The sequence below is a fragment of the Clostridium nitrophenolicum genome (assembly GCF_055391695.1).
Window position 1 is genome coordinate 5,132,599 of record NZ_AP042469.1, and the last position, 230,686, is coordinate 5,363,284.

Here is a 230,686-nt window from a genome sequence, read left to right on the forward strand (position 1 = left end):
TCATATAATAAGTATTGGAGCGGGTGAAGGGAATCGAACCCTCGTAACTAGCTTGGAAGGCTAGCACTCTACCATTGAGTTACACCCGCATATTGGAGCGGAAGACGGGATTCGAACCCGCGACGTTCACCTTGGCAAGGTGACGCTCTACCACTGAGCCACTCCCGCGAATAATTGGTGCAGGTGAAGGGAGTCGAACCCCCACGCCGTTGGCGCTAGATCCTAAGTCTAGTGCGTCTGCCAATTCCGCCACACCTGCAAATTATTTAAATGTAGTTAAGTAAGCAACTGTTACAAAACCCTTGATTTTGCATGCCTACTTATTGGTGGCTTACCGGGGAATCGAACCCCGGACACCATGATTAAAAGTCATGTGCTCTACCGACTGAGCTAGTAAACCAAATTTATATGGGGTGAACGATGGGATTCGAACCCACGACAACCAGAACCACAATCTGGCGCTCTACCAACTGAACTACGTCCACCATATATGGTGCGCCATCAGGGATTCGAACCCTGGGCACCCTGATTAAGAGTCAGGTGCTCTACCAACTGAGCTAATGGCACTTTACTTGGTGCGTCTTAAGGGATTCGAACCCCTGGCACACGGCTTAGAAGGCCGTTGCTCTATCCAACTGAGCTAAAGACGCATATTTTGGAGCGGGTGAAGGGAATCGAACCCTCGTAACTAGCTTGGAAGGCTAGCACTCTACCATTGAGTTACACCCGCAAAATAATTTAGTTTAGTGGTCGGGGTGACAGGGATTGAACCTGCGACCTCATGGTCCCAAACCACGCGCGCTCCCATCTGCGCCACACCCCGATATACATGGTGCGCCATCAGGGATTCGAACCCTGGGCACCCTGATTAAGAGTCAGGTGCTCTACCAACTGAGCTAATGGCACTTTACTTGGTGCGTCTTAAGGGATTCGAACCCCTGGCACACGGCTTAGAAGGCCGTTGCTCTATCCAACTGAGCTAAAGACGCATATTTGGAGCGGGTGAAGGGAATCGAACCCTCGTAACTAGCTTGGAAGGCTAGCACTCTACCATTGAGTTACACCCGCATATTGGAGCGGAAGACGGGATTCGAACCCGCGACGTTCACCTTGGCAAGGTGACGCTCTACCACTGAGCCACTCCCGCGAATAATTGGTGCAGGTGAAGGGAGTCGAACCCCCACGCCGTTGGCGCTAGATCCTAAGTCTAGTGCGTCTGCCAATTCCGCCACACCTGCAAATTATTTATTTTTGGTGGCTTACCGGGGAATCGAACCCCGGACACCATGATTAAAAGTCATGTGCTCTACCGACTGAGCTAGTAAACCAAAATGGCTGGGATAGCAGGATTCGAACCTACGAATACCAGAGTCAAAGTCTGGTGCCTTACCGCTTGGCGATATCCCAATATATGGGGTGAACGATGGGATTCGAACCCACGACAACCAGAACCACAATCTGGCGCTCTACCAACTGAACTACGTCCACCATAATGGTGCGTCTTAAGGGATTCGAACCCCTGGCACACGGCTTAGAAGGCCGTTGCTCTATCCAACTGAGCTAAAGACGCATATTTTGGAGCGGGTGAAGGGAATCGAACCCTCGTAACTAGCTTGGAAGGCTAGCACTCTACCATTGAGTTACACCCGCAAAATAATTTAGTTTAGTGGTCGGGGTGACAGGGATTGAACCTGCGACCTCATGGTCCCAAACCACGCGCGCTCCCATCTGCGCCACACCCCGAGATATAAAATATCAAAATCTCTGATTTTGTTATGTTTTAATCCTCATCAGCTTTGCTGAGGAGTTTCATTTTATAATTTAATTAATGGTCGGGGTGACAGGGATTGAACCTGCGACCTCATGGTCCCAAACCACGCGCGCTCCCATCTGCGCCACACCCCGTTGTTCAGGGATTCCCTGAACTGTTTCTTCAGGAGAATCATCAACTCCCGACGACATAGATTATTCTACACGATATATTTAATTCCGTCAATACTTATTTGAAACTTTTTTTATATTTTTTGAATATGCCTTATACACCTTTAATGCTTGGATTGATTTTCCCATCTTCTATTTTTATAGTGGCTATGCTATTAAATCCATCTCTTGATACAGCCGGGCTTCCTGGGTTTACAAACCATATTCCATTTTCGTAAGCAATCTTTGAAACATGAGTATGTCCAAATAAAGCTATATCAACGCCTAACTCTAATGCCCTATATTTTAGCCTAGATAGATCATACTTAACATCATATTTATGTCCATGAGTCATGAATACCTTCTTCCCTGTAATCATTTCAATCCTTTCACTTGGAGTATCTACAGCAAAATCACAATTTCCCTTTACGTTAATAATTGGACCTTTATAATATTTAGATATTTCTTTAATGTCTTGAACATTATCACCTAAATGAATAAGTATATCGGGATTTTCTAGTTTATTTATAGCATTCTCTATGACCCATGAGTACCTGTGTGTATCACTTATTACTCCTATTATCAATATTACTCCTCCTCCATAAGTTTTTTTATTTCTCCTTCTATTTTTTTCAGAGCTTTTGCTCTGTGACTTATGGAATTCTTAAGTTCGGAGTCCATCTCTGCAAATGTCATTTTATATTTAGGTATATAAAACAATGGGTCATATCCAAATCCATTGCTTCCTCTTTCTTCATCTATTATTCTTCCTTCTATTTCTCCTTGAACTTTTACTACTTTATCATTACTTATTATTAATGCTATTGCACATATAAACTTAGCTTTTCTTTCTTCATCTTTTTTATCTTTCAATAGATCTAAAAGCTTTTCATTATTCTTTTTATCATTTCCATGTTCTCCTGCAAACCTAGCAGAATAAATACCAGGTGCACCGTTTAAACAATCAACTGCGAGACCAGAGTCATCTGCCAGTACCATAGATCCCTCTACAATTTTATATATTTCACTAGCTTTTTTATAAGAATTTTCAATAAATGTATTTCCATCTTCTTCAACATCTATATCTATTCCCGCTTCTTTTAGTGATACTACTTCTATTTGGTATTTCTCTAATATTTGTTTAATCTCTTTTATTTTTTTTGCATTATTGCTCGCTACTATTAACCTTCTCATTTTCTATCACCTGTTCCAACCCATAATGAGTCCATTTTCAAACTATCTTTTTGCACTTGAATCATATGTTTTGCGCCTTTTTCTGCTAATGCTATAAGCTCATTTAGATCTGCTCTACTAAAAGGACTTTGCTCTCCAGTTCCCTGTATCTCTACAAATTCACCAGAATCAGTCATAACCACATTCATATCAACCTTTGCTTTTGAATCCTCTTCATAACATAAATCCAGCATCTTTACATTATCTACAATTCCAACACTTACAGCACTAACAAAATCTCTTATAGGATATATTGAAAATGGAGACTGTTTATGAAGCTTATTAACAGCATCTACTAATGCTACAAAAGCTCCAGATATAGATGCAGTTCTTGTTCCTCCATCCGCTTGAATAACATCACAATCTACCCATATTGTCTTTTCACCTATAGCTTTTAAGTCAACTATAGATCTTAGTGCTCTTCCTATTAATCTTTGTATCTCCATAGTTCTTCCATCAATCTTACCTCTAGTTATATCCCTGACTTTTCTAACTTGAGTAGCCCTTGGTATCATATTATATTCACAAGTAATCCATCCCTCACCTTTTCCTTTTAAAAATGGAGGAACCTTATCCTCTATTGATGCTGTACAAATTACCTTTGTGTCACCTGTTTCTATTAAAACTGCACCTTCTGCATATTTTGTATAATTTCTTGTTATTTTTATATGTCTAGTTTGATCATTTTTTCTACCATCAACTCTCATTTTTTACCTCCAAAAGAACTAACTTTCTATTACTTAATTATTATACATTATTAATAGCCTATTGTGCATTCAATTCTACCAGTTTATTTCAGTTTTTCTTCTAGCACAAATAGCTCATCTCTTTCAGGTGGATCTACTTCCTTTTCTATGTTTTTATCCACCAGTATACCTTTTCCTTTAATAATTTTACCTATTATTGTAGCTTTGATACCTTCTTTTTCAAGTATTTCTATTAATTCATTCCCATTTTTAGTTGTTATAAGCATGCTTCCTGATGATATAAATCTAAGAGGATCTATAGAACATTCTCTGCATATCCTTTGGGTTATACTACTTATAGGCATCTTTTCTTTGTATACCTTAAATCCCATGTTGCTGGCTTCTGCAATTTCCCATAATGCACCCAACACTCCCCCTTCTGTTATATCATGCATAGAATTAACTCCAAAGTTTCCAGATATAATTCCTTCATTTACTACACTTAAATAATTTGTATAACTTTGGGCTTCTTCTATTTCCGCTTCTGTTAGAATATCTTTTATTTTATTTTTATAGTCATTAACTATTATGCTAGTGCCTTCAAGACATAACTGTTTAGTAACGACTATATCGTCCCCTTCCTTAGCTCCTGAAGTAGCTACTGCTTTTCCTTTTGGAGCTTTACCAATTACCGTACAAGATATTACCATTTTATTTACAGCTCTTGTTATTTCTGTATGACCTCCTAAGATTTCAATATTAAGCTTTTGAGTTTCTTCTCCTATTTCTTTCATTACTTCTTTTATTTCATCTAGTGATGTATTTTCTGGAGCTAAAATTGTTACTAAAATACCTATAGGTTCAACTCCACAGGAAGCTATATCATTACAGTTTATATGTACTGCTAACTTACCACTATTAGTATCCGCTCCAGTTATAGGATCTGTAGAAAGTATACATTCATAGCTGCCAAATTCTACTACGCTGCAATCTTCGCCTACACCACTTCTGATTCTTACATCGTCTCTCCTAACTTTTCTGCTGCCATCTATTATTTCTTTTAGATCATCCCAGTTTAATTTTCCTACTTTCATTAAAATTTCTTCCTTTCTATTAAATAAACAAGCACTATTTTGCTACCTACTACATATTATTTATATAAGGATTAATTTATGGTAGGTGTATGTGTTTGAAATATATAGGACCCTTTCTAAGAATAAATAAATTAAAAAAAGAAAATGTTGAACATCAGCTCTTTTATTTAGCAAAAGAATCTTTAAAACAAATTACACTATACTCTAAGTGCGGGGTATACACCTCGCTTAAAGAACTTAAAGTAAAAAATATATCTAATTTTGATATTAACACATTTAGAGATGTTTCTCCACTTCTATGTATATATAAAAAGGCAAGTCCTAAACTTATTAACATTGAAAATAACTTATGCTGGGATGAAGATAAATTTAAAAAAGAAATAAACATAGACAGTAACGCTTTAATGACATTATGTCTTTTAGAATTACACGATTATTACAGTATCTTTAAAAACATAAATACCAAAAATTACAATTTAGCTAACCTATACTTGTTGTTGTCTAAAAAACAACTAGAATTTTATGCTTCTTATTTTAGAAATGAGGAAGGAGTATTTATAGATAAAAAAGACGCAAGTGATCTTTTTACTGGCGAATTAAAATTCGAAGAAAAAAATAAAAAATTTAAATTTTCCACTCAAGCATTATTAATGGCAGCATACTATAAGTGCGCTTACTTGTGCAAAGATGAGGATAAATATAATTACAAAAACTTTTCACTAGATATATTAAATATGTTTATTACTTTCAAAGAAGAGCTATATTTGCTTTCTTCTAGTGAACTTGTTGAGCTATGCTTAGGTTTAAATATATTTTACAAGTATTCTAAAAATGAAGATTGTAAAGTTTTATTACTAGATTTATCGGAATTACTGTATGAAAAAAATAATGATTGTTCTATAGAATTTGATTTAGAGAAAGAGTGTATGAATTATATTAATTTTATCCTATTCTATAGGAATACAGGAATTGCGAAATTTAAAGATAAAGCAGAAAATATGTATGCTAGGTTTCTTGAATTATATGACCCTGAAAAAGGCATCTTCCTTAAAGACACTGAAAGTAAAGACATCACTTTTTCTTGCTTAGAAATTGCTCTATATGTTTTAGTTTGCATTATTCATTCACATACAAGTAAAGATGCGGATAAGAGTGAGTTAATAATATTAGATGTATTTAAGCGTCAACTTGTAGATTCTGGAGTTATAGCAAGTTGGCCTGACACTCCTGACTTGCAGGATATAGAAAGATATAAAAACTATACACTAAAATCTGAAGATCTACTAGAAGAGCAAGATTTTAGGATGGCCTCAATTCCTACTCCTGAAAACTGCGAATTAGCTGCAGTATTTAATAAAAATGTTTGCTATAATAAGAAAAAAGAAGTCTTTAAAGTTCCTAAAAACTCCTTTGATACTTATAAAAACATGTTGATATTCTTCTTGATCATTCACGTTCTAAGGCCAAAAAAGTTGGTTCGTAAGATAATGGAAGAAGATATAGAATTTGAACAAGAATATTAAAAAATAATATTTTAATTTTTGGGTTATAATAATATAACCACAGTACAAGCATGTACTTATGCTAAAACTTCAGCCTGCTTTAAAAGGAGGTATGTAATTTATGATGAACATAAATTGTTCTGAAAAGTGCATACATGAAAGAAACGGAAAATGTACTTTAAATCATGTAACACCAATTTCAAGTTTTTCGGCTAATGGAGAAGCAGACTGCGCCTACTTTATTTCAAAGCAACCTAATAAAAAAACTACCCCTTCAAATTAAGGGGTAGTTTTTTTATTAAGGCTGCAAGTTTATGTATACTTTATCTAATTTAATATTTCCCTTTTTTGTAATGCTTATATCTTCTATATTACTTTTTTTGCAAATTACTATATTACTACAATACATTGGAATCATCGGCATATCTTCAAATAATATATTTTCTCCAGACCTTAATAGTTCTATTTTTTTACCTTTATCTTTTTCCATTTTACTTTTTTCTAATATATTGTCTAGTTCAATATTCTTGTATCCGTAAATATTATCCTTCGAATTAATAGTCCATACTTCAAGAAATGATAGAGGATAATCATAACTTCCTTCATATTCGACTTTAGCCATATCATAATCTCCCTTACTCAATTCATCATTAAACTCTTCAGCACTGTAACCGATACACTCAATCTTTATCTGTAAATTATCACGTAGGTTTTTAGATATAGCTTCACAAACCTTTTTATTTTCTATTGTGTCCAAATAAATTAACTTTAAAGGTTCATTATTTTTATCAAATTTAGTTTTTTTTATAAAATCTAATGCTTTATCTTTTTCTAAAGTGCTTGTAAAATATGACTTGTTTACGAATTGTCCATTTAAGCCATTATTAATGTTTGTCGGAATATATGTTAAAGCTGGTTTTGCTGTGTCGCTTAATATTTCTTTTGACATATAGCTTCTATCCATACTTGCTGCTATGGCTTTTCTGAAGTTAACATCTTTTGTTATACCCTCTTTTTTTAAGTTAAAAACCAGAGCATCAGTTGTATATGTTGATACCTGATTAGCTTTTCCTAAACTAATAAGATTCTTAGTTTCACTTATTGGCGGATCTACAAATATATCTATCTTATCGCTTTGGTATGCAGCTAATGCTGCTTCACTACCATCAATACAGGATAACATAATCTTGTTACTTTTCACTGTATCTTCGTTCCAATAGTTGTTGTTCTTTACAAGGCTTATATAACTATTATTAGATATATCATCTATAATAAAGCACCCTGTATATAAGATTTCTTTATAATTTTTTTTCCACTCAAATAGATCATTATTAAATTTTCTTAGCGAATATATTGGCTCTGCAAGTATATTCAAAAAGTAATTACAAGGATAATTTAATCTTATTTCAAGTTTTTTCTTATCAATAGCTCTGATTGCCACATCATTAAATTCTTTTTTACCATGTCTATATTCTGAAGCACCAAATATATAATATAATTGTTCTGCAAACTTATTATTTAAATCTTTATTTAATATTTGAGAAAAGAAGGTAACAAAATCTTCTGCTGTAATATCGCTTCCATCACTCCATTTTGCATCTTCTCTTATATTAAATGTATAGCAGGTTTCATCTTTACTTAAAGTCCAACTATCACTTAAACCAGGAATAATGTTTCCTTTTTCATCTGTTTTCACTAATCCTTCAAATAAATTTACAAGAAAATCTTGCTGTCTAACATTATAGTCTGTAAGCATTGATAAGTCTTTTGGCAGCTTTCCAACATTATATACTATATAATCTTTTATATTTACATTTTTATTCCCTTGTACACTCTTCTCAACGCATCCATTCAAAAATACAGAACTTAAAATTAATATGCTAACTATAAACTTTTTCATGAACTATCTCCCTACTTTTTTCTTTAACAATTCTTTAAACATATAAAAAATAATCAATATGTTAGTATATTTTATTTCAAATGCCTTATAGATATCCAGCTTGGATAAGTCAAGCACTCAGGTTGGATATCTATATTTAAATTATTGGCATTTAAAAGAAAAATAAACAAAACCTGTATAAAGTTTTGTTTATTTTCTATTCATTGAGGAAGATATTCTAAAAAGCTTAATTGTTCAATACTAAATTGCTTTTTCATAAATTTAATACCATCTATCTTTTGAACCTTTTTATAGAAACCAGTATCAATATATTTGTTTATTTTTTCATCGAATACACCTGTAGTAATATATATACCTCTTTCTATATCATGCTGATTTAAGTACTCTAAGAATGTTTCATACTCTTGCAGCAAAACCTTTTCTTTTTTATGATATTTAAATAATATGGTTCTTTCAGCTCCTGTGAGCTTTATAATAACAAAATCTGAATTTTTTAAAATTATATTATAATGTATATTATAATTCCAACAATTTTTAGTTATGTTTTCAGTTATCATGTCTATGTTTATTCTTTTTAGCTTATTTTTTGTCTTATAAGCCTCATATTTTTTTAGTTTCAAATAAGCTTTACCAACTATATTGCTCACGTTCCTCCTCCACAAATTATTAATATTAGTTAATTATATGAAGTTAAATATAATTTTGATACAATTAATTTTCTCCCTATTTTTAATCAAAAGTGATATTTTTTCCCTATTTTTATGATATAATATTTACGTATTTTTAGCAGTTTCTGCTAAAAGCAAATAAGATAAAATCGTATCTTGATAAAAAGTCTAATAGATAATTACGGAGGAAGCTAAAATGATTCTTGCTGTAGAAATACTAGGCATATTAACTATGTTAATTTTAATATTTGCCTTGGTGTGGGGATTTATAACCCTTACCCAAATATTAAATCAATTAAAATATAAAAATTACTTAATGGAAAAATTAACTCAGCATATGTATATGCTCACGAAAAAAGATGAAAACTCAAAAGATATGTAAAAATAAATATCTGCAAATAAAATGGGTACAATTTTATTAAAAATTGTACCCATTTTTAAATATACTGCTTAATTCAAACTGCAAAAATTCTAATAAACTTTCATATAAATAAAAAAAATCGTTCCAACTGCTATTAGTATACATGCTACCGGATATGCTGCGTTTTTAAAACTAGCCTTAAAATCAAACATATTGATAGCCCAAATAACCATTGTAAAGAATATACACCATTGAAGAGTATAATAGCTATCAAAATATTTTACATATGTAAATTGATATGTAGTAAGGAGCGTTAATACTAGTGTGAGTATTGTTAACGACACTCCCATCCATCCTAAAAAGTGAATAGCCCTTCTCATTTCTCTCCTCCGCATGTCTGTGTTTTTATTTTAGTACAAACAAAACCATTCTCATAATAAACCTTTTTTATAATTTTGTAAATACCTACAACATTTTTTCAAAATCATCTTCGCTTAATATTCTTACACCTAATTCTACTGCCTTATCATATTTAGATCCTGCTTCCTCTCCAGCTAAAACATAGTCTGTCTTTTTACTAACACTTCCTGCAATCTTTGCTCCAAGTGATTCTAATTTTTCCTTTATACTGCTCCTAGTATAGTTTTTCAATGTACCTGTTACTACTACGGTTTTATCAGAGAAAACACTTTCTAATATTTCTTCTTCTTCATAACGAGGATTAACTCCTAATTGCAGTAGTTCATTTATACTTTGTATTATTTTATCCTCTTTGAAGAATTCTATTATACTTTTAGCAACAATATCTCCTATATCTTGAACAGATGTAAGTTCGTCTATGGAAGCTATTTTCAGATTATCTAAATTTTTAAATTTCTTAACCAAATCTTTAGCAGTTTTTTTCCCCACATTAGGTATGCCCAACGCAAATATAAAGGACGATAAATCGCAACTTTTACTCTTTTCTATAGCATCAATTAGATTTTGAGCCTTTTTATCCCCAAACTTTTCTAGTGTAAGTAAATCTTCTTTTTTTATTCTATATAAATCAGCAATTGATTTAATCTGAAGTTTTTCAAAAAGCTGTTCTGCAGTCTTTTCACTAAAACCTTCTATATTCATTGCTTCTCTACTTCCAAAATGCACAATACTCTTTACCATCTGAGGTTTACAGGATAAAGTATTTTCACAAAAATAATGCACCCCTTCCTGTACCAGCTCACTACCACAGTAAGGACATATTATTGGTGGTTCTATTTCATTACTTTCTTTCAAACTTTCTTCAACTACGCCCATAATTTCTGGTATTACATCATTAGAACGGCGCACAAACACGTGACAGCCAATTTTTACTCCTTTTCTTTGTATGTCATCCATATTATTAAGTGTAGCCCTTTTAACAGTTACTCCAGCTAGCTCCACTGGCTCTAGTATTGCAGTAGGAGTTACTCTTCCACTTCTGCCAACGTTCCACTCTACATCCAAAAGTTTTGTAGTAGCTTCTTCTGCTTCAAACTTATATGCAATTGCCCATTTAGGGAATTTTATAGTATATCCAAGTATATCTCTTGTTTTCATGTCATCTACAACAATAACAACACCATCTATATCATAATCTAATGTATTTCTTATACCTTCAACAGCTACTAATTCTTCTTCTATCTCTTCTATGTTTCTGCACACTTTAACATAATCATCTTGTGGAAAGCCCATTTCTTTTATAAAGTTCATCATTTCAATGTAGCTTCTAAATGCTGTTCCTTCGTTATATCCTACATCGTAAAAAAATGCAGATAAATTTCTTCTGGCTGTTTCTTTTACATTTAAGTTTCTTAGAGCTCCAGCAGCCCCATTTCTTAAGTTCTTTAGTGGAGTTTCAGCTTTTTTATTATATTCCTCAAAAGCTGTCTTCGTCATAACAGCCTCTCCATGAACTTCTATGACACTACTGTTATTTATTTTTAGCGGAAGAGTTTTTATTGTTTTTACCTGTGCTGTTATATCTTCTCCGACTTCACCTGTTCCTCTAGTGGCAGCTTTAATAAGTATTCCATTCTCATCATAGGTGCAGTTAATAGTAAGTCCATCGAACTTTTTAGTAAGCACATATTTAAGTTCAGGCAACTTATCTTCATGGTTAGAATTATATTCATCTACTACTTTTTTGTTTCTCGTATGCCATTCCTTAATTTCCTGAATATCTTGTGCTTTATCCAAGCTCCATAATCTTCCTTTATGAGTATATTTTTGAAACTCAGTCAGCACTCTGTCTCCTACTCTTTGTGTGGGAGAGTAAGGAAGTACTATTCCAGCTTCTTTTTCAATTTTAGTTAACTCATCGTATTTTTTATCATACTCTTTATCTGAAATACTTGGGTTATCTAATACATAATATTCATGTGCATACTTATTTAATTCCTCTACTAGTTCCTTAATTCTTGTTACTTTATCACTATTTAAACTCATATTTCCCCCCTAAACAGCCTCCAATGGAGCGACTCCATACATTAAGTTTTTGATTCCCATCTTATCAAAAGCTATGGTAAGTTTTACGTCATTTCCAACCTTAGAAACACTTACAATAGTTCCTACTCCAAACTTTAGATGTTTAACTTTTATTCCGACTTTGATATTTTCAAGCTTTAGAGAGCTTTTATCTTCTTTATTATTACTAGCAGCATCCACTGCAACTTGTGTAATTCCTGTATTTCTTAGCGGAGATGGTGAATTACTAAAGCTATTTCTATTTAAATTACTATTTAAGTTACTATTCATAGTAGTTCCAAACTTTCCAAAGCTCCTTTTAGCAGGATTATCATATTCTACTAATTCCTTAGATATTTCCTGTATAAAGTCTGATTCTGAAAAGGCAGCGGTTTTTCCAAACACTCTTCTAGTTTCAGCAGAAGTTATATATAATTGCTCCTCAGCTCTAGTTATTGCAACATAACAAAGCCTTCTCGCTTCTTCCATTTCAGCAAAATCATTTAAAGCTTGATTTCCCGGGAATATTCCATTTTCCATACCAACCATAAATACTACAGGGAACTCTAGCCCTTTTGCACTATGGACTGTCATCATAACTACACTATCCGCCTCTTCATCAAAATTATCTATATCAGATACTAAAGTAACTTTTTCTAAAAATGCAGATAGAGACTTATCTTCCGATGAACTTTCAAATTCTACAGCCGCAGATACAAGCTCTTTTAAGTTTTCTATTCTGCTTAGCGCTTCTAAATCCTTTGAATTTTTAAGTTCTTCTAAATATCCTGTAGTCTCTAATATTTCTTTTATCAAGGTAGATACTTTAATTTGGTCTCTGCTTCTAATAAAGCTATTTATTAAGCTTACAAATTTCTTTATAGATGATATAGTTCTAGTTGAAAGCTTTAATACTTCTTCAACATCTAATAAAACACTATACATACACTCATCCATTGATCCTGCAAACTCTTGAACCTTCTGTACTGTAGTATCTCCTATGCTTCTTTTAGGAACATTTATAATTCTTTTTAAGCTTACATCATCAAGTGGATTATTTATAAACTTTAAATATGCCATTATATCTTTTATTTCTTTTCTGTCATAAAACTTAAGACCACCAACTATTCTATATGGTATATTGGATTTCATAAAAACATCTTCAAATATACGAGATTGAGCATTAGTTCTATAAAGTATTGCAAAATTCTTATATTTTTTATTTTGCTCTTCTCTAATTCTTTTTATTTGAGATGCTACATAAATTCCTTCATCTATATCAGAAAATGATCTATGTAATTTTATTTTTTCTCCACTTTCACTTTCTGTTCTAAGGATTTTATTCTTTCTTTGAGCATTGTTTTTTATAACATCATTAGCAGCTCTTAATATATTTCCTTTAGATCTATAGTTTTGCTCAAGCTTAATTACCTTTGCTTCTGGATAATCTTTTTCAAAGTCTAATATGTTTCTTATGTCTGCGCCTCTCCATGCATAGATACACTGGTCATCGTCACCAACAACACAAATGTTTCTATGAGCTGATGCTAAAAGTCTTACAAACTCATATTGGGACTTGTTGGTATCTTGGTACTCATCTACCATTATGTATTTAAATTTCTTTTGATAGAATTCCAATACATCAGGATTTTTCTTAAATAACTCTACTGTTTTGTAAATTAAATCATCAAAATCTAATGCATTATTATTTTTAAGCTTTTTTTGATATAAACTGTACATATCTGCAATTTTATTCAATCTAAAATTATGTTCATTTTCTCTCTTAAATTGTTCTGGAGATACTAAATTGTCCTTCTGTTCTCCTATTTTATTTATTATCTCTTTATCGGTTATATCTTTATCATTTATTTTTAATTCTTCCATACACTGCTTGATTAATATTTTTTGGTCATAGCTATCATATATAGCAAAATTTTTATTATATCCTAATTTATCAATTTCTCTTCTTAAAATTCTTACACAGCTTGAGTGAAATGTGGAGACCCACATGTTATCCACTTCATCACCAACTAAGCTTCTTACTCTATCCTTCATTTCTCCTGCAGCTTTATTTGTAAAAGTGATAGCTAAAATTTTTGAAGGATATATATTTAAATCTTTTATCATATGAGCTATTCTATGCGTTAGCACTCTTGTCTTACCTGAACCAGCACCAGCTAAAATTAATAGCGGTCCTTCTACAGTTACAGCTGCATCATACTGTTCCTTATTTAAAAGCTTTTTTAAATCCATACAATTCACTCCCTGGTTATTATACAAAATTCTCATGTTTAATATTATAACATTTAAGTACTGATTTAATCATTATTAAACGTAAAAAATGTGTTGATTTATATCAACACATTTTTTGGAAATCTAAAGTTTCTATATAATACATATATTATTCTTCGCTATCGCCTTTTAATCTCTCTAAAACGATATTATATCCGTCGCTACCATAATTCAAACATCTGTTTACTCTACTAATAGTAGCAGTACTTGCTCCAGTAGCTGCAGCAATATCTAAATATGTTCTCTTATTCTTTAACATTTTTGCCACTTGAAGTCTTTGCTCAAGTGCTTTTATTTCATTTATAGTACATATATCATCAAAAAATCTATAGCATTCTTCTTTTGTCTTTAGAGATAACATAGCTTCACATAAAAAATCCATAGCCTCACTTTGTAATTTGGATTTGTATTCTTCCATGAGCTCAACTCCTTATTTACTATACGTTATTATAATTATTTCCTATTCATTTTAATTCTATCACGTATTAAAGTATTAATCTACAAAATTATTATAAATTAATACAAAATAAGAACAGCCCATTGGGGCATGGGCTGTTCGCTCATAAATAAAAAGGGGGCTATTTATTCCTTTTATTTATCCTTGCAAGATTATTATATTAAAGTAAAAATGAAATTTCAAGCTATTTTGCATAATTAATTGTAAAAATATATTAAAATGCCTGAATTAATTTCATATGTTGAAAAATCTTAAATTTTTTTAAGTATTTCCACTTCCTTTTCTGATAATTCTCTATACCCACCTTCAATTAAATTTATGTCTAAATCAAGTGGTCCAAATTTTATTCTTTTTAAATACACTACACTCTTATCTCTACTTTGAAACATTCTTTTAACTTGATGAAATTTTCCTTCCTGTATAGTTACTTTCACCTTTGAACCATCGCTATCTGCCTGCAATATTTCTAGTTTAGCAGGCATACACTTATAACCATCATCTAAGGTGATTCCTTTTTCAAAGGCCTCAATATCTTTTTCATCAACAACTTTATCTATTTCAGCGTAATAAACTTTATCTACATGCCATTTTGGTGATATTAACCTATGGTTTAGTTCCCCATCATTTGTCAGTAATAGCAGTCCTACTGTATCTTTGTCCAATCTTCCTACAGGAAACGGATTAAAAACTTGGTGTTCTGGATCAAGTAAATCTATGACAGTTTCATCATAGTTGTCAAATGTAGCAGAAACCACACCGTCAGGCTTATTCATCATAAGATATATATATTTTCTATAGTTAACTAATTCACCTGAAACTCTTATTTTACAAATATTAGGATCTATCTTCATTCCGCTATCTTTAATTATTGATCCATCAACTTCTATAGCACCATCTTTAGCTAGTGCTTTTACTTCTTTTCTTGTTCCATACCCTAAATTGGATAGAACTTTATCTAATCTTTCCATCAGCTACCTCCTAATAATTTTGCATGCGCCTAAATTCTATTAATTATTATAACCTTTTAGCTATAAAATAAAAACAGCCTAACTAAAGACTGTTTAAAAAATTCTTTATTTGTCGTAGTATTTCATAACCTTTTGTACATAATCTCTAGTTTCATATGGCAGTTTAGAAATATCTGAGGAATCTCTTACTCCTCTATATTTCAAAGTTCCTGGTCCTGCATTATAAGCAGCCAAAGCCAATTCCTTTGAGTTACCATACATATCTAGTAATCCTTTTAGATATTTTGTACCACCCTCAATATTCTGCTCTATATTATATGCATCAGAGACCCCTAATTCCCTCGCAGTACCAGGCATAAGCTGCATAAGTCCCATTGCTCCTGCATTTGATGTGGATTTAGGATTAAAATCTGATTCTTGTTTTATAACTGCCATTATGAGGGATTTATCAAGACCATACTTTCTCGAAGCCTTTTCTACCGCTTCTTCTATACTTAAATTTCCACTCTTTATATCGCTTTTCAAGCCCTTATATGCAGAGTTCAGTCTTTCTCCTGCACCATATCCGAGCTTACTTAAGTCTCCATCTCCCAACCCAAGTTTGCTTAAATCTAAATTTCCATCACTATCCGTCATAGCCTTAGTTAAGCTTTCCATAATCAGCCCAAAAGAGTCTGAGTCTCCAACTGCTTCTTTAAACATTTGAGTCATAAGTTGAAATTGTAGAAAATCTTCAACTTTTTTATTGTTATCTACATTCATATTTTCACCAACCTATGTTTTCTTTGCACTAAATTATATATCGTATTTTATAATAATAACTTTAGGCATAATCATTCTACATTGAATATAAATGTGTCATAGTCTTCATAAGAAACTTCACTATATTGGCTCTTAGCTAGTACTAATACCTTATACTCTTCTTTGCAAAATGGTATAAGTGTATAATAATTTTTTTTGCTATAATTTTGAACTAAACTCCAATCCTCTTTTTCCATGACATAAAACTCATACATTACATCTTTCCCGCCCTCACTATGCACAGTAAAATTTATAGATTCATTACATATAAACTTTACCTTATCACAGGTTATTTTAGTATCTGTTATAGGAAATGCATCATGTACTTCTACTTTTATATCTTTTTTACAATCAAAAGGTTTATCGCTATCTTTGTTTTTAGCGAAAATTTCTACACTATATAAACCACTGTATTTAGGGGTAAACACATATGCTTTCTCTAAGACATAATCTGTTTCTTCAACTTTACGTTCATTGATTTTTAAAACATACTTAAGAAGTGTATTAGTAGTATTTCTAGTTATAGAATTTATACTAATTTTATCCCCAACTATATAGTATTCCTTCGCCGGGAATAGTATATAATCAATATTAGCGGGAACATATTTAAGTGCCTCTAAGCTCTTTATCCAATGACAGTCAAATTCTCTGCTTGAGTATTTGTCTTTAACTCTTATTTCAAGTTCATAACATCCCTGCTTGTTTGGAATAAAGTTTATCCAATTACATGTACCATAGTCCATCTTCTCTAATTCTAATCCATCTCTTTTTATTATAAAACTATATCTTAAGTCAGTACCGCCTGATGCATTAACTTTAACATTAACCTTCTCATCGACTAAAACATTACTGCCTTTATCTATCAAAACTCTATCAATTCTCACCGGTTCTTTACTATGTTCATCTATTATAAAGCTCATCGTTTCTGATGCTTCATATTTTCCTTCAAAAGACTTATCTTTAACCCATAGTATTAATTTATATTCTCCAGGAATCTTACTTTTCCATATATAAGTTTTATTTCTTGTATATCCTGAATCTTCAGGGCATTTTCCTTCAATTATGTATCTGTATAATACCTCTCTTCCACCAACAGTTTCTGCTTTAAGTACTATAGATGTTTCACATAGCTGTGGAGAGTTTAAATCAGCTGCAAAACTTTTTATAAAAATTTCATTATACTTTTTTACTTTGAAATGGATTATAGCTCTATCGTCATATTCACTGGTAGAATACATATCCTTTGCCAGACACAAAATCTTATAATCTCCACTTTGCTCTTCTATATAACTTACAGTTCTTTTTGTTGAATAATCTTGTACACAATCAGCTTCCCCATTCGAAGTTATCTTTATAAACTTGTATAGTATTGTTCTATTTTCATCATAAGTTGCGTCAACCTGGAATATAATCTCGTGATCTTCAATTAGATCTGATGTTAAACACTTAAAATCAGTTATTTCTACTTTTTTCAATGGGATAACTTCAAATTCAACGGTTTGAAAATCATCATATTTATTTTTAGAGTCTATATTCTTACACTCTACTAATATTTGTCCTCTTCCAATAGATTTGGTTGTCCACGTAAGGTCATTGTCTGCAGAATAGTCTTTTATAATCTTCCATTCATCATTAATTCTGAGCCAATACCTAAACATGAGTGGAAATTTATTAGCATCAACAAATAAATTAACTTTTTCTCCTAAATCGAATTCATATTTGTTCAGGGTTATACTATTTATTAACTTTTCTTCAACTTTTCCTATTATATAATCTAATCTGGATACATAGTCAAAACTTTTTTCTCCTTTTACCTTTTTGGCTTGTACCATTATTATGTACTTTCCATCTTCCTCAGGAACCCATGAAGCCCTATCCTCCTCAGTAAAATCTTTTAATGTACTCCATGTTCCATTACATCCAATCATATATTTGTATAAAAAATTTTCTCCTAAATTATTTTCAATAGTTATTATTATATTTGTTTCTTTTTCTTGCGGACTCTCCAAATTACAAATAATACCTAACTCATTCATCTCTATTTACCCATCCCCTGTTTAATATGTATCTAAATTCCATTATACTATAATCCCATATTCTGTAATAGTTTTTTATTAACATTTATATAATAATTTAATATTATAGTTATAAAATAGTTTCAACATCAACTTATTAAATGGAGGCTATTTAAATGAAGATTTTTAATATTTTATTACTAACATTCAATAAGATAAAAATTTCCTTGGATAATTCTGCTGAGTTCAGATCTTATAAAGTTCAAATAGAAAATGGCAGCAAAGAACTATCTATATCTAAGTATTGTGTAATCGATAATGATATCATATTTACATTAAGTAATGATGTGAATATCAAATATGAGACCTTTATACGTTACGAAAAATTATATGAGAAGGTGCATTATTTTCCTTTATTCTCAACAAGAGAATTTGATGATAAATACTATCACCATATCTCTTTAGGTGCTATATACTCCAAAAATTTTACTGTGTTCAGAGTATGGTCTCCTGCTGCATCTCATATTGATTTACTCCTTTATAATAAATCGGAATTCTGCTCTCATGAAAACAGAAGAACAATACCAATGAAAGAAAGTAATGGCCTTTGGTCTCTTCTAGTAAAAGGTGATTTACATGGTTATTACTATAACTATGAGGTTAATGTTTATAATAAAATTCACGAGGTCGTGGACCCTTACTCCAAGGCTGTCGGAGTTAATGGAACAAGAGGTGCCATTTTAGATATGTCTCAAACTAATCCACAAGATTGGGAAAATGACAGGTGCCCTGAGTTTAAAAGCTATACTGATACTATAATATATGAAGTAAACATAAGAGATATATCCACTCACCCAGACAGCGGCGCTATTCATAAGGGAAAGTTTTTAGCACTTACTGAGGATAATACAAAATCTAGTAAACGTATATCTACTTGTTTAAATCATATAAAAGAATTAGGCATTACACATATTCAATTTATGCCTATTTTTGATTTCAGTTATCTCAGTGTAGATGAAACAAATCCTGTTAAGTATAATTGGGGATATGACCCCCAAAACTATAACGTACCAGAAGGAGTTTATGCTACAAATTCCTACGATCCAGCATGTAGGATATTAGAGCTTAAAAAAATGATTCAACATCTGCATAAAAATAATTTATCTATTAATATGGATGTAGTATATAATCATGTACATGATGCTCCAAATAGCAGCTTTGAAAAAATTTTCCCTGGTTATTACTTCAGATTCTATGATAACTTAAAATCTTCTAATGGCAGCGGCTGCGGTAATGATATTGCTTCTGAGCATTCTATGTCAAGGAAATTTATTATAGACTCAGTAATTTACTGGGCTAAAGAATATCATATTGATGGTTTTAGGTTTGACCTTATGGGACTTATTGATGTAGATACAATGAACTCTTTAAGTAAGAAACTTAATACGCTTGAAAGATCAGTAATGTGTTATGGCGAGGGTTGGGATCTAAATACAAGCTTAGATAAGAATCTTAAAGCTGCTGATTACAATGTAAAGATGCTTCCTGGCATAGGTTTTTTTAACGATAAAATAAGAAATTTTATAAAAGGTGATGTTTTTAATATTGAGGATAAAGGATTCGCTACTGGAAAGCCTTTACTTGAAGAAAAATTAAAACAAAGTATATCTGGATATTTTTTACCGCCAAATCAATCTATAAACTATATATCCTGTCATGATAACAATACTTTGTGGGATAAAATAAACTTAAGTTGTGCCACTGAAAGTTTTGACAATAAAAAGAGAATGATAAAATTATGTGCAGCTATAAATCTAACCTCTCAAGGAATACCATTTATATACTCTGGTGAAGAGTTCTGCGGAACTAAAAACGGTGATAGCAACAGCTATAATAAATCCGAACATGTAAATTGGGTAGACTGGAATAGAAAATATGAGTTTATTGATATATTTTATTACTACAAAAAACTTATTAATATAAGAAAAAATCATCCTGCTTTTAGAATCAATACGCTGAAGGGTATAAAAAATCACTTATCTTTTATTGATAATATACCGGCCAATACAATAGCTTATATATTAAAAGATTATGCTAATGGTGACTCTTGGAAAGAGATACTTGTTATTTTTAATGCTAATAAGTATAGTGTAGATATATCCATTCCCAATGGAATATGGAATGTAGCTTTAGATTGTGATTCGAAAGCAGAAAATAAAACCGTCACAGGTGGGAATATAAATATTGAAAGAATATCTACCTATATACTATTTAAGTTATAAAGCAAACCTTATATAGGATAAAAAATGTTTTCTTGGATAACCTACTCCAGAGGAGGTCGATATTTATGAAAGAATCTTTAGATAGGCATAATCCAAATTTTACTTATAAAAAAGAAAATATAGATATAAAACAATCACCAGAAGGATACGCTATTATGGAAAGAATAAATAATGGATTACTTTTTCCTGAAGGTCCAAAAGATCACGTAGACTTTATAGATTATGAAGAAATATAAGGGTTCCTCTTTGGAATCCCTATATTTCTTTATTTAAATTCATTTTTATTAGATTCAATAAATTGTAATATAACCTTTCGTCATCTTCTTTTATTCTCTTTTTAGGATTTGAAGTTCTTCCTCCACTTCTCCTCACTTTAGCTGATATATGTCTTTCAAAGAGCAGCCTATCCATATTATCATTGTCGTAAATATATCCCTTAGGGCTTATAGCATAGGCTTTTCTTCCAAGTGCCATAGCTGCTACTCCATAATCCTGAGTAACTATAATGTCTCCATTTTCAGTTACATTAATTAAAGCCATATCTACACTTTGAAAACCTTTATCAACATATCTTACTTCACTATAACTGCTTGTTATAGTATGACTTATATCACAATACATAATAACCTTTAGATTATTCTCTTTAGCTGCTTTCTCAATTATTTGTTTACCAGGACATGCATCTGCATCTACTATAATTTTCATAATTCTCTTCATCCTTTTTACATACAAAGCCCTGTACATAGTCATATACAGGGCTTATAATTCTATAATCTTTCTTCTAATTGTGCTTTCATCTCTTCAAATCCAGGTTTTCCAAGGAGAGCGAACATGTTCTTTTTATATGCTTCAACTCCTGGTTGATTAAATGGATTCACTCCTAGCAAATATCCACTTAATCCGCAAGCTTTTTCAAAGAAGTATACCATATATCCAAAATAATATGGTGTCAATTCTGGTACATTTATAATCATAGCTGGAACATTTCCATCGCTATGAGCTAAAACAGTACCTCTGAAAGCTTGTTGGTTAACAAAGTCCATAGTTTCTCCAGCTAAGAAGTTTAGTCCATCTAAGTTATCTTCTACTGCTTCTATAGTTATATTTTTTCTTGGCTTCTCAATGTTTATAAATGTTTCTGTTAAAACTCTTAACCCTTCTTGAATATATTGTCCCATTGAGTGTAAGTCTGTTGAAAAATCTGCTGCTGCTGGGAATATTCCCTTGTTATCTTTTCCTTCACTTTCTCCAAATAACTGTTTCCACCATTCTCCAAAGTAATGTAGGCAAGGTTCAAAGTTAACCATCATTTCAGTAGTTTTACCCTTTGCATATAATGCATTTCTTGCTGCTGCATATCTATAAGCAGTATTACTGTTTAAATCTGTGCTGCTATATTCTTCTCTTGCATCAGCTGCTCCCTTTATCATTTCATCTATACTTATTCCTGCTGCTGCAATTGGTAAAAGTCCTACTGCTGTTAAAACTGAAAACCTTCCACCTACATTGTCAGGAATGACGAAAGTTTCATATCCTTCTGCATCAGCTAAAGTTTTTAATGCTCCTTTTGCTGCATCTGTTGTAGCAAATATTCTTTCTTTTGCTCCATCTTTTCCATATTTCTTTTCCATTAAATCCTTAAATATTCTAAAAGCAATAGCAGGTTCAGTTGTAGTACCGGATTTTGATATAACATTAACTGAAATATCCATACCTTCTATGGCTTCTAGAAGATCTGACATGTAAGTTGAACTTATATTATTTCCTACGTAGAATATAGCAGGACCTTTTCTCTTGTCTTTTGATAAGCTTGCTGAAAAAGTATGTGAAAGCATTTCTATGGCAGCTCTAGCTCCTAAATATGAACCACCTATTCCTATAACTATAAGTACATCTGAGTTACTTCTAATTTTTTCTGCTGCCTTCTTTATTCTTTCAAATTCTGCTTTATCATAATTCACAGGTAGGTCTACCCATCCTAAAAAGTCATTTCCTGCCCCTGTTCCTTCATGAAGCATTTTATGAGCCTCATTGACAAACGGTTGAAGACTAGTTATTTCATGCTCTTGTAAGTACGGCATAGCTTTACTTAAATCTAACTTTAAACTTTTTTTAGTCATTTCTTATCCTCCACCTTTATGTAAAATTAGTTACAATTGAAATTTTATTCTATTTATATTTATAAATCAACTATTAGAAATTATTTTTATATTTAAAAATTAATGTAATCATTTACATTTTAAGTATTTAAAATAAAATGACAAGTGGATTAAGTAACCACTTGTCATTTATTATACCCTATTCCCACTCAATAGTTGAAGGTGGTTTTGAAGTAACGTCGTAAACAATTCTGTTTACTCCCTTAACTTCATTAACAATTCTTCTTGAAACTTTATCTAATACTTCATATGGTATTTTAGCCCAATCTGAAGTCATTCCATCAGATGAAGTTACTGCTCTTAAAGCTATTGTGTGGCAGTAAGTTCTTTCGTCTCCCATTACTCCTACTGATTGAATGTTTGGAAGACAAGCAAAGTATTGCCATACATCTCCTTCTAGCCCTGCATTAGCTATTTCTTCTCTGAATATAGCATCTGCTTCTCTAACTATAGCAAGCTTTTCTTCTGTAACTTCTCCAAGAACTCTTATTGCAAGTCCTGGTCCTGGGAACGGCTGTCTCCATACTAAGTGGTGAGGAATTCCAAGTTCTTCACCTACAGCTCTTACTTCATCCTTGAATAATTCTCTTAACGGTTCTATTAGTGAGAATTTAATGTCTTCTGGAAGTCCACCTACGTTGTGGTGACTTTTTATAGTAGCAGATGTATTTGTTCCACTTTCAACTACGTCTGGATATATAGTTCCTTGAACAAGGAAACTTATTTCTCCAAGCTTATTTGACTCTTCTTCAAATACTCTTATAAATTCTCCACCTATAATTTTTCTCTTTTTCTCTGGGTCACTTACACCCTTAAGTTTCCCTAAGAATCTATCCTGAGCATTTGCTCTTATTAGATTCATATCAAAGCCTTCTCTAAATATCTTTTCAACCTGGTCTCCTTCATCCTTTCTAAGTAGACCATGATCAACAAATATACAAGTTAGCTGTTTTCCAATTGCTTTGTGAACTAATACTGCTGCTACTGATGAGTCAACTCCACCAGATAGTGCACATATTACTTTTTTATCCCCAACTTTTTCACGGATCTCTCTTATTTTTTCTTCAGCAAAGGATGCCATTGACCAATCACCCTTTAATCCGCAAACTTTAAAAAGGAAGTTTGAAAGCATTTTCTTACCAAATGGTGTATGTTCAACTTCTGGATGGAATTGAACACCGTATATTTTTCTTTCAACATGCTCCATAGCTGCAACAGGAGTTTGAGTTGTAGTTCCAACTATTCTAAAACCTTCTGGAGCCACTTCTACATAATCTGTATGGCTCATCCAGCAGCTTTCATTCTCTTCTACTTCATCAAATAGTAGACATGTTTTGTCTAATCTTACATCTGTTTTACCATACTCTCTTTTATCAGGACTTTTAACATTTCCTCCAAGAGTATGAGCAATAAGCTGCTCTCCATAGCATATACCAAGAACAGGTACGCCTAATTCAAATATTTCTTTATCTATTCTAGGAGCACCTTCTCCATATACACTATTAGGTCCACCTGTAAATATTATACCTTTAGGATTTTTTTCTTTTATCTTATCTATAGAATGAGTATACGGAATTATTTCACAATATACATTATTTTCTCTAACTCTTCTTGCAATTAATTGATTGTATTGACCACCGAAGTCTACAATAAGAACTAATTCTCTATCCATAAGTTACCTCCAAATTCATAAATTAAAAATTGACAGTTGGCAGCTAGAGAGGTTTTAAATTTTTTAGAAGGGTAAATATAAAACTTTCCTGCCAACTGTCCTGTAAAACAAGTTATAAAATTATAGATTAACACTATAATTCGGTGCTTCCTTAGTCATTGATATATCATGTGGGTGACTTTCTCTAAGTCCTGATGCTGTTTGAACTACAAATGTTGCACTTTCATATAATCTATTTAGATTTTCAGATCCTAAATATCCCATACCAGAGCGAAGTCCTCCAGCAAGTTGGAATAATGTATCTGCTACAATTCCTTTGTATGGCACTCTTCCTTCTACGCCTTCTGGAACTAACTTTTTATTTCCCTCTTGGAAATATCTGTCTTTACTTCCACAAGCCATAGCTGCCAATGATCCCATTCCTCTGTATACTTTATAGCTTCTTCCTTGATATATTTCTTTTTCTCCAGGTGCTTCTTCACATCCTGCTAGCATTGATCCCATCATAACTACTTTTGCACCTGCTGCCAAAGCCTTTACTATATCTCCTGAGTATTTTATACCACCATCAGCTATAACTGGAACTCCATATTTATTAGCTTCCTCTACACAATCCATTACAGCTGTAAGTTGTGGAACTCCAACACCTGCTACAACTCTAGTTGTACAAATTGATCCTGGACCTATACCAACTTTTATACAATCTGCACCTGCAAGAATCAAATCTTTTGTAGCATCTGCAGTTGCAACATTTCCTGCAATAACTTGAAGTTCAGGATAGCTTTCCTTAATACTTTTAACTGCATCTATAACTCCTTTTGAGTGTCCATGAGCTGTATCAACAGTTATTACATCTACTCCAACTTCAACTAGGGCTGCCACACGCTCTAACATATCACCAGTTACCCCTACTGCAGCTCCGCATAAAAGTCTTCCTCTTTCATCTTTAGCACTATTAGGAAATATTTTTACTTTCTCAATATCTTTTATAGTTATAAGTCCTCTTAAGTTATTATCATTATCTACCAATGGAAGTTTTTCTATCTTATGATGCTTAAGTATATCCTTCGCTTCTTCTATTGTAGTATTTTCTGGAGCAGTTATTAAGTTTTCACTTGTCATAACTTCAGATATTTTTTTATCATAGTTTGTTTCAAAAACTATGTCTCTATTAGTTATTATTCCAACTAACTTTCCATCTACAGTTATTGGTACACCAGAAATTCTATACTTACTCATAACCGCTAATGCATCATTTATAGTATTGTCTGGTGAAAGAAAGAATGGGTTAGTTATTACTCCGTTTTCTTGTCTTTTAACTCTGTCCACTTCTGCCGCTTGCTGTTCTATTGTCATATTTTTGTGTATTATTCCTATACCGCCTTCTCTTGCCATAGCTATAGCCATCTTAGCCTCAGTAACAGTATCCATTCCAGCACTCATTAAAGGCAAATTTAGCTTTATCTTTTTAGTCAAATTAGTAGCTAATGAAACATCTCTAGGTAGTATCTCTGATTTATTTGGAACTAAAAGTACGTCATCAAATGTATATGCCTGTTTTAAAATTCTTGCCATTTAAACCCACTCCTTTAAATTTATATTCTTATAAAAACTTATTTCTTTCGTATTTTTTACATCTAGCTCACAAACAATACTTATAAGCATATTTAATTTGTCGAAAACAAAAAACCATATTAATTTCCTATGTGTGAAATTAATATGGTTATATACTATAGCCATAAATTCCACCCATAGTCGGAAATTCTCGGTTTCCGGTAGAGACTCCCTGCCATATTCAGGGGATATATGAGTCAAAATGTATTATTTTTGATTCCAAAAAGATCACACAAGATTAAATTTGCAACTTATATGTCTTTTTTATTCGAACTATTTACATTATTTTATTCAATTTTTTGTCCTTTGTCAATTATTTTGTTTATATATTTAGAGCTTTTTTAGATACATACGTTTTCATACATATTTATAAAGAAAAAACTTAAAAACCAAAAGAACCTAAGCAGGTTCTCTTGGTGAGAAAATTAAAATATTAACGACATGTAAAAAGAAAAAATTTTTTCTCCTGATAATACACAAAGTATTGCTGATAAGGCTATATATGGTCCAAATGGTATGTAATCTTTTTTTGATTTTTTCCCTAGTAGAATAAGTACTATTCCTGCTATTGACCCAATAATAAATGATAAAAACAACATTAATATAGTAAGTTTAAATCCAAGAAACAGCCCACTCATTAGGCATATCTCAGCATCCCCCCAGCCCATGCCACCTTTAGTTATTAGAATTATTAATGCTAAAAATCCTCCACCTAAAATTCCACCGTAAATATAGCTTTTTACTGGAAGCATATTATAAGCCAGTACTCCTATGAATATTACTCCAGAAACTATGCCTGATAATGTGGTAGAAAAATATACGTCTGTGGTATCATAATCAATCATTCCAATGACAATTAGAAAACTTACAAAGGTAGTATATTTTACAAAATCAAATGTTAAGCCGTATATACTATAGTTTGCCAAAAATAATAATGCTGTTATAAACTCTACTATCGGATATCTTATTGATATTTTTTCCCTACAATATCTACATTTTCCTCTTAAAAATATATAGCTTATTATAGGAATCAAATCATGCCATTTAATTTCCTTTTTACAGTTTGTACAATGCGATGGAGGAAAAGCAATAGATTCTCCTCTCGGTATTCTATATATACATACATTCAAAAAACTGCCAATTACTGCTCCAAAAATGAAAATTATATAATATATAATCATCTCAATTCCTCATTGCTATTTTTATAATATTTTGTAATCATTAAAAATAAAAATAAGAGCGTTATGGCCAAAACCATAACGCTTTTATTTTTTATTTTAGTACATTCCGTCCATTCCCATTCCTGGGCCACCTGGCATTGGAGCAGGATTTTTTTCTGGAATATCAGCTACTGCTGATTCTGTTGTTAGGAATGTTGAAGCTACTGATGCAGCATTTTGTAGAGCTGATCTTGTAACCTTAGTTGGGTCAACGATACCAGCTTTAATCATATTTACATATTGATCTTTTAAAGCATCGTATCCTACTCCAACTTCATTAGTTTTAACTTTTTCAATTATTACAGAACCTTCAACTCCAGCATTAAATGCTATTTGTCTTACTGGCTCTTCTAATGATTTTCTTATTATATCTATACCAATCTTAACATCAGCAACATCTGAAGTTAATTTCTCTACTTCTGGTATTGCATTAACATAAGCTGTTCCGCCTCCTGGAACTATACCTTCTTCAACAGCTGCTTTAGTAGCTGCTAAAGCATCTTCTATTCTAAGCTTTCTTTCTTTTAATTCTGTTTCTGTAGCAGCACCAACTTTAATTACAGCTACTCCACCAGCAAGCTTAGCAAGTCTTTCTTGTAATTTCTCTCTATCAAAATCTGATGTAGTTTCTTCTATTTGTCTCTTTATTTGAGCTACTCTATCATGGATAGCATTCTTATCGCCTTTTCCATTTACTATTGTAGTATTTTCTTTGCTGATTTTAACTGAGTCAGCTCTTCCAAGCATCTCTATTGTAGCTTCTTTTAAGTCTCTTCCTAATTCTTCTGATATCACTTGACCGCCAGTAAGTGTAGCTATATCAGCAAGCATCTCTTTTCTTCTGTCACCAAATCCAGGAGCTTTTACTGCTACGCAAGTAAATGTTCCTCTTAATTTGTTAACAACTAAAGTAGCTAGTGCTTCACCTTCTACATCTTCAGCTATTATTAATAGTTTCTTTCCTTGTTGTACTATTTGCTCAAGTACTGGTAGTATATCTTGTATATTTGATATTTTCTTATCTGTTATTAAAATATATGCATCATCTACTGAAGCTTCCATTTTTTCTGTATCAGTTACCATGTATGGACTAACATATCCTCTGTCAAATTGCATACCTTCAACAACATCTAGTTCAGTTCCCATGGATTTAGATTCTTCTACAGTTATAACTCCTTCGTTACCTACCTTTTCCATAGCATCTGCAATTAGCTTACCTATTTCTTCATCAGCAGCTGATATTGCAGCAACTCTTGCTATGTCTTCTTTTCCTTCAACTGGTCTTGAAACTTTCTTTATTTCTTCAACAGCTTTATCAACAGCCATTCTTATACCTTGTCTTATAAGCATTGGGTTAGCACCAGCTGTAACATTTTTTAATCCTTCTCTTATTATAGCTTGTGCAAGTAAAGTAGCTGTAGTTGTTCCATCACCTGCTACATCATTTGTTTTTGTAGCAACTTCTTTAACAAGCTGAGCTCCCATGTTTTCATATGGATCTTCTAACTCTATTTCTCTTGCTATAGTAACACCATCATTAGTTATAAGTGGTGAACCAAATTTCTTATCAAGTACAACATTTCTTCCTTTCGGTCCTAATGTTATTTTAACAGTATTAGCAAGCTTATCAACACCTGCTTGCATTGATCTTCTAGCTTCTTCGCCAAATAAAATGCTTTTTGCCATAAATAAACCCTCCCTACGATTTCGTTATATTTAATGTACGTTATGAACCATTCTTAGTGTATTATTCTATTACAGCTAATATGTCGTCTTGCTTTAAAATGATATACTCGATGTTATCCATCTTAACTTCATTTCCAGCATATTTGGAGAATAAAACTTTATCTCCAACTTTTACTTCCATCTTAACTTCTTTTCCATTAACTAATCCGCCAGGTCCTACTGCTACAACCTCAGCTTCTTGTGGCTTTTCCTTTGCAGTTCCCGGTAATACTATACCGCTTTTTGTAGTTTCCTCTGCTTCAATTCTTTTAATAACGACTCTGTCACCAAGTGGTCTAATGCTCATTTAAACCCCTCCTTAAAATTATATGTTATATTTAAAATCTTTTTGTTAACTTTGTTGTTAGCACTCATCACTCTTGAGTGCTAATACAATTATTATAATAAATAATTGTATTTACATTTTCAAATTCTAATTTTCAACTTAATCTATTGTTAATGGCGAAATAAGCAAACAGCATTAAATTAAATAGGTATTTCTCCCCATTTCTATTAATTTCATTATTATACTATTTGAGCAAAGTTTTTTACCTCAAAAACATACATCTATATTATTTTCCCTATTTTACGGTTATAATACCATTATAACAAAATTTTCTATATTTTTAGCTTATGAAAGGAATGATTATCATAGATAAATTACTAAAAGGTTTGCTTAGATTAATATTTTCTATCTCACTATTTTTGTTTGTTATAATTTCATCAGTTAAAATCACTCTTAATTTTAGGCTTTTATATTATTTTGATATAAAATATTTAAATTTAGAAAAGTATACAAGCTTAAATAATCTTCAAATAAAATCAACCTATGATTACCTTATAAACTACTTAAACTCAAGTAAATCTATAGATTTTAATATCCCTCTTCTTCCATCATCGCAAGAAGGAATAATTCATTTTATTGAGGTAAAAAAACTTTTTTTAAAATTTAATTTTATTTTAGGTATTTGTACTTTGATAACTATATTTGCAATATACTTTGCTATTAAGTATAAAGATTATCTGTTTTTAAAGTGGTGCTCTAACATTATTTTTTGTACTTGTTTTCTTCTTTTAAGCGGTTTCCTTTGGAATTTTGATAAATGCTTTACTTTTTTTCACAAACTATTTTTCAATAATGACTATTGGCTTCTTGATCCTAAAACTGATCCTATTATTAATATCTTGCCAGAAACTTATTTTCTGCACTGTGCTCTGCTTATACTTTTACTGGTAATAGGCTGCAGTATCTTACTTAGACTGCTATACAGAAAAATAAGAGATGATAAGTAAACATAATTTACTCATCATCTCTTGCATAACTTTTCTTCATTAGTCCTTTTACTATCTTTTCTCCTTTAAAAACTCCAACTATGAATAAGCATATAGATATAGCAGCTATTATAATCAACAATAACTTATTTCCACTGTTAATTTTAGCTCCAAAATAAGCAGATACTAAGATTCCTGGAATCCTTGCTATCGTTGAGTATTTTATGAAATCTTTAAAGTTTATACTTGAGATACCACAAATATATGCCAATGCATCCTTAGGTATACCTGGAATTAAATATAATAGAAAAACGATAGTATTTATACTTCCTATATTAAGTATTCTATTAAAAAACTTAAGGTCTTTTTTTGATATTATTTTATTTACTAAAGGTTTACCGTAGTAAGATGAAAATCCATAAGCCAGAGCACTACCTATTGTTATTCCTACAATAGATAAAACACTTCCTCCTAAAGTACCATATATGTAACCACCAGCAATTTGTATTATTTCCCCTGGAATAAAAAATGCCACTACCTGAAGGATTTGTAATAGAATATATGCTAGAATACTATAGTTTCCATATGACATAATTATATTCTTAACTTTATTTGGATCCCTTAGAATATGAGAGTATTTAATATAATATTCATGTGCCGTAAAGATAAAAAAAATCATAACTAACACAAGCATTATATGAGATTTGTATTTAGACAGTTTATTATAAAAACCTTGCAAAAATTCCTTCATTTTGATTTCTCCTGATATAGACAAAATTTAATTTATTTATATATTATCTTACAATTTTATCAAAGTAAACTTAATTTTTTACAAAATAAAAAAAACTTTGAATAAAGCCCAGCTTTACTCAAAGTTAAATAATTATCTATCTAAATTTATTTCATCAAATTTATTTAGGTTTTCATTTGAAAGTACGGATTTTTTAGTAGATTGTCCACTAAACTTAGTTAGCTGAGGTCTGGACTTCATAATAGAAACCATAGCTGCAGGGCCTCCTATACATCCGCCTTCACACATCATACCTTCTATAAAGTTTCCTTGCAATCTTCCTGTCTTGGCCATAGTCATAGTTCTCTTAATTTCATCCATTCCACTTGCTTTAACAGGGGTAAATTCTGATTCAAGTCCCTTTTCTTTTACATAATTCTCTATTGCAGCAGTGAGACCTCCGCCTTGTGCAAAGCCTCTTCCAAATATAGAAGCATCATCAATAACTGTATCTTCACAATTCTCAGGATCTACATTAAAAGCTCCCATTAAGGCTGCTATTTCTTCAAATGTTAAAACATAATCTACAGCATCTTTTACTGATTCTCTACTTGCTTCAGCTTTTTTAGCAGTACATGGACCTATAAATACTACAGCAGCATCCTTGTACATCTCTTTTATCATTCTTCCTGTCGCAACCATAGGTGACACTGTACCAGATATCTTGTCTGCTTGATCTGGGAATTTCTTTTCTACATAACTCATGAATCCTGGGCAGCATGAGTTAGTCATATATTTGTCGCCTCTTTCCATTCTATGAGCAAATTCATTTGACTCATGAACAGTTACAGCATCTGCTCCACAAGCTGCTTCAACCATATCAAAAAAGCCTACTTGCTTAAAAGCTTCTTTTATTTGTCCAACTGTTATCTTAGGCCCAAATTGCCCTGTTATAGCTGGTGCTACTACTGCATATACCTTCTTTTTTTCTGATAGCAATTTAACTACGTTGGTAATGTAACTTCTATCAGATATAGCTCCAAAAGGACATGCTCCCATACATGCACCACAATTTATACATTCCTCTTTTTCTATAACAGCTATTTTATTTGAAGGGTTAATATCCAATGCACCAGTAGGACAAGATCTCTTACATGGTCTCATTACTTCCGCAACAGCATTATATGGACATACTTTTTTACACATTCCACATTCTTTACAAAGTTCTTGATTTATATATGCTCTTCCAGCAACTCTAGTTACAGCATCAGCTGGACATACTTCCATGCATTTATGCTCAATACATCCTCTGCAGGCTTCTGTTATAGTATACTTATCAATAGGACACTTATCACAAGCTGCTGATAATACATATAACATTTGTCCATCATCTTTAATTTCAGTTATTTCTGATTCAACACCTTTATTTGGTATAAATCCCGAAGCTAAGGTTGCTCTTTCATAAACAATTGCTCTTTCTTTATAAACACAACATCTGTATTGAGCCTTTTCTCCTGGTACAATGGCAAAAGGAACCTTTTCTAATTCTTCTTTATTTATTCTATTTTCTTTAGCCATACAAGCTACTTCTTTTAATACTAAGTATTTAAGCTTTTTTAATTGAGTTTCAAACGCTATCATTTCTATATCCCTCCTGTAAAAATATATCAATATATTACAATGACGAATTTAAATTATAAAATTAATTTTATAATACAGTTAGCTTTATCAGCTTTATTCAAGCCCTTATACATTATAACAGATTATTTTAAAATATGTAACAGTTTTTTAATGGCAAAACATTAAAAATTTTTATAAAATATTTATACACTTAGAATACTTAAATATAAACTGTTTAAAATTATAAATAAAATAACTTACAAGTTAATTTACACTATAATCTAAGTTAGTAATTTTTATAGAAGAAGAGAGCAAATAAATAGTTGAGAGTTGGCAATTTTCAACTCTCAACTAAAAATCATGTATTTTAAATTTAAGTATTAGCAGTATGTTCTAGTGTATAAGCTAATTTTCGGTTCATAAAATCCTACAATCAACTAATCAATATTTATGTGGTTTTCCCTAGCATAATAAAATAAATATTGTTGCGCAAATCCTGATAACTCTCCAAACTTATTAATACCAAATTCTCTTATCTTTTTTAGAGACACATCTGGGGCTAAATAGAAATAATGCATTGCCCTTTTTACCCATACGTCAACAGGAAATGCTGAGTATTTCTGCATCGAAAACAGCATTATACAATCAGCAACTTTAGGTCCAATTCCCATAAATTTTTGCAGTTCCTTGTGGCATATATCATCTTCCTGGGATTTTATCCAATCAATATCATACTTTTCATCGTATTGATCTTTCTTTATTGTGTTAGCATAAATATTATCTACTGTATTCTTTATATACTTCGCTCTAAAACCTGTGCCACATTTCTCTAACTCTTCTTCTGTTGCTTTATTAAGCTGCTCTATCGTAGGAAATGCTAAGTATTTTTTCCCTTTGTATTCTAATTCATTACCCCACTTTTGACTTATCTTTTCTATTGCTCTCTTAATCATAGGTATTCTATTATTTGCCGATATAATAAATGAAACTATCAGTTCAAAGGGGTCCTGCCTAAGTATTCTAATTCCATGTCCAAACTCTACTGACTTTTCTAGGATAGAATCCTTACTTAGTACATTCTTTATCTCTGAATAATCTCTGTATAAATCAAAATAATTACTCCATATACTATTAAATTCATCTTCAGTTGTATTAAATATTATAACATCTTCGCCTTTTTTTTCTACTTCTATTACTCTACCGAAAGCCACTCCTATATAGTTGCCATTCTCTTGCCTATTCCATCTAAAGCACTGCCCACATTCAAATATATGATCCAGCTCAAAATTCCTAACACCTTTTATTACTATACTATTTTCAAAAGTTTCTATGTAGTTAAAATCCATACTATTGCCTCCCACACACGGAGAGTTATTCTGCTCTCTCTCTTATAATTATTTCGTCTAATATTTCTGCTGCTGAATACAACATGACACTGCATCTACTTTCCTCAGTTCTGTATCCTTCTTTCAGTTTATTGCAGCTGTTTGTTCCGAACTTCTCTTCGAATTTATTAAAAAATTCTTTTGTGAGCTCTTTAATTCTATCACTTTCATGAGCTCTTTCTTTAGTAAAGAGTATCCCTAATACAGCCAAAGAACCAGTAATTACACCACATACGCTTTCAATTGCCATACCGCCACCAAAAGCAGCCATTGTCTTTAAAGTCTTTTTGTCCAATTCCAAATTATATTCCTCATTAGCTGCATATATTATGGTTTCCGCACAATTCAAATCATATTCCTCTCCGTAGTATTTTTTTACCTTTTCTACTAACATATCTCTACCTCCAATTTTTTTACTTTATATTATACATTTTACAACAATTTTTCCTATCATGAAATAAATATTATTTAATAATCATTGCTCAAATCATATAAAAAAATGCCGTATTAGTCTTAAAGCTAATACAGCATTGTAAATTTCATATTAACACAATTTACTTTTTATTTAAGAATTCATCAATAGCATTAGCAGCTTTTTTACCTGCTCCCATAGCAAGTATAACTGTAGCAGCTCCTGTTACGGCATCTCCTCCAGCATATACTCCTGCTCTTGATGTAAGACCAGTTTCTTCTTCTGCTACTATACACTTATATTTATTTATTTCTAAGCCCTTTGTAGTTGAAGATATTAATGGATTTGGTGATGTTCCAAGGGACATAATTACTGTATCTACGTCCATTATGAATTCTGAACCTTCTACAACAACAGGTTTTCTTCTTCCTGATGCATCTGGTTCACCTAGTTCCATTCTTACACACTTCATGCCTTTAACCCATCCATTTTCATCACCTATGATTTCTGTAGGATTTGTAAGAATGTCTAGTATTACACCTTCTTCTTTTGCATGATGTACTTCTTCAACTCTTGCTGGAAGTTCTGATTCTGATCTTCTATAAACTATATGAACCTCTGCTCCAAGTCTTAATGCGGTTCTAGCAGCATCCATAGCAACGTTTCCGCCGCCAACTACAGCTACCTTTTGACCTACTCTTATAGGTGTATCATAATCTTCTTTGAATGCTTTCATTAGATTATTTCTTGTTAGGAATTCGTTTGCTGAGAATACTCCATTTAAGTTTTCTCCTGGTATTCCCATAAACTTAGGAAGTCCTGCACCTGATCCAATGAATACTGCATCAAAGCCTTCTTCCTCTACAAGTTGATCTATTGTAACAGTTCTACCAACTATAACGTTAGTCTCTATCTTAACGCCTAACTTTTTAACATTCTCAACTTCGTGTTTAACAACTGTTTCTTTAGGAAGTCTGAATTCTGGAATTCCATAAACTAAAACTCCACCTGCTTCATGTAGTGCTTCGAATATAGTTACTTCATATCCTAGCTTTGCAAGGTCTCCTGCACAAGTAAGTCCTGCAGGACCACTTCCTATTACAGCAATCTTTTTACCGTTCTTAGGCTTTGTTTCGGATAAGTCTATATTGTTTTCTCTTGACCAATCAGCAACAAATCTTTCAAGCTTACCTATAGCTACAGCATCTCCCTTTATACCAAGTACACATTTTCCTTCACATTGAGATTCCTGTGGACATACTCTTCCGCATACTGCTGGAAGTGCACTTGATTTAGCTATAATTTTAGCCGCTTCTTCAAAGTTTCCTTCCTTAACCTTTGATATAAACTCTGGGATGCTTATTGTTACAGGACAGTCTCCTACACATTTAGGATTTTTACAATTTAAGCATCTTGATGCTTCTTCCATTGCCTCTTCGTTAGTGTATCCTAAACAAACTTCAGCAAAATTAGTGCTTCTTTCTTTTGCATCTTGTTCTTTTATTGGTATCCTTTTCATTCTGTCCATTATTTGTCACCTCCGCATCCGCAGCCTTTTCCATGATGAGTGTCGCCTTCTACTTCTCTTAAAATTTTTCTTCCTTCTTCACTCTTATACATAGCTTGTCTTCTCATTGCTTCATCAAAATTTACTAGATGTCCGTCAAATTCTGGTCCATCAACACAAGCAAATTTTACTTCGTCGCCAATTGTTACTCTACAAGCACCACACATTCCTGTTCCATCAACCATTATTGGATTTAAGCTTACTACAGTCTTAATTCCATACTCTTTTGTAAGCTTAGCAACAAATTTCATCATGATCATCGGTCCTATAGCTACCACGTGATCATATTTCTTACCTTCATTATCTATAAGTTCTTTTAATAGGTTTGTAACAAGTCCCTTATATCCATAGCTTCCATCATCTGTAGCAACATATAAATGTTTACATACAGCCATCATTTCTTTTTCAAGTAATAAATATTCCTTTGATTTAGATCCAACGATAACGTCTACATCGATTCCATTTTCATGGAGCCATTTAACTTGTGGATACACTGGTGCTGTACCTACACCGCCAGCTATAAAGATTATATTCTTTTTCTTTAATTCTTCTATATCTTCATGAACAAGATCTGATGCTTGTCCTAATGGCCCTACAAAATCTGTAAAATTTTGACCTTTTTCATATTCAGCCATTCTCTTAGTAGAATCACCAAGTGTTTGGAATACTATAGTTACAGTTCCCTTTTTTGCATCATAATCGCAGATTGTTAGAGGTACTCTCTCTCCTCTTTCATCCATTTTTACTATAACAAATTGTCCAGGATAACATGATTTCGCAACTCTTGGAGCTTCTACATCCATTAGATAAATGTTTGGCGCCAATAATCTTTTGTCTACAATTTTGTACATTTCTATTCCCCTCCGTAAAATATGTTTAATATATTAATCGCACTCTCATCCCCACTTAATTATAACATATTAAATTTATTTTTGTATAACTAATCGATAATTTGTATAAATTTATATAAAAATCTGAAATTGAGGGAATTTAATGTATTAAATTTATAATTTTTTCAAGAAAAAATCTAAGCCAACTCTGCATCTTTAAAGTCTATTGTTTCTCTAAAAATAATTCTTGGAGTCCCTAAATACCTGGTTATTTCCGTGGCAATTTCTTCATCACTATCTTCTATAACCTGTTTTGAAATAAATAATATATCATAATTTAATTTTTTTATTTTTGCAGCTAATATACTTGATATAGATACTTCTCCTGCTCCAGCTAAGCTTTTATCTGATATGAGTATGCCTTCATCTGCGCCCATAGCTATTGCTTCCTCTAACACCGTTTCCGAATGGAGAGTTTCCATACATATTACTGTAACTTTAGCTCCTCTATCTCTTTTCAATTCTAATGCTTTCTCTAGTATGCTTTCACTCTGTGAATTGATTATAGGTAACCCACATCTCTTTATAGCAATCCCAGTTTTTGAATCTATTTTTACTTCCATTGTGTCTGACAGCTGCTTCAAACAAACTACTATATTCACTTATATAATCCCCCCCATGATTTAACGGTCTTCAAATCTACTTTAATTATAAATAAACTTTTTGTTAATATTATAACAAACGTTTACAAAAAATAATTAAAGTATATACCTCAATTACCATTATACACTTCCAGTATTATGCATTTCAATATCAAATTTACAAATATGCAGAAAATTAGCGTATAATTATGCTAATTTCTGATATTTATAAATTTAAATTTTATATTTTTTTTATTTATTCTATGTCATTTAGCAAACAACTAAGTGTAAGTAAACTATCGCTAAGGTGTACGTTTTCAACCTTCACGGTTTCTGGAACAACTAAGTCAATCGGGGCAAAGTTCCATATTCCCTTAACGCCATTTTTAACAAAAGTTTCACAAATTTTTTGAGCATTATTATTTGGAACACATATTATTCCTATATCTGTTGGATTTTCTTTTAAATAATCACCTAGATAATCTATATCCTGTATTTCTATATCTCTTATTTTTAGTCCCATAAGCTTAGGATTAATATCAAAAATCCCATTTAACGTAAACCCTAATTTTTCAAATTGCGAATAGTTTGCTATTGCTTGACCTATATTTCCAGCTCCTACTATTACTGTTTTATATTCCTTAGTAAGTCCCAATATTCCACTTATTTGGTTATATAATTCACTAACATTATAGCCGTAACCTTGTTGTCCGAAATCTCCAAAACAATTTAAATCCTGTCTTATTTGTGAGGCTGTAAAGCCTATTTTTTCACTTAACTCTTTTGAAGATATTCTATCAACATCATTTCTCATTAATTCTGCTAGGTATCTATGATACTTAGGTAATCTTTTTATTACAGCCATTGATATATTTTTTTTCTTATCCATTCTGCACCTCCACTTGTATACCACAAATTAATATAATTCCTAAACACATTGTTTATATTTTATCATTTAACTATTACTTCATCCCACTTTTTATAGTATTATTTAATTATATAATATGTCAATAGTATATTTTTTATTTATTACTATCTATTATTGTCTTTTTCTCATTCTTTTTGCTATCAAATTTTTTAATATAAATTTTTAATTAGTAAATAATTCTTATGCAAAGCTATTATATTTAATTATTGTGTTAAATTATCAAAATTAATCTACAAAAAAATCTTCAACCATAGTAAAATATTAATGGTTAAGGAAGGTGAACTTATGGTAGTTTTAAGTTGTAAAGATATTAATAAAGGATTTGGAATAGATGTCATACTTGAAAATGTTACTTTCAACATAAATGAGGGCGAAAGAGTTGGATTAATAGGACCAAACGGTGCAGGAAAGTCTACACTTTTCAAAATTATCACTAATCAAATTGATTATGATAATGGAGAATTATTTATAGATAAAAATAAAACTTTAGGATATTTATCTCAACATCTTTCATTAGATTTTTCAAGCACTATATATGGTGAGCTTCTTACTGTTTTCGAGGATCTAATAAATTTAGAAAATAAATTAGAGAAGCTTGAGTTATTAATGAATGAACCTTATGACTCTAGTAAAGAAGAATATCATAATAAGATAATTAAAGATTACACCACCTCCTCAGAGCTTTATCAAAATAGAGGTGGATATACTTACAAAGCTGAAATAAGTAAGGTATTAAAAGGTCTCGGCTTTACAGAACAGGATTATAATAAGCCTATAGAAGTCTTAAGCGGAGGACAAAAAACTAGAGTTGCTCTTTGTAAACTTCTTTTAATAAAACCTGATATCTTATTATTAGATGAGCCTACAAATCACCTTGATTTAGATGCTATTGAATGGTTAGAGGAATACTTAAATGCATACAAAGGAACCATAATCATAATATCTCATGATAGATACTTTTTAGATGCCATAACAAATAAAACTTTCGAATTAATACACGGACATGTAAACTGTTATAATGGTAATTATACTTCTTATATTGATTTAAAACAGAAAAATTATGAAGTACAATTAAAAGCATATACTCTTCAGCAAGCAGATATTAAAAGACAAGAAGAGATAATTGAAAGATATAGGTCTTTCAATCGTGAAAAAAGTGTAAAAGCTGCAGAAAGCAGACAAAAAGCTCTAGATAAAATTGAAAGAATAAAAGCTCCCGATAAAGAAGAAAGATTAGGTAATGTAACCTTTGAAACTCAAATTAAAAGCGGTAACGATGTGTTGCATGTGGAAAATTTGAGTAAAAGCTTCGGAGATAAAACTTTATTCTATGATCTCAACTTTGATATTAAAAAAGGTGAGAAAGTAGCTCTTATAGGAGAAAACGGCAGAGGTAAAACCACTCTATTTAAAATAATCATGGATGAAATTTCTCCAGATAATGGTGTGTCATGCCTTGGTAAAAATGTCTTTATAGGTTATTATGAGCAAGAGCAAGCTAATATAAATCCAGAGAATACTGTTATAGATGAGGTATGGGATGATTTCCCTGAACTAACTACAACTGAAATCAGAAATGCTTTAGCAGCTTTTCTTTTTAGAGGCGATGACGTTTTTAAAATGGTATCTTCCTTAAGTGGAGGAGAGAAATGTAGAATCAATATATTAAAGCTTATGCTTTCTAAATCCAACTTTCTATTATTAGATGAACCAACAAACCATCTTGATATAGTGTCTCGCGAGGCCTTAGAGGATGCCATTATGGGATATGATGGTACTGTTCTCGTAATATCCCATGATAGATATTTTTTAAATAAGGTTATAGGTAAAATATATGAATTAAATGAAGATGGAGTTAGAGAATATTTAGGTAACTATAGTTACTATATAGAGAAAAAGAAGAATCCACTAAGGTTTCAATTGGAAGAAGAGAGTTTTGGAAAAACAAAAACACAAATACAAAATGAGAAAAAGAAAAAAAGAGAAGTGGAAAAAGCAGAAAAAGAAAAAAAATTAAGAGTTAAAAATATAGAAACTGAGATTTCAAACCTAGAAAAATATATAGTAGAGTTACAAAATCAACTTTGTCTTGAAGATGTCTATTCCAATCCGGAAAAAAGCGAAAATATAAATAAACAACTACTAGATTCCCAAAATGATCTAGATGATTTATACGAAGAGTGGGAAAGCTTATTGTAAATCAAAAAACAGCTGATATTGTCAGCTGTTTTTTATTTTAAAGTTATTTAATCTAGTCAACGTAATGCACTTATTTACTAGTTTGCAATGTCTTACCACAATAAGGACAAAATGAGAATCCCTGAGAAATTTCATCAAATCTTTGTCCACAAAATGGGCAAAATAAAAATCTACTTACTGATAGACTCGATTTTTTATCTAGTGAAACATCTTCTTGTTTCCTATTGCTTTTATTAACTAATCTTTTGATTATTGTATCTACACTATTTTTTCTAATTTTAATATTATCACAATCTTTAGTTACCTTATCTAAAGTTTCAGATAGCCTGTCTTTATTCACTGGAGTATTAATAACTTCATCTACTTTATTTTCGATAAAATCCTCCAATTTTATTGGATCACACGATGAAAGTAAACATATTATTTGGGAGTTCTCAGATTTAATTTTACTTATGAGTTTATCTCCTGTTGTGTTTTTCATAATTAAATTAGCTATAAGTATATCTGGCTGAAACTTTCTTGTTTCAATTATAGCATCATACTCACTGGCAATTTTAACACTATATCCAATATCACTTAAGCAATCTTTCATAACTATACTCTCAAATTTACAATCATTAATAACGAGTATTTTTTTCATGGTTTCACCACCATTTAACAATCTACTTCAATATGATTTTACCCTATAAATTCCTGTTTTTCAACCAATTTTGAGTATATTTAGTTAATATGAGCACATTATCAGAGATATTATTAATTAATTTTTGATAACCTGATTACAAGTACAAAGCAAATCCTAAAGTTAAATATTTTTAAATCTATTTTCTATATTTATTTATTTTTTCTTCCATTGTTATTCCCTGTGCTTTGTAATCTATTTTTACAACAGAGGCAACTCTTTCGGCTCCGTTATTTATACATATTTCTTGAGCCTTTTTTACTATTTCCAAAAGTTCATCTAATTCTCCTTCCATTGTAGTTTCCATTGGTCCAACTTCATATTTTACTCCACAGGAATCTATATATTCTATAACCCTATCTACTACGTCGTATAGTTTTTCTTCAGGGACCACCGGTAGAACTTGTAAACTTACATTTGCAATTGCCATATTCTAAATCCTCCATGATTCTTACACAATTTTCTAACTATCAACTATATATTTATATTATATATTATTATCCATTAAGTCAATGAACATTCTAGCTTTAACTATAACTGATTAATATGAAAATAGTTACTTAAAAGTGTAACTTTTAAGTAACTATTTTTATAAGGAGAAAGTATAGATATTTACTTTTAAAATTATTATAATAAGTCGTACGCTACTTCACCATGAATAGCAGTATCGAGTCCTTCTATTTCTACATCTTCCGGTACTCTTATTGGATCAAATACATTTACAACTTTTAATATTCCCCAGGTAACTGCATAAGAATAAACTGCCGTAAGTGCTACTGCAAATAATTGTACACCAAACTGATGAACATTTCCATAAATTAATCCACTTACACCATTCACAGATTTACTAGCAAAAACTCCTACTAAAATTGACCCAAGTATACCTCCAACACCATGTACTCCCCATACATCTAGTGCATCGTCCCAATCAAGCTTCTTTCTAAGCTCAACAGCTAAGTAACATACTACAGCTGCCATTAAGCCTACTATCGCAGCTGCCCAAGGTTCTATATATCCTGCACAAGGGGTTATAGTCGCAAGGCCTGCTACAGCGCCAGTCAAAGATCCGACAAGGCTTGGTCTCTTTTCGTGAGTCCAAGATATAATAAGCCATATTATCATTGCTACAGAGCCTGCAATATCTGTGTTGGCAAAGGCTATAGCTGCTACACCATTGGCAGCAAGTCCACTTCCTCCATTAAATCCAAACCATCCAAACCATAATAATCCTGTACCTAAAGCAACAAAGGCTATATTATGTGGTGACGTATTTTCTTCTGGAAGTATCTTCCTCTTACCAACAAATATTACTGTACCAAGTGCTGCGACCCCTGCTGTTACATGAACAACTATTCCACCTGCAAAATCAACAACTCCCATTTTTGCAAGGAATCCACCTCCCCATATCCAGTGAGTTACTGGCACATAAATGAGTATACTCCAAAACATAAGAAACTTTAGATAACTCTTAAAATTAACTCTATCTGCAAAGGCACCTGTCATAAGTGCTGGAGTAATTACTGCAAACATCTCCTGGTATACGAAAAAAGCAAGAAACGGTATGGTTGATCCATAACTTGGATTGGGCAAAATCCCAATTCCATTTAGTAAAAAATATTGAAAATTACCTATTAATCCGCCTATATCTTTTCCAAAGGCTAAACTAAAGCCTCCAAAAACCCATATGACTGTAACAACACCCATAGAAATAAAATTCTGCATCATAATTGTCAATACGTTTTTCTTTCTTACAAGTCCACCATAAAAAAACGCCAACCCTGGTGTCATAAGACAAACTAACGCTGCACTAATTAATACTAACGCTGTGTCTCCTGTATTAATGTTTCCCATTTCAAAATTCCTCCTAAAAATAAAATAATAAATTACGTTTTTTATAAAGCAATTCTCATGCCAAATATTATAGGCTTTTTAATTTTACTTTTAACTCTATAAGTAAATGTTTTCAAAGATTTGTGTTTGACTTAATTTTTTTATCTAAGTTAACAAATTAAAAATAGGGACAAAAACGTCACTGTGTGACATTTTTGTCCCTATTTTTATCCTTCAATATTGTATTTTATAATTTTTCTGTGTAAAGATCTTCTACTTATTCCTAAAACCTCAGAAGCCTTTGTTTTATTACCATTACATTCTCTAAGAGTTTTTAAAATAGTTTCTCTTTCCGCAGTATCAACTGCAGAATTAAGCTTATAGGATACCATCTCTTCATTATCTTCTTTATAACTTATTATATATTCAGGCAAATCCTCTAACCCTATTAACTCTCCATGTTTTATTACGACACACCTTTCAATCACGTTTTCAAGTTCCCTTATATTCCCTGGCCAATTATAATACATCAATTTTTCTACAGCCTCTTGAGACATATTCTTTTTACTTTTTCCCGAAATTGAAGAGGATTTTAATAAAAAATATTCTACTAATAAAGGTATGTCTTCCTTTCTTTCTCTAAGCGGAGGTAACTTTATTGGAACAACATTTAGTCTATAATATAAATCCTGCCTAAACTTTTCTTTCTTCACCATTTCACTTAAATCTTTATTAGTAGCTGCTATAATCCTAACATCCACTTTTATGGTTTTCGTACCTCCTAAACGCTCAAACTCTCTTTCCTGCAACACTCTTAATAGTTTTACCTGCATAAGTGGAGTAATATCACCTATTTCATCTAAAAATATGGTTCCACCATCTGCGAGCTCAAATCTTCCTGGCTTACTTATAGTAGCCCCAGTGAATGCACCTTTTTCATAACCAAATAATTCACTCTCAAGAAGAGTTTCAGGTATAGCTGCACAGTTAACTTTAATAAAAGGCTTATCTTTTCTATCACTCAAGCTGTAAATAGCTTTCGCAGCAAGTTCTTTTCCAGTACCAGTCTCACCGTAAATCATTATTGTAGTCTTACTGTCTGCTACCTGTTTAATGAGATCTGTAACTTTATCCATCTTAATACTTTTACTTGTAAAATAATCTTGGGTAGAGTTATCATCATCACTTTTTTCGTTATTTCCAACAACATTATTTACAGATAAAAGCACATCTTCAAGTTTAAAAGGCTTAACAATGTAATCTTTTGCTCCCATTTTTAATGCTTCTATTGCTGTTCCAACAGTAGCAAAAGCAGTTATCAAAATTACGTTAATTGATGAATCTATTTTCTTTATTTCACTTAAAAGCTCAATACCATTCATACCCGGCATTTTGATATCTGTAACAACTACATCTACATAATGTTCGTTTAATATATCTAAAGCTTCCTTTCCAGAAGAGGCTGTGTGTGTTACATATCCTTCCTTCTTAAATACCTTATCTAAAAGCTTTGTCACATTTTTTTCATCATCTACAATTAGTATACAGTTTTTTCTCATATTATCCTCCGTATCATGCTTCTAGCACCGGAATTTTTATTGTAAATCTTGAACCTTTATTTAAACTACTTTCTACCTCCATAAATCCTTTATGGTTTTCAATTATTCTTGAGCAAATAGAGAGCCCAAGTCCAACTCCAGTATCTTTTGTTGTAAAAAATGGTTCAAATATTTTATCATAATCTTCTGGCTTTATGCCTACTCCCGTATCACTTATCTCAACATAGACCATATTAAATTCCCTGCTAAGACCAGTTGATATACTTAAAATCCCTCCACCTGGCATAGCCTGAATAGAATTAGTGAATATGTTGAGTAATACCTGTTGAATTTGGTCATGATCTATGGCTGTTAATTGAACTTTATTAAATTGTACATGCAGCGTTATATTATTGTTAATTAGTTCTTTTTCAATTATTTTTAATGTTGACTGTATTGTTTCATTTATATTTTCAGGCTTCAAATCAAGTTCCTTAGGTCTAGCAAAGTTTAAAAACTTATCTACTATTCTATTAAGCCTATCTACTTCATCTATCACTATAGATATATCTTCTTGCAGCCTATCATCTTCCTTAAGCTCTAATTGAATATATTGTGCATATCCTCTTATGGAGGTTAATGGATTTCTTATTTCATGTGCCATTCCTGCAGACATAGTTGCTAAAGCCTCTAAATTCTTTGCTCTGATTACACTCTTCTCTAACTCATCTGATATCTTAATTACTCTCTGCTCCATAGATTTTAAGTTAGATGTCATTACATTAAATGGCCTTGTTATACGATCAGAAGTTATTAGTGCCAAAATAAATATAGCAAGTATAGAGATCAGCATAACAATAATAGTGTAATTTCTCAAGCTGTAGCTAACCTTAAATGCATCTTTTTCTGGTTGCTCTACAACTAAGTACCAATTATCTTTTTGAGTATTATATTTATTTAACAAGTAAAAGGTAGAAACATATTGACTTTTACCGTATTTAGCATAGTGTATGTTTTCCGCATCTATTTTGAAATTTATATTTGGTTTAAAATCTTTTTGGGGATAGAATATTGTAGAATCTACGTCCGATGCCAAGTAAGCATAGCCTGAGTTATCAAGTCTTACATTCTTTACTATATTGCCTATAGCTTCAAAATTTACTCTTTCAACTACAACTCCGCTAATAACACCTTTACTATTTATCAAGGGTGCTAACATATAAATAACATAGTTGTTTTCTTCAGGCAAGTAGATGAAATCAGATATAAATATATTGCCTTTTAAAGCATAATTGATCCACTTTGTATAATTTATATCTCCCTTTGTATCCCCTGATACTACTTTAACTTTTCCCTGGCTATCTGCAGTCAGAATATAATCATATGTTTTATAGGCATTTCTTATACTCTGTATATATTCAAGCTTAACGTTATCACTAAAATCTTCGCGCGTCAAAACAGGCGATGCAGACATCACCTGTATATCACCATATCTTTCAAATAGAAATCTCTCGACTTTATTTCCTGTTTCCTCCGCTAAGGTTTTAAGTTCTTTTTGCTTTGAAACTCCTATTGCGGCATTATTACTTTTAAAAAACAACAATCCTATAGCTAAAAGTAAAATCATAGAAACTACTGTAAAATACAGAAGTAGTTTTAGTTTAATAGATTTGCTTTTCAAATTCATAATTCACCTATAATTAAAAATTTATATTTATAATTCCTTAAATTAACTCTATATACTATAACTTATCTCTTAAGAACTCTCCAAGCTTGCTGTCTATTTCCGAAAGATGCGTAACAAATCCTTCTGATAAAAATTCATTAATTTCCACTAATTTAGTAATTGAAATGTGATCGGGTTTAATTGTGCTATCTAATAAATGAAGCTTACGCATAAATACATTATGCCTTTCTTTATGTGTTTCATACTCTGGATAAGCATATTGGAGCATATATTCTTCTTCTTGTTTAAAATGCTCCTCAAGATATACCCTCAACAAATTAAACAATTCATTAATCTTCTCAACAGATTTCCCTTCGTTGCAGGCATCTTGAAATTTTCCAACTGTCTCAAAAATTATTCTATGTTGTTCATCAATTCTATCAATGCTTACTAACAATCTATCCGTAAACAAGTGCATCATATTTGTATTTTTCCTCCTACTTGAAAAGCTCCTTATATAAAATATTTTACAGAAAAATGACTAAATTCCAAGTAATTCTTTCAATTTTTTCACATTATTTCGACTTATCGGCACTTCCGATTTTTCCATATCATTCATTACAAGTTTATAGGTACCATTAAACCATGAATATAATTCTTTAATATTATCTATATTAACAATATAACTTCTATGGGCTCTAAAGAAGTTTGTCTTTTCTTCTATTTGATGTAAGGTACACCCTACTAAAAAACTTTCATCTTTAGTTTTCACGTAGGTTTTTTCACCTTCTATATAACAAAAATAAACATCCTTTAAATCAACTAATATAATTTTCCCCCTTCTTTCACAGGGTATCTTTTTTACTAGCTTTTCACCTTTATCAATCTTATTTATTATTTCATTTATAATATCAGGAAGTCTCTCTTCTGTGCTTATGATTTTTCGTTTGCTAACTAGTCTCTCAATAGTCTTATTAATTCTTTTTTCATCAAAAGGTTTTAATATATAATCCAGTGCATTTACTTCAAATGCCTCTATAGCATGCTCCTCATAGGCAGTGACAAATATTATATCTATAGAATTGTCAAAGTTCTTTACCTGCTTAGCTAACTCAATGCCATTTTGAAGAGGCATATTTATGTCCATAAATACTACATCAGGATGTACATCTTTTATCGCTTCCAAGCCATCTTTACCATCATAAGCTACTTTTTTAACATGTATATATTTATATTGAGAAAGTAAATATTTTAATTCTTCTGCTGCTGGTATTTCATCCTCTACAATGACACATATTAATTTATCCATTAAAAGTCTATACCTCCTTTGGTATCAAAAAACTAACTTTCGTACCATAATTCAAGTTAGTATCTATGTTTAACTCATGATCTTCCCCATACAATAACTTTAATCTTTCATTTACATTTTTTAGTCCTATACCAGGCCATATAGTAGTAACCTCTGCAAGCTTTTCCTTTTCCATTCCCAGTCCCGTATCCTCTATTGAGAATACTACTTCATCTTTAATATAAGATGCTTTAACGAGCACACTCCCACCTTCTGGTTTAGGCAATATTCCATGTTTTATTGAGTTTTCTATAATAGGCTGAAGTATAAATACTGGCATCTTTATATTCATCATATCTTCTGGTATATCAATTATAAGTTTCAATCTTTCTCCAAATCTTGCCTTTTCAATAGATAAATATGATTGCAAAAACTCAATTTCGTCTTTTAAAAGAACAAAATCTTCTGCCCTCTTAAGAGTTTGTCTAAAATAATTTGAAAGATCAATAATAAGCTCTCTAGCTCTTACAGGATTTGTTCTACAAAATGATGCAATAGTATTTAAAGCATTAAATAGGAAGTGTGGCTCAATTTGTGCTCTCAGAGCCTTAAATTCTGCTACAGATGCTTCCTCAGCTAACTTATTTAACTTATGCAATTCTATCTGCGTAGACAGCAAGTCACTTAGCTCTTTTGCGAATTCCCAAAAATATGAATCAATACTTTTTTCCGACTTTACCTTTAAACCAAGTACTCCTTCAAATCCTACGTTAGATACTAAAAAAGGTGCACACACAAAAAATACTTGTTTATTATTACTTGTAAATTTAATAACTGAATAGTCTGGGCATTCATAATAGGCTTCTAAGTTGTGTTTTAATTCATCTTCACTTATTTTTTCACCACAATAAGTTAAAAGGCCTTTTTTATCACCTATAAAAACACCTTTTATATTAGATATTTCATATATAATTTCAGCTACACTTTTAGCAGTTTCTTCACTTAGTCCTTTTCTCATGTGTCCCATTGTTCTCTTAGCTATATTTAATACCTCTTGAGCTTTTATTGCACCAATCCTGTTATATTCATTTCTAGCATTCTGTATTATATTTATGAATATAATTACTCCAAAAGAATTAATAAGTATCATAGGTAGTGCTATAAATTTTACCAATTCTACCGCATCTTCTAAAGGTCTTGAAAAAATCAATAGTATTAGCATTTGAAGGCTTTCTGCTGCTATAGCTCCTAAAAAAGCACTTTTAGCACTGAATGCTCCGTCTTTAGAATATTTTCTTGCTAATGCTCCCATAATTCCTTCTACTACTGTAGCAATGCCACAAGCTAGTCCAGTAAAACCACCCAGTAAAAATCGATGAGTTCCTGCAATTAATCCTACAGAAACACCAACTACAGGTCCACCTACATATCCTGCTACTATGGCTCCAATAGGTCTCGTATTAGCTATAGCATAAGGCTCCAAGTTTACACCTGTATAAGTTCCTATGATAGATAGAACGCTAAAAAATATAATCATTCCAATTTTGTCTCTGGCTTTTAAATCATCCTTAATTAAATTTTTAAAAATATGGGATTGGTTGTATATATACGCTGCTAGTGCAATCAAAGCCATACGTTCTAATAGTTGTATATATATCATTTTATCCCTCCTCCTAATATATATATTATATATCAAAATAAAAATATTTGTATGTTTTTATCATAATAATGTGAATTTGGTGTCAATATTTTGTCAGTTAGGGTTTAATTTTTACTGTTCATTGTCGTTTTTTATCCTTTCAGCGCATTTATATATTTTAATTTCATGTTAAATATTATTATTATACATGTAATCGATTTAATAAAATTTAAAACTATCAATTAACTTATATTTATTAACAGTTTATTTATGTTAAAAACTTAGCATAATTTAGAAGGAGGATTTATAAACATGAACTCTATCGTTTTAGTTATTATTGCTGCCCTTGTATTAACTTTAGGCTACAGAATTTACGGTGCATTCATAGCAGCAAAAGTTTTAGCTCTTGATGAAAATAAGGAGGTTCCCTCAAAAGTTCACGAAGATGGACGAGACTACGTTCCTACTAACAAGTGGGTACTATTAGGCCACCACTTTGCAGCAATTGCAGGTGCAGGACCGCTTATAGGGCCTGTTCTTGCAGCACAATTTGGTTATCTGCCAGGCACTCTTTGGATTTTAATTGGTGGTGTAGTTGCCGGTGCTGTACATGATATGATACTACTATTTGCTTCGGTTAGACACGATGGACAATCTATAGCTGAAATTGCAAAGGCAAACTTAGGCAGTAGAATGGGGCTTGTTACTTCTATAGCCGTTATATTTATACTAATTATAACTATGGCTGGTCTTGGAATACCAGTTGTTAACTCACTTTATAACAGTCCTTGGGGTACTTTCACTGTTGGATTTACTATCCCCGTTGCTATGCTTATAGGTGTATATCTTAAATTTATAAGACCAGGAAAAATTGGTGAAGCGACTATCATAGGGATGTCTCTTATTTTAGTAGGTGTAATAGCTGGACCATATATTCAACATACAGCTTTAGCTCCTTATTTAACTTTTAGCGCTAAACAGATGTCACTTATACTTGCTATTTATGGTTTTTGCGCAGCGGCTTTACCGGTTTGGCTATTATTATTACCAAGAGATTATCTAAGTACCTATATGAAATTAGGCGTAATTGGTGGTCTCGCAGTAGGAATAATAATTGTTAGGCCAGTTGTTCAAATGCCTGCTATAACCCAATTTATCCATGGTGGCGGACCAATAATCCCAGGTAAAGTGTTTCCGTTCTTATTCATAACAATTGCGTGCGGTGCTTTATCAGGTTTTCATGCATTAATAAGTTCAGGTACAACACCTAAACTTATAGCTAATGAAAAAGATATTCTACCAATAGGTTATGGCTCAATGGTATTAGAATCATTTATAGCTTTAATGGCATTAATAGCTGCTACTTGTTTACCAACAGCTGACTACTTTGCTATAAATTCAGCTCCTGCAGTATTCGCTAAGCTTCATATGATTCCAAAAGAACTTCCAATGCTTTCACAAATGGTTGGAGAAGAACTTGCTGGAAGACCGGGTGGATCCGTATCATTAGCTGTAGGTATGTCCTATGTATTTTATAAAATTCCAGGATTTAAAGGCTTAATGGCTTATTGGTATCATTTCTGTATAATGTTCGAAGCACTCTTTATTTTAACTACAATAGATGCTGGTACAAGAATAGGAAGGTACCTACTTCAAGATTTGTTTGGACAAGCTTATAAACCATTTGCAAAAAAAGATTCTTGGTTTAATATAATATTTTTTAGTGCACTTATGTCTTGTACTTGGGGGTATCTACTATATACAGGAAATATATCAACAATATGGCCACTATTTGGTACTGCAAACCAAACTCTTGCAACTATAGCCTTTGCAATTGGTACAACAGTTATAATTAGAATGGGCAAACAAAAATATGCTCTTATAACTATAATCCCAATGGTTTTTGTGGCTATAACGACTTTAACCGCTATACTAATTAATATATTCTCAAACTACTTACCACACAGTCAGATATTATTAGCAGCGCTTTCATTCCTTCTCATCATTATGCTTGTTGTTATAGTATTTGAAAGCGTTAAAGTTTGGAAAAAATATTGGAATGATTCAAGCAACAAAGACTATGCAACAAAAAAAGCCATTTAAAAGAATAATAATCTAGTTTATATTGAACAAGTGTAATTATAAAGCTACACTTGTTCTTTTATTTTTGTTATTCACCCTCTATAGATTACCAATCACCCTTATATTTTTGCCATTCAGTTGATAAATATAGAATTGTCGCAATTTGCGTAATATTATTAAAATATATCAAGTAAAGCTTTACTTGATAGGAAAAGCAATAATATAAATTTATAAGGGGGTTTTTTAATGAACTCAATAGTACTTGTTATCATTTCCGCACTTGTATTAGTTTTAGCCTACAGGTTCTATGGCGCATTCATAGCAGCAAAAGTTTTAGTTATTGATGAAACCAGAGAAGTTCCGTCAAAAGTACATGAAGATGGACATGATTATGTGCCTACTAATAAGTGGGTATTAATGGGGCACCACTTTGCAGCTATTGCAGGCGCTGGACCACTTATAGGACCTGTTCTTGCAGCTCAATACGGCTATCTACCTGGAACTCTTTGGATTCTAATCGGAGGCGTATTTGCAGGCGCTGTACATGACATGGTATTGCTCTTTGCTTCCGTTAGACATGATGGACAATCTATTGCTGAAATTGCTAGAACAAATCTTGGAACTAGAATGGGATTTGTTACTTCTATAGCTGTGTTATTCATATTAATAATAGCTATGGCTGGACTTGGATTACCAGTTGTTAGTTCACTTTATAACAGTCCATGGGGAACTTTTACAGTTGGATTCACTATACCAGTTGCTATATTAATTGGTTTATATTTAAAATTCTTAAGGCCTGGTAAAATAGGTGAAGCTACTATAATAGGTATGGCTCTTATTTTAGTAGGTGTTATACTCGGACCAACTATCCAGCATACAGCATTAGCTCCTTATTTAACATTTAATGCAAAACAAATGTCACTTATACTTGCTATTTACGGATTCTGTGCAGCTGCGCTTCCAGTATGGCTTTTACTACTTCCAAGAGACTACTTGAGTACGTACATGAAGCTTGGTGTCATAGGCGCCCTTGCAATTGGTATAATAATAGTTAGACCAACTGTACAAATGCCAGCTATCACTCAATTTATACACGGTGGTGGCCCTATAATTCCAGGAAAAGTATTCCCATTCCTATTTATCACCATAGCTTGTGGTGCTCTATCCGGGTTCCACGCACTTGTAAGCTCAGGTACGACTCCTAAACTTATAGCTAGTGAAAAAGACATACTTCCTATAGGCTTTGGTGCTATGCTTTTAGAGTGCTTTGTTGCTTTAATGGCATTAATAGCTGCTACTTGCCTTCCAACTGCAGATTACTTTGCTATAAACTCAGCTCCTGAAGTATTTGCTAAACTTCATATGATTCCAGAAGAACTTCCAATGCTTTCACAAATGGTGGGAGAAAACTTGGCAGGAAGACCTGGTGGTTCTGTATCACTTGCGGTAGGTATGTCTTACGTATTTTATAAAATACCTGGGCTTGATCATTTAATGTCTTACTGGTATCACTTCTGTATAATGTTCGAAGCATTATTCATCTTAACTACAATAGATGCTGGTACAAGAATAGGCAGATATCTACTTCAAGACTTATGTGGAAAATTCCACAAACCTTTTGAAAATAAGGATTCTTGGTTCAATATGATATTCTTTAGTGCTGTAATATCATTTAGCTGGGGCTATCTATTATACACAGGTAATGTATCTACAATATGGCCTTTATTTGGTACTGCAAATCAAATGCTAGCAGCTATAGCCTTTGCAATAGGTACTACAATAATAATTAAAAAGGGTAAAGCAAAATACGCTCTAATTACAGCTATACCAATGGTAATTATAGCAATTATAACTTTAGATGCTGCTCTTCAAAATATCTTTGGCAACTACTTACCTAAAGGTAAAATTTTATTAGCAGCTATGTCCTTACTTCTTGTTGTACTTGTAGTAATCATATTAGTTGAAAGCGTAAAAGTATGGGTAAAAGACTTAAAAAATATAAAACAATCTACTAACGAAACAGTATAGTAAAACAAATGTTAAATCCACACTGTGAATTCTTTAAATATTCACAGTGTGGATTATTTTATTCAAATACGTTCATAGTATCCTTAAATATATTTTTATTTTCCTTTATTTTTTCTTCATTTCCTAATACACATATGAAGTTCTCTTTCATCGCATCGGAGATTAGATCCCCAAATCTTCTTATATCTTCTACTGTTGTTTTTAAAATTTCGTCTCTTTCCTTTTGAATATCTTCATATGTGAGCTTTTTAATATAATTTTCAGCAGCTCTATCTCCCTTCATATAAGGTGTAAGTGGAAAATCTAAATCTGAGACAGTTCCAATGATATATTTAGTCATCTGCCTGTTATCAGTATTAAAATTCTTAAAGAATTCTCCTGCACCATCGTAAACTTTTAATGTTTCAGCTAAATTCGGATCACGGTAGGATGTAAAAAACATGTTTCCGTTTCTTTGGAAGGAAGAGAAACTTCCATAAGCTCCACCTTGAACTCTTACTCTATTCCATAGATAATCATAATTTGCTATAGTCTTTAATACCTGCATACTTCCACTATATGAATATCCAAGCTTAATGAAATTATATGCTTTAGCAACATATTGTACCTTACCAGATGTCATTAGACCCTCATTCTTTTGTTCAACTTTAAAGCTATATTCTTCAGCACTAATTCTATTACTATTCAATTTTGTATAAACTAAATTAAAGTTCTTTTTAAATTCATCATAGTCTTTCTCTTCCAATGTAACGCTTACCAATAAATTGTTAGTATTGAAAATAGCTTCAGATACATGCTTTAAGTTATCACTAATTTCCTGTGCCTTGCTATCAAAATTTTTCTCTAAATCAACTATAAACTTGTAGAATGATAGTCCACCTAACATATCCTCATATTTTCCTGCTTGGGAGAAATATGAAAGAAGATGGTTTGCAGCAAACACATGACCTCTATCGAAAATAATCATTTCTAAACGTGATTTAGTCTCTTGTATTATTTCTTTTAAACGTTTATGATCATCAAATTTGGTATGGCCTATTATTTCCCCTAATAGTTCCATAAGCTTTGTCATATTGCTTATAATAACTTTAGATTTTATTACAAACTTAGGGTAAATCTTTTCAGCATTCCATTTCTCTGAATATGCTTGTGCTCCATTTCTTATGCCACCTGTATTTATATTTATTTCTTTTGCCAAATCTTCATGACTGAAGTTCTTAGTACTCACTTTACCCATTATAGTTGTCAAAAGTGATATATAAGGCACAAGTTCTTCCTTTACTCCTCCTGTAGCAAAATACATATTTACATATGAAATGCCATTGGTAAACTCAGGATGATATAATACCTTAATCCCTTGTTCTTCTTTTTCTTCTAAAGCAATATCTTTAGCTTTAGGGTCAATATCACTTATTGATATTAAAGGAATCTTCATTAGATCCTCTGGTGAATCGGCAGTCACTTGCCTTTCTTTTAATTTGGCGGTATCTTTTACAAGCTTTTCTATCTCACTTTCTGAAAGTTTTGCTTTAAATTCCTGAAGTTTCTTCTTAACTTCCAGTTCCTTTTCCTCTGCTAATCCTTTAGCTGGCTTTACTATAAGAATGGAACTATGGCTATTTTTAAGAATATAAGTATCTATTATCTTTTCGAAATAGTTAGTTTCTAAAGCTGTTTTTATCTTTTTTAAAGTATCTTCATAAGTTAGGTGAACCCAAGGGTTTTCATCATAAAGCCAACTATCCATAGCTTTCATACCGTATATTAATCCCTTAGGATATCCATGATAGTCTGCCTCTCTCAATTGAAATTCCTTTATATTAATTGAAGCTTCAATAAGCTTTTTATCGATTCCGTTTTTAGCTAAGTCGCTTAATGTTTTTATAACTATATCCTTAAATCTTTCTTTCTCACTTTCATTAGAGTTTTTAACAACTACACTAAACATAGGTTGAAGCATGCTAGCTTCAAATACACCAAAAACATCTTTTCCTATATTAGCATCTATAAGTGCCTTTTTAAGCGGTGACGATGGTGTCTCCAACAATAAATGCTCAAGGATATCAAAAGCTAGATATATTTCATCTTCTGTGGCCTTTCCTACAGCAAAGTTCATACTTAGAAATGTCTTATCTTCCTCTTTTTCATTGACTGATATAGGATAACTAATGGACATTTCCCTTTGTTTATCAAAAGGCTTTTGCATAGCTAATCGAGAATCTACATCTATTCTATCAAAATCTTTTAAGTATTCTTCATCTATAAACTTTAATTTTTCATTTATATCTATATCACCATATAAATAAACGTAGCTGTTTGCTGGATGGTAATACTTCTTATGGAAGGCTAAAAACTGTTCCTGAGTTAAGTTTGGTATAACATCTGGATCTCCACCAGATTCAACACCATATTGTGTATCCGGAAAAAGAGATTCTGAAATTTTACGTAAAAGTATAGATTCAGGGGAAGAAAAAGCTCCCTTCATTTCATTATAAACGACACCCTTGTATGTGATTTCTGAATCCTTATTTTCCATATCATAGTGCCATCCTTCTTGCATCATGATTTCTGGATACTTGTAAATGTTAGGATAAAATACTGCATCTAAATACACATCCATAAGATTTGAAAAATCCTTATCATTAGTGCTTGCTACTGGATACATAGTTTTATCTGGGAAAGTAAAGGCATTTAAAAACGTATTTAAAGAACCTTTTACTAACTCTACAAAGGGCTCCTTCAAAGGAAACTTTCTTGAACCACATAACACTGAATGTTCCAATATGTGAGGTAATCCTGTACTGTCTTCAGGTGGTGTTCTAAAGCTTACTGCAAATACCTTGTTGTTGTCATCATTTTTTAAATAGAATAACTTTGCACCACTTTTTTCATGCTCAAATATTATACCTGTTGAATTAATTTCATTAATATCTTTTTTCTCAAGCAGCTTAAAACCATGATAGCTTTTATTTAATTCTAATTCCATAGTCTTTATTTCTCCTTTCAATTATAGACAATTCATCTAAAGAACATCTATTGTCCTTTAGCCATTTGTATTACCTTTTCAGTGCACTTTTCCATAGCCTCAATAATAATACCCTCAAAATTATTTCTTTCTAAGCTATATACTCCTTGTATTGTACTTCCTCCTGGTGAACAAACTCTATCTCTTAGTAGAGCTGGATGCTCTCCTGTCTCTAAAACCATTTTAGCTGAACCTAGAACAGCTTGAGTAGCGAATTTATAAGCCTTATTCCAAGGTAATCCTCTTAAAACTGCACCTTGAGTTAATGCTTCAATAAACATATATACATAAGCTGGTGAAGAACCACTTACTGCAGAAACTACATCTATTAGTTTTTCTTCTATAACTTCCGCCTTTCCAAAGCTCTCAAATATTTTTACTACAACATCCAGTTCCTCTTTTGTAACCATGCTGTTATAACATATAGCACTCATTCCCTCGCCTACTAAGGCAGGGGTATTAGGCATTGTTCTAACTACTTTTATTTTTTTATCAAAGGCCACTTCTACTGATTTTAAGTTTATTCCTGCTGCTATTGTAACTACAATAACATCTTCCTTTATACAATCTTTTATTTCCTTTATAACCTCTTCATATACATCTGGTTTTACAGATAGAAAAAGAATATCTGCAAACTGCGCAACTTCTTTGTTATTAGTTGTAACTAAAATTCCATACTTATTCTTAACTGTTTGAAGAGGTCCCTCTGAAGTATTACTGGCGATAATATTATTCTCACAAACTAATTTTGAATTTAATATCCCTCCGATTATAGCTTGTGCCATATTTCCAGAACCAATGAATCCTATTTTTTTATCCAAGCTTACCACTCCTTAAAAATTTGTGCATTCAATTCCCTTATTAATTAATTCTACAATATGTACAATATTTATCCAATTATTAATTTTAAAATATAGAATTTATTAACTTAGATATCATAAATTTATTCAACGAATATATAGTTATTATTATTTATATAACAAATTTTATCCTTTATATCTCTTAAATTATAAAATCCAACTTTTAATAATATATTAAAATGATAATTAATATATTAAGATTTCTTCTCTTTACTTCAATAATATAAATAAGCAGCAAAATATTAATATATTTTACTGCTTATCCATTACTAATTATAAAATTTAAGTAAGCTCATTTTCCATTGATATTATGAAGTTTACTGTAGTGTAAATTCCATAATATAAAGCCTCATCTGAAGCATCGAAATCAGTAGCATGTAAAGGACTCTTCCCTCTACATCCATCATATATTCCTAATCTAAAGTGCACAGAAGGTATTTCTTCTGCAAAGAAAGCAAAGTCTTCCGCAGCAAAAGTTTTTTCCAAGCCAAGAACATTTTCTTCTCCAAGTATTGACTTAGAGGCACTAATAAATTTATCTGTAAGTACTTTATCACTTACTAAAGATGGGTATCCATCTTTAATTCTCACATCAACCTCACAATTATATTTCTCTGCGCAAAGAGAAGATAGACTTTTTATGTCCTCTTTTATTTTATTTCTTAGTTCATTATCGAAGGTTCTAAAGGTTCCTGATAAGTTAGCGCAATCTGCAATTACATTAGGGGCATTTCCAACATTCATTGATGAAAATGTGAGTACACACGAATTTAAAGGATTATTTTCCGTATGAATTTTTGTATTTATGCTTTGAATAAAATCTATTGATGGATATATAGGATTTTTACACAGATGTGGCATAGCTGCATGCCCACCTTTTCCATTAAAGGTTATATAAAAATCATCCACCGATCCCATTGATGCCCCTGAAGTAACCTCTATTTTCCCAACTTCCACATTAGGCCATACATGAAATCCTATGATATACGCTACATCAGGACTTTTGAGTATCCCTTCTTTGATCATAGGTGCTGCTCCACCAGTATCCTCCTCCGCTGGTTGAAATATAAATTTTACGCACTTTTTGAAACCTATTTCTTTTAGTACCAAAGCACAGCCTAATGCTACAGCCATATGATAATCATGCCCACAGGCGTGACTAACTCCGTTGACTGGAAGTGCATCCATATCTGCCCTTATAGCTATACAACTATCTCCACTATTTAATACTCCAACTACTCCAGTATTAAATACAGTTTGTGTCTGTATATCTAATTTTTCTAAATAATTCCTTACTATTTTGCTAGTCTTGAACTCTTGAAATGATAACTCTGCGTTCTCAGAAAGTTCTTTTCTTAATTTTATTATATTGTCCATATTATCTCTAATAACTTTTTTTAGATCCATGACATATCCTCCTTAATATATGTAGAATTATTTCATCCTATAGGGAAACTAACTAGAAAGTTCACTTATACAGAGGGATATGTTTCCAAAGCTGAAGTAGATTTAAAAACTTTGTGCCAGTCTTAGTGAAAGATTTTAAGAGAACCTTAGCACCTTCGAGTTGTTTGAGCATAGCGAGTTTCTCGAAGGTTCTTAGGTTGTCTTGAAATACAAGCTTTAGACTGGCTAAAAGTTTTTAACGTGCTGAAGCTTGGAAGCATATCCCGGCGTATAAGTGAACTTTCGTCCTAGTACCTCATATGTTTAAAAAACTCTACCTCATTACAAGGTAGAGTTTCCAATAAAATTTTTTTTATTTTAGCTTAATTAAAAGTTCTCCAGACTTAGCTTGTTTTCCTTCTTTCGCTAGTACAGTTTCAACTGTTCCTGAAACTGGAGCAACTATATTAGTCTCCATCTTCATTGCTTCAATTACTATTAAGCTTTCTCCTTCTTTTACAGTATCGCCTTCTTTTACAAGCACCTTTATTATATTTCCCGGGATACTTGCTCCTATTTCCATATTATTATCCGGATCTGCCATAGTTACTGATTCTTCGTAAACAGCACCTCTAGAAGCACTAACCTTATCTTTTATCTTTACTTCTCTTCTATTTCCGTTAACTTCAAATACAACTGTTCTATACCCTTGTGAATCAAGCTTACCTATTTCAAGCATTTGAACAATAAATGTTTTTCCATCTGCTATTTCTATTTCACAAGTTTCGCCTTCATGTAATCCATGGAAGAATATATCACTTCCCATACGGCTTAAGTCACCATACTCTTTAGTGTATTTTAAATATCCTTCAAATACATCTGGATATAATGCATAGCTTATTATATCTTTTTTAGTAGGAGTAATTTTAAGTTTTTCAACTAGATGCTTTTCTATTTTATCAAAGTCTTCAGGTGGAAGTAATTCTCCTGGTCTACATACAATAGGTTCTTCTCCCTTTAAAACTAATTTTTGAAGTTCTTCTGGGAATCCACCCATAGGCTGACCCATCATTCCTTTGAAATATGCCACGATGGAATCTGGGAATGTCATGTTTTTTGCCTTTTCATATATATTTTCAGGAGTTAAATCATTTTGTACCATGAATATAGCTAAGTCTCCAACCATTTTTGACGAAGGAGTAACTTTAACTATATCTCCAACCATATAGTTAACCTTTCTATACATTTCTTTTATGTCATCATATCTATGTCCTAATCCAAAGCTTTCAACCTGCTGTTTAAGATTTGAATATTGTCCACCTGGTATTTCATATTTATATATTTCTGCACTTCCTGTTTTTAATCCTGATTCAAATCCACTATAAACAGGTCTTACTGCACTCCAGTAGTCTGATAACTTTTGTATGTCATCTACATTAATTCCTGTATCCCTTTCTGTATTTTCAAGAGCTGCTACTACAGAATTTAATGCAGGTTGGCTTGTTAAACCTGACATACTATTGAATGCAGTATCAACAATATCTACTCCAGCATGTGCAGCCATGAGAACTGTTGCTACACCGTTTCCTGTTGTATCATGCGTATGAAGGTGTATTGGAATAGATATTTCATTCTTTAATGCTCTTATAAGCTTAAGTGCTGCATATGGCTTTAATAAAGCTGACATATCTTTTATTCCAAGTATATGCGCACCAGTCTTCTCAATTTCTTTAGCCATATTTATATAATATTCTAAAGTATATTTATCTCTGTCAGTATCTAAAATATCTCCTGTATAGCACATACAAGCTTCTGCAACTTTTCCTTGTTTTATTACTTCGTCTATAGCTACTTCCATTCCCTTTAACCAGTTTAACGAGTCAAATATTCTAAATACATCTATTCCAGACTGTGCTGATTCTTTTATAAATTCTCTTATTACATTGTCCGGATAATTTTTATATCCTACTGCATTAGCTCCTCTTATAAGCATTTGGAATAATACATTAGGTACTCTGTTTCTTAATTCCTGAAGTCTTTCCCATGGTGACTCTTTTAAGAATCTATATGCAACGTCAAAAGTTGCTCCTCCCCACATTTCCATAGAGAACAAATCTTTCCCAAGGGCGGATTGAGCCTTCGCAATCTTAACCATATCCCTAGTTCTTATTCTAGTAGCCATTAGTGATTGATGAGCGTCTCTCATTGTTGTATCAGTTAACAATAATTTGTTTTGAGATTTAATCCATTTTACAAGACCTTCTGGACCTTGCTCATCCAATATTTGTTTTGTACCTCTTAATGGCTCATTAACAATTATCTTTGGAACTACTGGTACATCAAATTCTGTCTTCTGTCCATGTGTTTCATTGACAACTTTTTCTCCAATGAACTTGAGAATTCTTAACTCCTCATCTGCTTTTGGTGATATATCAACTAGCTCTGGGTTATCAGCAATAAAATTAGTATCACATTCACCCTTTGCAAATTTTTCATGATTTAAAACATTTATTAAGAAGTCAACATTTGTTTTAACTCCTGATATAGTGGTTTCCTTTACAGAACGTATAGACTTTCTTATCGCATCTTGGAAAGTTCTTGACCAAGATGTAGTTTTAACTAAAAGACTATCATAATAAGGACTTATAACTGCTCCAGTAAATCCATTACCTCCATCTAATCTTATACCAAAACCTGAGCCAGTTCTATATACATCAATTCTTCCTGTATCAGGCGCAAAGCTATTTGAAGGATCTTCTGTAGTTATTCTACACTGAATAGCATATCCTCTAGGTTTTATATCTTCTTGTGTACCAATTCCTAGCTCTTTAGAATTTAAATCATAGCCTTGAGCTACTAATATCTGACTTTGTACAATATCTATACCTGTAGTCATTTCTGTTACAGTATGCTCAACCTGTATTCTTGGGTTCATTTCTATAAAATAATGATCTCCGTTTTTATCTACAAGGAATTCTAGTGTTCCTGCACTTCTATATCCAACAGATTTAGCTATTTTTAATGCATCCTGGCATATTTCATTTCTTTTTTCATCTGAAAGAGAAATAGCAGGCGTAATTTCTATAACCTTTTGATGCCTTCTTTGAATAGAGCAATCTCTTTCATAAAGATGAACAATGTTTCCATGTTTATCTCCAAGAACTTGAACCTCTATATGCTTTGGTTTTTCAAGATATTTTTCAATAAATATGTCATCTATACCAAAAGCCTTTTGTGCTTCATTTTTAGCACTTCTATATGACTGAATAAGCTCTTCTTCCTTTGCAACAATTCTCATACCTCTTCCGCCACCACCAGCAGCGGCTTTTACCATAACCGGATATCCACATACCTTTGCAAACTCCAAGGCTTCCTCTTCAGATTGAATTGGCTTTTCTACGCCTGGGATAGTTGCAACACCTGCATTTTTAGCTACAATTTTTGATTTAATTTTATCCCCAAGCTTTTCCATCATTTCTGCAGTTGGTCCTATAAACTCAATACCAGCCTGTTCACATTTTCTTGCAAACTCAGGATTTTCTGATAAGAATCCATATCCAGGATGTATCGCATCAACACCCTTTTTTAGTGCAAGGTTTATTATTTCATCAATATTTAAGTAGGCTTCAACAGGCCCCCTGTTCTTTCCTATTAAATAAGCTTCGTCAGCCTTTGTTCTGAAAAGAGAACGTTTGTCCTCATCAGAATAAATAGCAACTGTTCTTATACCAAGTTCTTGACAAGCTCTAAAAATTCTTATTGCAATTTCTCCTCTGTTAGCCACAAGAACTCTCTTAAATTTTTTAACCAAATACCTCAGCCCCTTTTTATAAAAATAATAATTATTGCATATTTATTAATATATTTATTATAAATATTTATCACGATAATAATATTATATATAAGCATCAAGATTATTTCAATTGCAATAGCAAAATATTTTTACTTGCATTTTATCTTGATATGCTTTTTCTTTAAAATTCACCCTATCATCTTAACATGTTGATAAATCAAACTCAATAGATAATGATAAATTTAAGGTAAAATTAGGAATGAAATTTTTTCGTTTTTCTGGAAGCAAATTAATATATTCATTATTATATAGCATACTCTTTGTTTTGTAAATAGAGTATATTATATGCTATTTAGCATACTCTATATAATATGTATTTTTTAGCTATTTAATGTATAATATTATGCTAATTCAATTAAGTTACATGAAAATAAATAATAAGCCAGTACGACGCAAAATAGACTATCATACTGGCTTGTTATTTATTTTAATATGACTAAGAAGCTTACAAAAATATTAAACAGAATATAAACAAACTGTCTCTTATAGTGACACTTTATTAATTGTCTTAGTAATGGGTATTATATGCGGCTTACCAGTTACAGGATTGTTTATTATACATATGTTTATGTTGTAAACTTTCTTTATATTTTCTTCTGTAAGTACTTCTTCTGGGGTACCTAGTGCTACAATTGAACCTTTGTTTATAAGTACCAAATAATCACTATATTGTGCTGCTAAATTTAAATCATGAAGTACAGCAATAACAGTTACTTTTTTATTTATGGATTTGATGGTATCTAATATTTCAACTTGGTGATATATATCTAAATGAGATATTGGCTCATCCAATAATATAATATCTGTATCCTGTGCTAGCGCTCTTGCTATAATAACTCTCTGCTGCTCTCCACCGCTTAATTGGTTTATACATTTATCTTTAAGCTCCCAAGTACTTGTCATTTTCATAGCCTCTTTAGCTATGTTATAATCTTCTTTTGATTCATCTTGAAACCTGGATATGTAAGGATTTCTTCCCATTAAAACAATATCTAAAACAGAGAAGTCAAAATCCAAACTAGTATTTTGAGGTACTACAGAAAGCTTTTTAGCTAGAGCTTTATTTTTAAAATTTAATACATCCATACCTTCTATAAAAACTGTATTCTTATTAGGAGCTAATGATGAAGCTATGTTCTTTAATAATGTAGTCTTGCCAGAACCATTAGATCCTATAATACTGTAAAAACCACCTTTGGAGAAATCTATATTGATATTATGCAATATTTCTTTTTCTCCAAAGCTGCAGCATAAATTCTTTACTTTAACTACTGGAAAATTAGCAGCATCCATTATAACACCTTCTTTTTATTTTTAATTAAAAGATATATAAAGTAAGGAGCACCAAACGTAGCCGTTATAGCTCCTACTGGAATTTCAGCAGGAGATGCCAATGTTCTTGCGAATGTATCTGATATAACCATAAACGCAGCACCGGCGACAACAGAGAACGGTAGTAATGATCTGTGGTCTGGGCCTAGAAGCATTCTTACTATATGAGGAATAATTAATCCTACAAATCCTATGATTCCGCTTACAGATACACATGCAGCAACAATCATAGAAGAACTAATTAGTAGTATTTTCTTTATTGTTTCAACCTCTATTCCTAAACTCTTTGCAGTTTCATCGCCTGTAAGAATTATATTTAAGTCCTTTGAAAAGGACAGTATTATAAGTATACCAATAAATAAAAATGGTAATAACACTAGAATCTGAGTGTAGCTTGCAGAACTAACACTCCCCATAGTCCAAAATACAATTCTTTCAACTTCCTGTCTATTAAATACCATAATTATAGAAAGTAATGAGGATAACAAAAAATTCATAGATATACCAGCCAAAAGCAATGTATTTGTAGGAATTTTATTTTTAACTCTTGCTATATTATATACTAAGACAGTTGTTAAAATTGAACCTAAGAATGCTGTTATAGTAATAGCAGATGACCCTAAAAAGGATGATTCAAAACCTAATACAAATCCAATAGCAGCTCCAACAGCAGCTCCAGAGGATATACCAAGTACATATGGGTCTGCCATTGGATTTTTAAATATAGCTTGAAAAGATAGTCCAACTGTAGATAATCCCATACCTACAAGAGCTGCTAACATTATTCTAGGTAATCTTATCTTTAATATAATCAATCTATGGTTCTCTGGTATTCCAGCTAATGATATAAACTTATTAATTATAGGTACTTTATTTAAAATAATGCATAGGCTCTCTTTAATCGGTATATCAGCAGAACCTAAAGTAGTTGCTGTAATAATAATTAAAAATAAAATAATTATAAAAACGCAAAACATTAACTTAAAGTGTTTTTTGTTTTGAGTAAAATTCATAAATAAGTTCCTTCCATTTATTATTTAAAGGCTTCAGGGTGGATTATTTTTGCCAATGCTTCTAAACCATCTGCCAATCTTGGACCTTGTCTGTTAATAATATCTTCATCTATTTCAAAAAGTTTATTCTTTTTTACTACATCTAACTCCTTATAGCCCTCAGTATTTTTAATTCCTTCTTTTGAGTCAAATTTATTTGAGCATATAAGTATTTCAGGATTTTTTTCTATAAGTTTTTCAACGCTATATTTCCAACCATTTGTATCAGCTGCTGCATTTTTCCCTCCTGCCATTTCAATCATTTTTCCTATGAAAGTATCTTTACCAGCGGTAAAGTCTCCGCCTTTTCCAAAACCTACTACATAATATACTGAAGGGGTATTTTTACCTTTAACTTTTTCTTGTACATCTTTTATCTTTTGTTTCATTCCTAAAACAATATCAGCTGCCTTTTGATTTGCATTAAGTACTTTACCAGTGTTTTTTATAATATCATAGGTACCTTCAAAACTTTCGCTTCCCGATAATACAAGAACTTTTATATTAATCTCTTCTAGTTTTTTTAAGTCTTCTTTTGTAATGGGATTAGAAGCTATAACTAAATCAGGTTTTAATTCCGCAATTTTTTCTATATTGGGATCCATTAAGCTTCCTATAGATTGAATCTTACTTACCTCTTTTGGATATGTACAAAAGTCAGTTCTTCCGATAAGTAGCTTTTGCTTATCAAGTGCATAAATGGTTTCTGTAATATTAGGTGCTATTGATATAATTTTTGTAGGCTCTTTTTCTATAGTTACCTCTCTATTAAATGAGTCCTTTATTTTAAGTGGATAAGTTGTATTACTTACAATTTCATTCTGTTCCTTATTTTCTTTTGAAGTTAATGAATTATCTTTGTTATTACAACCAACTAAAGAGAAAATTAGTATAAAGAGAGCTAATAGTAAACAGTTTTTCTTTAAATTTGACATTTTATGTCCCTCCTATTTTTTATTGAATTCAAGTGTCTAGGTAAAACTAAATTTTTCACCAAAATAAAAAACCATTATCAAGCAGATAACGGTTTTGTAAGTAAAAAAATACCCACTACTACCAGCCTATCCGCGTAAGCCTATTAGTGCTTAAAAGTTTTAGGCAGGTCTCCTGACTCTGATTCATCATGTATTGACGCCTTCCCTGTTACCAAGTGACATAAATGTCGATACACTCCTCATTACAGTGGCGGGACCGTATGAGATTTTCACTCATTTCCCTTTTAAACTTATTTAATGCTTTTAGCATATAACAAGTACCTAAAATTCATTATTAACTTTAATATAAGTATACCACTTATTAGCCTATCTTTCACCTAACTTTAAGTTTGGTATTGCATTTAAAGTCAATGGTGCTACATTTCCCTTCATATATTCAAAATAAGCCGCACTTCCTATCATAGCTGCATTATCTGTACAAAGTACAAATTCTGGGAATAATACATCTATATTATCCTTTCTTCCTGCACTAATTAAGGTTTCTCTAAGACAACTATTTGCAGCAACACCACCAGCTACTGCTATTTTATTCACCTTTTTTAATTTACAAGCTTTCATAGCATTATCAACTAAAAAATCTACTACTGCTTTTTGAAAAGATGCAGCTACATCTGCCTTATTTATCTCTTCTTTTTTCATCTCCATCTGGTTTAAGTAATTTAATACAGCAGATTTAACACCACTAAATGAAAAATCTAAAGATTTATCATCATGAAAATTAGCTCTTGGAAACTTTATAGCCTGTGGATTTCCTTCTTTGGATAGCTTATCAATTTTAGGACCTCCAGGATATCCAAGTCCAATAGCTCTAGCAACTTTATCATAAGCTTCCCCTGCAGCATCATCCCTTGTTTGCCCTAGTACTTCAAACTCACCATAATCCTTCATATATACTATAAAAGTATGACCTCCAGATACTACTAGACAAACAAAAGGTGGCTTCAATTCTTTATATTGAATAAAGTTTGCACTTATGTGCCCCTCTATATGATTAACACCTATTAAAGGTTTCTTTAATGCATAAGCTAATCCCTTAGCATATTGTAATCCTACTAAAAGCGCCCCTACAAGTCCTGGACCATAAGTTACGCCAATAGCGTCTATCTCATCTAAAGTAACTCCTGCCTTGTCAAGTGCCTCTTGAACAACAAATCCTATAGCCTCTACGTGCTTTCGTGAAGCTACTTCTGGCACAACTCCTCCAAATTTAGTATGTATATCTATCTGAGATGATATTATATTTGATAAAACTTCTCTACCGTTAACCACTACTGCTGCCGAAGTTTCATCACAGCTGGTCTCTATAGCAAGTATCTTTATATCTTCACTCATTGAATTTACCTCACTTTTTAGTTATTACAAATTCCAACAATTATTATACTTTATACAAAAATTATAATCAACGTTATATGTATATGATATAATTATTAGTAAAGCGAAACTACATAGAGAAACTAACTAGAAAGTTAACTTTCGGTCTAGTACCCCTATAGAAGGAGTAAGTTATGAAGCAAAATTATGCAAAGGTTATAGTAAAAGGTTCTCCAATATCTAAGTCAAACTTTAAGCTTTTTAATGTAAACGGAAGAGCTATACTTCCATTTAACTCTGGAAAATATCATGATAGATATGCTCTTTATGAGGAGGAAATAGCCTATGCTACTAGAGCTCAGAATCCTAATGTTGTACTCTCTGAATCTTTAATAGCAATATTAAAAGTATATTATAAAAGTGAAAAGAGACATCCTGATACTAATAATATTACAAAAAGTATTTTTGACGGTATTGAAAAAAGTGGGCTAATTATAAATGATGCTCAAATAAGGAGAATTATAATAGAAGAATTTTATGATAGAGAAAATCCTAGATTTGAGTTAGAACTTTTTGGAGAAAGCAGTTATTCTATTGATTATAAAATAAATCCTAAAGAAAATAAGGACAATCCAATAGAGTACTCTCCTCCATCAAACAAAAAACTAAAATTGCCTTCATCTTCAAAGGCTTGTAAATCTAATTCAGACGATAATATATTTCACTGTGAAATATGTAATAAAATTATAAAAAAATCTGACTGCATTACCGCTAACAAAGGTAAAACATTAATATGTAAAAGCTGTTTTAAGAACTTGTTCTAGCTCCTATTATTATAATCTTATATGTAAAATCTAATAGGATTTCTAAGTTAAATTTCTACTTAGAAACTCCTATTCTTTAAAAAATTCATCTATTATCTTTTCTGCCATTCTTTTTTGTATAGTTGATTTAATAACCAAAGATAATACAGTTACAATCAGCTTGTTTATATCCTTATCATTGCAATCTACTAGTTTTTCTTCCTCAGTAAACATATTATCAAAAGTACTTTTAAAATCTTCAACTTCCTTTTTCTCTATATCTAAAAACTCGTTATATATGCTCAGTAAATTACCATCACAATCTTCTTCCGACTTTATCATATCTACCAAAGGTGAAAAAAGGGTTTGTATATCATTTATTGATAGTATCTGTTTTAGATGATATGTAAGAATTATTAATACCATATGCTGTCTAGAATATTTCTTTTTTTTAGGAGGCATTAAAATACCAGCCTTAGTATAGTTATTTATCATAGTCTTAGTTAAAGTTACTTCTTTTTCATTTCTCTTTAAATAAGAAAGTTTTTCATCTATAAATGTAGTCACTTGATCCATATATAAATCTATATCCGGTATATTAGAATACTTCAACTGTTCAAATGAACATATTTCATCTAATAGCCTCGATATTTTTTCTTCATCCATCTTAACATCCTCTTTCCATATTTATGTATAAGCTTTTCTTTATATATTATAATCTTATATTATATAGCTATACAATACAATTATAAAAGAGCTGATACAAACTATACGTGTATCAGCTCTTTTAAACACTAAGCTATTTTGTTAATTTTTTTTAAAGCCTCATCTACTTTTCTAGTAGCAACTATATTAACACCTGTACCCAATATATTCTCAACTATTACATCTCCAATATTTATAGGTGCTTTAACCACTATTCCTTTCAAAGCTTTTATGCAATCAAATATTTTTTCCTTTGGTATATCTGTTTCAGTCTTCACAGGAACTACCCCTATTTCTCCGCCTTCGACATAAACTGAAGAGGTTACAATTCTTGTAGGATTAGTACATTCCTTCTTAGCATAATCTTCGCCTCTTTTGCATGTATTTCCTGTAACTTCAACAACTTCTTTTCCATCTAATTTAACTTGAAGCTGGCAACCTATAGGACAACCGATACATATTAAATCTCTCATAGATATATTCACTACTCCTTTTCTACTTTAATAATAATTTTTCTGCATTCAGGGTATTTATTTATTACATCCTTAGAAAGCTTCACTGTTTCCATTTCTCCTGGAGTAAGTATTCTTTTCTTTATATGCATCTCTCTAGTGTCATCAAAATATACTGATATATAATTATCTTTAAATACATCTCCAACTCTAAATCTTATTTCTAAGTTTTTCTCTATATTTTCAGGATTTACGTATTTTGGCACAGTATATCTTACTCCACCTGTAGCAACTATCTCTATTTTTTTGCCATCAAATCTCTTGCCTTTTACATATTTAGCAGCGTTTCTTCCTGCACTATAGCTTTCCACCGTAACATTGTCAACTAAATCATGAACATGTAGGACATTACCACAAGCAAAAATCCCTTCGATGTTTGTCTCAAGGCTTTCATCCACTTCTGGACCGCCAGTTATAGCTGATAACTTAACATCAGCAGTTCTGGATAACTCATTTTCTGGAAGAAGTCCTACAGATAGAAGCAGCGTATCACAAGGTATAAATTCCTCTGTACCTTTTATAGGATTTCTATTTCCATCAACAGCTGCAATAGTTACCCCTTCAACTCTTTCCTTGCCTTTTATATCTATAACCGTATAACTTAACTTTAACGGTATATCAAAATCATCAAGACACTGAACAATATTTCTCTTAAGTCCACCTGAATAAGACATAAGCTCAACTACAGCTTTAACCTTTGCACCTTCAAGTGTCATTCTTCTTGCCATTATTAGCCCTATATCTCCCGAACCTAATATAACAACTTCTTTACCTGGCATATATCCTTCTATATTTACAAACTTTTGAGCAGCTCCTGCTGTATATATACCTGCACATCTGCTTCCTGGTATATTTATCGCTCCTCTTGGTCTTTCTCTACATCCCATAGCAAGTATAACAGCCTTAGCTTTTAATTCCAATATTCCGTCCTCTTCGTTAACAGCTGTAATAACTTTATTTTCATTTAGATCTAATACCATAGTATTCAATTTATATGGAATCTGCATCTCTATTGTTTTATCAATAAATCTTTGCGCATATTCAGGGCCAGTTAGCTCCTCCTTGAAAGTATGAAGTCCAAATCCATTATGGATACACTGATTTAATATTCCACCTAACTGACTTTCTCTCTCAAGTATTAATATATTGTCAATTCCCTCTTCTTTAGCTGAAATTGCTGCTGCGAGCCCTGCAGGACCACCACCAATTATTACTATGTCATATTCTTGCATATCAATAAACCTCCAAGCATCATTAATTTCATAGGAATTATAATTAAATTGTTTCTTTATCTTTACCTACTAGTAACTTAGATTCTCCTCCAAACTTAGTTACTTCTGTAGGCATTAAGTTAAGTTCTTTAGCTAAAATTTCAACTATTTTAGGTGCACAAAATCCTGCTTGACATCTTCCCATACCAGATCTTGTTCTTCTTTTAACACCATCAAGAGTCTTTGCTCCTAAAGGTCTTCTTATCGCATTTATAATTTCTCCTTCAGTAACAGTCTCACATCTACATATTATCTTACCATATCTTGAATCCTGCTGTATAAGTTTCTTTCTTTCTTCATTGTTTAGCTCTCTAAATTTAGGTATTCCCTTTCTAATAGGATTAAACTTTTCATTTTTGCTTGGATTCAATTTGTTTACTATGATATCAGCAACCATTTCAGCTATTGCAGGTGCGCTTGATAATCCAGGTGATTCAATACCTGCTGCATTAATAAAGTTCTCAGCATCTTGCTGTTCTCCAATTATAAAATCGTTTTCCACACTATGTGCTCTTAATCCTGAGAATGAAGTTATAACTTGTCTCATAGGAACTTGTTTAATGCTTAAACCTGCTTTACTTATTATCTCATTTATTCCTTCTAATGATGTATTTAAATCGTTCTTATCTTCTGTATCTATTGCATTAGGGCCTATTAATAAATTTCCATCTACTGTCGGTGTTACTAGTATACCTTTTCCCATCTTAGTTGGAAGTTGGAATACAGTTTTTGATATCATATTTCCTACTGATTTATCAAATAAACAGTATTCTCCTTTTCTGGCAACTATATTCATTTTATTATTACTTATCATGTTATTTATTTCATCTGCAAATACACCAGCAGCATTTACCACTATCTTTGTTTCAATATCGCCCTTATTAGTTCTTAATACATATATATCTTCTAACTTATCTATAGCTTTTACCTCAGTTTCGAATTTGAAATCTACTCCATTTGTAAAGGCATTTTCAGCTAAAGCTATTGTCATTTCATAGGGACAAACAATTGCACCAGTTGGCGCATGCAGCGCAGCAACTACTTCATCTGATATGTTTGGTTCCATTTCTCTTAGTTTATCCACCTCTATTATTTCAAGCCCTGGAACCCCATTCTTTTCTCCCTGTTTTTTTAAATCATTAAGTTTATCTACATCATTTTTATCAAAACACAAAACTAAAGATCCAATTCTTTTAAAAGGAAAATCTAATTCCTCAGCTAACTTATCAAACATGGAATTTCCTTTAGCATTAAGCTTTCCTTTTAAACTTTCAGGCTTGGCATCAAACCCTGCGTGGACTATGGCACTATTAGCTTTAGTTGTTCCATTTGCTACATCCGAGTCCTTATCAATAACACATACCTTTAATTTATATCTAGCAAGCTCCCTGGCTATTGAACATCCTACGACTCCAGCTCCTACAATTGTTATATCAAACATAGATATACCTCCTTTAAATATAAAACAAAAAGAGAGCACAAATTTAAGGTAAATTATACCTTAAAATTTGGCTCTCTTTAACTCCGCCATAATATATACTTCTTAATTTCAACTTTAGCTTAACATAAATATTATAAATATTCAACTATTAAATACTCTTAAATTTCGAGAAATAATCCTATAGTTTAATATATTTCCACGGTTTTTTTAGCGTTATTTACTTTAGATAGCTCTGACTTGCTATTTTACTTCAGATACCTTATTATGCTCGATATAAAATTCTATGATTGCGCTTTTACTTCTAAAGAAGCTTTACTACTGTTCTTTTTTGCTGGAATATATTTATATACTGCATAGTATGCCAATCCAACCATAACTGCTCCTCCAACTATATTTCCAAGAGTTACCGGAATTAAGTTATTTACGATTCCTGCCCCGTCTATCATTTTATTTGGAGCCAGTCCTGATGCTTGTGCGTATATTGGATTAGATTTAGCAAGAATTCCTGCTGTTAAGAAATACATGTTAGCAACGCAGTGTTCAAAACCACAAGCTACAAAAGCCATTATAGGAAACCATATTATTGCTACTTTACTGGCAACATCCTTCGCTGCTGCTGCCCCCCAAACGGCAAGACAAACTAAGAAATTACACATTATTCCACTAGCAAATGCTGTCCCAAAGGTCAAACTACCTTTAGTTGACGCCACCTTTATTACAACTCCACCAAGTTTTCCAGAGCTCATATTAAAGACCCCTGATTGAAAAACCAAAAAAGCTATAAGCATTGAGCCAATAAAATTAGCTATATATACTATTACCCAGTTTTTTAGTACATCTTTAATACTTACTTTTCCATCTACAAAAGGTACAATCATTAAACAATTCCCTGTAAATAACTCTGCACCACACATTACTACTAACATAAGCCCTACTGGAAACACTGCACCGCTTAATAACTTTGCAACGCCTGCATCAGCTACTCCATGAGAAACAACTGCTGAAGCAGCTCCCCCTACTGCAATAAATGCACCTGCTAACAGTCCTAAAATAATTTGCTGCGATGTTGTCAAACCTGCCTTACCACATCCTGCCCCTATAGATGCATCGCACAATTCATTTGGTTTTAACATGCTACTTTCCATATAGATCCCCTTCCTTTTAATTATCTTAAAATTATTTAAATAATTATGTCCATAATCAAAAAGTCACTTATACAAAAAAGCATTCTAAAATTTCATCTAATGTAATATTACCAAAGTATTGTGTTAAATTTACGCTATTAAGTATGCACTTAACAGCAGATTTTTCATACCTAATTCCCTTAAGTTTTTCTTCAAGTTCATCAACGCTGCATAATGCCAAAAAGTCCCCATAAATTTTGCACTCATTAATAAGTCCACCATTAACATTAAGTAAGACTTCTAATTTACCATTAGCAAATCTTTTTGAATTTTTAAAATTAAATTTAGGAGATTTTCCATAGTTCCATTCCCAAGTGTCATATTGACTTTCTTTAAGCTTAGTTATAGATACCAAATCTTTTTCAGATAGATGATATTCCTCAAGAGTGTTATTCTCAAATAAATTTTTTAGTAACAATTCTTTAAATCCGTTTACATCGGTATCTTCTTTTAGGTAATCTTTAATGTTAGTCACCCTACTTCTTACCGATTTAATACCTTTAGACTGTATTTTGTCCAGTTGTACATTTAGTACCTTCCCTATAATATCTAGATTTGAGTCAAATAACAGAGTACCATGATGAAGAATTCTCCCTTTATGCATACTTTGAGCATTTCCTGAAAACTTTTTGCCATCTATAGTAAGATCATTTCTACCGCTTAATTCAGCATCTACACCTAGTTTTTTCAATGCATTTATAACTGGTATTGTGTACTTTTTATAGTCAATCATATCATTTTTATCATATCCTGTTATGAATGAAAAATTTAAATTGCCTAGATCATGATAGACGGCTCCACCACCTGTTATTCTTCGTACTACATTTATATTGTTTTCCTGTACGAAGTTAGCATTAATTTCTTCTATAGTGTTTTGATGTCTTCCTATAACTATCGTATTTTCATTCTGCCACAAAATGATAAAGTCTTCCTGCATTCCAACAGTCTTAAATATATATTCTTCTAGTGCTAAATTAAAATATGGATTAAATGAATTACTTAAAATATATTTCATAAAACTGCCTCCAGTTAGTATGGATTTGATTGTGAAATTTTAAACTATTTAGCATAAGCTAAAGTAGTTATTGTTCCAATTGAAACATCTCCAACTACAGCTAAGTCTTCCGCAGAAAAATAAAATGGAACATTGCCATTAAATAATATTTGTGATGAAGGCGGGAACTCCTCATCTCCTCCCCATAGAGCAAAAGTTACATATATATTATTTAAAAATTCAAATTTATAAGCTATATCCCCCATATCTACTTTTTCTGCTCCAATTTTTTCAAATACATTTTTAAACTTTTCTAGGTTATGTCCAAAGGTTTTTGCTAATCTTAAAAGACATCTGCCATAGAAATTGTTATAGTACATATTTCCACCATCAACGTCTCTGTAGGTTATACTTTTATCTAATGGAGCAACTCCCTTTGCATTCATCAAATATCTTAATACTAATGTTTTAGGTGCATATTTTTCTATTGACCTTCCATCTTCTTTTAATACTTCTCCTGATGAATATTTTACTATTATATTTTCTCCCATCAGTCTAACTACAAATTGTTGTTTTTCTTTATTATATATACATCCAGTATTTTGTTCCATTTCCTCAGGATTAAAGTTTTTAAATATACTTTTGTTATATTCATATGGTATTTTATCTTTTCTCTTTTCTTCTATTGCAACTCTATCCATAACCACTTTTCATCCTTTCTATGATTAATATGCACACCCTGAGTTAGCTCATGTTGTATCTAATTTTCATCAGGAATGAGGGTAATTAATTTTATGCAACATGAGCTTAAACAGGTTTCTATTTTATGCTAAATATGCTTTTGAGCTTCTAATAACATTTCATCTGCCTTTTCCATATATTCAATTGCTTTTACAATATAAGTAGATGTTTCTGTTCTATCCATAGTTCTTGCTTTTTCAACCCATTCTTTAAAACTTTCTTCGTGAGATTTATTATGATCAACCCAATGATGTAACAAAACTTTTAATGTTTTTTCTTCCTTAGTTAGATTATCAGCTACTGCTGCTCCACACTCATGATTATGTCCTTGTCCACAACAATTGCTGTGCTTATGATCATGTTCTCCACTATGATCGTGGTCATGTGAATGAACATGACTATGTCCATGTGTATGTTCTTCTGTTCCATGACTATGTTTGTGCTCATGTTGATGCTCATGCTCATGTGAATGAATATGGCTATGTTCGTGATTATGTTCATGTGAATGTTCTTTACTCATAAAAAGTACCTCCTCATAAGTTATATATTTATTTAACTTTTTCAATAATTATTTTGTGCTCTAAAAGTCTTACTTCTTTTAACATTCCTTCAATTAACTTTTCCTCTCCTAAAAGGTCTGTTAACAACAATCTTCCATTTTCTTTTGGTACTACATCTACTACATAGTCCATTACTTTTCTTTCACCTTCTGGTGTAATTAAATATGCTGTTGATTCACACATTTTTGTTACCTCCTTAATAATTGTTCCACACTTGGGAACTTTTCAATATCAGTATGCGGCAAAAAGCACGCAGATACAAATTCATCCATATACCCTGGCTCTACACTAAGTTCAACATAAGTCATATGATTTGCTACTTCCTCTAATTTACGTCTTGCATCTTCACTCATTAAGGTTAAGTAACATCCCATTAAAGAACTATTACCTATATAAGAGATTTTATTTTGTTCTATATCGGGAAGCATTCCTATCTTTATAGAGTTTCCTATATCTAAACTGTTGCCTATACCACCTGCTATATAAATTTTGTCTATCATAGTGAAGTCCATTCCAAGTCCACTTAGAAGAGTGTTGACTCCCGAATAAATAGCTGCCTTTGCTCTAATAAAATTATCTATGTCAACTTCCGTTATGGCAATATCTTTTTCCAATTTATATTCTTCTTTAAATACTATTACGTATTCGCCAATTCCATGTTCGTCAAATCTTACTCTTGATGTTCCTAGACCTTTAACAAGTTTTCCCCTTCTGTCAATTAGTCCAGATAGCATCATTTCACATATCAAATCAATAATTCCTGAACCACAAATTCCTGCTGGCTTTTCATTTCCAATCACACTAATTTTAGGTTCATAAGTGTCTCTTTCAATTTTAACTTCTTCTATTGCTCCACCTGCTGCTCTCATCCCACAGCTTATTTCTCCACCTTCAAAGGCAGGACCCGCAGAACAAGCACAGGTCATTAAAAATTCTTTGTTTCCAAATACAATTTCACCGTTAGTTCCTAAATCAATAAAAAGTATATTTTCGTCAGATGCCCATATACCTGATGCTAGTACTCCAGCAGTAATGTCGCCTCCAACATAACTTGCAACAGAAGGTACTAAGTATATAAAGGTTTCTGAATTAACTGTTATTCCCAATTCAGATGCTTTTATAAAAGGTGATTTTACAAAAGCTGGAATATAAGGTTCCATTCTTAAGTAATCAGGATAAACTCCTAAAAATAAATGGGACATTGTAGTATTTCCTGCAGCTATAAAGGATACTACCTCATCCTTTGATATACCGGAATCTTTATACATTTTTCTTAAGAGTGGATTTATAGTTTCATTGATTATTGCATTATTTAGCTCTTCAAGTCCATTTCCTCTTGTTGAATATATTATCCTATTTATAACATCTGCACCATATTTTATTTGTGCGTTCCCTGAAGATGCCTTTGCTACAAGTGTACCGCCATATAAATCTACTAAACAGGCTGCTACAGATGTGGTTCCAATATCTAGTGCTACACCATAGAGTCTATCGGTAGTATCGCCTTTTTCCATATTAATTATAGTAGTTTTACCTTCACCTCTTGGTATATGCGTTATAGTAACTTCAAAATCAGCTTCCCTTAGAAGTTGAGATATCTTTCTAAGCATAGGAAGTCTACAAAATACTTGACTATATCCTAAGTGATTTCTTAAATGTCTTTTAATTCTCTCAAAATCAGATATATTGTCATCTAATGTTGGAGAATCTAGTTTTATAAAATCCTTTTTTACATATGTTTTGAATTCCATTCCATTCTCTGATAACTTCTGCTTTGATTTTTCAAATATTTCATGTTCTCTTTTACCGGATAGATCTTCAATTTTCATACCATGCATAGCTGACGATGCATTAGAAGGAACCTCAATAACTACATCTTCTATCACCTTTGAATTACAAGCTAAAATATATCCTTCATTCCACTCTTCATCCTTTATATGCCTGTTTTTTTCAGTATCTATTTTTCCTTCAAGAATTTTTACCTTACACTTTCCACAAACACCATTTCCATTACAAGGAGCATCAATAAATATTTCAGCTTTTCTAGCAACTTCTAATAGGTTTTCTCCATTTTCTACTACTATCTCCCTGTTTTGTGGAACAAATTTAACTCTTAGCATATTTTGTAAATACCTCCTTAAAAAAAACTTTCTCGGTTAAATTACCGAGAAGTTTTTTTCTACTTTAAGCCTGATTCATATCCAGAAGCATTTAATAAACTTTCAAGCTCCCCTTTATCGCTTACTTTTACTTTTACTATCCAAGCATCATAAGCATTTTCGTTTATATATTCAGGTTCGTCATCTAACTTTTCGTTAACTTCCAAAACTTCTCCTGATATAGGAGCTATCAAATCTGAAGCTTTCTTTGAGGACTCAACTACTCCAAAAGCTTTTCCTTGAGCTATTTCTTCTTCTACTTCTGGCATCTCTACAAATAATATTTCGCCAAGTTGATCTTGTGCAAAATCACTTATTCCTATATATGCTACATCACCATCTATTTTAGCCCATGTATGCTCACTGCTATAATATAATTCACTTGGAAAATTCAATATTAACACCCCTTCTTTTAACTTTAACTCGTAATATAAAAATTTTGTGACGCAAAATTTTTATTAGAGGACAATTGACAGAGGACTGAGGACAGTGATTGTCCTCTGTCAATTATTTATTACATTATTGGATCCATTTCTAATGCTGGATGTCCTTTTTCTTGTAAGAATGCTAGAACTGCATCTGAATCTGTAGCTATAGTTTCATCGCAAATTCTATCTACGAAATTGTCTATATCATATAATTCTTTAGCAGTAGCATTTAGTTTATCAGCTACAAAGTCTTTTAATTCTTTTGGCATCCAAACTATTCTTTCTATTCCACCTTCTGCTCTCATGAATTTCTTTGATGGAATAAATGATCTTCCATGTCCCATAAATCCTGGAGTTTGTACTCCACCGCCTGTCATTGACGCAAGTTCTCCAAATGTCATTCCAAGCGGAGTTACAGCACCAAATTCTCTGTTAACTATTACAACACCATTAGCTTCTGGCATTATACCTGTAATACATTCGAAACATCCACAGGAAGTCATTGGGCTATTTAATATACTATATAATGTAACTTCATTTACTGCACCTTGAGAACCTTTTGAAACAGCTTCATTTACTCTTTCCCAAATACCGTAGTTTTCATCAACTACACCTTCTTTTGGTACTGCTTGACAAGGTCCTGTTGGGTTTAATTCAAGTGTTGCTTTAGCATCTAACCATGAAACTGCACCGCATAGACCAAGTCTTTCAGGAGTAACTATACATATATGAGCCGGAGCAAATGATTGACAAAGGTTACAAGTATAGAATGTATCAACTTTTTCATCTATTAAGTTGCTAAGTCTTTCATCTCTTTCAGCAAATCTTGGCATAGCAAGTTTGTCTTTTAATTCTACAGTCTTATCTGGATCAGTTATTATAGTAATTTCACACTTATCTACAACTGAACCAAATTCATCTAACATCTTAGCATATACTACTTCACCAAAGTGTTTTAATCTGAAACCTTTTTCGAAAGCTTCCTTACCAATTCTTAACCAAGTAAGATTTCTTTGTCCAACGTGCATTACACCTTCGATATAGTTTAAGAAGTAGTGAAGTCTTCTTTCTAGAACTGGTTCGAAGTCTTTTTGCATATTAGCTCCTGCTACCTTAATAAGCATTCCTAAAGGCATTCTTCCTGGAGCAGTTGTTATGCTATCTATGTCTGGTCCTATTACTTCTATTTTATGATCTTCAACTTCACCTGCTTCAGCGCTCATTACTAATTCCCAACCTTCAGTCTTACCGCCACCGAACTCAGCAAACATGTCGTTCTTTCTTATTCTTTCACCTTCGAATGCTGCTGCAAATGCAACTGGTATTGGAATTTCAGTAACTTTTATCTTTATCTTTCTAGCTTCAAGAGAAGTTTTAACTACTTTATCATAATCTTTTTGAGTTAATAACAATGTAGGAACTTCTGTTACAGTTTGATCAGTTATTACAGGGAATCCAAGTGCTATAGCACCTGCACCACATGAAACTACAAGTTCGCTTAATGGTCCAACTGCATTTACAAAAGCTGGCACTCTATCAGAGCAATACTGAAGAACTTCACCTAAACTACCTGGCTTAATTCCTCCGAATATTAAAGCAGCTCTTATAGCAAAACTTACAATATGAATTACTGAAGTAACATCGTATCCAAGAGGTACAACTCTTAGATCAAGACCCATTTTAACGTTACCTTCTATAGCTTGATCTATTACTTTACCAACTAAGCAAGTAAGTAATCCTTTTGATTGATAATCTTTTATAACTTTTGCTGCAGTCTCAGCATCTGGAAATTCTCCAAGTACAACTGCTACACCTGGAACGTCTCCAGTAACTAGTGGTACCCCAAATGAACGGATTATTGGGTCTGATATAAATCCTGCACATGGTTCTGAATATGGAGCATCTGAAAGCACGTACTTAGCTGCTTCAATTATTTCTGCTGCAACAGCTGTAGCTAATCCTGAATTTAATGCTTTATCTAGCATTTCTTCCTCTACTATTAAGCTTCTAACTATGTCTAAAGCGCCCTCTAATTCTGCTACTGTTGTAATCTTCTTTCCTGTAGCAGCATAGATTACTGGTAACGAATATGCTGTATCAGGGAATGTAACCTTACAATCTCTGCCTTTTTCTTCAACCGCCTTTTTAACAATACCTTCAGCAGCTGCTAAAGCTTGTTTTGAACCAGTGAATATAGTTTGAAATAAATTCATTTTTTAGCCCCTCCCTAAATTAAAAGTTTATGTTAATTTTATAAGTCCAAATATGAGTCAGCGTATAAAACAGCTCCGTTTACAACGTCACAAGTTTTAATAGTTTCCATTAGTCTCTTGTCACAAGGATTCATGATTGCGGAAGTAAGTCCACATTGCATAGCCATAGCTGCATAAGTAGCATCCATTATTCCTCTTATTTCTTTTGGAGCTCCGTTTGATACGTTGCTTAACCCACAACAAGTTCTAAGTCCCATTTCGCTTATCATTTTAATAGCCTCTAAAACTTCTTTTTGTTTATCTTGCATTCCTTTTATAACTAAGAATAGAGGATCAAATAATAAGTCTGTTGGATCCATTCCAAGTCCCATAGCTCTTTCAAGCATTTCTGTGCAATATGCTATTCTTTCATCGTTGTCTCTTGTTATACCTTCTTTCGCACATAAGGCTATACACATAGCATCATATTCTGCTGCTAAATCTATATTTCCAATTCTATCGCCAGCATCAGCTGAATTTATGATTGGCTTTCCTTTTGTTCTATTGTAAACTTTAAGTCCAGCTTCTATAGCTTTCTTATTTGTTGTATCTAATGCAAGTGGAACATTATCAAATTCTTTTTGAAGTAATTGAACTCCCCACTGCATTAATTCTTCTCCACCTTTTTCAGCTGGTCCTATATTAAAATCTAAGTAGTGAGCACCTGCATCTAATTGCTCTTTTGCTCTTTTAAATATTTGCTCTGGATTTCTTTCCTCTATAGCCTTTCTAATAGCTGGTGATATACAGTGAATTCTCTCACCTATAATCATAAACTTTTCCATTGATAAATGCCCTCCCATTTAATGTTTTATTTTTTATTACATTATTTTATTCAGCATTATATTTATATTGAGAATCAGAGATACCAACCCTAATTCTCAATTTTTGTTTATTATTTACCAGCTAACTCTTTTAAGAACTTAGGAATAAACATAGCTTCTGTAGTTCCAACTACGATTTCCCATCCTGGTAAGTTCTCTTCTAAGTCACCTTTTAATACAGCAACTTTTCCTGGAAGTATAAGTTTTCTGCTCTTAACTTTTTCTTCTACTCCACTTTCTTTTATAAACTTAGCTATGCTGCTAGCTGTAAATTTACCCGCAGCCCATGATGTAAGAACTGAGTATCCTCCAGCATCTGGAATAGCCATCCATACAGGTACTTTTGATCTTTCAACTTCACCTGATACTATGAAGTAAGTTAGAGCAAAGTCAACTGTACATATTAATGGAGAATTTTCATCTGGATTATTTACTCCATATAAACCTGGTTCTACTCTCATTGGTTTTTGTGGATCAGTAAATATGTTTTGTCTTATTCCGTATAGAGGTAAAGCTCTTGCATAGTCTATATCGCTTAGAACTATTATTGAACCATACTTCATTGTGAATAATGTAGATAACGCTATTTCCATAAATTTATCGCCTTTAGCAAGTGTATCTACAAATAAAATTGAAGGGTATCCGAATGTTCTATCTTGTCCTTGAATATTCATTCTTCTTATTTGTACTGTGTTTTCAAATGCTTCTTTAATTGAAGTTGAAGCTGGATCAAGAATTAAATTCTTATATCCTAATTTTTGGATTTCTTCAACTAGTCCATATAAAGCTTCTAAGTTGTCAGCTTTTACTCCTAAAGCTAAGTTATCAGCCTTAACAAGTTCAACCATTTCCTTATAGTTGTCCTTATTAGCACCATAAACTATAGGATTTTCAGCTTTTACTAATTCTAAAGCTTCTTTAACAACTGCAGCGTCTTCACAAATTAGTATGTAAGCTACCTTTAACCCGCTGTCTTTTACTTTTTTAACTAAAGCAATGAATTTGTCTTTATTGCCAGCATATTTTAATGCAGCAAATTCAACCCTCATATCTTCACCGATTCTCACATAATCAACATCTTTCATATGTTGAATCTTTGTATCTATTTCAGCATCATCCATAGAGTCTGATAATAATACTGCAAATCTATTTCTATTAACGAAAGTTTTTTCATGACGGAACATTACAGTTTCTCCACCGAGTTTGTACTCAGTTTCACCTTTACCAACTGTTAAAGTCTTCATTAATGGTGCTGTAGCTTCTGATAATTTTTCTATAGCCTCTGAGCTCATATGAGGACATTTTCCTATTTCTACAGCTCCAGTAGCAACTTTCATTGAAAAAGCTAAACAAGTTGGAAATCCACAATCTTTACAATTCTTTTTAGGTGTTAATTTAAATATATCTAATCCTGTTAAAGCCATTTTTAATCCTCCCTTATCTAATCCCAGTAAATTTTTAAATTTATTATGCTAATAATTCATTTATAAATTTCTTAATTGTTTCTACTGATTTTGGGTGACGTAAGATTACTGCATTTGATCCTGATACTAATACACCTGATGCAGTAGCTACTTCCATTCCTATACCTCTTTCTTCTTGACAGCCCCATTGTGGTGAATCTTTTTCTAATTCAATTGATTCTTTTACCTTCCATGCATCAAATGAAACAGGTGTAATTATAGGAATTTGTAAAGTTTTATCATCTTGTCCTAATGCTGCAAGTCTTATTCTATCTAATGTTGAGATAACATACTCATAACCATATCCAGCTGCTGCACATCCAATGTTGTCAACTATCTTATCATTAACAACTCCTAATTGGTTAACTAGTATATTCATTTGTTTTGCAAGGTTTATATCAACTGAAGATTCAGCTCCAATTTTATGATTGTAAGCCATAGCACCTGCTGCTGCTACAGTTTTGTAGTTATCTTCAACAGCTGCAAGTAAAAGTACATTATGTCCGTCTACTGCTTGCGCAACTTTTTCAAATAACTTAGCATCTTTCTCATGGTTACCTGTTCCTGCAATTACAAGTGGAGTCTTAACAGCTTCAGCTACAGCCTTTGCAGTTGCTGCACATTCTTCTGCAGATCTATTTAATCCATTTGGATCTGCGCTATCTAACTTTAAGCAAATAAAGTCTGGTGAATATTTTTCTTCCACAAATTTTGCCCATGCAACAGGATCATTACATACATCTTTATAAAGCTCTTTTAAAGCATCTATCCACTCTTCTGGGAAAATATCTGAAATTTCCATACCAACTTTTTGAGTGTTTCCTACATTTCCATCAAAAGAATAGAAAGATAGTACATTTTCACCGCCTAATTTTATAGCCTTTTCTCCAGTTCCTATTTCTACTTCACAAATCTTACCTGAAAATTTCTGTGCTGATTTTTTGAACATAGCTTAATGCCTCCTTAAATTATTTTTTTAATGCTATTTTAGATAAAATATCATATAGTGCTTTTTTAGATAGAGAGTCCTCAGGCATTTCTACTAGTGGCTTACCACTAGTATCATACTCGTATACCATAGGATCCATAGGCACAACTCCTATTAAATCTAATTGTTGATTCCTAATTTCCTCCATTGTACCTTCGTTTAATTTGCCATCTGGCGCTCTATTAACTATCAAGTAAACCTGCCCAACATTTAATTTTAATTCGTCAATTAGCTGCCTTATTCTTCCTACAGCTTGAATTCCTCTTCTGGAACAGTCACTTATTAAGAATAAAGTATCTATTTCTTCAACTACCTTTCTACTTAAGTGTTCCATTCCAGCTTCATTATCTACAACAAGATAATTATAGTTTCCTGATAATGAATCTATTTGAGTTTTTAATACCCCATTTACATAACAATAACAGCCTGGCCCTTGGGATCTTCCCATTACAATCAAGTCATAACCGTCTCCTTCAGTTACAGCAGTACTTAATTTATATTTTAAGTAATCTGCCTTTAACATTCCTCCTGGGAAGTTATCTTCAAGTGATCTTTTGCTGGCATCTTCTCTTATCTCACCAATAGTTTCCTCAATTTCTACACCTAATACTTCATTTAAATTTGCATTTGCGTCGGCATCAACTGCAAGTATAGGTCCCTGACCCTTTTTCACAAGGTAATCTATTAAAAGACCTGTTAAAGTAGTTTTTCCAGTGCCGCCTTTACCTGCTACAGCTATTTTATATCCCATAGTTCAACCTCCTCCTATTGCTATGCATAGGGGTAACCCCTATGCTGTTACTCTACTGAATGAACACATTGTTTATGAACATCATGAAGTGCTTCCATAATTCCTTCACATAAAGTTGGATGTGGATGAATTACTTCACCTACCTGTTCTGCTGTTAATCCAAGCTCACAAGCTAGTGTTAACTCGCCAAGCATATCTGATGCACGTTCTCCGATTATAGATGCTCCAATAATTACATCCTTTTCATCTGTAATTACTTTTACAAATCCCTGGAATTTGCCCATAGCTTGAGCTTTTCCAAGACCTCTAAAATCGAATTTTCCTACTTTATAATTGATGCCAGCTTCTTCAGCTTGCTTTTCCTTCATACCAACAGAAGCAACTTCTGGTTCTGTAAATATACAGCCTGGTACAGCTTTATAGCTAACTTTTTTCTTCTTATCTAATACAGAATTTTCTACAGCTACAATACCTTGTCTTGAAGCCACATGAGCTAAATCTGGACTTATAGTTAAGTCACCTATAGCATAAATGCCTTCTACACTGCTTTCTAAATACTCATTAACTATTACTCTACCTCTTTCTGTTTGTATACCTAACTCTTCTAGTCCAAGGCCATCAGTATATGGTCTTCTACCAATAGCTACAAGCATCTTTTCTGCTTCTACTTTTTTACCACTACTCAAAGTTGCAATTACTTTGCCATCTTCAACTTCTACAGTTGAGATACCATCACCTACAAAGAATTTTAATTTTTCTTGTTTAAAGCTTCTTTGCAATATCTTTGCTACATCTTCATCTTCAAGTGGTAATAGTTGTGGCAGCATTTCTACTATTTTAACTTCAGTTCCAAGTCTATTTAGGAACTGACCTATTTCACAACCAATTACACCTCCACCAACAACAATTATTGATTTTGGTTGTTCTTTAAGATTTAAAACCTCATCAGAAGTCATTACATTTTTGCCATCATAAGGAAGGAATTTTGGAACTACTGGTACAGAACCTGTAGCAAGAATTATCTTGTCAGCTTGTATACTCTCCTTTGTTCCATCTTCCTTTGTAACTTCAACTTCTTTATTACTTACTAATTTTCCTAGACCTCTTACAAGTTTTACTCCCTTGCTTTCAAATAAGAATTCAATTCCTTTTACAAGCTGAGTAACTACCTTTTCTTTTCTTTCTATTATAGTTGTAAAATCAGCTTTTATATCTCCTTCGATTTGAATGCCATATTTTTTAGCTTCTTTAACTGTATTTAATATGTCTGAACAAGCAAGTAGGGCTTTTGTAGGTATACATCCTACATTTAGGCAAGTTCCTCCTACTTTGCCTTTTTCAACTATTGTAACTTCTGCACCTAACATAGCTGCTTTAAGCGCAGCTACATATCCCCCTGGACCTCCCCCAATAACAACTAACTTCATTTCAATCGCTCCTTATTTTATTTTTACAATCCCGCTTCATCTAGTATCAATGGAACATTTTCCTCAGCACCAATTGCCATTATATGAACTCCATCACAAAGACCTTGTTCCTTAGCTTGTCTTATAAACTCTCCGGATATTTTTATTCCTTCTTGAATTTTATTTTCTGCACTTTTCATTCTTTCGATTAATTCATCTGGAACATAAATTCCTGGAACATTATTATTCATATATTTTGCCATTCCTGCTGATTTTAGCGGAATTATACCAACCATAAGCTTAGCATCTAAATGTTTAGTCTTCTCTCTAAAATCTCTTAATGTATCTATATCATATACGGCTTGTGTTTGAAAGAATTTAGCACCAGCCTGTATTTTCTTTTCCATTTTCAATATTTGCAATTCTACAGGATTATATCTTGGTGTTACACAAGCACCTAGATAAAAACTAGGAGTTCCATTCAATTCATGGCCTGTCATATCTTTTCCACTTGATATGGTAGATGCTACCTGAAGTATACCTACGCTATCTAAATCATAAACTGGTTTAGCTCCTGGATGATCTCCTGTCATAGTGTAATCACCAGTTAAAGCCAAAACATTCTCTATTCCAAAAACTCCTGCAGATAAGAGCTCTCCCTGAATTGCTATTCTATTTCTATCTCTTCCTGTAATTTGAAGAACAGGCTCTAATCCTGAATCTTTTAACACTTTACATGTTGCCAAGGATGTTGCCTTTAGTGTTGCAGATTGGAAATCAGTTACGTTCACTCCATGGGCTCTTCCCTTTATAGCTTTAGCACATTCTATTAAGTGGGAAAAATTTATACCCTTTGGAGGCGCCATTTCCGCTGTAACTGCAAACTCTCCTCTTTCAAAAGCATCTTTTAATAGGCTCATTTCTAATCCCCCTTAGATTATTCCTTGTCTCTCAAGTCTACTTTTCTTGGATGTGCACAAATTGCGAAATCTCTTGGTTCTCTTATTTCCATCAAGTTATCAAGTCTGTTTTGATCTTTTAACTTGTTATATATAAGAATCCATGCACAATCGTTGTTATGATCAACTTCGCACTTTCCATCTCTCGCTCCACCACAAGGTCCATTTAAAAGTCCTTTTGCACACATTGTTACTGGACATATTCCACCTGACCATGCAAGCTGACAGTTTCCACATGCCTTACAAGCTTCTGCATATTGTCCTACTCTTTCTACTTCACCTATAAACATTGTATTATTAGCAGGATAAACAGGTATACTTGTAAGCTTTGCAACAGTTTGTGTTCCATCTCCACAAGCTAATGATAGAATTGCATCAGCTTCTTTTAACTCTTCTTTAAAGGACTTTAAATCTTTTTTTGTTTTTAACAAATTACAAGAAGGATCTAATATTTTATATCCTAATACTGTTTTCCCTTTCTCTTCTAACTTCGCCTTCATTTCTAAGGCTTCCTCTTCTCCACCTACCTTACAAGTAGATGCACATAAAGAACATCCTGTAATTATAACTTTTTCACTACCATCTAAATATTCAAGTACTTCTTCAAACGGCTTTTTTTCTGAAATAATCATTCTTATTCCCCCATCATACCCAATGCTTATAGGTTATTTTGTAATTTGCATGCTTTTACAACATGTTGTGCAAGTATTGAAGTAGTAACTGATCCTACACCTGCTGGAACTGGTGTTATCATTGAAGCTTTTTCTGTACAGTCTCCTGTATTAACGTCACCACACAAGTTTCCTTGCTCATCAACATTTATACCAACATCTATAACTACAGCACCCTCTTTAACATAGCTTGAGTCAATCATTTTAGCCTTACCAATTCCAACTACTAAAACGTCTGCTTCTGAGCATACTTTAGGCATATCTTGAGTTCTTGAATGACATATAGTAACTGTAGCATTTTCATTTAAAAGAAGCATAGATACTGGCTTTCCTACAACCATTGATCTTCCAATAACTACAGCTTTTTTACCTTTCATAGGTACATTATAATGTTTTAATATTTCGATAACTGCTGACGGAGTACATGGCGCATATCCTGTAGAATCGTTTTCCATAACCTTAGCCACGTTTACTGGACTAAAGCAGTCAACATCTTTTTCAGGTGCAATAACATATTTGATAACACTTTCATCAAGTTGTTTTGGGAAAGGTCTAAAAATTAGAATTCCATGAGTTGATTTATCTTCGTTTACTTTTTTAAGTTCTTTTATAAAATCTTCTTGTATTATATCTTCAGGGAGCTCTACTACTTGTGTCGCAATTCCAATTCCATCACATCTTTTTAAAGCCCCTCTTTCATAAGCCAGGTCACTTCCGTTTGCTCCAACTCTTACTATTGTAAGCTTCGGAGTAATACCCTTTGCCTTTAATTCTACTACTTCCTTAGTTAACTCTTCGCTTATAGCATCTGCAACTGGTTTTCCTTTAATTATTTGACCCATACTTACTATCTCCTTCATATAAAAATTCGGGATTAAAATTTAAGACAATTTCTCTTCGGAAGAGGATAATCCCTCTTCCGAAGATTATCTTTATTTAGAAAGTGCTTTTACCACTTTCGCATAAACTTCATCAGCTATTCTAACACCCTCTTCAACTAGAGGTTCTGTCGCTTTTTTAACCTTATCAACATATTCGCTATCTTTTATTGAATTTATGTTGATTATTACATTTAATTGAGCTCCATATATTGCAGCTCTTAAGCATTGCACACCTACTCCAACATCGCTTATTGCAAGCATTGAGCAGTTATCTACTAAATCTTCATGTAATTTTATAGATTCATAAGCTAGCTTAACTATCGCTACTGGAACTTCACATGCATCTTTTAAACACTTTTCTAAGGTTTCCTCTTTTAATTTCTTCTCTTCCTCAGTGTCTTTAGGCATTCCATAAGCTTTTGAAAGAGGTAGGAAGCATTCTGCATCTGCGTCTATCATTTTTAATAGCTCTTTTTGGAGCTCTTCTGCTCTGTTTAATATACCTTTAACCTTCTCTTCAAACTCAGCAAATTTTTTCTTGCCTATAGTTAGATTACACACCATACTTCCAAGTGCCATTCCTATTGCACCAGTTAAAGCTGCTGCACCACCACCACCTGGAACTGCGGCTTTAGAAGCAAGAACTTCTATAAACTCTGTACTAGTCTTATCTGCTAGTTTCATAGCCTTGTCCTCCTAAATCTTAGAATAATCCGCTTATTACTCCGCTTTCGTCAACATTTATTCTTTCAGCTGCTGGAACTTTAGGAAGTCCTGGCATTTTCATTATTGAACCAGTTAATGCAACAACAAAGCCTGCACCTGCTGAAACTGTTACCTGTCTTACAGTTACATTAAATCCTGTAGGTCTTCCAAGTTTAGTTTGATCATCAGTTAATGAGTACTGAGTTTTTGCCATACATATTGGAGTTTTTCCAAAACCATTCTTTTCTAAGTCATCAATTTCTTTGTTAGCTTGATCTGTAAATATTACATCATCAGCTCCATATATCTTTTGAGCTATAGCTCTTATTTTATCTCTTATTGGAAGTTCAGAATCATAAGCGTATTGGAATTGATTTTCGCCTGCTTCTATTAATCTTACAACTTCTTTAGCAACTTCAACTCCACCTTCTCCGCCTTTTGCCCAAACTTCAGAAAGTTTAACGTTAACGCCTAATTCCTTACACTTTGTTTCAACTAATTTCAATTCTGCTTCTGTATCAGTTGGGAATGCATTTATTGCTACTACTGCTGGCAATTTATATACCTTAGTTATATTTTCAACGTGTTTCAATAAGTTTGGAAGTCCTTTTTCAAGAGCTTCTAAGTTTTCATTATTTAATTCAGCCTTTGGTACTCCTCCGTTGTATTTTAGTGCTCTTACTGTAGCAACTATTACAACAGCATCTGGTTTTAATCCAGCCATTCTACACTTAATGTCTAAGAACTTTTCAGCTCCAAGGTCAGCACCGAATCCTGCTTCTGTAACTACATAGTCAGCAAAATGAGTAGCCATTCTTGTAGCCATTATTGAGTTACATCCATGAGCTATGTTTGCAAATGGTCCACCATGTACAAATGCTGGTGTTCCTTCAAGTGTTTGAACTAAATTTGGTTTTAAAGCATCTTTAAGTAGTGCAGCCATAGCACCGTGAGCATTTATTTGTCCAGCTGTTACTGGAGCTCCACTTCTTGTATAGCCTACAACTATTCTAGCTAATCTTTCTTTTAAATCATTTATATCAGTTGCTAAACAGAATATAGCCATTATTTCTGAAGCAACAGTAATGTCAAATCCATCTTCTCTTGGCATTCCATTTGCTTTTCCACCCATACCATCAACAACAAATCTTAATTGTCTGTCGTTCATGTCAACGCATCTTCTCCAAACAATTCTTCTTGGGTCGATATCTAAAGCGTTTCCTTGATATATATGGTTGTCTATCATTGCAGCTAAAAGGTTGTTTGCTGCTCCTATTGCATGGAAATCACCTGTAAAGTGAAGGTTTATATCTTCCATTGGAACAACTTGAGCATATCCGCCACCTGCTGCTCCTCCTTTTACTCCAAATACAGGTCCTAGTGAAGGTTCTCTTAATGCAACTATTGTATTTTTACCTATTTTTGATAAAGCATCTGCTACACCTATTGATGTAGTAGTTTTTCCTTCACCTGCTGGTGTTGGATTGATTGCTGTACATAATATTAACTTACCATTTTTTCCTGGCGTTTTCTTCAAAAGATTGTAATCTACTTTTGCTTTATATTTTCCATAAAGCTCAATATCATCTTCTGTAAAACCTAATTTAGAAGCTACCTCCCTAATGTCTTGCATTTTACATTCTTGTGCAATTTCAATATCTGACTTAAAACCCATTTTAGAATACCCCCATCTCTAATTTTTCTTTTATTTTTTTAATCTCCTGTACAGTTTCATTACTGCAATCATATGGAGATTTATTAACCCTATCAGAACTTCCCACAGTTTCACGATAATGTATAAATCCGAGACAGACATCTGTATCTATATTTTCAAGTACATATTTTTTATCTTCTTCATTTTTAATCTTATTTGCTACTACAAAAACTTTCTCTATCCCTAAGTCCTTTGCAAGCTTTTTTACATGTTTATATGTTTGTATACTTCTTATTCCGGGTTCTACAACAACAATGAATACGTCTACCCCCTGAGCAGTACCTCTTCCTAGATGCTCTATACCGGCTTCCATATCCATAATCACAATATCTTTATTTTGAAGAATCAAATGTGATGTAAGTTTTTTTAGAAGAACATTCTCTGGACAAATACATCCAGTTCCACCTGTATCTACTGTTCCCATTGTTAAAAGCCTTACACCATGATGTTCCTTACAATATCTTTCTGGAATGTCATCAACCTTTGGATTTATCTTAAACATTTTACCAAAAGATCCTGGTGTAGAGTTTGTTCTCTCTGCTACTAGTTTCTTCATTTCTGATATAGGAACAATTTCGTCAATTAACTCTTGAGGAAAACCTAGTGCTAAGGCTAAGTTAGGATCTGGATCCCCATCCACAGCTAAAACATTATACCCTTCTTCTGCGTATATTCTGCTCATTATAGCCGAAAATGTAGTTTTTCCTACTCCGCCTTTTCCTGTGATAGCCATTTTCATTTTCATATGTAGTACCTCCTTTTGTGCCGCCAGAACTGTTATGTGTAGCTTGCTATAAAAAACTAATATTTAATCATAATTTATCTCAAAATGATAACAAATTAGAGTTTGTTATCATTTTGAGTTATTTTTGGTATCATTTTGATATTTTAGTTCTAGAAATGTTAACTTTACACTGTTTTATATTTGGCATAACTTTTGCTTATAAATTTAGTGTAATATTTATATTCCTAACTTTTTACGTTTTTCGTTAACTCTAGCAACTATTTGCTCAACAGTTTTATGTGGATCTGGTTCTACAAAGAATTTAGCTCCTACCCACTCTTCTATTCTATTAGTTAAGATATCCACAACTTCTGGACCACCTGTAACTGGAGGAACTACTCCAAGCCATGTGTCTATACCTGAAGTTACAACATAAGTACCTATTGCTATAGCTTTTTCTGACATATACTCTGGAGCTACACCAACTACTGGTAAGTCACTCATGTCTACACCCAAGTGATTTGCAGTTGTTCCAACTAACTCTAAAATACGGCTTATATCTACGCATGATCCCATGTGAAGTACTGGTGGTATATCTACTAGCTCGCATACCTTTTTAAGTCCTGGACCAGCAAGTTCTCTTGCTTCTTTTCTAAGTAATCCGTGTTTAGCTGCTGCTTGAGCTGAACAACCAGTTACTACTACTATTATATCATTTTTAATCAAACCTTTTATTACTTCAATATGTCCTTCATCATGAACGTTCTTTGGATTGTTACATCCAACTACACCTGCAGCTCCTCTTATAACTCCTGCAACTATTACATCTGCTAGAGGTTTTGCTGATTGCATTGGTCCTATATGAGAGTTAACAACTCCATCTAATTTATTTAATATTTGTTCAACACTATATCCAACTTCTGCTTCAGATTTAAGCTCTGGTATCATAACCTTGCTTCTATCTCTATTTTTAAAGTTCATTATAGCTTCTGTTATTATCTTCTTAGCTGATCCCATTCTATCTTCTTCATCTAACTCTATAAAAGTTGATCCTTTAATACGAGCTTTTGGTGAAGTTGTTATGAATTTAGTATGATAGCTTTCTGATAATTTAGCTAATGCAGGGAATATACATTGTACGTCAACTACTAAAGCTTCAACAGCTCCAGTTACTACTGCTAATTCTTGTTGCATAAAGTTACCAGCTAATTTAACTCCATGTCTCATTGTAGCTTCATTAGCTGTACAACACATACCACAAAGGTTTATTCCATCTGCTCCTACTGATTTTGCTAATTCAATCATTTCAGGCAATTCAGCCGCTGCAACTATCATTTCTGAAAGAGTTGGTTCATGTCCATGTAATACTATGTTTACTTGATTATCTTCTAAAACGCCTAGGTTAGCTTCAGTATGTCTAGCTTTTGGTGTTCCAAACATAATATCACTGAATTCTGTAGCCATGTATGATCCCATCCAACCATCAGTTAATGAACATCTCATTGCTATTTTAATCATACTTTCAGCATCTGCAGTACAACCTATATGGCTTGCATGCATTACAGAAGCTATTTCTCTATCAACAGCTCTTGGATATATGCCTAAATTTCTCCATATTTCTCTTCTCTTCTCTGGAAGTGTCGGTGGTAGGCAAGGCTCTCCAAATTGTCTTCCATAATCTTGTAAACCTGTTGCTGCAAGCTCATGAGCTATTTCATATATATCTCTACCTTCAGTTTTTACTCCAAATCTCGCTGCAACCTTCATTAATTTCTTTTCATCTTTAACCTTTATGTCTCCATCTGGACTTGTATGGTATAAATCTAAGCAAATGCTTCTACCATGGTCTGAGTGAGCTGCTGTACCACCTGCTACCATTCTAGCATAGTTTCTGGAAACGATAACATCTGCTGTGGCACCACAAATACCTCTTTCTGCACCTTTACCTGGAACTGGGCTTACCCTACAAGGTCCCATGGTACAGTTTCTACAACATACACCAGCAGCACCAAATCCACAAGGTGCTTTTAGAGCTTCTTTTCTGTCCCAAGCTGTTTCCACCCCGTCTTTTTTAGCCTTATCAAGCATGTCCAACGTAGTTTTGTCAATTGAAAGTACTTTTTCACTCATTTTTAATATTCCCTCCTTACCAAAACTAACTCTATTATAATTGAAGAATTAGTTCCTTATTCTTACCTAAAACCCTAATTTTTAATATATTTGAAATATTTTGAATGACCACAATTATAATTATAATGCTTTTATATAAAAAAGAAAAGATGTCTTAAGAAAAAATGTTAAATTTTAAACATTCATTTTTAAAAAAAATTTAAATATTTTGTTGAAGGATTGGATATAAGAACAATAATAAAAAATAATTTTTACATGTTTTTACATATAGAATCTCTTATATTTTTTATAAATAAATTTCAAATACTTACCATTCGTTATATGTATATTTCCATTTTTTTAAAAAATTACTAAAAAAATTTAATATTTCATGTCTTCTTAGATTTATTTTATCACATTTTCTTCTTTAATTGCAAAATGTTTTTTATTTTATATACAGTTTATACTATTCAAAATTCTTATAGAATAAATTACATTACTTTAGTTGACAAATTAAAAAACTTATCTATAATCAATTAATATATGATTTTAACTATAATTTTATGCAATTATTGTAAAAATACTTTTAGAGTTTGTTAAATTTTTAGTAAAGTTTTATTTTAATTTAACAGATTTCAGAAAATTCTCAGTTACATAGCTAAATCCATTGATTTTTAGTTAACCCTATACCTTTATATTTCGACATATAATATTTCAAATGCATTTATTTGATAAATAAACTACTTATAGTAGTTAAAAGTTACTATGAATAAAAAAATAAAGCCTGACTAAAAGTTTAATAACTATTATTCAGGCTTTGTATTCTATACCAATCCCTCATTTAAACTACCAGTTCTATAACCATCCATATCTAAAGTTACATATTTAAATCCGAATTCCTTTAGTGATTTTGATATTTTTTCACCTAAATCACCTTCAGTTATTTTAGATATCTGTTCTTTAGGAACTTCTATCCTAGCTAAATCTCCATGACATCTTACTCGTATAGCCCTAAAACCTAAATCCATAAGATATTTTTCTGATTTTTCTATTTTATCAAGATCTTTAACTTTTATTTCTTCATCATATGGGATTCTAGATAACAAACAAGCATAAGAAGGTTTATCCCAAGTAGGAAGATTAAGTTCCTTTGAAAATTCTCGTATTTCTGATTTTGTTATTCCCTTTTCTAAAAGTGGACTCTTAATACCAAGTTCACTTAACGCCCTAAGACCTGGCCTATAATCTTTTGTATCATCAGCATTTGTACCATCAACTACATATTGAAATCCACATTTTTTTGTTAATTCTTTTATTTTAGTAAAAACAGCCTTTTTGCATAAATAGCATCTATCTAAGGGATTAAATTTTATTTCATCTATAATTACAGGTACCTCTAAAAGTTCATGCCTTATTCCAATGCTTTTCGTAATTAGTTTCGCTTCCTCAATCTCCCATTTAGGTATATATGGTGATACCACTGTTACCGCAATAACATTATCTCCTAGAGCTTCTTTTGCTGCTTTTACTAAAAAAGTACTATCTACTCCTCCTGAAAATGCAATGACTACTTTATTCAATTGTTTCAAGTAACTAATTAAATCTCTATATTTTTTATTTTCTATCATTTTTATTACCTCCAAATTATTATTAAAAAAAGCCACAGTAAAATAAACAATTACGTTTATTTTACCATGACTTCTATAGTTTAAGTATATATTATTCCATCATAGCTGTAAGTTTTTTGTTTAATGATAACAATATAAAACCACAAATTATTACTGCTACTGCAATTCCACCGAAAATTTCCATATGTCCTAATTGATCCATGAATCCAGCTAGCACTCCTGCCAACTTGTTAGCAACTGATGAGCTTATAAACCAAACTCCCATAAGTAATGATGCAAACTTCTTAGGGGCTAACTTACTTACCATTGAAAGTCCTACTGGAGACAAGCAAAGTTCTCCGATTGTATGAAACCAATAAGCTCCAACAAGCCATAACATATTAGCTTTTACAGCTACATCATCTCCTGCGCCACCTCTTTGTAAAACTGCTCCTACCATTAGTAAGAAACCTATACCTAAAAGTATAAGACCTGAAGCCATCTTTGTAGGTATATTTAAATCTCCTTGAGGTCTTCTTGCTAAATTAATCCATAATTTACCCATTATTGGAGCAAAAATTACTATGAATACTGGATTTAAGGATTGGAACCATGATACCGGTAATTCTGTTCCAAAAGCATTTCTATTTATAAAGTCTTTTGTATAAATTGTCATTGAACTTCCAGCTTGCTCGAAACCTGTCCAGAAGAATATAACGAATGCAACTAGTATAAATATAACTGCAGTTCTTCTTTTTTCTTGTGCAGTTAATGGTCTATTTACATCTTCTTGTGAACCATCATCAGCTTTCTTAACTTTTCCAACTGGTTTCTTTCCAAGGTCACCTAGGTATTTGTTACCTAATAAATTAAATACAAGTTGTCCTACAACCATACCTATACCAGCAGCTAAGAAACCATATTTAAATCCATAGTGAATAACTTCTCCGCCTTGTCTAACTGCAAATATATTTTCTGCTAAAGTACCACAAACTAGCGGAGCTATAAATGCACCTAAGTTTATTCCCATGTAGAAGATAGTGAATGCTGCGTCTTTTCTTTTATCTCCTTCTGGATATAATTGACCAACTATAGTAGATATATTTGGTTTAAAAAAACCGTTTCCTATTATAAGTAAAAATAATCCTAAATATAGCGCGCCTTTAGTTTGGCTTGAAAATAATGCGAATTGTCCTGCAGCCATTGTTATACCACCGATAGTAACGGCCAATCTCTGTCCTAAAAATCTGTCTGAAAGATATCCACCAATTATAGGAGTTAAATAAACTAATGAAGTAAATGTACCATATAGGCTCATCGCTTCAGCCTTATCAAAACCTAAACCACCAGATATTAAGCTAGATGTTAAATATAACACCAATAATGCTCTCATACCATAGTAACTGAATCTTTCCCATGCCTCTGTAAAGAATAGCATATACAATCCTGGTGGATGTTTCATTTTACCTGTTTCATTTTGAACTTGTCCATTCTTTTTTGAAAGTTCCATGTTATCCCTTCTTCCTATGTATTTTAATTTTCTATTTTCGAAATTATTTTATCATTATATTTTCTTCTTGGCAAGATATCATTTATTTCCTCTGGCTATTTGAATTACTATTTATCACAACGTTTTCATTTAATATGCATATATATGCACATTAAAAACAAACTTCAAAATGAATAATCCTGCTTTCTAAGAAGTTTATTTTTCTTGATTTTCTTGCAATCAAAGCATTCTTAATAAGCGCCTTATTTTTTTCATATTATATAATCATTGCATAATTATAAATGTTATATTATTTTTTTGAATTTTTTCATTATTTTTAATTTAGTTTTACAAGTTTTCCGTCTTATTCAAAATGTATCACTTTCTCTTATTCTTGCATTTTTTCATTGTTTCGATTCATTTTTATAGATATTTGTTAAAAAAATCTCTTTTTCATTACCAGTTTATAATTTTTTAATTAAAATACATATTAATTTTTTACTGTTTGATTTCATTTTTTACAGTACAGATTCATTTTTTACAGTATTATATAATCTTTTTTAATGAAAAATTATTCATAAAATAACCGATTAACCTAAAATATATTTATCTAAAAATAAATAAATAAATAAATAAATAAATAAATAAATAAATAAATAATATAAGCTGAAATTAAGCAGCAAATGGTTGCCCTTACTTGACATATAAAAAAGCTATCCCTTATTACTTATGAGATAGCCTCTTCTAATGTAACTTGATTCTTTGCTTTTTATATACTCTATTTTTTATCTACATCCAAAACTGTCTGCAATAATACATTAGCACCTTTCCAGCAGTTTTCAACAGGTGTAAATTCAGGTTCACAGTGGCTGTGTCCATCTTTGCTTGGAACAAATATCATAGTTGTAGGTAACATTTCAGCCACAAACTGAGCATCGTGACCTGCACCACTGTAAATATCCATATTTGAATATCCGTATGCTTCTGCATTCTTTTTAACGAAACTAACTAATTCTTTATTAAATTGAATTGTATTACGTGCCCATTGTAACTCATACTCAACTCTGCACTTGTCAAGTTCCTTAGGAATATTTTCAATAACTTTAACAACCTGCTTAATTACTTCAGGATTCTGATGTCTTGCATCTAATGAAAAGTCAACAAAGTCAGGAATAACAGTATGTACGCATGGGTGACAAACTATTTCACCTGTTGTATAAACAAGATTGCTATCAAGTTTGTCTAATTCTTCATGTAGGTACTTTATAGCACTAGCTGCTGCTAAAAGAGCATCCTGTCTGTATTTCATTGGAGTAGTTCCTGCGTGATCAGATTGTCCATAAGTTCTAATTCTGTAGTTAACCATTCCAAGAACACCTTCTACAACACCAATATCCTTCTTTTCAGCTTCAAGTACAGGACCTTGTTCAATGTGTAATTCAAGCATAGCTACGTAATCCTTTGGATTCAATCTGTTTGCTTGATCTCCTTCATACCCACTTTCTTTTAAAGCTTCACCAAAAGTTTTTCCTTTAGGGCTTTTTGATGCTAACATCTTTTCCTTATCGAATTTACCACAAACAACTCCTGATGACATCATAGCTGGTGGATAAAGAGACCCTTCTTCATTAGTCCATATCATAGCTGTAATTGGATGACGATGTGGAATCTTTTGTGTAGCTATAGTTTCAACTACTTCCATTGCTGTAAGTACACCTAAAACTCCATCATAGTTTCCACCATTTCTAACTGAATCTACATGTGATGCCATTGCTATTGCAGGAAGGTCTTCTGAACCTTTAATTGTCGCATACATATTTGCCATATCATCTGTTTTAATTTCAGCTCCTACAGCTTCCATTCTTTTACGGAATTCTGCTCTTGCTTGAAGAGCTTCTGGTGATAAAGAAAATCTTGTTATTCCGCCATGTCCAGCATCACCAAATTTACTAAATGTAACGATCTTATCCTCCAATCTTTCTTTGTCACAAGTAAACATAGTATTTTCCATTTTAATATACACTCCCTCTTATTATTATCTTAACCTCATATATAAACAATAATCTAGCAAGACTTATGCCAATTAAACTTATTTCAATTTTTTAATTTGATACAATTATATAAATTTTCTAGTAATATCTTCATTTTTCTTGTTTCAACTTGGTTAATTTTTAATTTTCCTTATATGTATCAGTCTAAAAAACATATTAAAAAAATAGGTTTTGATGAATTTTATCATCAAAACCTATGATTAATGTAATCACTTAAACTTTCTTCCTTAATCTTTTTTAACTTCTTAACCACTGTTGACTGGTCAATTTTAAGTACATCTGCCACTTTTCGTGTTGTTTTATATTTTTCTATTGCCTTCAGTAAAATTTGTTTTTCAAATTCTTTAGTAGCTATTTTTAAAGGTATAAACTCATTAATTTCGCCAACATATTTGGGAATATGCGTGAATATATCAAAAATGTCATTCTCTTCGATTGTATCTTTATTAGATGTAACAACTAGTCTCTCAACTATATTTTCTAACTCTCTTATGTTACCCGGCCAGTTATATGAAGATAAAGCCTTATATGCATTTGATGATATTTGCTTTGATAAACTATATTTTTGATTACACTTTGATAAAAAACAATTTATAAACAGAGGAATATCCTCGATACGCTCTCTTAAGGGTGGAATATGTATTGGTACAATATTTAGTCTATAATAAAGATCTTCTCTAAATTTACCTTCTCTTACTAGTTTTTTTAAATCTTTGTTTGTTGCTGATATAATTCTAGCTTTTATGTCAAAGGGTTCTGTGCTTCCTATTTTGTATGCTTGTTTTTCTTGTAAAACATGAAGTAATTTTACTTGTAACTGCATTGGAAGTTCTCCAATTTCATCCAAAAAAATAGTACCCTCACCGGCAACCTCTAATAAACCTTTTTTCCCTTTTTTAACTGCTCCTGTAAAAGCTCCTTCTTCATAACCAAAAAGCTCCGATTCAATAAGATTTTCAGGTATCGCTCCACAATTAATCTGTACAAAAGGTTGCTCTCTTCTTTTACTCATTTTATGAATTGTTTTTGCTATAAAACTTTTTCCAACCCCAGTTTCACCAAGAAGTATTATTGTGGTTTCAATATTTCCAATATGTTCAACTAATTCGATGATTTTTTTCATCACAGTAGAATTTCCTACTATATAATCTTTGTTTTTTATTTGATTTCTTCTTATTTCATCTCTATACCAGTCTAAAAGATGTTCAGTCTCCTCTAATTGCTTTTTTAACATCTCAGATTCAGTAATATCCTTTGATATATTCACAACCCTTACAAGTTTGCCTTTTTCATTAATCATTGGTATGCCAGTTACCAATAGTCTCTTTCCTGATGCAGTTTCTTGAATTAATGATACTTCTTTCTTTTTTTTCAAAACTTCAATTGTGATGGATGGAGTGAATATTCCTAATTTAGAAAGTTCATAAACATCTTTCCCAATCATTTCACTCTCAGGTATACCAAATGTTTCTTGACAGGATTTGCTAACCTTTAGCAACACTCCTTTCCCATCAGCAACAGTTATCTGATCAAAAGTTGTATCCATTATTAATTTAAGTTCTTCATATGTCTGCTTATAATAACTTAACTCCTGTAACAATTTATTGTACGGCATCCCTTCAGATTTTTCTTTCAATAGTTCTGCCTCCTTTATTGATTAATATAACACTTTTGTTTTTCTTTTCTTTCTATTCTGTTAATTCTTATTATTATACAAGTTCCTATTACTATTTTATTATTATATTATTAAGTTTTCAACAAATTAGCTTTTATTATTTTAAACTAAAGTATCCTTTTTCCGATAAGGAAGTTTTCACTAAATCCATTAAGAACTAAACTATTAATAGAATTATTTCTTTACCTAACAATGCTATAAATATAAAATATGAAAAAATAAAAAAATCCAGTAGAACACTTAATTCTACTGGATTTATCTTGGCAGGGGCAGGAGGACTCGAACCCGCAACCAACGGTTTTGGAGACCGCTACTCTACCAATTGAGCTATACCCCTAAGACGAATTTTATTATACCTCATATTTTTATAATGTGCAAGTGCTTTTTCATAATTTCAATAAATATTTTAATCCTTAGAGAAATTATAAAAATTATTATAAAATCAATATAGTATTCTAAGCATTTATTTTAGGGTATTTTTATTATTTTTTATTTACTTCCTTCTCATAAAATCCTTCTAAATTCTCAAGATTATATTTAAGTACGTCTTCATAGTTATCCTCACCATTATATACCTTTATTCCAACCGGTTTAATATTATACTTTTTAATTAGATCTTCATAAGTCTTAAGCAAAGAGCTATCATTATATAAAAGTATCAGGTTTTTATTATCCTTCAATTTTGCTTCCATATTTAATTTTGTATTATTATCTATAGTTGCTTGCTCCTTACTTAGGTCAATTACCTTAAAGTCATTATATTTTATAAAATAACTCAGTTCATCCTCCATAGTAACAAAAGTATAATCTGATAACTTATCTTTAACAGCTTTTAAATCTTTTTGGTAGTTATCTATATTTCTTAAAGTCTCTGAAAAGTTTTTTTCATATACATCTCGATTTTTAGGATCTTTGTCCTGTACCGCATTTTTTATATTCATCAATGCTATCCTATAGTTGTCTATATTGAGCAAATAATATGGGTTATCTTTTAGAACAATATCCTTGTATTTTACTACCTTATTATATGAAACTAATTTTACCCCTCTTGATACATTTATAACTCCTACGTTGCTCTTATTTAGATTATCTATAAAGTTATTCATCCAAGGGTCAAACCCTGCCCCCATATAGATAAACAAATCTTCTTTTGCTATATTATTTAAGCTATCACTTGAAAACTGAAAATTTAATTCACTTTGTCTATCGCTGAACATGTATTCAACCGAATGTCTATCTTTAACTATACTTTTTATCATGCTGTATAAAAGCTTATTGGTTGCCATAATATTTAAATTTACATCCTTAACAACTTCCATCTTTGTGTTATCCACCGGGTTAGTTTGGATATTTTCAGTCTTGTTACTACAACTTACAAGAAATACTATACAAAAAATTAGGCACGCACTAAATTTTTTTTTCAAATTATTCACCCCTGAAATTTATAAACATCTCAATTAAGAATATATATAAACATATCTTAACTTGTTATATAAACATATTATCATATATATTTTACATAATGTAATTTAACAATGCAAACTCTTATGAAATATTTTACAATAATAAATCTAATATAAACAGAATTCTAATAAAATATTACATACTATCTAATCTTTCTTTTCTTTTTGTGCTATTTTGGATAAAATAACTATGAGGTGAATTATAATGGAGTTTATTGTAGATACTGCTGACAGCACAATGAAGTTAGGAAGAAAATTAGGTGAACTTGTACATTCTGGTGATATAATTTGCATTACCGGAGACCTTGGCGCTGGTAAAACTCATTTTACTAAAGGTGTTGCTCAAGGGCTCGAAATAAATGAGCCTATAACAAGTCCTACATTTACAATAGTAAATGAATATGAAGGACGTTTAAAACTACATCATTTTGATGTTTATAGAGTATGTGATCCCGATGAAATAGATGCTATAGGCTTTGATGAATATATTTTTAGCGATGCTGTAAGTATCATAGAGTGGTCAAATTTTATTGAAGAATTAATCCCTAGAGAACATATATGGGTAGATATAAAAAAGGTTTCTGAACTAGGTATGGACTTTAGGAAAATATCCATAAAGTATTATGGCGATAGATATAACTATATAAAGGAGTTAAAATAAATTATGAAAGTTTTAAGTTTAGATACATCTACTGAATCTGCAACTTGTGCCGTCCTCGACGATGATAAATTACTTGGAGAAATAACCTTTAACTATAAAAAACAACATTCTGTTGTGCTTATGTCAATGGTGGATACTCTGCTGAATAATTTAAAATTAAGCATTGACTCATTAGACGGATTTGTAGTTTCAAAAGGTCCTGGTTCCTTTACTGGACTTAGAATCGGAGCTTCAGCTGTAAAAGGATTAAGCCACGGTACAGGAAAACCTTTTGTCGGAGTCTCCTCACTGGATGCTCTAGCTTATAATTTAGCTTATACTAACGGCATAGTATGCCCTATTCTAGATGCCCTTAGAGATAATGTGTATACAGCCTTGTATAGGTTTGAGGAAGATAAATTAAATATTATAGGCGAGCATATGATAATTTCAGTTGATGAATTAATTGCTGTACTTAATGGATACGAAGAGCATGTATGCTTTATTGGAGATGCAATTCCTAAATTTAAAGAAAGACTAAAATCTAGCATAAAAAACATAAGTTTCGCACCTGCACACCTTAACTTAACCCGAGCATCTTCATTAGGCGAACTAGGCTTAAGTCTTCTAAAGAATGGGATTTATGATGACTTATACACCTTTGCCCCTATTTATCTAAGAAAGTCACAGGCCGAAAGGGAGTATGAAAAAAAATCAAGGGGTATAGAAAATGAATGATATTGATATACTTTCCTTAAAATTAGAACATATTGATAGTGTTTTAGTAATTGATACTCTGTGTTTTCCAACACCATGGAGCCGAGAATCATTTCAAAAGGAGATAGAAAATAATAAATTTGCGAGATACATAATTGCTAAAAAAGGAGATGTAGTAATTGGTTATGCAGGTATGTGGCTCATACTCGATGAAGGTCATATAACTAACATAGCTGTACATCCCGAATATAGAGGTATAGGTGCAGGAAAACTCTTGTTAGAGGCCCTTATTGAAATTTGCAGAATTGAATCGATAAATAGTATAACATTAGAAGTTAGAAAATCTAACATAGTTGCACAAAGTCTATATAAAAAATATGGCTTCGTTGAGGAAGGCATAAGAAAAGAATATTATGGCGACAATCGAGAAGATGCCATTATAATGTGGAAACATAATATATAAATTTTGCGACGCAAAATTTATATCAATTGACAATTGACAGAGGACAATTGTCAGAGAGTGAGGATTTTTCTTCATTACACTACGAAAAATCTTTAATTATATTATAGAACCCGTTTCACCTTAGTGAAACGGGTTCTATAATATAAATTAGTTTTCCAACGTCAGGAAGAAAACTTACCTTCATTGTCCTCTGTCCTCTGTCAATTGTCCTCTAAAAAAATGTTTCGCATTTTTTTATTCTATTACTACTCTGTTGTAGTTTTTCTTTCCTCTTCTTATAAGCATACTGCCATCATTGAAGTTTTCTTCGGTTATTATCATATTCATATCTGTTACTTTTTCATCATTTATTGTAAGGCCACCTTGTTGAATTAATCTTTTTGCCTCACCTTTTGATGGAAGTATTTTTGTATTTACAAGCAATTCTGTTATACTGCATCGTAACTCTTCTTTCTTTACAGCTGCAGTAGGCACAGCACTCATATCCTGGCCACCTGCAAATAGAGCTTCTGCTGCTGCTTTAGCTTTTTCTGCTTCTTCTTCACCATGTATAATCTTAGTAACTTCATAAGCAAGAACTTTTTTGGCCTCATTTATTTCAGAACCTTGAAGTGCTCCAAGTCTTTTTACTTCATCCATAGGTAAGAAAGTTAACAGTGCTAAACATTTTTCTACATCAGCATCACCAACATTTCTCCAATATTGATAGAATTCATATGGTGAAGTTTTATCCTTATCGAGCCATACAGCTCCGTTCTCTGTTTTGCCCATCTTTTTACCTTCACTATTTGTTAATAGTGTAAATGTCATACCAAAAGCAGGTTTACTTTCTTTTCTTCTTATTAAATCTACTCCTGATAATATATTTGACCATTGGTCATCTCCACCCATTTCAAGTACACAACCATATTTTCTATTTAGCTCAAGAAAATCGTATCCCTGCATCAGCATATAATTGAATTCAAGGAAAGTTAATCCCTTTTCAAGTCTTTGCTTATAGCATTCAGCAGTAAGCATTCTATTTACAGAAAAATGTACTCCAATTTCTCTTAAAAACTCTACGTAGTTAAGATTTAATAGCCAATCAGCATTATTCGCCATTATCGCTTTTTCATCATTAAAATCTATAAGCCTAGCAAATTGATTTTTGAAGCTATCTGCATTATGCTGTATTTGCTCTTTCGTAAGCATTTTTCTCATATCAGTTTTACCACTCGGATCACCAATCATTGCAGTGCCTCCACCTAATAATGCAATAGGTGTGTGTCCTTCTCTTTGCATATGTGCCATAACCATCATTTGTAGGAAATGTCCTACATGAAGACTATCTGCAGTTGGATCAAATCCTATGTAAAATGTTATCTTTTCTTTTTCTAACAGTTCTTTTATTTCTTCTTCATGAGTAACCTGCTTTATATATCCACGTTCTAGCAGTGTATCATAAACGCTAGCCATTTAAAGCACTTCCTTTCTAATCATTTCACTTTGTCATTCTTAGCTATAACTTATAGTATATAATTAAAGTATTTTTTTATCAATATTTAAATACATATAATTAGCTTTTTATGTTAATATTTATTATATACATATAAGGCATCTTCAAAATAGCTATTAAGCATACTAAACTATTTGGGCTTATTATTTCTTTCAAATGCCTAATGTTAAACTGAAAGGATGTAATTTATGCAAAGTTGGTCTTTTAAATCGTTGGTTTTATGTAATGAAATTAATCTAAATGCCATTGCTTCTCATTTTGGTATTACTCGTAAATTTAAGTGGGAAGATCCTTTGGTATTGTCTGATAGAAAATTGAGTGGCATAGTTAGAGAAACAGAGAATAAATGGGTATACATATATTATTTTGGCACCTTGGTTTTTATAAATATGGAATTTCATGAAATCCAGGATATAATTAAATACATAAAAAATATAGAACCTAATCTTAAAAACAATAATCCAACAGAATATGTTGATGAATATAAGCTTGAAGTAGATGCACAATATGATTATTCCTTATATAATGATTTAATGACATCGAATGAGTTTATACCCTATTATCTTGATATAATATCATTGGTATTAGCAAAATCTACTTCCCTAAAAAAAATTGAGACTGAAACAGATAAACTTTTAGATGGTATAGAAAATATAATAAATTATCTTGATACCGGTAAGTTTAATATGTCTGACCAGGAAATAGCTAAAACCTCTGCTAAAGTATTAAGATTTAAATATAATACCATATCATATCTTATGCTTTTAGATAAACCTAAAGCAGCATGGGATAATGAGGATATAGAAAATTTCTTTATTCAAATTAGTTCACTTTTCGATCTAGATGAGAGATACAAAAAAATAAATCATAAAACTGAAATTCTTCAAGATATTACAGATGTATTTGCTTCTTTATCTCATGAAAAAAGAGGTACGAAGCTTGAAATAATGGTTATTATTCTAATTTTATTTGAATTAATTATATCTATAATAGAGTTTATATTAAAATATTAAATACACTTAAGGCTGGACCAATCAGTCCAGCCTTTTATATAAATTAATATTAATTTTCCTATCAATTATGCTACGTATTTTTTAATAAATTCAGGCATTTCAGTATCGCCGTTCACGTTTATATAAAAATCAACACCACTCTCCACTGATAACTTTTCCATTAAACAAAACAATTGTGCCGCATTCTGAAGATTCTCTTCTATAATATTAAACAATCCGTCAATAAAAATTGTCTCAATATCATAATCTTCGGAAAGTATGCCGCACAAAAATCCGTAAAAACTCTCTTGCTTTTTTAAGTTGAATCCGTCTGTTGAAATAAATCTTATTCCTCTATTAAGCTGAAACATTGGTCTATTGTCATCATTAATGTAGACAACATGGCCCTTGCCTACTTCCAATCTTTCGTTTGCCAAGTTAATTAATGCTTTTGTTTTCCCTGAACCTCTTTTGTTACAAAATACGTAAATCATGTTTACCACCCCTTACTTTAATATTTAGGTGCCATACTTATAAGTAAATTATATAATATTCAGAATATTTTTTCAATGATTTGAGAAATAATCTTGAAAAAATATTCCTACATATTATTACATAATAAGCTATCGCTATAAAACTAGTGATGTTCCCATATTAAGTCTCTATAGTAAACTAAAACTACTTAAAATTTTTTACTCCAGGATATATAACTTTAAATTCGCTATCCTTAAAAGAATCAATAAAATTTACTTTTCCTTTGTATTTGAAAGCTTTTTGCATCCTATTAAATCCTCTTCCTGATTTAATAAATCTACCTTTACTATCTAATGCAATTATCTTCTCGTATATCCACATATTTCTTTTTATGTAATTAATGATACTTCCATTTCTATCTTTTACTAAAGTGCCAGGACTAATTACAGCAATACTATTGTTATCAATTATAACTTCTATTTCCTTATAATATACTGTATAGTCTCTGTACAATACAGCATTTCTAATGCCTTCATTTAAAGCTTCTATAGGGTACATTTTAGGAAGCATATTTTTAAGTATATCTTCACTTTTATCCAGCATTGACAATAAATCACCTTGTATTATAGTTGTTTCATCTAAATCTTTGTTAATTCTATTAGTTATTCTTATCATATTATGAGGTATATATACATTATTTGTCTTTGAAAAAATTAAAAGTCCGCCCAATGTAACTATATGCTTACCAGAATCCTTATCCATATATATGATAGAAGCATTCTCCATAAGTTCAATTCTATTTTCATCATCAGCCTGAATTCCCTGTGATATAAAGTATTTATCTACTATGCTTTTTTCAATGCAACTTATATCACTATGAGGAACAGGGCACAATTCTACATTTAGGCTTAGACTTTCTTGTAGTGCAGATATTATTTCTTGTTTTCTCATTGTATCATTAGTTGATCCCCTTCTTATATAAAACGCCCCATTATCACGCATTTGATAAGGCTTTTGTGGTCCATCATAAATATTTATAATCGCAACCTTTTTTTTATCAACCTCTAAAAACTCTAGTGAAATAGGAACCGGTGGTTCTATTCTTGAACTTATAATTTGCTGTATCTTTTCCTCATTTAATTCTAAATCTCCTATTCCTAGTACCTTCTTAGTCTTATCCTCTATTCCTATAACTAAATATCCTCTTCCCCCTCTCGAGTTAGCTATAGCACATATATCTTTTGCTAGTTCTTTTCTTCCACTATCTGTATCAATTTCTATATATTGCTTAAAATCCAGTTTAGTGCCTTCTGTCTTTTTTAGTAAATTTGCAAATCTTCTCTTATCCATATCAACAACCTCAAATTCCTTATATAAATATTTATATTCAAATTTTTAATAAATATATTTGTTAAGTTAATTATAATCCATTTATTATTATAATTTAATGCTTACATTATCATTATTTATATATTTTTACCCTATTGCTGGTAAATTAAAATATTGTTTTTTTAAAAGAATGTGATATAATAATTTTTGTAGTTAATCTTAATATAGGTCAATTTTTTCAAGGTGCTTATATCTCCTAAGTCATAGGAGGAAGTTATCAAGAACAAAATTAGTCCTATGATCTTAAGGAGGTTTTTAAAAATGGCAGATAAGACTATCGTATGCAAAGACTGTGGAAAAGAATTTATATTTACTGAAGGCGAGCAAGCTTTCTACAAAGAAAAAGGATTTGAAAATGATCCAGTAAGATGCCCAGATTGCAGAAGAGCAAGAAAAGCTGAAAAAAATAGCATGAGAAATAGATAATAATTTAAAGAGAGGTTTTTAAACCTCTCTTTTTCTATTTTCTTATTACATTTGCTTTCTTCAATACTTTTCCTAATGGTATTGCTAGAACAATACCTGCAACTACCTGTGCAATGTTTCCTGGAATTTCTGCTGCTGCTAACACAAAAGCCTGAGTAAAAGCTATTTTTGTGGTAAAGTGCATCAAAATTACTCCAGCTCCATAGTATGCTGCTATCATCCATATACCACCTAGTATAAAGGCTAATATATTGTTAAATACATTGTTTCCTTCGTAATTGTTTCTATAAGCAATAACTGCTGCAATATATGCCATAGTTCCCTTTATTACAAATGTAAATGGCGCCCATATAGCATATGGAGAAAGTAAATCAAACAAGCACATACCAATTGCTGCCGATAAAAATGCCTTTCTCTTCCCTAACAGTACTGCTGCTAAAAACACCATACTGTCACCAAGATGAACCACACCTTTAACGATAACTCCACTAGGTATATTAATTACCGCTGTAGCAATATAGGTTATTGCTGCCATAAGCGCTATCTGTACCATATCTTGAACTTTTCCATTACTTAATGCTACTTTTTTGCTTTCCATTATTCCATCCCACTCCTCTTCTTTAGGCATCCAAAATTTGAAGATGCCTTATCATCATAAATTACCAAGCAATGTCACTATAGGTTATAGCTCTTTTCTGTTTACTATTATATTATTCTTTTATATAAATTCAAAATGTAACGATACAATATATTTTATACAATAAATAATTGTTTCACTAATAATTTTTATTAGTAATGCTAATAATAACATTATTATTAATGCTTTAATATGTAAGTACTTTAATATTTTACAGGAGGTAATATATATGACTTTTTTACGTTGGTTAGGCGGTATAGTTTTATTCTTTTGGCTTATAGGTTTGATATTCCGAATCGGCGGTGGATTTATAAATCTTCTCTTACTTGTAGCAGCGCTAGTATTTATAATAGATGCTCTATTTGGAAGAAAGAAGACAATGTAACATATTTAATAAGAGTTCAGATTTTATCTGAGCTCTTTACTATTTTTTTGACTATTTGTGGCATCATAACTATATTTACTTGTGTACTTGTCCTAATACTCATGATATAATTTATTCTGTGTATGAAGGGAGGATTTAATTTATGTCAAATTTCATGGAAAAAAGAGTATTAAGAACAGCTAAAGCTATGCTTCTAAAAGCTTTTGACTTCTTGAATAAATACTATTTTATTATTATAGGTCTCTATTTTTTATACAACGCTATGAAAATCGTATATGCTAATACAGGAGTTGACTATAAAGCCTTTAAATTTTTATTAGCATTTGCAGCATTTACAGCTTGTTCTGAGATTCGCAAAGATGTTAAATGGATTCCATACTTATTACTTGCTGTGCCTTTTCTAATGTTTTTATCATATATAAATGTTCATGGATATGCATTTTGGGGAAAAATGTTAAGCTGGCAAATGAGTAAAGATATTGTAGTAGATTTGAATCCTATTTTTAGCAAGATACCATTAAATGATGCTGCATTCCTTAGAGCTTATAAGTCGGAAACTCTTACTTGGTTTTTAAGAATGGTTTATAATAATGGATTTGTTCTTCCTATATTGTTGCCTATTTATAGGGCTGCTATATCTAAGGACTTTAAAAAGATGGTTAGATACGGGTTATCCGGACATATAGTACAAGTTTTTCTAATAACACCTTTTTATCTTACTTTCCATCTGCAAGAAGTATGGTATGTACTTGGTCATCCTGATGGACTAGCAAGAAACATGACTCCTGCACAAGCAGCAGGGGTATCGCTAAATTGCTTCCCATCTATGCATACTTCTATAGCCTTTGCAGCATTTTTATTAGTTATGAGAGAAAAAAATAAGCTATTTAAGTATGTATGGGGATTCTTTTGCTTAAGTGTAATATTCTCTACAATGTACTTGGAAATACACTGGGTTATAGATGTATTGGCTGGAATGTTATTTGCCTATGGAACTGTTAAATTAGTTGATTTTGTCTTAGATAAGGGCAAAGTAATAATACAAAGCATACTTCACTCTTACTACTACAAAAACATTCCTTCAACCTATATAAGCAATTACTATACAAATTCATTACAATAACATAAGAAGGGTTAAACTAAAATTTAGTTTAACCCTTTTGTTTATATATTTATTCAGATTTACCAATATCAGATAGCATAAGCCCCTTGTTATGGTCTAGTGCCCATCCTATTGCCCACTCACTTTGGAATATTAATATATTCCTATCTTTTAAATCTTTAACTACTTTTGTATCACTTGTTAACGTAAGTTTATCAACTGGAACTTCTGAATTTTCTATCCATCTTATATACTTATATGAAAGTCTATCCATTTTTATATCTACATTGTATTCATGTTTCATTCTATATTCTAATACTTCAAATTGTAGTACTCCTACAACCCCTACTATAATCTCTTCAATTCCTATATTTATCTCCTTGAACACCTGGATTGCACCTTCTTGTGAAATCTCAGTTACGCCCTTTATGAATTGTTTTCTTTTCATTGTATCTATAGTTTTAACTCTTGCAAAAAACTCTGGAGCAAATATAGGAATACCTTCGAATTTAAACTTTTTAAGGCTTGAGCATAGAGTATCTCCAATACTAAAAATACCAGGGTCAAAAACTCCAATTATGTCGCCTGCATATGCTTCCTCCACAATTTCTCTATCTTGAGCTAAAAATTGTTGTGGCTGTGCAAGTTTAATTTTATTTCCACCCTGGATATGGAACACTTCCATCCCCTTTTTAAATCTGCCTGAACAAATTCTCATAAAGGCAATTCTATCTCTATGTGCTGGATTCATGTTCGCTTGAATCTTAAAGACAAAAGCTGAGAAATCCTCATTAAAAACATCTACTTCTCCCTGATCTGATTCTCTTGCTAAAGGTGCTGTAGTTAAGCCCAAGAATTCTCTTAAAAATGGCTCCACACCAAAGTTAGTTAAAGCACTACCAAAGAATACCGGAGTAAGTGAGCCGTCCCTTACTTTCTTAATATCAAATTCATCACCAGCTATATCAAGCAGTTCTATATCTTCTTTTAACTTTTCGTGTAGTGGTTCTCCAAGTAGATCCTTAAATACTGAATCATCTACCTGACCTTCTATGGATTGCACTGCAGTTTGTCCGTGGTTTCCACCATTGAAAGCCTCAATTAATTTTTTTTCTCTATCGTATACACCTTTGAAATCTGCCCCTGAACCTATAGGCCAATTCATTGGATATGATTTTATTCCTAAAACATTCTCTATATCTTCCATTAGTTCAAATGGATCTTTACTTTCTCTATCCATTTTATTTACAAATGTAAATATAGGTATTCCTCTTAAACTACATACATGGAAAAGTTTTTTTGTCTGCTCTTCCACTCCTTTTGCAGCATCGATAACCATAACAGCACTGTCTGCTGCCATTAACGTTCTGTATGTATCTTCACTGAAATCTTGGTGTCCTGGTGTATCTAATATATTTATACAGAATCCATCATAGTTAAATTGCATAACTGAAGATGTAACTGAAATACCTCTTTGTTTCTCTATTTCCATCCAGTCTGATACTGCATGTTTTGATGCTTTTCTAGCTTTAACGGAACCTGCAAGCCTTATTGCTCCTCCGTATAATAATAGCTTTTCTGTCAACGTAGTCTTACCAGCGTCGGGGTGGGATATTATAGCAAATGTTCTTCTTCTTTCAATCTGTTTTACTAAGTCCGCCACAGCTCTCTCTCCTCTTCTTTTATTGCTTCCAACAATGATTTTAACTTTATTATTAATTAATGTCAACTTAAGTGATTTAACATTATATCATTTTGTATAATTCTTTTCAATAAAAAATATTTTCTCAACGTAAACGTTTAGTTTTCTACTTATTTAACTTAAATAGCCTAATATTAAGAACTTAGAAAATTTATTTTGACAACTTAAATGATATAATAGTTTATGTAATTCTTTGAAAATATATAATACTGGAGGTTTGAAATGTACAAGTTAGTCGCACTAGATATGGATGGGACCCTTTTAAAAGAGGACAAGACTATATCTAAAGAAAATCTCGAGGCCATTAAGAAAGCTAAAGAAAATGGCATAAAGGTAGTTTTAGCAACTGGTAGACCTACTAAAGGTATTGAAAAATATTTAAAGCAATTAAATTTATTAAACGACGGTGATTATGCCGTAGCCTTTAATGGTGCAGTAGTTCAAAATACTAAAACTGGTGAGATTATAGCCAAGAATTTTATGAATTTTAATGATCTTAAATATCTATATACTTTGAGTAAAAAACTTAATGTAAATATTCACGCTCTAACCCCCTCTTCCTGTATAACTCCTAAACTCAATAAGTATAGTGAGCTGGAAGCTACTATGAATGGTATACCTCTTGAAATAGTTGATTTTGATAACATAAGCAAAGATACTACCATAGTAAAGGTTATGTTTATAGATGATGAGAGTATCTTGAATAAAGTAATAGAAAATCTTCCTGATGACATCAACGATAGATATACAATCGTCAGAAGTGCTCCTTTCTTTCTAGAGTTTATAAATAAGAAAGTTAATAAGGGGTTTGGAGTCGAGGTCTTAGCTAAAAATTTAGGCATAAACCAAGAAGAGGTTATTTGCATGGGTGATGCTGGTAATGACATACACATGATAAAATATGCTGGACTAGGCGTAGCTATGGGCAATGCATTCCCTGAGCTAAAAGAAGTTGCCAATTATATTACAAAAACTAATGAAGAACATGGCGTGGCTCACGTAATAAATAAGTTTGTTTTACACCACTTTAGAAATGTTTAGATTCGTATATATCTTATATAAGAAATGTTAATTATGTTAAATTTATATTGAAACTAAATGTTAATTATGTTAAAATTATGCTAAAATTCAAATAATAACACGCGCGGAGATTAGAGAGTCGCAGTTATATAAATGATTGAATTATTTCTTTCTTTATATAATTGCGACCTTTTCATTCTCTTCTTTCTGCAAACGTTTTAGGAGGAAAGCTTAATGAAAAAAACACGTAAATTAGTAACCTTAGTTACAGTTCTAATTTTAGGACTCAGTCTAGTCAGTTTTGCTCAAAAAACGACTCGTCTAAAATCATCTTCAGTGGAAGCTAAACAAGTTGAAAGTAAGTCTGACAGGAAAAATAAAATTATAATTGGCCATAGAGGTGCTTGCGGTTATGTTCCTGAGCATACCTTAGAATCATATTCCTTAGCCTATGCTATGGGAGCTGATTACATAGAAGCTGACGTGGTACTTACAAAAGATAATGTGCCAATAGTACTTCATGACATTACTCTTGATGACGTAACAAATGTAGCTAGTATTTTTCCAGATAGAAAACGCTCAGATGGAAAGTATTATGCTATAGATTTTACTTTAAATGAAATAAAAAAACTTAGTGTTCATGAGCGTGTAGACTTAAAAACTGGCAAACAAGTTTTTGAGGGAAGATTTCCTCTAGGTAAATCTCACTTTGAAGTTCCTACATTACAGGAAGAAATAGAATTAATTCAAGGATTGAATAAATCAACAGGTAAAGATGTAGGATTCTATCCAGAAATAAAGGAACCTAAATTTCATACAGATAACGGAAAAGATATAAATTTCGTAGTATTCAACTTCTTGGACAAATATGGTTATAACAAAGCAGATGCAAAATGTTATGTACAATGTTTCGACCCAGCTTATCTGAAAAACTTTAGGGAAAAACTTGGTGCAAAAATGCCTTTAATACAACTTATAGGTGAAGAAGCAGATTGCCCTGGTGCAAATTATAAACAAATGATGACAGCAGATGGTTTAAAAAAGGTAGCTGAATATGCTAATGGTATCGGACCTTGGTATGCACAAATAGTCAATGAAAATGGTGAACAGAAAGAAGATAAATATGTTACAAATCCAAACCTTGTAAAAGATGCACATAAGGCTAAATTATTGGTACATCCTTACACATTCCGTAAAGATCAACTTCCAAAATACTCAAAAACCATGGAAGAGCAAGTTAGATTTTTCTTATATGATGTAGGAGTAGATGGTTTATTTACTGATTTCGCTGACTTAGGTGTAAAAGCAGCAAACGAAGGACCACTTAAGAAATAAGTATCAGATGCAAAATCTTAATAGGGCTGCTGGTACCACAGTATCAACAGCCTTTACTATTTATAAATTAATTCTATCTATTTATCTACCTTGGTATAAACCCTATCTTTTTCTGCATTTTTCTTAGCATTTTATTTGCAACATAATTTGCTTTTTCTGCACCCTTTCTATATACACTCTCAAGATATTCTTTATCATTTAAAATTTCATTTATTCTTTTTTGTATAGGCTCCAACTCATTGACTATAGCATCTGCCACATCTAATTTAAATTGAGCATATCCTTGACCTTCATATTTTTTCTCTATTTGCTCTATTGTCATTCCTGTTATAGCATTTAGTATTGTTATTAAATTCTTAACTCCTGGTTGTTCATCATTGTACTTTACTATACCTAAACTGTCGGTAACAGCTCTGCTAATTTTCTTTCTTATTACATCTGGAGAATCCATTATTAATATATAGCTATTAGGATTGTCTGCTGACTTTGACATCTTTTTTGTAGGTTCTTGCAAATCCATAACCTTTGCGCCTAATTCTGGAATATATGGTTCAGGTATATTAAATGTAGGACTGTATAGATTATTAAATCTCTCAGCAATGTCTCTCGTAAGTTCAAGATGCTGCTTTTGATCTTTTCCAACTGGAACTAAATTAGCATTATAAAGCAATATATCTGAAGCCATTAGAACAGGATAATCTAGTAACCCCGCACTTATGGATTCTCCATATCTTTGAGATTTATCCTTAAATTGCGTCATTCTACTTAATTCCCCAGTATAAGTAAAGCAATTTAATAACCAAGCTCCTTCAGCATGAGCTGGAACATGTGATTGAATAAATATTGTATTTTTTTCTGGATCAAGTCCTGCTGCTAGGTATATTGCAAGTACTTCCAGCGTTCTTCTTCTTAAGTCCTTTGGCTCCTGTCTTACTGTTATAGCATGTAAATCCACCACGCAATAATAGCATTCATACTCATCCTGTAACTTAACCCAATTTTTTAAAGCTCCTAAATAGTTACCTAATGTTAAATTTCCTGATGGTTGAATTCCGCTAAATATTATCTTCTTATTTTCTTCCATAAAAATTCACCTCATTTATTTAATTATTGTAAATAAAAAAACCCTATGATTTTTTAAATCATAGGGCGTAATATCGCTGTGCCACCTAATTTCAAAAAGACAAATAATACAGTCTTTTCCTCAACTCAGATACATAAAAATATCCTATCTTTATAACGTAAGATTAACGTCCAGGAACTACTTTTTATTCATTCCGATCCTCCAGAACCCATTCAGCTTAATCATGATTGCTATAATTTCACCGCCTATAGCTCTCTTTAAATCTGTTTTTAAACCTACTTACTTTCTATCAACGGATTTATATTATTTGATTCTTTTAAAATATATTATTCTTTAAAACAAGATTTGTCAATACTCTTATACTTATTTTTTTGTCTGCTTATATTACTTTTTCCACAATCCATGTATATTACAATATTCTCTTGCAAATAATACTTCCTCGTCAATTTTGAATATTGCTTCTGGCTTTTCTCCTGGCTTAAGCCATTTTCTATAAAGCTTGTTAGCAGTGTGTACTTCTATCCATTCTATGTGGTGTTCCTCAACCATTGGATGTTCTACTTCTCCAACTCTTACAATTACTCCACCTTCTATTTTTTCTATTGCTGGCACGTGCTTTTCAACCGCTGCATCTACTGTATTCTCTACAAGCAGTGTCATCGGCTTATTACAACAAACTAAGCTTCCTCCTGCCTTATGAATTACCTCAACCATATTGCCACAAATCTCACATTTATAAACCTGTCTAACCTCTGTCATAATAATTCCTCCCTTTTATTAAATTTTCTGATTTTAACTATAATTATTCTGCATATTTTTCTAATTTCCTTCTTTTAAAATTAAGGTTATTATTTATTTAAACATGCCTTATATTAAAACCATAACTTCATGTTCTCCTTCGTCTAAAAAAGGAACGATTCCATTATCTAACTTATTTCCATCAAGCCAAATCCCTTTTCCCTCTGCTCTTTTAATTTTTATATTATATTTGCAGCCTTGTCTATTATAGTAAATATTATAGTTTTGCCATTCATCTGGTACACATGGATTTACCATAAAACCTTGTTTACCTATTAGTTTAAGTCCAAGTATAGCCTCAATTCCTGTTCTATACATCCATCCTGCAGCTCCGGTATACCAGCTCCATCCTCCTCTTCCTGTATGAGGGTCTACTGCATAGACGTCGGCTGTCATAACATATGGCTCTACTTTGTAAACTTGACAATTTAAATATGATTTAGCGTGATTTATTGGATTAATCATATTAAATATCTTCCAGGCCTTATTGTTATATCCCATTTTAGCTAAAGCTAATATCACCCATATAGATGCATGTGTATATTGACCACCATTTTCCCTTACTCCTGGAACATACCCTTTAATATACCCAGGTTCTAGCGTTGACTTATCAAAGGCTGGTGTAAGAAGCAATACTATTCCCTTATCATCCTTAATTAGATTTCTTTCTAAAGCCTCCATAGCCTCTTTTGCTCTAGATTCTTTTGCTGCACCGGAAATAACAGCCCAGGATTGAGATAATGAGTCTATCTGACATTCATCATTTTGCAGCGAACCTAAAGGTACACCATTATCAAAATATGCTCTTCTATACCAACCACCATCCCACGCATTTTTCTCTAGATTATCTCTAATAAATTCTTTTAGCTCGCTATATTTTGTAACCTTTTCTCTATCATTTTTTATCTCGCATATCTCTATGAATTTATCAAGAATACTATATAGGAACCATCCTAACCAGACACTCTCTCCTTTTCCCTCGTTTCCAACGGTACTCATTCCATCATTCCAATCTCCAGAGCCCATCAGCGGTATATTATGACTCCCAAACTTTAAGGATTTTTCTATTGCTTTTATACAGTGCTCATATATAGTTCCTTTTTTATCGGATTTTCTTGATATATTGTATCTCTCATCTTCTCCTTCTTTTAATTCCTCGTCCTCTAGGTAGCCTACCTCTTCATCTAATATGCTGTAATCTCCTGTATTTTGTATATAGTCCGCCGTAGCATAAGGAAGCCATAGTAAATCATCTGAAAATCTTGTTCTAATTCCGCTTTCTACTACAGGATGCCACCAATGTTGAACATCTCCTTCTAGGTATTGTTTTGAGGCGCTATAGACTATATGTTTTCTTGATATTTCAGGGTCAAGATACGCAATAGGCATTACATCTTGAAGCTGGTCTCTAAAGCCATAAGCTCCGCCTGATTGATAGAATCCAGTCCTCGCCCAAAATCTACAGGATATAATCTGATACATAAGCCACCCATTTATCATTAGGTCCATAGACTTATCTGGAGTTTCTACCTGTATAATATTAAATAATTCCTTCCAGAAATTTTTTGTATTATTTAATTCTTTTTTGGCAACATCTTCAGTGCTATACTTATTTATTACCTGAGATATCTTTTCGAAGCTTTCTTCCTGTCCAAGGAGTACTAATATTTCTTTTTCTTCTCCTTCATTTAAGGTTATCTTGACATTTTTTGCAAGACAAGGGTCCATACCAGCACCAACGGTATTAGATAACTTTTTCAACTTAAGTGCCTCAGGAGCTTTTATATCTCCTCCTCTTCCCAAAAATTCTTTCCTGTTCCCAGTAAAAGATAACTCTTCTCCCCCGATAACTTTAAGGTAACAAATTAGTTTTCCAAAATGTTGACTATAAGGATTTCTTGCATAGATATAATTGTTCCCTTTATCAAATCCAGTAAATATATACTGTGCCGTTTGTTCGTGAGCTACACCCAGAACAAGCTTCGCATAGTAACTAATGGATAATCTTCTCTTAGAACTTGTAATATTTTCAAGTTTTATCCTGCATACCTTAACACTTTCATTCATGTCAACAAACATTTTCATCTTCCCTAGAATGCCATGTGCCTCATGTTCAAATTTAGAGTATCCAAATCCATGTTCAATTATATAATCTCCATTATCCCTTATAGGCTTTGGTGATATACTCCATACACTTCCATCTATCTCATCACGTATATATATCTCTTCTGCCTCACTATCTATAACAGGATCATTAGACCATGTAGTTAACTTGTTTTCTCTACTATTTTTATTCCATGTATATGAAATACCGCTTTCTGAGACATGAAAACCAAAGTTTCCATTTGAAATCACATTTATCCAAGGTGCAGGAGTATTGTCATAATTCTTAAGAATTATAATGTATGAATCACCTTCACTGCTAAAACCACCTAGACCATTATAATAATCTAATTTAGCTATTGATGGCTTATATGGATTAAAGCTATACTGTTGTGGTTCTATAACTAATAGCTCTTTTTCTTTTTCTTCTTTGTTATCTTCATTCATTTGAACCATTAGTGAACCTTTATCTCCATCTATAACAATTCTAGAAATAGCCATTAATAACTCTATATCCTCTTTTGCTATAGTAGCTGTATTATGGAGAAATACCCCACCGGCTTTATTTTGTTTATCCCTGGCATGACTTGAGCTTATTAAATCTCTTACAACATCCTGAATAGATTGAATATAGGAATTTTCCTGTAGATTAAGTATAACTAGATCCACCTTCAATCCTTTTATGCTCCAATACTCATGAGCACTTATAAGCTGCCTTACTAAACCTATATCCTTTTCTTCTTTAACTATTGTTAATACTATAGGTAAATCTCCTGAAATACCATAGGACCACAGAGCTGATTGCCCTTTTCTTATATTCATAATATATTTATCTCTATCTTTAAATAATGTATTCAAAAATAAGATTTTTGAAGCCATTAATTGATATAAATTTGCTTGAGAAGATTTTATTCCTAAGTATTTCATCTCAAGCTGCACTCCACTCCATGAAAGTTCAAAAGCTCTACTTATATTTCTTATGTCCGCATACTTTTTAGCAAGTTCTACTACTGCATCCTTTGAATCACCTACCGCTGTAGTAAAGGCTACCACACAGGTTTCTCCTGCTTCTATTTTCATCCTCACTCTCATGCTAATTATAGGATCAAGTATAGCCCCTGCTGTCATTTTTAATTGGGTATCGTTATCCATTGCTTGGGGATTAGATAAATCTCTTCCTCTTCCTATAAAATTAGCTCTACTTGTTTCGTATTGAGTAGTCCCTACAGTATTTCCTTCAAATGTAACAGTTTGCATAAGCCAAGGCTGCTTATCTTTTCTTGATCTAGGCCTTCTATTTGCAATAATGCATCCTAAATCATCAATATATTCAGTTTTAATAAATAAATTACTAAAGGTAGGGTGAACTAAATCTGCATTATAATGTGCTAGCGTTACTTCACAATAACTTGTAATTTCCACTATTCTAGCATGCTCACTATGATTTGTTATAGATATTTTTCTCACTTCTGCATTATCTTCATTAGAAACAGTAACTTCTGTATGAGTTCTTAAATTACCATCTTTTCTTTTAAACTCTGCCTTATCTAATGAAAATAATACTTCATATTCTTCTCCCTCATATTTACATGGTTCATAAGCTGCGCTCCAGTATTCATTTGAGTTAATATTTTTTATATAAAAAAACATCCCTGTATCATCTAAACTTACATCTTCTCTCCATCTATAAACTGTCATATCATCTTTTTTACTGTAACCACTTCCACTGTTAGTAATCATTAAAGAATAGCTTCCATTTGACATCAAATGAGTTTCTGGCATTTCTGTCCTTGCAGTAGTATATCTCCTTACAGCTATATTTTGTTTTTCTACAGAAATATCAAAAGCATCATATTGATATTCTCTATCATACACTACAGCTTTAGGAACTTTCTCCTGAAGCAAAAGTTCTGCAGCCTTTACCCTAGGGATTCCATGAAATCTTTCCTGAAAAATACTATTATTTAAAACATTATTTAAAGACATTAGACTCATGCCTTCATGGTGAACCATAAAACATTTCACCATAGCATTTTTCTTACCTTTCGGAAGTCTTTCTTGTGTATAATCTATGGATTCATAAAATCCATATCTTCCTTCTAACCCTAAATCTATTAGCCTTTTTATGTTATCCAAGGACCCTTTTATATCTATCAATAGTCCCATAATCGTAGAGTATGGAGAGATCACTAGTTCATTCATAAGTCCTCGTTTTAAACCTATTCCTGGCACACCAAAGGCTTTATATTGATAATTTAGATTAACATCAAAATAATAGAAAGCCGATTCAGATATTCCCCAAGGGATCCCTCTTTCTTTTCCATATTTTTTCTGGCCTTTAATTACAGCTTTATAAGTTTCCCCTAATAACGTATTAGGATAGCTTTTCATAATTATAAGGGGCATGAAATATTCGAACATAGTTCCACTCCAGGAAACTAATCCTTTGCTTTTCCCCATGGAAGTCATAGCCCTACCTAATTTAAACCAATGTTCTTGTTCTATATCTCCCTTAGCTATTGATACAAAACTTGCTTGCCTTGCTTCTGAAGCAAGCAAATCATAAAAGCAATTATCCAATCTGTCTTTTTCTACGTCATAGCCAATTGAGAAAAGCTGCCTTTTTTTATTGTATAGCATCCTGAATTCTGTATTATCAGCCATAGAATCTAATTTCTGTTTTAAATCTTTAACTTTATATAATAGATTATTTATTTCCTTTTTACTATTTTCTAGTAATTTCTCTATTTCATTAACCCATTGCTCTTTTTCTTGTAAATTCACGTTATTTAATTGATTTCTTAGGTTATCAACTTCTTTCAATATATCACTTAATGGTGTTTTATCAGATAACTTTATAAAGCTGTCTCTTATATTTTTAAGTTTTTCTAAGTTTTCTGACGCTAAATCAGCCCAAGGAAATAACATTTGGATTTCTTCTAGTCTTTTATTTACACAATCTGTTAGTTTATGATTCCAGTATAGTTCCTTGTATATCTGACTTTTCTCTATATCTACTGATTGACTTAAGAGGCTTAAAAGTGATTTTCTCCATGAGAATATGTTAAATTCCATATTTGCTAACTCATTAATTTTATCATTATAGTAATTACTTATTTGCAACTCAGCTTCTATCTCTTCATTTGCAAGTATTAAAGTGTCCATTAAACCTTTCAATAATCTATCATTAATTACTGGATTATTAACATATTCATCTAATGAAGCTACAGTAAGCCATATATATCCAACTAAATTTCCACTATCTACAGTAGAAATATATCTAGGATAAAGAGGCTTTTTAGTCTCTGTATCATACCAATTATAAAAGTGACCTTTATACTTTTCCAGTAAGTTCATACTAGAGATTACTCTATCTATTCTATCTACTAATTCTAAGGTTCCAATGTACCCAAGATCAAAAGCAGCTAAATTAGATGTAATACCCATTCCCATATTTGTAGGAGATGTTCTATGTGCTACACCATTATTGGGGTCCTCTTGATAGTTATCTGGTGCTAGCCAATTGTTATCCTCATTTACAAAATCCTCAAAATATGCCCAGGTTTTTCTACTTAATCGTCTTAACACTTTTTCTTCTTCTTTATTTAATTCCTCTTTTTCTTCCTTTATATCTTTGCTTATTTTATATGCTATATATGGACTTATAAACCATAGAATGCAGGATGGAGCCATTATAATTGTTGTTTCTAAGGAGTTTCTAGAGGATATAATTAAAGTCAAAACACTTATTATACTTCCTATCCACATAGCTGATATAAAATCTTTTAACGTTCTCCCGGAATTAGCCTCTACATCTGCTGCGGTTTGCCATTGTAGCATTTTTTTCTTGCTTATAAACAGTCTATAAATTGTTCTAATAATAGCATCTAACATTAAATATGATTGATAAGGTAAAAAGCAGAAAACAAGAAAAAATTGTTCAATAAGATTCTTTCCATTTTTCACTTTTCCAACAAAACTTATACCTTTGTTTTGTGAAACCACAGCTTCTGAAACACCAAAAAATACAGGACAAAGCAACGATAAAAAGGCTATTATAAGCCATGCATCTGGGTTGTAAAATAAAAATAGCGATACTACAATTAGAATCATGATTGCTGGTGACAAAAGACTTCTTCTCAAGTTATCAAGTATTTTCCACTTAGACAATTTGTTAAGTGAAGTCTTCTTAAACAACCATGGAATGAGCTGCCAATCACCTCTAACCCATCTATGAAGCCTTTTAGAACTAGAATTATAATATGCAGGATACCCATCCACTAGTTCTACATCAGTAACCAATGCAGCCCTCATGTAAGACCCTTCAAGTAAATCATGACTTAGTACTGAATTTTCAGGTATTTCATCTACAAGGACTTTATTAAAAACATCTATATCGTATATACCTTTACCTGTAAAAATTCCTTCATCAAACAGATCTTCATATACATCTGAAATAGCACTAGTATACATGTCTATTCCCGATTCCCCTGAAAAAACTCTTGAAAATAATGTTTTATTCGCACTTAGTGTACCTACACTCACCCTTGGCTGCATTAGTCCATGGCCTCTAATAATTCTTTTCTGTTGTTCATCTAAGTATGGTATGTTCAGCACATGTGACATTGCCCCTATTAATTTTTTAGCACTATCTCTTGGAAGTTGAGTATCTGCATCCAGTGTTATTACATATTTTACTTTACATAAGTTCTTTACATCGCCGCTTACTACATTGTAACTTGTGTTTTGATCTCCTCTTATTAAATTATTGAATTCTACCAGCTTACCTCTTTTTCTTTCCCAACCAATCCAAATTCCCTCTTTTGCATTATATTGTCTGTATCTGTTAAAGAAATAAAATATATTTTCTCCATTTTCATTGTATTTTTGATTAAGCTCTTTAACTAAAGTAAGTGCTGTATCTATTATATTTCTATCATTTTCTTCATCTTCAATTTTACTATCTTTAAAATCTCCTAATAAAGCAAAATACAGATTTTTTTCTTTATTAGCAAGGTAGTATACTTCCATATCTTTTATCAAACTTTTTACTCTAGACTCGTTATTTAGTAAAGTTGGAATAACTACGATAGAGCTAAACTCTTTAGGTATTTCATTTGTATATTCAATCTTAGGTATAAATCTTGGCTCAACTAATTTGCTTATACTATAATTAAAAATAGATATAATAATTTCACTGCACGGAATTATAGCCACTAGTACAATTAGAATGTATTTCCAGAGCTCCATCTGAGGGTTATTATAATAGCTCAGTAACATTATTAAAAATGTTAGTATAACTGTTCCTAAGATCATTGTTCCAATATATAGACCAATATTTTCATTAATAAATCTATTATTTATCTTATCTATTCCTTTGTCTTTGAAGTTAACTTTATTCTTTAAGCATTGTACGCCTTTATCTACTATATAGTAACCAACATGCTTTTCATATTCATAACAATCGTCTTTTTCAAATGCTTCTTTTGAACATTCTACTGCCTTTTTTGCTACAAAAGACTCTGCAACATTCATATACTTAGCAAGTTTTTCTACGCTATGTCTATAATAATCCCTAGACTCAAAATCCATATTTTCGTATATATGTAAAGGGTCTTTTCTTAAAATATTTTCGACATAACTAAGCTTTTCAAAATTTTCTCTCCAATTTAGTGCGGCAACTTCTCTTATACCAGTTACTGAATTTCCTATAGAAGCTTGATATGCCATCTGTCTTTGATGTTCAATATTTATAATTTTTTCAGAGTTTGTTTCTTGACTTTCTAGTTGATTATCTATCCATTCATATATATTTGAATTTTCAATCCCATTATCCCTTAAAGTTTTTAAAAGCCTCTCTGTTGAATGTGATGTAAATCTTATCTTTCCCTCTAAAAGTTTCTCGATTTCCTGTGTTACTGTTCCATTATTAACAGCATTTATAAGCCTATCAGCAATTTCATCACCTTTTTTTCTTTCTCTTTGTGCAAAGGTTATTCTTTCAGTTATTTTGCTTATATTTTGAATTAATGCAATTCTTATCATTATAGGTAGTGCCCACAATTCGCCACTGGCAAGAATAGTATTCTTTTGATATTCAGTTATAAATGTTTCTATAGTATCTTCATCAACTCTTCCATCTGTATGTGATACCATTTCAACCGCTATATAATATATTCTAGGATAGCCTTTCATCACACCCTTATTCATAATAGGTAAATCTTTATAATATGACTCTGGCATATTATTTTTTATATCTTTATATTCTTTTTGAATTAAATAAAGATTATCTAATAGCCACTCAGCGGCCTGAATAACCTCATTTTTTTGTCTAGCTTCTTTATCAATATAGTCATAGTCTTTTAAAATTTTCTTATAACTACTATCTAAACTTTTTATTAGCTGTCTTCTACAATTTACTTTTCTAGCTTCTGCAGAATACGCAGATATTTCTATTGCATGTTTTCTTAGCTCTTCCTTATTTACATTTAGAGTTGGCACATCATCCATTACATTTTCATTTTCTTCATCATTTCTATTTGATAGTACATTAAGCATATATATGCCAAATACTGCAACAGTTATTGCCAGAAATATAATATAGAGCATATCAATCCATCCTTTCGTGTAAAGAGAATTAGTGCTTTGATTATTATTCCCAGCAAATCACAAAATATGAATTAGGGGAAAACAAAAAAACGCTGGAAAGTATAAAAACTTTCCAGCGTTTTTTATAATAACAATTCATTTTCTATAATTTCTTCAAAGGTTTGTCTTCTGCAAATTAGCTTAGCGTCTCCATCTTTAACCATAACTACTGCAGGTTTTGGTATCTTATTATAATTGCTTGACATAGAATATCCATATGCTCCTGTAGTAAGCATTGCCAGAATATCACCGCTTTCAGCCTCGGGGATTTTCACATTACTCAACAATATATCTCCTGACTCACAGCACTTACCAGATATAGTAACAGTTTCTGTAGAACTACTTTCTACTTTATTAGCTATTATACATTCATATTCAGCATTATAAAGAGCTGGTCTTATATTATCTGTCATTCCTCCGTCTACTGCTATATACTTTCTTATATCTGGTATTTCTTTTATTGCTCCCACTGTATAAAGCGTAATTCCTGCATTTCCAACAATTGATCTACCTGGCTCAATAACTAATACAGGAAGATCTATATTTAGCTTCTTTGCAACACTTTCGGCTTTACTTAATATTACATCACAAAATTCTTCAACCTTTTTAGGAGTGTCACCCTTTGTATAATATATCCCAAATCCGCCACCTAAGTCCAACTCCTCAACTTCATAACCAGTTTCATCCTTAATGTTTTTAACTATTGAGAGCATAATCTCTACTTCATCCTCATATGGCTTTGTATCGAATATCTGAGAACCAATGTGACAATGTAGCCCAACCAATTCTATATTAGAAAGTGCTATAGATTTTTTCACAGCATCAATAGTCTTATTATTTAGTAATGTAAAACCAAATTTAGAGTCTATTTGTCCTGTTTTTATATACTCATGCGTATGTGCTTCTATACCTGGGGTAATTCTTAGTAGAATCTTCTGAACCTTATTTTTTTCCTTAGCTATAGCATTGATTTTTTCTATCTCATAGAAATTATCTACTACAAATCTACCTACATCTAAGTTAACTCCCATCTCTATTTCTTCTAAAGTTTTGTTGTTACCATGAAAATATACTTTTTCCATAGGAAATTCACTTTTCCATGCAGTGTATAATTCTCCACCTGAAACTACATCTAAACACAAACCTTCGCTTTTTATAATTTGGCACATAGCCAAAGTTAAAAATGCCTTTCCTGCATAAGCTACTTTATTTTTGTTTTCACTAGCTCTAAATGAGTTATAATATCTTCTGCACTGCCTTCTTATCAACTCTTCATCAACTACATATAGAGGAGTACCGAATTTTTTTGCCAAGTCTATTGTACTAACTCCACCAATATAAAGGGTATTGTTTTTTATATCCATAGTACCAGCTAATTTCATAATCAATTTTCCTCCTTTTAGTCGGAACACTGGGTAATTTTGCTTGTTTCCCTTCGGGTACTGGGTAACTTAAGATTTTCGCTTCCGCTCACAAGTTACCCGTAAAAGTTCATTTAGAACTTTTACCTAGCAAAATTACCCGTTAAAGTCCATTTAGGGCTTTAACCTCCTCGTGATTTTGGTTATAGATTAAATTCACTTGCAATAACGTTAATTGCTTTTACCTTATCTTTCTGTTTAATTGCACAGGTAATTCTTATTTCTGAAGTTGTAATCATCTTTACTCCAATATCATTTTTACTAAGAAGTTTAAACATTTTAGATGCAACTCCTGATGTAGTTTTCATTCCTATACCCACCACAGAAAACTTTGTTATATCCTCATCTATAGCAATTTGATTCTCCTCTAAATAGAATGGCTTAATTATTTCCAAGCACTCATTTAAATCAACTTTTGGTATAGTAAATGATAAGTTAACTCTATTATTTACAGGTGCTGTTTGGCTTATCATATCAATATTGATTCTCTTGCTTGCTACACTTTCAAATAAGCTTGATACAGTATTTATATCACTTTCTATGTCTCTTATTGTTATAGCTACATCATCATCACTTGTTGCTAATCCTGTTACTGGTTTACTCTCCATATTCATATTATTTACCCCCTTAATTACTGTTCCTTTAATATCACTATTACTTAATCCAACGTATATTGGAATATTATATTTTTGTCCAAGTTCTATAGATCTAGAGTGCATAACTTGAGCTCCAAGACTTGAAAGTTCAAGCATTTCTTCATAATCTATTTCATCTAACTTTTTAGCATCCTTATATTTTCTAGGATCTACACTATATATACCGTCTACATCGGTATAGATTTCACATATCCCATCTAATTTCACTGCTATCGCAACAGCAGTAGTGTCTGAACCACCTCTTCCAAGAGTGGTTATATGTCCTTCTTCATTTATGCCTTGGAACCCTGCTACTATTACAATTTTTCCTTCTGACAAACTCTTCTTTATATTTTCCTCGGCTATGTCATCTATTAATGATTTACCATGCTGTCCAGTGGTTTTTATCCCTATTTGATACGCTGTATAACTAATAGCATCATAGCCTGAAGCCTTAATTGCCATAGCGAGCAGCGCACTAGACATCATTTCTCCAGTTGATAAAAGAGCATCTAATTCTCTTTTATCGGGATTACTTGTAACCTCATTTGCAAGACCTATTAAATCATCTGTAGTATCTCCCATAGCAGACACTACAACTATTACATCATCTCCTGCTTGTTTTCTTCTTACTACTGTTTGGGCAACCTTTTTTATTTTTTCTATAGTTCCTACAGAACTTCCACCATATTTTTGTACAACAATTGCCATATCATCACTCCCTTAAAATTATTCTTATGTGAAACTCCTCTTCGTAAACTCTGAGGAATATAAGATTTGGGTTCTCTGCTTATGTGAAACATACCATAATTTATAAAAATAAAAGCAGCAAAGGAACACCTTTGCTGCACAAAAAATATCATCGCAACTCTGTGTACCCTTTGTAGCTCTCCATCTCCATAGCTGGAACTATATATGTATAGTTAAAATTCGGTAAGTCATTTACAGAATCTTAGATGACAGCTCCACATATATTATATGCAAAGCCAGAAAATAGTTTCGCCAAACTATTTTCTTCGGCCATAATTCCTTTCTTCACTTCTCACTGTCTGCCGACTAAAAGCAACTACTATTAATTACAGCACCTCTACCCTAAGGTAAGTTTCATTATTAAATTATAATTAGTTTAACATAAGTATTTATACATTTCAAGATTATTTTATATGTTAAGATAATTTATTTTTTCTTTACAATGTCTTCATCTTTAGAATTAAAATTTTTATTAATAATAATTTTGTTGCATATTTATAAAAAGAATAGATTATTTATAATAAACAAATTATTTATTATATCTATAGAATTCCTTAAAAGACTCTTCCGCATATATATAGTCTTTTACTCCACCTAATTCTCTTATTGAGTGCATTGAAAGAACAGCTAACCCCATATCTACTGAAGGTATATTTACGTGACTTGCAGATATAGGCCCAATGGTAGATCCTCCTTTTTCATCCGAACGATTCACAAAGAACTGAACTGGCACTCCTGCTATATCACATATACTTTTATAAACAGCACTAGATACACTATCTGAAGTATAACTTTGATTTGCACTCACTTTTATTATTGGCCCCTTATTAATTATTGGTCTATTTACAGGATCGCTCTTCTCACCATAGTTCGGATGAAGCGCATGGCCTAAATCACATGATATCATGAAAGAATTTGAAAGAGCCCTAAAATAATCTTCTCTTCCTTTTCCCATTGAAATCATAATTCTCTCCAGCAAAGTAGCCAACATTGGAGAATCTGCTCCCTGCTTGGTAGTGCTTCCAACTTCTTCATTATCAAAACAAACCATAACATTAGTAGCATTTCCCGCATCTACTTTGGTTAAAGCATTTATCCCTGAGTGTACCATTATTAAATCATCTAGCCTTCCACAGGATATAAACTCATTATTTAGCCCTATAACACTGCCTTTTTCGTATTCATAAAGAAATAAGTCAAAGTCCAGTATGTCCTCTTCTTTAACACTCAATTCATTAGCAATAGTTTTTATAAGATATCTTCCTTTTTCAAGATTCTCATTCACTAATGAAATCAGTGGTAGTATATCTTTTTGTCTATTTAATTCTACTCCAGAGTTCACATTTCTATTCATATGTATAGCAAGATTAGGTATTATTAAAATTGGTCTTTTTATATTTAACAGTTTAATTTGCGGTGAAAAAGGGTTTTCGCTTTTTATAGTTACCCTACCAGCTATAGATAGAGGTCTATCAAGCCAAGTATTTATTATAGGACCGCCATAAACTTCTGTATTTAGTTTTACATATGCTCCTTCTACTTCCATATCAGGATTAGGTTTTACTCTAAAACCTGGTGAATCTGTATGAGCACCTACTATTCTAAATCCTTCTTTTTCTACTTTACCTTTTCCTACAACAAATGCAATTAAAGCTGAATCATATTTATTTAAAAAATATTTGCCTCCTTTTTTTAAATCCCATTTATCTTCTTCTCTAATCTCTTCAAATCCTCTGCTTAAAAGAATCTTTTTTACACTATCTACAGCATGAAATGCTGTAGGACTCTCATAAATAAAATCTATTAATTCCTGAGCTTTTTTTAATTCTTCTCTCATAACTATTCCTCCAAACTTAAAAGTAAAATTTAAAAACGACAACCCTCATTCTATTTTTCAATAAAAAATCAATACTTTATAATTATAACAAAATATCACTTTTTTAGTAATAAAAAAGTATAGCTTTTCACTATACTCTTAGGCACCTTAAATAAAAATATTTTAAATAATATATCAAAACTAAATGCTGTTGCATATTATATAGTGATTGTAATTAAGTAGGAGAGTGTGTTTATGAAAGGTACTATTAGAAATTTGTTTCCAGGTGGAAATACCAGCTACGGCTTCTATTCATTTTATCAGTATATTATTAACCAGGACACTGCCAGAAGAAAGATTTGTATTAAAGGAGGCCCTGGCACTGGAAAATCAACTCTCATGAAAAAAGTAGGTGAATTCTTTAATTCTAAAGGATATGATATTGAATATCACCACTGCTCATCAGATAACAATTCCCTAGATGGTGTGGTAATTAAAGGTCTAAATGTAGCTATACTTGATGGTACTGCACCTCATGTAAACTTCCTGTAAAGGCACCTTTAAATATTAAGTATTAAAAGTTCCAAAAAATTGATATATATTGCTCTAAGTTTTCTTTATTTTTTTCCCCTATTTCGATATAATCAATTAATTCATTTGCAATTGACCGTAAAAAGTCTGGCGAACATTTATATTCTTCTATTAACTTTTTATAATAATCAGAGGAAAAGCTTTTTTTACTTAAATCATTAATCCTTGATTTTAATTCTTTTTCCCTTAATTGTAAATTATCTATTTCCTTTGAAAATAATGAACTTAATTCATTAAATTGTGTTTTTGATATTACACCACTAACTTTATCAATATAGGAATTCTTTAGTGCTTCATTTCTATAAATTATATCCCTTTCCAATTTGCCTAACTGTACATTTAGTCTCTTTGACATGTTTGCAACATCATTATCCTCTGATAGTTTTTTAGCTAATTCATTAATGTTACAATATAAATTTATATATTCTATTATTTTTTCTAAAATCACTTTTTCTAATCTTTCTAAACTTATTGAGTGACTCGTGCATAATCTTTTCTTTGTATCAATTAAATATTTTCTGCACCTTAAGTAATTTTGACCTTTTCCATTGCAGTTCTTGGCCATCGTACTCTTACAATCCAAACATCTGACCTTTCCAGAAAACAAATGTGCCTTTCCACTTAGAGTACTTCTGATTCTAGAACTAATTCGTCTTTGAACAATTTCAAAAGTTCCCTTATCTATTATTGCTTCATGAGTATTCTCCACAATAATCCACTCTCTTTGCTGGAGAGTTTTTATTTTTTTAGATTTGTAATTTATTTTTTTACACTTATGCTGTACCATATTGCCTATATATACTTGATTTTTTAAGATTCGTTTAATCGTAGTCTTATTCCAAAGCCCACAATCATTTTTTAATGAGGAATTTTTATATCTTAATCCTTTTAATTGCTTGTATTTTGTAGGATTGGGTATATTTTTTTCATTTAATATATTTGCTATCCGCTGCGTTCCATTTCCATCTATATATAAACTAAATATTATTTTCACTATTTCTGCCGCATCTTTATCTATAATTAACCTGTTTCTATCATCAGGATCTTTAGAATAACCATAGCAAGAAAATGATCCGATAAACTTACCTGCCTTTTGTTTCATACGAAAAGTGGCTTTAATTGACTTTGATATGTCTTCACAATACCATTCATTTATTAACCCGTTTATCTGACGTGATTTTTTATTGTTTTTATCAAGTGTGTCAACACCATCAATAATAGCAATAAACCTTATATCCCATTCTAAAAACTTATTATGAAGATACTTTTCTACCAATTCCATATCTCTTGTAAATCTTGATTGGGTTTTGCAAAGTATGATATTAAACTTACTCATTTCCGCATCTCTAATCATTTTATTAAACTCTGGTCTATCCACGTCAAGCCCTGAATAATCATCATCACTATATATTTTGTAAATATCCCAACCTTTTTCTAAAGCATACTTCATTAATAAGTTCTTTTGATTTTGTATACTCTCACTATCATCCATATAACTTTTCTTGTTTTTATCCTCATCGCTTAATCTGCAATAAATAGCAACCTTATTCATTATATTAAGCACCCCATTTATATTATTTAAAATATAGAATGTATTTTATTTTAGATAAAATCTTCAGAAAAGCTGGCCAGATTCTATAAACAAAGTTCTTGGCATCAGATAAATGCATTATTATTAATTCATACTTTTTTCTTTAGTTTTTATTATTTTATAAATTAAGTCCTCTAAAATCTTTTTCTTTTCATCTTCATTTTTATTTTTAAATGTTTCAGATATTTTAAGTTCAATTTCTTTTTTTTTCATAAAAAATTCCCCCATATTAAAATATGAGGGAATTGATTAAAATATATCAAATTTTATGCTGCGCTACCTTCAACAGAAGCTCCCTTTAATGATTTAAAGTAATTCTCTCCTTTTTCTGCATCATATTGTTTTTCCCATTTTGATATAACTACAACAGCTAGTGAATTACCTATAACATTTACAACTGTTCTTGCCATATCAAGTATACGGTCAATTCCTGCAATGAATGCTAGTCCTTCTAGTGGAATACCTACAGAACCAAGTGTAGCAAGTAGTACAACAAATGATACCCCTGGTACACCAGCTATACCTTTTGAGGTAAGCATTAATACAACAACTAAATTAATTTGCTGCACTATTGATAAGTGTATTCCGTACATTTGTGCAATAAATATTGCTGCAATTGCTTGATAAAGTGTAGATCCATCAAGGTTAAATGAATAACCAGTTGGAACAACAAATGTTGCAATGGACTTCGGACATCCAAACTTCTCCATTTTCTCCATGATTTTAGGCAAAACTGTTTCTGAGCTTGATGTACTATACGCAAGTATAAGTTCGTCTTTTAGAATTTTTATAATTGTCATAATATTTGTGCCAACTATCTTTGCTATTAATCCTAGTACAACTAAGACGAAGAATGCCATAGCTCCATAAGTAGTAATAGCTAATTTACCAAGAGGTATTAGGGATTTAACTCCAAATTTGGAAACGCTTACACCCATTAGCGCAAATACACCAAATGGAGCAACCTTCATAATTTGATTTGTCATCCAGAACATCGCATCAGCAGTTCCTTGACAGAATTTAAGTACTACTTTTCCTTTTTCTCCAATTGCGGAAACCCCTAAACCAAACATAACTGAGAAAAATATTATTGAAAGCATATTTCCTTTTGCCATAGCATCAACTACGTTCGTAGGAACTATATTTACAAATGTTTCAGCAAATCCATGATGTGCAACTGATTCACTTGTGCTTACATAACTTGAAATGTTTGTTTTTACAAGTTCACTCATGTTAATTCCTGTACCTGGATGGAACAGATTTGCTATAACTAATCCTAATACTATAGCTATTGTAGTTACTACCTCGAAATAAAGTATAGTTTTTCCACCTAATTTACCAACTTGTTTTATATCTCCTGCCCCTGCAATACCAACAACAAGTGCTGAGAATACAATTGGCACAACTATCATTTTAATTAAACGCAAGAAGATATCTCCAATTGGTTGTAAGTAAACTCCAACTGCCGGGTTACCATAAAACACAGCACCAACTATAACACCAAGAATAAGACCAATAACAATTTGTGTTGCTAACCCAAGTTTAAATTTTTTCATGCTATCTCACCTTTCTCTTTTAATTATTATTTTCCATCTTATGTTTTACTAATTGCACTATTAGTTGTCATATTAAGATTTTATAGTCCAAACTATAAAATCCAACGAAAATCTATAAAATAGTTTTTGAAATTTTAAAAAATAATCAGAATTAAATCATTTCTGCCAAATGATTTGATTCTGCTTATTATTATTTAAAGTATAAATCATTCTGATAAATAACAGATATCCCCTGCTAAAATTCAATTTAATATATTGATTGCTTTACCTAGTAAATACAAAAATTTATCATTATACTGGTATATTTGCACTTTTTTTGTTATTCTTATTTACAGAATGTCAATTTGTATTAAATTTAAGGGAGTGTAGATTCGTTGAGGAATGTTTCATTAAAAGGAAACTTGTATATTATTATTTTAATGATTATTGTAGTGCCTTTAGCTGGCGAATTAAAACTATATCCTTTTCCTAATACCTTTAGAATTAGCTTTGGTATTCCAATATTTTTCTTGCTTTTATTAGGAACACGAAAAATACCTTTAGTTATATGTGGAATTCTTGTTGGAGCTTCTGTTCTTCTATTCCGGATCGCTTTAGATTCTAGTACCAGAGGACTTCTATTTGATTACTCTTTTACGCTTCATTTTCCAACATTTTTTTATTATGTGACTTATTCTTACATGTTCCATGTAACTCGATTGAATAACTTACATCGTCATCCACTGATAGTCGGCCTTTTATCTGTTATAATAGAAACAGCTTCCAGTATTGTTGAGTTATCTATTAGACACTACTTTTTGAAAGATATTATTACTTTGCCTATTTTAAATGAAGTTGTCATTATTGCTATTATAAGGAGCTTTTTCGCTCTTGGATTCTTTTATGCCATAAAACTTCATGAAGCTGAAATATCATCAATACAACAGCAAAAGCAGAATCAGCATATGCTTTTACTTATATCTGGTTTATATGAAGAATCTATTCAACTAAAAAAGTCTCTGAAAGATGCTGAGGAAATTACGAGAGATTGTTATGAATTATATCAGAACTTACTAAATAACGAATGTTCCTTAAGCTCAGAGGAACTAACGCAAAAAATATTAGGTATTGCTGGTCAAGTACATGAAATCAAAAAGGATAACCAAAGAATCTATTCTGGGCTTGCTGAGATGATTTCTGCAGAAAATTCAACAGATTATATGAGCATAACTGAAATAGGAAATATTATTATTCAAACAAATCATAAATATGCTCAGTCTTTGGGAAAAGATATTAAATTTATTCTAAACATCGAGGATTCAATACCTCCTTTACATGTTTATACTACTTTATCCCTTATAAACAATTTAGTTTCTAACGCTGTAGAATCCATAAAAAATACAGGTTTAATAAAAATATCTATCAGCAGAAATACAAAGCATATTGAATTTAAAGTTTTCGATACTGGCGCAGGCATTCCAAAACGAAAAACTGAATTAATTTTTAAGCCGGGATATACTACGAAATATGATGTAACTGGTAAACCTTCAACTGGCATGGGCCTTCCCTACGTTAAAGACGTAGTAAATAACCTTAAAGGCTGCATCTTTATTGAGAGTAACCCCGAAAAAAATGAAACCGTTTTTACTATACAATTACCGATCAGCAGTCTAGTGGAGAAAGGGTGGTAATATGAAATTTTTTATTGTTGACGATGATGAGGCTATTCGCTCAATGTTAGCTGAAATAATTGAGGATTATGATCTTGGTGAGATTGTTGGCGAAGCAGATAATGGTTCTATTATAGATAGTCACTTGCTTAGCCTTAAGAAAGTAGATATTCTTATTATTGACCTATTAATGCCTATTAAAGATGGAATTCAAACCATACACGATTTAAATGGAGATTTTCATGGAAAAATTATCATGATTTCTCAGGTTGAAGATAAAGAAATGGTTGGCAAAGCGTATTCTTTGGGCGTTGAATATTACATTACTAAGCCAATTAATCGTTTAGAAGTAATAAGTGTTATTCAAAAAGTAGTTGAACATATAAAACTGCAGAAATCTATATATGATATTCAAAAAACCTTGAATATATTAGAATTTGGTAAACAAAAACACAAAGATGAAAATAATTTTATAAATAAAAATATAACCTTGGCAGGTCAATTTCTATTAACAGAATTAGGAATGATCGGTGAAAGTGGAAGCAGAGATTTGTTAGATATGTTAGAATACTTATTTCAACAGGAGAATCAAACTCCCTTTGAACATGAGTTTCCTCCTCTTAAAGACATTTTTACTACTGTAGCAAGTAAAAAATTAGGAATATCAGCTACTGCTGCGGATTTACAAAAGGAGATAAAAGCTTCTGAACAGAGGGTTAGACGAGCAATATTTCAAGCTTTAAATCATCTTGCTTCTCTTGGCCTTACTGATTATTCCAATCCTAAATTTGAGGAGTATGCAACAAAGTTCTTTGATTTTACTGAAATTAGAAAAGTAATGTTGGAATTAGAAAATGACACTAAACCTTCAATATCTCGAATTCGTATTAATACAAAAAAATTTGTTAGAGTTCTTTATTTAGAATCTAAAAAAAGAATGTAATTCTTCATGTGTCTTTAAGAGGCTTCACCTCATGTAGTGGACCCTCAAAATCCTGGTGCAGTAGATGAAGTATTAAATATGGGAGCCCATTGGAATGAAGAAGGTTTTAAAAAATATAGAGAAAATATAATAAAGACAAACAAGCAGATTCAAGCTACATTTCAAAGAGCATATAGATTTATAGGCGCTGCAAAGCTTGTACATGATGATTGGAGTAATTATAATAAAGTTTTTTTAGACTATTCAAAGTTGGCATCATTAGAAGAAGACTTAAAGAGTAAGATTTTATCTCAATATGAACCTACTAATATAGGCAGTGAAAGGCACTTATTTGCCACAGCATTTACACCTAATGGTATTATAACTTTCATGGATGAGCTATGCGCTGATTGTGAAAAAGTATATGTATTAAATGGTGGGCCAGGTACTGGTAAAACACAAATTCTAAAATTTATGGTGAATGAATCCTTGAAAAGAGGTCTTTTTGTTGAAATATATCATGATCCTCTTATTCCTGAAAGAATTGAGCATATTGTAATACCAGATTTAAAAACTGCAATAGTAACTTCAAACGAAATAAACAATAAGAAATTTAATGGTATTCAAATTTATATGGAAAACCTTGTAGACTATTCTCTTGTTGATAAAGATGACTTACAAAGAGATAAAGAGATTTTTTATGATCTTTTAAATAAAGGACTTTCTATTATATCATCTGCTAAAAAACTTCATGATGACCTTGAAATATATTATATCGGAAATATGATTTTTAAAGATATAGATGAAGCTTATAATAATTTAATAAATAAGCTTTTAAAATATGAAGAAGATTATAAGAAAGAACAGGGTTTATAACCATAAACCCTGTTCTTTCTTATTTTTTTATTCTGAATCCTTTAGTATCTGAAACAACTCTATCTATAGAAGTAATTTTTCCTGTGATACAGCCTCTACAGTGTGCAGGAGTATCACCTGTACAAATCTTACCTGGATAAAGGGCATATAATTTTCTATATTCACCTTCAGTTACATTTGGCATAACTACATTAGCTCCGCTCTTAAGTGCTATAATTCTTCCATTTTTATTTAGACTCTCCATAGCAGTAGTTGCTGGAATGTTCACATCAGGCATTAATAATCTTGTTATTGCCATAACTTTTAAACTTCTTGTAAATTCTCCACCTTTTTCATCCTTCAAAGGAGTATCTTCATTGGGAATAAACGGTCCAACCCCTATCATATCTGCGACTATTTCTTTAAAGAATAAAATATCATCAGCTAGTGAACTTAATGTTTGATTTGGCAAACCAACTAAGCAACCTGTACCAACTTCATAACCTAATTCCTTTATATCCTTTAAGCATCTTTTTCTCTCCTCATGGCTCATTCCCGGATCCATATCCTCGTATAAGGCTTTATCGGTAGTCTCTATTCTGATTAGATACCTATCGGCTCCTGCTTCCTTATAAGCCTTATATTCTTCAAAAGTTTTCTCTCCTACACTTACGGTAATTGCCACATCTAGTTCCTTAATATTAGATATTATGTATTTCATCTTATCTACAGTATAAAAATCGTCTTCCCCGGATTGTATTACTATTGTTTTGTATCCATAACTAACTGCTTTCTTAGCTAAGTCTATTATTTCATCTGGTGATAATCTATATCTTTTTACGTTCTTGTTAGATGCCCTTAGTCCACAGTACAAACAATTTCTTTTGCATATATTAGAAAACTCTATTAATCCTCTTAAATGCACTTCATCTCCAACATATTTTTTTCTCACTCTATCTGCCGCATTAAAAAGTTCCTCATTACAGTTATCATCTTCTAATATTTTAATTATTTCTTTCCTATCTAAAATATGAGTCAGTTCTGCTTTTTTTATCAATTCAACGCTTGTACCCATCTCTCACACAAATCCTTTCTTAAATAATTTTAATCTATCTATAATTATTTTAATAAAATAATTGAATTTTAACTAGATGTATATTTTAAATTTATAAAATATACTAAATTATTTATATAATTTTATAAATTACATAATAAAATTATATAAATAAAGGAGCCTTCAAAATTTGAAAGCTCTTTTATTTAATCGAGGGAGTTCTATAAACATATAGTTGATGTAATGCCCTTGTGGCCATTACATATTTTAACTTATCTTCTTCATGGTAAACATCTTTTTCAGTATCAATAAATATAACAGCGTCAAATTCTAAGCCTTTAGCAAAATAGCTAGGCAATATAACTTCTCCGCTTGTATAAATTATATCTTCCCTATCCAACGCCTTTATATGAATATTTTTCTTAAGGAGCTTACCTATAGTATCTGTTTCCGCTAAGTCTCTGCAAATTACAGCAATACTTTCATAACCCTTTTTTCTCAGCTCAGAAACATCCTCAATTATTTCATATGCAAGATCATTCAAATTATTTATCTGTTTTTCTATGACCTCTTCACCATTTCTAACTATAGCAGTAGTTTCATTATTTTCTATGTATTTATTAGCATAGTCAATTATTTCTTTTGTAGATCTATAGCTTTTTGAAAGGGTAAAGGTGTGTACATCTAAACCAACTAATATATTTTCTAAATCTAGCATCGCTGGATTCCCATTTATAGGCATTATTCTCTGATTGCTATCACCTACTATAGTAAAAGATTTACATGCTGTTAGCTCCTTTATTATGCGAAACTGTAATGGAGAATAATCTTGTGCCTCATCTATAACAATATGTCTTATTTCACTACTGTACTTTAACCCTTCTAGCTTTATCTTTAGATAAATAATCGCTGCTAAATCATCGTAGGTTAATTCCTTGCCTTGATTAAACTCATCGTATATTTCGATAATATTCGGGTTATCTAGCCATAGCAATTCTCTCTTAATTCTAACTACTTCTTGTATCGTTTCTCTTATTCTGTTTCTTTTTATAAACTCAAGATTGTTACGCTGATTCTTTAATTCCTCTTCTGACAGTTTGCTAATTGCCTCTTGATGTTCCTTTTTTATCTGCCTTATTATATTATCTCTCTCATCTTTTATTTTAGAATATATTATCCTCTTTATTTTTTTACTTCTTCTGAACAAAGGCATAGATTTAAAGTGGTAGTCAAACATTTTGTCTATTTCTTCCACATTGACTATAACTTTCTCATAGAACTTTACACTTTCTATTTTAAAATGTTTATGATCTAAATCCTCTATGATTTTATCTAGTTTCTTGATATATTCTAATGATCCTTTATATGTTATATTTTCATTAAATACTTTATCTCCACTTAGTATTTTCTCCATATAATCTTTGAAGCTCATTACTTTTTCCAAGTTCAAAATGTCCATGGCAAAATCTTTAAATGTAAGCTGTTTTACTCCTACTTCTCCAAGACTAGGTAAAACTGTTGATATATAATCCATAAATATGCTATTAGGCCCTAGAATTAGAACCTTATCTTGTAATACATTTCTATAATTATATAGTAGATAAGCTACTCTATGTAGTGCTATAGTGGTTTTACCGCTTCCTGCAACCCCATCTACTACAGTAACTTGATTACGTGGCTGTCTTATCAAGTTATCCTGTTCAGCTTGTATTGTCATTATTATATCTTTTAACTTCTCTTCGGTATTTTTACTTAATACCATTTGAAGTATCTCATCTTTTACATCTACACTTGTATCAAACATTCCAAGTAGCTCAGCTTTTTTTATTATGAACTGTCTTTTAGATAAAACATTGGCATTTATTTCTCCTAAAGGACCCCTATAAGTTATTTCTCCAAGTTTACCTGCGTAAAACAATGCAGCAATAGGTGATCTCCAGTCAATTACTACAGGTTCATACTCATCACTTCTAGTTAATCCAAACCTGCCTATGTATATATCCTCATTTTCAAATTCATCCTTAAGGCTAACTTTACCAAAGTAAGGAGAGTTACTAAGTATAGTAAGCTCCCTCAATTTTCTATCAATAATTCTAAATGTTTCTTCCCTGACAAATCTTTCATGGTCAAAATATTCTATTAACTTATCTTCATCATCTCTATATTCTTCAATATTCTTTTTTCTTAGATTTATAATGCCTTCTGTAACTTCTCTTCTTTTATTTGTATATTTAAGAATTTGATTTTTTATTTCTTCAACTACATCGTTAAGCTTTTCTTGCTCAAAAACAAATTCAAATTCCTTTTTCAGTTCTTTTTCCAAATCATTATTTTCCATAGTGAAAATCTCCATTCTACTTTTGTTCTTCTACCGAAGGATTTTCTAATGATTTATCCCCTTTTACCATTTCCATAAATTCATTTCCCATAAGTGTTTCTTTTTCTAATAGCCTCTCTGATATCTCTGTTAGTAAAGTTCTATTATCTTTAAGTAAGTTTATAACCTTCTCATGGGCCTCTTTTATTATTTTCAGTGTTTCCTCATCTATAATAGCAGCAGTTTCAGCACTGCAGTTTAACACTGGCCTTCCATCTAAATACCTATTTTGAATAGATTCAAGCCCCATCATATCAAATCTTTCTGACATTCCATACATTGTTACCATACTTCTTGCCGTTTGTGTTGCTCTTTCTATATCATTAGAAGCTCCCGTAGACATAGTGTTAAACTCTACTTCTTCTGCAGCTCTCCCACCTAACATTACACATATTTGATCTATCATTTCTTCCTTTGTTATTAGATATTTTTCTTCAGCTGGAAGCTGCATAGTATACCCTAATGCCCCCATAGTTCTAGGTACTATGGTGATTTTATGAACTGGATCTGTATTTTTTAAAAGGGCTGCTACTAACGCATGACCTACCTCATGGAAAGCTACTGACCTTTTTTCTTTATCAGATAATATTCTATCCTTCTTTTCCTTACCAGCAATTATTACTTCAACAGCTTCTTCTAGGTCTTCTTGCATTACTTCTTTCCTGTTACTTTTCACCGCTCTCAAAGCTGCCTCATTAATTATATTAGCTAAATCTGCACCTACCGCACCTGGAGTTCCTTTAGCTATAGCATTCAAATCAACACTTTCGGACATTTTGACACCCTTTGAGTGAACCTTTAAGATTTCTTCTCTACCCCTTAAATCTGGTCTGTCTGCTATTACTCTTCGATCAAACCTACCTGGTCTTAAAAGAGCCTTATCTAATACCTCTGGTCTGTTAGTAGCCGCTAGAATTACAACACCTTTAGATGAATCGAATCCATCCATTTCTGCCAGCAATTGATTTAAGGTTTGTTCTCTCTCATCATTTCCAGCTATGTTACCTTCTCTGCTTTTACCTATAGCATCTATTTCATCTATAAATATTATACAAGGTGCTTTCTCCTGTGCCTGTTCAAACAAATCCCTAACTCTAGAAGCTCCCATTCCTACAAACATTTCTACAAATGCTGATCCTGATATAGAGAAAAATGGCACTTTGGCTTCTCCAGCTACTGCTTTTGCTAATAAGGTTTTTCCCGTTCCTGGAGGACCTACAAGCAGAGCTCCCTTTGGAAGTTTAGCTCCTATATCCGTATATTTTTTAGGATTATGAAGGAAGTCTACAATTTCAACCAAAGATTCCTTTGCCTCTTCTTGCCCAGCTACATCGTTAAAGTTTACACCTGTTTCATTTTCTGCATATATCTTTGCTGTATTTTTCCCAAAAGACATAACCCCACTTCCCATTTTCTTATCAAGTCTTCCAAAAAGAATTCTACCAAGAAACATAAATATTATTATTGGAAGTATCCAATTTATAAAAAAATTCTTTATTGGATTATTCTCTTGAGGTGCTCCCCCATACTGTACATGTGCTGCATCTAGTTTTTTAATTAAATCAGGATCATCAACTTTCTCAGTATATAATATTTTGCTTTTTTCTCCTTCTTTGGTTTTAGGAGTAATAACTATTTTATCTCTTGTTATTTGTACCTCTTTGACTTTATTCTGAGAAACATATGTCATAAAATCGCTATACTTTATATGTTGAGTTTTTACATTAACCATATAATCATTAAGAAAAAACATAATAATAGCGACCACTATTGCATAATAAATTCCATATTTAAGTTTATTACCATCAAACTTTTTATTACTAAACATGTCAAGCCTCCATATCAACATAATTATAAATCATATAATTATATTATAACAATAAAACTACTTTTACTAATAGATTTTACAAATTATTTTAAAGTAATTTTAAAATTATCTATATTTTATTTCTCATTTAAGTAAACTATAGCACATTCAGCAAAAACAGCAGCTGCCTTATATATTATGTCTTCATCTATATTAAATTCTGGATTATGAAGAGGCTTAATAATTCCTTTCTTGGAGTTGTATGTGCCTACCCAAAAAAATGTCCCTGGAACTTTCTCCTCAAAACTTGAAAAATCCTCACCTATCATAGTGGGCTTATCAACTATAATTACATTTTTATGTCCTAGTAGTTTGCTGGCAGCCTTTCCTACAACTGATGTAACTTCACTATCATTTATCACTGGTGCATGATATGGAATGAATTCAAAATTATATTTAGCACCATTAGCTAAACTTATGCCTTTGATAATAGATTCCATAATATCAGGGATTTTATCTCTAACTTCATAGGTTAACGTTCTTATAGTTCCCTCCATCTCTGCTTTATCCGGTATTACATTATGAGCTGAGCCTGAATTAAATTTTCCTATAGTTATAACAGCAGGCTCTAATGGATCTACCTTCCTGCTTATTACAGTTTGGAGGGCCATATATATCTCACAAGCAACGGCTATTGGATCTATACATTTATGCGGCTGTCCTCCATGCCCACCTTTCCCATATATGCTTATCTTAAAGTTATCTGACGCAGCCATTAATGGTCCAGATTTGATCCCTATTTTACCAGCTTCAATATTAGGCCAAACATGAGCTCCTATAATTGCATCTACTTTAGGATTCTCTAACACCCCACTATGTATTGTCTTTTCTGCTCCACCTTCCTTCTCTTCTGCAGGCTGAAATAAGAACTTTACATTTCCTTTTATTTTTTCCTTAAGCTCAGACAAAATTGCGGCAGCACCAATAAGCCATGAAACATGAGCATCATGCCCACAGGCATGCATTAAATTAGGGTATTCAGATTTATATTTAATATTATTTTCCTCTGCAATTTTTAAACAGTCCATATCTGCTCTTAAAAGTATGGTTTTACCTGGGTATTTGCCTCTAAGTACCCCAACGACACCTGTAACTCCAACGTTCCTTTGAACCTCTATGCCGTACTGCTCCAGCATCTCTGCTATTATTTTTGCAGTTCTTGTTTCATGTAGTCCTATTTCGGGATGAGCGTGTATATCTCTCCTTATAGCTATAAGTTTATCTTTTATGGCTTCTGCCTTCTTTAAAATTATACTTTCATACACCAATATCCACCTCTTTTATACTAAAATCTTTATTAAAGTATACTATCTAGCTAATTAAAAATAAAGCTAAACTCAATTAATGTAGTAACTATTGTCAAAGACCTAAATAACCTAACATTAATCTTTAATAAATAAAGAATGAGGTTAGTATATCCTCATTCTTTATTTATTAAAAAACTAATTTTCATAATTATAACAATTTACTTTAAATCTTAACGCTAAGTTTATAATATACTTGCTATCCAAAATATAGCAACCTTTATTTTTAGTATGCTCTTCCCCAGTAAACTAAATGTTTAGCTTTTTTGCCACAGCATACACATGTATCTGAAACAACCTCTTGTTCAAATGGCATACAACGAGATGTAGCGCCAGTTACCTCTCTTATCTTATCTTCACAAGCTCTATCTCCACACCACATTGCCTTAATAAATCCTGGTTTATTTTCAATAATATCCTCAAATTCTTCCATAGTTGTTGCTACATAAGTTTTTTCATCTCTAGTTCTTGTAACTTCTTCTAGCATTGAATTATGAATAATATCTAACATCTCTTGAACCTTTGTTTCAATTTCATCCAATGAAACAATTGTTTTTTCTCTGTTGTCTCTTCTTACTAACACAGCTTGATTTTTCTCTATATCCTTTGGACCAATTTCTATTCTTAGTGGAATACCCTTCATTTCATATTCACTATACTTCCAACCTGGCATCTTATCACTATCATCAAGCTTAACCCTTACAACCTTAGCTAATCTTTCCTTTAATTCTTTTGCCTTTTCAAGTACTCCTTCTTTATGCTGAGCAACAGGAATAATTACCGCTTGAGTTGGTGCAATTCTTGGTGGTAATTTTAAACCACTATCATCACCATGAACCATTATTATTGCTCCAATTAATCTTGTAGTTACTGCCCATGTAGTATAATGTGGGTATTGTAACTTTCCACTTCTATCTGAAAATTGGATTGTAAATGCTCTTGAGAAATTCTCACCAAGATAGTGTGAAGTTCCTGCTTGTAATGCCTTTCCATCATGCATTAAGCTTTCGATTGTATATGTGTCATCTGCACCAGCAAACTTTTCTTTTTCCGTCTTTTTACCCATAACTACTGGCATCGCCAACATATCTTCACATAATTTAGAATACATATTTAGTATCTTAAGTGTATGAGCTTCAGCTTCTTCTTTTGTTTCATGGATTGTATGGCCTTCTTGCCATAAGAATTCAGTTGTTCTTAAGAAAGGTCTAGTTGTTTTTTCCCATCTTACAACTGAGCACCACTGATTGTATAGCTTTGGTAAATCCTTATAAGATTGAACAATTTTTGCATAGTGCTCACAGAATAATGTTTCTGATGTTGGGCGAACAACTAATCTTTCAGCTAATTCGTCATCTCCTCCATGAGTTACCCATGCAACCTCAGGTGCAAATCCTTCAACGTGATCTTTTTCTTTTTGTAGTAGACCTTCTGGTATAAACATTGGCATATATACATTTTCATGTCCATACTCTTTAAGCTTTGCATCTACGTACTTTTGTATATTTTCCCAAATTGCATAACCATTAGGGCGAATAATCATGCATCCCTTAACACTTGAATAATCAGCAAGCTCTGCTTTTTTAACGATATCTGTATACCATTGTGCAAAATCAACATCCATAGGTGTTATTTGTTCTACTAATTTTTTTCCATTATCCATTTAAATACTCCTCCAATAATTTTTGAGTTTAATTAGAATTTGATACTTAAAATAATCATCAACTGATATTATTACCAACATTGCGCAATTTAGTAATAAAAGGTAATTAAATGCAATATAAAAAGCCCCTAATCCCAAATAGGGACCGAGGCTGTATCGGCGGTACCACCCTTATTAATATACTTGTAAAAATATATTCACTCTTAATTTCTTAACGGAAATTAGCCGCTGTATCCTACTACTATTTCAGTACAGAACTCCGAGGTAGGTTCAAAATGGCTTTTTGGAAATCTCTCACCTTACATTCCCTCTCTTTAAAAAAGCTTAAATTTCTACTAATCCTCTTCCTTATTTTTGTAATATTGAAATTTTTTAAATTTATTTTATATGATAAAACATAAATATAAAATTGTCAATAGATTATCAAACTAAAATTTTAATATTCACGTACAATTTTTTTACACAGTCTTAATTATGTAATTATCTATAGTTACTCATTAAGTAATCTCCTTATTTTTTAGTTTCTCTATCATAATATTTCAAATGAAATAAAATGTTACATATTCTTTATGAAACGAACATTTTAATATTTATTTCATATTATAATATAGATCAGAAATATAAAGGAGAAAGTCAATGCTTTATTGTCAATATGCTGATATGACAGATTATTACTACAGAGCTAACCAAATGAATTCTTATATTAGAATATTCCACGCCTCTCCTAATGACCCAAATTTAGACATTTATGCCAACGGAAATCTTATAGTAAAGAATCTTGCTTACAAGGAATTTTCGCAATATCTGCCTGTTCCTCCTGGTAACTATAATATTAAAGTTTATCCTTCAGGACAAATTACGAATCCTATTATAGATGCTAATATAAATATTCCTGCAAATACTGTATTTAATATAGCCGCAATAGGAACTTTTCCTAACATTAGTTTATATACCATACAAGAACCAACCACCGCTCAGAATTTTGGAAGAGCTTGTGTAAGATTTATTAATCTTTCTCCAAACGCACCAGCTGTTGACATAAATTTATCTGACGGTACAAAAGTATTCAGAAATGTTGTTTATAAAGGTATTACAGATTACGCTTGCATTCCTCCAGGAACATATACCTTCATAATCAATCTTGCTGGTACTGACGATATAGTATTAACTGTTCCTAATGTTCAGCTGGAGCCTAATAATTACTATACTATCTATGCAGTTGGCCTAACTGGAAAATCTCCGGCTTTAGAAGCTATAGTGGCACCAGAACCAAGATAACACAATGAAGCGAAGGTATTTTTTTATGTTACCTTCGCTTTCATTATACTTATTTGTTAGCTGCTATACTCTAACTAGCTTGGGTCGTTGGCTTATAATTTCCTTTCTAGCTTAATTACTGTTTCAACGTGCCTTGAGTGTATAAAAGTGATATAATTTATTAAGAACGATTATTAATTATAATAAAATGTTTGTACAGAAAGCAGAATGGAAATATTCTTGTACAAAGATGACAGCGGTTTAAACGCTATTTCCAACCTGATGATTTTCATTTAAACTCAGATCTTGAACAATATATTTTTTCAAAGATAAGTGACGGTAGAAATCAAGATGTTGAAATATTGTTTTCTGGTGATAATAATGAAAAGAGGAGGTAAAAGAATGAAAAAAATATTTAGCAAAAGGAATTTTATAAAATTTGTTTTTGTAACAATGATATTATCCTCTGTTTTTGTAACAATCAGAATGATTATGGCACCCACAGTCGCACCGCTTTATAATCCCGATGTAAGAGTAAAGAGCGACTACTTTTTGATGCTTTTGCAGTGTATACTCGGCACATTTGCAATGTTGCTTCCGGGCTTTACAGAAAAACGTTTAAAAGTAAGCATACCAACAAATATGATATTTGTTTATTCTGCATTTCTTTACTGTGCAATTTATTTAGGAGAGGTAAAGAACTTTTACTACAGAATTCCCAACTGGGATATGATTTTACACACATTCAGTGGTGCTATGATAGGTGCATTAGGATTTACCGTAATAAGCTTTCTGAACAAAACCGAAAAAGTCCCGATTTATCTTACACCTGTATTTGTCGCATTTTTCTCGTTTTGCTTTGCTGTAACTGTTGGTGTCGTTTGGGAGTTTTATGAGTATGCTGCAGACGGATTATTGGGAACCAATATGCAGAAATTCGGGACAGAGAACGGGACCTTGTTCGTAGGACACTATGCGCTTTCAGATACAATGGCCGATTTGTTGGTAGACTGTATTGGTGCGTTTGCAATGTCTATAATAGGTTATATCTCTATTAAGTACGATAAAAACTGGCATGAAAAATTAATGTTCAGCCGCAAGATTAATTAGGCTAGATAAATATCAATCCCTATATTGCGGTGTCATATAGAGGTTGTAAAATATTTTATGTAAACTTATCACCTCCTTCTATGTTAGAATACTAAAATCATAGAAGGAGGTACTATACCTTTGGCAACATTTTGAGGACACTGCTATCGCTTCACTAAGTGCTCAATGCCTATTTCTTTACTATCTTCACAACTGTCTCCACGTGTGAGGTCTGAGGAAACATGTCTACCGGTTGAATCTCTACAGTTTTGTAATTTAAATCATTTAATATCCCCAAATCTCTAGCTAGAGTTCCTGGATCACAGGATACATATACTATTCTCTTTGGCTGCATTTTAGCTATCGCATCTAAAAGCACTCTTTCACACCCTTTTCTTGGAGGATCTACAACCACCACATCTGCTTTTATGCCTTTTTCTATAAGTTCTGGAATAACTTTTTCAGATTGTCCTACAATAAACTCTACATTACTAACGTTGTTTTGCTTGGCATTTTCTATAGCATTTTCTATAGCCTCAGGCACTATTTCAACTCCATAAACTTTCTTAGCATTTTGTGATAAAAACAGAGATATTGTACCTGTGCCACAATAAGCATCAAATACGGTTTCATTACCTGTTAAGTTTGCATATTCTAAAGCTTTGTTATAAAGCACTTCAGTTTGTATTGGATTTACCTGAAAAAATGAAAGAGGAGATATATTAAATCTAAAGTCTCCAATATAATCACTTATAGTATCATTTCCCCATAAGGTTTTACAATGCTGCCCTAGAATAACGTTTGTTCTTTTATCATTTACATTCTGTATAATGCTCTTTATATCCTTTATATTTTCTGTAATTAGTTTTACAAGAGCATCTGCATGTGGAATATCTTTGGTTTTAGTTACTATTACAACCATGGTTTCTTTTGTCCTAAAAGCTTTTCTTATCATTATGTGTCTTATTATTCCGCTGTGCATTTCCTCATTATAAGTTTCTATATTGCATTTTTCAATCCAAGCTTTAACTAGCTTAACTACTTCATCAGCAGTTTCATCTTGAATATTGCAAGCATCCATGTGGATTATCTCGTGACTTCTAGGTGCATAAAATCCTATTACAATATCGCTGCCTTTTTTACCAACAGGCAGCTGTACCTTATTTCTATATCTATAAGGATTATTCATGCCTATTGTATTATGTATAACTATATCATTATCTTCTTTTTCTTCGCCCTCTTCTACAACATCCAACTTACCTATTCTCTCTATGCAGTCCTTTACCCTATTTGTCTTAAACTTTAGCTGTGCATTATAAGAATAATGCTGAAGTTGGCATCCACCACACCTTTTGTAAGTATTACAAATAGGCTCTACTCTATCTTTTGATGATTCAACAACTTCTAAAAGTTTCCCGATTGCAAAGTTTTTATTTACTTTTATTATTTTTATCTTAACCTTTTCGTTTAACAAAGCACCATTAATAAATACTGTAAAGTCATTAATCTTTCCTACGCCTTCACCTTCATAGCCCATACCAGTTATATCTAATATATATTCTTTGTTTTTTTCTATCGGAATAGTTTTACTCATACTCTCACCCGCCATATTATAGTTTTACCTCATTAAAATCTTACCTCAATATTCTACATTTTCCTGATTGTTTTGTCCATTAAAACCTATACTGCAAAAAAATAAGCGGCAAATCCGCTTATTGGTTGTACTCTTTAAAGGTTCCACATTGAGTACGTTCACTTGAGTGTGCCTCTTCCCCATTTATCTGAACAAAATCTGCACTACATAATTTATTAACGTTATATATACAATTTTCTGCTTCACAAGCAATTTCTGGACTTATTTCTACTGATTCTCCACTAAATAACTGAGTGAATTCTCCAGATAAATTTCTATTAGTAAAGTGAGATGTCGAATATATATCACCTTTTTCCAAAAAAGTATCACAATCTGTTTCTGGACTTGAATGTGCTGAGCTGCCATTTACATGAATACTTGCTGCTACACAAAACTTATTTACATTATTTGCACAACGTTCTGCACTACATCTTAGCTTTCCACTCATGATAATTCCTCCTATCCAAAACTACATAAATATAGTTTCTTTTCTTTGAGAAATTTTATACTTTATAAGTGCAAAATTTAATATAAAAAAAGTGCACCTTTTAAAAGGTGCTAAGTTAATATAGAATCAGTTGTCTCTTGTTTTCTCATCATATTAGTTTAACCACATATTTTTTTATTATACATTATTTTTACATAAATCTTCAATGGTAAAATAAAAAATATGATATTTTTTTCATTTTTATAAGCATAATTTAAATAGTGGCAATTATAATAAACAGGTTGTTGGCTTTATGGGCTCAACAACCTGTCATATTACATTATATTCGCTCTTCCATTATAAACAATTCCCCTTGTAACATCCATTGTTATGAATGCTCCTGTTTTTAATATTTCAGTAGCACCACCAGCTCCACAGATAAGAGGAACTTCACTTGTAATACATTCTATAGCTAAATGAGATGTTAATCCACCTTCTTCTGCTATAACTCCACTAACTCTGCCTAATACTGACAGATATTCTCTATCTAGGCTTCTTACAACTAAAATATCGCCTTTTTCTAAAGTTTCATCTGCTTCTTTAGCACTTTTGACTATTCTAGCAGTACCATATCCTGGCTTGTTACCTGCACCTCTACCTTGAACTAATATGTCTCCAACTATATGGACTTTAAGCATATTAGTGGTTCCTGAATAGCTTACAGGTATTCCAGCTGCTATTACAACTAGATCACCTTTCTTAACATATCCAGTTTGCAATGAAATCTCAACAGATTTTTCTATTAATGCGTCTGTTGAGCTAACCTTTTCTGCAAGTATCGGAAACACACCCCAATTTAATGCTAGCTTTCTAGCAACTTTATCACTTGGAGTTACTGCAATTATCGGACACGCTGGTCTGTATTTAGATACAACTTTAGCAGTATGTCCGCTTTGAGTAGCTGTAATAATTGCTGAAGCATTTAATCCTGATGCTGTTGTACATGTAGCTAAACTTATAGCATTAGCTACATTATAAATATGAGTCTCTCTCTTTTTAGTTAATAATTCTTCATAGTTTATTCTAGATTCAGCTTCCATAGCTATTCTTGCCATTGTTCTAGCAGCCTCTACAGGCCACTTTCCATTTGCTGACTCTCCACTTAACATTACAGCATCAGTACCGTCTAAAATAGCATTAGCTACGTCAGAGGCTTCTGCTCTTGTTGGTCTTGGGTTTCTTTCCATTGAATCTAACATTTGTGTAGCTGTTACAACAAATTTACCTGCTTTATTACACTTTTCAATTATCATCTTCTGAATTAATGGAACTCTCTCTATTGGAATCTCTGAACCCATATCTCCTCTTGCAACCATTATTCCGTCTGAAAACTTGATTATCTCATCAATGTTGTCAACACCTTCTTGATTTTCTATCTTGGAGATTATTTGTATATCATGTCCTCCAAATTGTTCTAAAAGTTTTCTTACAGCTAAAACGTCTGAAGCCTTTCTTATAAATGATGCTGCTATATAATCTACTCCTACTTCACAACCAAATCTTAAATCATCAACATCTTTTTCTGTAAAGGAAGGTAAGTTTGTTTTTACATTAGGCACATTAGCATTCTTTTTAGTGCTTATCATTCCGCTATTTTTTACTATACAATGAATATTTGTTCCTTCTACTTCTTGTACCTCGAGTCCAATTAAGCCATCTGCCATTAGTATCATGTTGCCTGGTACAACATCTTTATATAGCTCGCGATAACTTAAATTACATTTTGTAGCATCTCCTTCTACGTCTTCTCCGCAAACTATAGTGAATTTTGTTCCTTCAACTAATTCTACTTTTTCTGGAAAGTATCCTGTTCTTATTTCAGGACCCTTAGTATCAAGAATTATACCTATTGGTTTATTGTATTTTTCTCTTAACTTTTTTACTAGTTTTATTCTTTCTCCATGTTCTGCATGATCGCCATGAGAAAAATTGTGTCTTGAGCAACTCATTCCTGCTTCAATTAACTTTGATAATATCTCCTCGCTATCACTAGCAGGCCCAATTGTAAAGATCATCTTAGTCTTTTGCATAGTTTACTCTCCTTAACTTAAATTAAAAATTTATTTTTTATTAGTATGATAATGCATTTGCTATTTCATAGAGTTTTTCATCAAATTGTCTTTCAACCGCTAGAGCGTCGTCAATATCCATATCAAATATCTTTCCATCTTTTATTCCAACTACTTTTGATGATTTGCCTTCTTGTAGTAATTCAACAGCTCTATATCCCATTCTTGATGCTAAAACTCTATCCATACAAGTTGGGCTTCCGCCTCTCTGAATATGTCCAAGTATTGTAGCTCTTGTTTGAATACCTGTAATACCTTCCACTTTTTTTGCTAAATCATCAGCTCCGCCTATACCTTCAGCTAAAATTATTAGATTATGCATTTTTCCTCTTAATTTGCCTTCAAGTATAGTTCTACATAATTCATCTTGATTGTACCCTTTTTCAGGAACAATTATGCTTTCCGCACCTCCTGCAAGACCTGCATAGAGAGCTATATCTCCACAATTTCTTCCCATAACTTCCACAATACTTACTCTTTCATGTGATGTTGAAGTATCTCTTAACTTATTTATAGCATCTAAAACAGTATTTATCGCAGTATCAAAACCTATTGTATAGTCTGTATATGGTAAGTCATTATCTATTGTACCTGGCAATCCTATAGTTGCTATTCCAAGCTTTGATAAAAGCTGAGCTCCTCTAAAAGAACCGTCTCCACCAATGACTACAAGACCATCGATTCCAAAGGTTTTTAATATATTTGCTCCTCTTTTTCTTCCTTCTTCTGTTTTAAACTCTGCACAACGTGCAGTTCTTAATATAGTTCCACCTCTTTGTATGATGTCTGCAACACTATGTCTGTCCATGGGAAAAATTTCACCATTTATTAGTCCACTATATCCTCTTTGAACTCCCATTACCCTAAAGCCTTTGTCTAATCCAGTTCTTACTACCGCTCTTATGGCAGCATTCATACCAGGGGCATCCCCTCCACTTGTTAACACAGCAATTGTCTTCATATTTATACCTCCTATGACCACCGGGACATTTTATGTCCCACGAAGATTATACAAAATTCATCATTTTTCGTCTTATTAATAGTAATTTATATTATAACACAAATTTACTATATTTTCATCACGCTATAGTATTAATTTTAATAAAACTCATTCAAATATTCAATCATTTTTGTAAACTTAATTATTTTATTTTAGATATTAGAGAGGACTCAATATTCCTCTCTAATATTTTGCTTATTATAAATTAAAAATATACTTAGGCATCTGAAATAAAATAACAAGTCCAAAAATGCGACGGATATTTTGTGTCAGACAAGGAGAAAGGTTCCGCAGATAGCCGACCCTATCTAAGGGTTCTTTCGACGCAGTATGACACAAATTAGACTAGCAGATGGACTAGTTATTTTTTTGAAGATGCCTTAATACTACATTATCTTAACATTTTCTTCTCCAAACCTAGATTTTAAGACCGACATCAATTCTAAATCGTTATCCACCCATAATTCTCTATCTACTCTAAATTTCTTTCTTTCCTTTCTTGTACATAAGTAAACTGGAGTCACACCTTTAAAACCAGAAAGCATAGATTTCAAATCATTTAAAGTATTTTTTAAAAATTTCTCTTCTTCTATTAGTATATATAACTTTTCAGTATTTATTTTGATTAATGGTTCTATAACCTCACATAACACCTTAGGTTGCTCATCCTCTCGAATATTAACCCTTCCTCTTATTATTACCATGCTGTCTTCGCTAACTAAATCTCTGAACCTTTGTAGTACTTTAGGAAATATCACAACTTCTATTGCGCCATATAAATCTTCTAATTTTGCAAAAGCCATAATATCATTATTTTTTGTTACTTTTTTTGTTACTTCAGTAACCAGCCCTCCTAATATTACCATATCCCCATCTTTTACCTTTGATTCTTGAATCAAACCTTCTTCTAACATTTCATTAGATAATATATCTGAAATTTTTATACTAGTTTGTAATTTTAGTGTTTGCTCATATTCTTCTAATGGATGACCTGACAGATATAATCCTGTCATCTCTTTTTCCATTGCTAAAATATATTTTTTTTCAAATTCCTTAATAGCTGGATACTGTATCTTAATATTAATATCTTGTACATTTTCAAAATCTACAAATAGACTTATTTGTCCATCTATATTTCTTTTTCTTGAATTACTTATGCCATCTAATATCTTTTCATAAACAGCAAGCATCCTTGATCTATAGCTTTTAAAACAATCAAATGCGCCTGCCTTTATTAGACTCTCCACTACTCTTTTATTAATACAGCTAACATCAATTTTGTTACAAAAATCCGATAGATCCTCGAACCTACCTTTTTCTTCCCTTGATCTTACTATACTGTCTATAACATTTTCTCCAACATTCTTAATTGCAGAAAGGCCGAATTGTATTCGATTAGCTTTAACTGTAAATTTTGCATAACTCTCATTAATGTCAGGTGGCAGTACTTCAATTCCCCTATCATTTGCAAACCTTATATAATAAGCAACCTTTTCACCATCACCTTTTACACTATTTAACATAGCAGCAGTGAATTCAGTAGGATAGTAGTACATCAAATAAGCTGTTTGAAATGTAACAACAGCATAAGCTGCAGCATGGCTCTTATTGAAAGCATAGCTTGCGAAGTCCATCATCTGGTCAAATATTTTATTTGCAACATCTTCGCCTATTCCATTTCTTATGCAACCTGGTACTTCTATGTTGCCATTTTCATCTACTATACCGTATATAAAGTTACGTCTCTCTTCTTCCATAACATGATGTTTTTTCTTCGACATAGCACGTCTTACTAGGTCACTTCTTCCCAGAGAATAGCCTGCAAGATCTCGAACGATTTGCATAACCTGTTCTTGGTAAACCATGCACCCATAGGTAACCGACAATATATGTTCCAGTTCTGGAGCTAAATATTCAACCTTCTCTGGGTTATTTTTATTTCTGATATACTTAGGTATCTCTGCCATTGGCCCCGGTCTGTAAAGGCTATTCCCCGCGATTATATCTTCTAATGAATCTGGTTTAAGATCTTTCATGAATGAAGTCATTCCTGGTGACTCCAGCTGAAACACACCTACAGTTTTGCCTTCACCTAGCATCTTATAAACATTTTTATCATCATAATTTATATCATCTAAATCTATTGTTATTCCTTTATTCTCTTTTATTATACTTATTGCATCTCTAAGAACTGTGAGAGTTCTTAGACCAAGAAAATCCATCTTTAAAAGTCCCAATTCTTCTAAAGTTCCCATAGTAAATTGTGTAACTATGCTGCCTTCATTTTTTTGTAGTGGAACATATTTCACTAATGGCTGGGATGCAATAACAACTCCAGCAGCATGTGTTGATGTGTGCCTTGGCAATCCTTCTAATGCTCTTGCAACATCAATTAGTTCCTTTGTTCTTAATTCATCATCATATGCTCCTTTTAATTCAGGACTTAGTTCTAATGCTTTGTCTATTGTTATATTCAAAACTGTAGGAATCATTTTTGCTATTCTATCAACTTCAGCATATGGATAATCCATGGCTCTACCTACATCTCTTATACAAGCTCTTGCTGCCATTGTTCCAAAGGTTATTATTTGCGAAACACTATCCATACCATACTTATCTACCACATAATCTATTACCTCTCCACGTCTTTCATAACAGAAATCCGAGTCTACATCGGGCATAGATATACGATCAGGATTTAGGAATCTTTCAAAAATCAAACTATATTTAATTGGATCTATTTTAGTTATTCCTAATGTATATGCTATTAGAGATCCTGCAGCACTTCCTCTTCCCGGTCCAGTCATTATACCATTTTCTCTTGCAAATCTTATAAAATCCCAAACTATAAGGAAGTAATCTACATACCCCATTTGTTTTATTACTCCAAGCTCATACTCCAATCTTTCATTTAGCTCTTCTGTAATATTTGGATATCTTTCTCTTAATCCTTTATAGCACAGCTCTTTCATATAATCATAAGGATCTACACCTTCAGGCAGCGGGAATTTAGGTAACTTAGAGTTATGAAAATCGTAGTCAAAATTACACTGCTCTGCAATTTTCACTGTGTTTTCTAACGCCTCAGGAACATAAGAAAATAATTCATACATCTCTTCTGGAGATTTTAGATAAAATTCATCTGATGGATATCTCATTCTATCTTGTTCATCTACAGTTTTTCCCGTTTGTATACAAAGGAGTATATCATGAGCTTTATAATCTTCTTTTCTTATATAATGTACATCATTTGTGGCCACTAAAGGAATCTCTAGCTCTTTTGACATACTAATCAATTGCTCATTAACCTTCAGTTGTTCTTCCATTCCATGATATTGAAGCTCTAAGTAAAACCCGTCTTTAAATATTTCTTTATAAAAAATGGCAGTTTCTTTCGCCTTATTTAGATTTTCTTTTAAAATATAGGATTGAATCTCTCCTCCTAAACAAGCACTTAATGCTATTAAGCCTTCACTATGTTCCTTTAGAAATTCATGATCAACCCTAGGCTTATAATAAAATCCCTCAATAGATGCTGTTGATACTATTTCCATCAAATTCTTGTAACCAGTTTCGTTTTTTATCAATAGCACAAGATGATGATTTTCATTTTCTTTATCATTTTGCTTTATGTGCATGGATTTTGGTGCAACATATATTTCACAACCTATTATAGGTTTAATTCCCTGGGCTTTTGCCTCTTTATAAAATTCCACACAGCCATACATAACTCCGTGATCCGTTATAGCTATACTTTTCATTCCTAGTTCTTTTGCTCTTGATACAAGCTCTGAAATCTTTGCTGAACAGTCCAACAGTGAGTATTCTGTATGCTGATGTAGACTCACCCATTCTGGATTACCTATATTCATAGTTTCACCTTCTTTCCTAAGAAACATTAGGTACATGAAAATAAATAACAAATCAATGTACCTCAACTAAAATATTGACAAATTATACTTAAATTATATCACTATAATCGACATATTTTAATACTATATGTTTTCCAAGAGTAAATTTTCATTATAGAATTAAAATATCTTAAAAATAAATAAGTAGTCAGTATACTAGTCTATTTTAACTTATTACTTTCTCCCAAATTCCTGATGTCAATAAAAAAGAGCAACAAAAATAAATGTTGCTCTTGCATACAGTATTAACTTTTTACAACAACATTTTATCCTTCAAAGTCAACCGCTGCTGTTGATTCTAGCATTGGTCTTAAATTTGTTAAAACTTCATCTACGTGAACTGGGTGAACTTGATATTCATCCATATCCGCAAGAGAATCAAAAGTCGCTATTAAAGCTAAATCATAGGATCTAGCAGAGCGTACAACATCTACTCCGACTTTTATACTTTTTAGCGTAGGTACTTTTCCTTCTACACGCATTATGATTTCTTTTGCTTTCTCTATATTTTCTTTGCTTTTGTCTTTCAATTTAAAAAATACCACGTGTGTAAACATTAATATCACTCCCATTATATTTTATTTATATCTGCTTATATGAAACTTCTCATCGTCTTAATATCTTAGCTGATAAAAAGGTCTTTGCCACTAAGTCTCTTTTGTTATCAAACATATCAATTTCAACTTTGCAGAAATTTCTCCCTGAATCTATTATGTCTGTATATATTTCTATCATACTATCCATTTGAACTGGTTTTATAAAATAAGTATTTATACTATCTACTAGTATATTTATATTATTTTTTTGTCTCAATGTCATAATTCCCATGGTTGATAAAAGCATGTTTAGAGAGCCCCATGATGCAGTTCCTATGGGATCCAACATTTCAGGAGTTATTTTACCATAAAAATGCCCCTTGTCCCCACTAGTTTTAAATTCAAACTTCTTCAACACTAGATCTTCTAGTGTTTCAGCTGCTTGAGGCTGCCTAGCCATGTATTGAAGAGCCTTAATAACATCTTTTCTTGTTATAACCCCAACTAATTTTTTATTTTTCACAACAGGAAAGAGTTCTATACCTTCCCATCCCATTATGTGTGCTGCATATGCTACAGTTGTTTTTGGTGTTAAGGTTACTGGATCCTTATGCATTACTCTTCCTATAAGTTCATCATCAGAATCCTTGCTTGATAAATCTCTTAAAGTGACAATTCCTACTACTTTATTATCATCATCTACAACAGGATATCTTTGATGCCTAGTTTCTGTAATTACTTTTTTCCATTTTTCTACCGTATCGTTTACATTCAAAAAGTATGTATTAGTTTCCATGATATCTTCAATTAGAACTATATCTTTCTTTATAAGATTTTCTGATATAGCCTTATTTATCATGCTGGCAACTGTAAAAGTATCATAAGTTGTAGATATTATTGGTAGACACTTTTCATTAGCTAATTTCTTTATTTCTTCACTACATCCAAATCCACCAGTTATAAGGACTCCTGATTGGTTCTCAAGAGCAAGTCTATGTGCTTCTTCTCTATTTCCAACAATAAGAAGACAGTCAGGGGTTATATATTTTGCCATAGCATCAATAGTCATAGCCCCTATAGCAAATCTGTGCAGGGTTTTATATATCCCATCCTTCCCTCCAAGTAGAGCCCCATCCACAATATTAATTACTTCTCCATAGGTCAAAGCTTCAATGTTTTTCTTTTCAACCTTTTCTACTCTTACTGTTCCAACTCTAGGAATAGTAGTAACTATTCCTAATGTATCTGAGTCCTTTATAGCTCTATACGCTGTTCCATCACTAACACCTAAAGCACTTGCTATACTTCTAACCGAAATCTTTGTACCAACTTCAAGTGAAAGTATATACTTGATTATATCTTCATGCTTTGACATAATCTAAACCTACCTTCCTTCTTTCCTTAGTTCCTCCGCTATTTTTTCTATTCTTCTTAATCTGTGATTAACTCCTGATTTTCCAACTACCGGATTAAGCATTTCACCTAGCTCTTTTAAAGATTCATCTGGGTAGCTTAATCTAAGCTCTGCAATTTCTCTCAGGTTTTTAGGAAGTCTAGCAAGCCCTATTTCTTTTTGTATAAGCTTTATACTTTCAACCTGTCTTACTGCGGCATTCACAGTTTTACTTAAATTTGCAGTTTCGCAGTTAACTAGTCTATTTACATTGTTTCTCATCTCCTTCATTATTCTTACATTTTCCAGCTCTAAAAGAGATGAGTGAGCCCCTATTATATTAAGTAAATCTACTATTTGTTCCCCTTCCTTAAGGTAAACAATAAAACTACTTTTTCTTTGTATTACCTTTGAGTTTAAACCATATTCATTTATAAGACTACTTAAGTCCTCTGCATATTCATTATCATGAGTTACAAATTCTAAGTGATATGTCTTTTCTGGGTTACTGATGCTTCCTCCACCTAAAAAAGCTCCTCTGATATATGCTCTTTTACACTCTTCTGTCTCTATAATATTTCTAGGTATACTATAATCTAGTGAAAATATATTCTCATTTTCTCTTAGTAAACCGACCTCTTTAAGTAAGTCTCGCACACCCATTGCTTCATCAATTAATATTATATACACATTGTTTTTTTTAAGGGAATTGCTTCTTTTTACCATTATCTTTGTATGAATATTAAAATGCTCTTTTAGCATTTTAAATATTAACCTAGCAATGGCAGGATTTTCAGTAGTAACTTTAAAGCTAAACTGCTTATTACCACCAAGCAGCAGCGTACCACTGACCTTCATTATGGCTGATAGCTCTGCCACTGCCTCTTCTTTGCCTATACTCGTATATCTACAAGCTTCATTTTTAACCTTCAACGAAAAAGACATAATCTCTCTCCCTATTTATTTTTATTTTCCTTTAATCGCTCTGACAAGTAGAAATACTCAATAATTTTCTTTCTATCAAATAACAATTTTTTGTCCATAATAGTTTCAATTAATATAGAAGCTAACTTTTCAGAATTATGTCTTATCAGACCATTTCTAACTGTTATAAAATCACCTTCAATGATACTTACATCTAATTTTTTTAGTTCATTTTCATCTACTGAAACTAAATGAGATGCCTCTTCCTTATATTTTCCTTCTAGCTCATCATCAATTTTACCAACATTTATTACAACATAATCTATAACATTATTTCCAACATGTTTAAAGATTGATTTTATATGATCCTCAACTCCAAAACCGTCTGTTTCTCCTTTCTGCGTCATTATATTTGATACATATAACTTTACAGCTTGAGTTTTATTTACAGCATCAGCGATATCTTTAACTAAAAGATTAGGAATAACACTTGTATAAAGACTTCCTGGACCCAGTATTATAGCATCTGCCTCTAATATTGCCTCTACAGCTTCCTTAAGGGCTCTTGCATTTTTGGGCTCAATAAATACTTTCTCAATTGAACTATTCTGTTTAATAGCCTCTATTGGAATATTTGATTCCCCTTCTACTATTGTTCCATTCTTGAGCTTAGCCTTTAATATAATATTATCTAACGTAACAGGCATTACCTTACCTGTTACCGCCAGAACAGAGCTCATCTTATGAACTGCTTCCTCAAAATTACTTGAGATTCCATCCATAGCTGCCAAAAATAGATTCCCAAAACTTTGATTTTTTAATCTACCATCTTTAAATCTATACTGAAGTAGTTCCTCCATAAGTGGCTCCGTATCAGCCAATGATAGAATACAATTCCTTATATCTCCTGGTGGAAGCATCCCTAAGTCCTCTCTTAAATCTCCTGATCCACCACCATCATCTGCTACTGTAACTATTGCAGTTATATTTGAAGTATAGTATTTCAAACCTCTCAGCATTGTAGATAGACCTGTTCCTCCGCCTATAGCCACAATTTTAGGCCCTTTTACTAACAATCTTTTTTCATATATTAAATTTTCAAGTTTCCTAGAATCCAAAGAAACATTCAGGTATCCTTTGTTTATTAAAGCAATAATTGAACGCATTCCTTGAGTTATAGACACGTATAAAACAAAAACTCCTGAAGTAATCAAAAAAACATAAAATGATATATAGTACATGCTATAGAATCTTCTGTTTACAAATTCTAATACACCAAATATTATAAACAAGATCCCCATGGCCCCAAGCATAACCCATCTTTTAACCTTTATGCCCGGTCTAAACCAGTCTACTATCTTCATAGTTTTTTACCACCTTTATTAGTGTCTTCCTCTATATCTCTATGATCAATATTCACCTTATATCCACTGTTCTTTAACTTATTAAATATTGAATTCGCAATAGTTACAGACCTATGTCTGCCTCCTGTACAACCTATTGATACTATAAGCTGTCTTTTTCCTTCTTTTAAGTAACTAGGGATTAAAAAGCTCAACATATCCTCTAATTTGCCAATAAATTCTTTAGTTTCTTCAAATCCCATAACATAGCTTCTAACAGGCTCATCGTTTCCTGAGTATTTTTTCAACTCTGGAATATAATAGGGATTCGGTAAAAATCTTACATCAAATACTAAATCAGAATCTACAGGTATCCCATATTTAAATCCAAATGAAAGCACTGTTATCATCAATTCTGTTTCCATCTGTCCTTCTTCTGCATAAATTTTCGTTATTTCTTCCCTTAACTCTCTTGTTGCAAGCTTTGATGTATCGATGATATTGTCAGCTCTATCCTTTACTTCTCTTAGCTTGTTTCTTTCTAATAATATACCATTTAGTATTCTTCCATCTGGTGCTAAAGGATGCTTTCTCCTGCTCTCTTTAAATCTTTTTATTAATACTTCATCAGAAGCATCTAAGAATAAAATTTCATACTTATAGCCTTCACTTGTTAAATACTTAAGACTTTCAAATAGATCATCGAAAAATTTTCCGCCTCTTATATCTATTACTAAAGCTATCTTATCAATTTTACCATCGGTTTGATAGCAAGCCTCTGCAAATTTAGGTATCAATGTAGGCGGAAGGTTATCTACACAAAAATATCCTAAATCCTCTAGATTTCTTATAGCTTGAGTTTTGCCTGCTCCCGATAGACCTGTTACTATAACAAATCTCATAGTCAACCCTCCTGTTAGCGATTTATCTTTATTATTTCTAATATTAAAATTGATATTACAAATGTAATATACATTCATTTTATAATTATAACACAACAATTTATAAGAAGGAATAGAATATAAAATGGAGAATTTAACATCGAATTAGTGTTAAATTCTCCATTTTTCTATTTTATAGTATCTACTTTAAATTCCTAAATATTACTACAATCTTCTCCTATAATTCTTACCTCAGTATATAAATCTACATTAAACTTGTCTTTTACCTTATCCTGTACAAGTTTAATCAAGTCTAAGATATCTTTGGCTGTAGCTTCTCCCTTGTTTATTATAAAACCAGAGTGTTTTGCAGAAACTTCAGCTCCACCAACGCTTATTCCTTTTAAACCACTATCTTCTATAAGTTTAGCAGCAAAATATCCTTCAGGTCTTTTAAATGTACTTCCAGCAGATGGATACTCAAGCGGTTGTTTTTCGCTTCTTCTTCTATTTAGGTCATCTATTCTATCTTTTATTTTTTGGTACTCACCTTTATGAAGCTTAAATGTAACCTGCAGAACAGTATATCCATGTTTAAGTATAGAGCTCATTCTATAACCCAGCTCTAGTTCTTCTTTATTCAGAACTGTTATATTTCCATCGTTGTCTATGATTTTAGCACTTTCTATAACATTTGATATTTCTCCATTATAAGCACCTGCATTCATTGCAGCGGCTCCTCCAATGCTTCCTGGAATACCACATGCGAACTCAAAACCTGTTAAATTGTTTTCTAGCGCTACATCTGAAACGTCTTTTAATTGCGCTCCACTTTGTGCAATTATTTTTTCACCTTCTATTTTTATATCATCTAGCTTACATAGTTTAATAATTGCACCTCGTATTCCTCCATCTTTCACAAGTAAATTAGTTCCATTTCCTATTATGTAGTATGGAATATTATTCTCTCTACATAACTTTATAACATCTACTACTTGCTGAAAGCTTTCAGGGGTCGCTAATATATCTACTGGACCTCCTACCTTAAAGGATGTATGGTTTTTCATTAGTGCATCTATTTCTATGTTTTCATCATCTAATATATTAGTTAACTTTGTACTAAAATCCTTAAATTTATTCATGACATATTCTCCTTGAAAATTAAAATTACGTATCATTTTTAGTATAATGTATGTACAATCCTTAATCAAGCTTAATATCTTGAAGCTTTCCTTTTTTCTTTAAATATTTTATAAATTTAGCCTCATCAACATTCATTATAAGATCTTCAGTTACCCCTGCCATTCTTAATACCTTCTCGACCTTTGGAAACTTTCCTATTTGAAAACAAGTATGTGCATCGCTTCCTAGTATTATGTTAGCACCATGCTTTTTACATAACTCTGATATTCTAAGACAGTTTTCCTCACTGCCTCTTCTTGAATTAAAGGAACCGTTATTTATCTCTATAAGAATATCTTTATCTTTAGCCTTCTTTATCACTTCTTCTTCCCAAATAGGAAAAGCTGGATTACCTGGATGACCGATAATATGCACATTCTCATTATTCATAACATTTAATAATGCCTGCGTATTTTCATCTTTATTACCAGGCTTTATACACACATCATGCAAACTAGCAATAATTACATCCAGTCTTTTTTGTGTTTTTTCCGGTATATCCAAATTTCCTTTAAAATCTAAGATATTTGCTTCACACCCTCTAAGAATTATCACTCCAAATAACTCTCTTGGTAACACTTTTAGATTATTAAAATGGAATATATGTGGTCCTCCTGGCATCTTAGGCCCGTGATCTGTAGTTGCTAAAATTTTAATCCCATTATTAGATGCTTCTTTTACATTTTCCAGCCATGTAGTATAGGCATGGCCACTAGCCACAGTATGGGTGTGTGCATCTAAAACATATTTCATTAAGTTACCTCCCTAATCTTGGCCCTTAAAATAGTCTATAATACTTTGAGCCGCCTTTTTATCTATAGATGGTGTATCAATTAATTCATCAAAAGTTGCCTTCTTTATGCTATCAATACTTCCAAATTTCTTTAGAAGCTCTTTTCTTCTTTTTTCTCCTATACCAGGAATATCCTCCAATATGGAATGAAGCACTCTCTTATTTCTTAGACTTCTATGATATGTTATGGCAAATCTATGCACTTCATCCTGTATCCTTGTAACTAACCTCATAACATTAGAATGTATACTTAATGGAAGCTCTTCATTATTGTATATTAAGCCTCTTGTATTATGTTTGTCATCCTTTACCATCCCGCATACAGGTATGCTAATATTAAAACTCTTTAATACATCTAGAGCAATATTCACCTGTCCTCTTCCTCCATCCATCAATATTAAATCTGGAAAAATGCAGAATTTGCCTGAGCTTAAATCCAATTGTCTCTCCTGTATACCCTTTATTTCTTCCATTCCATGTTGAAACCTTCTGGTTAAGATCTCTCTCATACTATCATAATCATTTGCACCTTTTACTGTATTTATTTTAAATCTTCTATAGTCACTATTTTTAGCTCTACCTTCTTCAAAAACAACCATAGTTCCAACAGAGTCTACCCCCTGAATATTTGAAATGTCATATGCTTCTATTCTGTGAGGAATATCCTCTAAATTAAGTATATCGGCAATCTCCTTCAAAGATGTCTTATAAAGTTCTTTTTCCTGAATAAATTTTAATTTAAAATTTTCTAATGTCATCTTTGCATTTTTTTCTACAAGATTAATGGTATCTTTCTTTTCACCCTTTTGAGGCATTTTAATAGTTACCTTTGAACCTCGCTTCATTCCCAGCCATTCCTGTAAAAGATCTTGATCCTCAATAACTGGAACATATATTGTCTTTGGAATATATGCTGTACCTCCATAAAATTCTTTTATGAAGGTAGAAATAACTTCCTTCTTGTCTACATCAACAGTATTTTCTATAATAAAATGCTCTCTGCCAGTTATTTTACCACCTCTTAAGAAAAACACTTGAACGCAGCTATCCTTTTCATCGCTATATATATTTATAAAGTCTTCATCCTCAAAATTTCCTGTAATTATCTTCTGCTTTTCTGTAATTTTTCCCACTGCTAAAAATTTATCTCTTAAAGCTGCTGCTTTTTCAAATTCTAGATTTTCAGAAGCCTGTTCCATTTCTTCTTTTAAAGATTTCAATATATTTTTGTCTCTTCCTGATAATAAGTCTATTATATCAGAAACTATCTTACCATAGTCCTTTTTGCTAATATTCCCGCCACAAGGCGCATTGCACAAGCCTATATGATAATTAAGGCATGGTCTTGTCTTTTCTCCATCCTCTTTTATAGATTTTTTGCAGTTTCTCACAGGAAATATCTTCTTGAGTAACTCTATTGTTTCATAGACAGCAGAAGCATCTGTATAAGGTCCAAAATATTTAGCTCCATCTTTGGCTAACATTCTAGTTATAAATACTCTTGGGAAGTCTTCATTTGTTGTTATCTTTATAAATGGATAATGTTTATCATCCTTAAGTAGAATATTATATCTTGGTCTGTATTTCTTAATTAAATTACATTCTAGTATAAGGGCTTCCATTTCTGAATCTGTTACTATATATTCAAATTCAGCTATATTTTTCACCATAGCCTTAACTTTCTCTGAATGATTTTTCGAACTTTGAAAGTACTGTCTAACTCTATTTTTTAATACCTTAGCTTTTCCAACATATATGATTTCCCCTAAGGAATTTTTCATTAAATATACTCCAGGTTTATCTGGCAAAACCTTTAATTGATACTCAAAATCAAACACATAATCACTCCTATTAGACATATGAAAATAAATAACGAGTCGAAAATATACTGCCATACTGACTTGTTATTTATTTGAATGTGCCTTAATTCTTATTTACAAAAAATCATCGGAATCTTATATATTGCAAATAGAAGTCCAAATATTGCAAGCAATTCTTCTATAGTAGTTCCAAGCTTCGAATTTGTCTTATATGTAACAGGAAATTTTACTTTTTTACTTTTGAAAGGATATAGTAGTGGAACTCCTCTGTTAGTTGTCATATCACATAATAAATGCATGCCATATCCTATCATAAAATAATATACTAAATAATGTATGTTGTACATATTTCCTATGTATCCTGCAATAAATGAAAAAATAATCATTCCAGAAAGGCTATGCGTTAACCCATTTCTGTGCGAGGATATTGCAATTATTATAAAAGATATTCCCAATGCTTTTATAATAGGTTCTTTAGTATAAAGATAGTCGTACCATAATAATATTATACCAATGCACATGTAAAGAATAATTTTAGTTGCTTTATTTTTAAACGGAAGTATATACTTATTTATAACACTTTTAGGGTGGTCAATATCTGGCAATATGGATGCCAAAATTACCACAATAATACCAATATAATTAGACTTTTCCGGTAAACTGTTGTAAAGTGATAAAAAAGTGACTATTCCAACCCCAGCATGAGTTTTACCCTTCATAATTGCTCCTTTTAAAAATAATCTAATATAAACTTTAGACATATTTATACCAAATTATTTTTATATCTCGATTATTGTCTATATTATATCATTAAAGCTTTAATAATTTTACTTTTTACAACAAAAAATTTCCCGGGAAAATATACAATGTAAAAAAATAAAATGTCAGTAGAAATTTTCCTATGCCTACCGACATTTTATTTGCTAATTTACCAAATTAATCTATTTATTTAAATATATTATGGTGATAAATGAAAATTAAAGGAATATATATTATTTTCTTAATGCGGTTCTCATCACTTCAGATGCTATTCTAGCTGCAGCTTTACCACCTTGACCTCCATCTTCCACAATTACTGCTACCGCTACTTGTGGATCATTATATGGGGCGAAACCTATAAACCATGAATGAGGTGGAGCATCTTTTCCTTCATATTGATGATCTGCTGTTCCTGTTTTTCCGCCAACCTCAATACCCTCTATAGCTGCATTACCCCCAGTTCCTTCCTGAACAACAGACTTCATAAAGTCTTTCATAGTGTTTGCTGTATCAGCAGAAGTAATCTGACCTAATGATTCAGGTTGTATATTTTTAACCAACTGTCCCTTGCTTGTAACAACATCTTTGACTAGGTATGGTTTCATCATTATTCCACTATTAGCTATAGTACTTGTAACTACTGCCATCTGAAGCGGGCTCGCAAGGTCGCTGCTTTGCCCTATAGCACTTTGAGCAATGCTTCCTTTTTCGTTTTTTTTCAATGTAGGGAATTTACTAGCTTCAACTGGGATTCCATCTGCTGGTATTTCCTTATTAAAATAGAACTTTTCTGCAGTTTGCTTTAGTTTATCATTACCAAGCTCTAAACCCAAAGTTCCAAATACCACATTACTTGAGTGTGTGAAAGCATCTTTAAAACTTAGACTTCCTAGTACTTCACCATTAAAATTATGAAGTGAGTAATCCTTAGAAATATACAAGCTTCCATTATCCTCAAATGTTCTATTCTTTATTCCCGGCATATTTTCCAATGCGCTTATAGCAGTTATTGCTTTAAATGTAGATCCTGGTGGGTATAGTCCTGCAGAGGCTCTATTTATTAAAGGCAAATTCTTATCTTTATTAATATCAGCCCAAATCTCTTGTAAGTTATTAGGATTAAAAGATGGCTTAGATACCATTGCCAATATCTCTCCAGTCTTAGGATTTAATGCAACTACCGCACCTTTGTTATCTCCTAGCAAATCATATGCTTTTTTTTGTGTCTCGAAATCAAGAGTTGTTTTTAAACTATTACCAATTTTCTCTTCTGTTTTTCCCTTATTTAGTAACAAGTTTTTCACGTTATCTTTAATATCTGTAGACATAAGCTCTTCATCGTATTTTCTCTCAAGTCCTGTTATTCCATATTTTATATCTACATATCCCAATACATGTGCGAACAACTCTCCGCCTGTGTATTCTCTTTTTTGCGTTTCCTTATTAATTCTTTCGCTTTTAGTGAGAGGTTTACCATTCCTATCGTAAATAGTTCCTCTTAGCACTTCATTTCTCTTAACCCACATCCTCTTATTATATGGACTGCTCACTATCTTAGGTCCTACTATTATTTCAAAATAAGTTATATAAGATATTAACCCTATAAAACATACCAAGAAAATTATAAGAACTTTTTTTATACTATTTGATATATCGTTCATATTTATCTACCCTCTTCTGATATCTTTTGGATTATACCTAATGAAAAAAACGTAATAAGCATAGAGCTTCCTCCGTAACTTACCAAAGGTAGAGTTATACCTGTAAGAGGTATTGCATTCATAACCCCACCAACTATAACAAGTACTTGTGATGCTATCATAGCACTATATCCAACTGCAAGTAATCTTGAAAACTTATCTTCCACGTAAACTGCCGCTCTCATACATCTATAAAAAAGCAAGAAATACAATATGATTATTCCGAAACCTATAAGTATTCCAAGTTCTTCACATAAAACAGCAAAAATAAAGTCTGTGGTGTTAACCGGTACATATTCTGGGTGTCCCAATCCTAAGCCAGAGCCAGTTAATCCGCCTGAAGCTATTGCAAACATCGATTGTACTACTTGATAGCTTTTTCCAGTAGCATAGGGCCATGGATTCATCCATATTAAAACTCTTGTTTTCACATGATCAAACAGACTATAACTTATCACGGCACCTGCAGCAAATAATCCGACACAAGTAGCTATATAGCTAAACTTTGACGTAGCTATATAAAGCATCGTTATTGATATTCCAAAAAATATTAATGCAGAACCAAGATCCTTTTGTAATACCATGAAACCTAAAGACACCATTACTACTATTCCAGGCATTATAAGATCTTTAAAGTTTTCATAATCCTGCAGCTCAGATGCTAGATAAGCTACTAAAAATAACTTTCCAAACTCAGAAGGCTGAAAAGTGAATCCCCCTATTACAATCCAATTCTTAGAACCATTTATTTCTGTTCCCATTAACATAGCCATACTCATAAATATTAAAGTAAATACTAAGTAAACATATTTGTACTTGCTAAAACTCTTTAAATCTGGCAGCAATACCACTATTAATATAAACCCTGTTACTCCTATAGCAAACCAAATTATTTGCTTTATTGAGCTCGCTGTATCAATCCTGTAAATCATAACCATTCCTATAACGGATAGTATGCTAGAAAAAATAAATATATATTTATCACCATCTGAAAAGAATTTTCTTATTATTATATATGAATATCCTATAAGCAAACATGTAACTACGGCCATAATCATAGCCCCTTTATCAAAGGGTTGTTTAAGTATGGCTAGGTTAAGAAAACACACTAAACACAAAAGATATGTGTACCTTAAAAGTTTCTTCTCATCTCTACTCGTGTCCAAAATAATCACCACCACATCGTAAAATTTCAACTAAAGTATCTTAAAAATAATATTCAGAAATGCCTAAATAGTCAAAAGTGAAAAAACCTAGGAACTTAAAGTATAAGTTCCTATGCTCTTCACTTTTATCATAATTGTTATATAACTTTATACTTAAATATACATTCATTATCCTATAACCCTAAAGGATGTATTACCAATTTTAATTTCATCACCGGAATTTAGATATTCTCTACCCTCAAGTTTTAAACCGTTCAACAATGTACCATTAGTACTTCTTAAATCTTCTATTATACAATCGTTGTTCTTAACATATATCCTTGCATGATGCCCTGAAGCATACGGGTCGTCCAATACAAGTAAGTTATCGTTTTTCCGTCCCACTGTTATCTCACTTTGGATTGGAATAACTCCACCTCTTCTTAAATTTGCATTGTTTCCAGGCTCTACTATCTCAAGCCCGAAGGATTTTCTGTTACCTGCTCTTGCTCGTCTTCCGCCATTTTTTATATCTTTATACATTATTCTTAATGCTAAGAAAATTATAATATAAACTATTGCTATGATTATAATTTTAAAGATTAAACTTAATTTGCTCAGATCCATATAACCACCTTCTTGTAAATTTATTAAATAAAACTTTTCCTATTGCCTATTAACATATCAAAAGACTAGCATCAGTAAAGGGTTATGCTAGTCTTATATAAATTATAACATCTTTTTTAAATAATGTCCCGTATAAGAATGGCTATTTTCTGATATTTCCTCTGGAGTACCTGTGCATAAAATCGTTCCTCCCTTTTCCCCTCCTTCTGGACCTAGGTCAATAATATAATCAGCACATTTTATTACATCAAGGTTATGCTCTATAACTACTACGGTGTTTCCTGTTTCAACAATTCTTTGAAGAATACTTATAAGTCTATTTACATCATCTATATGAAGCCCAGTAGTAGGCTCATCTAAAATATATAAAGTTTTCCCTGTACTTCTCTTAGATAACTCATAGGCTAGCTTAATTCTTTGAGCCTCTCCACCAGATAGCTGAGTTGAAGGTTGCCCTAGTCTTATATATCCTAACCCTACATCCATAAGTGTTTGTATCTTATTCTTTATTCTAGGTATGTTTTCAAAGAACTCTAATGCTTCTTCAACTGTCATATTTAAAACATCATCTATAGTCTTACCTTTATATTTTACCTCAAGAGTCTCTCTATTATATCTTTTTCCCTTACAAACTTCGCAAGGAACATATACATCAGATAGAAACTGCATTTCAATTTTTATTATTCCATCCCCACTGCAGGCCTCACATCTTCCACCTTTAACATTAAAACTAAATCTACCAGGCTTATATCCTCTCATCTTAGCTTCTGAAGTATTTGCAAAAACTTCTCTTATAATATCAAATACTCCAGTATAAGTAGCTGGGTTAGATCTAGGCGTTCTTCCTATAGGACTTTGGTCTATATTTATTATTTTATCTATATTCTCTACGCCTAAAATGTCTTTATGACTACCAGGGTTATCCTTTGAGTTATTTATTCTTTTATTCATTCCCTTAAATAGCACTTCATTTACAAGAGTACTCTTTCCTGAGCCAGACACCCCAGTAACACAAGTCAGTATACCTAAAGGAAAATCTGCATTAACATTCTTGAGATTATTTTCTTTAGCCCCTTTAACAGCTATATTTTTCCCATTTCCTTTTCTTCTCTCTGAAGGCAACTCAATTTTTTTCCTGCCACTTAAATATTGTCCAGTTATTGATTCTTTATTTTTCATTATTTCATCAATAGTACCTGCAGCCACAATTTTCCCACCATGCTCTCCTGCTCCAGGTCCTATATCTACGATAAAATCTGCTTCTTTCATCGTATCTTCATCATGTTCAACTACAACTAATGTATTACCTATATCTCTTAAATGTTTCAGTGTGGAAATAAGTCTATCATTATCTCTTTGATGCAATCCTATACTTGGTTCATCCAATATATATAGTACTCCAACTAGACTAGAACCTATCTGTGTTGCCAATCTAATTCTTTGAGATTCTCCTCCTGACAGCGTTCCTGCTGTTCTTGATAATGTTAGATAATCTAATCCAACATCAATTAAAAACTTTAATCTGCTTTTTATCTCTTTTAATATTTGATCACTAATTATTGCTTCTTTTTCAGATAAAATAATCTCATCTAAGAACTTCAATTCATCTCTTATAGACATTGCACAAAATTGAAAAATATTTTTGCCACCAACTGTAATAGCTAAAACTTCTGGTTTAAGTCTTGCTCCTTTACATTTTGGACATGGGTTATTACTCATATAATTTTCAACTTCGCTTTTAATGTAATCTGAGTTTGTTTCTAAGTATCTTCTTTTCAAATTATTAACTACACCTTCAAAAGCATGATTAAATTCCATTACTCCATTTTCTCTTGCATAGTTAACTTTGATCTTTTCTCCCTTTAAGCCGTATAATAATATATCAACAATCTCAGGCTTTAACTTTTCTATAGGAGTATCTAGTTTAAATTTATATTCTTTAGAAAGAGCCTTTAGTATACTAAAGGTCCAGGAATCTTCTTTTAAGCTTCCACTCCCCCAGGTCGCAATAGCACCGTCAAGTATACTCTTGCTTTTATCTGGTATTACTAGATCCGGATCTATTTCCATTAATGTTCCTAGGCCATCACAGCTGTCACATTTTCCAAAGGGGGAATTGAAGGAAAACATTCTTGGAGCAATTTCTCCTATACTAATACCACAATCTGCACAGGCAAATTTCTCACTAAATAATACGTCTTCTTCACCGATTACATTTACAATAACCAATCCTTCAGCAAGCTTCAAAGCAGTCTCAAGTGAATCTGCCAATCTACTTCTTATGTCTGGTTTTACTATTAGCCTATCTACAACAACTTCAATAGTGTGCTTTATATTTTTTTCAAGCTTTATTTCCTCTTCTTCTAAATCAATAGTTTCTCCATCTATTCTTGCTCTTACAAATCCGTTCTTTCTTATATTCTCTAATATTTTTACATGTTCGCCTTTTCTGCCCTTTATAATAGGAGCAAGTATTTGAATTTTAGTTCTCTCAGGTATAGACAATACCCTATCTACCATTTGATCAACAGTTTGTTGAGTTATTTCTTTTCCGCACTTTGGGCAATGTGGAATTCCTATTCTTGCATATAAAAGTCTTAAATAATCATATATCTCAGTAACAGTACCAACAGTAGAACGCGGGTTTCTACTTGTAGTTTTCTGATCAATAGAAATTGCCGGTGATAATCCCTCTATATACTCAACATCTGGCTTATTCATTTGTCCCAAAAATTGTCTTGCATAAGCAGACAGAGATTCAACATAACGTCTCTGCCCTTCTGCATACAAAGTGTCAAATGCCAGAGATGACTTCCCAGAACCGGAAAGTCCAGTAAATACAATTAGCTTATCTCTTGGTATCTCTAAGTCAACATTTTTTAAGTTGTGGACTTTAGCTCCCTTTATTACTATGCTATTTCTCATTAGCTTTATTTACACACTCCTTAATACTTTTTCATAATTAATAAACACTCTTAATTTTTCTTTTGCTTTTTGAGCTTAGCTATAATATCACGTAGTTTTGCTGCCTGCTCAAATTGAAGGTTTTTAGCCGCATCCTTCATGTCTTTTTCGTATTTCTCTATAAGCTGATCTATACTTTCATTATTAGCTTGAACAGCCTCTTCTAAACTATCATATTCCACTTTTTCTTCTGAAATAGTTGTGGCTTCTATAACTTCTCTAATGTCCTTAATAATAGTTTTAGGTGTTATATTATGCTTTTCATTATATTCCATTTGTATCTTTCTTCTTCTATTTGTCTCCGAAATAGCTCTTCCCATGGAATCTGTTATTCTATCTGCATACATTACAACCTTACTGTCTGCATTTCTTGCTGCTCTTCCTATAGTTTGTATAAGGGATCTTTCAGATCTTAAAAATCCTTCCTTATCTGCATCAAGTATAGATACTAAAGCCACCTCTGGAATATCCAGTCCTTCTCTCAATAGATTTATGCCGATTAATACATCAAACTCGCCTTTTCTTAAATCTCTTATTATCTTCATTCTCTCTATTGTATCTATATCTGAATGAAGGTATCTACTCTTAACATTCATTTCTTTAAAGTAATCTGTTAAATCTTCTGCCATCTTTTTAGTAAGAGTGGTTACAAGCACTCTATACCCTCTGCTTATTGTCTCGTTTATGCTGGCATATAAATCATCTATTTGTCCCTTAATTGGCTTAACAATAATCTCCGGATCCAATAATCCAGTCGGCCTTATTATTTGTTCAACCACATTTGTAGAATGCTCTAGCTCATACTGCGCTGGAGTAGCACTTACGAATACAACCTGGTTCAACTTACCTTCAAACTCTTGAAATTGTAAAGGTCTGTTATCAAATGCTGAAGGAAGTCTAAAACCATACTCTACCAAAGACTCTTTTCTCGATTTATCTCCTGCATACATTGCCTTTACCTGAGGTAATGTAACATGACTTTCATCTATAAATAAAAGGTAGTCATCAGGAAAATAATCTATAAGCGTCTGAGGCGGAGTCCCTTTAGCTCTTCCATCTAGTATTCTTGAATAATTCTCAATACCGCTGCAGTATCCTACTTCTCTCATCATTTCTATGTCAAAATTAGTTCTTTGCTTTAGTCTTTGTGCTTCTAACAACTTGTCTTGTGCAGTAAGTTCCTTTAAACGCTCTTCCAATTCTATTTCAATTTTGTTTATTGCTACTTCAAGTCTATCTCTTGAAGTAGCAAAGTGTGATGCAGGAGATATTAATATATGTTTTGTTGTTCCTATTATTTCACCGGTTAGAACATCAAACTCCCTTATCTTTTCAATTTCATCTCCAAAAAATTCTACTCTTACTCCCTTATTCGTTGATGAAGCTGGAAATATATCTAAAACATCACCCTTGACTCTAAAGGTACCTCTTACAAAGTTTATTTCATTTCTTTCGTATTGTATTTCAACTAGTTTCTTTAGAACTTCATCCCTATCTTTGGTCATTCCTTGTCTCAGTGATAATGTAAGGTTTTTGTACTCTTCAGGATTACCTAGTCCATATATACATGATACGGAAGCCACAACAATCACATCTCTTCTCTCTAGTAACGCTGATGTAGCTGAGTGTCTTAATCTATCTATTTCATCATTTATAGAAGCATCCTTCTCAATGTATGTGTCTGTTTGTGCCACATACGCCTCTGGTTGATAATAATCATAATATGAAACAAAATATTCAACACAGTTTTCCGGGAAAAACTCTCTAAATTCTGAGCAAAGCTGAGCTGCTAAGGTTTTATTATGTGCCAAAACTAGTGTAGGTTTTTGAACCTTCTCGACTACATTTGCCATAGTAAAAGTTTTTCCTGATCCTGTTACTCCGAGAAGTGTTTGAAACTTTTCTTCACCTAATATTTTATTCGATAAGTTATTTATGGCATTAGGCTGGTCTCCTGTAGGTTTAAATTTAGAATGTATCTTAAAAACACTCATTCTTTATTCATCCTCATCCTTATCTTTGTTTTTTATTTTATCTAGTATTTCACCAAATCTAGTCTCATCAAGCTTTACAACCATACTGTCCTTTGGAACTCCTCTGGGCACGAATACTATTCCCAATCTTTTATTGTCATTTAATTTATTATAACTTACTTGCTCAAATTTTCCTGTGACCTTCTTCACCTTAAACCATATAAAATTTGAGCATTCTCTTATAGCTTCAGATATTTTTTCTTCATTTTCAATTTTTTTATTATTAACTTCAACTAATAGATCTCCACATTTAATTCCCATTTCATTAGCTGGAGAGTTTGGCGCAACTGCTAACACCATTATTCCATCTTCTCCACTGATAAACTTAGGTTTTCCTTTGACTTCCACATATCTTTGAAATGCTATAATAGCTTCGTGTGCTGCTGGAGCAAATATTACTACTAAAAATTTAAGTGGTAGATTTAAAGCTGCAGCTTGGGCTAATCCAAATAAAGCAATACTATATACTATCATTAGAGAACCTGACATTAATGTCTTTGTCTCTTTATCCTTAGTAAAAGTTATACTATTGTATCCTACCATACCATAAAAGGGAATAAGTGCTACTACTGCATTCTTTAAAATCTCAGCTGGTATGGAGCTTTTGACTAATGGCCACCAATTTGGAAGTGGTACTTGCCAGGTTGTACTTATAGCAGTGTTATTATGAAGCATAAAAAATATTGCTATAGGTAATGCCCAGTACCTTTGAAAAGCAAAGCCACCTATTATCTTTTCGTCTCTACTGGTAAAAACCGGTATAGCTCCTGTTCTTCCATCTATAATTATAAGTATTCCTTCTACAAAGTGAAGAACTGCAATTAGAGTCATAAGTGATACTACATCTATTTTTAAAAAGTCCAAATTAGGTATGTTAAATGCACTTGAAACTAAACTTAACATTAAGCTAGTAAAAGCAAGCGCAGCACCTGAATAAGCAAAGCAGATAAATCGTGGATTAAAAAACATAAATATTATAGACATTAAAAATATTAAATCCACTGATGAACTTTCATCAAATACTATTCCTAAATAAGACATTATAACGCTGGCAAAAGCTCCTGCAAATATACCGATAACAATTTGCGATATAGTAAGCTCAAAAGGAGTATTTACTCTCTCACCAATTATCATCCTCTGCATTATAGTAGTTTTTTTATTTTTTCTGTAAAGAATAAAAAATAAAATAACCAAAAAAGTAACTAAATATGGTTCCGTCAACGCATAAGCTACAGCTCTTAAAGTAGACATCAAAATATTCATTTGAAAAATTTCCCCTCTCCGTAAAGTGAAACTTGCGCCAAATAAAGATCTACTTTATCTGGCGCGCAAGCAATGAAGTTAGACAGAATTATTCTGTCTAACTTTTAAATTCAAATATTATACAAAACGTAAACCAACCACAACTTATTTAATTTTACCTTTTGCTATCTCAAGTGCCTTTGCAAATTGAGGATCCAGGTTTCTGTCATACGGTTTTTGTCTAAGCTCATCTGGATATTTTACCTCTATATCAGGTTTTATCCCTGTATGATGTATATTTTCACCATTTGGTGTATAGTATTTTGAAACAGTAACCTTAAGAGCTGTTCCTTCGCCGGTATCTAGAATAGTTTGAACTACTCCTTTACCAAAGGTTTTTTCTCCTACTAAAGTTCCAATCTTATAATCTCTTACAGCACCTGAAAATATTTCTGAAGCACTTGCTGTACCTCCATTAGTAAGTATAGTAACAGATAAGCCTTCAGCCACTCCACCTTTAGATTTATATTCCTTTTTATTTTTATATTTATCTATGGTAGAAACTATAACCTTATCCTTAGGAACAAAATTAGAAACCATATCCACACATTCATCAAGTAACCCACCTGGATTACCTCTTAAATCTATTATTAGTGACTTCATACCCTTAGCTTGAAGCTCTTGTAATTTACTTGTAAAGTTCTTTGCCGTATTTTCATCAAACATTGTAACCTGCATATATCCTATGTTGCTATCTATCATCTCACCTTTTACTGTAGCTAAATTTATCTTCGCCCTTTTAAGCTTTACATCAAAGGTTCCCTTAGACTCCCTATATAATGTCAATGTAACCTCTGTTCCATCTTGACCTTTCATTAAAGTTACTGCTTTATCAAGTTCTTTACCAGTTACATCTATTCCATTCACTTTTTCAATTATATCTTTTGGAAGTATTCCCCCTTTTTTTGCTGGAGAATCTTCAAAAACATCAGCTACAACTATATTGTCATCCTTAGCCTGAACTTGAAGGCCAACACCACTGTAGTTTCCTTCTGTCTGAACGTTAAATTCGTCATATTCCTTCTTGTTCATAAATACAGTATAGGGATCTTTTAAAGCAGCTGTCATTCCTTTAATGGCCCCTTCTACTAAATCTGCGTCATTAATATTTCCATCATAATATTTATACAAATCATTTCTTACTTCAAACAGCTTTCCAAACTTTCCTGTTTGATTTGATATGTAAGCTTTAGTGCCAAACAATGTAATTGTATTGGTAATAAGTAGTGCTGCCACCGTACCTGAAATCCACTTTTTTTTACTATTCAAACTTTCCACCTCTTTGCTTTAAACCTTATACTCTATAGTATTTATATAAACCTTAAATAATTATAACATTAAAAAAAATAAATTTGTAAATTTATTTGTAAAATTTTAATAAAATGAGCATGCAACAAAATGCTGCATGCTTTTAAATGTGACTAAACTGCTAAGAATTTTCTTATTGATAAAATACTTCCTAAAGAACCTATTACTATACCTGCTACTAAAAATAAGCCTAAAATAGTAGTTAAAACATACTGTGGAGAAACTAATTGAATCATCATTAGACCTGTTGATGCTTTAACATATGCCATCTTATAAGCATAATATAGAGCTAAATCTGCAACTACTCCTCCTGCAATTCCTATAATCATACCTTCAATTATAAATGGCCATCTTATAAACCAATCTGTAGCTCCAATGTACTTCATTATTCCTATTTCACGTCTTCTTGAATAAAGTGTGAGTTTAATAGTGTTTCCTATTAAAAATAGTGAAACTCCTATTAGAACTATAAATATAATACTTCCAACCCATTTTATTGTTCTTGTTATAGCTAAAAGTTTATCTACAACTTCTCTTCCGTCTTTTATTGTATCTATACCTTCTGAACCTTTAATGCTATTAACAACAGTTGATACAACCTCTGGCTTTTGAACTCTAATTACATATGAATTAGGCATAGGGTTGTCTTTTTCAAGCCCATCTACAAGGCTTTTATTTTGATCTCCTAATTGTTTCTTAAATTTATCCATAGCTTGAGACTTGCTTTCGTATGTAACCTCAACAACTCCATCAACAGCTTTTATTTTCTTCTCTAATTCACTTTGCTGCTTTGTAGTAACATTATCTTTCAAGAACACCTTAACTTCAACTTTTGATTCCACTTCTAGTATTCCTTGTTTAACATTTAATATGGTAAGAAGAAATATACCTAGAATAAATAATGTAGCTGCAACAGTTGCCGCTGATGCTGTACTTATAGTTTTGTTTCTTCTTAAGCTTTTTAATGAGTCTTGTATAAAAAATTTTATTGTACTAATCCTCATATCCGTAAGCCCCCCTTTGCTCGTCTCTTACAATTATTCCTTTTTCAACTGCTATAACTCTTTTTCTCATGTTATCAACTATGTCCTTAGCATGAGTGGCCATCAGAATGGTTGTACCTGCGTGATTTATGTCATTTAATGTTTCCATTATATCCATTGCCGTTTCTGGATCTAAGTTTCCAGTAGGCTCATCTGCAATTAATATAGCTGGATTGTTAACTATTGCTCTAGCTAATGATACTCTTTGCTGTTCTCCCCCTGACAACTCATGAGGAAACGCTTTATATTTATTAGCTAGTCCAACTAATGAGAGAACCATTGGAACTTTTTTTCTTATCTCTTTTAAAGGAGCTTCTACTACTCTCATTGCAAAAGCTACATTCTCATATACATTTAGAGTAGGTATTAATCTAAAATCCTGAAAAACCACTCCTATCTTTCTTCTATAATAAGGTATCTCTTTTCTTTTTAAGTTAGTTATATCTAAATCATTTATTATTATATTCCCGCTTGTAGGCTGAACTTCTTTTAAAAGCATTTTTATAAAAGTAGATTTACCTGCTCCACTTGGTCCTACCAAAAATACAAATTCGCCTTTTTTTATTTTTACATTTATGTTTGATAAAGCAAACACATTATTGTTATATACTTTACTCACATTTTTAAACTCTATCATTAGAACATCTCCTTATATACATAAGCTTTCGATTTTTTTCACGTAACTATGTTCATTATAACATAATAAGACACGAAATAAATATTATATTCTATTAAATTATTATTAACAGCAAAAAAAGCATATGTAATTGAGTTATATTCAACCGTATATGCCACATATATACATTAATCACCCATCTCAAATCTACATTTTTTGTTAATGTATTACTTATATGATATAAATATGATATAAAAAACTAGAGATTCATCAGTTAATGATCTGATATAATGTCTTTAAAGCCTTCTCCTAAAACTTCATGTGCATCACTTACCGTAATAAATGCTTTTGCGTCAATTTCTTTTATATAATTTCTCAATTTTACAAGTTCCTTTCTTCCTAAAACAGCATAAAGAATATATGTATCTTCTTTGGTATACCCTCCTCTACCATGTAGAATAGTACATCCTCGTTCCAACTCTTCTATTATGAATTTACTTATTATATCGTTTTTTGTGCTTATAACCATTATTTGTTTTGAGACGTTGAGTCCTTCTATAACAATATCTATTACAAATCCATTTATAATAACAGCTAACAGAGCATACATACCTGCATCAGCACCAAAAGAAAAAGCTGCAAAAAGTGTTATAATAAAGTCTACTATCAAAAGTGACTTTCCTATATCTAAATGTAAAAACTTATTGAGTATTTTTGCCAGTATATCAGTTCCACCGGTAGATGCATTTTGATTAAGCACTATTCCTAACCCTATTCCAGATATAAAAGTGCCAAATATAGATGCCAACATTAGGTTTTTTGTGATTGCTATGTTTGGAGTCATAATTCTATCCATAATCCATATTGTTCCTGAAAGACTTAAACTTGTGTAAATAGTTTTAGCACCAAACTTATTCCCTATAACAATAAATGCAACTACGAATAATATTGCATCCATAATTAGCATTAAAAGACCTATAGGAAGACTGGGAATAAAATAATTTATTATTATTGCTGCTCCAGAAATTCCACCTGCTGCAATTTTATTTGGTGCTAAAAAAAACTTTACACTTATTGCAACTAATAAAATACCTATAGTAATTAAAGCATATTCCTTAATAGTTCTCATATTTTCGACCCCGCTACTATAATAAAATTTAAAAGTTGAAAAATCCTACTAAGACTAATTATTCCCTACTTTTTAATTTTATATTAGATACATGAAAATAAAAAACAAGTCAAAGATGATAGCATAACTGGTTTTTTCTTTATTTTCATGTGTCTTAGTGCGGTAAAGAAAAACGATGATATAAATTACTATATCATCGTTTAAGTGTAACCATTTATTAAATTATTTTAGAGTAAGACCTTTCTTAACAGCTTTAACAATATCATCAGCAGTTAATCCATATGCCTTTAGAAGTTCTGCTGGTTTTCCACTTTCTCCAAAAGTATCCTTTACTCCTACTCTTACTACTGGTGTAGGTTGGTTTTCACTTAAAACCTCACAAACAGCAGATCCTAATCCACCTATTATGCTATGTTCTTCTGCAGTTATAACTACTCCTGTTTCTCTTGCAGCCTTTATAATTGCTTCCTTATCTATAGGTTTTATAGTATGTATATTTATAACCTTAACTTTTATTCCTTCTTCTGATAATGTGTTATATGCTTCTAGTGCTGCATCTACCATTATTCCAGTTGCAATAACCACAGCATCTTTTCCTTCTCTTAGAGTTATGGCTTTGCCTATTTCAAACTTATATTCTGAGTTATCATTGATAACAGGTACTCCAGATCTTCCAAGTCTTACATAGCAAGGTCCTTTATATTCAGCTATTGCCTTAATCACAGCTTCTGTTTCTACCGCATCACTTGGGCTTATAACTGTCATATTTGGTAAGCTTCTCATTAGTGATATATCTTCGATTGATTGGTGTGATGCACCATCTTCTCCTACTGTAATTCCTGCATGCGTAGCACATATCTTTACATTTAATTCAGGATAACAAATTGAATTTCTTATTTGTTCAAAAGCTCTACCACTAGCAAATACAGCAAAAGTACTTACAAAAGGTATCTTATCACAAGTAGACATACCAGCAGCTACAGTAAGCATGTTACCTTCTGCTATTCCCATATTTATAAATCTTTCTGGACAAACTTTCTTAAAATCAGCTGTCTTAGTTGATTTAGATAAATCAGCATCAAGTACAACTATTTTTTCATTTTCTTGACCTAATTTTGCTAAAGCCTTTCCATATGCTTCTCTTGTTGCTATTTTGTTAGCCATTATTCTTCACCTCCGAGTTCATCTAAAGCTTTTTTGCATTGTTCTGCACTTGGTGCATTTCCATGCCAACCTGCTTCATTTTCCATGAAGGACACTCCTTTACCCTTCACAGTTTTACAAACTATTACTGTTGGTTTTTCTTTCACAGCTTTTGCTTCCTCAATTGCATTAATTAATTGCTCAATATTATGACCATCTACCTCTGCAACATTCCATCTAAAAGCTCTAAATTTATCAGCAATTGGTTCTGCTGACATTACTTCTTGAATAGGACCATCTATTTGAAGTCCATTATAATCAATAAAAGCTATTAAATTATCTAATTTATAATGAGCAGCTGACATAGCAGCTTCCCAAACTTGGCCTTCTTCTAATTCACCATCACCTAATAGTGTAAAAACTCTGTAGTCTTTTTTATCTATTTTCCCTGCTAAAGCCATTCCAACTGCTGCTGAAACACCTTGGCCTAATGAACCAGTAGACATATCTACTCCTGGAACTTCATTCATATTTGGATGCCCTTGAAGTATTGAACCAAGCTTTCTAAGCTTTTTTAATTCTTCTACATCAAAAAATCCTCTTCTAGCAAGTGCACTATATAGTACTGGAGCAGCGTGCCCTTTAGAGAGAACAAATCTATCTCTATCTAAATCCTTTACTTTTTCAGGCTCTATGTTCATTTCATTAAAATACAAAGTAGTTAAAATTTCTGTCGCTGATAAGGAACCACCAGGGTGACCTGAGCCTGACTCTGTTAACATTTTTATAATATCTTTTCTAATTACGTTTGCCACTTGCTTGAGTTCTTCTAAGTTCTTTTTCACAATCTCAACCTCCTATAATAAAGCTTACGTTTAAAAAATTCTTCTACTATTTTACCACAAAAAAACGTTTTTATATACAATAAAGGTGGTAAAATTTTTGCCACCTTCCATTTTATCTTGTCTCCACCTAGCTATATACATATATGTAAATACATCTAGGATGTGAATGCTAATAAAAAAACACGACAAATTGTCGTGTTTAAATATATTATTTACTGTAAACCTACGCTTATTAAAAGCGCCTCATCTACTTTTCTCATATCGTCATCGGTCATATGACCTATTTTCTCTTTTAGTCTTCTTTTATCTAAAGTTCTTATTTGTTCAAGCAAAACTACAGAATCTTTATTAAGTCCATAAGCTTCTGATGAAATTTCAACATGTGTTGGAAGTTTTGCCTTGTTTATCTGTGAAGTAATTGCTGCTACTATAACAGTAGGGCTATATTTGTTGCCAACATCATTTTGAATAATGATTACTGGCCTTATTCCACCCTGTTCTGAACCCACTACTGGGCTTAAGTCAGCATAAAATATATCTCCTCTTTTCACTATAGTGGTCATCAGCTAAATCACACTCCGAAAGCTTCGCTTCATATTCTTTAAATTCTTTCATGTCACTTGCAAAGCCCATTTCTGCAAACTCAAGATTGAGTTGAGCCATTTCTTTATATCCTTTTTCCATTTGTTCTATAATATTTAACCTTTTTTTCTCTTTAATATATAATATGATAGCTTCCCTAATAAATTCACTTCTTTTTTTGCAATCTTCCTCAAGTGCCTTATTAAATTCATTGTATAGTGTTTCTGAGAGGTTTACCACTAATCTCTTTGAATTTGACATATAAAAATTAATACCTCCTATTAACCTAAGCGAAAGATATGTACACACAAATTATAATCCTAAAACTGTCAGCATGTCAAAGAAATTATCCGTAATTTCATCATTTTTCTACTTGTACTTTTACACATAATTTCTTATTTTTACAAGTTCATTATGTATATTGCCAAATATATCCCAGCTTATTATGTACCTCGCATTATAATTAATAGTTAAAATGTAAATTTAAGTATATTCTATCATAAAAGTTAATTTAAAAACTACTTTTATTTTTTAAGATTAGTTTAAAACAATATACTAGTATATTATACAAAGCATTAATTTTATATGCATCATTTACGACAATTGACAATAGGAGATATACAGCTAACAGCTATTAAATGAAACTCCTTCTCCCTTCGTCGAATGAGTAAGCGATTCGCACAAAATCATAGATTTTGGCTCTCTGCTTAATTGTTAGCTGTATATGTTCTATTTTACTTATACGTAATTTTTTATCTTTATTATCTCTCCATTTTCTATATAAACTCTTGGCACTCTTTTGCTTACCATGCATATCACTTCATAGTTTATAGTTCCTAAAATAGCTGCCATATCATCAGCATTAAACTTTAAGCTTCCGTCACTACCCATAAGTATAACTTCATCTCCTGCATTTACATCACCTACATCAGTGACATCTATCATACACTGATCCATACATATATTACCTACTACTGGAGCGAATTTACCATTAATTATTACCTTTGCTTTTCCTGACATCATTCTAGTATATCCATCAGCATAGCCAATAGGCAGTGTAGCAATTATACTCTTTCTTTCAGTTCTAAACTTTCTTCCGTATCCAATATACTCACCTTTCTCTAAGGCCTTTACATGCACAACATTTGCTTTCCATGTCATAACAGGCTTTATACTTAATTGATTTTTATCTACCTCGTTCGAAGGATAGTATCCATACAATATTATTCCTGGTCTTGTTCCGTCGTAATGAGCTTCTGGAAGCTCCATTATAGCTGCGCTATTAGCCATATCTCTCATATTTATTTTGATATTCTTGCTAATTAATTTTTCATAAAACCAATTATATTTCTCAAATTGCATATTTGAGTAGCTCTTATCAGCTTCATCAGCAGTACAGAAATGAGAGAATAATCCTTCTATTTCTATATTGGCTAACTTGCTTATTTTATATATTTCCTCAACACTTTCTTCACTTGGTAAAAAGCCTATTCTTCCCATTCCCGTATCTATAGCTATATGAATTTTAATTGTCTTTCCTTTAGATTGAGCTATATTAGATAAGGTTAAAGCATACTCATAGGAAGAAACTGCTGGTTCGATATCATATTTTATCAAATCATCTGATAGAGTTTCAGGAGTAAGCCCCAAGATCATTATAGGACACTTAATGCCACTTTTTCTTAGTTCCACACCTTCGGTTAAAACAGCTACTGCAAGTCTTGTAGCTCCGTTTTGTAAAAGTATTGGCGCCACTTCGATAGCCCCATGTCCATAAGCGTCCGCTTTTACAACTCCAATTAGTTCCTTACTTTTAGCCTTTTCTCTAATCTGCTTGATGTTATACACAAGGTTGTCTAAATTAATTTCTGCCCATACAGGCCTAAAATCTCTAAACATTTTATTACCCCCCACGTTTTTATTTACAATAAAGTAGCTAATAAAATAAATATTGAACTTTTCCTCTACGAATTAATTATACATTATTTTCAATAGTTATATAATTATGAGTTTAAAAAATTTTCAGTTTATGTTATCTCAAACAAATCTTTCTGCAACTCTGGATTAACTTTAAAGTCAGAATACTCTATATCTATTTTCTTTTTACCCTTAGAATCATATATAATAACGTATTTAGGTAGACTATTATGCTTATTTATATACAACTCAGCTTTACTAATATTTTTATTATTGCCAGGTATGTCCAAATGCACAATTTGATACTCTTCATTGTCTATTTTCTTTGACGAATTTTTCACTACTTCATTTGTATATATCATGCCGATATACTCACCAATAAAACTTAACTTAAATAAACTATCAAAGTCTTTGTCTGTATCATATTTTAATCCACTTTGCAAATCTTTAACCAGTATTTTATTGTCTTTATATACCATCAACCGACTTTTATCTAGTTCAAATCTATATCCATATCTTTTATCATAAAATTGTTTTCCAGTATAATTTATAATTTGTTTATCATTTTCTATTTTCATACTTATATTACAACTATAGCTGTCTAAATTTTTTAGATAATCAATATTTTTTTCTGTATCGTCAGTTTTTTTGCCACAGCTTGTGAACACTATTATAAAGATAAAAACAAGAATAGTTGTGAATAATGGTTTTTTCTTCATTTTAATCCCCCTGAATTATATTCTCCTAGGCACTTATTTCCCATTATTAATACTATTCTTTTATTTCTTTTTATATTCTTATACCTTTTATGAATTTAAAATTAACATTGTATTTCTTTTATTGAAAAAGGAATATCTTCTAATATATGGCTGGCATTGACACAAAACATATTCTTAGAAAGTTTTTCGCCGGAATAGCCATGTATAAACGCTGCAATACAAGAGGCTGATATAGATTTATAACCCTGCCCAATAAATGATGCTATCATTCCTGTAAGACAATCACCCATTCCACCTGATGCCATAGAGCTATTCCCTGTTGGATTTATAATTGTTTTTTCTCCATCTGTTATTATAGTATTATATCCTTTAAGAAGCACTATGATATTGTTTTCCTTCGCAAATTTTTTAGATATCTCCATTCTGTTTTCTTTTATATAATCAATTGGCAAACCTGCTATTCTAGACATTTCTCCCAAGTGAGGAGTTATAATAATTTCCGACTTTTTATTTTTTAGTATATCAAGCCTATCTTTTAATACATTTATTCCATCAGCATCTATAACTATAGGACAATTAGCTTTATTAATGATATTGCTTAACAAATTAAATGTTTTCTCATTATCTCCCATGCCAGGACCTATTGCAATAGCATCACTTTTTTCTATTAGTTCACTTAATTTATCCTGTTCATCAAAAGAAATAGTCATAGCTTCTACAAGCTTAGATCTCAAAGTTTCTCTAATCTCACTATCACAACACAATGTTACTAGGCCGGCTCCACTTCTAACCGCTCCCTGTGTACATATGTATGCAGCTCCAGTATATCCATTGGAGCCTGCAACAACTAACACTCTACCATAGTCTCCTTTATAAGAGTACTTATCTCTTACTTGTATATTACTTCTTATCATATTTTCGTCTATAATAAATTCATTATTATGAAACTTATTTATTGCTGCCTCAGGAATACCTATCTTCTCTACAACTACTTCTCCAGTTAATTTATCTGTTCCATAATTTAGAAAACCCTTTTTATATAATTGAAAGGAAATAGTTTTATCTGCTTTAATACAATTACCAAGTACTTTTCCCTTATTTCCATCAAGTCCAGAAGGTATATCGATAGATACAATATATTTACTGTTTTCATTAATTATAGATATGACAGAATCAAATATTCCCTCAACTTTTCTAGAAAGTCCCGTACCGAAAAGGGAATCTATTGTCACCTGACTTCGTTCTATTGAGTCTCTTAAATCATTAATATCTTCAAGATTATTGACTTTATTAATATTTACACCTATTTTTTTTAATATATCATAGTTTATTTTACAATCTTGACTCATTCCTTCTTTATTACCAACTAAAAATACTTCCACTTTCTTATTTAAAATGTGTAGGTGTCTTGCTACTGCAAATCCGTCACCACCGTTGTTTCCCTTTGTACATACTACACAAAAAGAGTGATGTTTATCAAGTTCTAAGTTTTTAATAATCTTTAATGCTGCATTTTCCATCAATAAAATTCCTGGAATCCTAAGTTCATTTATACAGTAGTTATCTATCTCCTTCATTATTTCTGAAGTTGCAATCCTCAAGTTTATCAGCCTCCATTACTGCATATGCTATAGCATTATCAATACCATGAGATATGCTTACATGAATTTTATAATTACCATATTTTTGAGCCATTAACTTAGCCTTACCTTTCAGCACCGCTAAAGGTTTTCCAGCAGCAGTTCTGTCGATTTCTATATCCTTGAATTCAAACCCACTAAAGCCTGTTCCCAAAGCTTTAGCTACAGCCTCCTTTGCCGCAAATCTACCTGCTACAAACTCTGGTCTCAAGTTTCTGCTTTTAAGATATTCTATTTCATTCTTACTAAACATCCTATCTATAAAATTAGCATGCTTACTTATAGCTTCTTTGATTCTTCTAATTTCAACGATATCAACCCCAACTCCTAGAATCAAAATATCACCCCCATATTAATAATAAATTATACTTTTCTATTTTAAAAGTTGCAAGTAGTTGTATGCTCAGCTGTTAAAAGAAAAAAAGAGGATTTTTTCCTCTTCTGATCATAATAAGTGCCTATTGTCTTTTATTTTAATATGCTATATCCTTTATTTCTTTATCAAAGTCTACTATATATTCATCAATATAATCACCAAGAACATCAATCAAATGAATTGGTGATACATTATTGTCATATAGCAACTTCATTAGATTATGTACCTTGTGTCTCTCTGGACTTATGCTTTTTACACAATCCCTTTCTATATTTATCAACTTTCCATCTACAATGTCTTGTCTCTCAATCTCAATTCCATATGATTGTACCTCTATGGTATCTACTCCATATGTTATGCTAATGTTGCCTTTTAATAATCTGTAGAGATAAACATATTTTACATCGTCTCTACTTTCTGTTCTTATTAAATTTTCTACTACCATAGTGCTGTTCCCCCCATAATTAACTTCATGATTATCTTAACATACTGAGTAAAAGAAATATGTCATTTCATGATATGGTTAATTATAACTTATCTCTTTTATATGACATCAAAAAGCCTGTAACATCATCTATGGTACCATGTATATTACTTTAATGTAACTATTTACCTTTTAATTGAATGTGTTTGTCGAAATTCTATCTATTTTGACTATTTCTTTTTTGTCCTATATAACAGATAGATTCATCTAAAATTTCTTCATTAATTCTCAAGAATTTACAAATATCTTCCAATATTAATATCGTTACAACAACTAAAGCACAATCGTCACCAATACAATGCTTCAAATCATATGCATTTATATAACCCTGTAGTGTATCTTTTTTGAATTTTATGTCGGAATATATACTATTTAATGTATTATATAGTATTTCATAAGAAAGTATTAAAAAATCCTTTTTAGACTTCTCATTACCATTAACTACATGTTTTACTATATTGTTCAATGATGTTTCTTTATAATATTGCTCCATATGCATATCATAGTTATTAGATATATATCGACCTATGATATAGCCATCTATTAACGCTATCTCTCCTTCAGTATTAAAAATTATTGACAGCTCTATACTTTTCTTTCCTTCAGCTCTTATATCTTTAATCAATTCATTTATTCTTTGATTAAACATTGTTGTAAACTTTGAATCAAAAATGAAATATTCTAACTCTTGGCTAGAGCATTCTGAAATAAACTCCGAAAAATTTCTATAAATCTTTCTCATATAATCTTTACTTCTCACAATATCACCTTCTAGAAAATTCTTTTAAGCATAAATACATATCCTATATTTTTTCTCAATAAATAAAAAATATACTAATCATAAAATTATTTTATATTTTATTATTATATTATCTTCCATCAAATATTGATTTTAGTCTTTTTATATATTATAATAATTTTATGGATATTAATTATTAATTAAAACTAAATATCAATAATTTGAAATGGGGGATAAGTAAATGAATGCCATTGAAATCAAAAAGGATATTCACTGGGTAGGTGCTCTAGATCCTAACTTAAGAATCTTTGACATAATAATGTATACTCCATATGGAACCACTTATAATTCATATTTAGTAAAGGGTAGTGAAAAGACTGCTATATTTGAGACAGTTAAAGAAAAGTTTTTTGATGAATTCTTAGAAAGACTTAACTCCTTAAACACAGATATAAAAGATATAGATTATATAATAGTTGATCACACAGAGCCAGATCATGCAGGTTCAGTAGCTAAACTATTGGATCTAGCTCCAAAAGCTAAGCTCGTAGGGTCATCTACAGCCCTTAGATTTATGAGAGGTATAGTAAATAGAGAATTTGACTCTATTACAGTTGATCATGGTGATACATTAAGTCTAGGAAATAAAACGCTACAATTTATATCTGCACCATTTTTACATTGGCCAGATTCTATGTATACCTACATTGTTGAAGATAACATTTTAATTACCTGTGACTCATTTGGATGTCACTACTCAAATAAAGATATATTTAATGATTTAAATGAAAGCCAAGAAAATTATACGGATGCATTGAAATATTACTTTACTGCAATCATGGGACCATTTAAATCTTATGTTTTAGATGCTATAGATAAGATTAAAGATTTAAATATAGACACAATATGCCCTGGACACGGTCCGGTTCTAAGAGACAATCCTTGCAAAATAATAAAACTATATAAAGAGTGGAGCTCAGATTCTGAAAAATTATCTGAAGGTAAGCATATAGTAATCCCTTATGTTTCTGCATACGGATATACAGAATCCTTAGCAAAGAAAATTGAAGAAGGTATACACTCAACTGGTGAATTTAAAGTAGAATTGTTTGATGTAATACATCATAATATAAACGACATTATAAGTAGTATAGAAAAATCTCATGGAGTAATATTTGGTTCTCCTACAATAAATGGTGATGCACTAAAACCTATATTAGATATATTAATATCGCTTAACCCTATAGTTCATGGTAGAAAAACTGCTGCTGCTTTTGGATCATATGGTTGGAGTGGTGAAGCTGTTAGTAATATAGAGAACAGACTTAAACAATTAAAAATGGATGTTTTTTCTCCAGGACTCAGAGTGAATTTTAAACCTTCTGAAGAAGACCTAACTCACGCTTATCACTTTGGACAAAGTTTTGCGCAAAAGATAGATGAAAATATAAGCAAAGTTAACAAACCTAACAAGCCATCTACATCGAAAAAGTGGAAATGTTTAATATGTGGAGTAGTTTTTGAGGGTACAGAGCCGCCTGAAACATGTTCTGTATGCGGAGCTAGTTCAGAGCAATTCGTAGAAGTTGTTGAGTCGGGAATTGAATTTAGAAACGATGATGATAAAACCTATTTAATAATAGGAAATGGAGCAGCAGGTTTTTCTGCAGCAGATACTATTAGAAAAAGAAACAAAAATTGTAAAATAATAATGGTATCATCTGAAAATAACTTAACTTATTTTAGACCTCAGCTATCTGATTATCTATCATCCTCAATACCTGACAACGAATTTTATGTAGTTCCTGAACGCTGGTACAAAGATAACAATATAGATTTGTGCTTAAATTCATATGTAGATAAAATTAACGGAGAAGATAGAAAAATAATATTATCTGATGGAAGACAAATTTCTTATGATAAGCTTATATTAGCTAATGGAAGTTCCAGTTTTGTACCTCCGATTAAGGGAATTGATAAAAAAGGTGTTTTCAGTTTAAAATATTTATCTGATGCTGACGCAATTAAAAATTATATATCAAGTTCCAAGAAGGCAGTAGTTATAGGTGGTGGTTTGCTTGGTCTTGAGGCAGCTTGGGAACTTAAAAAGTGTGGACTTGACGTAACTGTAGTAGAATTTGCAAACAGACTTCTTTCTCGTCAGTTAGATGAAGAAGGTGCTAAGTTATTTAATGCTTCTATTGATAAATCTGGTGTTAGCATAATACTTCAAGACTCCGCCGTAGAAATACTAGGAGATGAGAAGGTTACCGGAGTTATGTTAACAAGTGGTAAGACCGTTGATGCAGACATTGTAATATTTTCAATAGGAATACGTCCGAATAAAGCTCTTGCTGACACATGTGGTATAAAAGCTGATAAAGGTATAGTTGTAAATGATAAGATGGAGACATCTGTTGAAAATGTATATGCATGTGGAGATGTTTGTGAATATAACGGAAAAGTTTATGGAAACTGGCAAGCTTCTATCGAAATGGGAAAAACCGCAGGTGCTAATGCTGTAGGTGACGAATCCTATTTTACTGACTTTGTATCATCTGTAATTTTTTCAGCGATGGATACCGAATTATTCTCCTGTGGTACATTTACCTCAGAATCTAAAGCTTTATCTTCCTTAGACTCTCAAAAGGGTATATATCAAAAATTATTTTTTAATGACAATAAGCTAATTGGAGGTATACTGCTCGGAGATACTAAAAAATCTGGCAAAATAATATCTGCAATACAAAGTGGTAAAACCATAAAAGACATTATGTCTGATAACTTTTTCATATAGGGTTTCAAACTAGAAAATTGACTTACACAAAGGGATATAAGCATATTCCAGAGTGTAAGTCAATTTTCGGTCTTGCAACTCTATGTATTTTGTATTTTAATATCTAATGCCTTTCGGTTTTTCTTTGCCCTCTCTATCAAAAGCAAGGGTGGCATTTAATTCTCCCCCCATTAATATTATTATCGATAGTATGAACAGCCATGTTAGAAGCACTATTACAGCTCCTATACTTCCATATATCTTTGAATAATTTGCAAAATTATTTACGTAATATGCAAATCCTAAGGATACTATGGTTAAAGTTATAGTGGAAAAAATGGCACCTGGTATAACTTCCTTCCATGTAAGTCTTCTACAAGGTGTATATCGGTATAAAGCTGCAAAAATAAATATGGCAGATATACTCATAATAAGATATCTTAGTTTATTCCATACAATTGCAAAAATATAGAATACTCCTAAACGAGTAGCTAGTGCATTTCCTATTACTTCTCCAAACACTAATAATAAAAAGGTTGATATTATTATAAAGGTTAAAGCAAAAGTGCACAAAACTGCTATTAGCTGCACTTTTAACAGCGATCGTTCTTCCCGTTCGCTATATGCCTTATTAAGTCCTCTAATTACCGCATTAAACCCGGCAGAGGCAGACCATATAGTAATAATTAAGCTTAAAGGCAGTAAATGTCCATGTCTCGTATCCACCACTTCTACTATAGTATTTTTCACAAGATCTACAGCACTATATGGAAGTATTAGTTTTAGTACCTCTATTACATCTCCACTAGTTATTGAACTAAAACCAACAAAAGTCATTAAAAATATTATAAATGGGAAAAATGAAAATATTAAACTATATGCTAACTGAGATGCTAAAGCCAAAACTTCATCATCATTAAATCGAAATGCTAAATTTTTTATATCTTTTACTAATTTACTATCCAATAAAAACTCCCCTCCTTGACATTAAGTTTTTCCCATGATAAAGCATATTATTACTATACAAAAAACCTGTATCTAAATTTAGATACAGGTTTTTTGTTAAATTTGACCTTATTATATTTTATATTGATTAAGAGTAATTTTTATTTAAAATATCTGTTTAACAATCCATTAAATGCTGCTCCATGTCTAGCTTCATCTTTGCACATTTCATGTACAGTATCATGGATTGCATCGTAGTTTAACTTCTTAGCTAAAGTAGCTAAATCCTTTTTACCTTGGCATGCTCCGTGCTCTGCTTCAACTCTCATTTCTAAGTTTTTCTTTGTATCAGCTACTACAACTTCTCCAAGTAACTCTGCAAATTTTGCTGCATGTTCTGCTTCTTCAAAAGCTATTCTTTTATAAGCTTCAGCTATTTCTGGGAATCCTTCTCTATCTGCTTGACGACTCATTGCTAGATACATTCCTACTTCTGTACATTCGCCCATAAAGTTTGCTTTAAGTCCTTCTATAACCTCTGGATCTATATCTTTAGCTATTCCTACCTTATGCTCATCAGCCCAAGCTAATGCCCCTTCTACTTTTTCAGCAAACTTATCACTACCAGCTCCACATTGTGGACATTTTTCTGGTGCTGCTTCTCCTTCATAAACATATCCACATACTGAACAAACAAATTTTTTCATTTTAAATTCCTCCCGATTATATCATTTTTTATATTTTTAATTAATTTTTATTTTCTCGTTCCTTACAGTTATTATTATATAATAATTATTATTGATTTGCAATACCTTTTTGAAAAATTTTTATATAATATTTTTTATATATTAATATTTGATTACAATTTTTCTATATATAAGTAAAAAAAGAGTCAGGCACTTCTAATCACTTTCTGATTAGAAATTCCTGACCTCTAAAACACTATATCAATTTTATTTACATATATAATTACTCAATTAATTAAGCACTTTTTTCTTGTAATGCAGGTTCAGAGATATCCTTGTTCTGTAATGAACTATGTTTACGTGAATATACAAAGTAAACAACTACTCCTAGTAAATTCCATACTCCAAAATATAACCATGTTGTCTTTGATAAACTGAACATAAGGAATAAGCAACATGCTATTGCCATTAGAGGTACTACTGGTACTAAAGGTACTTTAAAACCTCTTTCTAAGTTTGGATGAGTTTTTCTAAGTACAATTACAGATAGTGCTACAAGTGAGAATGTTCCTAGAAGAACCATATTAGCAAGATCCGCCAATTGTTTTAGGTCTATAACTCCTGCAAGTAAAGCAGCTAGACATCCTACTAACCAAGTTGAAAGTACAGGTACATTTGTTTTTTTGTTTACATTAGAACAAGCTTTAGGAAGTAATCCATCACGGCTCATTGAAAATAATATACGTGATGAACCGTAAACGTATGCAAGAATAACTGCTAAAATTCCTACAACTGCTCCAACTGAAAGTATAGATGCTGCCCATCCTTGTCCAACAGAACTTAATGCGTAAGCCATAGCATCACCAACATTTAATTGAGTGTAATGTGCAACACCTGTTAGAACTAGGCAAACTATAATGTATATAATTGTACAACCAATCATTGAAGCAATAATACCTATAGGTAGATTTTTTTGAGGATTCTTTACTTCTTCGGCAGAGGTTGAAACTGCATCAAAGCCTGCGTAAGCAAGGAATACAGATGCTGCACCGGCAAATACTCCCTTAAAACCAAATGGCATAAATGGGTGCCAATTTGCTGGTTTTATAAAAAATGCACCTACAGCTACGAATAGAACTATAACACCAAGTTTTACAAATACCATAACATTATTTACTTTTTTACTTTCTTTAGTTCCTCTTGATAGAAGAAGTGTAATGAATAATACTACAATAACTGCTGAGGCGTTAAATAGTCCCCCTTGACTTGGAATATTAATAAACATACTAGGTAGATTAATTCCAAACTCTTTTAGTAAGCTATTAAAGTATGCTGACCAACCACCGGCTACAGTTGCAGTACATACTGTATATCCGATAAAAAGTGACCATCCAACTAGGTGGGCAATGAATTCACCTAATGATGCATAGATATAAGCATATGCACTACCGGATGTTGGAATTGATGACGCGAATTCAGCATAACATAGAGCTACAAGTATACATGCAATTGCAGAACCGATGAATGATAGAACAACAGCAGGACCTGCATCTCTTGCGGCAACAACACCAGTTAAAACCATTACACCAGTTCCAATTGTTGCACCAATACTCATTAATGTTACGTCAAATGCACCTAAAGTTCGCTCTGTAGAGCTGTTTCTATTGCTGTCTAAAATAGAATTTACGTCTTTTTTTCTAAAAAATGACTTCATACGATAGCCCCCTATAAATTATAATTAATGTTTAGCTGTAATTATTGACTTGATTATACTAGCTTGACTACAAAATGCTTCACAATTCTTCACAATTCTTCACACAAAAAACGAAATGCTTTTAAAATTCTAAATTTTAAAAGCATTTGATAGTATTAAACCAATTGTCCTAATTATCTGTAAATATGTCTTCAACGGTATAAAACTCAATATATGAGACCAAGGAATCCCTAGTAGTCTTCACATTGTAACAGCAATCCCTCAAAGAACTTTCCTATTATTACCTTTCCACCTGTTTTATTCTTTCCCTTAATATAATCCATTTCGGCTTTAACACTTGCAAAATCAAACATACCCTTAGAATATTCCTGAAAACTTTCATTATAATAATCTTCTATTCCTATATATGCAAGATTCGTCAATCCAGTCTTAATTGCTCTCCTCATTCTTTGCTGTACTGTTTTAGGACTATCCCCAATAATGCAGCACAAATCATTAAAATTGCATTCTTCAAATGATTTTTTTGTTTCTAACAAATACATGCAGATTTTAATAATATCATTTGTTCCCTTTTCACCTAGCATTCCAAACTTACTTAAAACATGCTTAATTCTTTTCATATTATTATCCTTATTGTCTTGAGGTTTTCTTTGAGGATTAATATCTTTGAATACTTTTTTTATATTATAAAGCATATTTTCAATTTCAATTTTTTCAGCAACCTTACTTGTAACTTTCTCTACTTCAATTTTATTAATAGGCTTACTAATAAAAAACTCAATTCCTGAATTATAGGAATCCTCTACTAACTTTATGTCTGATACTTGAGAAATCATTATAAATTTAATCTTGGGTTTCAGCAGCTTTACTTCTCTTACCAAACTATTACCATCCAACTTAGGTAGAAGCAAGTCAACTAATACAATATCTGGATTGCAAATCAATATTTCGTTAAGCGCTGTCTCTCCATCATTGGAGCTACCTATTACTTCACCTGACCCGCTTTCTTCAATCAAATTGGTCAGTATCTTAACAATATTAACATCATCGTCAATAATATAATATCGCATTATGCTTACCTCCTAAATGAGCCTATCGGTATTTTTACTGTAAAAGTTGTGCTTTTATTTTTTATAGATTGTACAGATATACTTCCTTTAAAAATATCCTGGACCAGATCCCTCACCAAAGTAAGCCCTATACCTCTACATATACTACCAGTTTCCTTATTATACTTAGTAGAAAAGCCAGGGTTAAATATAAAATCCAAATTACTATCACTTATACCTGTTCCGTTGTCAAATACAGAAAAGACATATTCATCTTCAATCTTCTCAATTTTTAGTTTAACCAATCCTCTTTTTTTGTTATCTATAGCTTCTATACTATTAAAAATTAGGTTTCTTATAATTGACATCAAATAAAAATGTTCAAGAACATAAAATTCGCATTCTACTCTGAAATCAAGTTCAATATCCAAATTTTTGGTGATTATATAGTCTTTTGTATCTATTTCTAGAATATTTATAATATCCTTTATCTTCATGCGTTCAATATCTATTTTATCATTAGCTATCTCCTCAAGCCCTCTCATAACCCTAATATAATCCTTTTTAATCTCGTGAACATCTTTAGCAATATCAAGCGTAAGATTTTTCAATTCGTCAGGGTAATGATTCTCTGAAACAATCTCGTAAACTGAAAAGGATTTCTTCATTACGTCTTCTATTTCAGCAGCATTCTTATTCATGAAATATATTTCACTTTTGAATCCAGAAGTTAATAATATCAATCTCCTATAGCGTTCTTCATGTTCTTCTTTTATAAGAAATGATTTATAATATTTCATTGCTATTAATATAATTAAAGTCATTAAAGATCTTACACAAGCTACTATTAAAAGATCTTTTATCATATTGCTATTTATCCCAGTTATTTGAGTTCTAATACTTAATTCAACAATATTTGAAAAAAGATCGCAGCAAAATATTGAAATTATGAATTTTGTTAGATCTTTTTTCCTATTCTTGTAATATAAAAAATAAAAAATAACTCCATATGTAGCATAAAATATTATCTCTGGTGTAATTATTTTAAGGGTTTTAGAAAAATTCACAATACTAGAATTAATCCATAATGATTTATAAAATGACGTAATTATTCCTGTGATTATCGCTGTTTTTATTGGATTTAATCCAGCATAATTATAAAGAAATATGGAGAACACAACAACTGAAAAAGATATAGTAAAACCCTGGATTAAAAAATCAAAATAAAGCTGAGATGCTATACTTACGCAAATTACAACTACAAGAATATTCTTGAACTTTTTCATCTAGTACACCTCTCTTTCATTTATTAATTTAATAATAGTATACTATAAATTTCACTTTAATTCATCAAAGTATTGCATTTTAGTGATATCATTGCTATCATAGCTATTCAACTTATAATTAATTCCTCTTTCTCTTTTTCTATCAAATGAAAAAAGAGAAAGCCAAATTTTTCTTGGCCTTCTCTCTATTTTGAACAACTTTTCTTCTATTTGAACGAACTCATTTTTCTATAACTATGGTTAATTTTTTATAAAAGACTATTCAACCGTTACGCTCTTTGCTAAATTTCTTGGCTTGTCAACGTCACAGCCTTTTTGTATAGCCATATAGTATGATAATAATTGTAGTGGAATTACTGAAACTACTGGTGAAAGTATATCCATTACTTTTGGTATATACAATGCAGAGTCTACAGTCTTTTCAATTTCATCATGTCCTTCACAAGTAACTCCTAGAACATTAGCTCCTCTTGTTTTAACTTCTTTTATATTACTTACCATCTTATCAAATAAGTCTTCTTGAGTAGCTCCTGCTATTACAATAGTTCCTTTTTCAATTAAAGCTATTGGGCCATGTTTTAGTTCTCCACCTGCATAAGCTTCTGAATGGATATATGATATTTCTTTAAGCTTTAATGATCCTTCCATAGCTACTGTATAATCAAGACCTCTTCCTAAGAAGAACATATCTTTATGCATATAAGTTTTTGCAGTAAACTTTTGGATAGTTTCTTTATTTTCTAATACCTTCTCTGCTTTTTCTGGCAGTGTAAGCATTTCTTTCTTTATTTGATCTATAGTTTCTTCACTTATAGTCTTTTTATTTTCAGCAAAGAATAATGCTATCATATACATAGCTATAAGCTGAGTAACATATGCTTTTGTTGAAGCAACTGCGATTTCTGGACCAGCCCAAGTATATAATACATCATCAGCTTCTCTTGATACAGAACTTCCAACAACATTAGTTACGGCGATTACTCTAGCACCTTGTTTTTTAGCTTCTCTAAGTGCAGCTAAAGTATCTGCTGTTTCTCCTGATTGACTTATAACCATCATTAGGGTTCTTTCATTTATGATTGGATCTCTATATCTAAATTCAGAAGCAACTTCTATCTCTACAGGTATTCTTGCAAGTTTTTCTATTACATACTTACCTACAACCCCTGCATGATAAGCAGTTCCGCAAGCTACTATATATATTTTATCTATATTTTCTATTTGCTCTTTTGTTATTTTTATATCATCAAGAGTTACAGGCTTACCTGGCATAATTCTTGATGTCATTGTATCTTTTATAACTTTTGGCTGTTCATGAATTTCTTTTATCATGAAATGCTCAAATCCACCCTTTTCAGCTGCATCTGCATTCCAAGTTACATGATATATATCTTTCTTTATTTCTTCGCCTTCTTCTGATAAAAGTTTTACTCCATCTTTAGTCATAACTACAAACTCTTTATCATTTAAAAGATAAATATCTCTTGTATGATTTAATATAGCTGGTATATCTGAAGCTATAAATGATTCTTCTTTCCCTAATCCAACTATTAATGGACTATCTTTTCTTACAGCTACAACTTTATCTGGCTCTTTAGAACAAACTACACCTATAGCATAGCTTCCTTCCATCTTTGCAACAGCCTTCATAACAGCATCAGTTAGATCTCCATCGTAGAAATAATCAACTAAGTGAGGTATAACTTCTGTATCAGTTTCTGAAGCAAAGTTATATCCCTTTGTCATTAACCATTCTCTTAAATGGATATAGTTTTCTATAATTCCATTGTGAACTACACTGATTGTTCCATCCTCAGTAGTATGAGGATGTGAATTTAAGTCTGATGGTTCACCGTGAGTCGCCCATCTTGTATGGCCTATACCTACACAACCTTTTAATGGAGTTGTTTCAAGTTTTTCTTCAAGATTAGCAAGTCTTCCCTTGCATTTTGTTACATTTAATTTATCTCCATCAAGTATTGCTACACCTGCTGAATCATATCCTCTATATTCTAATTTGCTTAACCCCTCAATTAATATTGGTGAAGCCTCTCTCTTTCCTACAAAACCAACTATTCCGCACATAAATAATCTTCCTTTCTCATTTTAAATTTATAATTCTCTTTTTCGAGAATAGCGAACTCATATTTACAATTTTAATTTCACGCTTATAAAGCCTTTCCTAAATATCAAAAAATGAAAGGATTAAATAAGCTTTTATGATTTTAAATTCGCTAATGACGAAACCTCTTCATACTGCATGAAGAAGTAAGCTTTCCAACAAACACAAAATTAGGTTGGATGCTTAGGTTTTAACACCAGGTTGATATTGTGTCGGAAATCACTTTCCGATTTTATCAACCGTTAACGGTAGTGCGATACCGTGGGGCACCCGCCGAAGAATCGATACTCCCCATCCTCGTCAACTTAAGTGAGAGTCAAAATCTTTGATTTTGTTACTCGAACTTACTCCAGCAGCTTTGCTGGTGGAGTTTCCTTTATAACACAAATCTCCAACTTAGCTAGTCCAACTTACCCGGACGTTTCTAAATTATCACTTACACATCTGTGTAAGTTCGGTTAACTAAATCATAGATTTAGAACCTCACTTAAGTTCTGGCGCTTTAAAATTTAACTTTATAGACACTAAAAGCCTACTCTCTTTTACTTACCTCCTCAATTATTAAATCAATATAGCATAAAACAAGTTGCTCCTATATTATATGGCTACTTTAATAATTTGGTCAATATATTTTTTATAAATTTAATATTAAGTTCATTTTAATACTAATATACTTTAGTTGATTACTGCTCTATTAAAATCTTAGCGTTGTATATTGCTATATGTTATATCTACATATAACAATATACAACTACATACAAATTCGTAATATACATGTTTAATATTTTTCAATAATTTTTATGAAACAATTTAGTGTTTTAATATGCAGCTTATATTTGTCATCTGTAACTTTATGTTATTTATCACTAAGATCTATTTTAAACTTTAAGTCCTCTCTTATATCATAACCGTCAAAATTTGCTGTTCCTATAATATACTTTTTATTTTTATCCAAAGGTTCAAGTTCCATGACATATTCATTAGGTTTACTTTCTTCTTTCCTTAAAGCACCTATACCAATAGCGTCCGATTTATTTTTAAAATAAACAGGATTATTTTCTGCATCTCTAATAAATAGACTACGTGCTTGTGAAAGCGGTGCTAATCCTTCCGTAGTATATCTAACTATAGTTCTATCCTCTTGAACTTCTATATCCTTAACTATTGTTTTACCAATTTTGCCTTGGGAGAGTTCTATTGGATAAGCTCCATTGATAGGCTTACACTCTTCTTTCCACTTATAGCGCTCACCCATTTTAGAAATATTATAGGGTATAATTGTCAAATACTTAGGAACACTTTTCAATGCAACACATTTAAGTTCACCATGAAAATCACTAAATGGTGAAAATTTTTCAGTATCAGTAAAAAAATTTTTCCACTCAACTTCTATACTATTATCATCATAAACAAACCAGTTGCCATATTTCAGTTCTCCTGCTAAATGATCTTCTCCGAAAGCTTTTGCTCTTTTCTCTATATCTTTATAATCCTTATTAATATATTTACCAGTAAACACTATAGAAGTATTTATAGGAGTAAACGTTACTTTTTTTATATTAATAGTTGCCTCTGGAAGTTTTGCACTTGTGTTAGGTTTAAATACCTTAGTCTTCTGAAGAACATCCTTTTTCGAATAGCTAAAACTAATCTTCCAGTTTCCTTCTATTCCACCTATATCTCTTATATTCAAATCTACGTTGATGTTTTCTGGAAGATTTTTGTCTGACACGTTGATTTCACAAGATCCTACATAGGTATGATCATCTATATATTTTCCTCCATCTCCACCATTTCCAAAGCCATCTTTACCATTTATCTTCAAATAATGTCCTAGAAAAAAAGGCCTGTAATTTTTATCCATCTTTTTCTTAATAACATCCCTGATGTCCCCATCGCTTTTTATTGTATATGCCATAATTAGTTGATTGTTATCACACAGTACCTCATTAATGGTTATTGTTATACCTTTATCAGTGGCACTATTATTAACTGCTTGAGAATATTTTTGATATTCTCCATTCTTATCATTGAAGCTCTGAATTATAGAATTTAAAACTGGAATGTTTCTTGCAAAAGCTGGCACTACTAAAATACCAGCTGATATTATGCATACTAAGGCTACAGCAGCTGCTTTATATTTAAACTTTCTTGCTTTACCTTCACTATTAATTTGCTTCATTAAATTTTTTCTTAATTTTTTCTTTCGTAGGTCGTTCATTTTTAGATCCACACGTTCATCTTCTTTATCATCATTACTAATGTAATTAAATAGTTCTAGCATGTCTTTTTCATCTAAAACATCTCTATTCATTTATACAACCTCCTTTTTTTAAAAAAGCGAGTTTTTCTTTTAAAACTTTTCTCCCCCGTGAAAGCCTGTTATCCACTACCGTTCTATCTATTCTTAAGGCACTTGCTATATCTACTATATCTTCCTGTATTAAATACCTTCTTATAAAAATTTCTCTATCTATTTCTTTAAGCTCCTTTATTGCATTAATAACCTCATCTTTATTCTCCTTAGATATGATTAAATCTTCTACCTGATTTTTAGACTGTATTACATAATCTTCTATACATTCTATATTGGTATCTTTAATTATCTTCTTTTTATAGTTTATAGCTTTATATTTTGCTACAGCCTTAAACCAATATTTAAAATTCCCTTTTTCCTCATCAAAACTTTCTATGTTATTCCATAGACACATGAATATATCATTAATACATTCGTCTATATAAGTAGAGTATTGTTCTGAACCAAATACTCCAAATACAACATTGTATATATAGTCGCAATAGCTATTAAATGCATATTCTAAAGCTTTAGGATTTTTATTGTTTAATTCTCTAATGAAATTATCTTCATTTATCCCCATTTTCCCCTCCATTATACTTACTGCAATTTTTATGTTCTTATAAGATAAAATTATTTTTAAAGAGCTCTTCATATAATAATACAAATATAATATCAACTTTCTATCATTAAATACTAAATTTATCTAAATTATTTAAAATATAGCCTATATATTAAGCATAATATTTATAGTAAAAAAGACACAGGCCTATGCCTGTGTCTTTATATCATATGAAAACTACCTTAAATTTTCACTTTAAACCCTATTTATATATTAACTATTTGCTTTTTTCTCGATAAGTTGTGCTAAGTTGTGCGCCATTTCATCAAGCTCACTTTGCACTTCTCCTTCAAGCATAACTCTAACCAATGGCTCTGTGCCTGAAGGTCTTATTAATACTCGTCCACATCCATTTAGCTTTTCTTCCATCTTCTTTATTTCATTTACTATTTCTTCATCTTCTAAATATATGTTCTTTTTATTATTTGGCACTGTAGCATTCACAAGTATCTGTGGTAGTTCCTTCATCATTGAAGCTAATTCTGATAAGGTTTTTCCACTTTTCTTAACTATAGCTCCAAGTTGAAGTCCAGTAACCAATCCGTCTCCAGTAGTATTGTAATCTAAGAATATAATATGTCCTGATTGCTCTCCACCAAGCTTGTATCCTTCCTTAGCCATTTCCTCAAGAACATATCTGTCTCCAACCTTAGTTTTTATTGTCTTTATGTCTTCTTTATTTAAAGCTATATCTAATCCTAAATTACTCATTACAGTTACAACAACAATATCCTTGTATAATTTACCAGTTTCTTTTAAATGTTTACCGCAAATAGCCATAATAAAGTCACCATTAATTAGGTTTCCCTTTTCGTCTACTGCAAGACATCTATCCGCATCTCCATCAAATGCTAAACCGATGTCACATCCTTTTTTAGCCACATAATCCATTAACTCTTCAGGATGAGTTGATCCGCAATTTTTATTTATGTTAATTCCGTCTGGATCATTATTGATAACATACACTTGAGCCCCCAATTCTTTAAATGCTTTTACTGCTGTAATATAAGAAGCTCCATTAGCACAGTCTAATGCTACCTTTAATCCTTTTAAATCTATATCTATAGTTGATTTGGCAAACTCTACATAGTCTCCAATTGCTTCGCCAGACTCTTCTATTTTTCTTCCTATTTCTTCTCCTGTTGGAAGGGGAACTCCCTCAAAGTTATTTTCTATAATACTTTGTATTTTATCTTCCAACTCGTCAGATAGCTTGTATCCCTGTCCATTAAAAAATTTTATTCCATTATACTCTACTGGATTGTGAGATGCAGATATAACAACTCCAGCATCTGCTCCGTACTTTCTAGTTAGATGTGCTACTGCAGGAGTTGGTACCACCCCTACACAAAGAGCCTCTGCGCCTACAGATAATATGCCTGAAACTAATGCGCTTTCTAACATGTCTCCGGATATTCTTGTATCCATCCCTACTAATATTTTAGGTTTATGTGCTCCCTCAGTAAGCACATAGGCTCCAGCTCTGCCTAATCTATATGCTAATTCTGCTGTTAATTCTTTATTTGCGATACCTCTTACTCCGTCGGTTCCAAACATTCTATGCATATCAATCAATACCTCTCTCTTTTATCTTAATATATTATTTTTTTCAACAATATTAACTACATTATAATATTATATTACAATTTACTTACAGTAACAACAGGTATTAACTAGCTTGAAGTTAATATAAAAAACCACCCGAAATTATTTCGGGTGGTTAAACTGAATTATATTATTTTACAAATTCAATTCCTCTTTCGATAGCCTTCTTGTTTACTTCAAAGAATTTTTCTTTTCCATGAGCTCTTAATGATTCAAGTAAAGCTTCTATTGAAACTATTCCTGTCTTTTTAACAAGTGCTCCTAAAAGAACCATGTTAGCTATTGTCTTGCTTCCTAATTCTTGTGCTATAGTTTGAGCTGGGATTGCTATAACTTCTATATCTTTTCTTGTAGGCATTACATCAACTAGGTCTGAATCTAATACTATAAGACCATTAGCTTCTACTATATCTTCAAATTTTTCTAATGAAGGTCTATTCATTACAACTATACTATCAGCTTTAGTAACTATTGGTGAGCCTATGCCCTCGTCAGTTAATATAACTGAACAGTTAGCTGTACCTCCTCTCATTTCTGGACCATATGATGGTAACCATGAAACGTTTAAATTAGCATCCATTCCTGCATAAGCAAGAAATTTACCCATAGATAATATACCTTGTCCACCAAAACCTGCGAAAATTATCTGTTGTGATGCCATTTTATTTCACCTCCTCAGTTGTATCCTTCTTAATTCCAAGAGGATAATATGGTATCATGTTGTCTTTTAACCACTGCATTGATTCTGAAGGTGTTAATCCCCAGTTAGTTGGGCAAATTGATAGTACTTCTATCATTGAGAATCCTTTTCCATCTAACTGATTTTGGAAAGCTTTCTTTATAGCTTTTTTAGCTTTTAATGTATTTGGAACTGTGTCTACAGAAACTCTTTCAACATAGCAAGCACCAGTTAAAGTTGAGATCATTTCAGCAACTCTTATTGGGTGTCCAGCTTGTTTAGTATCTCTTCCGTATGGTGAAGTCTCTGTAACTTGACCTGGTAATGTAGTTGGAGCCATTTGTCCACCAGTCATACCATATATACAGTTATTTACGAATATTGAAGTTATATTTTCTCCTCTAGCTGCTGCATGTACTATTTCAGCAGTACCTATAGCTGCTAGGTCTCCATCTCCTTGATAAGTAAATACTACTTTATCAGGGTTTGTTCTCTTTATACCAGTACCAACTGCAGGTGCTCTTCCGTGTGCAGCTTCAAACATATCACATGCAAAATATTTGTATGCTAAAACCGAACATCCAACTGGTGCTACACCTATAGTTTTATCTAATATACCAAGCTCGTCCATAACTTCAGCAATTAATTTATGGATTAATCCATGAGTACATCCTGGACAGTAGTGAGTTGGCACATCTATTAATGATTTTGGAGTTTGATATACTATAGCCATTACTTTGCACCTCCTACTATATCTTTAACTTTGTTAAGGATATCTGTTGGATCTGGAACCATACCGCCTGATCTTCCGTAGAAGTCAACTGGTTTTCTTCCGCTTGCAACAAGTCTTACATCCTCAACCATTTGTCCACAGCTCATTTCTACTGATAAATAGCCGTGTTTAGTTTTATCTATTGTTTTTTCAAAAGCTTCAACTGGGAATGGCCATAAAGTTATTGGTCTTACTAAGCCTAACTTTATTCCTTCCTTTTCAGCCATTTTAATTACATTCTTACATATTCTTGATGTAGTTCCATATGCAACTAATATTAAATCGCAATCTGATTCACAGTTAAATAATTCATATCTAACTTCAGTTGCTTTTATAGCAGCATATTTCTTTTGAAGATGTGTATTATGATCTTCTAATAGTTCTGGCTCTAAGTATAATGAATTTATAACGTTATGTTCTGTTCTTCCACCTAGTCCATTAGCTGCCCAAGTCTTTTCTGGAAGCTCTCTTGCTTGTTTTTCTTTGAACTCAACTGGTTCCATCATTTGACCAAGCATTCCATCTCCCATAATCATACAAGGAGTTCTATACATATCTGCTACATCAAAAGCATCTTGTATTAGGTCAACCATCTCTTGTATTGAAGCTGGTGCGAATACAGGCATATTAAAATCTCCGTGAGCGCCGCCTTTTGTAGCTTGGAAATAGTCTGACTGAGCTGGTTGAATACTTCCAAGACCAGGGCCTCCTCTAACTATATTTACAATAACACAAGGTAACTCTGCACCTGCAATGTATGATATACCTTCTGCTTTTAAGCTTATTCCAGGTGAACTTGATGATGTCATACATCTAACTCCAGTACCAGCTGCACCATAAACCATGTTTATAGCAGAAACTTCACTTTCAGCCTGGATAAATGTTCTACCTATCTTTGGCATTTTCTTTGCCATATAAGCAGCAACCTCAGTTTGTGGGGTAATAGGATAACCAAAGAAAGCCTTACAATTTGCTCTTATGGCAGCTTCTCCTATGGCTTCATTACCCTTCATTAATACTTTCTCTCCCATAAAACGCCCTCCTTACTCTTTTTCAACTGTTATTACATAATCAGGACATATTCTTGCACATGATGCACATGCAATACATTCACTCATCTTATCCTCTGTAACAGTTGCAGGATGATATCCTTTTACATTGAGTTTATCAGCAAAGTTTATTATTTTCTTTGGACATACAGCTATACAGTGTCCACAGCCTTTGCATCTTTCTTCTCTAAAAGTTACCTTTGCATTTGGCATAAGAAATTCCCTCCTTAATGTTGGTAATTGAAAATCTTTTGAACAATTCTTACTAGATAGCTTTTGTTCTAGAAAATTACTGAGTTTTTCAACCCTATTTATATGAATTTTATTTCTAGCAAATTTTAAAATAGTAAAGTTTCACTTTATCTCCAAGGCGGCTTCATATATATATCTATTGGTAAAAGTTCGCCTTGCACCTTACCCTTAACCTCATCAATCAAATCTCTTCTGCAAATGGTATATTTATGAGGTATATTAAGTTTTTCGGATAGCTCGTTTACTGTCTTATCACCTCTAATAATATCTTCTACTGCAGTTTCATAAGACATATTAGTATTAGATATTAAATGAGTTACCTTAAGCCTAGAAGCTGCTTGTATAACTCTCATGTAATCCTGTGTATCATCATTGTTTGATGTTAAAGGTCTGTTATTATTTATGACAAAGTACATATCATAAGGTTCTTCTCTTAAGTATCTATTGTACTGTCCAAGCACAACAGCTCCCTGATCGTCACCACCGATATCCATGATTACTTCATAGCTCTTATCATTAAAAACAGATAAAACTTCTGGCGGAACCACCATTAATTCTGCGTTTGATAAGTTAGGATCTGCAGCAATTACTCTTATACCATACTCTTCAAGCTCTTTCTTAATTCCTCTTGTACAAAAGTAAGGGTTTACTATGTCTAAATCGACAATTGCAACTTTCTTGCCTTCTTTTGCAAGTTTTATTGCATAATTTATAGATATCTCAGTTTTGCCGCTTCCAAAATGTCCTGTAAATATTCTTATTCTACTCACCATATCACCTCTCAGATTAGTGAACAACAACTCTTTTTTCTGCAATTTCGCGTAAACGTATTCATACGGAGTACAACTTAACCTATTATGTTCTTAAATTATGTCCATATAGTTTAATATTAGCAAAGGTTAAGTTCATTGTCTACTATAAAATTCATTACTGAATTTCACCTTTGTAGAAAATTATGAATTTTTTACTTTAAAATATTTTTCTTCTGACCACTTTTTAATCACATTTACATTATATCATAAAATATTCAAAATTTCTAACATGATTTTTATCCATAATCTTGCATAAAAATTCACTCTAGCTTTTAAACTGTGCTAATTCTTTGGTTTGCTTCATTTAAAAGTAGTTCACATATGAAAAGAAGTACAGAAAAAGAATGTGTTCTGTACTTCTAGCATTGCCTATTAAATTATTTATATTCTCTAGCTTTTTCTTCTCCCTTTAACACTCTAAGTCCGCCTTGTGCTAGAGCTAAAAGTTCATCTTCTCCTGGATAAATTACAACTGGTCCAACAAATGATACCATTTCTTTTATAGCTGCTGTTACAGCCTTGCTGTATGCAATTCCTCCAGTTAATAATATAGCATCAACTTTTCCACATAATACCGCTCCACATTTACCTATTTCTTTTGCAATCTGGAAAACAAATGCATCAAATATTAACTTTGATTTAGCATCTCCTTCTAATGCTTTCTGCTCTACTACTCTGAAATCATTAGTATCTAAATATGCTACAGTTCCACCTTTACCGTTTATCTTTTTCTTTAATTCATCAATAGTATATTTACCACTGAAGCAAAGCTTAACAAGATCTCCAACTGGTAGTCCGCCGCTTCTTTCAGGTGAGAATGGGCCTTCTCCATCTAGCGCATTGTTTACATCTACAACTTTTCCATTTTTGTGAGCTCCTACAGATACTCCTCCACCCATATGTGTAACTATTAAATTTAATTCATCATAAGGCTTGTTATTTTCTTTTGCATATCTCTTTGCAACCGCTTTTTGATTTAATGCATGAAAAATACTTTTTCTTTCAATTTCTGGCATTCCTGATATTCTTGCAACATCATCCATTTCATCTACAACAACAGGATCAACTATAAATGCTGGTATATTTAATGAGTTACCTATCTCATTAGCTATTATTCCACCAAGGTTTGATGCGTGTTGTCCTTGAACTCCAACTTTTAAATCTTCAAGCATAGCTTCGTTTACAGCATAAGTTCCGCCCTCAATAGGTTTTAAAAGTCCGCCTCTTCCTACAATTGCATCTAATGTGTTTATATCAAAATTCTTTTCTTTTAGCACTTGTAGTATAACTTCTTTTCTGAATTCAAATTGATCAAATATAGTAGCATATTTTCCTATCTCTTCTGATGAGTGTCTTAGAGTCTCTTCTAATATTTGTTTTTCGTCCTCATAAACTCCTATTTTAGTTGATGTTGATCCTGGATTTATTATTAATAATTTATAAGCCATTGTTTTTCCTCCCTTAAACTTAAGTGAATAATTCGTAATTTTATATGTAATTAAACTATTTCTTTTTTAACTGAGTAGCAACTAATGCTGCCAAGGCTATTGAATACATTTTTGTTTCATGGCTATCATTTCTTGAAGTTAAAACAACTGGTGCTGATGTTCCAACTAATAATGCTCCACTCTTGCATTCTGTTGTATAAGTTAAAGTCTTATACATTATATTTCCAGCTTCTATATTTGGCATTAATAATATATCTGCTCTTCCAGCAACTGGTCCCGTAACTCCTTTATGTGCTGCTGCTTCTTCTGATAGCGCATTATCTAGCGCTAGTGGCCCATCTATGAAGCATCCTTTTATCTGACCTCTGTCATTCATCTTTGAAAGTATTGAAGCATCTACAGTTGCTTGCATACTAGGATTTACAACTTCTACAGCGCAGATAGGAGCAACCTTTGGCTTTTCTACTCCAACTGCTTGAGCCACAGTTACTGCATTTTTAACTATATCTACTTTGTCTTTAAGCTCTGGATACATGTTGAATGCAGCATCTGTTAAGAATAATAATCTATCAAAATTATTTAACTGAAATACACCAACGTGTGACATTAATTTTCCTGTTCTTAACCCAACTTCTTTATTTAGTACTGCTCTTAGGAAGTTTGCTGTATCAATAAGTCCCTTCATTAACATATCAGCTTTTCCTGATGAAACTAACTCAACAGCTTTTAGTGCAGCTTTTACATTATCTTTTTCATCAACTATTTCAAAATTGCTTAGGTCCATTCCTATTTCTGCTGCAATAGCTTCTATTTGTGACTTTTCGCCAACTAGTATAGCATCTGCTATTCCTTGCTCTTTAGCATCTCTAATAGCTTCAAGAACTGGCTTGTCTTGAGCTACTGCGACTGCTACCTTTTTTGTTTCTTGATCCTTAGCTTTTTGTAAAACTTCTGCAAAATTTTTAATCATTGATAAACACCTCTTCCTCATATACTTTTGGTATTTCTTCACTCTTTAGTGCTCTTAATGCACCTTGAGCTAATGCTAACATCTCATCTTCTCCTGGAACTACTGTCACAGGAGCAATAAATTTAACCATTTCTTCTATAAAACTTGTGAGCTTTTTATTGTGAGCCATACCGCCTGTCAATATTATTGCATCTATTTGTCCTTTTAATTCTACAGACATAGCTCCTATTTCTTTAGCAATTTGATAAGCCATGGCATTCAGAATAAACTCTGCTCTTTTATCGCCCTCATCTATTCTTCTATTAATTTCTCTTCCATCATTAGTTCCTAAATATGCCGTAAGTCCACCTTGACCTATCATCTTTTTCTTTAGTTCATCATATGTATATTTACCACTGTAACAGAGCTTTACTAGATCTCCTACAGGAAGTCCCCCTACTCTCTCTGGAGAAAAAGGTCCTTCTTCATTAGCATTATTCATATCAATTATTCTACCGTCTTTAACTGGCGATATTGATATTCCACCACCTATATGAGCTACAACAAAGGAACTTTTGTTGAAGTCCTTATTTAACTGAGTACACACTCTCCTAGTAACAGCTTTTATATTTAATGCGTGAACAAGTGATCTTCGTGGAATATCTGGTAGTCCCGATATCCTAGCTACATCTTCTATTTCATCAACTGCCACAGGATCAACAATAAATGCAGGTATGTTTGCTTTTTTAGATATTGTATATGCAATTATTCCACCAAGGTTTGAAGCATGCTGACCTTGATAACCTATTTTTAAATCTTCCAGCATTCTTTCTGTAACTTTATAAGTCCCGCCTGGCATTGGTCTTAAAAGTCCACCTCTACCTACTACTGCTGATAAGCTTTCAACGGAAACATTCTGTTTTCTAATCCACTCCATTATAACTTCTGTGCGCATTTCTTTCTGTTCATAAATGCTGTTAAATTTCTTTATTTCTTCTACACTATGTGATAAATTTTCAGAAGCTATACACTGCTCATTGTTAAATAATGCTATTTTTGTAGAGGTTGAACCAGGATTTATTACGAGAATAAGATATTTAATATCCATATGATAACACCCCCATGAAACCGTTTTAATATACTCATTTATATTTTAGCAGATATATCGCAAAAAAGTATTTTTCAGAAAATTTAATATAATGGGCAATACTCTTTCATTAGACTTTCTGCAACTTTTAATCCATCTACTGCAGCAGATACTATTCCGCCAGCAAAGCCAGCCCCTTCTCCACAGGGATATAAGCCTTGTAAACTTACACTTTCAAGCCTATCATTTCTGGTTATTTTCACTGGGGCAGAAGTTCTAGTTTCAATTCCAGTTAAAATTGCGTTGTTGCTTGCAAAGCCCTTGATTTTAAAATCAAAATTGGCTAACCCCTCTTTTAGCGATTCGGAAACATAAGTTGGAAGACATTTTCTTAAATCTTTGAATTCATAACCCGGTCTATACGTTGGCTTTATATCACCTAACTTAGTAGATACCCTATCCTCTATAAAATCGCCTACTAACTGAATAGGTGCAAAGTATCCGCCTCCACCTAGCGTATATGCCAACTTTTCGTAATGCCTTTGAAATTCCATACCTTTTAGCGGTGTATCTCCTTCAAAGTCCTGCTCTCCTACGGTAACTACAATAGCAGCGTTAGCATTATCTTCATCTCTCTTATAGTAACTCATTCCGTTTGTTACAAGTCTTTCTTCTTCCGAAGCAGCCGCTACCACTTCTCCTCCTGGACACATACAGAAGCTGTAAACAGCTCTGCCTGTTGCTTTAGTTGTATGTGTAAGCCTGTAATCTGCAGCCTTTAACCTAGGATGTTCAGCATATTTCCCATACTGATTTAAATTTATTAGCTTTTGAGAATGCTCAACTCTTACACCTATAGCAAAAGCCTTTGGCTCCATAAATATATCTTTTCTATATAACATTTCATAAGTATCTCTCGAACTGTGCCCAATAGCTAATATTAAGCTTTCACATGGAATTTCCTCTCCATTTACTACAATCGCCTTCAATTGTTTATCCTTAATGATTAAGTCCTCTAGTCTATTATTAAATTTGATTTCTCCACCTAACTTTATTATCTTTTCCCTTATATTTTTTACAACAATTTTTAATATATCGGTTCCTACGTGTGGCTTTCCGCTATATATAATTTCTTCAGGTGCTCCAGCTTTAACTAACTCATCTAACACGAAATCACATCTAGTATCCTTTATTCTTGTTGTAAGCTTACCATCAGAGAAAGTTCCTGCTCCACCTTCTCCAAATTGTACATTAGATTCAGTGTTTAACTCTCCTGTACTCCAAAATTTATTTATAGTCTCTGTTCTCTCTTCAACTTTTTCTCCTCGTTCTATTATTAATGGTTTATATCCTTTTTGCGCCATCAAAAGACCTGCAAACATACCTGCAGGCCCCATTCCAACTATAACTGGTCTATATGCCATTTTTTTAGTGCCAAATTTAAACTCTTCTTTATGTCTTTCCTCTTGTATTTTAACATCCTTATCATTTATCCTATTTATTACTTTTAATTCGTTATCACACTTTATTTCAACAGCATAATTAAACTTAATTAAATCTTTTTTTCTAGCATCTATTGATTCCTTTATTATTTTAAAATTTTCTATATCATTAACAGATATTCTTAGCCTTTTTGCTACTTTATTTCTTAAAACTTCTATATCTTCATCTATATTAATTGTTATATTATTGATTCTGATTGACATTTTTGCCCTCCAATATTTTTTTAGTTATTACTGCCTTTACAGTAGCCGGATTCTGCGCTACCTTAGATATTCCGCTAGGTAAGTTTAGAATAACATTAGTAACATGCTCACCTTCAGATAGAGAATTTAAATCTACATAACACTCAATATTTTCTGGTTTTAAGTTATTTATTGTACTTTCGGAGCCAGAAACAGTTATATTAACCTTATCAACATCTAAGCTTACAGCATAGTTATTCCCTAAATTCTTTGTCTGTATATTTAAATTAAAGTCTTTCTGCACAGTTTTATCTAAATTAATTTTTAATTTAATTGTACCATTGCTATTTACAAGAGTGACACCCTGGGGAATAACAACTTTAACCTCTGCAGTATCTTTATTGTATAACTTGCTTACATCTATATTTTCTGTATCTAAAGCCTTTATATTGGAAACTACTTTTTCATCTCCAGCTATATCTATTGTGTCAGGTACAGGAATTATAGATTTTATATTTCCTTCATTGCTTAAATTCCCTTGTAATTTTAAATTTATAGGTACATTTTTAATCTTTTTAACTGGTACAGTTACTTGTATCGAATCTGGTTTTACAGATACATCCTTTATTACATTCCCAGAAGAATCCACTGGTTGAAGAGATACTAACGCCTTTACATCCTGTGTAGAACCCTTTAAATCACATCTGGCAACTGCACTACTTACAGATTTAATTGCATCTGATGGACCATTTATTTCTACTTCAGTACTTTTTAATATAGGCTGCATTGCAAAAAATCCCTCTTTAGTTTTGCCCTCTGTTATTACCTTAACTGATACAGTTTTTTGCTTTAGCTCATCTAGTGTTATTGTCACCCATAAATTTTCACTATTTACTATTCTTACGTTTTCAGGGCTTTTTCTCACCGTAACTGGAATTTTGTTTTCTCCTTTTTTTACCACATATGCTCCTACATCCGATTCCAGTTTAAAATCTTCAGGCTTTACCGAATATATATCCGAAGCATTTCCTCTTATTGTTAGAGTTGCATTTAACTGTTCTTCCCCTACTGATACCAGCTTTGATTGTGATAATACATCTTTATTTATTACTTGTACTGGTACAGAAATTTTGCGCTCTCTCATAGGATTTTCTACATTAAAAATATATAACCATAGTATAGTTGATGTGATAACGCAGCATATTCTAATTATTATTTGCTGCCTTTTATTTTTCTCTTCCATACCATCACCTGCTCTCTAAAAGTCAGCTTTTTTTGCTGTCTTCTCTTAATTATTCTAATAAGAATATCTTTAAGTCTTTCTTTCGTATAATTTCTTGTAAGAACACCATTTACCGCAAGTGAAATATTACCGGTTTCTTCAGATACCACTATAACTAGGGCATCAGAGTTCTCAGATAAACCAATAGCTGCCCTATGTCTGGTTCCTAACTTTTTGTTTATTTCTTGATTATTAGTTAGTGGCAAAAAACATCCTGCAGACACAATTCTATCATTTCTGATTATTGTAGCTCCATCATGCAGTGGAGTGTTAACCACAAAGATATTTTCAAGAAGAGCAGAAGACACCATTGCATCTATCTTAGTCCCAGTATTTATTATATCTCCTAAGCCTGTCATTTGTTCAATTACTAGTAACGCACCTGTTCTAGTATCAGATAAATTTTCTATAGAATTTACAACTTCAGTTATAACTCTTTCCATTGTTTCTTCATCTTCTAAAATGTGTTTATCATTAAATGCAGTTCTTCCTAAGTGCTCTAAAGCACGACGTATTTCTGGTTGAAAAATGATGATAAATGAAAGAACTCCTATCGTTAATGTTTTAGTTAGAATCCAATTTAGCATTGTCAAATTGAGAAAGCTACTGACCGGAATAAGTAATATTATAAATATTATTCCCTTTAAAAGTTGTTCAGCTCTAGTTTCTCTCATCAGCATATAACCTTTATAAAAAATATATGAAACTACCAATATATCCATTATGGAAGATATGCCCATATTTTTAATTGAATTAACTACAATATCTAATATTTCCACCCATTTCACCGCCCTTATAAAAATACCTATTTACAATTATACACTATTTAATGTTATTTATTTCAATACTCAAGTTTATTTTATAAAATATTAATAAAAAAAGTTATACCCTGTATTTTTTTTGAATTAATGGGTACAATACCATTAGCCTAAGTTTTTTATTAAACACGGGGAAACCAAAATTTTGGGGTGAATCGCATTTTGCGTAGGTTATGCCTTTACCGAACCCGTCAGCTAACCCCGTAGGTAAAAGGAGAGGATTATATTGAAAAAAATTACTTTTTTTATAACAATCTTGTTGACACTTTTACTTTTATCTGTTAACAAGGTAAATGCCATGGATTCAAATAATTCGGATTCGACATTATTTAATCAACAAGATCAAGTAGTTCAAGTTTTTAACTGCTCAGACCAAAAAGTATATATTACTCAAAAAGATATACACTTAATGGCTCAAGTAGTTTATGCAGAAAGTAACTGTGAACCTTTTGAAGGCAAAGTAGCTGTTGCTTCTGTAATACTAAATCGCTTAAAATATCCGGAATTCCCCAAAACCGTAGAAGGTGTAGTTAAACAAAGAGGAGCCTTTTCTTGCGTAATAAATGGAAATATAAGTGCAGCTCCTGATGAAGATTGCTATAAGGCAGTATTCCAAGCATTAAAAGGAGAAGATCCTACTGAAAAGGCAGTTTTCTTCTACAATCCTAAGATAGCTACATCTCAATGGATGAAAAATATAAATAAAAAGAATGTTAAAACCATTGGAAATCACGTTTTTTTTGTAGTTAACTAGACATACTTTTGTTTTAGCTATAGGCAGCTAAGCACATATATAAATAGCCTCATACATATCTTAGTATATGCATGAGGCTATTTGTTTATTAAATCACATGAAAATAAAAAATAAGCCGATAAAATGGTATATTCTCGGCTTATTTTTTATTTAATTTTACCTAAATTGAATCTAAATATGAAACAGCACTTAATGCTGCCACCTGACCTTGACCTGCAGCTCTCATATATTGGTACGGCTTGCCTGTGCAGTCACCTGCAGCAAAACATCCTTGAATGTTAGTTTTCATGTTTAAGTCTACTTTTATATGTTCATTATCCATAGCAATGCCTGGAACAAGTTGATTTGGCGCTACGCTATCCTTTAATACAAATACTCCATCAGTAACTAATTCTCCATTTCTCAATATTACTTTGCTTACTCTATCTTCCCCTTGTATCTCTAAAGGTCTATCATTAACCGTCTCAATGTTATTTCTCAAATTATAGTTTCCATTATACATCGGTACGTAATATAATTTCTCTGTCAATTCACTTACGTAATTGGCTTCTTCCTCAGCATCCTTATTATATCCTATTATTGTTACTACCTTTCCTTTGTAAAGAGGCGCATCACAGGTTGCACAATATCCTACTCCTCTTCCCAAAAACTCTTCTTCTCCCTTCAATGGTTTTGTATATTCCATGCCTGTAGCAATAATAACTGACTTTGCCTCATACATTTTGTCATTTACCATTAAAGCGAAATAATCACCCATTGCATAAATATTGTTTATTCTCTCAGTGGTTACACCTATATCCATAACATTCATATGCTTTTCAAACTGAGCCTTTAACTCAGTTCCTGTAATATCATAAAAGCCTAAGTAATTATTTACTTTAGGAGCTTTAATTAACTTATTACTAAAATCCGCACTTCCAAATAAGATAATATTTTTATTTCTAACTCTAGAATTTATCGCTGCTGATAAACCTGCTGGACCACTACCTACAATAGCTATATCATATCTCATCTTTTTCACTCCCTAATTGTACTTATAATAATTTGTATATTTTAAAATATATTAAACACTTAAAAGATTATAATACAAAATGACAAATTAACATTATGGTTAACTTGTCATTTCTAAATCATAGATTATATATGCTTTTCTATTAAACCTTTTATTGCTTCCTTAGGTCTAAAGCCCACTATCGTCTCAACTATATTTCCACCCTTAAATACCATTACAGTTGGTATACTTGAAATTCTATGCTGAGTTGATGTAACAGGATTATCATCAACATTTAATTTGAAGAATTGAGCTTTGCCTCCAAGGTCTGAAGCTATTTCATCTATTATTGGAGCAAGCATTTTGCATGGTCCACACCAAGAAGCCCAAAAATCTACAACTACAGGCACTGAAGAACCTTCAACGGTGCTAGAAAAATTTTCGTCTTTAATTTCTTTTATCATAATTCCACCTCCACTTATACCCCTATTAGGTATATTATATATTAATTTTATCCTATATAAAAAACATAGTCAATGGTTTTTAATAATTATTATCCAAATAAATAAACTACATTACTTTACATAGTTAGTCTATTCTTTATTTTTAATTATATGTATGAGCAAAATATTTATTAATATTATAAAATTAAAATATTACTAGTCTAATTCCTTACTAATGCCTTTGTTATAGAGTTATTATAAATAGAGTTTGGATATTTATCTATAAGTTTTTGGCTGTAACTCTTTGCTTTATCTTTATCTACATCTTTATATATTATTACCAAGTTATAAAGAATAGTCTCTTCATAATCTCCATTGCTAAAATTTTCGTCATATTGTGTATAATATTTTATAGCATTTTCAGCATCACCGGATAATTCATAGCTACTTCCAAGCATATAGATTATATGAGAATACAAATAACTTTGTCCCCCTAAATTATAAGCCTTCAAAAGATATTCCTTAGCTTCTAAATAATTTTTTGCATTAATGTATTCAGAACCTTTATTATAAAAGTAATTTATACCTTCTTGAAGTAACAATTCATAAGCTTTTGATATAGTAAGCTTATCATTGATAGACAGGTTCTTATCTTTCCAATTCATATATTCATTATATATATTCTCAAAATTTTTGTTTTCAATATCATTTTTTATATTATCTGCTGGAAATACTTGAGCTTCTGATTTGACACTTGCTATATTATTTTTTGCAGCATTATTTTTTGCTACATCACTTTCTTTTATAGCACTCTTGCTAGTCTCTTTTTTTGTATCATTATTTTTAAAAGTACTTTTAACATTATTCACATTCATAAATAGCCTGCTTATAGTATCATGTTTTGCAAAATTTATTACTACTAAAGTGAAAGCTAATATACATACTATTCCACCAAATGCACAGGCTATTTTCTTTGCATCTACTTTTGAATTAATCATACCTAATTTTTTTAATTCGTTCTTGTTTTCTTTAGCCATATCGTTATTTTTGTCAATCTTTAGCACCTTCTCAATATGAGAAAGTGCCTTATCATAATTACCCTTGTTTATGCAACAAATTGTGATATAGTTATTTACGTTTATATAATTATAGTCACTTTGCGAACACTGATCCAAAATTCCTAAAGCATCATTTATTTTTAGCTCTTTAATAAGCCTTAAAGATTCACAGTAAAGCCTTTGTCTTTCGCTATCTTTTTTACTATCACTTAAATATCTTTCTGAAACTCCGTCTTTATTCACTTGGCAATTCATTTTCCAAAGCTTCTGACAGGTATCCAAATCACCTTTTAGATAATAAAGTAGACCTTTTAAGTTAATAGCTGCAGCATTTTTTATATCTAATGAAATACTTTCTTCACTGAGTTCTATAGCCTTATCAATATAACCATTATTATACTTTTCTAATGCCTTAATGTATGCTTTTTTGGATTTGTCCATGTATCATTCTCCTCGGTTTATCTACTGGTTAGCTCCATTAATTGTATATATAAGCTTTCCTGTAGAGCTTTTTACTTCCATTTGTTTATTCAGATTTATATCAAAAGAATAAATAGTCCAATTTTCTACATGTGATTTATTATAGTCGTCATCATCATAAACATTTACCTTTAGACTTATATTATTACCATTCTTTTTCGTTGACATAATTTGTTGTTTTTTATCTGGAGTTTGAAAAATCAACGATAATTTTCCTGTAGTAACATTAAGTAAATATAAATTCCCTCCTTTAGAAACAGTACCGTGAGCTGAACCTATTATTACCATTAAGTTTTCATTATCTGCCCATTCTATATATCTTGGTGAAATTTTTTGGTTATCCGCTATTTCAAAGCTAAAGATATTTTCGTTATTATCCTTTACAAATATTTTTCCTACACCTTCTTCTAATGCTTCTGAACCTCTTCCTTCTATGCAAGCTGCATTATTTCCATTGCTACTAGTTATCCATGGTGTATTAAAACTTATTTTAGTTTCTTTAGAAGCTTGCTGTTTTACAATCTTAGGTATGTTAGCATTTTGCTTATTAACTGTGCTTGTATTATTTTTTGTTTCTTTAGAGTTATTTTGGCTATCATTAGTCTTTTCATTATTATTATTTTGTTGTACTGATGTCTCATTATTTACAGCAGTAGATTTATCTTGTTTATTTGAACAAGCAGTAAGTCCAAATGCTAATATCATTGATACAGAGCATAGTACACATATTTTTATTTTCAAGTTCTTCATATAAATTCCTCCTTATACAGTACAAATAATAATATTTTTAGTTCTATATCTTATATTATATACTAAAATTATACCTTAAAGTTGATATTTTAACAAAAATAAACCCTAAGCTTGATTTTTATCTGGCTTAGGGTTTATTTTTGTTAAGTTAAGTAAACTATATAATTAATTTTGCATTATCAACTGTTTTGCTTTTAATATGGAAGATGCACTCATGGAGAATTCATCTAATCCATATTCTACTAATGTAGCGATAGCTTTTTCATCGCCAGCCATCTCTCCACACATTCCACACCATTTACCTTCCTTATGCGCTGCTTCTATAGTCATTTTTATAAGTCTCAATACTGCAGGATGCATTGGATTATAAAGGTATGATATTTTTTCATTCATTCTGTCTGCTGCTAAAGTATATTGAATTAAATCGTTAGTTCCTATACTAAAGAAGTCTACATACTTAGCAAGTTCATCTGCACAAACTGCTGCAGCAGGTATTTCAACCATTATTCCTGTTTCAAGATTTTCATTGAAATCTTTTCCTTCTTTTTTCAACTCTTCCATACACTCTTTAAGAATTTCTTTAGCTTGTAAGAACTCTTCTAATGATCCTATCATTGGGAACATTATTTTAAGATTACCAAAAGCTGAAGCTCTAAGTAATGCTCTCAATTGAGTTCTAAATATATCTTTTCTATCTAGACAAATTCTTATAGCTCTATAACCTAGGAATGGATTCATCTCTTCTGGAAGCGGTAAATATGGAAGTTTTTTATCTCCACCTATATCAAGTGTTCTTATAACTACTGGTCTTCCTTCCATTTTTTCTACTGCATATTTATATGACTCAAATTGTTCTTCTTCGCCTGGCATATCATCTCTATCCATATATAAAAATTCAGTTCTAAATAAGCCTACTCCATCTCCACCGTTTGCTAGCACTTGATGGACGTCTTCTGGCTTTCCTATGTTTCCCGCAACTTCAACACGCTTTCCAGCTTTAGTAACGGTCTTAACACTTATTAATTTTTTAAGTTCTTCTCTTTCTTTTTGAAAAGCTTCTTTTTTTGCTTCATATTTTTTTATCGTTTCAATATCTGGATTTACTATGGCAACTCCTTCAATACCATCTACAATAATGGTATCTCCATTTTTTACTGATGAAGTTATATCTTGCAATCCAACTACAGCTGGAATTTCTAAAGTTCTTGCCATTATTGCACTATGTGAAGTTCTTCCTCCTATGTTAGTTAAGAATGCTACAACCTTGCTCTTATCAAGCTGAGCAGTATCAGATGGTGTTAAGTCATGTGCAACAACTACTGTATTTTCTGCCATTAAATCTGAATCTCCTGATATCTTACCTAGTAAGTTTGCAAGAACTCTTTTTCCAACGTCTTTTACATCAGCGCCTCTTTCCCTCATGTATTCGTCTTCCATAGCTGCAAATATTCCAGCGTACATATCTACAACATCTTGAAGTGCTTTTTCAGCATTGATTTTATTACTCTCTATTCCCATTTCAACAGCACCTGCAAATTCTGGGTCTTCTAATAGCATTGCATGACTTTCAAAAACCGCCGCCTTGTCTGCACCCATTTCTTTTGCTGCTTTTTCTTTTATATTTAATAGCTGTTCCTTAGAAGCTTCTAGAGCTTTTTTAAATCTCTCCTTTTCAGCCTCTACATTCTCTATTACTCTCTCTTCTATGTTTAATTCATTTTCTTCTTTTACTACAACTGTACCTATAGCATATCCTTTTGAAGCTGCAATACCTATTTTCATTTTTCTTCCTCCTCAAAATAAATAATTATCTATTTAAATTCAGCTCTTAATTCCAAGTCATTTTAAATCCAATATCAATATTATTCAAGCAATTCCTATGCCAAAGATTTAAAAATTTCATTACAAAAGTATTATTTTCTATTTTATATTGTATATGCCTTTATTCTTCTCAATCTAAACTACATATTATAAATAATTTTTAAAATTAATATTATAAATTTAAAAAATTTGTAGAAAAACAGGTTGATAAAAATTATCAACGTAAACATATACATTAATAAAAATTTACCACAAATTCCTTATAAAAATTCTAGACTTATTGATTTATATGGGTTAATATATTATTGATAATTTTTATCAACATTTTCAATATATATGATACTTTTTATCAAATAGGGAGGAATTATGTATAAAAATAGTATAACTGTTCCTATTCATAATGGAATACATACAAGAGTAGCCGCAATGATAGTTCACAAGGTTGCTGAACTTAAAAGTAAATACGGTATAAATCTTTATATACGCAACTTATCTTCTAAGGAACCTTTAGCTATAAGTATGTTAGCGTTAATTTCCTTAAAGATAAGAGAAGATGAAATAATAGAAATCTCATGTAAAGAAGATTCTATAAATGGGCAAAAAGCAGTAATTGATCTCTGCAATTTTATCACTAAGGACATGGCCACTAATAATTCTGTTCTATCTAAAATTGATGATATTATAGAGGAAAATACTATAGCATATGAGCAAATTGTTGAAAACATACCAGTTGGTATACTAGTTATAGATATTGATGGCTATATCACAGCTATGAATGATTATGCCTTAAAAATTATTGGTAAAAAAGCAAATGATGTTATTGGAAGATACGTTAAAGACATCCTTCCAGATACCGATCTTACTAATATTGCCTTATCTAAAAAACGTAAAGTCGGTGAAACTCAATATATAAACAATCGTCTTGTTATCGCCAGTAAGTCCCCCATATTTTCCAATGATAAGGTTATAGGGGCCTTGGGTGTTTTTCAAGCAGTAGATGAATTAAAAGATCTTGTAAAAAAACTAGAAGAATCGGAAGAAGAATTAAATTATTACAAAGAGGAGTTAAAAAGACATACAAAGCTCGTAAGTTCATTTGATTCTATTATAGGATGCAGCAGCTCTCTCAAGGATTGTCTTGTAATAGCTCAAAAAGCTTCTCAGTCTACATCTACAGTATTGATACGTGGCGAAAGTGGTACAGGGAAAGAGGTTATAGCAAAAGCTATCCACAATAATAGCACTAGAAAAGATATGCCTTTTGTTAGAGTAAATTGCGCCGCTATTCCTGAAAATCTACTTGAAAGTGAACTCTTTGGCTATGAGAAAGGCGCTTTTACTGGGGCAATAAAAAGTAAACCAGGTAAATTTAATATAGCAAATGGAGGAACTATTTTTTTAGATGAGATAGGCGATATGCCCCTTTCAATGCAAGTTAAGCTTCTACGAGTACTACAGGAGAGAGAATTTGAAAGCGTAGGCGGGCTTACCACTCAAACTGTAGACGTAAGAATAATTGCTGCTACTAATAGAAACCTCGAAAAAATGATAGAACAAAATAACTTTAGAGAAGATTTATATTATAGATTAAATGTTATAAGCATTATGCTCCCACCTTTAAGACAACGAAAAGAAGATATAAATCTTTTAGCAGAACATTTTATTCATAAGATAAGTAATAAGTTAAATAAAAATGTCTCAGGTATAGATACTAAATCTTTAATACACCTTCAAGAATACCATTGGCCTGGTAATATACGAGAGCTTGAAAATATTATAGAAAGAGCAATAAATATGTGTGATGGTACCATAATAACAGAAAAAGATTTACCTTTCTATATTGTAAATACAAGCCCAGAAAAGTCTGGTTTGATAAATTTTAAAAATGGAGAACTTCAGCCTTTAGAGTATTACGAAAAAGAAATTATAGCTCTTGCCATGAAAAAATATAAAAGCTATAACAAAGCTGGTAAGACTTTAGGCATAACCCATAGAACTGTTGCTTTAAAATGTAAAAAGTATAATATTAGCGTTGAAAATACCTAAATTTAATTTTATCCACAATTATAAAAGAAAATAATCCCCAACGTTTAAAAATTGTTGGGGATTATTTTTATTTTATTAAATCTTGAAACTCTTTAGAGTCCCTTACTGGATTAAAATCTTCCTCGTCACTAGCAAATTTTTTAATTTCAGGCGACATATCTATAGCTATTTTTAAGTATTTTACTGTATTCTCTACATCCCCTTTTCTTCCGTATATGCTAGCCTTGCCATAGTAACTCCATATATAATTTTCAATTTCTAAATCCTTATCATACCAACTCAAAGCATCATCATAGTTGCCCTGTAGTTCGTATGCTAGTGCTTTATTAAATCTTGCATATCCAAAGTCTGGTTTTAACTCCAGTGATCTATCTATATTCTTCATACCTTCTTCATAACTTCCACTATAACATAAAGCAATTCCTTTTATATTGTAGGCTTTATAAAAGTTCGCATCTTCCTTTATAATATCATTTGCCGTGCTTATAGTGTCAGCATATCGTTTTTCACTAAAGGCTTTTGAACTTTGCTCGTACAGTTCTTCTAGTCTTTTATTCTTTTCTTCCTGAATTTTTTGAGCTTCATTCTTTGTATTTTGTGAGCTATCAGAACCCTTGATAGTTGCCGATGGACTATTATCTGTTTTGCTATTTTGTTTTTCTATAATACTTTTATTGCTATTAATATTATTGTTTAATGCTTCCTTGTAAACAATTCCCCCTGCTATTAGCATTAGAATACAAAATATAATTATTTTAGTCCTTATAGAAATATTTCCAAACAAACTACTTTCCCTATCTCTAAATCCCACTCTATTTTCCTCCTAAATGTAGCAACTTGCTATCATTAATGTAATAATTATATTATTTTTGTAGTTTATAAGAAACTATCATAACTATTTTTTATAAAATTCTTAATCTCTTTCTTATTATGTTGTCTTTGTCTCACACATATATGTGCATAATTTTCACATATGTAGCACCTTCTACTATCCAGCCCTAAGTCTTTTCTACTTAGACTTCTATTATATTTATCATATACGTCTATGTCAACAAACCTTCCTAATGGGTGATTCTCCTCAATACCTACGGTTCTATTTTTAATATCCATAGCTACCTCGTCTACAACTAATGTAAGTATAGGGCCTTCTGCTGTTATATTAAACTTTTTATATAAAATGTGATAGCTAAACTCTTTGATAACCATATCACATAAGATTTTCATTATTCCAATTGAAACATAGTCATTTTTAATTACCCCTGGATAATTTACTCTAATACAAATAAGAGAAGAATTATACTTTTTTATTAGTTCTTCTTGTACGTGAACTCTTTCTTCTCTTTCAGTAAGTATGTCTTCTGGTACATACTGTTTAGTATACCTTATTATATAATCATTTAACGCTTCTGAATCTACAGAAGCGTCTATAAATGTTAGTATATCTTTTATCATATCTATTTCGTTTTTTAATTTAGTACTATCTTCCTTCATAGTTAATGTGGAGAATTGCTGCTCTTTATTCTCCCAGCTATCTCCTTTCCTTCATGTGAATTTAAAAAGTTCCAGGTTGCTTCTGGTACAATATTTCTTACTTCTTCTATTTTATCATTTTTTATAAGTTCTCTAACTTTAGATGCACTTATATAGTATCCATCATATTTTTTTCTTTCCAACTCAATAAGTTCTACTTTATACTGAGGCATAATCTCCTTTAGAGTTTGATTATAAGTATTAGTGACATTACAATAAGGTTCCTGTCCTACAAATCTTTTTACTATATTTAATTTACTACAGAAGTATTTTCCGAATATCCCACAGTCTATACTTTCATAAGCCTTTAGTTTTTCATCTTCTTTCCTTATGAAATATGAAGGAAATGTAGCAGAAGATATAATGTATTCTCCACCTGGAATAACTGTTACATTTTCTAAATCCTTTACTGCTTCTTTCACAATAGCATATCTGTGTTTAAACGGGAAAAGGGATTTATCTTCTTCCACAATAAATACTAATACCTTTTCACAACTTTTTGATGCCTGCTCAATTAGGTATCTATGACCTTCTGTAAAGGGATTGCAATTCATCACTAAGGCTCCCTTTTCTGTAGAATTATCTATACTATACTTTGCCGCAATATCATCTAATGCTTTATTTATATCATATATGCCATATTCTAATAGTGCTGCATCTTTTACCTCAAGTATAGTTTTAAAGTTAAGTGAATTAAAAACTTTAACTTTGTCTGGCTTTGTAAATATAAAACTGTGAAAAATTCCTTCTTCAAAAAGCTTATCTATTAAATTAGATATAAGAGAAGAAGTTACATTCTCTCCTCTTATATCTTCTGATATTGCAAAACATTTAAAAACATTTTTAGCTTTAGAACAGGTTGCTTTAATATTATCATTTATATCTCTTAAAACAATAGTATGGTCTACGTCCTTATCTAAAGTTAATCCAAACTCTTCTAAGAATTTATATACCTCATTTTTCTCATATTCGTTCTTTAAATTTATTTTCTGGAGTCTTAAATCAAACATCTATTTTCTCTCCTTTAATTTAAGGTATATAAATATGTTACTAAACTATTGGTTTTCTAACCACATCTATAACTGTTCCATCTCTATATTCTACTATAGCCACAACTTCATCTGATGTTTCTATAGCTTCTGGTTTCCCTGTCATTTTTTCAGCTAATTCTTTTAATTCTTCTATAGTCATAACTGGTAAATTTGTATTGCTTAATTTTTCTATTAAATCTTTTCTATTTTCATTTACAGCTATACCTCTTTCAGTAACAACCACATCAACACTCTCACCTGGAGTAGTTACTGTAGTAACTCTATCTTTTATAATTGGAAGTCTTCCTTTTATAAGGTTTGTAACCACAATAGCGAGTTTTGCTCCAGCTGCTGTATCGCTGTGTCCACCAGATCCACCCATTATAACTCCGTCTGAACCTGTAGTTACATTTACATTAAAGTCAGTATCTATTTCGGTAGCACCAAGTATCATTACATCTAAGTTGTTTACTACAGCTCCTTTGTTATGAGGATTTCCATACATAGAACCTGACATACCTTGATGCTTAGGATTATCTCTATATGATTCAACTGCATCCAAGTCAAAACATTGAACATCAAATAGATTTCTAAATAATCCTTCTTTTAGCATATCCACTATATAGCCAGTTATTCCACCAGCAGCAAAGCTTCCTACTACTCCCTTATTTTTCATCAATTCTTTAAGTTCCGCTGCAACTGCAAGAGAAGTTCCGCCTGCTCCTGTTTGGAATGACAAACCATCCTTAACAAGACCTGATGCTTCTATAACCTTAGTTGCCATCTTAGCTATTTTAAGTCCTACAGGATCTTTAGTTATTCTTGTAGTACCTGATACGATACCCTTTGGGTCCCCAATAGAGTCAACTTTTACAACATAATCTACATAGATTTGGCTTATTTCTATTGGGCATGCAGGATATGTCACTAAATTATCTGTAATCGCAACTACTTTATCAGCATACTCAGCATCTGCTACTGCATATCCAAGGGACCCACAGGCAGCATTTCCATATACCCCATTTATGTTTCCGTAACTATCCGCTGTTGGTGCTCCAATAAATGCTATATCTATATGTAAATCGCCACTCTCGATTGCTCTAGGTCTTCCTCCATGAGTCATCATAACTGCTGGCTTCTTTAAATATCCATCAGATATAGCTCTAGCAACAGGTCCTGATATGTAGTTTGCAACTATTCCTGTTACTACTCCATTTTTCATATGCTCAACAAGAGGCTCATGAACTGGGAATATTGAGCTTGCAGCAATAGTTATATCCTTTATTCCTCTTTTTGCAATAGCGTATACTACATTATTAAGTACAAAGTCACCATTTCTTAAATGATGGTGAAAAGATATAGTTATTCCATCTCTTAGTTCAATTTTGTCTAATGCCTCATCAATACTATTTAATACTTTTTCGTCTCCCGGTTTTACACTGCTTACCTTTACACCTACTTTTTCTCTAGTTCCATAGTTTGCAAAGGCTCCCTGAAAAGGCTTTACTTCTCCGTAACCTTCTATGTAATCAGGAATCTCTCTTCCTAGTACATTTTTCATGCTAATCCCTCTCTTTATAAAATTAATTACTAAATAAGTCCTAACATTTTGGCTAACTCAACAATTGTTGTTGCCCTATTTATTATAGGTGCATCCACCATTTTTCCATCTAACGAGAAAACTCCAAGACCTTTTTCTTTTGCTTCATCTCTTGCTTCAAGTACTCTTAATGAGTGTTTAATCTCATGTTCTGTTGGTGCGAAGACTGAATGTATAGTGTCAATTTGCCTTGGGTTTATGGATGCTTTTCCTGTAAATCCTACACTCTTTGCTTTAGCTGTATCCTTAGCAAGGCCTTCATAATCATTTGTATCAGTAAATGGAGTATCTATAGCATCTACTCTGGCAGCCCTACATGCAGTTGAAACTCTATTCCTTGCATAGAATATTTCTTCTCCTTCTTTGGTTCTTTTTATTCCAAAGTCAGAAGTTAAGTCTTCTGCTCCTAAAAGAACAGCAACTATTCTTTTTGAAGAATTAATTATGCTATATACATTTTCTAATCCATAAGCTGTTTCTACAATTGGTATAAGCTTTATTATTCCCTGCTTAAACCCTTCCTCACTTTCTATCTTTGAAAGTGTATTGTCTATAATTTGTATTTGTTCTTCTGTAGCTTTTGGAATCATTAAACTATCCGGCTTTACTCTTGCTATTGTATCAATGTCTTTTAACCCATATTCTGTATCAAGAGGATTTACTCTTACAACTAGTTCTACTTTTGAATAATCTAGAACCTTAATCGCTTCTCTTACAAGGACTCTTGCGCTATCCTTTTCTGTAAGACTTACTGCATCTTCTAAATCAAGTATTACAGAATCAGCTCCAAGAATTGATGCATTTTGAAGCATTCCTGGATTGTTTCCAGGCATAAAAAGCATAGTTCTTCTTAATTTTTTCATTTATATCACCTCGAACTTCAATAAAAATTTACACAGCTCTTTCTATAGCAGTTTGCACTCTTGCTTTAATTGTATAGTCTAATGCACCCTTATCTTGTGCCTTTATAACTACATCTTCTACATTCATTTCTTTAAGTTTGTCTAATATTGTACTTTTTATTTGATTTCCAAACTGTTTTATAACAATACTTTCAAGCTGAAGCTCTACTCCACCTTTTTCATTAGGCATAACCATAATCATTATGTCATTAGATTCAAGCGTTCCGGCTTTAGCCACTTTATTTATTTTCATTCTAAATCCTCCTAACATTGATAATCAGAAATTAAGAATTGATAACAACTAGAAACAGTTATCAATTCTTAATTATAATTTACTTTACTGAGTTAAGATATTCTTTCTGTCCCATCTCATAAAGGTTATTTCCCTCTGAATCTATAACTACAACTACAGGTAAATCCTCTACCTCAAGTCTTCTTATGGCTTCAGAACCTAAATCTTCGTAAGCAACTATTTCTGCACTTTTTATGGATTTACCCATTAACGCAGCTGCTCCCCCTATAGCTGCAAAATAAACAGCCTTATTCTTCTTCATGGATTCTACAACTTCCTTTGATCTTAATCCCTTTCCTATCATGCCTTTTAAACCAATTTCTAAGAGTCTTGGTGCATAAGAATCCATTCTATAACTAGTAGTTGGGCCTGCTGATCCAATAGGCTGACCTGGCTTTGCTGGGGTTGGACCTACGTAGTATATAATTGAGTTTTCAACATCTACAGGTAATTTCTCACCTTTATCTAAAAGTTCTACTAATCTCTTGTGAGCGGCATCTCTTGCAGTATATATAATTCCTGATATTAAAACGCTATCTCCAGCTTTCAATTCCTTAACTTTTTCCTCTGTTAGTGGAGTTGTTATTCTCTTATCCATTGCTATCCCTCCAATTTAGATTGTTAACTCTACTTATAGTATTACTTCTGAGTGTCTTGTAACGTGACAATTTATATTTACTGCCACAGGTAAACCAGCTATATGTGTCGGATATGTTTCGATATTTACTGCAAGAGCAGTAGTCTTTCCACCAAATCCTTGTGGTCCTATACCAATGGAGTTTACTTTCTCTAATAGCTCATTTTCTAAGTCTGCATAGAATTGATTGCTATTTCTCTCTGATAAAGGTCTAATAAGCGCTTTTTTAGCTAGATTAGCAGCTCTATCAAAAGTTCCACCTATCCCAACTCCTACAACTATTGGTGGACATGGGTTAGGGCCTGCTTCTTTTACTACCTTAAGAACAAATTCTTTCACGCCATCTAGCCCATCTGCAGGCTTTAACATTTTTAGCTGACTCATATTTTCAGAACCAAATCCCTTTGGTGCTACAGTAATTTTTAATTTATCTCCTGGTACAACATCATAGTATATTACTGCAGGTGTATTATCCTTTGTGTTAACTCTATCTAATGGATCTTTTACTACAGATTTTCTTAGGTATCCCTCTTCATATCCTTGTCTTACGCCCTCATTTATTGCATCTTCTATGCTTCCGCCTACTAAATGTACATCCTGACCTATTTCAACAAAAACGCATGCCATTCCTGTATCCTGACAAATCGGCATATCTTCATCTTTGGAAATCTGTACATTAGTGAGAATTTTGTCTAGAATACCTTTTGCCATATCCCATGTTTCATTTTTTGCAGCCTCTTCTATCTTATTTTTAACATCAGCTGAAAGATAATAATTTGCGTCTATACATAATTTTTTTACTGCCTTTGTTACCTCTGATACATTTATCTCTCTCATAATTAAACTATTCTCCTTTTCATGAAGTTTAAATTTAATTTATACATGAAAAGGCAGTTTCTAAAACCGCCTTTTCATAACTAAAAATCTGCTTATTTGTTTCTTCTATTTATTAATGCAAGTACTCTGTTCATTTCGTTGTTAACTATCATGTAGCCTTCGTCTACACCCATTCCTGGTTTTGCAAGTACCTGTTTTGCTCCACAAGCCATACCTATGTTTGTTGTAACTTCAGCAGATCTATTAGTTTCGTTGCAAGTTCCTCCACAATAAGCTCCAATACCATGTTCTTTGCAGTACATTATAGCATCAGCTATATTGTTAACGCCTCCAAGGTCTGGAGTCTTTATTTGAACCATATGTCCAGCTTTGTTATCAGTAAAGAACTTAACATCTTCTACAGTGTTACACCATTCATCGGCAACTAATTCTACTTTTATTCCTCTTCCGTCTATCTCAGCTCTTAAGTCTCTCATTGCTTCCATTTGTTTTTGTCTATCTTCTACATCCATAGGTCCTTCAATTCTTAATTGGAGTGGCTTAGCAGCTTCTTCTAAAGTTCCTAAGTAATCAGCCATAGCCTTTATGTTGCAATCAAATGCAGCCCCAATTGTTCCATAAACATCTATATGGAATATTGGATTATATTCTTCTGTTGTTCTTAATTGTAGAACTCTATCTCTTAGCCATTTAACATAGTCTAATAACTTTTCACCTTTTAATCCAAGCTTTTCTTCTACGTTATTTATAAGTGCATGAGGCATTACATCTGCACCTTTTATGATCATTTTGTCTGAGTTATCGTATCTATCGTCTCCTGATTGAGTGAATATTGGAACTCTTTTAATTTCAGCTTCTGGATTGTATTCATTTCTTATAACTTCAGCCATAGTTATCTTTTGTGATTTCGCTACAGCATCAAGTATTGCCTGAGATACTCCATATCTTATAGCTGTGTGTAATCTATTTCCGTTAACTTTCATGTTATCAAATTCTTCT

187 protein-coding genes, 22 tRNA genes, 1 pseudogene, 4 riboswitches and 2 other annotated features (1 of these 216 cut by a window edge) are annotated in these 230,686 nt (G+C 31.9%); of the genes and pseudogenes, 28 read left to right on the plus strand and 182 right to left on the minus strand.

Features of this window, described 5'->3' with window-relative positions; all coding sequences use genetic code 11:
* Positions 1-15: 15 nt before the first annotated feature.
* The 25 genes from ACZ5N4_RS24300 to ACZ5N4_RS24420 all read right to left on the minus strand — a co-directional run bounded on the left by ACZ5N4_RS24300 (position 16) and on the right by ACZ5N4_RS24420 (position 4,933).
* Positions 16-89, minus strand: a tRNA-Gly gene (locus ACZ5N4_RS24300).
* Between the two features lie 4 nt (positions 90-93).
* Positions 94-168: transfer RNA gene (locus ACZ5N4_RS24305), tRNA-Gly, on the minus strand.
* A gap of 7 nt (positions 169-175) precedes the next feature.
* Positions 176-259, minus strand: a tRNA-Leu gene (locus ACZ5N4_RS24310).
* Between the two features lie 65 nt (positions 260-324).
* Positions 325-400 (minus strand) — tRNA-Lys (locus ACZ5N4_RS24315).
* A gap of 9 nt (positions 401-409) precedes the next feature.
* A tRNA-His gene (locus tag ACZ5N4_RS24320) sits at positions 410-485 on the minus strand.
* Positions 486-491: 6 nt separating this feature from the next.
* A tRNA-Lys gene (locus ACZ5N4_RS24325) sits at positions 492-567 on the minus strand.
* 6 nt (positions 568-573) lie between these two features.
* A tRNA-Arg gene (locus ACZ5N4_RS24330) sits at positions 574-650 on the minus strand.
* 6 nt (positions 651-656) lie between these two features.
* Positions 657-730, minus strand: a tRNA-Gly gene (locus tag ACZ5N4_RS24335).
* Between the two features lie 17 nt (positions 731-747).
* Positions 748-823: transfer RNA gene (locus ACZ5N4_RS24340), tRNA-Pro, on the minus strand.
* A 7-nt stretch (positions 824-830) separates the two neighbouring features.
* Positions 831-906, minus strand: a tRNA-Lys gene (locus ACZ5N4_RS24345).
* Positions 907-912: 6 nt separating this feature from the next.
* Positions 913-989 (minus strand) — tRNA-Arg (locus ACZ5N4_RS24350).
* 5 nt (positions 990-994) lie between these two features.
* Positions 995-1,068 (minus strand) — tRNA-Gly (locus tag ACZ5N4_RS24355).
* A gap of 4 nt (positions 1,069-1,072) precedes the next feature.
* Positions 1,073-1,147 (minus strand) — tRNA-Gly (locus ACZ5N4_RS24360).
* Positions 1,148-1,154: 7 nt separating this feature from the next.
* Positions 1,155-1,238, minus strand: a tRNA-Leu gene (locus tag ACZ5N4_RS24365).
* 14 nt (positions 1,239-1,252) lie between these two features.
* A tRNA-Lys gene (locus ACZ5N4_RS24370) sits at positions 1,253-1,328 on the minus strand.
* 4 nt (positions 1,329-1,332) lie between these two features.
* Positions 1,333-1,407 (minus strand) — tRNA-Gln (locus ACZ5N4_RS24375).
* A gap of 5 nt (positions 1,408-1,412) precedes the next feature.
* Positions 1,413-1,488, minus strand: a tRNA-His gene (locus ACZ5N4_RS24380).
* Between the two features lie 5 nt (positions 1,489-1,493).
* A tRNA-Arg gene (locus tag ACZ5N4_RS24385) sits at positions 1,494-1,570 on the minus strand.
* Positions 1,571-1,576: 6 nt separating this feature from the next.
* Positions 1,577-1,650, minus strand: a tRNA-Gly gene (locus ACZ5N4_RS24390).
* 17 nt (positions 1,651-1,667) lie between these two features.
* Positions 1,668-1,743 (minus strand) — tRNA-Pro (locus tag ACZ5N4_RS24395).
* A gap of 86 nt (positions 1,744-1,829) precedes the next feature.
* A tRNA-Pro gene (locus ACZ5N4_RS24400) sits at positions 1,830-1,905 on the minus strand.
* A gap of 130 nt (positions 1,906-2,035) precedes the next feature.
* Positions 2,036-2,506 (minus strand): metallophosphoesterase, encoded by a 471-nt coding sequence (locus ACZ5N4_RS24405; RefSeq protein WP_464205126.1) that lies wholly within the window; start codon positions 2,504-2,506, stop codon positions 2,036-2,038.
* Positions 2,507-2,508: 2 nt separating this feature from the next.
* Positions 2,509-3,114, minus strand: a complete 606-nt coding sequence (locus tag ACZ5N4_RS24410; protein WP_464205128.1) for an XTP/dITP diphosphatase — start codon at positions 3,112-3,114, stop codon at positions 2,509-2,511.
* Positions 3,111-3,860, minus strand: a complete 750-nt coding sequence (gene rph, locus ACZ5N4_RS24415; protein ID WP_464205129.1) for a ribonuclease PH — start codon at positions 3,858-3,860, stop codon at positions 3,111-3,113. Before rph ends, ACZ5N4_RS24410 begins: the two co-directional genes overlap by 4 nt.
* Before the next feature lie 83 nt (positions 3,861-3,943).
* On the minus strand, positions 3,944-4,933 hold the full coding sequence (locus tag ACZ5N4_RS24420) for an AIR synthase family protein (RefSeq protein ID WP_464205131.1): 990 nt from the start codon (positions 4,931-4,933) through the stop codon (positions 3,944-3,946).
* Positions 4,934-5,028: 95 nt separating this feature from the next.
* On the opposite strand from ACZ5N4_RS24420, the gene ACZ5N4_RS24425 reads away from it, so the two are divergent.
* Both ACZ5N4_RS24425 and ACZ5N4_RS24430 read left to right on the plus strand, forming a co-directional pair.
* Positions 5,029-6,456, plus strand: coding sequence for a hypothetical protein (locus ACZ5N4_RS24425; RefSeq protein WP_464205133.1), 1,428 nt, complete (start codon positions 5,029-5,031; stop codon positions 6,454-6,456).
* A gap of 100 nt (positions 6,457-6,556) precedes the next feature.
* The gene (locus tag ACZ5N4_RS24430; RefSeq protein ID WP_464205135.1) at positions 6,557-6,718 is read left to right on the plus strand and encodes a hydroxymyristoyl-ACP dehydratase; all 162 of its coding nucleotides are present in this window, start codon (positions 6,557-6,559) and stop codon (positions 6,716-6,718) included.
* A 15-nt stretch (positions 6,719-6,733) separates the two neighbouring features.
* Here the strand turns inward: ACZ5N4_RS24430 and ACZ5N4_RS24435 are convergent, their stop codons facing one another.
* Positions 6,734-8,335 (minus strand): peptide ABC transporter substrate-binding protein, encoded by a 1,602-nt coding sequence (locus ACZ5N4_RS24435; RefSeq protein ID WP_464205137.1) that lies wholly within the window; start codon positions 8,333-8,335, stop codon positions 6,734-6,736.
* 200 nt (positions 8,336-8,535) lie between these two features.
* Complete coding sequence (locus ACZ5N4_RS24440; RefSeq protein WP_464205139.1) at positions 8,536-8,982, minus strand: hypothetical protein; 447 nt, start codon at positions 8,980-8,982, stop codon at positions 8,536-8,538.
* A 217-nt stretch (positions 8,983-9,199) separates the two neighbouring features.
* Here ACZ5N4_RS24440 and ACZ5N4_RS24445 point away from each other — a divergent pair, with 217 nt between their 5' ends.
* Positions 9,200-9,385, plus strand: coding sequence for a hypothetical protein (locus ACZ5N4_RS24445; RefSeq protein WP_178908361.1), 186 nt, complete (start codon positions 9,200-9,202; stop codon positions 9,383-9,385).
* Positions 9,386-9,474: 89 nt separating this feature from the next.
* Here ACZ5N4_RS24445 and ACZ5N4_RS24450 read toward each other — a convergent pair whose 3' ends face one another.
* The 7 genes from ACZ5N4_RS24450 to ACZ5N4_RS24480 form a co-directional block, all read right to left on the minus strand.
* The gene (locus ACZ5N4_RS24450) at positions 9,475-9,744 is read right to left on the minus strand and encodes a hypothetical protein (protein WP_178908360.1); all 270 of its coding nucleotides are present in this window, start codon (positions 9,742-9,744) and stop codon (positions 9,475-9,477) included.
* Positions 9,745-9,829: 85 nt separating this feature from the next.
* The gene (gene ligA / locus ACZ5N4_RS24455; RefSeq protein WP_464205142.1) at positions 9,830-11,830 is read right to left on the minus strand and encodes an NAD-dependent DNA ligase LigA; all 2,001 of its coding nucleotides are present in this window, start codon (positions 11,828-11,830) and stop codon (positions 9,830-9,832) included.
* 9 nt (positions 11,831-11,839) lie between these two features.
* Positions 11,840-14,101 (minus strand): DNA helicase PcrA, encoded by a 2,262-nt coding sequence (pcrA, locus tag ACZ5N4_RS24460; RefSeq protein ID WP_464205144.1) that lies wholly within the window; start codon positions 14,099-14,101, stop codon positions 11,840-11,842.
* Positions 14,102-14,249: 148 nt separating this feature from the next.
* Entirely contained in the window at positions 14,250-14,558 is a 309-nt protein-coding gene (locus tag ACZ5N4_RS24465; protein WP_178908357.1) for a YerC/YecD family TrpR-related protein, read from the minus strand.
* Positions 14,559-14,848: 290 nt separating this feature from the next.
* A complete protein-coding gene (locus ACZ5N4_RS24470; RefSeq protein WP_464205146.1) occupies positions 14,849-15,565 on the minus strand; it encodes a pseudouridine synthase in 717 nt (238 codons plus the stop codon).
* A 105-nt stretch (positions 15,566-15,670) separates the two neighbouring features.
* Entirely contained in the window at positions 15,671-16,327 is a 657-nt protein-coding gene (locus ACZ5N4_RS24475; protein WP_464205148.1) for a lytic transglycosylase domain-containing protein, read from the minus strand.
* A gap of 71 nt (positions 16,328-16,398) precedes the next feature.
* The gene (locus tag ACZ5N4_RS24480; protein ID WP_464205150.1) at positions 16,399-18,402 is read right to left on the minus strand and encodes a triple tyrosine motif-containing protein; all 2,004 of its coding nucleotides are present in this window, start codon (positions 18,400-18,402) and stop codon (positions 16,399-16,401) included.
* Positions 18,403-18,557: 155 nt separating this feature from the next.
* On the opposite strand from ACZ5N4_RS24480, the gene pulA reads away from it, so the two are divergent.
* Both pulA and ACZ5N4_RS24490 read left to right on the plus strand, forming a co-directional pair.
* Positions 18,558-20,663: a type I pullulanase gene (gene pulA, locus ACZ5N4_RS24485; RefSeq protein ID WP_464205152.1), complete on the plus strand. Its 2,106-nt coding sequence runs from the start codon at positions 18,558-18,560 to the stop codon at positions 20,661-20,663.
* Positions 20,664-20,728: 65 nt separating this feature from the next.
* Complete coding sequence (locus ACZ5N4_RS24490; protein WP_464205154.1) at positions 20,729-20,899, plus strand: hypothetical protein; 171 nt, start codon at positions 20,729-20,731, stop codon at positions 20,897-20,899.
* Between the two features lie 19 nt (positions 20,900-20,918).
* Here the strand turns inward: ACZ5N4_RS24490 and ACZ5N4_RS24495 are convergent, their stop codons facing one another.
* From ACZ5N4_RS24495 to groES, 7 genes are all read right to left on the minus strand, one after another.
* A complete protein-coding gene (locus tag ACZ5N4_RS24495; RefSeq protein ID WP_464205156.1) occupies positions 20,919-21,368 on the minus strand; it encodes a YaiI/YqxD family protein in 450 nt (149 codons plus the stop codon).
* Positions 21,369-21,430: 62 nt separating this feature from the next.
* A complete protein-coding gene (locus tag ACZ5N4_RS24500) occupies positions 21,431-22,783 on the minus strand; it encodes a glucose-6-phosphate isomerase (RefSeq protein WP_464205158.1) in 1,353 nt (450 codons plus the stop codon).
* Positions 22,784-22,961: 178 nt separating this feature from the next.
* The gene (gene guaA / locus ACZ5N4_RS24505) at positions 22,962-24,494 is read right to left on the minus strand and encodes a glutamine-hydrolyzing GMP synthase (protein ID WP_464205160.1); all 1,533 of its coding nucleotides are present in this window, start codon (positions 24,492-24,494) and stop codon (positions 22,962-22,964) included.
* 120 nt (positions 24,495-24,614) lie between these two features.
* Positions 24,615-26,069: an IMP dehydrogenase gene (guaB, locus tag ACZ5N4_RS24510; protein ID WP_464205162.1), complete on the minus strand. Its 1,455-nt coding sequence runs from the start codon at positions 26,067-26,069 to the stop codon at positions 24,615-24,617.
* Between the two features lie 157 nt (positions 26,070-26,226).
* Positions 26,227-26,324, minus strand: a riboswitch (purine riboswitch).
* Positions 26,325-26,533: 209 nt separating this feature from the next.
* Positions 26,534-27,289: a prepilin peptidase gene (locus tag ACZ5N4_RS24515; RefSeq protein ID WP_464205164.1), complete on the minus strand. Its 756-nt coding sequence runs from the start codon at positions 27,287-27,289 to the stop codon at positions 26,534-26,536.
* Positions 27,290-27,385: 96 nt separating this feature from the next.
* Positions 27,386-29,014, minus strand: a complete 1,629-nt coding sequence (gene groL, locus ACZ5N4_RS24520; RefSeq protein ID WP_464205166.1) for a chaperonin GroEL — start codon at positions 29,012-29,014, stop codon at positions 27,386-27,388.
* A gap of 61 nt (positions 29,015-29,075) precedes the next feature.
* Positions 29,076-29,360 (minus strand): co-chaperone GroES, encoded by a 285-nt coding sequence (groES, locus tag ACZ5N4_RS24525; RefSeq protein WP_464205168.1) that lies wholly within the window; start codon positions 29,358-29,360, stop codon positions 29,076-29,078.
* A 335-nt stretch (positions 29,361-29,695) separates the two neighbouring features.
* Between groES and ACZ5N4_RS24530 the strand changes: the two genes are divergently transcribed.
* Positions 29,696-30,346: a TIGR01906 family membrane protein gene (locus tag ACZ5N4_RS24530; protein ID WP_464211042.1), complete on the plus strand. Its 651-nt coding sequence runs from the start codon at positions 29,696-29,698 to the stop codon at positions 30,344-30,346.
* 7 nt (positions 30,347-30,353) lie between these two features.
* Here the strand turns inward: ACZ5N4_RS24530 and ACZ5N4_RS24535 are convergent, their stop codons facing one another.
* The 8 genes from ACZ5N4_RS24535 to ACZ5N4_RS24570 form a co-directional block, all read right to left on the minus strand.
* Positions 30,354-31,076, minus strand: a complete 723-nt coding sequence (locus ACZ5N4_RS24535) for a TVP38/TMEM64 family protein (protein ID WP_464205170.1) — start codon at positions 31,074-31,076, stop codon at positions 30,354-30,356.
* A 132-nt stretch (positions 31,077-31,208) separates the two neighbouring features.
* The gene (locus ACZ5N4_RS24540; RefSeq protein WP_464205171.1) at positions 31,209-32,696 is read right to left on the minus strand and encodes a 4Fe-4S dicluster domain-containing protein; all 1,488 of its coding nucleotides are present in this window, start codon (positions 32,694-32,696) and stop codon (positions 31,209-31,211) included.
* A gap of 416 nt (positions 32,697-33,112) precedes the next feature.
* The gene (locus ACZ5N4_RS24545; protein WP_464205172.1) at positions 33,113-34,021 is read right to left on the minus strand and encodes a DNA-3-methyladenine glycosylase family protein; all 909 of its coding nucleotides are present in this window, start codon (positions 34,019-34,021) and stop codon (positions 33,113-33,115) included.
* A gap of 25 nt (positions 34,022-34,046) precedes the next feature.
* Positions 34,047-34,454: a C-GCAxxG-C-C family (seleno)protein gene (locus tag ACZ5N4_RS24550; protein WP_464205174.1), complete on the minus strand. Its 408-nt coding sequence runs from the start codon at positions 34,452-34,454 to the stop codon at positions 34,047-34,049.
* A gap of 160 nt (positions 34,455-34,614) precedes the next feature.
* The gene (gene gltA / locus ACZ5N4_RS24555; RefSeq protein WP_464205176.1) at positions 34,615-36,000 is read right to left on the minus strand and encodes an NADPH-dependent glutamate synthase; all 1,386 of its coding nucleotides are present in this window, start codon (positions 35,998-36,000) and stop codon (positions 34,615-34,617) included.
* Complete coding sequence (locus ACZ5N4_RS24560) at positions 36,000-36,890, minus strand: sulfide/dihydroorotate dehydrogenase-like FAD/NAD-binding protein (RefSeq protein ID WP_464205178.1); 891 nt, start codon at positions 36,888-36,890, stop codon at positions 36,000-36,002. Before ACZ5N4_RS24560 ends, gltA begins: the two co-directional genes overlap by 1 nt.
* Positions 36,891-37,066: 176 nt before the next feature.
* The gene (locus tag ACZ5N4_RS24565; RefSeq protein ID WP_464205180.1) at positions 37,067-37,531 is read right to left on the minus strand and encodes an adenine nucleotide alpha hydrolase family protein; all 465 of its coding nucleotides are present in this window, start codon (positions 37,529-37,531) and stop codon (positions 37,067-37,069) included.
* A gap of 235 nt (positions 37,532-37,766) precedes the next feature.
* Positions 37,767-38,399: a redox-sensing transcriptional repressor Rex gene (locus ACZ5N4_RS24570; RefSeq protein ID WP_464205182.1), complete on the minus strand. Its 633-nt coding sequence runs from the start codon at positions 38,397-38,399 to the stop codon at positions 37,767-37,769.
* Between the two features lie 324 nt (positions 38,400-38,723).
* Here ACZ5N4_RS24570 and abc-f point away from each other — a divergent pair, with 324 nt between their 5' ends.
* On the plus strand, positions 38,724-40,637 hold the full coding sequence (gene abc-f, locus ACZ5N4_RS24575) for a ribosomal protection-like ABC-F family protein (RefSeq protein ID WP_464205184.1): 1,914 nt from the start codon (positions 38,724-38,726) through the stop codon (positions 40,635-40,637).
* A gap of 70 nt (positions 40,638-40,707) precedes the next feature.
* On the opposite strand, the gene ACZ5N4_RS24580 is transcribed toward abc-f, so the two are convergent.
* The 8 genes from ACZ5N4_RS24580 to ACZ5N4_RS24615 all read right to left on the minus strand — a co-directional run bounded on the left by ACZ5N4_RS24580 (position 40,708) and on the right by ACZ5N4_RS24615 (position 49,298).
* Positions 40,708-41,277 (minus strand): response regulator, encoded by a 570-nt coding sequence (locus ACZ5N4_RS24580; RefSeq protein WP_464205186.1) that lies wholly within the window; start codon positions 41,275-41,277, stop codon positions 40,708-40,710.
* Between the two features lie 178 nt (positions 41,278-41,455).
* On the minus strand, positions 41,456-41,746 hold the full coding sequence (locus ACZ5N4_RS24585) for an MTH1187 family thiamine-binding protein (protein ID WP_464205188.1): 291 nt from the start codon (positions 41,744-41,746) through the stop codon (positions 41,456-41,458).
* Positions 41,747-41,943: 197 nt separating this feature from the next.
* On the minus strand, positions 41,944-43,167 hold the full coding sequence (locus tag ACZ5N4_RS24590; RefSeq protein WP_464205190.1) for an ammonium transporter: 1,224 nt from the start codon (positions 43,165-43,167) through the stop codon (positions 41,944-41,946).
* A 206-nt stretch (positions 43,168-43,373) separates the two neighbouring features.
* Complete coding sequence (locus tag ACZ5N4_RS24595) at positions 43,374-44,705, minus strand: sigma-54-dependent transcriptional regulator (RefSeq protein WP_464205192.1); 1,332 nt, start codon at positions 44,703-44,705, stop codon at positions 43,374-43,376.
* A 13-nt stretch (positions 44,706-44,718) separates the two neighbouring features.
* Positions 44,719-46,371, minus strand: a complete 1,653-nt coding sequence (locus tag ACZ5N4_RS24600) for a sensor histidine kinase (protein ID WP_464205194.1) — start codon at positions 46,369-46,371, stop codon at positions 44,719-44,721.
* Between the two features lie 55 nt (positions 46,372-46,426).
* Positions 46,427-46,831 carry a bacteriohemerythrin gene (locus tag ACZ5N4_RS24605; protein WP_464205195.1) on the minus strand — a complete coding sequence of 135 codons (405 nt, stop codon included), beginning with the start codon at positions 46,829-46,831 and terminating at the stop codon, positions 46,427-46,429.
* Positions 46,832-46,891: 60 nt separating this feature from the next.
* Positions 46,892-47,659, minus strand: coding sequence for a LytR/AlgR family response regulator transcription factor (locus ACZ5N4_RS24610; protein ID WP_464205197.1), 768 nt, complete (start codon positions 47,657-47,659; stop codon positions 46,892-46,894).
* A 7-nt stretch (positions 47,660-47,666) separates the two neighbouring features.
* Positions 47,667-49,298, minus strand: a complete 1,632-nt coding sequence (locus ACZ5N4_RS24615) for a LytS/YhcK type 5TM receptor domain-containing protein (RefSeq protein ID WP_464205199.1) — start codon at positions 49,296-49,298, stop codon at positions 47,667-47,669.
* A gap of 291 nt (positions 49,299-49,589) precedes the next feature.
* Between ACZ5N4_RS24615 and ACZ5N4_RS24620 the strand changes: the two genes are divergently transcribed.
* Together ACZ5N4_RS24620 and ACZ5N4_RS24625 are read left to right on the plus strand one after the other, a co-directional pair.
* Positions 49,590-51,380: a carbon starvation CstA family protein gene (locus ACZ5N4_RS24620; RefSeq protein WP_464205201.1), complete on the plus strand. Its 1,791-nt coding sequence runs from the start codon at positions 49,590-49,592 to the stop codon at positions 51,378-51,380.
* Between the two features lie 225 nt (positions 51,381-51,605).
* Positions 51,606-53,387: a carbon starvation CstA family protein gene (locus tag ACZ5N4_RS24625; protein ID WP_464205203.1), complete on the plus strand. Its 1,782-nt coding sequence runs from the start codon at positions 51,606-51,608 to the stop codon at positions 53,385-53,387.
* Between the two features lie 58 nt (positions 53,388-53,445).
* On the opposite strand, the gene ACZ5N4_RS24630 is transcribed toward ACZ5N4_RS24625, so the two are convergent.
* The 8 genes from ACZ5N4_RS24630 to tsaD all read right to left on the minus strand — a co-directional run bounded on the left by ACZ5N4_RS24630 (position 53,446) and on the right by tsaD (position 67,222).
* Positions 53,446-56,373, minus strand: a complete 2,928-nt coding sequence (locus tag ACZ5N4_RS24630) for an insulinase family protein (RefSeq protein ID WP_464205205.1) — start codon at positions 56,371-56,373, stop codon at positions 53,446-53,448.
* 47 nt (positions 56,374-56,420) lie between these two features.
* Positions 56,421-57,233, minus strand: coding sequence for a pyrroline-5-carboxylate reductase (gene proC / locus ACZ5N4_RS24635; RefSeq protein ID WP_464205207.1), 813 nt, complete (start codon positions 57,231-57,233; stop codon positions 56,421-56,423).
* A 321-nt stretch (positions 57,234-57,554) separates the two neighbouring features.
* A complete protein-coding gene (locus tag ACZ5N4_RS24640) occupies positions 57,555-58,679 on the minus strand; it encodes a M20 metallopeptidase family protein (RefSeq protein WP_464205208.1) in 1,125 nt (374 codons plus the stop codon).
* 352 nt (positions 58,680-59,031) lie between these two features.
* Complete coding sequence (locus ACZ5N4_RS24645; RefSeq protein ID WP_464205210.1) at positions 59,032-62,469, minus strand: pyruvate carboxylase; 3,438 nt, start codon at positions 62,467-62,469, stop codon at positions 59,032-59,034.
* A 525-nt stretch (positions 62,470-62,994) separates the two neighbouring features.
* A complete protein-coding gene (locus tag ACZ5N4_RS24650; protein WP_464205212.1) occupies positions 62,995-63,804 on the minus strand; it encodes an ABC transporter ATP-binding protein in 810 nt (269 codons plus the stop codon).
* Entirely contained in the window at positions 63,804-64,856 is a 1,053-nt protein-coding gene (locus tag ACZ5N4_RS24655; RefSeq protein WP_464205214.1) for a FecCD family ABC transporter permease, read from the minus strand. Before ACZ5N4_RS24655 ends, ACZ5N4_RS24650 begins: the two co-directional genes overlap by 1 nt.
* Before the next feature lie 20 nt (positions 64,857-64,876).
* On the minus strand, positions 64,877-65,830 hold the full coding sequence (locus ACZ5N4_RS24660; protein WP_464205216.1) for an ABC transporter substrate-binding protein: 954 nt from the start codon (positions 65,828-65,830) through the stop codon (positions 64,877-64,879).
* A 145-nt stretch (positions 65,831-65,975) separates the two neighbouring features.
* A riboswitch (cobalamin riboswitch) is annotated at positions 65,976-66,170 on the minus strand.
* 26 nt (positions 66,171-66,196) lie between these two features.
* On the minus strand, positions 66,197-67,222 hold the full coding sequence (gene tsaD, locus ACZ5N4_RS24665) for a tRNA (adenosine(37)-N6)-threonylcarbamoyltransferase complex transferase subunit TsaD (RefSeq protein ID WP_464205218.1): 1,026 nt from the start codon (positions 67,220-67,222) through the stop codon (positions 66,197-66,199).
* A 173-nt stretch (positions 67,223-67,395) separates the two neighbouring features.
* Here tsaD and ACZ5N4_RS24670 point away from each other — a divergent pair, with 173 nt between their 5' ends.
* Complete coding sequence (locus tag ACZ5N4_RS24670; RefSeq protein WP_464205220.1) at positions 67,396-68,025, plus strand: RusA family crossover junction endodeoxyribonuclease; 630 nt, start codon at positions 67,396-67,398, stop codon at positions 68,023-68,025.
* 69 nt (positions 68,026-68,094) lie between these two features.
* On the opposite strand, the gene ACZ5N4_RS24675 is transcribed toward ACZ5N4_RS24670, so the two are convergent.
* The 30 genes from ACZ5N4_RS24675 to ACZ5N4_RS24820 form a co-directional block, all read right to left on the minus strand.
* The gene (locus ACZ5N4_RS24675; protein WP_464205221.1) at positions 68,095-68,670 is read right to left on the minus strand and encodes a DUF1836 domain-containing protein; all 576 of its coding nucleotides are present in this window, start codon (positions 68,668-68,670) and stop codon (positions 68,095-68,097) included.
* 128 nt (positions 68,671-68,798) lie between these two features.
* Entirely contained in the window at positions 68,799-69,182 is a 384-nt protein-coding gene (locus ACZ5N4_RS24680) for a DUF1667 domain-containing protein (RefSeq protein ID WP_464205223.1), read from the minus strand.
* Positions 69,183-69,193: 11 nt separating this feature from the next.
* Entirely contained in the window at positions 69,194-70,453 is a 1,260-nt protein-coding gene (locus ACZ5N4_RS24685) for an NAD(P)/FAD-dependent oxidoreductase (protein ID WP_464205224.1), read from the minus strand.
* Positions 70,454-70,496: 43 nt separating this feature from the next.
* Positions 70,497-71,933 carry an FAD-dependent oxidoreductase gene (locus ACZ5N4_RS24690; RefSeq protein WP_464205226.1) on the minus strand — a complete coding sequence of 479 codons (1,437 nt, stop codon included), beginning with the start codon at positions 71,931-71,933 and terminating at the stop codon, positions 70,497-70,499.
* A gap of 281 nt (positions 71,934-72,214) precedes the next feature.
* Complete coding sequence (locus ACZ5N4_RS24695; RefSeq protein WP_464205228.1) at positions 72,215-73,078, minus strand: formate/nitrite transporter family protein; 864 nt, start codon at positions 73,076-73,078, stop codon at positions 72,215-72,217.
* 67 nt (positions 73,079-73,145) lie between these two features.
* Positions 73,146-74,132: a lipoate--protein ligase gene (locus ACZ5N4_RS24700; protein ID WP_464205230.1), complete on the minus strand. Its 987-nt coding sequence runs from the start codon at positions 74,130-74,132 to the stop codon at positions 73,146-73,148.
* Between the two features lie 44 nt (positions 74,133-74,176).
* Positions 74,177-74,812 carry a DUF3786 domain-containing protein gene (locus tag ACZ5N4_RS24705; protein WP_464205232.1) on the minus strand — a complete coding sequence of 212 codons (636 nt, stop codon included), beginning with the start codon at positions 74,810-74,812 and terminating at the stop codon, positions 74,177-74,179.
* A 128-nt stretch (positions 74,813-74,940) separates the two neighbouring features.
* The gene (locus tag ACZ5N4_RS24710) at positions 74,941-75,372 is read right to left on the minus strand and encodes a DUF8180 domain-containing protein (protein WP_464205234.1); all 432 of its coding nucleotides are present in this window, start codon (positions 75,370-75,372) and stop codon (positions 74,941-74,943) included.
* Between the two features lie 28 nt (positions 75,373-75,400).
* A complete protein-coding gene (locus ACZ5N4_RS24715; protein ID WP_464205236.1) occupies positions 75,401-75,595 on the minus strand; it encodes a CooT family nickel-binding protein in 195 nt (64 codons plus the stop codon).
* 5 nt (positions 75,596-75,600) lie between these two features.
* The gene (acsV, locus tag ACZ5N4_RS24720) at positions 75,601-77,532 is read right to left on the minus strand and encodes a corrinoid activation/regeneration protein AcsV (RefSeq protein WP_464205238.1); all 1,932 of its coding nucleotides are present in this window, start codon (positions 77,530-77,532) and stop codon (positions 75,601-75,603) included.
* A gap of 59 nt (positions 77,533-77,591) precedes the next feature.
* Positions 77,592-77,966 carry a glycine cleavage system protein GcvH gene (gene gcvH, locus ACZ5N4_RS24725; RefSeq protein WP_464205240.1) on the minus strand — a complete coding sequence of 125 codons (375 nt, stop codon included), beginning with the start codon at positions 77,964-77,966 and terminating at the stop codon, positions 77,592-77,594.
* Positions 77,967-78,085: 119 nt separating this feature from the next.
* The gene (gene acsB, locus ACZ5N4_RS24730) at positions 78,086-80,212 is read right to left on the minus strand and encodes an acetyl-CoA decarbonylase/synthase complex subunit alpha/beta (RefSeq protein ID WP_464205241.1); all 2,127 of its coding nucleotides are present in this window, start codon (positions 80,210-80,212) and stop codon (positions 78,086-78,088) included.
* Positions 80,213-80,250: 38 nt separating this feature from the next.
* The gene (gene acsE, locus ACZ5N4_RS24735) at positions 80,251-81,036 is read right to left on the minus strand and encodes a carbon monoxide dehydrogenase/acetyl-CoA synthase methytransferase subunit (protein WP_464205243.1); all 786 of its coding nucleotides are present in this window, start codon (positions 81,034-81,036) and stop codon (positions 80,251-80,253) included.
* 110 nt (positions 81,037-81,146) lie between these two features.
* Complete coding sequence (acsC, locus tag ACZ5N4_RS24740; protein WP_464205244.1) at positions 81,147-82,499, minus strand: acetyl-CoA decarbonylase/synthase complex subunit gamma; 1,353 nt, start codon at positions 82,497-82,499, stop codon at positions 81,147-81,149.
* A gap of 43 nt (positions 82,500-82,542) precedes the next feature.
* Positions 82,543-83,487 (minus strand): acetyl-CoA decarbonylase/synthase complex subunit delta, encoded by a 945-nt coding sequence (gene acsD, locus ACZ5N4_RS24745; protein ID WP_464205246.1) that lies wholly within the window; start codon positions 83,485-83,487, stop codon positions 82,543-82,545.
* A gap of 19 nt (positions 83,488-83,506) precedes the next feature.
* Positions 83,507-84,277 carry an ATP-binding protein gene (locus tag ACZ5N4_RS24750; protein WP_464205248.1) on the minus strand — a complete coding sequence of 257 codons (771 nt, stop codon included), beginning with the start codon at positions 84,275-84,277 and terminating at the stop codon, positions 83,507-83,509.
* 47 nt (positions 84,278-84,324) lie between these two features.
* Complete coding sequence (gene lpdA, locus ACZ5N4_RS24755; protein ID WP_464205250.1) at positions 84,325-85,704, minus strand: dihydrolipoyl dehydrogenase; 1,380 nt, start codon at positions 85,702-85,704, stop codon at positions 84,325-84,327.
* 23 nt (positions 85,705-85,727) lie between these two features.
* Entirely contained in the window at positions 85,728-86,603 is an 876-nt protein-coding gene (locus ACZ5N4_RS24760; protein ID WP_464205252.1) for a methylenetetrahydrofolate reductase, read from the minus strand.
* 17 nt (positions 86,604-86,620) lie between these two features.
* A complete protein-coding gene (locus ACZ5N4_RS24765) occupies positions 86,621-87,274 on the minus strand; it encodes a methylenetetrahydrofolate reductase C-terminal domain-containing protein (RefSeq protein ID WP_464205254.1) in 654 nt (217 codons plus the stop codon).
* A 26-nt stretch (positions 87,275-87,300) separates the two neighbouring features.
* Positions 87,301-88,155, minus strand: coding sequence for a bifunctional 5,10-methylenetetrahydrofolate dehydrogenase/5,10-methenyltetrahydrofolate cyclohydrolase (locus tag ACZ5N4_RS24770; RefSeq protein WP_464205256.1), 855 nt, complete (start codon positions 88,153-88,155; stop codon positions 87,301-87,303).
* Positions 88,156-88,245: 90 nt separating this feature from the next.
* Positions 88,246-88,878 (minus strand): cyclodeaminase/cyclohydrolase family protein, encoded by a 633-nt coding sequence (locus tag ACZ5N4_RS24775; protein ID WP_178908512.1) that lies wholly within the window; start codon positions 88,876-88,878, stop codon positions 88,246-88,248.
* A 19-nt stretch (positions 88,879-88,897) separates the two neighbouring features.
* Positions 88,898-90,574, minus strand: a complete 1,677-nt coding sequence (locus ACZ5N4_RS24780) for a formate--tetrahydrofolate ligase (protein WP_464205259.1) — start codon at positions 90,572-90,574, stop codon at positions 88,898-88,900.
* Position 90,575: 1 nt separating this feature from the next.
* Complete coding sequence (locus ACZ5N4_RS24785) at positions 90,576-91,352, minus strand: ATP-binding protein (RefSeq protein ID WP_464211043.1); 777 nt, start codon at positions 91,350-91,352, stop codon at positions 90,576-90,578.
* A gap of 222 nt (positions 91,353-91,574) precedes the next feature.
* Positions 91,575-93,467, minus strand: coding sequence for an anaerobic carbon-monoxide dehydrogenase catalytic subunit (cooS, locus tag ACZ5N4_RS24790; RefSeq protein ID WP_464205260.1), 1,893 nt, complete (start codon positions 93,465-93,467; stop codon positions 91,575-91,577).
* Between the two features lie 803 nt (positions 93,468-94,270).
* Positions 94,271-95,074, minus strand: a complete 804-nt coding sequence (gene larE, locus ACZ5N4_RS24795) for an ATP-dependent sacrificial sulfur transferase LarE (RefSeq protein WP_464205262.1) — start codon at positions 95,072-95,074, stop codon at positions 94,271-94,273.
* 91 nt (positions 95,075-95,165) lie between these two features.
* Positions 95,166-96,563 (minus strand): peptide MFS transporter, encoded by a 1,398-nt coding sequence (locus ACZ5N4_RS24800; protein WP_464205264.1) that lies wholly within the window; start codon positions 96,561-96,563, stop codon positions 95,166-95,168.
* A gap of 757 nt (positions 96,564-97,320) precedes the next feature.
* Positions 97,321-98,541, minus strand: coding sequence for an allantoate amidohydrolase (locus tag ACZ5N4_RS24805; protein WP_464211044.1), 1,221 nt, complete (start codon positions 98,539-98,541; stop codon positions 97,321-97,323).
* A 239-nt stretch (positions 98,542-98,780) separates the two neighbouring features.
* The gene (locus ACZ5N4_RS24810) at positions 98,781-100,229 is read right to left on the minus strand and encodes a sigma-54 interaction domain-containing protein (protein ID WP_464205266.1); all 1,449 of its coding nucleotides are present in this window, start codon (positions 100,227-100,229) and stop codon (positions 98,781-98,783) included.
* Positions 100,230-100,529: 300 nt separating this feature from the next.
* A tRNA-Trp gene (locus ACZ5N4_RS24815) sits at positions 100,530-100,605 on the minus strand.
* A 145-nt stretch (positions 100,606-100,750) separates the two neighbouring features.
* Complete coding sequence (locus ACZ5N4_RS24820) at positions 100,751-101,692, minus strand: metal ABC transporter substrate-binding protein (protein ID WP_464205267.1); 942 nt, start codon at positions 101,690-101,692, stop codon at positions 100,751-100,753.
* A gap of 244 nt (positions 101,693-101,936) precedes the next feature.
* Here ACZ5N4_RS24820 and tsaE point away from each other — a divergent pair, with 244 nt between their 5' ends.
* The 3 genes from tsaE to rimI are packed head-to-tail and all read left to right on the plus strand — an operon-like array spanning position 101,937 to position 103,551.
* Entirely contained in the window at positions 101,937-102,392 is a 456-nt protein-coding gene (tsaE, locus tag ACZ5N4_RS24825) for a tRNA (adenosine(37)-N6)-threonylcarbamoyltransferase complex ATPase subunit type 1 TsaE (RefSeq protein WP_464205268.1), read from the plus strand.
* Positions 102,393-102,395: 3 nt separating this feature from the next.
* Positions 102,396-103,109, plus strand: a complete 714-nt coding sequence (tsaB, locus tag ACZ5N4_RS24830) for a tRNA (adenosine(37)-N6)-threonylcarbamoyltransferase complex dimerization subunit type 1 TsaB (RefSeq protein ID WP_464205270.1) — start codon at positions 102,396-102,398, stop codon at positions 103,107-103,109.
* Positions 103,102-103,551 carry a ribosomal protein S18-alanine N-acetyltransferase gene (gene rimI, locus ACZ5N4_RS24835; protein ID WP_464205272.1) on the plus strand — a complete coding sequence of 150 codons (450 nt, stop codon included), beginning with the start codon at positions 103,102-103,104 and terminating at the stop codon, positions 103,549-103,551. The genes tsaB and rimI overlap by 8 nt, the downstream gene beginning before the upstream one ends.
* Positions 103,552-103,785: 234 nt before the next feature.
* Here rimI and tyrS read toward each other — a convergent pair whose 3' ends face one another.
* Complete coding sequence (tyrS, locus tag ACZ5N4_RS24840; RefSeq protein WP_464205274.1) at positions 103,786-105,006, minus strand: tyrosine--tRNA ligase; 1,221 nt, start codon at positions 105,004-105,006, stop codon at positions 103,786-103,788.
* Between the two features lie 228 nt (positions 105,007-105,234).
* Here tyrS and ACZ5N4_RS24845 point away from each other — a divergent pair, with 228 nt between their 5' ends.
* Entirely contained in the window at positions 105,235-106,059 is an 825-nt protein-coding gene (locus ACZ5N4_RS24845) for an RMD1 family protein (RefSeq protein WP_464205276.1), read from the plus strand.
* Positions 106,060-106,124: 65 nt separating this feature from the next.
* Here the strand turns inward: ACZ5N4_RS24845 and ACZ5N4_RS24850 are convergent, their stop codons facing one another.
* Complete coding sequence (locus tag ACZ5N4_RS24850; RefSeq protein ID WP_464205278.1) at positions 106,125-106,532, minus strand: hypothetical protein; 408 nt, start codon at positions 106,530-106,532, stop codon at positions 106,125-106,127.
* 184 nt (positions 106,533-106,716) lie between these two features.
* Complete coding sequence (locus ACZ5N4_RS24855; protein ID WP_464205280.1) at positions 106,717-107,862, minus strand: AlbA family DNA-binding domain-containing protein; 1,146 nt, start codon at positions 107,860-107,862, stop codon at positions 106,717-106,719.
* A gap of 300 nt (positions 107,863-108,162) precedes the next feature.
* Between ACZ5N4_RS24855 and ACZ5N4_RS24860 the strand changes: the two genes are divergently transcribed.
* On the plus strand, positions 108,163-108,327 hold the full coding sequence (locus tag ACZ5N4_RS24860; RefSeq protein ID WP_178906136.1) for a zinc-ribbon domain-containing protein: 165 nt from the start codon (positions 108,163-108,165) through the stop codon (positions 108,325-108,327).
* A 34-nt stretch (positions 108,328-108,361) separates the two neighbouring features.
* On the opposite strand, the gene ACZ5N4_RS24865 is transcribed toward ACZ5N4_RS24860, so the two are convergent.
* A complete protein-coding gene (locus tag ACZ5N4_RS24865) occupies positions 108,362-108,925 on the minus strand; it encodes an ECF transporter S component (protein WP_464205283.1) in 564 nt (187 codons plus the stop codon).
* 268 nt (positions 108,926-109,193) lie between these two features.
* On the opposite strand from ACZ5N4_RS24865, the gene ACZ5N4_RS24870 reads away from it, so the two are divergent.
* Positions 109,194-109,349 (plus strand): DUF5670 family protein, encoded by a 156-nt coding sequence (locus ACZ5N4_RS24870; RefSeq protein WP_464205285.1) that lies wholly within the window; start codon positions 109,194-109,196, stop codon positions 109,347-109,349.
* Between the two features lie 142 nt (positions 109,350-109,491).
* On the plus strand, positions 109,492-110,472 hold the full coding sequence (locus tag ACZ5N4_RS24875) for a phosphatase PAP2 family protein (protein WP_464205287.1): 981 nt from the start codon (positions 109,492-109,494) through the stop codon (positions 110,470-110,472).
* 49 nt (positions 110,473-110,521) lie between these two features.
* On the opposite strand, the gene ACZ5N4_RS24880 is transcribed toward ACZ5N4_RS24875, so the two are convergent.
* Entirely contained in the window at positions 110,522-112,114 is a 1,593-nt protein-coding gene (locus tag ACZ5N4_RS24880) for a peptide chain release factor 3 (protein WP_464205288.1), read from the minus strand.
* A gap of 261 nt (positions 112,115-112,375) precedes the next feature.
* Here ACZ5N4_RS24880 and yidA point away from each other — a divergent pair, with 261 nt between their 5' ends.
* Together yidA and glpQ are read left to right on the plus strand one after the other, a co-directional pair.
* Positions 112,376-113,194: a sugar-phosphatase gene (gene yidA / locus ACZ5N4_RS24885; protein WP_464205289.1), complete on the plus strand. Its 819-nt coding sequence runs from the start codon at positions 112,376-112,378 to the stop codon at positions 113,192-113,194.
* A 213-nt stretch (positions 113,195-113,407) separates the two neighbouring features.
* Positions 113,408-114,508: a glycerophosphodiester phosphodiesterase gene (gene glpQ, locus ACZ5N4_RS24890; RefSeq protein WP_464205291.1), complete on the plus strand. Its 1,101-nt coding sequence runs from the start codon at positions 113,408-113,410 to the stop codon at positions 114,506-114,508.
* Positions 114,509-114,593: 85 nt separating this feature from the next.
* On the opposite strand, the gene trpS is transcribed toward glpQ, so the two are convergent.
* The 6 genes from trpS to ACZ5N4_RS24920 form a co-directional block, all read right to left on the minus strand.
* Positions 114,594-115,592 carry a tryptophan--tRNA ligase gene (gene trpS, locus ACZ5N4_RS24895; RefSeq protein WP_464205293.1) on the minus strand — a complete coding sequence of 333 codons (999 nt, stop codon included), beginning with the start codon at positions 115,590-115,592 and terminating at the stop codon, positions 114,594-114,596.
* A 58-nt stretch (positions 115,593-115,650) separates the two neighbouring features.
* Positions 115,651-115,894, minus strand: a binding site (T-box leader).
* Between the two features lie 82 nt (positions 115,895-115,976).
* Positions 115,977-116,351 carry a desulfoferrodoxin gene (locus ACZ5N4_RS24900; RefSeq protein ID WP_464205295.1) on the minus strand — a complete coding sequence of 125 codons (375 nt, stop codon included), beginning with the start codon at positions 116,349-116,351 and terminating at the stop codon, positions 115,977-115,979.
* 108 nt (positions 116,352-116,459) lie between these two features.
* Positions 116,460-125,102: a glycoside hydrolase family 94 protein gene (locus tag ACZ5N4_RS24905; RefSeq protein ID WP_464205297.1), complete on the minus strand. Its 8,643-nt coding sequence runs from the start codon at positions 125,100-125,102 to the stop codon at positions 116,460-116,462.
* 122 nt (positions 125,103-125,224) lie between these two features.
* Entirely contained in the window at positions 125,225-126,523 is a 1,299-nt protein-coding gene (gene lysA, locus ACZ5N4_RS24910; protein WP_464205299.1) for a diaminopimelate decarboxylase, read from the minus strand.
* 182 nt (positions 126,524-126,705) lie between these two features.
* Positions 126,706-127,908 (minus strand): aspartate kinase, encoded by a 1,203-nt coding sequence (locus tag ACZ5N4_RS24915; RefSeq protein ID WP_464205301.1) that lies wholly within the window; start codon positions 127,906-127,908, stop codon positions 126,706-126,708.
* 165 nt (positions 127,909-128,073) lie between these two features.
* Positions 128,074-128,295: riboswitch (Lysine riboswitch) on the minus strand.
* Positions 128,296-128,476: 181 nt separating this feature from the next.
* Positions 128,477-129,784 (minus strand): M18 family aminopeptidase, encoded by a 1,308-nt coding sequence (locus ACZ5N4_RS24920; RefSeq protein WP_464205303.1) that lies wholly within the window; start codon positions 129,782-129,784, stop codon positions 128,477-128,479.
* Positions 129,785-130,018: 234 nt separating this feature from the next.
* On the opposite strand from ACZ5N4_RS24920, the pseudogene ACZ5N4_RS24925 reads away from it, so the two are divergent.
* Positions 130,019-130,303 (plus strand): annotated as a pseudogene (locus tag ACZ5N4_RS24925) (P-loop domain-containing protein); the annotation flags it as partial.
* Between the two features lie 34 nt (positions 130,304-130,337).
* On the opposite strand, the gene ACZ5N4_RS24930 reads toward ACZ5N4_RS24925, so the two are convergent.
* From ACZ5N4_RS24930 to ACZ5N4_RS24940, 3 genes are all read right to left on the minus strand, one after another.
* On the minus strand, positions 130,338-131,906 hold the full coding sequence (locus ACZ5N4_RS24930) for a recombinase family protein (protein ID WP_464205305.1): 1,569 nt from the start codon (positions 131,904-131,906) through the stop codon (positions 130,338-130,340).
* A gap of 123 nt (positions 131,907-132,029) precedes the next feature.
* A complete protein-coding gene (locus ACZ5N4_RS24935; RefSeq protein ID WP_464205307.1) occupies positions 132,030-132,158 on the minus strand; it encodes a hypothetical protein in 129 nt (42 codons plus the stop codon).
* Between the two features lie 53 nt (positions 132,159-132,211).
* Positions 132,212-133,501 carry a cation:dicarboxylate symporter family transporter gene (locus ACZ5N4_RS24940; protein WP_464205309.1) on the minus strand — a complete coding sequence of 430 codons (1,290 nt, stop codon included), beginning with the start codon at positions 133,499-133,501 and terminating at the stop codon, positions 132,212-132,214.
* 374 nt (positions 133,502-133,875) lie between these two features.
* Here ACZ5N4_RS24940 and ACZ5N4_RS24945 point away from each other — a divergent pair, with 374 nt between their 5' ends.
* Genes ACZ5N4_RS24945 through ACZ5N4_RS24955 form a run of 3 tightly spaced genes read left to right on the plus strand, consistent with a single transcriptional unit; the run spans position 133,876 to position 136,948 of the window.
* Positions 133,876-135,171 carry an ATP-binding protein gene (locus ACZ5N4_RS24945; RefSeq protein WP_464205311.1) on the plus strand — a complete coding sequence of 432 codons (1,296 nt, stop codon included), beginning with the start codon at positions 133,876-133,878 and terminating at the stop codon, positions 135,169-135,171.
* Between the two features lies 1 nt (position 135,172).
* The gene (locus tag ACZ5N4_RS24950) at positions 135,173-136,093 is read left to right on the plus strand and encodes a response regulator (RefSeq protein ID WP_464205313.1); all 921 of its coding nucleotides are present in this window, start codon (positions 135,173-135,175) and stop codon (positions 136,091-136,093) included.
* A 36-nt stretch (positions 136,094-136,129) separates the two neighbouring features.
* The gene (locus tag ACZ5N4_RS24955; protein ID WP_464205315.1) at positions 136,130-136,948 is read left to right on the plus strand and encodes a PRK06851 family protein; all 819 of its coding nucleotides are present in this window, start codon (positions 136,130-136,132) and stop codon (positions 136,946-136,948) included.
* Between the two features lie 19 nt (positions 136,949-136,967).
* Here ACZ5N4_RS24955 and hydE read toward each other — a convergent pair whose 3' ends face one another.
* The 5 genes from hydE to proS form a co-directional block, all read right to left on the minus strand.
* On the minus strand, positions 136,968-138,002 hold the full coding sequence (gene hydE, locus ACZ5N4_RS24960; protein WP_464205317.1) for a [FeFe] hydrogenase H-cluster radical SAM maturase HydE: 1,035 nt from the start codon (positions 138,000-138,002) through the stop codon (positions 136,968-136,970).
* Positions 138,003-138,183: 181 nt separating this feature from the next.
* On the minus strand, positions 138,184-140,319 hold the full coding sequence (locus ACZ5N4_RS24965) for a HelD family protein (protein ID WP_464205319.1): 2,136 nt from the start codon (positions 140,317-140,319) through the stop codon (positions 138,184-138,186).
* 16 nt (positions 140,320-140,335) lie between these two features.
* Positions 140,336-142,186, minus strand: coding sequence for an ATP-dependent zinc metalloprotease FtsH (gene ftsH, locus ACZ5N4_RS24970; RefSeq protein ID WP_464205321.1), 1,851 nt, complete (start codon positions 142,184-142,186; stop codon positions 140,336-140,338).
* Positions 142,187-142,302: 116 nt separating this feature from the next.
* The gene (locus ACZ5N4_RS24975; RefSeq protein WP_464205323.1) at positions 142,303-143,490 is read right to left on the minus strand and encodes a M20 metallopeptidase family protein; all 1,188 of its coding nucleotides are present in this window, start codon (positions 143,488-143,490) and stop codon (positions 142,303-142,305) included.
* 265 nt (positions 143,491-143,755) lie between these two features.
* Entirely contained in the window at positions 143,756-145,192 is a 1,437-nt protein-coding gene (proS, locus tag ACZ5N4_RS24980) for a proline--tRNA ligase (RefSeq protein ID WP_464205325.1), read from the minus strand.
* Positions 145,193-145,329: 137 nt separating this feature from the next.
* Positions 145,330-145,550, minus strand: a binding site (T-box leader).
* 278 nt (positions 145,551-145,828) lie between these two features.
* Between proS and ACZ5N4_RS24985 the strand changes: the two genes are divergently transcribed.
* A complete protein-coding gene (locus tag ACZ5N4_RS24985) occupies positions 145,829-146,470 on the plus strand; it encodes a DUF4397 domain-containing protein (RefSeq protein ID WP_464205327.1) in 642 nt (213 codons plus the stop codon).
* A 381-nt stretch (positions 146,471-146,851) separates the two neighbouring features.
* A complete protein-coding gene (locus tag ACZ5N4_RS24990) occupies positions 146,852-147,559 on the plus strand; it encodes a DUF2238 domain-containing protein (protein ID WP_464205329.1) in 708 nt (235 codons plus the stop codon).
* Positions 147,560-147,728: 169 nt separating this feature from the next.
* On the opposite strand, the gene rlmD is transcribed toward ACZ5N4_RS24990, so the two are convergent.
* From rlmD to ACZ5N4_RS25160, 34 genes are all read right to left on the minus strand, one after another.
* Complete coding sequence (rlmD, locus tag ACZ5N4_RS24995) at positions 147,729-149,132, minus strand: 23S rRNA (uracil(1939)-C(5))-methyltransferase RlmD (protein ID WP_464205331.1); 1,404 nt, start codon at positions 149,130-149,132, stop codon at positions 147,729-147,731.
* 118 nt (positions 149,133-149,250) lie between these two features.
* On the minus strand, positions 149,251-149,619 hold the full coding sequence (locus ACZ5N4_RS25000; RefSeq protein ID WP_464205333.1) for a DUF1540 domain-containing protein: 369 nt from the start codon (positions 149,617-149,619) through the stop codon (positions 149,251-149,253).
* 314 nt (positions 149,620-149,933) lie between these two features.
* On the minus strand, positions 149,934-151,688 hold the full coding sequence (gene pyk / locus ACZ5N4_RS25005) for a pyruvate kinase (protein WP_464205335.1): 1,755 nt from the start codon (positions 151,686-151,688) through the stop codon (positions 149,934-149,936).
* Between the two features lie 40 nt (positions 151,689-151,728).
* Positions 151,729-152,688, minus strand: coding sequence for a 6-phosphofructokinase (gene pfkA / locus ACZ5N4_RS25010; RefSeq protein ID WP_178906897.1), 960 nt, complete (start codon positions 152,686-152,688; stop codon positions 151,729-151,731).
* Between the two features lie 425 nt (positions 152,689-153,113).
* A complete protein-coding gene (locus tag ACZ5N4_RS25015; protein ID WP_464205338.1) occupies positions 153,114-156,599 on the minus strand; it encodes a DNA polymerase III subunit alpha in 3,486 nt (1,161 codons plus the stop codon).
* A 305-nt stretch (positions 156,600-156,904) separates the two neighbouring features.
* Entirely contained in the window at positions 156,905-157,195 is a 291-nt protein-coding gene (locus ACZ5N4_RS25020; protein WP_464205340.1) for a Dabb family protein, read from the minus strand.
* A 49-nt stretch (positions 157,196-157,244) separates the two neighbouring features.
* Positions 157,245-158,549 (minus strand): DRTGG domain-containing protein, encoded by a 1,305-nt coding sequence (locus ACZ5N4_RS25025; RefSeq protein WP_464205342.1) that lies wholly within the window; start codon positions 158,547-158,549, stop codon positions 157,245-157,247.
* 9 nt (positions 158,550-158,558) lie between these two features.
* A complete protein-coding gene (gene whiA, locus ACZ5N4_RS25030; protein ID WP_464205344.1) occupies positions 158,559-159,512 on the minus strand; it encodes a DNA-binding protein WhiA in 954 nt (317 codons plus the stop codon).
* Positions 159,513-159,523: 11 nt separating this feature from the next.
* Positions 159,524-160,855 (minus strand): gluconeogenesis factor YvcK family protein, encoded by a 1,332-nt coding sequence (locus tag ACZ5N4_RS25035; RefSeq protein ID WP_464205346.1) that lies wholly within the window; start codon positions 160,853-160,855, stop codon positions 159,524-159,526.
* A complete protein-coding gene (gene rapZ, locus ACZ5N4_RS25040) occupies positions 160,852-161,736 on the minus strand; it encodes an RNase adapter RapZ (protein WP_464205347.1) in 885 nt (294 codons plus the stop codon). Before rapZ ends, ACZ5N4_RS25035 begins: the two co-directional genes overlap by 4 nt.
* 194 nt (positions 161,737-161,930) lie before the next feature.
* Entirely contained in the window at positions 161,931-162,857 is a 927-nt protein-coding gene (murB, locus tag ACZ5N4_RS25045) for a UDP-N-acetylmuramate dehydrogenase (RefSeq protein WP_464205349.1), read from the minus strand.
* A gap of 61 nt (positions 162,858-162,918) precedes the next feature.
* On the minus strand, positions 162,919-163,650 hold the full coding sequence (locus ACZ5N4_RS25050) for a PHP domain-containing protein (RefSeq protein ID WP_464205351.1): 732 nt from the start codon (positions 163,648-163,650) through the stop codon (positions 162,919-162,921).
* Positions 163,651-163,662: 12 nt separating this feature from the next.
* On the minus strand, positions 163,663-165,528 hold the full coding sequence (gene uvrC / locus ACZ5N4_RS25055; protein ID WP_464205353.1) for an excinuclease ABC subunit UvrC: 1,866 nt from the start codon (positions 165,526-165,528) through the stop codon (positions 163,663-163,665).
* Between the two features lie 92 nt (positions 165,529-165,620).
* Positions 165,621-166,229, minus strand: a complete 609-nt coding sequence (locus ACZ5N4_RS25060; protein WP_464211046.1) for a metal-dependent hydrolase — start codon at positions 166,227-166,229, stop codon at positions 165,621-165,623.
* Between the two features lie 273 nt (positions 166,230-166,502).
* On the minus strand, positions 166,503-167,930 hold the full coding sequence (locus ACZ5N4_RS25065; protein ID WP_464205355.1) for a peptidoglycan D,D-transpeptidase FtsI family protein: 1,428 nt from the start codon (positions 167,928-167,930) through the stop codon (positions 166,503-166,505).
* A gap of 2 nt (positions 167,931-167,932) precedes the next feature.
* Positions 167,933-169,135 carry an FtsW/RodA/SpoVE family cell cycle protein gene (locus ACZ5N4_RS25070; RefSeq protein WP_464205357.1) on the minus strand — a complete coding sequence of 401 codons (1,203 nt, stop codon included), beginning with the start codon at positions 169,133-169,135 and terminating at the stop codon, positions 167,933-167,935.
* Between the two features lie 168 nt (positions 169,136-169,303).
* Positions 169,304-169,741, minus strand: a complete 438-nt coding sequence (locus ACZ5N4_RS25075) for an FHA domain-containing protein (protein WP_464205359.1) — start codon at positions 169,739-169,741, stop codon at positions 169,304-169,306.
* Positions 169,742-169,843: 102 nt separating this feature from the next.
* Positions 169,844-172,666 (minus strand): excinuclease ABC subunit UvrA, encoded by a 2,823-nt coding sequence (gene uvrA / locus ACZ5N4_RS25080; RefSeq protein ID WP_464205361.1) that lies wholly within the window; start codon positions 172,664-172,666, stop codon positions 169,844-169,846.
* Between the two features lie 50 nt (positions 172,667-172,716).
* The gene (gene uvrB, locus ACZ5N4_RS25085) at positions 172,717-174,699 is read right to left on the minus strand and encodes an excinuclease ABC subunit UvrB (protein WP_464205362.1); all 1,983 of its coding nucleotides are present in this window, start codon (positions 174,697-174,699) and stop codon (positions 172,717-172,719) included.
* Positions 174,700-174,702: 3 nt separating this feature from the next.
* A complete protein-coding gene (locus tag ACZ5N4_RS25090) occupies positions 174,703-176,001 on the minus strand; it encodes a PDZ domain-containing protein (RefSeq protein ID WP_464205364.1) in 1,299 nt (432 codons plus the stop codon).
* A gap of 144 nt (positions 176,002-176,145) precedes the next feature.
* A complete protein-coding gene (locus ACZ5N4_RS25095; protein WP_464205366.1) occupies positions 176,146-177,309 on the minus strand; it encodes a S41 family peptidase in 1,164 nt (387 codons plus the stop codon).
* A gap of 152 nt (positions 177,310-177,461) precedes the next feature.
* The gene (ftsX, locus tag ACZ5N4_RS25100; RefSeq protein ID WP_464205368.1) at positions 177,462-178,352 is read right to left on the minus strand and encodes a permease-like cell division protein FtsX; all 891 of its coding nucleotides are present in this window, start codon (positions 178,350-178,352) and stop codon (positions 177,462-177,464) included.
* Positions 178,342-179,028, minus strand: coding sequence for a cell division ATP-binding protein FtsE (gene ftsE, locus ACZ5N4_RS25105; protein WP_464205370.1), 687 nt, complete (start codon positions 179,026-179,028; stop codon positions 178,342-178,344). Before ftsE ends, ftsX begins: the two co-directional genes overlap by 11 nt.
* Before the next feature lie 253 nt (positions 179,029-179,281).
* A complete protein-coding gene (locus tag ACZ5N4_RS25110) occupies positions 179,282-180,136 on the minus strand; it encodes a YitT family protein (protein ID WP_464205372.1) in 855 nt (284 codons plus the stop codon).
* A 222-nt stretch (positions 180,137-180,358) separates the two neighbouring features.
* The gene (locus ACZ5N4_RS25115) at positions 180,359-181,300 is read right to left on the minus strand and encodes a transketolase family protein (RefSeq protein ID WP_464205374.1); all 942 of its coding nucleotides are present in this window, start codon (positions 181,298-181,300) and stop codon (positions 180,359-180,361) included.
* The gene (locus ACZ5N4_RS25120) at positions 181,300-182,124 is read right to left on the minus strand and encodes a transketolase (protein WP_464205376.1); all 825 of its coding nucleotides are present in this window, start codon (positions 182,122-182,124) and stop codon (positions 181,300-181,302) included. The genes ACZ5N4_RS25115 and ACZ5N4_RS25120 overlap by 1 nt, the downstream gene beginning before the upstream one ends.
* 212 nt (positions 182,125-182,336) lie before the next feature.
* A complete protein-coding gene (locus tag ACZ5N4_RS25125; RefSeq protein ID WP_178906920.1) occupies positions 182,337-182,687 on the minus strand; it encodes a type II toxin-antitoxin system PemK/MazF family toxin in 351 nt (116 codons plus the stop codon).
* Entirely contained in the window at positions 182,647-182,967 is a 321-nt protein-coding gene (locus ACZ5N4_RS25130) for a CopG family ribbon-helix-helix protein (protein WP_211142708.1), read from the minus strand. Before ACZ5N4_RS25130 ends, ACZ5N4_RS25125 begins: the two co-directional genes overlap by 41 nt.
* A gap of 477 nt (positions 182,968-183,444) precedes the next feature.
* On the minus strand, positions 183,445-184,605 hold the full coding sequence (gene alr, locus ACZ5N4_RS25135; RefSeq protein WP_464205377.1) for an alanine racemase: 1,161 nt from the start codon (positions 184,603-184,605) through the stop codon (positions 183,445-183,447).
* Positions 184,606-184,733: 128 nt separating this feature from the next.
* Entirely contained in the window at positions 184,734-185,342 is a 609-nt protein-coding gene (locus ACZ5N4_RS25140) for a germination lipoprotein GerS-related protein (protein WP_464205378.1), read from the minus strand.
* Positions 185,343-185,443: 101 nt separating this feature from the next.
* A complete protein-coding gene (locus ACZ5N4_RS25145) occupies positions 185,444-186,943 on the minus strand; it encodes an NAD(P)H-hydrate dehydratase (RefSeq protein ID WP_464205379.1) in 1,500 nt (499 codons plus the stop codon).
* Entirely contained in the window at positions 186,903-187,319 is a 417-nt protein-coding gene (gene acpS, locus ACZ5N4_RS25150) for a holo-ACP synthase (protein ID WP_464205381.1), read from the minus strand. The genes ACZ5N4_RS25145 and acpS overlap by 41 nt, the downstream gene beginning before the upstream one ends.
* 136 nt (positions 187,320-187,455) lie before the next feature.
* Positions 187,456-187,803: a DUF6514 family protein gene (locus tag ACZ5N4_RS25155; protein ID WP_464205382.1), complete on the minus strand. Its 348-nt coding sequence runs from the start codon at positions 187,801-187,803 to the stop codon at positions 187,456-187,458.
* Positions 187,804-187,999: 196 nt separating this feature from the next.
* Positions 188,000-188,602 (minus strand): hypothetical protein, encoded by a 603-nt coding sequence (locus tag ACZ5N4_RS25160; protein WP_464205384.1) that lies wholly within the window; start codon positions 188,600-188,602, stop codon positions 188,000-188,002.
* A 220-nt stretch (positions 188,603-188,822) separates the two neighbouring features.
* On the opposite strand from ACZ5N4_RS25160, the gene ACZ5N4_RS25165 reads away from it, so the two are divergent.
* Positions 188,823-191,378 (plus strand): FAD-dependent oxidoreductase, encoded by a 2,556-nt coding sequence (locus tag ACZ5N4_RS25165; RefSeq protein ID WP_464205386.1) that lies wholly within the window; start codon positions 188,823-188,825, stop codon positions 191,376-191,378.
* A gap of 96 nt (positions 191,379-191,474) precedes the next feature.
* Here ACZ5N4_RS25165 and ACZ5N4_RS25170 read toward each other — a convergent pair whose 3' ends face one another.
* The 20 genes from ACZ5N4_RS25170 to cdaA form a co-directional block, all read right to left on the minus strand.
* Positions 191,475-192,323: a YihY/virulence factor BrkB family protein gene (locus tag ACZ5N4_RS25170; RefSeq protein ID WP_464205387.1), complete on the minus strand. Its 849-nt coding sequence runs from the start codon at positions 192,321-192,323 to the stop codon at positions 191,475-191,477.
* A 140-nt stretch (positions 192,324-192,463) separates the two neighbouring features.
* Entirely contained in the window at positions 192,464-193,009 is a 546-nt protein-coding gene (locus ACZ5N4_RS25175) for a ferritin family protein (RefSeq protein ID WP_178906930.1), read from the minus strand.
* 274 nt (positions 193,010-193,283) lie between these two features.
* Positions 193,284-194,702, minus strand: a complete 1,419-nt coding sequence (locus ACZ5N4_RS25180; RefSeq protein ID WP_464205390.1) for an amino acid permease — start codon at positions 194,700-194,702, stop codon at positions 193,284-193,286.
* A gap of 230 nt (positions 194,703-194,932) precedes the next feature.
* Complete coding sequence (locus ACZ5N4_RS25185; RefSeq protein WP_464205392.1) at positions 194,933-195,772, minus strand: DNA-binding domain-containing protein; 840 nt, start codon at positions 195,770-195,772, stop codon at positions 194,933-194,935.
* Positions 195,773-195,777: 5 nt separating this feature from the next.
* Positions 195,778-197,037, minus strand: coding sequence for a sensor histidine kinase (locus ACZ5N4_RS25190; protein WP_464205394.1), 1,260 nt, complete (start codon positions 197,035-197,037; stop codon positions 195,778-195,780).
* 258 nt (positions 197,038-197,295) lie between these two features.
* A complete protein-coding gene (glmS, locus tag ACZ5N4_RS25195; RefSeq protein WP_464205396.1) occupies positions 197,296-199,122 on the minus strand; it encodes a glutamine--fructose-6-phosphate transaminase (isomerizing) in 1,827 nt (608 codons plus the stop codon).
* A gap of 893 nt (positions 199,123-200,015) precedes the next feature.
* Positions 200,016-201,473, minus strand: a complete 1,458-nt coding sequence (locus tag ACZ5N4_RS25200; RefSeq protein WP_464205398.1) for a DUF4179 domain-containing protein — start codon at positions 201,471-201,473, stop codon at positions 200,016-200,018.
* On the minus strand, positions 201,466-202,038 hold the full coding sequence (locus ACZ5N4_RS25205; RefSeq protein WP_464205400.1) for a sigma-70 family RNA polymerase sigma factor: 573 nt from the start codon (positions 202,036-202,038) through the stop codon (positions 201,466-201,468). The genes ACZ5N4_RS25200 and ACZ5N4_RS25205 overlap by 8 nt, the downstream gene beginning before the upstream one ends.
* A 252-nt stretch (positions 202,039-202,290) precedes the next feature.
* A complete protein-coding gene (gene glmM, locus ACZ5N4_RS25210; RefSeq protein ID WP_464211048.1) occupies positions 202,291-203,643 on the minus strand; it encodes a phosphoglucosamine mutase in 1,353 nt (450 codons plus the stop codon).
* A 169-nt stretch (positions 203,644-203,812) separates the two neighbouring features.
* Complete coding sequence (locus tag ACZ5N4_RS25215; RefSeq protein ID WP_464205402.1) at positions 203,813-204,343, minus strand: 2-oxoacid:acceptor oxidoreductase family protein; 531 nt, start codon at positions 204,341-204,343, stop codon at positions 203,813-203,815.
* Between the two features lies 1 nt (position 204,344).
* Positions 204,345-205,094 carry a thiamine pyrophosphate-dependent enzyme gene (locus tag ACZ5N4_RS25220; RefSeq protein WP_464205404.1) on the minus strand — a complete coding sequence of 250 codons (750 nt, stop codon included), beginning with the start codon at positions 205,092-205,094 and terminating at the stop codon, positions 204,345-204,347.
* A complete protein-coding gene (locus tag ACZ5N4_RS25225) occupies positions 205,094-206,164 on the minus strand; it encodes a 3-methyl-2-oxobutanoate dehydrogenase subunit VorB (RefSeq protein WP_308040438.1) in 1,071 nt (356 codons plus the stop codon). Before ACZ5N4_RS25225 ends, ACZ5N4_RS25220 begins: the two co-directional genes overlap by 1 nt.
* A gap of 12 nt (positions 206,165-206,176) precedes the next feature.
* A complete protein-coding gene (locus ACZ5N4_RS25230) occupies positions 206,177-206,395 on the minus strand; it encodes a 4Fe-4S dicluster domain-containing protein (RefSeq protein ID WP_464205407.1) in 219 nt (72 codons plus the stop codon).
* A 146-nt stretch (positions 206,396-206,541) separates the two neighbouring features.
* Entirely contained in the window at positions 206,542-207,204 is a 663-nt protein-coding gene (locus tag ACZ5N4_RS25235; protein WP_464205408.1) for a ParA family protein, read from the minus strand.
* A 419-nt stretch (positions 207,205-207,623) separates the two neighbouring features.
* Positions 207,624-208,694 carry a butyrate kinase gene (gene buk / locus ACZ5N4_RS25240; RefSeq protein ID WP_464205410.1) on the minus strand — a complete coding sequence of 357 codons (1,071 nt, stop codon included), beginning with the start codon at positions 208,692-208,694 and terminating at the stop codon, positions 207,624-207,626.
* Positions 208,695-208,749: 55 nt separating this feature from the next.
* Positions 208,750-209,664 (minus strand): phosphate butyryltransferase, encoded by a 915-nt coding sequence (gene ptb, locus ACZ5N4_RS25245; RefSeq protein ID WP_308040441.1) that lies wholly within the window; start codon positions 209,662-209,664, stop codon positions 208,750-208,752.
* Positions 209,657-210,751: a butyrate kinase gene (buk, locus tag ACZ5N4_RS25250; protein ID WP_464205413.1), complete on the minus strand. Its 1,095-nt coding sequence runs from the start codon at positions 210,749-210,751 to the stop codon at positions 209,657-209,659. Before buk (ACZ5N4_RS25250) ends, ptb begins: the two co-directional genes overlap by 8 nt.
* A gap of 83 nt (positions 210,752-210,834) precedes the next feature.
* Complete coding sequence (locus tag ACZ5N4_RS25255; RefSeq protein WP_464205415.1) at positions 210,835-212,436, minus strand: NAD(P)/FAD-dependent oxidoreductase; 1,602 nt, start codon at positions 212,434-212,436, stop codon at positions 210,835-210,837.
* Positions 212,417-213,658, minus strand: a complete 1,242-nt coding sequence (locus tag ACZ5N4_RS25260) for a CdaR family protein (protein ID WP_464205417.1) — start codon at positions 213,656-213,658, stop codon at positions 212,417-212,419. The genes ACZ5N4_RS25255 and ACZ5N4_RS25260 overlap by 20 nt, the downstream gene beginning before the upstream one ends.
* Complete coding sequence (cdaA, locus tag ACZ5N4_RS25265; protein WP_464205419.1) at positions 213,628-214,476, minus strand: diadenylate cyclase CdaA; 849 nt, start codon at positions 214,474-214,476, stop codon at positions 213,628-213,630. Before cdaA ends, ACZ5N4_RS25260 begins: the two co-directional genes overlap by 31 nt.
* Before the next feature lie 136 nt (positions 214,477-214,612).
* Positions 214,613-214,739: riboswitch (cyclic di-AMP (ydaO/yuaA leader) on the plus strand.
* A gap of 2 nt (positions 214,740-214,741) precedes the next feature.
* Here cdaA and ACZ5N4_RS25270 point away from each other — a divergent pair.
* Positions 214,742-215,269, plus strand: coding sequence for a cell wall hydrolase (locus tag ACZ5N4_RS25270; RefSeq protein WP_464205421.1), 528 nt, complete (start codon positions 214,742-214,744; stop codon positions 215,267-215,269).
* Between the two features lie 160 nt (positions 215,270-215,429).
* Here ACZ5N4_RS25270 and ACZ5N4_RS25275 read toward each other — a convergent pair whose 3' ends face one another.
* From ACZ5N4_RS25275 to ptsP, 5 genes are all read right to left on the minus strand, one after another.
* The gene (locus ACZ5N4_RS25275) at positions 215,430-216,281 is read right to left on the minus strand and encodes an NAD(P)/FAD-dependent oxidoreductase (RefSeq protein WP_464205423.1); all 852 of its coding nucleotides are present in this window, start codon (positions 216,279-216,281) and stop codon (positions 215,430-215,432) included.
* Between the two features lie 125 nt (positions 216,282-216,406).
* Positions 216,407-216,724 (minus strand): thioredoxin, encoded by a 318-nt coding sequence (gene trxA, locus ACZ5N4_RS25280; RefSeq protein ID WP_464205424.1) that lies wholly within the window; start codon positions 216,722-216,724, stop codon positions 216,407-216,409.
* A gap of 200 nt (positions 216,725-216,924) precedes the next feature.
* A complete protein-coding gene (locus ACZ5N4_RS25285; RefSeq protein ID WP_464205426.1) occupies positions 216,925-218,202 on the minus strand; it encodes a tetratricopeptide repeat protein in 1,278 nt (425 codons plus the stop codon).
* Positions 218,203-218,223: 21 nt separating this feature from the next.
* Positions 218,224-218,991, minus strand: a complete 768-nt coding sequence (locus ACZ5N4_RS25290; RefSeq protein ID WP_464205428.1) for a DUF4652 domain-containing protein — start codon at positions 218,989-218,991, stop codon at positions 218,224-218,226.
* Between the two features lie 165 nt (positions 218,992-219,156).
* Positions 219,157-220,773 (minus strand): phosphoenolpyruvate--protein phosphotransferase, encoded by a 1,617-nt coding sequence (gene ptsP, locus ACZ5N4_RS25295; protein WP_464205430.1) that lies wholly within the window; start codon positions 220,771-220,773, stop codon positions 219,157-219,159.
* Positions 220,774-221,178: 405 nt separating this feature from the next.
* Between ptsP and ACZ5N4_RS25300 the strand changes: the two genes are divergently transcribed.
* A complete protein-coding gene (locus tag ACZ5N4_RS25300; RefSeq protein ID WP_464205431.1) occupies positions 221,179-222,858 on the plus strand; it encodes a sigma 54-interacting transcriptional regulator in 1,680 nt (559 codons plus the stop codon).
* Between the two features lie 67 nt (positions 222,859-222,925).
* Here the strand turns inward: ACZ5N4_RS25300 and ACZ5N4_RS25305 are convergent, their stop codons facing one another.
* The 9 genes from ACZ5N4_RS25305 to ACZ5N4_RS25345 all read right to left on the minus strand — a co-directional run.
* Positions 222,926-223,591, minus strand: coding sequence for a tetratricopeptide repeat protein (locus ACZ5N4_RS25305; RefSeq protein ID WP_464211049.1), 666 nt, complete (start codon positions 223,589-223,591; stop codon positions 222,926-222,928).
* Between the two features lie 143 nt (positions 223,592-223,734).
* A complete protein-coding gene (citX, locus tag ACZ5N4_RS25310) occupies positions 223,735-224,349 on the minus strand; it encodes a citrate lyase holo-[acyl-carrier protein] synthase (RefSeq protein ID WP_464205432.1) in 615 nt (204 codons plus the stop codon).
* A gap of 2 nt (positions 224,350-224,351) precedes the next feature.
* On the minus strand, positions 224,352-225,398 hold the full coding sequence (gene citC / locus ACZ5N4_RS25315; RefSeq protein WP_464205434.1) for a [citrate (pro-3S)-lyase] ligase: 1,047 nt from the start codon (positions 225,396-225,398) through the stop codon (positions 224,352-224,354).
* Between the two features lie 40 nt (positions 225,399-225,438).
* Positions 225,439-226,980, minus strand: coding sequence for a citrate lyase subunit alpha (gene citF / locus ACZ5N4_RS25320; RefSeq protein ID WP_464205435.1), 1,542 nt, complete (start codon positions 226,978-226,980; stop codon positions 225,439-225,441).
* Positions 226,981-227,009: 29 nt separating this feature from the next.
* Positions 227,010-227,882, minus strand: a complete 873-nt coding sequence (locus ACZ5N4_RS25325) for an HpcH/HpaI aldolase/citrate lyase family protein (RefSeq protein WP_464205437.1) — start codon at positions 227,880-227,882, stop codon at positions 227,010-227,012.
* Positions 227,883-227,910: 28 nt separating this feature from the next.
* Positions 227,911-228,174: a citrate lyase acyl carrier protein gene (gene citD, locus ACZ5N4_RS25330; protein ID WP_464205439.1), complete on the minus strand. Its 264-nt coding sequence runs from the start codon at positions 228,172-228,174 to the stop codon at positions 227,911-227,913.
* 79 nt (positions 228,175-228,253) lie between these two features.
* A complete protein-coding gene (locus tag ACZ5N4_RS25335; RefSeq protein WP_464205441.1) occupies positions 228,254-228,811 on the minus strand; it encodes a Fe-S-containing hydro-lyase in 558 nt (185 codons plus the stop codon).
* Positions 228,812-228,844: 33 nt separating this feature from the next.
* On the minus strand, positions 228,845-229,687 hold the full coding sequence (locus ACZ5N4_RS25340) for a fumarate hydratase (protein ID WP_464205443.1): 843 nt from the start codon (positions 229,685-229,687) through the stop codon (positions 228,845-228,847).
* A 92-nt stretch (positions 229,688-229,779) separates the two neighbouring features.
* Positions 229,780-230,686, minus strand: the 3' portion of a protein-coding gene (locus tag ACZ5N4_RS25345; protein ID WP_464205445.1) for a methylaspartate ammonia-lyase. Its footprint extends 338 nt past the window's final position; the window shows 907 of its 1,245 coding nt (coding positions 339-1,245); its start codon lies beyond the right edge, outside the window — the gene reads right to left on this strand; it ends in the stop codon at positions 229,780-229,782.

Excerpts from the sequence above, each read along its gene's own strand:
- ACZ5N4_RS24615 (WP_464205199.1), bottom strand. The coding sequence starts at position 49,298 with ATGATATATATACAACTATTAGAACGTATGGCTTTGATTGCACTAGCA.
- ACZ5N4_RS25035 (WP_464205346.1), bottom strand. The coding sequence starts at position 160,855 with ATGAAGATAGTAGACTGGTTTAGACCGGGCATAAAGGTTAAAAGATGG.
- citX (WP_464205432.1), bottom strand. The coding sequence starts at position 224,349 with ATGAAGGAAGATAGTACTAAATTAAAAAACGAAATAGATATGATAAAA.
- ACZ5N4_RS24410 (WP_464205128.1), bottom strand. The coding sequence starts at position 3,114 with ATGAGAAGGTTAATAGTAGCGAGCAATAATGCAAAAAAAATAAAAGAG.
- ACZ5N4_RS24865 (WP_464205283.1), bottom strand. The coding sequence starts at position 108,925 with ATGGAAAGCAAAAAAGTAGCATTAAGTAATGGAAAAGTTCAAGATATG.
- ACZ5N4_RS25200 (WP_464205398.1), bottom strand. The coding sequence starts at position 201,473 with ATGAATAGAGATGTTTTAGATGAAAAAGACATGCTAGAACTATTTAAT.
- ACZ5N4_RS25190 (WP_464205394.1), bottom strand. The coding sequence starts at position 197,037 with ATGAAAAAGTTCAAGAATATTCTTGTAGTTGTAATTTGCGTAAGTATA.
- ACZ5N4_RS24785 (WP_464211043.1), bottom strand. The coding sequence starts at position 91,352 with ATGAAAATGGCTATCACAGGAAAAGGCGGAGTAGGAAAAACTACATTT.
- ACZ5N4_RS24640 (WP_464205208.1), bottom strand. The coding sequence starts at position 58,679 with ATGGATCTAAAAAAAGTTATTAGAGATAATATGGACAATATAATAAAA.
- ACZ5N4_RS24905 (WP_464205297.1), bottom strand. The coding sequence starts at position 125,102 with ATGCTCTATATTATATTTCTGGCAATAACTGTTGCAGTATTTGGCATA.
- ACZ5N4_RS25020 (WP_464205340.1), bottom strand. The coding sequence starts at position 157,195 with ATGTTTACACACGTGGTATTTTTTAAATTGAAAGACAAAAGCAAAGAA.
- tsaD (WP_464205218.1), bottom strand. The coding sequence starts at position 67,222 with ATGAGTGAAGATATAAAGATACTTGCTATAGAGACCAGCTGTGATGAA.
- acsB (WP_464205241.1), bottom strand. The coding sequence starts at position 80,212 with ATGAATTTATTTCAAACTATATTCACTGGTTCAAAACAAGCTTTAGCA.
- ACZ5N4_RS24430 (WP_464205135.1), top strand. The coding sequence starts at position 6,557 with ATGATGAACATAAATTGTTCTGAAAAGTGCATACATGAAAGAAACGGA.
- ACZ5N4_RS25140 (WP_464205378.1), bottom strand. The coding sequence starts at position 185,342 with ATGAAGAAAAAACCATTATTCACAACTATTCTTGTTTTTATCTTTATA.
- ptb (WP_308040441.1), bottom strand. The coding sequence starts at position 209,664 with ATGATTAAAAATTTTGCAGAAGTTTTACAAAAAGCTAAGGATCAAGAA.
- ACZ5N4_RS25075 (WP_464205359.1), bottom strand. The coding sequence starts at position 169,741 with ATGGATCTGAGCAAATTAAGTTTAATCTTTAAAATTATAATCATAGCA.
- acsV (WP_464205238.1), bottom strand. The coding sequence starts at position 77,532 with ATGCTAAGAGTTAAATTTGTTCCACAAAACAGGGAGATAGTAGTAGAA.
- ACZ5N4_RS25060 (WP_464211046.1), bottom strand. The coding sequence starts at position 166,229 with ATGAAGGGTAAAACTCATGCTGGGGTTGGAATAGTCACTTTTTTATCA.
- ACZ5N4_RS24765 (WP_464205254.1), bottom strand. The coding sequence starts at position 87,274 with ATGATTATTTCAGAAAAAAAGCCGTTTGAAGAAGTACTTGAATATTTA.
- pcrA (WP_464205144.1), bottom strand. The coding sequence starts at position 14,101 with ATGGATTTAAAAAAGCTTTTAAATAAGGAACAGTATGATGCAGCTGTA.
- groES (WP_464205168.1), bottom strand. The coding sequence starts at position 29,360 with ATGAGCATTAGACCACTTGGTGACAGAGTCGTTATTAAAAGAATTGAA.
- ACZ5N4_RS24985 (WP_464205327.1), top strand. The coding sequence starts at position 145,829 with ATGCTTTATTGTCAATATGCTGATATGACAGATTATTACTACAGAGCT.
- ACZ5N4_RS24950 (WP_464205313.1), top strand. The coding sequence starts at position 135,173 with ATGAAATTTTTTATTGTTGACGATGATGAGGCTATTCGCTCAATGTTA.
- citC (WP_464205434.1), bottom strand. The coding sequence starts at position 225,398 with ATGTTTGATTTAAGACTCCAGAAAATAAATTTAAAGAACGAATATGAG.
- buk (WP_464205410.1), bottom strand. The coding sequence starts at position 208,694 with ATGGCTTATAAATTATTAATAATAAATCCAGGATCAACATCAACTAAA.
- ACZ5N4_RS24625 (WP_464205203.1), top strand. The coding sequence starts at position 51,606 with ATGAACTCAATAGTACTTGTTATCATTTCCGCACTTGTATTAGTTTTA.
- ACZ5N4_RS25205 (WP_464205400.1), bottom strand. The coding sequence starts at position 202,038 with ATGGGGATAAATGAAGATAATTTCATTAGAGAATTAAACAATAAAAAT.
- ACZ5N4_RS25015 (WP_464205338.1), bottom strand. The coding sequence starts at position 156,599 with ATGAATATAGGTAATCCAGAATGGGTGAGTCTACATCAGCATACAGAA.
- rapZ (WP_464205347.1), bottom strand. The coding sequence starts at position 161,736 with ATGAGATTTGTTATAGTAACAGGTCTATCGGGAGCAGGCAAAACTCAA.
- ACZ5N4_RS25215 (WP_464205402.1), bottom strand. The coding sequence starts at position 204,343 with ATGGCATCACAACAGATAATTTTCGCAGGTTTTGGTGGACAAGGTATA.
- rimI (WP_464205272.1), top strand. The coding sequence starts at position 103,102 with ATGAATGATATTGATATACTTTCCTTAAAATTAGAACATATTGATAGT.
- glpQ (WP_464205291.1), top strand. The coding sequence starts at position 113,408 with ATGAAAAAAACACGTAAATTAGTAACCTTAGTTACAGTTCTAATTTTA.
- ACZ5N4_RS24695 (WP_464205228.1), bottom strand. The coding sequence starts at position 73,078 with ATGGAAAGTAGCATGTTAAAACCAAATGAATTGTGCGATGCATCTATA.
- glmM (WP_464211048.1), bottom strand. The coding sequence starts at position 203,643 with ATGCATAGAATGTTTGGAACCGACGGAGTAAGAGGTATCGCAAATAAA.
- citF (WP_464205435.1), bottom strand. The coding sequence starts at position 226,980 with ATGAAAAATGTACTAGGAAGAGAGATTCCTGATTACATAGAAGGTTAC.
- ACZ5N4_RS25125 (WP_178906920.1), bottom strand. The coding sequence starts at position 182,687 with ATGACCACTATAGTGAAAAGAGGAGATATATTTTATGCTGACTTAAGC.
- ACZ5N4_RS25255 (WP_464205415.1), bottom strand. The coding sequence starts at position 212,436 with ATGTCAATCAGAATCAATAATATAACAATTAATATAGATGAAGATATA.
- guaA (WP_464205160.1), bottom strand. The coding sequence starts at position 24,494 with ATGGATAGAGAATTAGTTCTTATTGTAGACTTCGGTGGTCAATACAAT.
- ACZ5N4_RS24600 (WP_464205194.1), bottom strand. The coding sequence starts at position 46,371 with ATGAATTTGAAAAGCAAATCTATTAAACTAAAACTACTTCTGTATTTT.
- abc-f (WP_464205184.1), top strand. The coding sequence starts at position 38,724 with ATGGTAGTTTTAAGTTGTAAAGATATTAATAAAGGATTTGGAATAGAT.
- ACZ5N4_RS25325 (WP_464205437.1), bottom strand. The coding sequence starts at position 227,882 with ATGAAAAAATTAAGAAGAACTATGCTTTTTATGCCTGGAAACAATCCA.
- ACZ5N4_RS24780 (WP_464205259.1), bottom strand. The coding sequence starts at position 90,574 with ATGGGTTTTAAGTCAGATATTGAAATTGCACAAGAATGTAAAATGCAA.
- ACZ5N4_RS24915 (WP_464205301.1), bottom strand. The coding sequence starts at position 127,908 with ATGGCAATTGTTGTACAAAAATATGGTGGAAGTTCTGTAGGAACTATA.
- ACZ5N4_RS25130 (WP_211142708.1), bottom strand. The coding sequence starts at position 182,967 with ATGTCAAATTCAAAGAGATTAGTGGTAAACCTCTCAGAAACACTATAC.
- ACZ5N4_RS24930 (WP_464205305.1), bottom strand. The coding sequence starts at position 131,906 with ATGAATAAGGTTGCTATTTATTGCAGATTAAGCGATGAGGATAAAAAC.
- ACZ5N4_RS24630 (WP_464205205.1), bottom strand. The coding sequence starts at position 56,373 with ATGGAATTAGAATTAAATAAAAGCTATCATGGTTTTAAGCTGCTTGAG.
- ACZ5N4_RS24450 (WP_178908360.1), bottom strand. The coding sequence starts at position 9,744 with ATGAGAAGGGCTATTCACTTTTTAGGATGGATGGGAGTGTCGTTAACA.
- yidA (WP_464205289.1), top strand. The coding sequence starts at position 112,376 with ATGTACAAGTTAGTCGCACTAGATATGGATGGGACCCTTTTAAAAGAG.
- proS (WP_464205325.1), bottom strand. The coding sequence starts at position 145,192 with ATGGATAATGGAAAAAAATTAGTAGAACAAATAACACCTATGGATGTT.
- acsC (WP_464205244.1), bottom strand. The coding sequence starts at position 82,499 with ATGGCTTTAACAGGATTAGATATATTTAAATTAACACCTAAAAAGAAT.
- citD (WP_464205439.1), bottom strand. The coding sequence starts at position 228,174 with ATGAAAATAAATAAAGTGGCTAAAGCCGGAACGCTTGAATCTAATGAC.
- ACZ5N4_RS25225 (WP_308040438.1), bottom strand. The coding sequence starts at position 206,164 with ATGGGAGAGAAAGTATTAATGAAGGGTAATGAAGCCATAGGAGAAGCT.
- tsaE (WP_464205268.1), top strand. The coding sequence starts at position 101,937 with ATGGAGTTTATTGTAGATACTGCTGACAGCACAATGAAGTTAGGAAGA.
- ACZ5N4_RS24770 (WP_464205256.1), bottom strand. The coding sequence starts at position 88,155 with ATGGGTCAAATAATTAAAGGAAAACCAGTTGCAGATGCTATAAGCGAA.
- ptsP (WP_464205430.1), bottom strand. The coding sequence starts at position 220,773 with ATGAAAATAGGTATTGCAGCTTCAAAAGGATATGCTATAGGTACAGTT.
- ACZ5N4_RS24560 (WP_464205178.1), bottom strand. The coding sequence starts at position 36,890 with ATGTACAAAATTGTAGACAAAAGATTATTGGCGCCAAACATTTATCTA.
- ACZ5N4_RS24570 (WP_464205182.1), bottom strand. The coding sequence starts at position 38,399 with ATGGATAAGAAAAAAAATATATCAATGGCTGTAATAAAAAGATTACCT.
- ACZ5N4_RS24590 (WP_464205190.1), bottom strand. The coding sequence starts at position 43,167 with ATGGGAAACATTAATACAGGAGACACAGCGTTAGTATTAATTAGTGCA.
- ligA (WP_464205142.1), bottom strand. The coding sequence starts at position 11,830 with ATGAGTTTAAATAGTGATAAAGTAACAAGAATTAAGGAACTAGTAGAG.
- whiA (WP_464205344.1), bottom strand. The coding sequence starts at position 159,512 with ATGTCTTTTTCGTTGAAGGTTAAAAATGAAGCTTGTAGATATACGAGT.
- pyk (WP_464205335.1), bottom strand. The coding sequence starts at position 151,688 with ATGCAAAAGACTAAGATGATCTTTACAATTGGGCCTGCTAGTGATAGC.
- ACZ5N4_RS24685 (WP_464205224.1), bottom strand. The coding sequence starts at position 70,453 with ATGCAAGAATATGACATAGTAATAATTGGTGGTGGTCCTGCAGGGCTC.
- ACZ5N4_RS24670 (WP_464205220.1), top strand. The coding sequence starts at position 67,396 with ATGAAGCAAAATTATGCAAAGGTTATAGTAAAAGGTTCTCCAATATCT.
- ACZ5N4_RS25110 (WP_464205372.1), bottom strand. The coding sequence starts at position 180,136 with ATGAGAACTATTAAGGAATATGCTTTAATTACTATAGGTATTTTATTA.
- trxA (WP_464205424.1), bottom strand. The coding sequence starts at position 216,724 with ATGATAAAAGAAATTAAAGACGAAAATTTTTCTAGCACCGTTGAAGGT.
- ACZ5N4_RS24900 (WP_464205295.1), bottom strand. The coding sequence starts at position 116,351 with ATGACAGAGGTTAGACAGGTTTATAAATGTGAGATTTGTGGCAATATG.
- ACZ5N4_RS24500 (WP_464205158.1), bottom strand. The coding sequence starts at position 22,783 with ATGACTAAAAAAAGTTTAAAGTTAGATTTAAGTAAAGCTATGCCGTAC.
- ftsX (WP_464205368.1), bottom strand. The coding sequence starts at position 178,352 with ATGAGGATTAGTACAATAAAATTTTTTATACAAGACTCATTAAAAAGC.
- lysA (WP_464205299.1), bottom strand. The coding sequence starts at position 126,523 with ATGAAATTAGCTGGTACTATGGATATAAAAAACAATACCCTTTATATT.
- ACZ5N4_RS24585 (WP_464205188.1), bottom strand. The coding sequence starts at position 41,746 with ATGGCAATTGCAAATGTAAGTTTACAAGTTCTACCGGTGGTCCCTGAA.
- buk (WP_464205413.1), bottom strand. The coding sequence starts at position 210,751 with ATGGATATTAAATATCTTATTCTCGTAATAAATCCTGGTTCAACCTCT.
- tyrS (WP_464205274.1), bottom strand. The coding sequence starts at position 105,006 with ATGGCTAGCGTTTATGATACACTGCTAGAACGTGGATATATAAAGCAG.
- ACZ5N4_RS25290 (WP_464205428.1), bottom strand. The coding sequence starts at position 218,991 with ATGAAGAACTTGAAAATAAAAATATGTGTACTATGCTCTGTATCAATG.
- ACZ5N4_RS24470 (WP_464205146.1), bottom strand. The coding sequence starts at position 15,565 with ATGGAAAGATTAGATAAAGTTCTATCCAATTTAGGGTATGGAACAAGA.
- lpdA (WP_464205250.1), bottom strand. The coding sequence starts at position 85,704 with ATGAAGTTAGTTGTTATTGGGGGAGGTCCAGGGGGATATGTAGCTGCG.
- ACZ5N4_RS24660 (WP_464205216.1), bottom strand. The coding sequence starts at position 65,830 with ATGTCAAATTTAAAGAAAAACTGTTTACTATTAGCTCTCTTTATACTA.
- ACZ5N4_RS24420 (WP_464205131.1), bottom strand. The coding sequence starts at position 4,933 with ATGAAAGTAGGAAAATTAAACTGGGATGATCTAAAAGAAATAATAGAT.
- uvrB (WP_464205362.1), bottom strand. The coding sequence starts at position 174,699 with ATGAGTGTTTTTAAGATACATTCTAAATTTAAACCTACAGGAGACCAG.
- ACZ5N4_RS25065 (WP_464205355.1), bottom strand. The coding sequence starts at position 167,930 with ATGAACGATATATCAAATAGTATAAAAAAAGTTCTTATAATTTTCTTG.
- ACZ5N4_RS24465 (WP_178908357.1), bottom strand. The coding sequence starts at position 14,558 with ATGGAAGAATACAAATCCAAATTACAAAGTGAGGCTATGGATTTTTTA.
- ACZ5N4_RS24580 (WP_464205186.1), bottom strand. The coding sequence starts at position 41,277 with ATGAAAAAAATACTCGTTATTAATGATTGTAAATTTGAGAGTATAGTT.
- rph (WP_464205129.1), bottom strand. The coding sequence starts at position 3,860 with ATGAGAGTTGATGGTAGAAAAAATGATCAAACTAGACATATAAAAATA.
- ACZ5N4_RS25090 (WP_464205364.1), bottom strand. The coding sequence starts at position 176,001 with ATGAATATTTTGATGTCTACTTTAAGAGCTGTAGCTTATGCGTTGACG.
- ACZ5N4_RS25185 (WP_464205392.1), bottom strand. The coding sequence starts at position 195,772 with ATGCGATATTATATTATTGACGATGATGTTAATATTGTTAAGATACTG.
- ACZ5N4_RS24715 (WP_464205236.1), bottom strand. The coding sequence starts at position 75,595 with ATGTGTGAATCAACAGCATATTTAATTACACCAGAAGGTGAAAGAAAA.
- ACZ5N4_RS24530 (WP_464211042.1), top strand. The coding sequence starts at position 29,696 with ATGATTATCATAGATAAATTACTAAAAGGTTTGCTTAGATTAATATTT.
- ACZ5N4_RS25115 (WP_464205374.1), bottom strand. The coding sequence starts at position 181,300 with ATGGCTAACAAAATAGCAACAAGAGAAGCATATGGAAAGGCTTTAGCA.
- hydE (WP_464205317.1), bottom strand. The coding sequence starts at position 138,002 with ATGGGTACAAGCGTTGAATTGATAAAAAAAGCAGAACTGACTCATATT.
- ACZ5N4_RS24495 (WP_464205156.1), bottom strand. The coding sequence starts at position 21,368 with ATGAAAATTATAGTAGATGCAGATGCATGTCCTGGTAAACAAATAATT.
- ACZ5N4_RS24540 (WP_464205171.1), bottom strand. The coding sequence starts at position 32,696 with ATGATAGCGTTTGAAACTCAATTAAAAAAGCTTAAATACTTAGTATTA.
- ACZ5N4_RS25175 (WP_178906930.1), bottom strand. The coding sequence starts at position 193,009 with ATGAAAAAATTTGTTTGTTCAGTATGTGGATATGTTTATGAAGGAGAA.
- ACZ5N4_RS24515 (WP_464205164.1), bottom strand. The coding sequence starts at position 27,289 with ATGATTATATATTATATAATTTTCATTTTTGGAGCAGTAATTGGCAGT.
- ACZ5N4_RS24750 (WP_464205248.1), bottom strand. The coding sequence starts at position 84,277 with ATGGGATATAAAATAGCTGTAGCAGGTAAAGGCGGCACTGGAAAAACT.
- ACZ5N4_RS24850 (WP_464205278.1), bottom strand. The coding sequence starts at position 106,532 with ATGATTTACGTATTTTGTAACAAAAGAGGTTCAGGGAAAACAAAAGCA.
- ACZ5N4_RS24875 (WP_464205287.1), top strand. The coding sequence starts at position 109,492 with ATGTCAAATTTCATGGAAAAAAGAGTATTAAGAACAGCTAAAGCTATG.
- ACZ5N4_RS24680 (WP_464205223.1), bottom strand. The coding sequence starts at position 69,182 with ATGAGAGATTTAATATGTATCGGTTGTCCTATAGGTTGCCAGCTTCAA.
- ftsH (WP_464205321.1), bottom strand. The coding sequence starts at position 142,186 with ATGTTTAGTAATAAAAAGTTTGATGGTAATAAACTTAAATATGGAATT.
- acsE (WP_464205243.1), bottom strand. The coding sequence starts at position 81,036 with ATGGAAAAGTTTATGATTATAGGTGAGAGAATTCACTGTATATCACCA.
- ACZ5N4_RS24490 (WP_464205154.1), top strand. The coding sequence starts at position 20,729 with ATGAAAGAATCTTTAGATAGGCATAATCCAAATTTTACTTATAAAAAA.
- ACZ5N4_RS25260 (WP_464205417.1), bottom strand. The coding sequence starts at position 213,658 with ATGGAAGAGAAAAATAAAAGGCAGCAAATAATAATTAGAATATGCTGC.
- ACZ5N4_RS24935 (WP_464205307.1), bottom strand. The coding sequence starts at position 132,158 with ATGAAAAAAAAAGAAATTGAACTTAAAATATCTGAAACATTTAAAAAT.
- ftsE (WP_464205370.1), bottom strand. The coding sequence starts at position 179,028 with ATGATAGAGTTTAAAAATGTGAGTAAAGTATATAACAATAATGTGTTT.
- acsD (WP_464205246.1), bottom strand. The coding sequence starts at position 83,487 with ATGTTCAAAAAATCAGCACAGAAATTTTCAGGTAAGATTTGTGAAGTA.
- ACZ5N4_RS24990 (WP_464205329.1), top strand. The coding sequence starts at position 146,852 with ATGAAAAAAATATTTAGCAAAAGGAATTTTATAAAATTTGTTTTTGTA.
- ACZ5N4_RS25285 (WP_464205426.1), bottom strand. The coding sequence starts at position 218,202 with ATGGACAAATCCAAAAAAGCATACATTAAGGCATTAGAAAAGTATAAT.
- ACZ5N4_RS25340 (WP_464205443.1), bottom strand. The coding sequence starts at position 229,687 with ATGAGAGAGATAAATGTATCAGAGGTAACAAAGGCAGTAAAAAAATTA.
- ACZ5N4_RS24860 (WP_178906136.1), top strand. The coding sequence starts at position 108,163 with ATGGCAGATAAGACTATCGTATGCAAAGACTGTGGAAAAGAATTTATA.
- ACZ5N4_RS25305 (WP_464211049.1), bottom strand. The coding sequence starts at position 223,591 with ATGCTAATAGCAGGGGGAATTGTTTACAAGGAAGCATTAAACAATAAT.
- ACZ5N4_RS24920 (WP_464205303.1), bottom strand. The coding sequence starts at position 129,784 with ATGAGAGAAGAATTAAAAAAAGCTCAGGAATTAATAGATTTTATTTAT.
- ACZ5N4_RS24845 (WP_464205276.1), top strand. The coding sequence starts at position 105,235 with ATGCAAAGTTGGTCTTTTAAATCGTTGGTTTTATGTAATGAAATTAAT.
- ACZ5N4_RS24700 (WP_464205230.1), bottom strand. The coding sequence starts at position 74,132 with ATGAAATATATTTTAAGTAATTCATTTAATCCATATTTTAATTTAGCA.
- ACZ5N4_RS25275 (WP_464205423.1), bottom strand. The coding sequence starts at position 216,281 with ATGAGATATGATATAGCTATTGTAGGTAGTGGTCCAGCAGGTTTATCA.
- rlmD (WP_464205331.1), bottom strand. The coding sequence starts at position 149,132 with ATGAGTAAAACTATTCCGATAGAAAAAAACAAAGAATATATATTAGAT.
- trpS (WP_464205293.1), bottom strand. The coding sequence starts at position 115,592 with ATGGAAGAAAATAAGAAGATAATATTTAGCGGAATTCAACCATCAGGA.
- ACZ5N4_RS24775 (WP_178908512.1), bottom strand. The coding sequence starts at position 88,878 with ATGAAACTAGCAGATAAGACTAGTACAGAGTTTATAGAAGTTCTTGCT.
- ACZ5N4_RS24620 (WP_464205201.1), top strand. The coding sequence starts at position 49,590 with ATGAACTCTATCGTTTTAGTTATTATTGCTGCCCTTGTATTAACTTTA.
- ACZ5N4_RS25025 (WP_464205342.1), bottom strand. The coding sequence starts at position 158,549 with ATGTCAAAGCATGAAGATATAATCAAGTATATACTTTCACTTGAAGTT.
- ACZ5N4_RS24475 (WP_464205148.1), bottom strand. The coding sequence starts at position 16,327 with ATGAATGTAGATAACAATAAAAAAGTTGAAGATTTTCTACAATTTCAA.
- larE (WP_464205262.1), bottom strand. The coding sequence starts at position 95,074 with ATGATAGAAAATAAAAAATATAGAGATTTAATTAGTTACTTGAAACAA.
- ACZ5N4_RS24940 (WP_464205309.1), bottom strand. The coding sequence starts at position 133,501 with ATGAAAAAATTTAAACTTGGGTTAGCAACACAAATTGTTATTGGTCTT.
- ACZ5N4_RS25220 (WP_464205404.1), bottom strand. The coding sequence starts at position 205,094 with ATGGCTATAGTATATCAAACTCCAAAATCATTAATAGATGTGCCAACT.
- ACZ5N4_RS24855 (WP_464205280.1), bottom strand. The coding sequence starts at position 107,862 with ATGGATAAGAGAAGATTTGCAAATTTACTAAAAAAGACAGAAGGCACT.
- gltA (WP_464205176.1), bottom strand. The coding sequence starts at position 36,000 with ATGGACAGAATGAAAAGGATACCAATAAAAGAACAAGATGCAAAAGAA.
- ACZ5N4_RS24655 (WP_464205214.1), bottom strand. The coding sequence starts at position 64,856 with ATGAATTTTACTCAAAACAAAAAACACTTTAAGTTAATGTTTTGCGTT.
- ACZ5N4_RS24650 (WP_464205212.1), bottom strand. The coding sequence starts at position 63,804 with ATGGATGCTGCTAATTTTCCAGTAGTTAAAGTAAAGAATTTATGCTGC.
- ACZ5N4_RS24545 (WP_464205172.1), bottom strand. The coding sequence starts at position 34,021 with ATGGATTTTAACTACATAGAAACTTTTGAAAATAGTATAGTAATAAAA.
- cooS (WP_464205260.1), bottom strand. The coding sequence starts at position 93,467 with ATGAGTGAAAAAGTACTTTCAATTGACAAAACTACGTTGGACATGCTT.
- ACZ5N4_RS24445 (WP_178908361.1), top strand. The coding sequence starts at position 9,200 with ATGATTCTTGCTGTAGAAATACTAGGCATATTAACTATGTTAATTTTA.
- ACZ5N4_RS24480 (WP_464205150.1), bottom strand. The coding sequence starts at position 18,402 with ATGAATGAGTTAGGTATTATTTGTAATTTGGAGAGTCCGCAAGAAAAA.
- ACZ5N4_RS24605 (WP_464205195.1), bottom strand. The coding sequence starts at position 46,831 with ATGATGCACTTGTTTACGGATAGATTGTTAGTAAGCATTGATAGAATT.
- guaB (WP_464205162.1), bottom strand. The coding sequence starts at position 26,069 with ATGGCAAGAATTTTAAAACAGGCATATACATTTGATGACGTACTTTTA.
- ACZ5N4_RS24595 (WP_464205192.1), bottom strand. The coding sequence starts at position 44,705 with ATGAGAAAAAACTGTATACTAATTGTAGATGATGAAAAAAATGTGACA.
- groL (WP_464205166.1), bottom strand. The coding sequence starts at position 29,014 with ATGGCAAAAAGCATTTTATTTGGCGAAGAAGCTAGAAGATCAATGCAA.
- ACZ5N4_RS25300 (WP_464205431.1), top strand. The coding sequence starts at position 221,179 with ATGTATAAAAATAGTATAACTGTTCCTATTCATAATGGAATACATACA.
- ACZ5N4_RS24805 (WP_464211044.1), bottom strand. The coding sequence starts at position 98,541 with ATGTTTACTTGTGACAAAGAAAGATTGGAGGATAAGATCGTTACATTT.
- ACZ5N4_RS25155 (WP_464205382.1), bottom strand. The coding sequence starts at position 187,803 with ATGGTAGTAGAAAATTTAATAAGAACAGAAAGTAGAGACGATGTAAAA.
- ACZ5N4_RS24705 (WP_464205232.1), bottom strand. The coding sequence starts at position 74,812 with ATGGATAGAGTTGCAATAGAAGAAAAGAGAAAAGATAAAATACCATAT.
- ACZ5N4_RS25000 (WP_464205333.1), bottom strand. The coding sequence starts at position 149,619 with ATGAGTGGAAAGCTAAGATGTAGTGCAGAACGTTGTGCAAATAATGTA.
- ACZ5N4_RS25050 (WP_464205351.1), bottom strand. The coding sequence starts at position 163,650 with ATGAAATATGTTTTAGATGCACACACCCATACTGTGGCTAGTGGCCAT.
- ACZ5N4_RS24610 (WP_464205197.1), bottom strand. The coding sequence starts at position 47,659 with ATGGATAAATTAATATGTGTCATTGTAGAGGATGAAATACCAGCAGCA.
- uvrA (WP_464205361.1), bottom strand. The coding sequence starts at position 172,666 with ATGAGAAATAGCATAGTAATAAAGGGAGCTAAAGTCCACAACTTAAAA.
- tsaB (WP_464205270.1), top strand. The coding sequence starts at position 102,396 with ATGAAAGTTTTAAGTTTAGATACATCTACTGAATCTGCAACTTGTGCC.
- pulA (WP_464205152.1), top strand. The coding sequence starts at position 18,558 with ATGAAGATTTTTAATATTTTATTACTAACATTCAATAAGATAAAAATT.
- pfkA (WP_178906897.1), bottom strand. The coding sequence starts at position 152,688 with ATGAAGACAATTGCTGTGTTAACAAGTGGAGGGGATGCCCCTGGTATG.
- glmS (WP_464205396.1), bottom strand. The coding sequence starts at position 199,122 with ATGTGCGGAATAGTTGGTTTTGTAGGAAAGAGAGAGGCTTCACCAATA.
- ACZ5N4_RS25230 (WP_464205407.1), bottom strand. The coding sequence starts at position 206,395 with ATGCCAAATGCAAAGGTAACTTTTAGAGAAGAAAGATGCAAAGGCTGT.
- ACZ5N4_RS24800 (WP_464205264.1), bottom strand. The coding sequence starts at position 96,563 with ATGGAACTTTCAAAAAAGAATGGACAAGTTCAAAATGAAACAGGTAAA.
- ACZ5N4_RS24550 (WP_464205174.1), bottom strand. The coding sequence starts at position 34,454 with ATGTTAGTAGAAAAGGTAAAAAAATACTACGGAGAGGAATATGATTTG.
- ACZ5N4_RS24710 (WP_464205234.1), bottom strand. The coding sequence starts at position 75,372 with ATGAGTAAAGAACATTCACATGAACATAATCACGAACATAGCCATATT.
- ACZ5N4_RS24760 (WP_464205252.1), bottom strand. The coding sequence starts at position 86,603 with ATGAGCCTATTAAAAGATGCTTTTGAAAGAGGAGAGTTTGCAGTTACA.
- ACZ5N4_RS25335 (WP_464205441.1), bottom strand. The coding sequence starts at position 228,811 with ATGGATAAGAGAATAACAACTCCACTAACAGAGGAAAAAGTTAAGGAA.
- ACZ5N4_RS24535 (WP_464205170.1), bottom strand. The coding sequence starts at position 31,076 with ATGAAGGAATTTTTGCAAGGTTTTTATAATAAACTGTCTAAATACAAA.
- alr (WP_464205377.1), bottom strand. The coding sequence starts at position 184,605 with ATGTTTAGAGATTTTAGGCCTGTATGGGCAGAAATTAATTTAGACAAC.
- ACZ5N4_RS24675 (WP_464205221.1), bottom strand. The coding sequence starts at position 68,670 with ATGGATGAAGAAAAAATATCGAGGCTATTAGATGAAATATGTTCATTT.
- ACZ5N4_RS24870 (WP_464205285.1), top strand. The coding sequence starts at position 109,194 with ATGACTTTTTTACGTTGGTTAGGCGGTATAGTTTTATTCTTTTGGCTT.
- ACZ5N4_RS25180 (WP_464205390.1), bottom strand. The coding sequence starts at position 194,702 with ATGAAGTCATTTTTTAGAAAAAAAGACGTAAATTCTATTTTAGACAGC.
- ACZ5N4_RS24965 (WP_464205319.1), bottom strand. The coding sequence starts at position 140,319 with ATGGAAAATAATGATTTGGAAAAAGAACTGAAAAAGGAATTTGAATTT.
- murB (WP_464205349.1), bottom strand. The coding sequence starts at position 162,857 with ATGAATAAATTTAAGGATTTTAGTACAAAGTTAACTAATATATTAGAT.
- ACZ5N4_RS24435 (WP_464205137.1), bottom strand. The coding sequence starts at position 8,335 with ATGAAAAAGTTTATAGTTAGCATATTAATTTTAAGTTCTGTATTTTTG.
- ACZ5N4_RS24690 (WP_464205226.1), bottom strand. The coding sequence starts at position 71,933 with ATGTTTGATATAACAATTGTAGGAGCTGGAGTCGTAGGATGTTCAATA.
- ACZ5N4_RS25165 (WP_464205386.1), top strand. The coding sequence starts at position 188,823 with ATGAATGCCATTGAAATCAAAAAGGATATTCACTGGGTAGGTGCTCTA.